Here is a 226,600-nt window from a genome sequence, read left to right on the forward strand (position 1 = left end):
TCGACAGACACGCGAAACCCCTCGTCAAAACCACTTCGGGCCAACACAAGGAGAGGCGCCACCCGGCATCCAGCCCGGTGGCGCCTCATCCTGCCCTCTTGACAGGAACCACACCCATATCAGTTGTTGGGCTTGCCGCCCTTGTCGGCCGCGTTGTCGTCGGCCTTGTCAGGCTTCTTCTCGTCGGCCTTGCCGCGATCGGCCGGCTCGTCCTCGCGCGCCTGACCCGGCGGGACCTTGTCCTCGTTGGCTGCCCCTCCGCCGTCGGGCGCGGCGGACTGCGCTGCGGTGGTGGCGGGCGCCGCCGTCGGAGTCGGCGACTGCGTCGACGGGGTGGGTGACGGAGAAGGAGAGATCGACGGCGACGCGATGGGCGATGGCGAGACCGTGCCCCCGTCCGCGTCGGGGAGCTGCGTCAGAGCGAGTGCCCCCAGCACCGTCGCGGACACGGCGACGCCGGCCGCGACCCACCAGGCACCTCCGGCCCGACGGCGTCGCGCCGGGCCCGCGGCGGTGCCTGTGGCGGACGCCATGGCCACGGTGGGGGCCATGGGGGCGGTGTCCTCACCCACGACCGGGCCGACGGCGGGCCCGCCCGCAGCGGCCGCCTCGATCGCCCGCAGCCTGGTCTCCACCTCGGCGGCCGACTCAGGACGATTCGCAGGTTCCTTGGCGAGCAGCTGCGCCACGAGCGCCTCGAGCGCCGCGCTGACCGCGACCCCGCGCGCCCTGAGCTGCGGAGGCTCACTGTGCACGTGCTGGTGCAGAGCGCCGATGAGCTGGTCGCTCTGGAAGGGCGGGTGCCCGGTGGCCAGCGCGGTGAGGACACAACCGAGGGCGTAGAGGTCGCTCCGCTCGTCGGCGGGCTCGCCCCTCGCCTGTTCCGGCGACACGTACAGGGCGCTGCCCACGACGGTGTTGGTGGCGGTCAGCGCCGGCGCCGCTTCCTGGGTAAGACGCGCTACGCCGAAGTCGACGATCTTCACCTCGTCGGCCGCGCCGAGCATGAGGTTGCCCGGCTTGATGTCGCGGTGCACGATCCCCGCCCGGTGCGCTGCCTCGAGTCCCGCCGCCACCTGGGCCCCGAGCCGTGCCACTTCCGATTCGGGCAGCGGGCCTTGAGAAGCCACCAGTTGGGCCAGCGTCGGTCCGGGGAGGAGCTCCATGACGATGAACGTCAGCCCCTCATGGGTCCCGATGTCGAACACCAGCACCGTGTTGGGATGCTGCAGCGCGGCCATGGTGACCGCCTCGCGCCGGAACCGCTCGAGCGCGGCCTCGTCGCGCGAACCCGCTGCCAGCACCTTGACGGCCACCTCGCGGTCGAGCACGGCGTCGTGCGCCTTCCACACCTGGCCCATCCCTCCGGACGCGATCAGGTGCACGAGGCGGTAGCGGTGAGCCAGCACGGCGTCGGCTTCCATGCTGTCCATCCTCCCTCGGGAGGCAACCCTGCGGGGCAAGGGCCGTCGATCGGCGGATCTGGTGGCGTGTTCGCTGTCAGATCCGCCGGTCGAGCGTCAGCCCTCCGACGGCGTGTTGTGGTAGACGCGCACCTCGGCCTGCCGGACCCGCGACAACGAGCACATCACCAGGTCGCCCGGCACCGCGACACCGTCGAACACCGCCGACGCCGTGCAGTCCCGCTCCCAACCGCGGGTTCCCTCGAGCCACATGACGTAGCGGTCCGCCCAGTGCGCGCGTTCGTCGATCCGGCGCGTCGGCCCCGTCCCGGTGAACGAGGCCACGACGTCGAGGTTGCCGCTGGTCTGGGTGTCGGCGAGGACATCGACGATCTGGACCGGCACGGTGGCCTTGGCGTCGACGGCGCTGAGCCGAGGATCGACCGCGACCTCGGCGTCGGTGGCGCGCCCGAAGCGCTCCGACTGCCCCAGACAGGTCCGTTCGACGACGCCTGGATCCCACTCGACGTCGGCCACGACGCACGTGTAGTCGAAGGTCTTGACCACGGCGCTCTTCTGGTCGTGCAGGTGGAACTCGCTGCCGGCCTGTTCGCCGCCCGACGAGTAGAAGGCCATGACGTCGGCGCCGGTGCACATGGTGCCCACCTCCTCCGACGCGAGGTCGGGACACGTCGTCCACGCCGCCATGGCGGCGTATCCGGCGAAGGTGAGCTTGAAGACCCCCGCGCGTTCCTCGGGTGAGGCGGTGGCGGTGGCGGTGGTGGCGGCGAGCGCGGCGAACGCCGTGGCTCCCGCGAGAAGGATTCGGCCGGCGGCCCGGCCGGCCTGCCTGATGGACATCTCTGTCCCTCTTTTCCGGGCACGCAGCCCTATCCCCCAGCGTGCGCCAGGGCGAAGGTGTTGTCAATGCCCCGCGAATCGGCCGCGGGGGTCAGCGGGGCTGCGTCGAGCGACGGACCACCAGCTCCGGCTGGAACACCGTCTGGCGGGGGATGAGCTCCGGGTCCGCCGCCTCCTCCAGCAGGATGCGTAGGGCCGTCCTGCCGATCGTCGAGCTCGGCTGGCGCAGCGACGTCAGCGGGACGGCGGCGGCTGCGGCGAAGGCGATGTCGTCGAACCCCACCAGGGCGATCTCCTCGGGCACGCGCATGCGGCCGTCCTCCACCAACGCCTGGAGCACCCCCAACGCGATGAGGTCGTTGGCGGCGAACACCGCGTCGGGGCGTTCCCGGGCCGGTCGGGTGAGGATGCGGTTGCCCGCGGCCGCCCCCTCCGCGACCGTCATCGCGGCGGTGGGGATGACTTCGATCTCCACCCCGACGGCGTTCTCGGCGGCTACGCGCGCGCCGGCGAGCCGGTCGGTCACCTCGTGGAGCTCGAACGGCCCGCCGACGAATGCGATCCGACGGCGCCCGCCGGCGATGAGGTGCTCCACCGCCATCCGTCCACCGGCGATGCTGTCGACGGAGATCGAGCTGAACCTGTTCTGGCCCGAGTAGCGCCCGACGAGCACGGCGGGGATGCCGCGCTGGCGGAGCTTCTCCAGGCGATTGAACACCTCGCCGAACGGGGCGATGAGCAGCCCCCGCACCTGGTGCTCCTCGAAGAGGTCGATGTACATGCGTTCGCGCGCGGGATCCTCGGCGGTGTCGCCGAACAGGATGGCGATGCCGTGCTGCGTGGCCTCGTCGCCGGCCCCCCGGACGACGTCGTTGTAGAAGGGGTTCTGGCCGTCCATGACGACGAAGCCGACGGTGCCGCTGACGCCCTGCCGGAGCTTCCGCGCAGCCTCGTTGCGGACGTATCCGAGCTCGTCAATGGCCTGTTGCACCCGCAGGGCGGAGTCCGGCGACACCACCTCCGGGCGGTTGAGGACGTTGGACACCGTGCCCACCGACACGCCGGCACGCTGCGCGACATCCCGGATGCTCACGCCGGCCATGCCGACCTCCCTCCTCACGATTCCGCATCATTTGTCCTCGATGACTTGACCAAGCGGACCGTGCTGCTTACTGTAGCCCTGAAGCGACGTTGAATCGATTCAAAGTTGGCCTCCAGGGATGAAGGCTATACCACTCAAAGAGGAGACCCTAGTGACCGATACGGTTACCGATCCGGCGACGCCGGCGCTCGAGCTGTCGCGGGTCGTGAAGTCGTTCGGTGCCGTCGTCGCGCTCCGGTCGGGAAGCCTGCGTCTGGACAAGGGCTCCATCCACGCGCTGATCGGCGAGAACGGCGCGGGCAAGTCCACGCTCGTCAAGATCGTCGCCGGCCTCTACCGTCGTGACGCCGGGGAGTTCCGCCTCGACGGCGAACCGGTGGACTTCCACAGCACCGCCCAGTCGAAGGCCGCCGGCATCGCCGTCATCTACCAGGAACCCACGCTGTTTCCCGACCTCTCGGTCACCGAGAACATCTTCATGGGCCGCCAGCCGGTCGGCACCCTCGGCCGCATCGACCGCAAGGCCATGCGCGAGGAGGCCACGCAGATCTTCGAGCGGCTCGGCGTCCGCATCGATCCCGACCGACTGACCGAGGGTCTGTCCATCGCGGACCAGCAGATCATCGAGATCGCCAAGGCCATCTCGCTCGACGCCCGCGTGCTGATCATGGACGAGCCGACGGCGGCGCTGAGCGGCGTCGAGGTGGAGCGGCTGTTCGCCGTCGCCCGCAGCCTCCGCGACGAGGGACGCGCCCTGGTGTTCATCTCGCACCGCTTCGACGAGGTGTTCGAGCTGTGCGACACCGTCACGGTCATGCGCGACGGCTCGTACATCGACACCCTGCCCATCGCGGACACCTCCGTCGACGAGCTCGTCCACCTCATGGTGGGCCGCGACGTCACGGAGATGTTCCCCAAGCTGCCGGCCGACATCGGCGAGGACGTGCTCGTCGTCGACGGCCTCACCCAGAAGGGCGTCTTCCACGACATCTCCTTCACCGTGCGCTCGGGTGAGATCGTCGGCCTGGCCGGGCTGGTCGGGGCGGGGCGCAGCGAGGTGGTCCGCGCCATCTTCGGTGTCGACCCGTACCAGAGCGGCTCGGTCACCGTCAGCGGCAAGGCGCTGCCGAAGGGCAACCCCAAGGCCGCCATGGCCCGGGGCATCGCGCTGGTGCCCGAGGACCGGCGCAAGCAGGGGCAGGTGCTGGAGCAGACGGTGTCGCGCAACCTCACGCTGGCCATTCGGCACCGCCTCGCGAAGATGGGCCTCATCTGGGGCGGGGTGGAGAACGAGAGCGCCAAGGTCTGGGCCAGCCGACTCGAGGTCAAGACCGCCGCACTCGACGCCGAGACCGGAACGCTCTCGGGCGGCAACCAGCAGAAGGTCGTCCTCGCCAAGTGGCTGGCGACGAACCCCCGCGTCCTCATCGTCGACGAGCCCACCCGCGGCATCGACGTCGGCACCAAGGCCGAGGTGCACCGCCTCATCTCCCAACTCGCCCAGGAGGGGCTCGCAATCCTGATGATCTCGTCTGAACTACCCGAAGTGCTCGGCATGGCCGACCGCGTCCTGGTCATGCGCGCCGGCCGCCTGACGGGCGAGTTCGACCGCTCCGAGGCCACCCCGGAGGCCGTCATGTTCGCCGCGACGGCCGAGGAGGTCGCGTGATGACGACGACGGCGGCGGCGCCGCGCCGCTCGGTCCTTGGCGTCGCCGGGGGTGTGCTCAAGGCGCGCGAGACGGGCATCGTCATCGCCCTGGTGGCCGTCGTGATCGCGGCGACCGCAGTGAATCCCACGTTCATCTTCTCCGGCGACGGCTTCCGTGACCTGCTGCTGACGCCGTCGCTGCTCATGGTGGTGGCGCTCGGCCAGGCCGTGGTGATCATCACCCGCAACGTCGACCTGTCCGTCGGCTCCGTCGTCGGGCTCACCGCCTACATGACCGGCCGGCTGTTCATCGACGTCCCGGGCATCCATCCGGCCCTCGTGTTCCTCGCCGGCATCGCGCTGGGCGCGCTGCTCGGGCTCATCAACGGTGCCCTCGTGGCGTTCGCCAAGGTGCCCGCCCTCGTCATCACGCTCGGCACCATGTACATCTACCGCGGCATCAACGTGGCATGGACCGGCAGCGACCGGATCAACGCCTCCGACATGCCCGCGTCCTTCCGCGGGCTCGGCACGCAGGACGTGCTGGGCATTCCGCTGCTGACGCTGCTCGCCGTGATCGTGCTGGTGTTCACTGCCTGGTACCTGCGCAACCTGCGCAGCGGCCGCGAGCTCTACGCCATCGGCTCCGACCCCGACGCCGCGCACCTCTACGGCCTGCGCGTCACCCGCCGTGTCCTGGCCGCGTTCATCGTCTGCGGCGCGCTGGCCGGTCTGGGCGGGGTGCTGTTCGCCGCCCGCTACGGCACCGTCAGCTCCAACGCTGGATACGGCTGGGAGCTGCAGGCCATCGGTGCGGCGGTCATCGGCGGCGTCGCGATGTCGGGCGGCGTCGGCACCGTCTGGGGGGCCGCCTTCGGGGCGTACCTCCTCCTCACCATCAACCGGGCGCTGCCGATCATCGGCATCCAGGACTTTTGGCAGCGCGCCGTCGTGGGCATCCTCATCATCGGCGCCATCATCCTGGACCGCGTCCTCGCGCTCCGGCAGCACCGTCGTCTCGTCGCGGCGAGGGAGGAAGTGAAGTGATGAGCACGGCAACGGCCCTCACCGAGAAGCCCACCCGGGACTACAAGGCGTACCAGCACCCGCTGTGGCGCCGCCTGCTGATCAATCGGGAGGCCGCCATCATCGGCCTGCTGATCCTCGTGGTCATCGTCGCCATGCTGACGGTGCCGAACTTCGACAGCCCGCTGACGATGACCTTCCTCATCAGGGAGATCGCGCCCATCCTGCTCATCGCGCTGCCGATGACGCTGATCATCATCACCGAGGAGATCGACCTGTCGGTGGCCAGCATCCTCGGCCTGTCGAGCGTGGTGACCGGGCTCGGCGTGCAGGCGGGCTGGTCACTGCCCGTCGCCGGTCTCGTGGCCATCCTCGTCGGCGTGCTCGCCGGCGTGATCAACGGATCGCTCATCACGTTCGTCGGGCTCCCGTCGCTGGCCGTGACCATCGGCACGCTGGCCCTCTTCCGCGGCATCGCGGTGGGCCTGCTCGGCACCACCGCCATCAGCGAGTTCCCGGAGTACTGGACGGACCTGGCCCGCGCCAACATCCCCGGCACCCCCGTCCCGCTGATCATCGTCCCCTTCATCGTGCTGGCCATCGTGTTCGCGGTGCTGCTGCACTTCACCCCCTTCGGCCGGTCGCTGTACACCATCGGCCTCAACAAGGAGGTGGCCGCGTTCTCGGGCATCGACGTGCGCATGACGAAGTTCTGGCTGTTCGTGATGAGCGGCACGGTCTCCGGCTTCGCCGGCGTCTACTTCACGCTGCTGTACAACAACGCCCGTGGCGACAACGCCATCGGCATGGAGCTGTTGATCATCGCCTCCGTCCTCCTGGGCGGGGTGTCGATCTTCGGCGGTCGCGGGGCCCTGCACGGCGTCATCGCCGGCGTGTTCCTCATCGGGACGATGTCCAGCGCCCTGCGCCTGGCCGGCGTCACCAGCGACATCATCAACGTCATCACCGGCACGGTGCTCATCCTGTCGGTGGTGTCTGCAAGCTTCCTGGCCTGGATCCGCACCAATCGGATCGCCGCCATCGGGAGAAAGAAGGGCCAGGCGGGCTCCACCGGCGCACCGGCCTGATCCACCCTGGAAGACACGGTCCAACGAAGGGCCAAAGAAAGGACACAGCAATGTTCACCAAGGGACCCAAGACCCGCCGCTTCGGCGTCGGTCTGGTCGCGATCGCCGCTTCGGCGGCCCTCGCACTGTCCGGCTGCGCCGACTCGGGCACCGAAGGCTCGGCCAGCGCGCCCGCGACCAACGGCGGCGGCGAAGGCGGGGGCGTCAGCGTGACGTTCCTGCCGAAGAACCTCGGCAACCCGTACTTCGACACCTCGAACGCGGGCGGCAAGGAGGCCGTGGAGGAGTTCGGCGGCACGTTCGAGGAGGTCGGGCCCACGGAGGCGTCGCCGACCGCCCAGGTGCCGTTCATCCAGACGGCCGCCCAGCAGGGCGTCGGGGCGCTCGTCGTGTCGGCCAACGACCCCGAGGCCCTCTGCGATGCACTGGACGAGGCGCGTGGGGCCGGCGTGAAGGTGGTCACCTTCGACTCCGACACCAACCCCGAGTGCCGCGACCTGTTCATCAACCAGGCCACGGCGGAGGGCATCGCCAAGGTCCAGGTCGACCTCATCACCGAGCAGATCGGCGACGAGGGCCAGATCGCCGTCCTGTCAGCCTCGGCCAACGCCACGAACCAGAACGCCTGGATCGACATGATGAAGACCGAGCTGGAGGCGAACCACCCGAACGTGGAGCTCGTCGAGGTCGCCTACGGTGACGACGACGACCAGACGTCGTTCGACAAGACCGCGGCCCTGCTGCAGACGTACCCGGAGCTCAAGGGCATCGTGTCCCCGACGACCGTCGGGATCGCCGCCGCGGCGCGCTACCTGTCGACGTCGGACTACAAGGGCAAGGTCATGCTGACCGGTCTCGGCACGCCGAACCAGATGCGCGAGTACGTCGAGGACGGCACCGTCGAGGCGTTCGCCCTGTGGAACCCGGCCGACCTCGGCTACCTGGCCGCGTACGCCGCTCAGGCCCTGGTCAACGGCGACATCACCGGCGCTGAGGGCGACGAGTTCGAGGCCGGCAAGCTCGGCTCCTACACCGTCGGCGCGGACGCCTCCGTGCTCCTCGGCGACCCGTACGTGTTCAACGCCGGGAACATCGCCGACTTCGACTTCTGAGTCGACGGCATCGACACGAGGCGCCGCCCGGGTTCTCCCGGGCGGCGCCTCTGTCGTGTGCGTAGTGCCGCGTCAGCTGCTCAGGCCGTACGCGCGGTGGACCAGCACGATGGGGTGCACGGTCTCGACGCCGCTCGACTTCTCGATCTGCCAGCGGCAGGTCTCGGTGTCGCAGGCGGCGAGGCCGTCGTTGTTGGCCTGCACCATGTCGAACAGCGGCTGGCCGACGGCCTGGGCGATCTCGTACTTCTCCTTCTTCAGCCCGTAGGTGCCGGCGATGCCGCAGCAGGTCACGTTGCTGTCGATGACCTCGAGCCCCGGGATGAGCCGCAGCAGGTCCGACGCCGGGGTCCCGATGCCCTGGCTCTTCAGCTGGCACGGGGCGTGGTACGGCAGCCGCATCTCGACGGGCCGGAAGTCGGTCGGCAGCTCGCCCGCGGTGTGCAGTTCCATGAGGAACTCGGAGATCTCCCGGATGCGGGTGCCGACGTCGAGGAGCTCGGGGTCGTGGATGCCGAGGATCTGGTGTGCCTCGTGCTTGAGCATGCCCGTGCAGCTGCCGGCGGTGCTGATGATGGTGAGGTCGGTGCCCGGGGTGCGGAGCTGGTCGACGAGGCGGCGCACGGACGCGCTGGCCTGTTCGAACAGCCCGTTGCTCTGCTCGGCCAAGCCGCAGCAGCCCTGGTCGGGGACGATGACCTCGTAGCCGATGTGCTCCAGGACCTCGATGGCCTTCTTGGCCGCGTCCACCTCGAAGTAGCCGCCGGCGCAGCCGTGGAAGTAGACCAGCGCGCCGCGCGTCGGAGCCTTCGTCGGCTTCGGGCGCTTCTTCAGCCACTTGTGCAGGGACTCGCCCCGTGCCGTCGGCATCGGCGCGTCGCGGTGCACGCCGACGACCTTCTCCATGGCGTAGCGGGCCAGCTTGTTGTCCAGCACGGCGTTCGCGATCGGCGCCACGGGCGTCATGGCCTTGCCCATGAGCACGGTCTGCGTGATCATCCGGTCGCGCACGGGCACGCCCTGCTCGGCCTTCATGACCGCGCGTGCGAGCGAGTTCAGCTCCGCGACGTTCACGCCCTGCGGACACACCACGCTGCAGGTGCCGCAGCTGGAGCAGTAGTCGACGGAGTGGTCGACGGATTCCTCGTCGCGGAACCGCTCCGCCTGGGGGCCCACGAACTTCGGACCGGAGAACAGCGGCGTCACGGCCGCCACGGGACAGGCGGTTTCGCAGATCGTGCACTTGACGCACATGTCCAGGCTCATGCGCTGCAGTTCGGTGTTGAGCCGATCGCGCAGCGCCTGGGCCCGCTCGTTCCGCGACTTCTCGCTCATCGTGCACCTCCGGTGATGTGGTCGGCGGCCCGGACGGCCGTGGCGACGGCGATGCCGTCGCCGGACTTCTCGCGCCAGCGCTCCGCGCCGGCGATGATCCCGCCCGCGACGTACAGGTTCGGGTGGACCGCCGCGCCGTCGGGCCCCGCGGGCCGGCCGGCGTCGTCGGTGCGCACGCCCACCTCGAACAGGGGATGCGGGCCCCAGTAGACCTCGGGGATGAGCGGCCCGGCATCGGTCGCGGTCAGCGGGAGGCCGAAGACGGGCTCGGTGATCGTGCCGTGTGAGTCGACGTCGAGGGCGCCGCTCTCGAAGCCACCGGGGGCGAACACGAACGACGACGCCCGCAGCGCCCGGGGACCGCCCGCGGCGGCGAGCGTGACGGACGCGATGGTGCCGCCGTCGGCGGCCTCGAACCCGACGATCCGGCTGCCCTGGATGAACCGGACCCCAGCGGCGCGGACCAGCCCGAGCAGGGCGTCGTACAGCCGGATCCCCGGCACCGACGGCGGGGGCAGCGGAATCTCGCACACGTCGCGGCCGATGGCCTCGGCGACCTGGCGCCAGACGCCGCGTCGCCGCACCCCGAGAACGGCGGGCAGGGCGACGACGTCGGCCTTGCCGGCCACTGCCGCGACGTCGCGGGCGAACCGGTCGGCGAACGCCTCGTCGTCCATGGCGCGGGCGTAGGTGAGGGGGGTCGGATCGGCCTCGCCCCGGCGGGCGGGCAGGTCGATGAACGCCGAGTGCGCGGCCAGCCGCGATCCGTCGGGCGCGGTGGTGCGGGCGAGGTTGCCCGCGATGAGGTCGGCTGGGAAGTCCTTGAGCTGACGGACCCCGACGACGGCGTAGCTGCGTCCGCCCGCGGCCTCGCCGGCGATCATGGACGGCTGGGCCAGCGCCGTCGGGCGGAGGGCGCCGACCGCCGTCGGCAGCTGGTAGTTCCGGGAGGCGTCGCCGACCAGCAGGTCGGGGCCCAGGACCTCCGCGAGCCAGGTGACGGCCGAGCCGACCGCGTCCGCCCCGATCGAGGCGTACGGGTGCCCGGGCGCGACGGCGGCCACCGCGTCGAGCGGCCGGGTCACGCGATCAGGGGTGTAGCCGAGGACGTCGATGGTGCCCTGGGAGAGCTGCAGCCCGCCCGGGCCCTTCGTGGCCAGGGTGACGGACCGCCCGGCGCGGGCGAGCCGCAGGGCGGCGGTGAGGCCGGCGAGGCCGGCCCCGATGACGACGACGTCGCTCATCGCACGATCTCCTCTTCAGGCTGGGGCAGGTGCTCGACGTCGAGCGTTCCGGCGAAGATCCAGTGGTCCAGGGCCGTCTGGCGCACCTGTTGGCCGTAGAGGATGGGCCACAGGCCGATCCAGCGGTGCTTGAGGAACAGGCGCAGCAGCCCGGAGGCCCGTTCGGCGTCGGCGACCTGTTCCGAGCAGGCGAGGCCCGCCGCGCGAGCCGCGCAGAAGCCTCCCTGACAGGGGCCCATGCCGAGGCGGAGCTGGCGGCGGAGGTCGTCGAGCGTGGCGTCGGGCTGCTCGTGGAGGGCCTTGACGAACATCGAGCGGTTCATGAGCTCGCACTCGCAGATGATCGGGTCGTCGAGGCGGTCCTCCTCGCGGTCCTCGAGCCGGTGCGTGACCGTGTAGAGGCGGCCGTCGCGGCTGCCGGGGACCACCTCGTCGGCCGTCGTGCACGGGCGATCCTCACCGAGCTGCTCGTTCATGGCGTCGACGATGTGCTCGGCCATCAGGCGGTAGGTCGTGAGCTTGCCGCCGCCGATGGTGAGCATGCCGAGGAGGCCGTCGCGCTTCGAGTGGTCGATGACGGCCATGCCGCGGCTCATGTGGCGGGTGTCCTCGACGGAGACGCGCTTGTCCTTGATCAGCGGGCGCGAGCCCGACCAGGCGTGCAGCGCCCGGGCCTTGCGGAAGCCGGGGATCATGGCCTCGCCGGCGTCGAGCATCTGCTGGACCTCGTTGCGGGGGATGGGCAGGTGGTCGGGGTCGGTCTCGTGGACGTCGGTGGTGCCGATGATCGAGACGGTGTGGACGGGGACGAGGATGTCGCCGTCGGTGGGGTAGACGCAGCGGTTGATGACCGTGTTCACCAGCCGGTGGTTCATCGCGATCATGATCCCGCGGCCCGGCACGACCTCGACGGGGCTGGCGCCGGCCATCTCGGCGATCTGTCCGGCCCAGGGTCCGGCGCAGTTGAGGACGAAGGTGCAGTCGATGCGGACGTCCTCGCCGCCCTTCTCGTCGCGGCAGAGGACGGCGGCGACGCGGTCGCCGTCGCGTTCGATCTTGGTGACCCGGTGGTAGGTGAGGATCGTCGCGCGGTGCTCCATCGCGGAGCGGGCGGCGCCCCAGACGAGCTGCCAGCCGTCGACCGAGCCGTCGGCCACCTCGATGGCGCGCTGGATGCGGGGGTCGAGGCGCGGCTCGCGGCGCAGCGCCTCCTTGACGGAGATCTCCGTGGCGGGGACGCCGGTGGCCCGGGCGCCCTCCAAGAACTTGTCGGCGTAGGCCGGGTCGTCGCCGGCGAGGGTGACGAAGAAGCCGCCGGTGTCCTCGATCGCGCCCGGCTGGATCCGGCGCAGGATCGCGTTCTCCTCCGCGCACTCGGTGGCGGACCCGGGGTCGCTCACGACGTAGCGGCCGCCGGAGTGCAGCAGGCCGTGGAACCGGCCGGTGGTGCCCTGTCCGAGGTCGACCCGCTCCAGCAGGACGGCGCGGTACCCACGCATGGCGGCGTCGCGCACCACCCCCAGGCCGGTCGATCCACCCCCGATGACCACGACGTCGGTGTCGAGACGCTTCATTGTGTCCCCTCCTTGGGCCTCAGCACGGTTCTACCACGATGCCCTGTCTCCGGCGCGACAACGGACAAGCGGCCGCATTTGTGCAGGCGGTGGTCTAAGCGGGCGGCCCATTGTGCACAGCAGGGCGTGTATGCGAACTGCAATTCGTGGTTGACAGTTCGTGGGTTCGTGCTGTTCACTAGGACGCACGGAGGGGAGTATCCCCCAGGCGCCTCGTCGTCACTACGGCCCGCGATCGGGCCCGGCGAGCCGGTCCTCACGTGGGCCGGGAGAGACCTCCGATCGGACTGATTCGCTCGGAAAGGGACTCGTCATGGACGTCTCCATCTGGATGTGGGCCGCGGTGCTCGGCGTCATCCTCGTCATGCTCGCCGTCGACCTCCTCGCCCACCGCGACGCCCACGTCATCCGCGTCCGGGAGGCTGCCGCGTGGAGCGCCGTGTGGGTCGCGCTCGGGGTCGGGTTCGGGGCGCTGCTGTGGTGGTGGCAGGGCCCTGAGATCGGGCAGCAGTACTTCGCCGGCTACCTCATCGAGAAGTCGTTGGCCGTCGACAACGTGTTCGTCTGGGCCGTCATCTTCAGCTACTTCGCGGTCCCGCCGAAATTCCAGCACCGCGTGCTGTTCCTCGGCGTGCTCGGGGCGCTGGTGCTTCGCGGGGCGTTCATCGCCGTCGGCGCCGTGCTGATCGAGAACTTCTCGTGGATCCTCTACGTGTTCGCCGCCTTCCTGCTCTACACCGGCTGGCGCATGATCCGGCAGCGCGACGAGCACCTCGACCCCGAGCAGTCGGCGGTGCTGCGGCTGTTCCGGCGATTCGTCCCCATGACCGACGCCTACTACGGCCAGCGCTTCCTCGTCCGAAGGGGCGGCGTGCTGCTCGCCACCCCGCTCCTGGCGGTGCTGGTGCTCATCGAGGCCACCGACGTCGTGTTCGCCGTCGACTCCATCCCGGCGATCTTCGCCGTCACCAGCGAGCCGTTCATCGTGTTCACGGCCAACGCGTTCGCGATCCTCGGCCTGAGGGCCATGTACTTCCTGCTGGCCGACCTCATGCACCGGTTCGTGTACCTGAAGATCGGCCTGGCGCTGGTTCTCATCTGGGTCGGCATCAAGATGGCGCTCAAGATCGACGTGGTCTACATCCCGACGGCGATCTCGCTGGCGGTGATCGCGACGATCCTGACGGTGTCGGTGGTCGCGAGCCTGCGCGCGACGCGGGGAGCGGCCGGGCCTGCGCCCGCCGTCGAGGCGGCCGGGCCGTTCCGCATGGCGACGGAGGAGGAGCTCGCCGAGGCGGGACCGGTGCTGTCGCGGCGGTGACGCTGGGTTGGTGGTTTCCCCGACGCCGTCGGGGAAACCTTGCCGGCCGCCGGGAAAAGTGATATCACTTAGCTATCGAATTCTCGCGGAAGGACGCGCACCATGACCACCCCCCACATCCCCGATCCCACAACCGATCTCGAGGGTGACTCCGTCGGCGGCGCCCCCTCGGGCCGTCCCGTGGGCCGCGAAGGTGCCCGCGTCGACATCGAGGAGAAGAAGGCCTGGTACATCGACGGCATCCTCGCGTTCTTCGTCGCCCTCGTCATCACCGGCCTGTCCACCTGGCAGGGCGTGCTGGCGGGGATCCAACTCGAGAACAACGACGGCGGCGGCATGCGGATGTTCCTGTCCATGCTCGCGTTCCTGCTCGCCATGGTCATGTTCTCGTCGCTGACCATCATCAGCCCCGGAGACACCAAGGTCATCCAGTTCTTCGGCCGCTACATCGGCACCATCCGCCGCGCCGGCCTGCTCATGACCGTGCCCTTCACCACCAAGAAGAAGGTCTCGGTCAAGGTTCGCAACTTCGAGACCAATGAGCTCAAGGTCAACGACGCCGACGGCAACCCCGTCAACATCGCCGCGATCGTCGTGTGGCAGGTCGCCGACACCGCGAAGTCCGTGTTCGCCGTCGAGCAGTACGACGAGTTCGTCGCAGTGCAGTCCGAGTCCGCGCTGCGGCACGTCGCCACCAGCCACCCCTACGACTACGCCGGCCCCGGCGAGGAGAGCCTCCGTGGCTCCACCGAGCTTGTGGCCCAGGAGCTGGCCGACGAGGTGGCGGCGCGCATCGCCATCGCCGGCCTCGAGGTGGTGGAGACCCGCATCTCGTCGCTCGCGTACGCCCCGGAGATCGCCCAGGCGATGCTGCAGCGCCAGCAGGCGTCCGCGATCATCGCAGCCCGCGAGAAGATCGTCGAGGGGGCGGTGTCCATGGTCGAGAACGCGCTCGAGCGCCTCGAACAGCACGACGTCGTCACCCTCGACGAGGAGCGCAAGGCCGCGATGGTGTCGAACCTGCTCGTGGTCCTGACCAGCGAGTCACGGGTCACGCCCGTGGTCAACACCGGCTCGCTGTACACCTGAGCCATGGCCGAGCGTAAGGCGGTGCTGCTGCGGCTGGACCCTGCCGTCCACGACGCGTTGGCCCGCTGGGCCGCCGACGACATGCGCTCGGTCAACGCCCAGATCGAGCTGCTGCTGCGCGACGCGCTGAAGCAGGCGGGCCGGTCGCCGAAGGGCGCCGGCCCGCTCCCTCAGCGGGGCCGGCCACCCAAGGAGTGACCGACGGGGCTCACCGAGCCGACGTCACCCCGTGCGCGGCGAGCAGGTCTGCCACGGCGTCCGGCGGCGTGAGCACGGCCTGCGTGGCTGCGCCGCCGTCCCGGAGGCGCAGTGCCCACCCGATTCCACCGTCGCGGCGCGCGGGGGGACACCTCCGATCGGTCAGGCGTCCTGACTGTAGATGAGGACCGAGTAGGGCGCGATCGAGATGTTCGCGTGCGCTCCCATGCCGTCCTCACCGGTGTCGTCGTGGGCCGTCGCATCGAAGCTGTCGAAGTCGCCGAACAACGAGCTGTAGAGCCTGGCGTCGCTGTTGAAGCGCAGCTTCCACAAGCCGCCGTGCGGCATGCCGACCCGGTAGTCGGTGTAGGTCTCCGTGCTGAGGTTGACCACCACGACGACGTCATCGCCGGCCCCGTGGTCCAGCCACCGCTGGAACACGATCACGTTGTCGGCCTCGTTGACGTGATAGATGTTCAGCCCGCGGCCCGTCAGGCCCCGCGTCACCCCGCCGCGGTTCAGGCGCAGGTCGATGAGGTCCTCGTACAGCTTCGTGATGCCGCGGAACCGCTCGATCCGGTCCCAGTCCAGGGGGTCGTCGTCGGAGAACCATCCGCCCTCGAGGGCCTCTTGCCCCTGGAAGATCATCGGGATGCCGGGACTCGTCATCACCAGCGCCCCGCCGACGGTGGAGCGCTTCTGCGCGAACCATCCGTCGGCATTGCCCGGGTCGATCTCGTGCGGTACGCGCGCGGATCCGTTGGCGACCTCGTCGTGCGACTCGGTGTAGACGACCCGGCGGAACGGGTCGCCGTCGTAGTTGTGCGCGATGGCGTCTGCGATCGAGGCGAGGGAGCGCTCCTCGTCCGTCATCGCCGTGATGGCGTGCCGGACGGGGTGCACGAACTCCGCGTCCCATTGCGCGTGGAACCCAGCGCCGAAGTCCTCCGTGCCGACGATGCGGTCGTGGCCGTGCAGGTCTTCCGCGATCGAGATGCGGCCCGGGTACTCACTGCGCATCGAATCGGTGATCCAGCGCATCAGGCCGAAGCCCTCCTCGAGCTCGAACCCGCTGCCGGAGACCGAACGCATGTAGGGCGTCATGTCGAGGCGCAGACCGTCGACGTGGTACTCGCGCAGCCACATCATCGCGTTGTCGTGGATGAAGCGGCGCACCTCCTCGCGGCCGTAGTCCGGGCGCGTGTCGCCCCAGGGGGTCGCTGAGCGGTCGTCGTTGTAGAAGTAGATCCCGCCCTTGCCGTTGTCGCTCCAGCCGTCAAACTGCCAGAGGTCCAGGTCCGACGGCCCGAAGTGGTTGTAGACGACGTCGAGGATGACCGCGAAGCCCTCGGCGTGGGCCGTCTTGATGAGCGTCTTGAACGCGTCGGGCCCGCCGTAGGCGCTCTCGACCGCGAAGATGTGGGCCGGGTTGTAACCCCACGACTGGTCGCCGGCGAACTCCGCCACCGGCATGATCTGGAGCGCGTTGACGCCCAGCTCCTTGAGGTAGTCGAGCTGGTCGATGACGTCGTGGAAGCCGCCGACGCCCTCGCCGTCGGGGTTGAACGAGCCCACATGCATCTCGTAGATGACCAACTCGTGGTGCGGGGGACAGTGGGCGGAGTCGCCCTCCCAGTCGAACGCGGCGTGGTCGTAGATCACGCCGTTGCCGACCGAGTTGGTCACCTGCATCGCGTAGGGGTCGATCCGGTCGAGCACCTGGTCGCCGTTGGTGAGGTGGAACTTGTATTCATGGCCCGGCGCCGCGCCCTCGACGACGCCGTACCAGTAGCCGTGACCTTCGTCGTCGAGGGGGTTGGCCTCGCTGGACCACTCGTTGAAGTCGCCCATCACGGACACACTGTCGGCGTGCGGCGCCCAGACGCGGAACGCGACCCCGCCGTCGGTGATGATCGCACCCATTCCTGCCAGGGTCTCGTGCTCGGCCATGTGCCCCCTCCTTGTCCGTCGCCGGGACTTCACCCCGACGATCAGAGTGTGCCCGGTACGGCTCTGCACGCGCTGCCCAACGCCCCGCAACATGGGTCTGACTGGGGCTGTGTTTCGGATCCGGGGGCCCGGGTATCGAGCTGATAAGGGCAAGCGCCCTCGACGATCAATCGAATGTAGGGAGGAAGACCATGGCGTACCCGAATGAGACGCCCTTCCAGGGAACTGGCGGGACGAACGAATACGGTGCACCCCAGGTGACGACCCCGGTGCCGACGACCCCGCCGGCTGACGCGTGGACCACCCAGTCCCGGAGCGATTCGACCACCGATACAGCCAAGGACGTCGCGGCCCACACTGGTGACCGCGCCAAGGAGGCGGCCGGGACCGTCAGGGATGAGGCCGGCGCAGTCGCCGGGACGGCCAAGGAGGCGGGCGGACACGTCGTCGAGACGGCCAAGCAGGAGGCCGCCGTCGTGCTGGAGGAGGCCAAGTTCCAGGGCCGCCGCCTGCTCGACGAGTCGGTCAGCGAGCTGCGCACCCAGGCCGGCGCCGGCCAGCACAAGGTGGCCGCGCTGGCCCGCGAGCTCGGCTCCGAACTCAAGACCATCTCCGACGCCGATCCCGACGGCATGCTGAGCGACTACGTGGACCGCGCCCAGCGGTTCACCGACGACGCGGCGCAGTGGCTCGACAGCCGGGGCCCGGACGAGCTCATGGCCGAGGTGCGGCGCTACGCGGCCCGCAAGCCGTGGCAGTTCCTGGCGATCTCGGCCGGTGTCGGCTTCGTCGGTGCCCGCCTGCTGCGCGGGCTCAAGGACGCCCAGTCCGACGACACGAACCCCACTGCGCCGTCGACGCCGCGCTACGACCCGAGCCCGGTCGCGCGCCGTCAGTCCGTGGTGCCCGAGGGCACGTTCATCGAGCCCGAGTCCCGGTATGAGGGCCTCACGGCCGAAGGCGTCGACCCCTGGCGGCAGGAGCAGCGATGACGTCGCCCTACATCGACCCCACTGAGGTCGAGAAGGAGGCGAGCTACGCCCGATACAAGGCCGAAGACCGGTCCTTGGGCGAGATCGCCGGCGACCTCATCGACAACGCGACGACGCTGATCCGCCAAGAGGTGGAGCTGGCGAAGGTCGAGGCCAAGCAGTCCGCCGCCAAGGCGGGTAAGGGCGCGAGCCTCGTCGCCGGCGCCGGCGTCACCGCACTGCTCGGCCTCATCGCGCTCACCCTGGGCCTCTGGTGGGGGCTCGCCGTCCTGCTCGGGACGCGCGAGGACCCGGCCCTCGGGTGGAGCGGCGTGATCGTGGCCGTCATCTGGTTCGCGGTCGCGGCGGTCCTCGCCGTCGCGGGCAAGAACGAGTTCGCCAAGATGCGCGGCCTCCAGGAGACCGCGTCCACCGTCAAGAAGATCCCGAACGCCGCCACCGGCCATGAGGAGAAGAACCGATGAGCACGAACCCCGAGGAGATCCGCCGCGACATCGAGCGCACCCGCGCCGAGCTCAGCGAGAACGTCAACGCGCTGTCTGACAGCGCAAAGCCCGGCAACATCGTCCGGGACCAGGTCGAGGGCGTCAAGGACAGCGTCCATGGCATCAAGGAGCGCATCTTCGGCTCCGACTACGATCCCTACGACGACGGCGCCGTCGGCGCTGTCGGCGATCGGGCAGGCGCCGCCTTGGGTGACGCCCGCGAGGCGGTCGCGCACACCCCGGCCAAGGTGAAGTCCTCGACGCGGGGCAACCCGATCGCCGCCGGCCTCATCGCCGCCGGTGTCGGCGCCCTCATCGGCGGACTGATCCCGTCGACGCGCATGGAGCAGGAGCGCGCCCAACAGCTCAAGGAGGCCGCCGAGCCGGCCCTGGAGCAGGTCAAGGAGATGGCCGCCGAGGCGAAGGACCATCTGCAGCCCCGCGCCCAGGAGGCGGTCGAGAACGTCAAGGGTGTCGTCCAGGAATCGGGCGAGGCGCTGAAGGCGGACGCCGAGGTCGCCAAGCAGGAGGTGTCCGAGCAGGCCCATACCTCCGCGGACACCGTCCGCACCGACGTCGGGTCCAAGGTCGATGAGACCCGCACCGAGGTCGACGACGCGCGGCACTGACCGGCCGAGATCACCGGCCCCGTCCTCCCTGTCGGAGGGCGGGGCCGCCGTGCGGGGTTACCGGCGGGGTGCGTGACAGAACTCACCGCAGTGCGTCGTATCGAGCCGTACAGGGGCGCGGGACCGCACTGGTGTGAGGTGTGTCACGCCCGGCCGCCGAGCGGCTGGATCTCGGGGTTGCCGTGCGAGGGGGGCGGGAGCGGCGACGACAGCTCGATCGTCGGTGGGACGTCCGTGACGCGGCGCCCCGCGAGGTGGCGCGCGACCTGGGCGCCGACCGGCAGGTAGTGGAACAGGTTCTCCAGCGTGATGGGGCCCGGCGCCACGTGCGGGCCGTAGCGGAACCCGCGGAGGTGCCCGATGCCGGCGCCCGACTCGGCTCGGATGGCCTCGGCGATGAGGTCGTGCGACGTCCCGGAGATGACCAGTCCGCGACCCCGTCCTCCCCGACGGTGACGTCGAGCACGCCGACTCGGGTGCCGTCCTGACCCACCTCGGACACCAGGGCGCCGGTGGAGGTGCGCACGATCTGGCGGGTCTCCTCGTGCATGTCGGAGGACAGGACGATGTCGATCCCGGTCGACGGCATCGACCAGGGCCTGGCCGCGGGTGAACAGGGCCTCGGCGCATCCCTGGATCGTGTCGCCGGTGGTGACCAGCACGGAGTTCGGGTGCTGTTCGCGCAGGCTCGCGACGAGGGTGGCCATGCGGGCCTGCCCTCCCTCCGTCGACCCGGTGCCGTCGGCGCGGACGTGCGGCCTGGGGACGAGGTGGCCGTGCAGGTCACCGACGTGGATGAAGCGGATCCGAGCGGTCATGGCACCCACTGTGCCGCGTGAAGCTCAGGCCGTGCCGTACACCACGAAGATCAGGCGGGCGGCCAGGACAGCCGCGGCCAAGGCGGCGAGCCGGGCGCGCAGCGACGACAACCGCATGGCCGCCAGCCAGACCAGCACCGCGACACCGACCGCGGCCTGGGTCCACCAGTACGACGACGGGGTGGTCTCCGCGATGCGTCGCAGCCCGTGTGCCGCCTCACCCAGCGCGACGGCGGGGAAGACCGCGGCGGCGACTCCGCGCAGCGTCTGCTCCCCGTTGCCCCGCAGCATCCAGACCGCGACCCCCATCGCGAGGCCGCTCACGACGCCCGCGACGCACCAGAAGAGCACCATCCGCATGCCGACGGGGAACCCCCGCAGCGTCGTCGTGGAGTAGTAGCCGACCATCGCCAGCGGCCCGGCGGCCGCACCGAGCAGCGCGTGTGCCCACCAGGGGCCTCTGCAGGCGGCGGCGACGAGGCCCGTCAGCGCCACGACGGGCGTGGCTGAGTTGAACAGGGGCGCGAGGGCGTCGGGGGAGTAGGTCTGCCCGAACGACATGGCAATGCCTGCGGCGAGCGAGCCGGCCAGGGCGAGCGGGAGACAGCGATGCATGCCGTCAGGCTAAGTGTCGCCAGTGTCACAATCGCCGCCGAACCACCCCGGCCGGGGACCGCTCAGGGGCGAGATGGGTGATGACCCCGGCCGTCTCCAGAGTGCCGCTGCGCCTGCGCGACGGCGTCAGCCGCCGTGTCGATCAATGCTCGGCGTGGCCTTTGCCGAGCGGATCTGGGCCCGGGACACCGTCGGGCTCCTCGGCGACGCCGGCGTTCACGTCGCCGGCCGCGTAGGACGCGGTCAGGACCCGATACGTCCGGGTGAGGAACGCGGCGCCCGTCACGAGGAGCCCGGCCACGCTCACCAGCACGAACACGAGCGCGATGCCGCGGGCGTCGCCGTCGCCGAGCAGCCACCCCCAGTCCGAGCGGCCCTGCGGCGACTCGGCGTAGGGGATGAGCCAGAACTCGGCCAGCGGACCGATGACGAAGGCGCTGAGCGGTGCCGCCGACACCTCGACCGCCTGCGCGAAGCCGAACACCCGGCCCTGCTTCTCCAGCGGCACCACCCGCTGCAGGAGGGTCTGCTCGGCGGCCTCCATGAACGGGATGATCACCATGTAGGCGAAGACGCCGATGGCGAGCGCGACGACCGACTCCCGCAGCGTGAAGCCGAGACTCACCACCCACATGGCGACGGCGGCGATGAGCAGGGTCCGCAGCGGGTTGGCTCCGAGGCCCCACTTCGCGATGAGCGCCCCGCCCACGATGAAGCCGATGCTGGACAGGCCGAACAGGATGCCCCACGCCTCCACCGACATCAGTTCGAGGCCGTACGGGTCGAGCAGGCCCATGAAGACGCCGCCGAGGAAGTTGTTGAGGGTGGAGAACAGGATCAGGCCGATGAGCCCGGGCACGGCGATGATCGCGAGCCAGGCGGCGGAGAAGTCGACCGGCTTCGGGGCGCCGTCGGCATGGACGATGGTAGGTTCCGGGATCCGGATGAGGAGGAGGTGGACCAAGGAGGCGACGATGACGCCGATCGCGATCACGGTCACCCATCCCATCCCCAACTGCCCGATGGCCAGGCCCGACAAGACACCGGTGACGAGCATGGTCATGCCGTTGACGGCGCCGACCATGCCGTTGGCGTTGGCGCGCCGGTCGGACTCGACGAGGATCGTCACGCAGGTGCTCAGCGCGAGCCCGCGGATCATCGCCAACAGCGCCCCGGCCAGGACCAGACCGGTGAACAGCCAGAACCAGGGGCGGCCGAGGTCGATGAGCGTCGCGGCGGGGGTCAGCAGGTAGACGGCGCCGGCGAGGAGGAACACCACGGCGGTGCCGATCGCGGACCAGACCATGACGACGTGCTTACGGAAGCGGTCCACCAAGCCGCCGAAGGGGACGCCGAGGATGGCCATGCCGAGCATGTAGGCACCACCGAGGAACGACGTCGCCAGCACGGAACGCGTCTCGAGATAGGCCCAGAACGTGATGCCGAACCACAGGAAGCTCGTGCCGAGCATCGCCGCGGCCGTGTTGCCGAGGACGTGATGGAAAGCCCGCATGCGGTGCGCCGGGTCCGAGAGCACGAAGCACCCTAACATCGGCCCCGTGCGGAATACTCGCCCTCATGGGCAAGCAGTTTCCCGAGATCTCACCGAAGCTCCGCGCCTTCATCGAGGCGCAGCACCTGTTCTTCGTGGCGACGGCCGCACGGGACGGCCGCGTCAACGTGTCGCCGAAGGGCCTCGACTCGCTGCGCGTCGTCGATGCCCACCGCGTCGTGTGGGTCAACGCTGTGGGGAGCGGCAACGAGACCGCCGCGCACCTGCTCGATCATCCGCGCATGACCCTGATGTTCTGCTCCTTCGACGCCAAGCCCCAGATCCTGCGGCTCTACGGCACCGCGCGGGCCATCCATCGCGGCGACGACGGGTGGGACGAGCTGCTCGGTCTGTTCCCCGAGTTCGTGGGGGCGCGCAACATTTTCGACGTCGCCGTCGACCTGGCGCAGACGTCGTGCGGCTTCGGGGTGCCGCTCATGGACTTTGTCTCGGACCGCGACACGATGTCGGACTGGCTGGTGAGGAAGGGCGACGGCGGGTTGCGCGCGTACGAGCGGCAGCACAATCTGGTGAGCCTGGACGGGCTGCCGACGGGGCTGCCGACGTAGGCGCCGGGCGTCGGGGCGCGGTCAGTGGCCGGGGATGTCGCGGTGTGAGAACCGCCACAGGCCGAAGCCGAGCAGCGCCGCCGCGACGACCGTCTGCACCACCAGGGGAAGCAGCGTGAACTCCTCGGCCGGCATTGCCGGCGTGTGCTCGAACGGGGAGATCTGGCGCGCCCAGTCCGGAATCTGCATGACCTCGCCGAACAGCTCGATCAACGCGCCCGCCACCACCGGGATCCACGCGAAGACCACCAGTCGGGGCGCCAGGGCGTGCAGCGCGGCCGCCAGGGCCAGCACCATCAGCACGCTCGGCAGCCCGGCCGCGGCGCCCGCGACGGCGTCGCCGACCAGGCCGTAGTCGCCGTCGACGCTCCCGGCGAACAGCCCGGAGATGACGGCAGCCACCAGCCCGATCGCGGCGACCACGACGGCGATGACCAGGAACTGCCCGGCCATCCACGCGGCGGGCCGCACGCCGGTGGCGAGCACGGGCTCGGCCCGGCCGCCCACCTCCTCTGCGTCAACCTTCTGCCACGCGATGACCGCGAAGATCGCCAGCATGATGCGGAACATCGTGACGGTGAGCGTCAGGTACCCGCTCAGGGCAACCTCGGCGCCGCCCATCAACTGCTGGAAGATGTCCGGCAGTTCGGCGAAGGCGTCCACCATCGCGCCCGTGAACGAGCCGTACATGAACGACGCGAGCGTCAGCCCCACCGCCCACCAGAACGATTGCGTTCTCTGCAGTCGCCACGCCAGGGTCAGCGGGCTGCGCAGCCACGTGGGCGCCGTCGCCCTGCCACGACGGGGCTGCAGGATGCCGGCCCCGACGTCGCGGCGGGCGGACAACATGAACCCGACGGCGATGAGGATCGCGGCCGTCGCCAGGAGCAGCCCGACGGGCCACCACCGGTCGTCGTGGAACACCCGCGTCTGCTGCGCCCAGGCCAGCGGCGACAGCCACGACACCCAGGTGCCGTGCTCACCCGGCCCCGCGGCCATGTCACCGACACCGCGGATCACCCACGACGCCGCCAGCACCGCCCCCGCCAGACCACTACCGGCCGACGAGAAGGCGCTGAGCTGAGAGGTCACCGTCGTCACGCCCGCGAAGACCAGGCCCAGGGCGCCGGTGGTGGCACCGAGTAGCAGCGACGACGACGGGTCGCTGTCGTACGCGATCAAGGCCCCCGCGATCAGGCCGCCGACCGCCACGTTGGCGATCAGGGCGAGCAGCACGGTGGAGGTCAGCGGCGCGTAGCGCCCGACGACGCTGGCCCGCACGATCTCGGCGCGCCCGGTCTGCTCCTCGAGCCGCGTGTGCCGCGACACCAGCAGGATGTTCATCAGCGCCGTGAACAGGAGCAGATACAGCCAGTAAACGCTGGCGAAGATGATCTGGTGGGTGAGTTCCGTCGGGGCGACGTCGACGCCGTAGCCAGGTCCGGTGAACAGCGTCAGCGACGGGTTGGCGATCAGCCCGACGATGGGCGCCAGGTCCTCGGGAGTGGCGAAGATCGTCTTGTACGCCGTCATCATGTACGGCACGAAGGCGGCGAGGCCGAGCACCCAGATGGAGAGCTTCACCCGGTCCCGGCGGGCGGCGAACCGCAGCAGCGGCCCGGTGGCGGTCAGGGTCTCGCTCATCGGGTGGCCTCGCCGTAGTGACGCAGCAGCATCTGCTCGAGTGTCGGCGGATGGGCGACGATGGACTGCAGCCCCGCGGCGCTGAGCTGCGACATGACGCTGCCGATGTGCTCGCCGTCGACCTCCATCGTGACGCGGTCGCCGTCGACTTGGGCGTGGTGCACCCCGGTCATGTGCGCCAGTCCGTTGACCGGAGCGGTCGTGATCGCCTGGATGGTGGTGCGACGCAGGTGCCGCATGCTGGCCAGCGTGCCCGTCTCGACGATGCTGCCCTCGCGGATGATCGACACCGTGTGGGCCAGCGCCTCCACCTGACCGAGGATGTGGCTGGAGAGCAGCACCGTGGCCCCGCGGGCCACGAGCCCACGGATCTCGTCCTGGAAGATCGCCTCCATCAGTGGATCGAGGCCGGAGGTGGGTTCGTCGAGGATGTAGAGGTCGGCGCGGCTCGCGAGCGCCGCCACCAGCGCGACCTTCTGCCGGTTGCCCTTCGAGTAGGTGCGGCCCTTCTTCGTGCGGTCCAGATCGAAGCGCTCGCAGAGCTCAGCGATACGCGTCGGCTCGCCGTCGCCGCGCAGCCGGGTCAGGATGTCGATCGCCTCGCCGCCCGTGAGCTGGGGCCAGAGTTCGACGTCGCCGGGGACGTAGGCGATGCGACGGTGGAGGTCGACGGCGTTGCGGATCGGGTGGCCGCCGAGCACCGTCGCGGTGCCGGAGTCGGGGCGGATCAGGCCGAGGAGGATGCGGATGGTCGTGGTCTTGCCGGCGCCGTTGGGGCCGAGGAAGCCGTGGACCTCGCCCTCGCGGACGTCGAGGCTGAGCCGGTCTAGGGCCACGGTGCGGCCGAAGGTCTTGGTGAGATCGCGGATCTCGATGGAGTTGGTCATGGTGTGCCTTGGGGTTGGGGCTGGGGGGATTGGGTTGGGGGATCGACGCCTGCGGCGTCGGCTTCGAGACTCGCCCGGGTGCTGCGCACCGGGCGCGACCTCAGCGAACGGGACGGGCGCGACCTCAGCGAACGGTGCAGGCGCGACCTCAGCGATCGGGACGGGAGATCGACGCCTGCGGCGTCGGCTTCGAGACTCGCCCGGGTGCTGCGCACCGGGCGCGACCTCAGCGAACGGTGCAGGCGCGACCTCAGCGATCGGGACGGGCGCGACCTCAGCGATCGGGCAGAGTCAGTGGTCGGACGGCGGGGGGTCGGGGTCCGTGACGCCGTCGGCGGGGACCCGACCGGAGTCGAACGCGGCCCGAATCTGGCGCAGGAACGTGTCGTCGGCGAACAGGCCGTGCGTGAACAACTCCATCGAGGCCAGCGAGTACCTCGGCAGGACCTCCGGGTCCAGGAGGTGGGTGCCCCCGAATCGGCGGGCGACCTGCTCCTCGAGCACGGTCGCGCCCAGGCTGAACGCGACGACCAGCGCAACGGTGGCCTCGAGGTCCGCGGGGGTCCGGAACAACTCCGGGCCGGCGTCGAACATGTCGAGGGTGAGCTGGCACATCGCGTCGAAGAGCCGCGCGGCGCCTTCGCCACCCTCGCTGATGGAGGCGGCGATGTAGGCGTGGAACGGCTGGAACTCCGATTGGGACTGCAGGAGGGCAGCGGTGGTGTCGCCTCCCGCGACGGCCTCGGTCTTCTTCTCCGTGAGGCGGGCCATCATCCACTCGTCGCAGGCGTTGCGGAGGCCCTCCTTGCTGCGGAAGTGATGGATGATGAGCGCGGGAGAGACCCCGGCCGCCTCGGCGATCTGGCGCACGGTGGTCGCCTTGATGCCGTGCACGCCGAACAGCCGCAGTGCGGCGTCGCGGATTCGCGCATGTGCGTGGAGGTCGTCGGCTGAACTCACGTTCAATAGTCTGAACGCCTGTTCAGCCCCAGTCAAGCAACACGGGCGGGGCCGGCCCTCATCCTCAGGCCGGTGTGCGCTCTGGTCGGTGAGGGGTCACTCCGCGTCGAGGTCGCTCTCGATGAGCGCGGCGATCTTCGCGACCGCGTCCTCGTCGTCCGACTCGACGACCACGCGGGCCCCCTGCTCGGCGCCGAGCGTCATGATCAGCAGCGACGACGCGGCGTCGACCGGCTCCTCGTCGCTGCCTTCGAGCTTCAGCGTCACCTCGACGTCGAGCTTCGCGGCGGCCTCGGCGACGATCGAGGCGGGGCGGGCGTGCAGGCCGACGGCGGACCCGACGGTGGCAATCGTGTGCGGCATGGGTGGTCTCCTTCTTCGGGGTTGGTGGGGTCGGGCGGTCACCCAGAGGTGGCCGGCGAACTGCTTGGCGGCGCGTACTGCCGCGGTACCGCCGAGGGTGTTGCCGGGCGCGGCTCCTGACCCACGGCGCTCACGCGCACGGCGTTGCTCGAGAGATCCGTCGGCGTCGGGAGGGTCGTGCCGGGGAGGCTGGCGGCGGCCGACCCGTACGCGACGGCGTCGGCCAGACACCGCGCCGGGGCGCGCCCCGCGAGGTGGGCGAGGATGAAGCCGGCGACGGAGGAGTCCCCAGCCCCGACGGTGCTGCGCACCTCGGTGGGCGGCGGGGAGGCGCGCCAGGCGCCGTCGGCGGTGATGAGGACCGCCCCGGCTCCGCCGAGGGTGACGACCACGTTGGCGACGCCGCGGGCCTGGAGCGCGGCGGCCGCCGCGACGATGTCGCTGACGTCGCCGCCCGGCTCGGGCTCGGTCACGTCGAGGCCCGTCAGCTGGGCGAGCTCGTCGGCGTTGGGTTTGAGCAGGTCGATCGGCGCGTCGGCGAGGGCCGCGACGACGGCGTCGAGGGAGTCGTCGGAGGTGTCGACGGCGATCCGGCATCCGACGGCCCGCACCCGGCGGATCAGCCGTGCGTACCAGTCGGCGGGCGCGCCGGGAGGGAGGGAGCCGGACAGGACGACCCACTCGGCGGATCGGGCGGCGTCGAGGAGTTCGGCCTCGGCGGCGGCGAGGTCGCCGTCGGACAGGCGCGGACCCGGCTCGTTCACCTTGGTGGTCGTCCCGTCGGGCTCGGTGAGGGTGGTGTTGGTGCGCGAGTGCCGGGCGACGGTGGGCGTCGAGACGGCCATGCCTACCGGGCTGGTCTCGCCGAGCAGGGCGAGGTAGGCGTCATCGCGGAACGGCAGGACGGCGTGGGCCGGCACGCCGCTCGACGCGACGACCCACGCCACGTTGACACCCTTGCCCGCGGCCTGTTCGGTGGCGGTGAGGGCGCGCTGGACCCCGCCCCGCTGGAGGGGCTCGTCGAGGGTGACGGTGCGGTCGATGCTCGGGTTCGGCGTGAAGGTCACGACCCGGGTGGTGCTCTGCGTGGTCTCGTCCATGTCCGCTTCCTCGAGGTACGTGGGTATCTCTGTGTATACATGGGTTTACGTGGGAATGCAACCCAAACACAGAATAAACCAACACAAACAGGTCAAGCGCGCTGGTGCCCTGGCGGTCTAGCACGTGGGCGGCGCCCTGGATGTCAGGTTTCGCCGGGACTACCCGGCAGAACCTGACGCAGTGTCGTCGGCCGCGGAGTCCGGTCAGGCGATGTCGACCCGCAGGCCCGCCGCGCGGAGCTCGGCCGCAGCCTCCGCGGGGAGCCCGGAGTCGGTCACCAGGGCGTCCACGTCGTCGAGGGCGGCGAAGCGCACGAGATAGTCGGCGTCGAGCTTGCTGGAATCGGCCAGCACGTAGACCTCCGACGCGCAGCGCACCATCTGCTCCTTGATCGCGGCCTCGGCGAGGTCCGGCGTCGAGAACCCGTGGGCGACAGAGAACCCGTTGGTGCCGACGAAGGCGACGTCGACGCGGAGCCCCTCCAGCACGCGCAACGTGTGCGGGCCGACGGCGGCCTGGGTGATGCCGCGCACGCTGCCGCCGAGCAGGAGCACCTCAGTTGACGGCCGTCCGGAGAGCGCGAGCGCGGAGGGGACCGAGTTGGTCACCACCAGGGAGACCCAGTCGGGCAGCAGCGGGCACAGCCGTGAGGTGGTCGTACCGGCGTCGAGGAGGACCGTGAGGCCGTCGCGCTGGGGGAGGAGGGAGATCGCCCGCTTGGCGATGGCCAGCTTTTCGTCGGCGAAGGAGGTGTCGCGGGCGCCGACCGGGCTCTCGGGGAGGCGGAGCTTGTCCACGGGGACCGCTCCGCCGTGCACGCGGCGCAGGACGCCGCGCTGGGCGAGGGAGTCGAGGTCGCGGCGGATGGTCTCGGGGGTCACGTCGTAGCGGCTGGCCAGGTCCGCGACCGACACGCGGCCCTGGCTCTGTGCGAGCGTCGCGATCTCGTACTGGCGTTCCTCGGCGTACATTCTCGTACCCCCTCCCTCGCAACCACAGACAATCCCATATACTCGGACTTGTCTTTCTGTCTGATCATCGCGGATTTCCTTGTGAATGGACCGCTCAGGTGGGATGATGCCACAGAACAAGCACCTCATTGCGGAGGAAACCCATGGAGCAATCGTTTGTGCAGGGCACGGGAGTCGTCCCAGGGCATGCTTACGCCGCCGTCGCATGGACCAGGCCTGCCCCGACCGCCCCCGACGACGGCCGCGAGATCCCCGAGGATGCGCGGGCGGCGGAGGCCGACCTGCTGGCGGCCACCGTCGAGACGGTGGCCGGGCGGATCGAGGCGCGGGCCGCCGCCGCGACGGGGGCGGCCGCCGAGGTGCTCACCGCGACCGTCGGCCTGGTCCGAGACCGCGGCTGGCGCCGGGCGGCGGGAAAGCTCATCGCTGCGGGCACGCCTGCTCCACTGGCCACGACGCGCTCCATCGAGCAGTTCTGCGCCCAGTTGGAGAAGCTCGGCGGGCTGATGGCCGAGCGCACCACGGACCTGCGCGACATCCGCAACCGCGTGGTCGCCGAGCTGCTCGGCGCCCCCGAACCAGGGGTCCCGACGCCGACCTCCCCCGTGGTGCTGTGCGCCGAGGACCTCGCCCCCGCCGACACGGCCGGCCTCGACGCCACGCTGGTGCGGGCGCTCGTCACGCGACTGGGCGGGCCCACGAGCCACACCGCGATCATCGCGCGGCAGCTGGGGATACCCTGCGTCGTCGCCGTGACCGGCCTGGAGCAGATCCCGGAGGGCGCGATGGTGCTGGTCGACGGCATGGCAGGCCTCATCGTCGTCGACCCGGACCCCGTCGAGGCCGCCGCGAAGGTCGAGCACGACTCCGCCCTGCGCGCGGAGATCCGGTCCTGGACGGGCCCGGCCGTTACGGCCGACGGGCAGCGGGTGCAGCTGCTCGCCAACGTCGCGGACGGGAAAGCCGCGGCGAAGGCGGCGGAGGGCGAGGCCGAGGGCATCGGCTTGTTCCGCACCGAGCTGTGCTTCCTGACCGCGCAGAGTGAGCCCTCCGTCGAGGAGCAGGCGCGGATCTACGGCGACGTGCTCCGGGCGTTCCCTGGGCGCAAGGTCGTCGTTCGTACCCTGGACGCCGGCTCCGACAAGCCCGTCCCGTTCGCCAACCACGAGAACGAGGAGAACCCGGCCCTCGGGGTGCGCGGCATCCGCCTCGGGGCCACGAACGACGGCGTGCTCGAGCGTCAGCTCGACGCCGTCGCGCTGGCGGCGCAGCAGCAGGGTGAGAGGGAGCCGTGGGTGATGGCGCCGATGGTCGCCACCGTCGACGAGGCCGCCGAGTTCGCCGCCGCCTGCCGGGCCCGCGGGCTGAAGCCCGGGATCATGGTCGAAGTGCCCGCGGTGGCGCTGCTGGCCGAACACTTCCTGGCCGAGGTGGAGTTCTTGTCGATCGGCACCAACGACCTCACGCAGTACACGATGGCCGCCGACCGGATGTCGAGCCACCTCGCCACCCTGACCGATCCGTGGCAGCCCGCTGTGTTGAGGCTGATCGCCATGACGGCCGACGCCGGCGTCCGGCTCGGCAAGCCCGTGGGCGTCTGCGGCGAGGCGGCGGCCGACCCGCTGCTCGCCTGCGTGCTGGTGGGCCTGGGGGTCACGTCCTTGTCGATGGCCGCGTCCGCGGTGCCCGCCGTCGGCGTGCAGCTCGGGAAGGTCACGGTCGCGCAGTGCCAGGAGGCCGCGCGACAGGTGCTGGCCGCCCCGACGGCGCGGGCCGCGAAGGAACTGGCGGCCGGCCTGCTCGAGTGAGTCCGGTCCGCCGGGCGTCACCAGCGGAGGATGGATCTGAGCAACGCGACGGGGCGGGACCGGAGGTGAGTCCGGAGCCCGCCCCGTCGTCGTGCGTGGAGCCGCGCTATTCGGAGGTGCAGGGCCCCCCGTTGACCGTGAACAGCCACGGTTCGCTCGCGCTTCCCTTGGTCGAGACGACCACCGACGGCGCGCTCGACTCGATCGTGACGTCGACACCCTGCTGGATCGCGGTGCCACGGCTCACGTTGTTGACGCGCTGGTCATCGCGCCACGCGTACTCCAGGGTCCACTCCGGGGTGGGCGAGGTCACGGTGACGGTCGCGGAGAAGGCCTTGCCCTTACCCTTGGCGTCCCACGCGACGTGGCACTCCTGGGGCTTCAGCTCCGGCGACGCGAACTCGATCAGCTCCCTGGCCTGTTCGGCGAACCACTGGCCCGTGGGCGGGTCCTGCATGCCCCGCTCCGGGTCCAGCGGACCCTCGCTGCCGCGGTAGCACTGTCCGTCGGACTCGCCCGGCACCTTGATCCACAGGAACGCGTCCACCAGCGGGATGCCGGTCGTGGTGGTGGGGCGGGCGCCGGCGCCGCGGTCCGGCGGGTTGCACCAGTCCTCGTGGGTGGTGCCGTATCTGCCCTCGTGATCCCACGGCCCGATGCCGTTGCGGCTGGTGTCGATGACGAAGTGGGTTGACGGCTCCAGTCCGCCCAGGATCGAGGCGTAGCGCGAGTCGATGCCCGACGTGTTCAGAGCGGGGTTCGGGTTGTCGGCCGACCACTCGCCGTAGTTGGACATGCCGACGCCCTGCCAGTCAGTTGCCGGTCCGCCGTTCCAGTACTGGTTGCCGCAGGTGCCGAAGTCGCCGGGCGCCACTTCGGTCGCGTAGGCGATGCACGAGGAGATCCAGGTGCCGTAGGCCACCTGGTTGGCGGTGAACTGGTAGTTCGAGACGTTGAGGAAGAAGCCCGTGGCGTCCTGGACTCCCGCCTTGACGAGGCGGTCCGAGACCTCGCCGACGTTCAGCCACGCCGACGACGTCCCGTCGAGGTAGACGTCGGTGCCCTCGAGCGCCTCGAAGGCGTCGACGGCGTAGTTGAGCTGCTCGAAGCGGTCGGGGGTCGCCGTCGCGGGGTCGACCTCGGCCGGCTGGCACCACTCGACCGAGCCGTCGAGCGTCTCGTAGTGGGGGATCACGCCCAGTCCGTCCGGCTCGAGCAGCACCGTGGCGGGACGATCGCCGATTCCGGCGGCGAAGCCGTCGATCCAGGCGGTGTAGGCCGCGGTGTCCAGCGCACCGCCCGACGAGTACTGGGCGCAATCGCGGAAGGGCAGGTTGTACGCGACCAGCACCGGCATCTCGCCACGGGCCTCGGCGGCGCTGACCACCTCGTCGACCGCCGCTCGGACCTCCTCCGGGGTTCCGTTGGTGAACCAGTCGGCCGAGGGGATGCTGCCGAGCAGCTGGGCGTCGGCCCGCGCCTGGCCGCTCAGCGTCTGGGCGGCTTCCAGCGTGGTGCTGTAGGGGTTGCGGTACAGATCGGAGCCGGCGAGGCCGTCTTCAGGGCCGGAGGCCTGTGCCGGTGTGCCAGCAGGGTCGCGGCCACCCCGGTGAGGGCGATCGCCCGCCAGCGGGAAGAGGATGGAACGGGCGACATATGACTCCCTACGTCGTCGTTGACCTCCGCGCGTCGGCGCGCGGATCGAGCGAAACCTGAGAGCGCTCTCACGTCTCGCTTACTAGGGATCTTTCCGCGAGAGCGCTCTCGCGTCAAGGTGTTTCGGAACGTGGCCCGGTTCCTCGTGGACGCGTCGATCCGGGTCGCACGCGAACGGCGCTGCAGGGCTGTGCGCCTGGACACCTACGTCGAGAATCTTCCCGCGCGAAGGCTCTACGCACGGTACGGCTTCACCGACCTGGGTTGCCACACGGTGCGCTACGACGGCACTGAGCTGGACCAGTTCCACCTGTTCGAGTACGTCCTCTAGAGCCGCCTGGCCGCCTGTCTCGATCACCTACTCGTTCCCTGAGGAGTGTCGCCCGCGCAGAGGCGCGGTGTGGTCTCGAAAGGGTGGTCGTGTGAGGATCGGTGCGGGCAGCTCTCGGTCCCTGAGGAGCGTCGTCCGCGTAGCGGCGCGGCGCGTCTCGAAGGGTCGTGGCGTGAGGTTCTGTGCGAGCTGCGGGGTGCGCGACGACCCTTCGAGACCTCCCACCGATGACCCCAGGGGTCGATTCCCCGCTCCCAGCGGCTAGTCCTCGATGACGTCGAGGCCCTGCTCACGGAGCTGCGCGAGGTGGTCCAGCATCCCGTTCAGCACCGCCGGCTCGTGACCCTCCCATTCCTTCACCTCCGCGACGACGCGCAGTGGGTGCCGGGTCCGGTACGACTGCGTGGGGTTGCCGGGGAACCTCTTGTTGGTCACGTTGGGATCGTCCTCGAACGGACCCGTGGGCTCGACGACGTACACGTGACCGCGCTCGGCGCTGCCGGCCAGCGCAGTGGCCAGCTCCGCGCCCCACACTGCTGTCTCCACCAGCGCCGAGAAGTAGATGTTGTTCGACGCCCGCCCCGCGTGGAAGTTCGAGCCGTAGCCGGGAACGAGCTCGGTGCCGGCCTCCACCGCCGACTTCGTGCCGTGGTAGAACGGCCCCTCGACGTGGGAACAGCTCTCGAAGGTGACCGGCGTGTGGGCGCCCGGGTCCTCGCCTGATGTCATCTCTGTCCTCGTTGTTGGATACCCAGGAGTCTGCCATCGGGTGGATCGAATGGCGCGTTGGCTGGTTCGTTGTCTCGGCATCGCCACCGGGTGACGCACCGCGACAGTGTCTTGGGGATAGCGTTGCCGGATGGCCGCGACCCTTCGTCCCTACCGCGACACCGACGCCGAGCCAACCTGGCAGGTCTTCCACGCGGCGGTGCGCGTGACGGCCGCGGCGGACTACACGCCCGAGCAAGTGGAGGCCTGGTCACCCGACGAGGTGGACCTCGAGGCCTGGGGTCGCCGGCGTGCGGCAGCTTGGACAGTGGTCGCGGTTCAGGGGGAGCGCGTGGTGGGGTTCAGCGACCTCACCGACGACGGGGTGCTGGACATGCTGTTCGTGCACCCGGACGTCGGCGGGCAGGGAGTGGCGAGGCTGCTCGTCGGGGCGGTGCTGGAGGAGGCCCGACGGTGGGGTGTGTCCCGCGTGGTGACCCACGCCAGCCGTACGGCGAGGCCGGCGTTCGAGCGGCTCGGCTTCGTCGTCGACCGCGAGAATGTGGAGAACTGGACGAGGGGAGTTCGGGTTCCGAACTACGACATGCACCTCGATCTCCCAGCGCAAGTGAGCTGACAAGCCGAGCCGGCCCGGATTGGTCGGCGAGAGCTGCAATGCTGGGGCGGTGAGCAGCAGCGACGTGCCAGAGGGCTTCTACGACGCGCTGATCACCCGGGCCCTTCGCCGCGACATCGATCTCTCCGCGCTCCGCGCCAGCACCGAGTCCATCGAACCGGCGGAGCTGCCGGAGATCTTCGCCCAGCACATTCGGCGCGTCGCCAAGGGTGCGTTCGCGTCCTTGGGTGAGCGGGCGGGCCGCGAAGCGCTTGAGCAGGTGCTCGCGGGCCTGGGCGCTGAGGACGAGCGAGTCGACGGTGAGCCGACCCGGCTCTTGTCTCTCCTTGCGCCTGCCGCGCCGGGCCGCCCCGCCCGCTACCTCGGCGCACCCGAAACCCCACTGTCTCAGCCGGCCCTCCTCACCAACGCGCGCGGCGAGCCGACCATGGGCAGCGAGATCGCCTCTGAGCTCGGGTCGGCTGACCGGGTCGAGCTGCTGTGTGCGTTCATCAAGTGGTACGGCATCCGTACGCTGGAGAAGCAGCTGAGCAGTCTCCGCGAGCGAGGGATTCCTTTCAGGGTGATCACCTCCACCTACTTGGGCTCCACCGAGCGAGCCGCGCTGGACCGGCTCATCGAGCAGTTCGGGGCCGAGGTTCGGGTCAGCTACGAGACCTCCCGCACCAGGCTGCACGCCAAGGCCTGGCGCTTCTACCGCAACACCGGCTTCGACACCGCCTACGTAGGGTCCTCCAATCTCACCAGCACGGCGATGCTGGACGGCGTCGAGTGGAACGTGCGGCTGACTACCGCGTCCACCCCCGACCTCCTGCGCAAGTTCACCGCCACCTTCGAGAGCTACTGGAACGACCCGGCCTTCGAGCCCTACACCCCCGCCGACGGCGAACGGCTCGAGCACGCACTTGCGTCGGCGTCGGGAAGGTCCAGCCAGACCGCCGCACTGGCCGTCTCAGGACTCGAGGTCCGTCCGTGGCCCCACCAGGAGCGGATCCTGGAGGCGCTGGAGGTCGAGCGAGAGGTGCACGACCGCCATCACAACCTCGTCATCGCGGCCACCGGCACCGGAAAGACCGTGGTGGCCGCGCTGGACTATCAGCGGCTCGCTGCCGCCCGCGAAGCTCGGCCCACTCTGCTCTTCGTGGCGCACCGTCGGGAGATTCTCGAACAGAGCCTGCGCACCTATCGCGAGGTGCTGGCCGACGGCGGGTTCGGTGAGCTCCTCGTCGCCGGGTACCGGCCCACCCACTGGAAGCACGTCTTCGCGTCCGTCCAGTCCTTGAGCGCTGAGTCCCTGGCGCAGATGGACCCAGCCGGGTTCGACGTGGTGGTCATCGACGAGTTCCATCACGCCGAAGCCTCCAGCTACCGCCGCCTCCTCGACCACTTCAGGCCGCACGAGCTGCTCGGCCTCACGGCGACCCCAGAGCGCGCCGACGGCGTCGACGTTCGGAGCTTCTTCGACAACCGTGCTGCCTACGAGCTCCGGTTGTGGGACGCGCTCAGCGCGGATCTGCTCAGCCCCTTCCACTACTTCGGGATCGCTGACACGACGGATCTCAGCGCCGTCGACTTCCGCCGCGGCCGCTACGACATCGGCCAACTCTCGGGCATCTTCACGGGCAACGACGCCCGCGCTCGCGTCGTGGTGAACGAACTGCGGCGCAAGCTCGCCGATCCGGGAGCCATGCGGGCGCTGGGATTCTGTGTCGATGTCGCCCATGCCCGGTACATGGCCGAGGTGTTCAACTCCGTCGGCCTCCCGGCGATGGCCGTCCACGGAGGCACCCCTGCTGCGGAGCGGGCGGCCGCGGTGTCGCGGCTGACCCGGCGCGAGCTCGTGGTGCTGTTCACGGCGGACCTCTACAACGAAGGTGTCGACATCCCGGACGTGGACACCGTCTTGTTCCTGCGCCCCACCGAGAGCGCCACCGTCTTCTTGCAGCAGCTTGGCCGCGGCCTCCGGCGCACGCCCGACAAACCGGTGCTGACCGTGCTCGACTTCGTCGGGCACCACCGCAAGGACTTCAACCTGGCCCAGCGGTACCGCGCCATCATCGGCGGCTCGCGCCGCGAGCTGCAGGCCCAGGTGGAGCGGGGGTTCCCCTATCTTCCTGCTGGATCGCAGATCGTGCTCGACGACGTGACGCAGGCCCAGGTGCTGAGCAACATCAAGGCCCAAATCGCCACCAGGTGGAAGCACTTCCTGACCGAGATGCGCGCCGTCGGCGACGTGGACCTCTCAACCTTCCTCGCCGAGAGTGGCGCCGAACTCAGCGACCTCCTCGGCAAGGGTTCCTTCACACGCCTTCGCAGGGAGGCCGGACTGCCCACCTTGGCTGGCGGCCCCTGGGAGCAGGAGCTGCTCAAGCGGCTCAAGGCTCTGGCCCACGTCGACGACCGCAGCAGACACGATGCCTACCGTCGGCTCCTCTCCGACAACGCGCCCAGCTATGACTCGCTCTCGACTGCCGACCGGCGCTGGACTGACATGCTCTTCTTCACACTGTGGCCCGACGGGGGCGGCTTCTCGAGCATGGCGGCCGGCATCGAGGCGCTCAGGGAGGAGCCGGCCTTCCGCGAGGAGGCACGGCAGGTGCTCGGATGGGCGCTCGACCGTGCCCAGCACGTCGCGCGGCCCCTCGTCGGGCGGCTGCGGGATACGCCCTTGAGGTCGCACGCGCACTACTCACGGGAAGAGTTGATGGCGGCCCTGGGGCACGCGGCGCTTGCCCGAACCCCGCGTCACATGCGCGAGGGAGTGTTCTACAACCGTGAGCTCAACGTCGACACGTTGCTGGTGACGCTGGTGAAGTCGGAGGCCCATTTCTCGCCGACGACCATGTACCGGGACTACGCGATCAACGCCTCGCTGTTTCACTGGGAGTCGCAGTCCGGCACCTCGGTGGCGTCACCGACCGGGCAGCGTTACCTGACTCAGCGGACGAACGGCTCCGAGGTCCTTCTGTACGTGCGCGGGAGCAAGGTGTGGGAGTTCGGGGGAGGTGCTCCGTACCTGCTGCTGGGCGATGCCGACTTCGTCGAGCATCGGGGAGAGCGGCCCATCGCCGTCACTTGGAAGCTGAGGCGAGAGATGCCACCGCAGGTGCTGCAGGAGTCGCGGGCGGTGAGTTGAGCAGCCACCGGCCGGGCGTCCGGTGCCCACTGAGTGAGAATCCGGGGAGTTGGGTCCCTATGCGGGCCATCTGCCCGGAATCTCACTCGGAGGGAATGCTGAGGGCCCGCCGAGTCGTCGACGGGCCCCCAACAGATCGGGGCTTAGATCAGTCGGCCAGTTCGAAGCCGGCGGCGTCGCGGTGCCACTGCTCGCCGTACTTGGAGACCAGGATCAGGATGCCCTCAACCAGACCCCAGATCGCGGAGACCCAGGAGAGGAAGCCGACAGACAGCACCGTGATGAGGAGCTGAGCCAGAGCCTTCTTGGTGAAGCCGAGGTAGAAGTTGTGGATGCCCAGGCCGCCGAGCAGGATGCCGAGGATGCCGGCGACGATCTTGGACTTCTGACCCACCTGACCGCCGGGGGCGTACTGCGGCTGGCCCTGGTACGGCGCGCCGTAGGGCTGCTGGCCCTGGTACGGCGCGCCGTACGGCTGCTGGCCTTGGTACGGGGCTCCGTACGGCTGCTGGCCGAACTGCGGCTGGGAGGTGGGCTGGTCGTACTGCGGCTGATCGCCGGAGGGCTGGCCGTAGGGCTGCTGCGGATCCTGGGGGTACTGCGTCATGGAACGATCCTTCGTCGGTGCGGCTGGCGCGCGGGGCGTCGGGCACAAGGTAGCGCAGGCGTCGGTCATCCGGGTGGGGGAGATCGACGCCTGCGGCGTCGGCTTCGAGACTCGCCCGGGTGCTGCGCACCGGGCGCGACCTCAGCGAGCGGGAAGGCGTCGGCTTCGAGACTCGCCCGGGTGCTGCGCACCGGGGCGCGACCTCAGCGAACGGTTCTGGCGCGACCTCAGCGAACGGTGCAGGCGCGCCCTCAGCGAGCGGTGCAGGCGCGACCTCAGCGAACGGTGCGCAGCCAGGCGTCACCAGCGGTCGTGGACGTACTCGCGGATGTAGTCGTCGTATATCCGCTCGCAGGCGGCCAACTGGTCATCCGTCAGCGACGGCAGCGACCCCGCCGCCGCGTTCGCCGCCGCCTGCTCCGGTCGGCTCGCGCCGGGGATGACGACGGAGACGCCGGGCTGGTCGATGATCCACCGCAGCGCGAACTGCGCGGGAGTCACACCCTCGGGCACGATCGACGCGAACTCCCGCGCCGCCTGCACCCCCACGCCGTAGGGAACGCCGCTGAAGGTCTCGCCCTGGTCGAACGCCTCACCGTGCCGGTTGTACGTGCGATGGTCCTCCGGCGCGAAGGTCGTGTCCTCGGTGAACTTCCCCGTCAGGAGGCCGCTCGCCAGCGGAACCCGGGCGATGATCCCGACGCCGGCCGCGGCGGCTGCGGGCAGCACCTGCTCGAGCGGCTTGCGGCGGAAGACGTTGAGGATGATCTGGATGCTCGCCACGCCCGGCCGTTCCAACGCCGTGAGGGCCTCGTCGACCGTCTCCACCGAGACCCCGTAGGCGCGGAGCCAGCCCTCCTCGACCATCTCGTCGAGCGCGTCGTAGACGGCGCCGTCGGAGTAGACAGGCGTGGGCGGGCAGTGAAGCTGGGTCAGGTCGATGGTGTCGACGCCCAGCAGCCGCCGCGACCGCTCCGTCCAGGCGCGCAGGTTCTCGCGCGTGAACTGCTCCGGGGTGTGCGGGGCGGCGCGCCGGCCGAGCTTGGTGGCCACCATGATGTCGTCGGAGCCGCGTTCCTTGAGGAATCGGCCGACCAGTTCCTCGCTGTGCCCGTCGCCGTAGACGTCGGCGGTGTCGAAGAAGGTCACGCCGGCGTCCGCGGCGGCGTGCAGCACGCCCATCGAGGCGTTGTCGCTCACGTCGCCCCAGTCGCCGCCGAACTGCCAGCAGCCCTGACCCACCACGCCGACCTCACGGCCGGTCCTGCCCAATGTTGACTTGTGCATGCCTCCACCTTGGCACAGCCCGCCGACGGTGGTGTCGCGGGTCACGCTTCGTCGGGCTCCCACCGCAGCAGGTCACCGGGCTGGCAGTCGAGGGCCTCGCACAGCGCCTCCAGCGTGGTGAACCGCACCGCCTTCGCGCGCCCGTTCTTCAGCACCGCCAGGTTCGCCGGCGTGATGCCGATCTGCTCCGCCAGCGACCCGACGGACATCCGGCGCTTCGCCAGCAGCACGTCGATGTCCACGACGATGGCCACTCAGATCACCTCGTCCAGCTCGGAGCGGAACGCGACCGCCTGCGCCAGCAGCTGCCGCATCACGTAGACCACGAGCGCCACGCCCGCGATGACCAGCGACGCCCCGCAGATCATCCCGACGAGGCCTGGCGCGATCTCGTCGCCCGGCGTGGTGCGGTTCGCGTAGGCGCCCACGACGGCGAGTCCGAACGTGAGCACCGACGCCGTCGCGATGGCGCCGATGATGGTGTCGACGTAGCGGAACGACGACGGTGCGAACACCGTGCCGCGGCGGACGCGCGTGAGGAGCTTCCAGATGCACACCGCGGTGACCTGGAGCGTCCCGACGCCGAGCACGACGATGGCGAGGATGGGGATCGTGATGTCAGGCCGGCCCCCGTCCATGTCGAGCCACAGCAGCGGTGCGATCACGACTTGAACCGCGAGGGATCCGAGCAGCGCGATCGCGATGATCACGCGCAGCACGGTGATGGAGGCCTTGCCCATGTCCCGACTCCTGTCTATCGAGGAACGAGAGCAATCTATCGCAAAACGATAGACAAGGGAAGTGGGGTACCGGTGGGCTGGGTTGCTCGCGCTTCTTAGGCTTCGAGGCCGCTACGCGGCACCTCAGCCAGCGGGGAAGGCCGCTGCGCGGCACCTCAGCCGACCGCCGCTGGTTGAGGTGTGAGGAGCGCCAGCGACGAGCCTCGAAACCTCGGAGTGCCTTGATCGTCAGCGTGAGCCTTCTAGGCTTCGAGGACGCTGCGCCGGGCCTCAGCCAGCGGTGGACGCGTGGGCGCCGGCCCCGGCCGGCTCGGCCGCCGACCCGGCCATGTGGCGGGCCGCCCGGAGTCCGAAGACCGCCGCCGGGCCGATCGTCGACCCCGGCCCGGGGTACGTGCGGCCCATCACCGAGGCCGAGTTGTTGCCGGCCGCATACAGGCCCTCGATCACCGACCCGTCCTCCCGCAACGCGCGCGCGTGCTCGTCGGTCAGCACCCCGCCCTTCGTGCCGAGGTCGCCGATCACCACCCGGTAGGCCGTGAACGGCCCCTTCTCCAGCGGGCCCAGGTTCGGGTTCGGCACCACCGACGGGTCGCCGTAGTAGCGGTCGTAGGCCGACTTGCCGCGGCCGAAGTCGTCGTCGATCCCCGCCCGCGCGAACGCGTTGAACCGGTCGACGGTGGCCCGCAGCCGCGCGGGCTCCATCCGCAGCTCCAGCGCCAACTCCTCGATCGTCCCCCTCTTCGCCATCGACCCCTCCGCCGCCAGCTTCTTGTTGGTGCGGGGGTCCATCGCGTAGGTGCGCATGTAGCGACGGGCGTGCCGGGCCTCGCCGATGATCCAGTAGGAACCGTCCTTGTCGTGCTCGAGCATGTGGTGCCCGAGGTCGACGTAGGACTCGGCCTCGTTGGCGAACCGGTCCCCGCGGGAGTCGACCATGATCGAGTACGGCAGCGCCCGCTCGCCTACGATGAACGACGGCGCGCCGCCGTCGGCCCCGGCGACGGACGCGCCCCACCAGGCGTCGTCCATGAGTTCCAGCGCCGCCCCTACGCGCTGCGCGAGGCCGATCGGGCCGCCGAGGTTGCCCGGGTTGCCGGAGCTGTCGCCCTTGATCCCGTGGTAGCGCATCCGGAGTTCAGCGTTGTGGTCGAAGCCGCCGCCGGCGAGCATCACGCCGCGCCGCGCCCCGATCGTCTGGGGCCGGCCGTCGCGGGTGACGCGGACGCCGACGACGCGGTCGCCGTCGAGGATGAGGTCCTCGACGGGGGAGCTCAGCCACAGCTTCGCGCCGCCCCGCTGCACTGTCGCGGTGAACATGGCCGTCGCGAAGGCCGCGCCGATCCCCACGCCACGCTGCCCGGTGGCGAGGAATCTCAGCAGCCGGAACACCAGCCCAGTCCCGCGCTTGAACCCGCCCCAGGTGGACCAGGCGCGCTGGATGAGCCACACGTCGTCGGTCATGATGGGCAGCGGGGCCGTGAGGCGCAGGGTGTCGTACCACTCGCCCAGCACCTTGGAATCCAACGGCTTCACCTCGACGGCCCGCCCGATGCGGCCGCCCGGCAGCTCCGGGTAGTAGTCCGGATACTCGCCCGCCCGGACGAACTCCACGCCGAACCGCTCGGCGGTGGTCACGAAGTCGGCGACCGAGTCGACGAACGCCTCCTTGCGCGCCCTGGACGTCGCGCGGCCGACGTCGCCGATACAGGCCTCCATGTAGGCGAGCGCGGACTCGCGCGAGTCGGCCACGCGCTCCCGCTGCATCAGGGGGTTGTTGGGGAGCCAGAGTCCGCCGCCGGACATGGCGGTGCTGCCGCCCCACTTGTCGGTGCTCTCCAGCATGAGCACGTCGAGCTTGGCGTCGACGGCGCCCAGGGCCGTGGCCATCGCGGCCCCGCCGGAGCCGACGACGACGATGTCGACGGTGTGGTCGAAGGTCTCGGACATGGTTTCCTCCTCAACAAACCGGACAGCAATGTCCGGATCTATGCTGACCAGCATGCCTCCTCATCTGCGCCGGATCAATAGGGGACCGGCCGCCGCCGCCGACAACCGGAGGGCTGTCCTCGCCGCGGCGCGCGAGTTGTTCGCCGAACGTGGCTACCACGTCCCCCTGCAGGCGATCGCGCGGCGGGCCGGTGTGGGGCAGGGCGTGCTGTACCGCCACTTCCACAGCCGGATCGACCTGGCGCTCGCCGTCTTCGAGGACAACCTGATGCGGTTGGAGGCCGCGGCACGGGTCGTCGAGCCGGGGTCGTTCGAGCGGCTCTGGCGCCTGCTGTCCGACGAGGTGGTCGGCTCGGTCGCGTTCGTCGAGATGGCGGTGGAGGCGCGGCGGGAGCTACCCGACTACGGCGGGGCCGAGCGGGTGCTGGCCGCGTTCGCGCCCCACGTCGCGTTCGCCGTCGCGGCGGGGGAGGTGCGGGAGGACCTTGAGGCGGCCGATGTCCTCACCGCCGTGCGGATGGTCTACGGCCTGGTGGTGACCAGTTCGGGTGGCGGCACGCTGCCCGAGACGATCGGCGCGGCGTCGCGGGCGTGGTTCGGTCTGGCGCCGAACGCCGGATGAGCGACACAATTCTTCCTAGAGAGCTTCTTGCGTGCATATGCACAGATGAGGCTCCCTAGGAAGAAATGTGCAGGTGACTCCCCGTCACCGCACCCCGGAGAGGCGGCAGACATGCCCGGCATCAAGCACAACATCGCTCTCGTGGCCCACGACAACAAGAAGGCCGAGCTCCTCAGCTGGGCCAACTTCAACCGGGGCACCCTGAGCCATCACACCCTGTTCGCCACGGGGACCACCGGCACGATGCTCGAGTACGAGCTCGGCCTCCCCGTGACCCGGCTCCTGTCGGGCCCCGTCGGCGGCGATCAGCAGATCGGCGCCATGATCGCCGAGGGCCGGATCGACATGCTCATCTTCTTCTGGGACCCGCTCGAGCCGCAGCCCCACGACCCCGACGTCAAGGCGCTGCTGCGCATCGGCGCCGTCTGGAACGTGCCGATGGCGTGCAATACCGCGACCGCGGACCTGCTCATCTCCTCGCCGCTGCTCGACGAGCCGTGGGCCAACCGCCCGGACATCTCGCCGCGCGCCTGGGAGCCGGACGCCGACGACGAGGACGACTGACACCGCCCGCCTTCACCGCCGCGGATAGCGGCGGCGGCCAAGGTTGCGGCCGTGTGGAAAGCTGGGCGCGTGATGCCCCTCGAACTGCCGTTCCCGAACATCAACCCGGTGGCGATCAACCTCTTCGGGTTGAAGATCCACTGGTACGCGATCATGTACCTGCTCGCGTTCGGCCTCGCCTACCTGCTGATGCGTCGACGGCTGCACCACGAGCCGTACCGCTCCATCACGAAGCCCGAGCCGTGGGGCGCGACCGACATCGAGGACATCCTGCTCAACTCCATCGTCGGTGTCCTGGTGGGCGGCCGGCTGGGCTACACGTTGTTCTACAACCCGGGCTTCTACCTGGCGAACCCGCTGGAGATCGTGAAGATCTGGGACGGCGGGATGAGCTTCCACGGAGGCGCGATCGGCGTCGTGCTCGGGCTGGCGTGGTTCGGGTGGCGGAAGGGTCGCCCCTTCCTGCAGGTGGCGGACTTCCTGGTGCCCGCGGTCCCGATCGGCCTGGCCGCCGGGCGCTTCGGCAACTTCATCAACGGTGAGCTCTGGGGGCGCGAGGCCTCGGCGGATCTGCCCTGGGCGATGCGGTTCCCCACCGGCGGCGACGTCCTGCGCCACCCGTCGCAGCTCTACCAGATGCTCCTGGAGGGCCTGCTGCTCTTCGTCCTCCTGTGGTGGTACGCCCGCAAGCCGCGGTACCGCGGCCAGATCGCCGGTGCATTCCTGGCCGGCTACGGGTTGTTCCGGTTCGTCGCGGAGTTCTGGCGCGAGCCCGACGCGCACCTCGGTTTCCTGTCGCTGGGGCTCAGCATGGGGCAGTGGCTGTCGCTGCCGATGATCGTCGCCGGTGTGGTGCTGTGGTCGTGGGCGAGGACGCGCGCGGTGTCCGACGTCGAGGCCGAGCCCGTCGTCGACGCTACGAGCTGAGCGCTACCCAGAGGGCCCCACAGTTTTCCACAGGTGGTGTGGACAACCCCGTCGTTCCCGCGTCACGCGTCCACATCCGGGTGTGGACAACTGTGTGGGGGGCTGTGGAAGCGGCGCTCAGGCGGCGCCGCGCGTGAGGAACGAGTCGGGGTCCTTGACCACGGGGCCGAGGGCGATGAGCCCGGCACCGATCGCCGGCCGTAGCTGGAGCGCCGGGAGCGCGCCGACGTCGATGTGCGCCTTGCGCCCCCACACGACGCGGCCCATGAGCTGGCGCGTCAACGGCTCCCTCAGCCACGGCTCGAGCTCGGCGAAGTAGCAGCACAGCCGGATGGTCGAGACGTCCCAGACGTTCATGGCGGCACCGAGCCCGATGCCGAGCGCGCCGACGGTCCGGCGAAGCACCGACTCGGCCCGCTCGTCGCCGTTGGTCAATGCCCGGCGGTAGGCCTCCAGCGACGGTTGGCGCGAGGCCGACAGCACCGCCGGGAGGCTGACGATCGTCTCCATGCAGCCGATCGACCCGCACCGGCACGGGACACCGCGGGGGTCGACGCAGATGTGCCCGAGTTCGCCGGACCATCCGTGCTCCCCGAGCACCAGCGTCCCGTCCCGGCACAGCGCACCCCCGATGCCGACGTCCCCGCACAGCAGCAGGAACGACGAGTCGGGGTCCGAGCGCATCACGGTCACGGCCGCGCACGTGGCATCGTTGGCCGCCGCCAGCGGGACCCGGCGACCCTCGTGCGTCAGCGCCCAGTGGGCCCCGAGGGACTCGCCGTCCCAGCCGAGGTTGGGGGCGCGCACCACCCGGCCGCTGCGCAGGTCCAGCAGACCAGGGATGGCGGCGAACGCACCGATCAGGTGCCCGCCCTCGGGCAGTGAGCCCAGCACCTGGCCGGAGAGTCGTTGCAGCTCCTCGACGGAGGCGGCCAGCCCGAGCTTGGGGACATCGGTCTTGGTCTCAGCGGTGGCCTCGACGGTGCCGTCGAGATCGACGAGCACGGCGGCCAACCGGCCGACCCCGACCTGCAGGCCGAGGCCCAGCGCGGTACCCCGGCGTAGCGACAGTGGGACGGCGGCCGGCCGCGACCCGTGCCGGACGCGGTGCCCTCAGCGACGAGGCCGCCGTCGATCAGGTCGTCGACGAGCCGTGACACCGTCGAGCGCGTCATCCCGAGCTGGTGGGCGATGTCGGCGCGCGAGATGCGCCCACTGTGGTCGGCGACCTTCCGCATGACCAACGCGAGGTTCGACGACCTCATCACGGCCTGTGTCATCCCGGACACGGGGCCCTGCATCTCTGACATGGTGCCTCCTCGACCGCGCTGCGAACGCCGCGCGGGAGCCCCCCACTGCCCAGTCTCCTGCATATCGGGGGCGTGTGGAAGGGTTGTTCAGGAAAGGTCTTCGACGGCGTCCGCGTAGTCAGCGGCCAGCCGGGTGAGGTCGGCCCGGCAGCGGCTGATGACGCAGTGGTCGCCGTCGACGGGGATGCCCTCGCGCTGCCACTGCTTCCGGGCCAGCGGGACGAGCGGCTCGGGGAGCCGCCCGGCGGCGCTCGTGACCCGCCACCATGCCACCTCGCCGCCCCACTCGCCCATGATGGCGCCGACGCGGCGGGGTGACGTCTCCACGAGGGCGGCGATGTCGCCGTAGCTCACGACGTGGCCGTGGGGGACCTGCTCGACGGCCCGCAGCACGCGCTCGATGACCTCGAGCGGGTCAGTCATCGGCCACGTCGAGCAGCGCCGGGAGCTCATCGTCGAGTCTGCCCCGGACCACGTGATGAGCGACGTCGTCGTAGGCCGTCGGCGCGTCGTTGACGATGACGCCGAACGCACCGTGCTCGACGGCGAGCGGGGACAGCCCGGCGACGGGATAGACGCCGAGGGTGGTGCCGACGGCGACGATCGCGTCGCAGTCCTCGGCGGCCGCCACCGCCGCGCCGAGGACGTCGGCGTCGAGGACCTCTTCGAACAGGATGACGGTCGCGCGGGTGATCCCGCCGCAGACTGGGCACCGCGGGTCCTCGTCGCCCGCCGCGACCCGCTCGAGCATCTCGGCCATCGGCCCCGTGCGGCCGCACATCTCGCACCGCCAGGTGCGGGCTGAGCCGTGGATCTCGTGGACCAGCTCGGGGCTGCTGCCCGCCACCTGGTGCAGGCCGTCGGTGTTCTGCGTGACGATCGCGCGGAGCCGGCCGGCCCTCTCCAGCGCGGCGATCGCCCGATGGGCGCGCGTCGGCTGCGCGGCCCACATCGCCGGGTCCGCCCGGCGACGCCAGGCCGCCTTGCGGACGTCGTCGTCGCGTAGGTACCAGGAGAGCGTGGACACGAGCTCGGCGTAGGGGTCGCGGGTCCAGAGCCCCTCGGGGCCGCGGAAGTCCGGGATGCCCGCGGCGGTGGACAGGCCGGCGCCGCTGAGGATGAGGATGCGGCGGGCCTCGTCGAGGCTCTGGATCGCGGCCACTCGTGTCACCCTCTCGTCACCAGGCGTACGCCTCCGGCGCGGCGCCGCCGGGGCCGGGGAAGATCTCGTCGAGCCGCTTGAGGGCGGACTCGTCGAGCTCGATCTCCAAGGCGTGCAGGGCGCTGTCGAGCTGCTCCATGGTGCGCGGGCCGATGATGGGGCCGGTCACGCCGTCCTGGTGCAGCAGCCACGCGAGGGCCACGTCGCCGGGCGCCTCGCCGAGGTCGCGGCAGAACGACTCCCATGCCTCGAGCTGCGCGCGGTTCTCCTCGACGCGCTTGAGCATGCCGGCGTCCGCGCGGCGGCCCGACTCGATCTTCTGCAGCACCCCGCCCAGCAGGCCGCCACCGAGCGGCGACCACGGGATCACACCGAGCCCGTAATGCCGGGCGGCGGGCAGCACCTCGAGCTCGACGGTGCGCGCGCCCAGGTGGTAGAGCGACTGCTCGCTGACCAGTCCCAGGGAGTGGCGCGCCTTCGCGGCTTCGTTCGCGGCGGCGATGTGCCAGCCCGCGAAGTTCGACGACCCGACGTAGACGATGTCGCCGGCCGCGACCAGGCGATCCATCGACTGCCACACCTCGTCCCAGGAGGTGGCGCGGTCGACGTGGTGCATCTGGTAGAGGTCGATGCGGTCGGTCTGCAGCCGCTCCAGCGACGCGATGGCGGAGCGCCGGACGTTGACGGCCGATAGCTTCGAGTAGTTCGGCTTGTCCTCCTCCAGGGTCGAGCCGTAGCACTTGGTGGCCAGGACCACTTCGTCGCGGCGACCCGACTTCGCGAACCAGCGTCCGATGATCTCCTCGGTCCGGCCGCGGTGTCCTTGTCCGCCGTAGCCGTTGGCGGTGTCGAAGAAGTTGATGCCCGCGTCGAGGGCGCGGTCCATGATGGCGTGCGCGTCCTCCTCCGAGGTGTGCGGGCCGAAGTTCATGGTGCCGAGGACGAGGCGCGAGACGAGCAGGCCGGAGCGGCCGAGGTGCGTGTACTGCATGGTGACAGATGCCTTCCAGACGATCGGTTCCACCCTAGTCAGGGCATGCGACCGAGGGGTGGGGTTCGCGTGATCGGCCGGGACGCCGGGTTAGGGAAGCCTCAGCTCATTAACGCACCCCGCGCCGCGGCATTAGGTGAGGCGGTGTTAGCGTAATTTCCATGAGTCTGGTGGAACGGTTCGTGAGCCGACGGTGCGCCACCGCGCAGGCGTTGGCCGACGGCACCACGCGGTCCCTAGACACGCTCCCCGTCGGCGTGGCCGCGACCATCGCCGCGTTCGACGCCGACGACGCCGTCGCCCGCCGCCTGTTCGACCTCGGCTTCATGCCGGGCGAGCCCGTCGTCCCGCTGCGCCGCGCCCCGCTCGGCGACCCGCTCATGTTCCGGGTCGGCGGTATCGAGATCGTGCTGCGCCGGGCCGAGGCGCGCCGGATCCTCGTCGCCGCATGAACCACGCGCACCACCACGGCGGCGGCGCCCCCGTCGCCGCGCCCACCGGTGCGCCGCGCATAGCGCTCGTCGGCAGCCCCAACGCGGGCAAGACCACCCTCTTCAACGGCCTCACCGGGCTGCGCGCGAAGACCGGCAACTACCCCGGCGTCACGGTGTCGCGGTACGAGGGTCGCGTCGACACCGACTCCGGCCCCATCGTCGTCGAGGACCTCCCCGGCACCTACTCGCTAGACCCGATCAGCCCCGACGAGGAGATCGTCGCGCAGGTGCTCGACGAGGCCGCCGAGCTCGCGGGCGTGGTCGTCGTGGTCGACGCCACGAACCTCCGCCGGGGGCTGGGCCTGGTGGCGCAGGTGCAGCAGGCCGCGCTGCCCACCGTCGTCGTCTTGACCTTCGTCGACGAACTGCTGCGCCGCGGCGGCCGCGTCGACCCGGAGCGCCTGGGCCGGGCCCTCGGCGTCACGGTGCTGCCGGTCGTCGCGGGCGAGCGACGAGGGGTCGAGTCCCTGCGGCGGGTACTGGCCGGGCCGTCGCTGTGGCCGACGCCGCCGGTCCTGCCGCCCACGGCCCCCGACGAGGTCGTCGGCTGGGCGCAGTCGGTCCTCGCCGCCGGGCACTTCGCGCCCCCGGACCCCGACTCGCGTACGGGCCGGCTCGACGGCGTCCTCCTCCACCCGCTGTGGGGGACGCTCATCTTCTTCGCGACGATGTTCGCCTTCTTCCAGACGATCTTCGCCGTCGCCGCCCCGCTCCAAGGGCTCATCGAGGAGGCCTTCGCCTGGCTCGGAGAGCTGGCCCGCTCGTCGATCCCCGTCGAGTGGGTCGGCCGGTTCGTCGCCGACGCCATCCTCGCCGGTGTCGGCGGGGTACTGGTGTTCCTGCCGCAGATCGCGCTGCTGTTCGTGCTCATCTCCCTCCTCGAGGGCTCGGGGTACTTGTCGCGGGCGGCGTACCTCATGGACCGGGTGATGGCGTCGGCCGGGCTGGAGGGGCGGGCGTTCGTCGCGCTGCTGAGCTCCATGGCGTGCGCCATCCCCGGCATCATGGCCACCCGCACGCTGCCGTCGGCCAAGGATCGGCTCGCGACGATGATGGCCGCCCCGCTCATGACCTGCTCCGCGCGCCTGCCCGTCTACGTGCTGCTGATCGGCATGCTCGTCCCCTCGGACGTGCGCTGGGGCCCGGTGGGCGCCCAAGGCGCCATCATGTTCGGCCTTTACCTGCTGGGCGCGGCGTCGGCGATGACGTCGGCGTGGTTCTGGAAGCGGATCGTCGGCCGCTCGGGCATGGGCCTGCCGTTCTACATGGAGATGCCGAGCTACCGGTTGCCGAGGCTGCGGACCGTGCTCATCTCGGTGTGGGACGCGTGCGCCGCGTTCCTGCGCAAGATCACGTCGATCATCCTCGTCACCACCGTCATCCTGTGGGGCCTGCTCAACCTGCCGCTGCGCGGGGACGCCGAACTGGTGGCCGCCGGGGTGGACCCGGCCGACAGCGTCGCGGCGACGGCCTACACCCTCGACCACTCCGCCGCCGCCGCGGTCGGCCGGGCCATCGCGCCGGTGTTCGAGCCGCTGGGCTTCGACTGGCGGGTCAACGTCGGCGTCATCTCTTCGCTGGCCGCCCGCGAGGTGTTCGTGTCGACGATGGGCCAGGTCGCCGCCGCCACCGATCCGGAGAACCCGACGGCGGCCCTCAAGGACATGACCCACACCGACGGCCCGCGGGCCGGCGAGAAGGTGTTCACGCCGCCCACCATCGCGGCGCTGCTGGTGTTCTTCGTCTACGCGATGCAGTGCATGTCGACGCTGGCGGTGATGCGCCGCGAGACCGGCACGTGGCGCTGGCCGCTGATCGCGTTCGTCCACCTGGGCGTGGTCGCGTGGCTGATGGCGTTCCTCGCCCACACGATCGTCGGAGTCCTCACATGACGCGCGCACTGCATCCTCAGGCCGTCCCCGGCCAGCCGTCGGCGGTTCGCTGGGTGGTCGACGTCGACCTGCCCGTCGGCCGCGTGACCGCCGCCCCGGGGACCGTCGGGCCCCTTCTTGAGTACGGGGTGCTGACGAGGATGTTCGTCGAGCGCGGTGGCGTGTGGACCTGGCTCGCGCCCGGCCAGTCGTGGACCGAGCACGGGCCGCGGATCCGCGACGCCCTCGCGGCCGCCCTCGACCTGCCCGGCTGGGAGATCGACGAGGGGTCGGACGAGCTGCTCGGCCTCGTCGCGCGGGAGATCCTCGACGGCGAGCTCGCCGGCTACGTCGCGTCGCACGGCGGGGTGATCAGCGTCGCGGATGCGGCCGACGACCGCCTCACGCTTGACTTCGGCGGCGCCTGCGAGGACTGCCCGGCCGCGAGCTCCACGCTGCACGAGCGGATCGAGACCGCGGTCCGCGCCCGCTATCCGCGGCTCGCTGGCGTCGAGCGGGTCGGGGGCGCCCACCACCGGCCCCGCGGGTGGCTCGGGCTGCCGGTCCCCGGTCGCGGTCGCGGCCGCTGACGCCCCCACCCTCGCTCTGTCGCCGCCACGCGGCCCTGCCGCACCGCCCCAGCCCCGCGCATGACCGGCACGACACGCCGTCGAACTGCCCCCTCGACGGTCCTCAGAGCGCCGAGGGGGGAGTGGGGCTGCTATTCGTGCTGCTGCGGGGCCTCGCCCGACGGCGCACCCACCGCCCCCGGCTCGGCGCCGGCACCGTGCTTGGGCGCCTCCACCGCCTCGCGGCCCGGGCCGACGGTGAGCGCCGCGATCCCCGTCGTGATCGGCACCGACAGGATCAGCCCGATCGCGGACGCGAACGTCCGCACGCCCTCCCCGGCGAACAGCTCCAGCCCGAACAGGTCGATCGGCGAGCGCGTGGTGAAGTACAGCAGCAACAGCACGGTCAGAGCCGTGCCCGCGTACGCGAACACGATGGTGTAGATCGTCGACGCGATGTGGTCGCGCCCGATCCGCATCCCCGCGGTGAACACCTGCAGCCGTGTCCAGCCCGGTGCCGCCGCACGCAGCTCCCACACGGCCGATGCCTGCGTGATCGTGACGTCGTTGAGGACGCCCAGGCCGCCGATGATGATGCCGACCATCAGCAGTTCCTGGAAGTTGATGCCGGGCGCCAGCTGGGCGAGGTCGTACTCGTTCTCGTCGGCGAACCCCGACAGGCGCGCGGCACCGACGGCGAGCATGCCCAGCGTCGTCGTCACGGCCAGACCCAGCAGCGTCCCGGCCAACGCGGCGGACGTGCGCATCGACACCCCGTGCGCGACGTAGAGGACGATGAACATGATCACGGTCGACCCGGACAGCGCGACGGCCATGCCGGGCTTGCCGACGATGATCGCGGGCAGCATGAAGCCCAGCAGCACCCAGCCCGCGATGACGAGCCCGACGAGCGCGAACAGCCCGCGCCAGCGCGCGACCAGCAGGGTCGCTACCGTGAACAGCGCCGCGAGCGTGATGAGGACGGGCAGCCGGTTGATGCCGCTGAACGCGTAGTGCACACCGTCGCCGGTGGGGACGCGGGCGATCTCGATGACGTCGCCCGCCCGTAGACCGTTGTGGACATTCGCCCCCGTCAGCTCGACGGCGGCCTGCCGGCCCTCGTCCTCGCCCGTGACGACGGTGACGGTGGCGGTCAGGCAGGCCGCCGCACCCGTCGGGGTCTCGACGGACGACTCGCATCCGTCCGCCACCGACTCGATCCGAGCCTGTTCGTACGTGACTCCGGGGGCGTCGGCGATCTTGTTCAGCGCAGCGGAGACCTCGGACCCGGTCGGCCACAGCCAGATGAGGCCCGCGACGGCCAGCACGCCGAACACCGCGAGTAGCCCGATGAGGGACGCCCGGGCACGCTGGCCGACCTCGACCACCCCGTGGCTGCCGTGTCCGTGTCCGTGACCCATGCGGCACAACTTACCTGCGCCGCTCAGGCGGGGCCGGCGGCCTGCGCTGTTCTGCCCGATGGGTACCCTCGTGGCATGGAAGAGGCTCCACCGACGTGCTATCGCCATCCGGACCAGCCCACCCGGATCACCTGCCAGCGGTGCGAGCGCCCCATCTGTCCCTCCTGCATGGTCCCCGGCGCTGTGGGGTTCCAGTGCCCGGAGTGCGTCTCGCAGGGCCACCGTGAGACGCGACAGCTCCTGCTGCCCTACGGCGGCACGCGCGTCGGGAACCCGAAGGCGACCTCCGTCGCGCTGATCGCGATCAACGCGCTCGTCTGGGTCGCGGTCCTCCTCACCGGTGGCGCCTTCGGCACGCTCTACAACCTGCTCGCCCTGGTCCCGGAGGGCCTCTGTCCCGTGGGCGACCGCGTCCTGCTCACCGGACCGGCCGGATGCGCCGCCGAGGGCTACAGCTGGCTCCCCGGGGTGGCGACGGGGGCCCCGTGGCAGGTCCTGACGTCCGGCTTCACCCACGCCGCGGCCTGGCACCTCGGGTTCAACATGCTCGTGCTGTGGCTGCTCGGGCCCACCATCGAGCAGGTGCTGGGCCGAGCCCGCTACCTGGCGGTGTACCTGGTGGCGCTGCTCGGCGGGTCGGCGGGCGTCATGCTCCTGTCCCAGCCCTACTCGTCGTCGGTGGGCGCCTCGGGCGCGATCTACGGGCTGATGGGCGCGCTGCTCCTCATCGCGATCCGTCACAAGGGCGACGTCCGCGGCATCCTGTTCTGGCTTGGGCTGAACGTGGTGCTGTCGTTCACCTGGTCCGGCATCTCGTGGGAGGGACACCTCGGCGGCCTGGCCGGCGGCATGGCCGCGGCCGCGATCATCATGTACCTGCCGAAGGGCCGCCGGCGGCTGCAGTGGCCGCTCGTGGCCCTGCTGGCTGCGGTGTTCGTCGCGGTCATCGTCGCCCGGGCCATGCAACTCGCCCCCTGACGCGCGGACTCACGGTGCAGGCCGGCGGCACACACACACGCTGTCCTCGGGCGTGCGGAGCTCGGTCGACCTCGGCGCCGCGGGAGGGGCGTCCATTCCGGTGGTCGCCGCCGCCGACGGGGTCGTGGTGCGCATCGGCGGCGCGGGGTCCTTCACCCGCTGCCACGTGACGATCGAGCACGAGGACGGGTGGCAGACCAAGTACTTCCACCTCAAGGCCATCCCGACCGGACTCGCGGCGGGGCAGCGTGTGACGGCCGGCACCCAGCTCGGCATGACGGCGATGCCCGGCTCCGAGACCTGCGGCCGCGGCAGCTTCCGGCACGTGCACTTCATGCTCATGCGCAGCGGTGTCGAGGTTCCCATCAACGGGCTGTCGATCGGTGGCTACACCGTGCGCGACTACGGGGGCGCCTACTGCGGTTACTGGACCCGCAACTCTGACGGCGCGGTCGTCGCCGACGCGCGACGCACGTGCTACGCCGTGCCGAAGGTCACCAACAATCTGATCAACCCCTCCACCCTGGCCGGCACGAGCGAGGACGCCTCCCGCTCCGACGCTCGACCCGAGTTGGCGCCCGCGGACACCATCGACGCCGTCGCGCTCTACACCACCGAGGGCCTCCACACGGTCTCAGGCCGCTCGTGGCGCACCGAGTGCGAGCCCTACTCGCAGACCACGCGGTGCCGCACCGACATCTGGGCCTCGACCGTCCAGTCGGCTGGGGGCACCCTCAGCGTGGTCGAGGGGTGGACGTTCAACAACCTCACCTACGTGGCCTCACCGCGGGCGCTGTGGGCGGGGAACCCGCTCGGCTACACCGGCAGCTGGACCGCCGACGACGGGCGCCAGTGGCGCACGGAATGCGACACCGCCGTGACCGGCGGCAACGGGTGCCGGTCCTACACCTGGTCGAACGTGGCCGTGGCCGTGCCGAAGTCCGGCGGGGGCTACACCTACCGGTGGGAGTACAAGGAAGTGTTCAACAACATGGTCCGGTTCTCCTGACCGGGCCCCCCGGGGGGCCGGCGTCCCCGGTGGTAGGTTGCGGGACATGTCCGACGACCCGCACGACCAGCTCGACCCGGCGCTACGCCGGGCCCGCTATGGAGGCGGCGACGGGGACCGCTTCGTCGGGCTCTGGCTCTCCATCATGGTGGCGGCGCGCCAGCTGAAGCTCACGCCGTCGCTCGCCGGGGTGCGCCGCACGCTCGACAGCTTCTTCCGGTCACGGGACCTGCGGGCCGCTCTCGACGCCGTGGGCGAGGCGCCGGTCGTCGATCAGCTGCGCGACGCGGCCACTGTCTACTTCCAGACCTTCCTCACCGACCCGAACTACTCGTCGGTCGTGTGGGGGATGAACCGGCTCCAGCCCGACCAGCTCCGGGCCAAGGCCGCCAAGGACGCGGCCCAGATGCTGGTGGCGCTGGTGGGGAGCCGCGCCGGGGGTCTCAGTGCGTCCCTTCCTGCCGTGCTCATCGACGGCTTCGTCGAGGTGTTCGGCGAGCCTGGCCGCGAGGCGCTCCGCGCGGCCGCGGCCACCAGGCAGTCCCTGTCCGGGCTGAGGATCTGATCAGTCGGCCGCCGGCGCCGCCCGCCGGGCCGGCGCGCTGTGCAGCGCCAGCTGGATGCGTCGTGCGAGAGCCGGGGCAAGATCCCGGCCCGCCGCTCGCGCCGCCCGGGTGAGGCGCAGGGTGGCCTGGTCGGCCTCTGCCCACCGCCCCGCCCTGGCGTGCGCCAGGATCTCGCGGGCTGCCAGCTCGTCGTCGTCCGGGGCGGCCAGGCGCCCCCTGCCGACGGCCCAGAGCGCCAGGTCGACGTCTGCCCGCTCCAGGGCGCGATCCGCCAGGACGCACGCCGCATCGACGATCATCGCCGTCATGTCGGCGCGAACCTGGTGGGCCCAGACCCATTGGAAGGCGAAGCTTCCCAGCGGCTCGCCCCGGACCATGCCCAGGGCCTCGGCCAGCGCGTGGTCCGACGCCAGAGGCACCCCGCCGCCGAGCACAGCGCGGAACCGCTCCCAGTCCGACGTCACCCGCTCATCGAGCGCGACGCGCCCGGAGTAGGCGTCAGGGAGGTAGTTGGCTCCGTCCGCGTCGGTGCCGAGCCAGCCCCGGAGCCGCGACATGTTCGAGCGTCGGGTGGGCTCGGCGACCAGCAGCGAGCGCGTCATGGCCGAGGGGGTGCTGCCCGGGTGCTCCAGCAACCAGGCGCAGTACTCCAGACACTGGCCCACCGCACGGGACGGCTTCGGGCCCGCCGCGCCCTCGAGGGCGACGTCGCCGAGGAGCAGCAGGGTGGGGTGGTCCGGAGCGGGAGGCGGCGCTGGCATGTCGGGAGACTCCTCGGGCGCGGAGTGGAGAGGGAGCGGGGTGATGTTGCCGGTGTGCTCCGGCCACCACGGGGCGGGCTGGGTCTCGGTGGTGCCGGTCAGGTGGAACAGGCCGAGGAGCGCCCGCTTGGCGGGCCGCTGCAGGAGCTGCGGGGCGAAGGTGAGGCCGTCCCAGCGCCCCTCGGCGGCCGCGACGTCGACCACAGCGGCACGGATGTGGGGCGGCGTGGCTGCAGCGACCAGCACGGAGACGCCGACGTCGCCGAGTGCGAGCGCATCGCCGAGCGCATCGAACTGCACCGCTGAGATCGGCGTCGGGAACACGACGACGGTGGGCTCGAACGCTGTCGCGGTGTCCGGGTCTGCCCGGAGCGTCTGCACCGACTCCTGACCCATCGCCAGTCGTCGCTCGGAGCACGTGCGCGCGAGCATGGCCAGCCCCTCGTCCACGGTCCCGATCGCCGTCACGCGCGGATCGTCCAGCGAGTCGGCCCAGTCGTGGCCTCCGACGATCGTCACGCGCACGGCCTCGGCCCACGTTCCGCACACCAGCCCCGTGATCGCCGCCGCGATCGCCGCCTCGGATTCGGGGCCCGTGACGACGGTGGCCCGCTCCTTCTCGAGGTCCAGCAGGACCGGCTCGCCGCCCGGCCTCCAGCCCAGGACGAGCGTCGTGGCCGCGGGGTCCGTGGGCAGCGCGGCGGCGCCGTGAGCGCGCCCCGCGAGCGCGGTCCAGAATCGGGTGAGCTCCTCCGAGCCGGGGATGATGCGCCGGCCCACCGCCCGGCCGAGTACCTGCAGCCGCCGTCGGGTGGCGAGCCCCGCGAGGATGCCCGCGGCAGTCAGGGCGCCCAGGGAACCGAGCAGCGCGTCCGACGCGTCCTGGTCTGCGGACAGGGGAGCGGAGCCGCCATCCGTTCCGGCGGTGTTCGCGGCGCCCGGCTGCCCCTCGATGGTCACCGTGGTGCCTGGCGCCGCCGGAGCGGGCCCGGACGCCGTGGGGTCCTGCCCCTGCACGTCCGGGCGTGCCGCGTCGTCTCCCGGCTGGGGGACCTCCGCGGCGCCCGGGTCCGGCTGGGAGGGGGCTGACATGTCGGGCGGGACGTCGGTGGCCACGTCGCTGCCCGCGACCGGGGCATCGGCGCCAGGAACGACCAGCCGCCAGCCGACGTCGATCACGTCCGGGTCGTCGACCCGGTCCCGGTTGGCGCTGTGGATCTCGGGCCACCGCTCGCCGTCGCCGAGTTCCCGCTCCGCGATGCTCCACAGGGTGTCCCCGGCCTCGACGGTGACCACCGCGTCGACGGCGGGGGCGGGGAGCAGGAGCGTCGCGCCGGGGCTGAGGGCGGACGCCTCGGAGAGACCGTCGTTGAGGGCCACGATGTCGCGCCATCGTTCACCCGCGCCCAGTTCGCGTTCGGCGACGGTCCACAGCTCGTCGCCGGGCTGGACGAGGTAGCGCCGCGCTGCATCGGGCGCGCGGTCCGGCGCCTGGCCGGGGGCGGCGACGCCTGCGGCGGCCGCTCCGCTCACCACGTGGTGGACCACCGGGCCAGGGTCGGCGGCCGCGACGGTTGGCGCGGCCGCGGCGGCAGCCACCAGCGCCGCGATCCCCGGCCGCAGCCACCCGGTGCCCGGGAGGTGGATCCTGATGCGCTGCCGGCTGACCGCGGCGACGATCTCAGCGACGGCGGTGACGGCCACCACGGCCCAGGCGAGCCATCCGATTCCGCTGAGGAGTGCAAGCACGGTGCGGCTGTCCAACGCGACGAGCAGCGCGGTGCGCCAATCCGCCGTCATCAGGTCTCCCGCGTTGCCGACCGCGAGCAGGAACCATGGGACGCCGACGAGCAGCCCTGCCAACGCGGCGGCGGCGGCGATGGCCCGGATGAATCTCATGGTGTCCTCCTCGCGCGCCGCGTCAACGGGGCAGGCGATCCGAGACGTAGGCGGTGATGACGGTGATGATGACGAGGGCCACCGCGGCGGCGCCGGCCAGCAGGATGGCGTTCTCGGTGCTCTGGCTGAGGCCGCGCTCGTCGCGGTGGCGCAGCTGGGCGTGCGGGTACTGCAGGGAGACGAGCGTCCCGATGAGCTGATGGATCGTGGTCATGGTGTCCTCCTTGGTGGTCAGTCTTGCGGGTGGTCGGGTCATATCCGGGGTTATCCACAGCGCCACGGGTATCGCCCGGCGAGTTGTCCACATGTGCCGGTTGCTCTTGACATCACGTGCCGAGCAGCGTGAGCAGGGGCGGGATCAGGAGCGCGAGGCCGAGGATCATGGCCGGGATCGTCATCCACAGCGTCATCGCCTCGCTGGCCTCCTGGGCGGCGGCGCGCTGCGCGTTGAGATGGGCGTCGCGGAGTTCCCGTACCCGGGCCTGCAGCACCTCGGCCAGCCCGGCGCCCTGCTCCTCGAGCTGCATGACGTCGGCGAAGTCGGCCAGCTCCGGGACGTTCCATTCCCGCGCGACGTCCCGCAGTTCGTTCCAGGGCTGGGTCTGTTCCATCCTCGCCCGCTCAAGGCCCACGGCGATCCGCTGGAACAGCGGCGCACCGGAGATCGCGGCCGCGTTGGCGGCGGCCTGAGCGGCGGAGGAGTTGGCGAGCCGTTCCAGGACCACCAGGTCGAAGAAGGTGTGGATGCCGTCGGTGGCCGCGCGACGCTCCTGCTCCGCGCCACCCCGGAGCCGCACATCCGCCACGAAGTACCCGAGCGTTCCGCCGATGAGGGCCGCTGCAAGCGGCGCCGGGCCGACGGCGTTGCCCAGCGCCCACTGCGTCGCGGCCCACACCGTCGGCAGCCCGACGCCCGCGCCCGTCCAGACGAGCTTCTCCACGAAGAAGTCCCCCACGCTGCGGCCCTGCATGAGCAGCAGCTGCTGCTGCCGCGCGGTGAGCGGCAGGCGCAGCCGCCGCTGCAGGCGCCCGGCCACGCCCTCGACGCCGCCGGCCGCGGACGCCGGCCCTGCGGTGTCGCGCCGCTCGAGGGCCGCCAGGGCGTCGCCCAGCCGCACCGGGGCGGCGAAGAGCCCGCGGACCATGAGCGTCAGTCCCAGGCCGGCGACCATCCCGCTGACGATGGCGGCGCCGATCATGCCGCGCTCCGCAGGAAGCGGGGCGCCGGCGCGGGGATGGTCATGCGCCGGAGCACCACCAGGCAGCCGAGGTAGGCGGCCGCGAGCACTGCGGCCAGCACCTGACCCAAGGGTGTGGCGTACGGCGCGAAGAACTGCGGGTTGAGCAGCAGCGCGCCCAGCAGCACACCCAGGGTGATGAAGGTCACCTGGCGGACCACGACCCGGGGTTTCGCGCGCTCAGCCGACACCTCACGCAGGGCCGCCAGCCGGGCCTGGATGCTGTCCGAGACCGCGCCGAGCGTGGCGCGTGCCCCGGCCCCGCCCTTCGCGGAGGCGATGGCGAGCGCGGCGACGACGGCGTCGGCATCCGCGGAGGCCAGTTCGTCGGCCAGGGCGAAGAGGGCCTCTCTCGTGTGCCATCGCTGGTCCATGCGGGTGCAGAGCCGGGACACGGGCTCGTTCAGGACAGGGGAGACCTGGTGGCGCGTGGCGAAGATGGCGTCGCGGATGGACTTGCCCGACGACAGCGACGTTCCGATCAGGCGCACCCACCGGTCCAGCGCTGCCAGGACCTCCACCTCGCGGTTCGCGGGAGCGCTGAGCAGGAGCGGCACGCCCACGGTGACGGCGGGGACCAGGATCAGGGCGAGCGCCCATCCCGTGATGATCGCCACGGCGAGCGTCGCCGCCGCGACGCCCCCGAACCACCAGCGCCGCGACGGTGGCATCGCTGTCCACCGCTGGCGCGATCTTGTCCACAGGCCTGTGGATGACTGTGTGGACAGCCGCACCGAGCGGCGTGCACCCAGCACGACGAGCAGAACCCCGAGCCCCACCGTGGACCCCGCCGCGGCGGCGAGGATCACGTCCATGACCCGCTCCGGTCGAACTGGGCCAGTTCCGCCGCCATGGTGGCCTCGGGCTGGAACACCTCGACCCCCGACGCCCCGGGAGCCCGGTAGACGAGGTGCGTGACCGGACGGCCCGCCTCGACCGCGCCGGTCAGCTGTCGGACCTCCGAGACGTATCGCGTCCGTACCCCGCCGCGCCACGCGTCGTCCTGCAGCGTCACGTGCACGATGAAGTGGAGGTGGTGCGCGATCTGGTGCATGGCGTCGTCGACGCTGAGCACTCGGCCCTGGGCGACGCGGGCGGCCAGCCGGTCGATGGTGGACGACGCCGAGTGGGAGTGCGTGGTGGCGAGGCACCCGGCGCCTGACTGCATGGCCTCGAACATCGCGCCGGCCTCGGAGCCGCGCACCTCTCCGACGACGATGCGGGCGAGGTTCTGGCGCAGGGCCTCGGGGATGAGGTCCGCGACCGTGTAGGAGCCGACGCTGGCGCCGCCCGAGGTCTCGCCCATGCCCACCCTTGCCTGCAGCGCCAGGATGTTGCGACGGTGCCCGAGGAGGTGGGTGAGCAGCTCGTAGTCGGTCTCGAGCGTGCCGAAGCGCTCGGAGGGATGGATGGCGGCGATGAGCGCCCGCAACAGCGTCGTCTTGCCGGCGCCCTGGTCCCCGGAGATGACGATGGACTTGCGGGCCAGGACCGCCGAGCGCAGCAGCCGGGCCACGTGGTGGGGCAGCATGCCGTCGCTCGCCAGGTCGTCGAGGGTGACGTCGGTGAGCAGGTGCTGCCGGATCACCACGCTCGGCCGGAAGGACAGGCCGAAGCCGATCGCGTGCAAACGGAACCGGTCGCCGAGTGCCAGCGTCATCGTGGGGTGCACGTCGTCGAACGGCCTGGGTGGGGTCGCGGTCTCGCCGAGGAACCGGATGGCGTCGACCAGCTCCTCGTCGGTGTCGGCGACCGGCCGGTGGCTCTCGCGATGGCCGTCGCCGTACTGCACGGTGACCGTGTCGCAGCCGTGGATCTCGATGTTCTCCGCGTCGGGGATCTCGAACAGCGGCTGCAGCCGTCCGTATCCGAAGATGGCGCTCTCGACGGCGTCGGCGTAGCGCGTCTCCAGGTGGAGCGGCCAGAGCGCCTCACCCGCCTCGTTGAGCCGCTGGGCGCGGGCGTGGACGACGCTGCGGATGATCGCGCGCCCCTGTGCCCGCCGGTCCGCGTCCGGCATCGGCTGTCCCCGGCCGGCCTGCCACTCGCCGGCCGCGCGGGTGATGAGCTCGACGGCCTCGCGGCGGAGCCCGACGACGACCTGCCAGTCGACGTCCGCGGGTGCCTGGGGCTGGGTACCCGCGCGCCGCGGTGCGGGAGGCGGGGCCGCCGGCAGGTGCGCCTCGTCGGGGGCCAGACCCAGCCGTCCCAGGGCCCCGGAGAGGGGCGGAAGCTGGCCGAGCGTCATGACGCCACCCCCGCGACCGCCGCCGTGTGTGCCCGGCCGCGGGCCATCCGCTCGGAGAGGCCCTTGGCCTCGGCGCGGATCCGCGACATGAAGCCCGCCTCGTGGAAGCGGCGCGGCTCATCGGCCCCGTCGCTCAGCACCTCCGCGGCGCGTGGGTCCCACGCCGGTTCGAGCCAGCAGGGCATCGCGAACTGCGCCGAGATCTCGGCGGCGGAGTACGGCCGCCCGGGGCCGACGACGGCGAGGGCCACGGGCGGCGTCGTCGGCAGGGCCCGGACCTGCTCGCCGAGAGTGGCGAGGTGGATCTGGGCGGCGGCCAGCGACCGCAGCGTGGACCGGACGCAGAGCACGACGGCGTCCGCGGCGGCGAGCAGCCCCATGGGAAGGCCGTTGACCCCGATTCGCCCCGCGTCCACCACCACGTCGATCCCGCGGGCGTCCAGGCCGGCGAGGGCGTCACCCACCGCGCCCCACACGTGTTCGAACAGCCGTGACGACCCGGCGGAGGTGAAGCCGGGGAGGAACCGGCGCTCCGGCTCACTGGACTGCGTCAAGGGCAGTGTCTGCCGCCACACCTCCGGGCCCAGCGCCGCCCCGTCGCGGTGCAGGTGCGCGAGCGACACCAGGCCCCGCCCGCCGTGTTCCAGGCCGCGCAGGTACCCGGCCTGCACGGCCTGCGCCGGATCCCGGTCGCAGTCCGCGAGCAGTACGTGCCGCGGCCAGGTCAACGCGAGGCCGAGGGCGGTCGTCGTCACTCCCGGCGCCCCGGTGGCGGAGGTGAGCAGCAGCACGGCCATCAGCGGCCCTCCGTCACCACGACGAGCGCCAGGAGGTCCGCGGCCGACAGGCGGGCGACGGTGGCGGCCTCGGCATCGGCGACGCGCACGTCGACGGCGTAGGTCATCCCGTCGTCGAGCAGCGTCGGCCGGGCGGCGACGACGGCGGACGTGTCCGCGGAGCCGCCCTCCGCGAGGCCGACCAGGCGTACCGGCGTCCCCGGCGGCATGTCGGCGGTCGGTAGCTTGCCCAACGGCAGCCGGAGGCCGACCAGCGACTCGCCGTCGGGCAACGGCTGCTCGCCCACGTGCCGGGACAGCGGGAAGGACCCGGCCGGGAGGTCGGTCAGCGTGCGCTGCCCGACGAGCGTGGGGAGGTCCGCCGCACCGAGCGCTTCGACCGTCATGGTGCCCGGGACCTCGACCACGGCCAGGTCCTCCCGCGTCAGCGCGTCACCGCGCCGGACGTCCGACGCCATGACCACGACGGCGCGCTGGTCTGCGTTGAGTGACACCAGCGCCGCGGCACCCACGCCGCCACCGACGACGAGCAGCGCCCCCAGCGCGACGAGTGCGGGGCTGCGGCGGGCCCGCAGCTGTACGCCGGACGGCCTGGGCGCCACCTCCTGAGGAGAAGCTGAGTGTTCGGTCTGTTGATGCACGCCGTGATCCCCCTTCCGGCCGTCAATGTAGGCAGCCGGGTGGGTCACATTCCGCCCCTAACCATCAACTGTGGATAAGGCGGGACGATTTGATCGTTTTTTCCACAGTCTTGTCCACGGTTTGACTCTCTGAGAAACCTGAGAGATTCTTGGCTTCGACACGTTGTAGGACACCCTGGGAGACCCCTGTGCGCAGATGGATCGCCGCGATCGCCACCACGGTGGCCGTCGCCGTCGGATCCGTCGCCGCCACCAGCGCCCAGGCCCTGCCGATCGCGCCCACGCCCGCGGCCCCCGTGACCGGGATCCCTAACCCGTGCGCATCCACGAAACCCTTCCCGGACGACGCGCCGATCGCTGATGTCGCGGCCCAGCTGGCCGCGAACTTCGGCTTCAAGCTGGCCGGCAAGCAGTGGACCGAGCAGCGCCGCGCGTCGATCAAGATCCTGTGGGAGACGCTGGACGCCATGGAGTGCACGCCCTACCGGGCCGATCTCCAGTCCAAGGTGAGCGGCACCGTCGGCCTCAACGCCACCAGCATCTCGGGCTACGCCTGGGGAGACTGGAGCCTGACCCGTACGGGCTACGTCAGCCTGGACTTCGGCAAGTTCCAGCGCGCGCTCGACTCCGGAGACGAGGGCCGGCTCGTGCGCCTCGTCGTCCACGAACTCGGCCACGTCCGCAACTCGGACCGCTACCAGGAGCCGGAGTACTGGACGGCGTTCACCAAGCTGTTCCGCCAGGAAGGCCGCTTCTCGGAGTACGCCGGACGCAGCGTCACCGAGACCTTCGCCGACGTCGTCGGCTACTACGTCGGCCGCTGCGCGTTGGACAACCCGTACGACACGGGCGCCCACGACGCCTACTACGAGTACGCCAAGACATACATCTTCGGTGGCAAGGAGTTCGGCCCTGCCCCGGGCGAGACGCCGAACTGCACCCTCCCCGTCGACGGCGCCGAGCCGCCGATGCCCGGCAACGAGGTCCCCGGCTGGCTGGAGGGCCTCAGCGGCGAGTAGCCACGCCCGGTAGCATCGACGGCGTCCCACGTCCCGCTTCACGGAGGAAGCCATGCCCGACGTCGCCGCCTACGCCATCGACTCTCCCACCGGCCGCCACGCCAAGACCACCATCACGCGCCGCGACCCCGGCCCCACAGAGGTGTTCTTCGACATCCACTACACGGGCATCTGCCACTCCGACATCCACACCGCCCGCGGCGAGTGGGGCCCGATCACCTACCCGTTCGTCGGCGGCCACGAGATCGCCGGGGTCGTCAGCCAGGTCGGCTCGGAGGTCACGAAGTTCGCGGTGGGCGACCGCGTCGGCGTCGGCTGCTTCGTCGACTCCTGCCGCGAGTGCGACATGTGCCGCCAGGGTGAGGAGCAGTTCTGCACCGGCCGCCCCGGCACCGTCTGGACGTACAACGGCGTCGGCCGCGACGGTGAGCCGACGGCGGGCGGCTACTCGACGGGCATCACGGTCGAGCAGGACTACCTCATGCGCGTGCCGGACGAGATGAGCCTCGAGCACGCGGCCCCGCTCATGTGTGCCGGCATCACCCTGTACTCCCCGCTCAAGCGCTGGGGTGCCGCCCCGGGCAAGCGCGTCGGCATCGTCGGCATGGGCGGGCTCGGGCACATGGGCGTGCAGATCTCGGCCGCCATGGGCGCCGAGACCATCGTGCTCGGCCGCTCGCTGGCGAAGCGCGACGACGGCCTGCGGCTGGGCGCCACCGACTACGTCTCCACCCAGGACCGCGACGCCATGAAGAGGCTGCGCGGCAGCTTCGACCTCATCGTCACGACCGTCTCCGACGGCGTCGACCTCGACGGTCTGCTCAAGCTGCTCAAGGCCCACGGGGTGCTGGTCAACGTCGGCCTGCCCGAGCGTCCGTCGTCGATCCACCTCGGCGTGCTGACCGGTCAGGCACGGGTGCTGGCCGGCTCGAACATCGGCGGCATCCGGGAGACGCAGGAGATGCTCGACTTCTGCGCCGAGCATGACCTGGCGCCCATGATCGAAATGATCGGCGCCGACCGGATCGACGAGGCCTACGACAACGTCGTCGCCTCCAAGGTCCGCTACCGCTACGTCATCGACATCTCGACGATCTGACGCGGGGGCCGCACCTTAGCACGCCCGCCCGCGCCGCCGGGGCTCACCCTGGCCGACCCGCCGAGAGACCCCGTGGGAGTATGGACGGGCAGGGCGCAGCGTCCACTGCCTCTGTGGCCTACAGGCCGGGTCGGCCTGGACATTTTCCCGGCGCCCGGGCCGACCCTAGGGCAGACAGCCCCGCCGCGTCGCCGCCGTCGGCGGACGCGCCCGGCACGCTCAAGGCAACATGGTGCGCGACGTTGGCCCGGTCCACACCCCAGCCCTAGGATCGTGGGCGGGAGGTCCCAGTGGAGAGCGGGTACGGGCGCGCGGCCTGGATGGTCTGGGGCGTCGGCGTGTTCGGCTACTCGCTGGCCGTCATGCACCGCAGCGCGCTGGGCGTCGCCGGCTTGGAGGCCGCCGCCCACTTCGGCACCACGCCCGGCATCATCTCGACGTTCGTCGTCCTTCAGCTCGCCACCTACGCCCTGTCCCAGGTCCCCGTCGGGCTGCTCCTGGACCGCTTCGGGTCCCGCGTGCTGCTCACGACCGGCACGCTGGTCATCGCGCTGGGCCAGGGGATGCTGGCCATGGCCGACGACCTGTCCATGGCCTACGCAGCCCGCATCCTGCTCGGCGTCGGCGACGCCTGCATGTTCAACTCGGTGCTGCGGCTGCTGCCGCGCTGGTTCCCGCCCCAGCGGGTGCCCCTGCTGTCCCAGGTCACCGGCATGATCGGGGCCGTCGGCCAGGTGGCCGCCGTGGGGGTTGTGCTGCCCCTCATCCAGGTCGCGGGCTGGCGGCCGGGGCTGCTGCTCACCGTGGCGGCCAGCGGGGTCGCGGCGGTCCTGATCGTGGCCGGCGTGCGCAACGCGCCGCCGGGGGAGGCCCCGAGCGTCGTCGTCGACCCGATCAGGGAGATCCCCTCCCGCATCAGAGGCGTGACGACGCATCCCGCGACGCAGCTCGGCTTCTGGGTGCACTTCACCGCGGGCTTCTCCACCAACGCCTTCGTGTTCATGTGGGGGATCCCCTACCTCGTCGTGGGGCAGGGCCGGTCGCAGGCCGAGGCGGGGGCGCTGTTCGCGCTGCTGTCGGTCGCGGCGATGGTGGCCGGTCCCGTCGTCGGCGCCATGACGGCCCGGCACCCGCTGCGCCGCAGCACGATGGTGCTCCTGCTCGTGTGGGCCGTCGTCGCCTGCTGGGCCGCGGTGCTGCTGTGGCCTGGCCCGGCCCCCACGCCGCTGCTGGTCCTGCTGGTGCTCTCCCTCGCCGTGGCGGGCCCGGGCACCGGCGTCGGCTTCGACTTCCCCCGCACGAACCTGCCCGTCACCAGGCTCGGCGCCGCCAACGGCATCGTCATCGCGGGCGGCTTCATCGGCGGAACCGTCCTCATTCTCCTCATGGGCCTGGCGCTCGACTGGATGGCGGGCGGCGGTGCCTACACACCGGGGCAGCTGCGCCTCGCGTGGCTCCTGCAGCTGCCGTTCTTCGCGGTCGGGATCACGGGCATCCTGCTGAGCCGTCGGCGGCTGCGGCGGCTCATGGCCGCGGAGGGCGTCGTCGTGCCCACGTGGCGCGAGGTGGCGGACCGCATCCGCCGTCGCCGGGGACTTGCGGGCTAGAAGAGGCCCTCGGGCTGCGGCGGAGGCGCGTACGCCGGATCGACGTCGTTGAACAGCTTGCTCACCGAGCGGCCGTTGTGGATGCGGTCGATGGCGTCGGCGAACAGGCCCGCGACGCTCAGCGTCGTCAGGCCCGGGAAGTCGGCGGGTGCCGGCACGGTGTTGGTCGACACGACCTCGACGATGCGCTCGTGTGACGTGAGCTTCTCGACCGCCCGCCCCGCGAACAGCCCGTGCGTGCACGCCACCGACACGTCCTGGCAGCCGAAGTCGCCCAGGCGGTTGACGATCTCGACGATGGAGCCGCCGGTGGCGATCTCGTCGTCGAGCACGATGGCCCGCTTGCCGGAGACGTCGCCGACGATGGCGTCGATGACCACCCTGTCGTCCGCGAGGCGCTGCTTCGATCCCGCCGCGACCGGCAGGTTGAGCAGCCGGGCCAGCAGCGTCGCCTGCTTGGCGTTGCCGAGATCGGGCGACACCACGACGGTGTTACTGAGGTCGCGGTCGCGGTAGTGGTCCGCGATCACGCCCAGCGCGGTCAGGTGGTCGACCGGGACCGAGAAGAACCCGTGCATCTGCGGCGCGTGGAGCGCCATGGTGAGGACCCGGTCCACACCGGCCGTCGCCAGCATGTCGGCCACCAGCCGGCCGCCGATGGAGATCCGCGACGCATCCTTCTTGTCCGAGCGCGCGTAGGCGTAGTGGGGGATGACGGCGGTGATCTGCCCCGCGGAGGCGCCGCGGGCGGCGTCGACCATGAGCAGGAGCTCCATCAGGTGGTCCTGGGTCGGGGGGACGAGCGGCTGCACGATGTAGACGTCGCGCTGGCGGCAGTTGGCGAGCAGCTGCGCCTGCAGGCAGTCGTTGCTGAACCGGGAGATCTTCACCGCCGACCGCCGGAGCCCGAGGTGCGCGCAGATCTCGTCGGCGAACGCCGCATGGGCGGAACCGGAGAAAACGACGATGCCCTTCACTGACAGCCCCTTCCCGTCGCCCACAGCCTAACGGCCGACGGCGGGGCGCGCCGCGGCTGGCGTCGAGCCGGACAACGATCCGCGCACCAGGGCGTCATCGAGCGGTCATCCGGCGTTCACCAGCGGCGCAGCGACTGTTCTCCGGCGCGCCCTAGCGTGCGGCAGACGGGCCAACCCGGCCCCCGAACAGAAGGAACCATCCATGAGTGGAATCCGCACGGCCGCCCTCGCGGGCCTGGCCGCCGTGTCCCTGGCGCTCACCGCCTGCGGTGGTGCCGCCCCCGCCGCCGAGACCTCCGATCCGGCCTCGACGGGGTCGGCCGCCGTCGACGCCGCGACCGCGACGTCCGCCGCCGACTTCGGCGGGATGGAAGGGCTGGTCGCCGCCGCGCAGGCCGAGGGCCAGCTCAACGTCATCGCCCTGCCGCACGACTGGGCCAACTACGGCGCCGTCATCGAGGGCTTCAAGGCCAAGTACGGCATCGAGGTCAACGAGCAGTCCCCGGACGCCTCCTCGAAGGAGGAGATCGCCGCCGCCGACGCCAACAAGGGCACCGACAAGGCGCCCGACGTGTTCGACCTCGGCACCAACGTGGCGCTGGAGTCGACCGACTACTTCGCGCCCTACCAGGTGGAGCGCTTCGCCGACATCCCCGAGGACCAGAAGGACCCCGAGGGCCTGTGGGTCTCCGACTACACCGGCGTCATGGTGGTCGGCTACAACAAGACGAAGTACGGCGAGATCACCTCGCTCGACCAGCTGACCGATCCGCAGTTCGCCGGGTCGGTGGCCCTCAACGGCAAGCCCGCCGAAGCCGGCGCCGCGTTCAACGGGTTCCTCCTGGGCGCGCTCGCCAACGGCGGATCGTTCGACGACCTGCAGCCCGGCCTCGACTTCTTCGCCGAGCTCAACGACGCCGGCTCGCTCAACCTCACCGACGTCACCCCCGGCACCATCGAATCCGGGGAGCACGGCGTCGTCTTCGACTGGTCCTACAACATGGTTCCCGTCGCCGACCGCCTCGCCGAACAGGGCGTCGAGTGGGCGACGTTCCTGCCCGAGGGCATCGCGCTGGGCTCGTACTACAAGCAGGCCGTCAACAACGACGCCCCCCACCCGGCGGCCGCCCGCCTGTGGCAGGAGTACCTGTTCTCGGCGGAGGCGCAGAACCTCTGGGCCGAGGGCGGCGCCGTGCCGGTGCTGAACCAGGTGTTCGCCGACGAGTTCTCCGACGAGGCCAAGGCCGCGGCGCCCGCCGTCGAGGAGCTGCTCGCCCCCACCGCCGAGCAGGCCGAGGCGGCCACCGCGTTCCTGCAGGCCAACTGGGACGCCACGATCAGCTGATGTCGACAGTGGTGGCGGGCGTGGCCACACCCACGAGACGCGTCGCGCGGACCGCCCGCGACGCCGCGGTCACGCTTCCCTTCTTCGGGTACCTCGCCGTGTTCCTACTGCTCCCGACGCTCATCGTGGTGGTGGGGGCGTTCCGGAGCCGCGACGGCGGGTTCACGCTCGACGGGGTCGCGCGGCTGGTCACGCCCGCCACCGCCCAGATCTTCCTTACCACCGCGTGGGTGAGCGCCGCCTCGGCGATCGCGGGTGCCGTCGTCGGGGGCGTGGCCGCCTACGCCCTGTCGACGGTGCCGCTCACGTCTCGGCTGCGCCGGATCTACACGGCCGTGTCGTCGGTCCTCGCGCAGTTCGGCGGCGTGATGCTCGCCTTCGCGTTCATCTCGGTGCTGGGCAAGAACGGCCACCTCACCCGGCTGCTGGCCGACGCGTTCGGTGTCGCGGTGCCGGGCGACCTGCTGACCTCCGTGCCGGGGCTCATCGTCGTGTACTGCTACTTCCAGGTGCCGCTCATGATCATCGTGTTCCTGCCCGCCGTCGACGGGCTGCGTCAGGAATGGCGTGACGCCACCGAGAACCTCGGCGGATCGACGTGGACCTTCTGGAGCCGGGTCGCGGGACCCATCCTGCTGCCGAGCTTCCTCGGCAGCTTCCTCCTGCTGTTCGCCAACGCGTTCTCCGCCTACGCCACCGCGGCCGCGCTGATCTCGCAGCGGACGATCATCGTGCCCATGGCCATCGAGGGCGCCATCCGCAACGAGAACGACACCGGCATGGACGCCTACGCCCAGGCGCTCGCCGCGGGCATGATCGTCGTGGTCGGGCTGGTGATGGCCGGGTACGCCGCGCTGCAGCGTCGAGCGGGGCGGTGGACCCGGTGAGCCGGGCCGTCACCCGCCGGCGCCGCCAGCGGGCGCTGCGGATCGCGGTGCTGGGCGTGGTGGGGGTGTTCCTCGCGTATCCGCTGTACGCGCTGTTCGAGTTCTCGATCCGGTTCCCGCTCACGGGGGCCTACTCCGTCGACGCCTGGACGCGGCTGTTCGGGGCCGGCGACGGGGCCCGCCTCCAGCCGCTTTACACGGGCCTGGTCAACTCGCTGCTCATCGCCGTTCTCACGCTGAGCCTCATGTTCGCGCTGCTGTTGCCGACGATGGTGTGGGTGAGGTTGCGGCTGCCGCGGCTGAACCGGGTCGTCGAGTTCCTGTGCCTGCTGCCGCTGACGCTGCCCGCGATCGTGCTCGTGGTGGGGCTGGTGCCGGTGTACCGGTTCATCGCGACCCGCCTGCTGGACACGCACGCCGTCTGGCTCAGCTTCGCGTACGTGGTGCTGGTCCTGCCCTTCGCCTACCGCGCCCTCGACGCCGGCCTCTCCGCCATCGACGTCCGCACGCTGGTCGCGGCGGCCCGCTCCCTCGGCGCCTCCTGGCCCACCGTCGTCGCCCGGGTGCTGCTGCCCAACCTGCGCGGCGCCGTCGCCTCCGCCGCCTTCATCTCGATCGCCGTCGTGCTCGGCGAGTTCACGATCGCGCGGATGCTCGCGCGCGAGAACCTCCAGACCGGCGTCATGCTGGTCAACCAGGCGGCGCCGCAGGTCGCGGCGGCGGTGTCGCTGCTCACGCTGCTGTTCGGGATCGCGCTGCTCGTGGGGCTGAGCTACATCACCAACCGTGCCCACCGCCGACCACGCAGGAGAGACTCATGACACCCACCCCCGGCGCCGTGGCCGTCGAGCTGCGGGCCCTCCGGCGCTCGTTCGGCAGCGTCGTCGCGCTCGACGACCTCGACCTCGACATCGCGCCCGGCGAGCTGGTCGCGCTCCTGGGCCCCTCCGGCTGCGGCAAGACGACGGCGCTGCGCGTCCTCTCCGGCTTGGAGGAGGCTGACTCGGGGCAGGTGCTGGTGGGCGGCCGCGACATCACGCACGTGCCGCCGAACAAGCGCTCGATGGCCATGGTCTTCCAGAGCTACTCCCTGTTCCCACACCTCACCGCGGCTGGCAACATCGACTTCGCGCTGTCCCTGCGACGGGTGGATCGCGCCCGGCGGCGCGGCATCATCGACCACCACCTCGACCTCGTCGGGCTGGGCAGCCACCACGACCGCTTCCCGACGGAGTTGTCCGGTGGCCAGCAGCAGCGGGTCGCACTCGCCCGCGCGCTGGCGTCCAACCCCGAGGTCCTGCTGCTGGACGAACCGCTGTCGGCGCTCGACGCCCAGGTCCGGGTGCAACTGCGCGACGAGATCCGCCGCATCCAGCTGGAGCTGGGCACCACGACGCTGTTCGTCACCCACGACCAGGGCGAGGCGCTCGCGATGGCGGATCGGGTGGGCGTGATGCGCGCCGGACGACTCGAACAGATCTCCGCGCCGCGGGACCTGTACGAGCGGCCGGTCAACGAGTTCGTAGCGCAGTTCATCGGCTCCACCAACCGCATCCACGGGAGGGTGAGCGCCGGGCATGTGCGGGTGCTGGGGGAGTGGCTGCCCGTGCTGCCGGGATCGCCGACGGAGGGCGCGGGGGTCGCGCTGGTGCGGCCGGAGCGGTTGTCGGTGACGCCCGCCGTGGACGCGGCCGACGAGCGGGGCTTCGAGGGGACCGTGCGGCAGGTGTCCTTCCTGGGCGACCATGCCCGCGTCTACGTGACGCTGCACGACGACACCGAGTTGCAGGCGTTCGTCCATTCCCGGGACACGCACGGACTCGGGTTGGGGGAGCGCGTGCTGGTCGCCGTCGACAAGGCGCCCGTGCTGGTGACCGCGTAGACGCCGATGGCCCGGCCCCTAGGGGAGCCGGGCCATCGTGGGAGTCTGGGTCAGGCGACGCCCGCGTCGATCTCCTCCTGCGTGAGGTAGCCGGTGTCGACCAGCGCTTCGGTGATGTTGTCCTGCGTGACGGTCACGACGTCGAGGAGGTAGGACGGGACGACCTTCACACCGTTGTCGTAATCGGTGGTGTTGTTCGCCTCGGGCTCCTCGCCCGCCAGCAGATCCTGGGCGGCCGCCACGGCCTGCTCGGCGAGCAGTCGGGTGTCCTTGAAGATCGTCGAGTACTGCACGCCGTCCTGGATCAGCTTGGTGGAGGCGATCTCGGCATCCTGGCCGGTCACGATCGGGAAGCCGTCGTCGACGGTGCCGGAGTAGCCGTTGTTCTGCAGGGCGGTGATGATGCCGCGGGCCAGACCGTCGTTGGCCGACAGCACGCCGTCGATCTTCTTGTCCTGGTAGTGGGCCGTCAGGAGGTCCTCCATGCGCTTCTGGGCCTTCTCCTGCTGCCACCCGAGCGTCGCGGCCTGGTCGATGCTGGTCTGGCCGGAGACGACGGTGAGGGTGCCGTTGTCGATCTCGGGCTGTAGGACGCTCATGGCCCCGTCGAAGAAGAAGTGGGCGTTGTTGTCGTCGAGCGAGCCGGCGAACAGCTCGATGTTGAACGGGCCGTCGCCGCGCTCCTTGAGGCCGTCGATGAGGGACTGGCCCTGGGCGACGCCGACCTTGAAGTTGTCGAACGAGACGTAGAAGTCGACGTTCTCGCTGTCGCGGATCAGGCGGTCGTACGCGATGACCTTGATGCCCTGGTCGGCTGCCACCTGCAGCTGCGGGGCCAGTGCGGTGCCGTCGATGGCGGCGATGATCAGGACATCGGCGCCCTGGGTGATCATCTGGTCGATCTGCTGCGACTGGGTGGGGATGTCGTCGTTGGCGAACTGCAGGTCGACGGTGAAGCCGGCCTCCTCGAGCTGCGACTTGACCGCGTCGCCGTCGGCGATCCACCGCTCCAGGGTCTTGGTCGGCATCGCGACGCCGACGGTGCCGCCCCCGCCCGCCTCGCCACCGGCGCTGGACGTCGCGGCCGCACCCGTGCTGTCAGGGGTGCTGCCCGCGCCGCCACCGGCGCACGCGCTCAGGGTGAAGGCCATGGCCGCGCTCGCGGTCAGAGCCAGGAGCTTCCGCATCTTCATACATCCTCCTCGGGATGATCTGGGTCCGGAACGGGCACACGCCGCCCCCAGGAAGCAAGAGGCGCCGCTTCCAGTTACTTCGTCGACTGGGCGGCACAACTTTGTCTCTCACTTGAACGAAATCCTGTCATGCGCACCATGTGTTGTCAAACGCCGCGCGGGGGCGCGACCGGCAACACGCCGTGGACGCGACACGGCGCCCGGGGCCGAAGCCCACGGGCGCCGCGACGACGTCGTGCTATCAGGCCTTGGCGGCCGCCGCCCGACGCTTGTTCCAGATGTCGAACGCAACCGCCAGCAGCAGCACCAGACCCTTGACGATCTGCTGGATGGACGTCTGCACGCCCATCAGCTGCATGCCGTTGCTCATCACGGCCATGACCAGGCCGCCGATCATGGCGCCGATCACGGTGCCGACGCCACCGGTGACGGCAGCGCCGCCGATGAAGCACGCCGCGATCGCGTCGAGCTCGAACATGTTGCCCGCGGCCGGCTGGGCGCCGTTGGTGCGCGACGAGAACACCACGCCGGCGATGCCGGTGAGCAGACCCATATGCACGTAGACCCAGAAGATCGTCCGCTTGACCTTGACACCCGACAGCATGGCGGCGTTGATGTTGCCGCCGATGGCGTACACGTGACGACCGTAGATGCTGTTCTTCGCCAGGAAGGAGTAGGTGATGATCAGCACCGCGAGGACGATCAGCACGATCGGGAAGCCACGGGCCGTGGCCAGCTTCCACGCGAAGAACATCACGACGACGGCGACCGCGGCGAGCTTGGCGACGAACAGCGCGATGCCCTCGACCTCCTGCTCGTAGCGGATGCGCGCCCGGCGGCTGCGCCACTGCGTCCAGGCGAAACCGGCAACCGCGAAGACGCCGATCAACAATGTGAACAGGTCATATCCATAGCCGCCCAACAATCCGTTGAGGAACCCGTTGGCGATCTGCTGGTACTCCGACGTCATGGGCGACAGCGACACCGAACCGAGGACGAGGAACGTCATGCCCCGGAACAGGAGCATGCCCGACAGCGTCACGATGAAGCCCGGGATGCCGACGTAAGCCACCCAGAAGCCGTGCCAGGCGCCGATCGCCAGGCCGACCAGCAGGCCGGCGATCACGCCGACGTACCAGGGCATGCCCTGTTTGATGATCAGCGTGGCCGACACTGCGCCCACCAACGCCACCACCGAGCCCACCGACAAGTCGATGTGCCCCACGACAATGACGAAGAGCATGCCGATGGCGAGGATGAGGATGTAGGAGTACTGCAGGATCAGGTTGCTGACATTGGTCGGGTTCAGCAGCGTCCCGCCCGTCAACACCGTGAACAGCAGGACGATCGCCACGAACGCGATGACGATGCCACTCTGGCGTAGGTTCTTGGAGAAAAGGTCCTTGACGGTGGCCATCACGCGGCCTCCCTTTCTTTGGTCATGAGCTTCATGAGGCTCTCCTGGGTCGCCTCTCCACGGGGGAGCTGGCCGGTGATCCGGCCGAAGGCCAGAGTGAAGATGCGGTCGCAGATGCCGAGCAGCTCGGGCAGCTCCGACGAGATCACGACGACGGCCTTACCGGCGTCGGCGAGCGCATTGATGATGGTGTAGATCTCGTACTTGGCGCCGACGTCGATACCCCGCGTCGGCTCGTCGAGAATCAGCACCTCGGGGGCGGTCATCATCCACTTGGACAAGACGACCTTCTGCTGGTTGCCGCCGGAGAGCTGACCGACGACGTTCATCACCGTCGGGGTCTTGATCCGCATCTCCTTGCGGTACCGCTCCGCGTTCTTGATCTCCTCGTTCGAGTTGACCACGCCGTAGGTGGCGATCTTGTCCAGCGAGGCGGCCGAGATGTTGCGGCGGACGTCGTCGATGAGGTTGAGCCCGTACCGCTTGCGGTCCTCCGTGGCGTACGCGAGACCGGCGTCGATGGCGTCGGCCACCGAATGGAGTTGTACCTCCTTGCCGTGCAGGAACAACCGCCCGCTGACCTTGCGGCCGTAGGCCCCACCGAAGAGGCTCATCGCCAGTTCGGTGCGGCCGGCGCCCATCAGGCCGGCGATCCCGACGATCTCACCCGCGCGGACGTCAAAGGACGCGCCGTCGGACACCTTGCGGCCGGCGACGGTGGGGTGCAGGACCGTCCAGTCCTCGACCCGCATGATCTCCTCGCCGATGTTGGGAGTGTGCTCCGGGAAGAGGTTGTCCAGCTCGCGGCCGACCATGCCCTTGATGATCCGCTCCTGCGTCATCTCAGGGCCGCGGTCGATGGTCTCGATCGTCATGCCGTCGCGGATCACCGTCGTGGCGTCGGCGATGGCGGTGATCTCGTTCAGCTTGTGCGAGATCATGATCGACGTGATGCCCTGCTCCTTCAGGTGACGCAGTAGATCCAGCAGGTGGGCCGAGTCCGTGTCGTTCAGGGCGGCGGTCGGCTCGTCGAGGATGAGAAGCTTCACGCGCTTCGAGAGCGCCTTGGCGATCTCCACAAGTTGCTGCTTGCCGACACCGATCTGGTTGATCGGTGTCACGGGGTTCTCGTCCAACCCCACACGGGCCAGGAGCTTCGCGGCCTCGGCGTTGGTCTTGTGCCAGTTGATCCGGCCCTTCTCCACCTGTTCGTTGCCGAGGAAGATGTTCTCCGCGATCGACAGCAGAGGAACCAGGGCGAGCTCCTGGTGGATGATGACGATCCCGGCATGCTCCGAGTCGTTGATCGAGGAGAACGTGCACTCCTTGCCCTCGAAGATGATGTCGCCCTCGTAGGTACCGTGCGGGTAGACCCCCGACAGCACCTTCATGAGGGTCGACTTCCCCGCGCCGTTCTCGCCACAGATGGCGTGGATCTCGCCCCGCTTGACCTCGAGGGTCACGTCCGAGAGCGCCTTGACGCCGGGGAACGTCTTGGTGATGTTGCGCATCTCGAGGATGGTCTGGTTGTCGCTCATGCGTCGCCTTTCGGAAATGTCACTTGGCGACGATGGCCCGGCCCCTGAGGAGCCGGGCCATCGTGGTGCCTGGATCAGGCAACGCCTGCGTCGATCTGCTCCTGGGTCCAGTAGCCGGTGTCGACGAGCGCTTCGGTGATGTTGTCCTGCGTGACGGTCACGACGTCGAGCAGGTAGGACGGGACGACCTTCACACCGTTGTCGTAATCGGTGGTGTTGTTCGCCTCGGGCTCCTCGCCGGCCAGCAGCGCCTGCGCGGCGATGACAGCCTGCTCGGCGAGCAGGCGGGTGTCCTTGAAGATCGTCGAGTACTGCACGCCGTCCTGGATCAGCTTGACGGAAGCGATCTCGGCATCCTGCCCGGTCACGACCGGGAAGCCGTCGTCGACGGTGCCGGAGTAGCCGTTGTTCTGCAGGGCGGTGATGATGCCACGCGACAGGCCGTCGTAGGCCGACAGCACGCCGTCGATCTTCTTGTCCTGGTAGTGGGCCGTCAGGAGGTCCTCCATGCGCTTCTGCGCGGTCTCCTGCTGCCAACGCAGCGTGGCGGCCTGCTCGATGTCGGTCTGGCCGGAGACGACGGTCATGGTGCCGTTGTCGATCTCAGGCTGGATGACGCTCATGGCGCCCTTGAAGAAGAAGTGGGCGTTGTTGTCGTCCAGCGAGCCGGCGAACAGCTCGATGTTGAACGGGCCCTCGCCGCGCTCCTTGAGGCCGTCGATGAGGGACTGGCCCTGGGCGACGCCGACCTTGAAGTTGTCGAACGAGACGTAGAAGTCGACGTTCTCGCTGTCGCGGATCAGGCGGTCGTAGGAGATGATCTTGATGCCCTGGGCCGCGGCGTTCTCGAGCTGCGGGGCCAGTGCGGTGCCGTCGATCGCGGCGATGATGAGGACCTTGACGCCCTGCGTGATCATCTGGTCGATCTGCTGCGACTGGGTGGGGATGTCGTCGTTGGCGAACTGCAGGTCGACGGTGAAGCCGGCCTCCTCGAGCTGCGACTTGACGGCCTCGCCGTCGGCGATCCACCGCTCAGAGGTCTGGGTCGGCATCGACACGCCGACGGCGCCGCCTGCCTCGCCGCCCGCGGGCGCGCTGGCGCTGGCGGAGTCGGTCGACCCGGAGGTGGGCTCGGTGGTGCTGCCTGCGCCGCCGCCACCGCATGCGGTGAGGGCGAAGGCCAGAACCATGCCCGCAGCCGCGGTCATGAACTGCTTCATCTTCATTCGTTCCTCCTGAGAACGGTAAAGAGGTGACGGACGGCTGTCGACCGCCCGAGGGTCGCATCGGGTGTGCGAGGCGAAGCGCGATGCGCGTGACCTGACCTCGGGCAATGAGTTCTCGACGATCAGGACGGCGTTGTCTCTCCGTTGGCCTTGATTCTGTCCCCGGGTGATAGCGCTGTCAACCGAATCGGGGGGTGGGGATGGTTGCAAAATGATAACGATCGTCTAGTGCCTCGAAACAGCGTCAACTAGGCCGGGGCTGCGGTGGATACCGAAACGACGTGTCGTAGTATGTCCGGGTGGCGCCGCATCCCGAGACCCATCCGCACGAGGCCCGCAAGGGGGTCGTGCGCACCCTCCACCACGACGCCGGCGAGCGCCCGCACGTCCTGGTGTGGGAGGTCACGCGCGCCTGCCAGCTGGCCTGTCGGCACTGCCGCGCCGATGCCTTCACGCGCGCCGACCCTCGGCAGCTCACCACCGAACAGGGCAAGGCGCTCCTGGACGACTTCGCGGCCTACGGCACCCCCAAGCCGATCGTCATCCTGTCGGGGGGCGACGCGTTCGAGCGCGACGACCTCGAGGAGTTGATCGCCTACGGCACGTCGATCGGGCTGCCGATCGCGCTGTCGCCGTCGGTCACCCCGCTGCTCACCGACGAGCGGCTGGCGTCGGTGCGGGAGGCCGGTGTCAAGGCGTTCTCCCTGTCGCTCGATGGCGCCACCCCCGAGACCCACGACTCGTTCCGCGGCATCGACGGCACGTTCGCCGACACCATGGCCGCGGCCGAGCTCGTCGTGAAGCACGGCTTCCGGTTCCAGGTGAACACGACGATCTGCCGCAACAACCTGCGCGAACTGCCCGCCCTGCTGAAGCGGACCATGGAGATGGGCGCGGGCATGTGGTACGTCCTGTTCCTCGTCCCGATGGGCCGCGGCTCCAACCTGGAGCCGCTGGATCCCGAGGAGATGGAGGACGTGCTGCACTGGCTGCACGACGTGTCGGACCGGATCGCGGTGAAGGTGACGGAGGCGCCGAACTACCGGCGCGTCGCGATCCAGCGCGACGACGCCCGCGCGGCGGGGGAGCCGCTGCCGGTGCGCGGTGAGCTGCACGCGTGGCTGACGGCGGAGACGGAGGCCCTGCTTGGTGAGGTCCTTGAGCGTCGCCCGCCGCGGCCGCCGATCGGGGTCAACAGCGGGCGCGGTTTCGCGTTCGTCGACCACATCGGCGACGTCTACCCGTCGGGCTTCCTCCCGTACCGCTGCGGGTCGGTGAAGGAGCAGTCGTTCCGGGAGATCTACGCCGAGGCGCCGATGATGAAGGCACTGCGCGACCCGTCGTCGTACGCCGGTAAGTGCGGGGTGTGCGAGTTCAACTGGATCTGCGGGGGGTCGCGGGCCCGGGCGCACGCGATGGTGGGCGACCCGCTGGCGTCGGATCCGACGTGCGTGTACCGGCCGGCGGCGTGGGTCGCGCAGCACGAAAAGCAGGAGAACTCGGACCTCGCGACCGTATAGGGCCTCGGAGAGCCAGTGCGACGGCGTGTCGTGCCGGGGGGTCGGGGAGAGGCCGGGCCGGGGAGGGCATGGGGTCGCGTACCGGCGGCCCGCGAGGGGAGGCGGCGTGGCCCGACGCGTGTCGAGCGTGACGGCAACAGTCGGCAACTCCTTGGCGTGCGGCAACCCAGCTGGCGTACTTAGCACACCCCTCTGAGGCCTCCACGAGTCCACGACAGTCAGGGCGGCGCCCCCAGACCGGGCACGCCGGCCACATCGGCGTCGCCCCCTGTTCGAAGGACAGACAATGACGTCACGCATTCTGTCGGCCACGGCCCTCACCGCCGTCGCCGCCCTAGCCCTGGCGGGCTGGGGCTCGGCATCATCCTGGTCACCCACAACTTCGGGGTGGTCGCCGACATCTGCGACCGCGTCGTCGTCATGCAGAACGGTCGGCGCCGGCGAGACCCTGGGTCTGGTCGGCGAGTCCGGATCGGGGAAGACGACGCTGGGCCGGGCAGTCCTCGGGCTCGCCCCGGTGACCGGCGGCCGGATCGTCTTCCAGGGATCCGATCCGACGCCCGCAAGCGCGTTCAGGAGTTGTTGGACCGCGTGCACATGCCACGCGACGCCATGGTGAGCTGGTCGAGCAGGGCGACGCGGAGAAGTTCACGACGCGTCCGGCCCACCCCTACACGCAGAAGTTGCTGCTGGCCTCGCCGGTGCCCGATCCCGACCGACAGGCCGTCCGGCGGGAGGCTCGACGGCGTCACGCGCGGGAGACGGCCGCGGCCTGAGGCGGTGGATCGGCCCGCCCGGTCGAGCCTGAGGGCTGGCGGGTCGATCCTCGCTCATGCCGACGAGCGGACGTCGGGAACTGCCGAGTTGCGCAAAGTTCCAGGGGACTCTTCCCCGCGCTCCCTTTTCGTTATACGATTTGTGCATGGTCAGTGACGAGCAGATCCAGAAGTGGGCCGACGAAGCAGAAGCTGGCTACGACCCGGAGAAGCTGTTGCGGCGAGGACGCGGCCGTCCGGGTCGCGGCGCTGAGCCGTCGCAGGTGATCGCGGTGCGCCTGACGCCCGAGGAGCTCGCCGAGCTGGACGCGGCAGCTGAGCGGGATCACGTGTCGCGCTCGGAGGCGATCCGTCGCGCCTTGGCCGGCTACGCCGCGTGAAGGTTCACCCGAGCGCACTCAAGCACGGCATCGCTCAGGAGGATGCGGTGCAGGCCGCGTACTGGTCGTTGTGGATTGAGCCCCTTGACGAGGATGAGTGGCCGCACCGGGAACTGCGGCTCGGGTTCGATACCGCGGCTCGGTTGCTGGAGACGGTTGTCCTGGTTTTCGAGAGCGGGGAAGAGATGGTCATCCACGCCATGCCTGCCCGCAAGCAGTACTGGGACCTACTGCCATGACTAGCTGGGCACAGAAGCACGCTCGCTCATGCCGCGTTCCCAAGGGTGAAGAAGGCACGCTCAACCAGTCCGGCGCTTGGAACGAGGCGCGGTGCGGCTGGCGGGGACGGACTCCCGGGCTCTACTTGTTCGGTGAGGGGATGGTCCATGCTGTAGGCATGAAGAAGCCTTACCCCTTCCCCGCCCGAATTGCTGTAGCCTTCTTGGCCGCAGCGGGAATCATGCTGACGGTCCCTACCCTCGCCCACTTACTCCTCGGAGGCCCTAACGAGACGCCGTTGGCGTGGTCCAGCCTTTCGCTGGCTTGCACTGCTCTGGCAGCTGTAGCCGGGGTCACGTTGCTGGCTTGGCGTCCGCCGTCTGGATGGGCGACCGTCTTGGCCGTGGGCGTGACGGCTGCGGCGATGACTCTACTTCCGATCAGCATGCTGTGGGATGATCGAGGATGGTGGGGAGTACTCGTTTTCTACCTTGTGGTCTATGGGGTTTACTTCGCAATCGTCCCGGCTTTGATGACTGCGGCTATCGTGCTCCATGGCCGTCACGGCCTGCGCTTACGCAGGCCGGTGCGCGCTTCGAACTAGCAGGATCGGTGGTTGCTGCGTCCGGCGAGCACTCCATGGTGTTTGCAGCCGGGGATCCGAGAGTCTCTCCAGGGGGCGATGTCGATCCAGCCCCGCCGGATAATCTGGAAAAGCGCGGATCTGCCGCAGCCGTGCCGATCTACGGACGTCCGGAACTGCCGCATACCCCTTCTATGCAGTGCGGGGTCCGTCCCGGTGGGTTCGGCGTTCTGAGATGATCCTACGATGAAGCGCTGGCTGGGCATGGCCTCCCTAATCGTCGCGGCAGGGGGCGTCGTGGTGATGCTTCTCCCGACGATGGAACTGCGGTGGGGCGTTGACCCCGCACTCGGACTCGAGCCGACGGTAACGTGGCACTCGTGGTTCGACCCACTTCTTTTCGGCGTAGCTCGTTTCGATGCGCCGCTTGCGCTGTTTGTCGGCGGACACGGAAAAATGCCCAGTGACGGTCATGTAGTTGCCCGCTGGCGGTCATGAAATCTGCCCGGTGGTGGCCATGGGATCTGCCCGACACGACATCCGTTGCCTGGCCGCGTCCGCGGTCGGCGTCCCTTCCTCGAGTGCGATGAGTGGTGCTGAAGCACTGTTCGTCACCCGGGGAAGGGACATCTTGAAGTCTGCCGAGGAAATCATGGAAATCTTGGATGCTTACGATCTGACTGGGTCGTTGCGTGACACCGCGGAGTTGGTGGGGTGTTCTCATCACACGGTGAAACGCTATGTGGAGGCCCGCGACAAGCTGGGTGGCCCGCCGTCGGGGACGGCCCGCCGGTCCCGGTTGATCGACGACTACCTGGACAAGGTCGAGGAGTGGGTCGAGCGGTCGAAGGGGAAGGTCCGCGCCGACAGGGTCCACCAGAAGCTGGTATGGCTGGGCTACACCGGCTCGGAGCGCACCACCCGCCGCGCGGTCGCGGCCGCGAAGACCGCGTTCCGGGTCGGGAACCGCAGGGTCCATCGGCCGTGGGTGACCGAGCCGGGGATGTGGTTGCAGTACGACTACGGCGACGGGCCGTTGATCGACGGGGTCAAGACGGTGCTGTTCGTGGCCTGGGTCGCGTGGTCGAGGTTCCGGGTGGTGCTGCCGCTGCGGGACAAGACCCTGCCCTCGGTGTTCGCGGCTTTGGATGTCACGTTCCGCCGGATCGGGGGCGTCCCGACGTATGTGTTGACCGACAACGAGAAGACCGTCACCAGCGAGCACATCGCCGGGATCCCGGTGCGGAACCAGCAGCTGGTCGCCTTCGCTGCGCATTACGCGGTGACCGTTCACACATGTGTTCCGGCGGACCCGGCGAGCAAGGGTGGCACCGAATCATCGGTGAAGCTCGCGAAGGCCGACCTGGTGCCCACCGACGCCAACCTGCGCGACGCCTACGACACGTTCGCCGACCTCGAGGCCGCCTGCGAGGCGTTCTGCGACCTGGTGAACAGTCGTCCGCATCGGGTCACCCGACGGGCCCCCGTCGAGATGCTGGCCGAGGAACGGCCGCGGTTGCATCCTGTCGCGGCGGCGCCGTTCACGGTCGCGTTCGGGACCACGAGGGTGGTGCCGGACAACACGCCGATGGTGAACTTCGAACACGGCCAGTACTCCGTCCCGCACCGGCTCTGCGGGGCCACGGTCTGGGTCCGCGTCCACGGCCGCGGCGCGGATGAGCAGATCGTGATCTGCCACCTCACCGACACGGGCCCGGTCGAGGTCGCCCGCCACCGACGCGCGACCCCCGGCACGCCGATGCTCGACGACACGCACTTCCCGCCCGCACCAGCCGGCGCCCTGGAACGGACCCCCACACCCAAGTCGGTGGCTGACAGCGAGTTCCTCGCCCTGGGTGAAGGGGCGCGGATCTGGCTGGTCGAGGCCGCCGCCGCGGGCGCCGGGAAGATGCGAGTCAAGATGGCCGCCGCGGTCCAGCTCGCACGCCTGTTCAACCCCGCCGACGTCGACTGGGCCTTGGGACATGCCGCCGTCCACGGCCGCTTCGCCGAGGCCGATCTGGCCTCCATCCTCGACCACCACCGCAGCCGACCCCACCCCCAACAGCTGCAGGCCAGCGAAGACAAGTCCCTGACCCAAGGCACCCGCGGCTGGGCCACCTACGGCACCACCAACCCCGAGGAGATCGCCTCATGACCGGCCAGAGCGCCCCGGTGGCTGGGGTTCCGGTCGCCCCGCCGCTACCGGCCGACCTGGAAGCGTTGCTGCGCCGGATGCGGTTGCCCTACATGCGCACCGCAGCACCTGACATCCTCGCCACCGCCCGAGCGCAACGCTGGGACCCCGCCGAAGTCGTCAAAGCCCTCCTCGTCGAGGAGGTCACCGGCCGTGAACGCTCCGCGCTGGCCACCCGCCGCACCGCCGCCGGGTTCCCCACCGGCAAAACCTTCGACGCCTGGCAGGACACAGCATCCTCGATCCCGGCCCCCACCCAACAAGCACTCCGGACCCTGGAATGGGTCGGCCGGCGGGAGAACCTCGTCGTCTGCGGCCCCTCCGGCACCGGGAAGACGTTCTTCCTCGAAGCACTCGGCCACCTGGCTGTCGAACAAGGACTGCGCGTCGCCTGGTTCACCCTCGAAGACCTCGGCCTGCTGCTACGTCGGCACCGCGCCGACGACACCGTGTCGAAAGCCATCGCCCGGATCCTGCGCGCCGACCTGGTCGTCGTCGACGACATCGGCCTGCTACCCGTGTCCCACGACGCCGCCGAGGGCCTCTACCGCTTGGTCGACGCCGCCTACGAGAAACGCTCCGTCGCGATCAGCTCCAACCTGCACCCCGCCGGCTTCGACGAACTCATGCCCAAAACCCTGGCCACCGCCACCGTCGACCGGCTCCTCCACCACGCCCACGTCTGCCAAACCAGCGGCGACAGCGTCCGACTCACCCAAGCCCTCGCCGGCCGGGGGGTGACCCCCTTGCACTAACCCAGCCTCGACCGAGGTGGATGGCCAACAACCCCCCAGGGGCAGATCCCATGGCCACCACCGGGCACATCTCGTGACCGCCACCGGGCAGGTTTCATGTCCGCCTCCGGGCAGAAACCAGTGGCCCTTGACAGCTGTTGGCAGGGATAGCGGGGTTCTTCCTGCTCGTCTTGAGTGTGCGCAGGGGCCCGCCCTCGTGGCTCGCGGTTGGATTCTTGATCGCGGGGGCGGTCGTGCCTCTACTCGGGTTCTGGGCCTTCGGGAGTCTCGGGTGGATTGCGCTGTTGGCGCAAACTGCGATGGCAGCCAGTGCCGCGGCGGCGATTATCTCCCGTGGCTTGGCCGAGGCTGAAGCCACCGTTCTCCAACAACATCTCCGCTCCGAACCCTGAGCGGACATGCACTCTATTAAACGCGCGCACATGCCGCTCCTGGGACGGTCGAGTCCGGTGTGGCAGGTGTATGGCCAGACCGGATCGCATCGGTGCAACTGACGCGTGACCTCGACTCTTCCGTCCATACTTGCAGGAACGTACGTCATAACGTACGCTGCTTGGTGGAGGTGGTACCCATGACTGCTGTAAGCGCAACGTCTGCCCGCGCGAACCTGTACCGGTTGATCGACCAGGTCAACGAGGAGTCCGAGCCGCTGACCATCACCGGCCAGCGTGGCAACGCGGTGCTTATCGGCGAGGAGGACTGGCTCGCCATCCAGGAGACGCTGTTCCTTGAGTCGGTACCGGGGTTGGCCGATTCCATCCGGCGCGCCCGCGCGGAGGGCGTCGACGCGGGCTCGACCGAGCTTGACTGGTGAGTCCCTGGACTCTGGTGTACTCGCGCCAGGCCCAGAAGGACGCCAAGAAGCTGGCCTCCTCAGGGCTGAAGACGAAGGCGCAGCACCTGCTAGAGGTTCTGGCTCAGGATCCGTTCACCACGCCACCCAAGTACGAGAAGTTGGTCGGCGACCTCGCTGGCTGCTACTCACGGCGCATCAACATCCAGCACCGACTTGTCTATGGGGTGCTCCCTGATCGCCACGTCGTCCACATCCTGAGGATGTGGAGCCACTACGAGTAGCCACTCACCGAACATCCGGACATGCCGCGGTGAGCGAGGGCAGCCTTCGACCCGTCGCCCGGGACCGGTTCGTGAAAGTCACCAACGACGCCGACGGAAAGAAGCCCGAGGTCAACTGGGACGTCATCGAACGTGCCAGGTTCTGCGCCGGGTTCAAGGGCTACGTCACCAACATCGGCACCGACGTCATGGACGGCGCAACGGTGGTGGCCGCCTACCGGGACCTGTGGCACGTCGAGGAGTCCTTCCGGATGGCCAAGGGAGACCTCCAGGCCCGCCCGATCTTCCACCGCAAGCGCGAACCGATCGAGGCCCACCTCACCATCGTGTTCGCCGCGCTCGCGGTCGCCCGGCACCTCCAAGAGCAGACCGGCGTCAGCATCAAGCGCCTCGTGCAGACACTTCGCCCCCTGCGCACGGTCACGATCACCATCGCCGGCCAGCCCATCCAGGCCCAACCACGGCTCACCGCGGAAGCCGAAGCCATCCTCACCAAGATCCCTGGTCGAGCGGGGCACTAAATCAGGCCCGAATTGTTGAACTCAGGCCTGGCCCGCCTGGTGGCGGCACTCAGGCATCCGATGGGGGCTTCGTTGTCACGGGATCCCGCCGGTGGCGAGAGACTCCATCATCTTCGCAGACTCGAGCGACGACCCATCCGCACCAGAGCCCATCCCATCCAGACGACGGTCAGGAGTCCACTGATGATGAGGTGCCGCGCGCCGGCCGCCTGACACTTGGTGGCCCACTCCGGGAAGACGTTGCCGGGCGAACCATGGAACGTGACAGATACGAACGCCTGGTCGCAGGACAGGTCGACACCCGAATCTTGAGGGACCGTGGGGGCCCACAGCATGATCACGAATACTGTCAGTGCCAGGAACGTCCCGGTCAGGGCTACTGGCCACCCACTTCGCGAGTGACCGGCCGAACGTCGGGCAAGGAGGGCGGCGCCTGTTGCGATGACCAGCAAGGCAGGGAGTAGCAGCAGGGCGAACAGAGCCAGGACTGCTGACGATTCCACATACTCGGTCATCGTGCTACTCGTGGGGAAGCGCGCCATTCGTGGAGGACCATGCTAGGTGATCAGCCCGTACCAATGGATGGTGCTCTTGCCTTGGCTTTGTGCGATGCGGATCGACTCGCTCAAGAGTATGTTGTGACGGTTGCTGCTCTTCTGGGAGATCCGAGGTTCATTCGTCGACGAGTGTCCGGTAACGATCATGACGTGGTCGATCTTGCCGTCCGGAACGTTGTTGGGGTCCCAATCGACATAGAGGTAGTCCGCCAAGCGCGCCTCCCAGATGTTCGGAAGTCGCCATTTTCCTCCCCGCTGGATCATCCACGATTGCTGGGTGTGTGATCTAGACCACGTATCTGAGTACCTGCTGAGGAAGAGACATGGGCTTGCGTTGTTCTTGTGGGTCCAGTTATCGAACGAGGAGCTGCTGCAGATATAGTCGCGGTGTGCGGGCCACCCGCCAGCGTTTAGGACCTGTGAAGCGAAGTTGGCGCAGTTGTTTCCGGCGTCCCCATACCACTCGCTCAGGTTGTCCGACGTGGTCCATTCAAGCGCATAATCTCTCATGGCATAGTAGTTCAGGCTTGGAAGGGCTCTCGATGCTGTGGACGAACCGCTGAGGTCCGCCTTGTCTCGGTCGGCTACTTCTGAGGCCTCGGAGCGCACGGCTGAACTCCTACCTACAGCTGGTTGCCACGCTAGGGCATCCCTTGACTCGGTCTCGCTGCGCGTACCCGGCCTGCTGCTCATGGCTTCCTCATCGCTCACTGTGGAGACGTTGACACTCCCGAGTGATTCATCGAACCGGTAGTATTCACTCCATCCTGCCTCTGAGGTGCCCGCGCTGTCCTCTAGTGTGAGTGTGGTAGAGATCTGCCAGATGCCGTCGGGAAGCCCCGATGGGACGATCTCCGCGTCGACGACTCGGTAGCCGGCCAACTCGTAGTTCTGGCGTGCTTGAACCACGTCATCGGCAATCGTCGATGGAAGGCCCTCGCGCATGGACTGCTGGGTCGTCGGAGACTGTTCCCAAGCCTCCTCGATCAGTGGGGCAAGTTGATCAACAAGATCACGGGGGGGTGGGAGGGTCTCTGCATGGGCCGCTTTTGGGGCGTTCGTCGCTACGAGGGAGATGGTTACGAGTGAAATGGCGGCCAGTATGGCCAGCTTCATTGGCTTCACGTTGCCACCGTAACAGCCTACCTGCGCAGGCAGTCTCCGGAGCTGCACTGATCAACTGGCTATGGCCGAAAGTCGACTGTGCAGGTCCAACCTAGATCAGCGGAAGTCCATTTATGACTGGTCGAGCTCAGCGCGCCGAACATCAACCAGTTGCCTGAAGTCGCGTCTATCAACTCGGTGCCCCTGACTGACCCTTGGCTACACCACAACCTGGATCTGGTCGGCCGCTCCGCGGTCGTGCACAAGGTCACGAGGCGACAGCGCGCGCAGGCTGCTTGACGAACAGGGCGACGAGGAAGCCCGCCAGCAGCACCAGCACCACGCCGAGGATGCCCCAGTACTGCGCCGACTCCTCCGCGGACCCCGTCACCGCGACACCGACCGCGATCGCCAGGCCGAACATCGTCGGAGCCAGGAAGCTCACCGCGCGCCCCGTAGTGGCGTAGAGCCCGAACATCTCGCCGCTCATGCCCTCGGGGATGAGGCGGGCCAGGAACGACCGGCTGGCGGACTGCGCGGGGCCGACGAACAGCGTCATGCCGAGGCCGAAGATCCAGAACACGGTCTTGCCGCCGTCGTGGAGGAAGAAGATGCCCAGGCCCAGGCCGACGAGCATCGCCAGCGACACCAGGATGACGGTCTTGGGGCCGAGCCGGTCGTCGAGCAGGCCGAACAGCATCGTCGCGACGCCGGCCGTGACGTTGGCCACGACCCCGAAGATGACGACCTCGCCGAACGTGAAGCCGAAGGTGCCGGCCGCCAGGACGCCGCCGAACGTGAACACGCCGGCCAGCCCGTCGCGGAACAGTGCCGAGGCGATGAGGAAGAACAGGGTGTTGGGGTTGTCGCGCCCGACCCTGGCGATGGAGCGGAACAGCTCGCGGTAGGAGCCGACGATGCCCAGCGACGGCGGCACGTGGTCGGGCCGCCGGTCCTTGATGGCCAGGAAGATCGGGACGGTGAACATGACGGTCCACGCGCCGCAGATGAGCATGGCGAAGCGGACGTCGTCGGGCGTGAAGTCCGAGCCGAGGACGCCGATGATGACGAGCAGGATCGTGATGCCGCCGAGGTAGCCCAGCCCCCAGCCCAGCCCGCTGACCCGGCCGACGTTGGCCGGCGTGCTGACCTGGTCCAGCGCCGCGTAGTAGTTGACGTTGGCGATCTCGGAGACGACGTTGCCCGCCCCCAGCAGCACGGCCCCCAGCAGGAAGTACTCGGGGGCCGGGGCGACGAAGTACATGGCCGCGCAGATCGCGGCCAGCAGCCACGTCTGCCACCGCAGGTGGAACATGCGCTTGCCGGTGCGGTCCGCGCCCTGGCCCAGCACGGGAGCGAGCAGCGCGATGAGCAGGCCGGCGGTCCCGGTGGCCCAGGCGAGCTTCATCGTCACCTCGTCCTTGTCCCCGAAGGCGGAGCTGGTCAGGTAGACCGAGAAGACGAAGGTGGTGATGACGGTCGCGAACGGCTGCGTCCCCCAGTCCCACAGGGCCCAACTGAAGACCTTCCGGCCTGGGGCCCGGGTGGGGGACAGCGCGCCGGTGCGGGGTGCGGCGTCGTCGACGGCGGGGGGCTCGAGGGTGCTCACGCGAGCAATGTAGGCCGTGCCGGTGAACGTCGGGAGTCATCTCCCTAAACGGGGATGGTCAGATTGGGCTGGTGAGACGTGTTTGAACCCGGCCCGCCAGGGGTAGTGTCCGAAACGAGAACCTTGACCCCCCAAGGAGGGCAATCATGCGTATCGGATCTTCCGTCTTCCTCATCGCGCTCGGCGCGATCCTGGCGTTCGCCGTCGAGGCCGACATCCCCTATGTCAGCCTAGACCTCGTGGGGTACATCCTGATGGCCGCCGGCCTGATCGGTCTCATCTGGGCGCTCATGGCGCAGAACCGCAGCCGGACCACCGAGACCCGGACCGTGCACGATCCGAACACCGGCGAAACGGTGCGCCGTTCGGAGTCGTCCGAAGGGATCTAACTCCCCCAGACCAGCAGCCCCTCGCCCACCCGCCCCCGGTGGCCGAGGGGCTGCTTTGTGCGCTCCCCACAACCGGAGTGGACTTCAATCAGAGGTTCCCTCCAGGGTTGTATGGTGGGGGCGCACGCCCGTTTTTGTAGACACGACGGCGCCCACGATGGTCGCCGGGACCAAAGAAAGGCAATCGCATGACCGACAGCGGAGTCCTCAAGTACGGGGATCTCGAGCTCGAACTGCCGATCGTGGAGGCCACGCAGGGCAACAACGGATTCGACATCAGCAAGGTGCTGGCCAAGACCGGCGCCACGACGCTGGACCCCGGCTTCGTGAACACCGCATCGTGCACCTCGGCGATCACGTTCATCGACGGTGACCAGGGCATCCTGCAGTACCGCGGGTACCCGATCGAGCAGCTGGCCGAGAAGGCGACCTTCATCGAGGTCGCCTATCTGCTCATCTACGGGGAGCTTCCGACGCAGGAGCAGCTGGACGAGTTCCGGCTGAAGATCTCGCGCCGCATGATGCTCGACGAGCGCATGCGCGAGCTGTACCGCTGCTTCCCCCGCGGGGCGCACCCCATGCAGGTGCTGGCCGCCGGCGTCATGGCGCTCGGCTCCTTCAACCGCGACACCCTGTCCGTGCACGACTCTGCGCAGGTGGAGGAGGCGTCGCTGCGCCTGCTCGGCTCGATGCCGACGCTCGCCGCGTACGCGTACAAGAGCTCCGTAGGGGAGCCGTTCCTGTACCCGCAGACCAAGCTGGGCTACGTCGAGAACTACCTGCGTCTGTCCTTCGGGACCCCGCAGGAGGAGTACGAGATCGACCCCGCGATCGTGCGCGCGTTCGAGACCCTGTTCATCCTGCACGCGGACCACGAGCAGAACGCCTCCACCTCGACGGTGCGGCTGGTCGGCTCGGCGGACGCGAACATCTACGCCTCCATCAGCTCTGGCGTCAACGCGCTGTCCGGCCCGCTGCACGGCGGCGCCAACCAGGCCGTGCTGGAGATGCTGGCGAGGATCCACGACGAGGGCCTGGACATCAAGGAGTTCGTGTCGCTGGTCAAGGACAAGAAGTCGGGCGTCAAGCTCATGGGCTTCGGGCACCGGGTCTACAAGAACTACGACCCGCGCGCGAAGATCATCAAGGGCCACGCCGACGAGCTGCTGCGCAACTCCGGCCGGAGCAACCGCCTGCTCGAGATGGCGCTGGAGCTGGAGGAGACGGCGCTCAACGACGAGTACTTCATCGAGCGCAAGCTGTACCCGAACGTCGACTTCTACACCGGCCTGATCTACGAGGCGATGGGCTTCCCGGCACAGCACTTCACCGCGCTGTTCGCACTGGGCCGTCTGCCCGGCTGGATCGCGCAGTGGCGCGAGCAGCACGCGGACCCGACGCGCAAGATCGGCCGCCCGCGGCAGATCTACGTCGGCGAGACCAAGCGCGACTACGTGCCGATCACCGAGCGCTGATCAGTCGAGCCACGCGGCGGGCCCGTCCCCTCGGGGGCGGGCCCGCCGCCTCGTCATCGACGCCTCGCGTGTCGCGCCTGCCTGAATGCGTCGCGCCTGCCTGAATGCGTCGCGCCTGCCTGAATGCGTCGCGCCTGCCTGAATGCGTCGCGCCTGCCTGAATGCGTCGCGCCTGCCTGAATGCGTCGCGCCTGCCTTCCTTTGCCTGGCGCCTGCCTGAACGCGTCGCGCCTGTCCTTGAGGGCAGGCGCGACGCACCAGGGCAGGCGTCCGGACCTGGCCCGCTGGCCCGCCGCTATCCTGAGCGCCATGGCGACGACGATGCGTGAGGTGGCGGCGCTCGCCGGCGTGTCGATCAAGACTGTCTCCCGCGTCGTCAACGAGGAGCCGCACACGCGTCCGGAGGTGGTGGCTCGTGTGCGTGCCGCCATCGCGGAGCTCGGCTGGACTCCCAACCCGAGCGCCCGCAACCTGCGCACCGGCCGAACCGGCACTGTCGCGATCGCCGTCGAGGGGCTCCGTCGGCCCTACCTCGCCACGCTCGTCGAGGTGCTCGTCGATGAGGTGGCCAGGCGCGGCCTGGACGCCACCGTCGAGCCCACGGGCGGTGACCCCGCCATGCTCCGTTCCGTGGTCTCGGCCGCCGGACGCATGCACGACGGCGTGGTGGTCATCGGTGACGTGCCGCCAGGCGTGGGCGAGGGGGGCGCTGAGCCGCCGGCGGTGGTGGTGCTCCAGGGCACCCGCTCGGACCTCGCGCTGGACAGGGTAGACGAGGATGTGGCCGTCGCCGCGGCGCTGGTGTCGCGGCATCTGGTGGTGATGGGGCGGTCGCGCCCCGTGGTGCTGGGCGCCGACCGCGGGCATGGTCTCGAGAGGGGCGTCGCGGCCACACGTCCCTCGCAGGCTCTGCGGGCGGCGCTGGCCGCCGTCGACATCGCCGTCGACGACCTTCCGTTCGTGGCCCGCGGTCCTGCGCTCGACCGCGCCGCCGGTGTGGTCGCGGCCCATGAGGCGCTGGCGCGGTTCCCGGAAGCCGACGCCTACCTCTGCGCCAACGACGAGGTGGCTCTCGGTGCCCTGGTCGCGCTGGCGTCGAGGGGGATCGAGTGCCCCGGTGGTGTCGCCGTGCTCGGCAACGGCAACCTCGTCGACGGGCGGTTCGCGTCGCCGTCGCTCACCACCGTCGACCCCCACCCGAGGGCGATGGCGAGGGCCGCGCTGGACCTCCTGGTCGACCGGATCGAGGGCCGTCAGCCCGGCGGGCCCAGGGCGGTCACGATCCCGGTGGATCTGGTCCGGCGCGAGTCGACGATGGGGAGGCCGAGGACATGACCCCCCGCCCCACCCTGCAGGACGTCGGCGCCAGGGCAGGCGTCTCCGCCAAGACCGTGTCGAACGTGCTCCTCGGCCGGCCGAACGTCTCGGATGCCACGCGCGCCCGCGTCTGGGAGGCCGTCGAGTCCACCGGGTACGTCGCCAACGCGGCCGGGCGTGGTCTGGCGTCCGGGCGCACAGGCAGGATCGCCCTCGTGGTGCCCAACCTCCATCAGCCCTACTTCGCCGAGATGACGGAGCGCCTCATGGTGGAGCTTGCCACGCACGGGCTGACCTCCACGCTCATCATCGCCCGCACCGGTGAGGATGAGCGGCGCGTCGTCCTCGGCGAGGCGGCTCCAGGGGTCGACGGGGTGATCATCCTGCCTCACGAGTTGAGCTGGGAGATGCCCAGCGACGTCACCCCGCCCCGGCCCGTGGTGCAGCTCGGAGGGGCGCGGACCACCGGGCTCGACTGGGTGGCGATGGGGGAGCGCGTCGGCATGCGCCTGGTTACCCGGCACCTCCTGGCGCAGGGGCATCGTCGCTTCGCGGTGCTGTGGAACGGCGAGATCGCGGCCGATGATCCGGGGGAGCGGTTTGGCGGCATCCTGGACGCGCTCGGCACCGCGGGCCTGGGCCGCGACGACGTGACCATCATCACCGGCTCGGACTGGGACCGCCGGGAGTCCGGGTATGAGGCCATGGCCGGGCTGCTGCGCACCGGGCAGGCGTTCGACGCGGTGATCGGCGTCAACGACGCCCTCGCCGTCGGCGCGATGCGGGCCCTGCGCGACGCGGGGCTGCGGGTTCCCGAGGATGTCGCGGTGACTGGCTTCGACGACACCGAGGAAGGGGCCTTCCTGCTTCCGTCGCTCACGTCGGTCTCGCCCGAGGCCGCCGAAATGACCCGGCAGGCCGTGCGTCTCCTGGTGGATCGCCTCGACGGCTACGCGGGCCCGCCCCGGGAGGTGCACACCGGCGCCCAGCTGGTTGCGCGTGCCTCGACAGGCCCCGGCCAGACAGGACTTGGCGCCTGAGCCCCAGCCCCTGACCCAGTGCGGAAGGGCGGGCCCGAGTGCCTTGATGAGTGAGGATCTCCTGCGGCCCCCGGCGTCACCCGGGGTCGTCGTGATGGTCCGTGCCCAACCTCGCGTCGCGGGCGCGGGCCACGAGTTCGGCCCGGCTGGAGGCTCCGGTCTTGGCGAGAATGTCGCTCACGCGATTCTGGACGGTCTTGACCGAGAGGAAGAGGCGCGACGCGATGGCCGGGTTGGGAAGGCCGAGCGCCACCAGGCGCAGCACTTCCAGTTCCCGAGGGGTCAGCATCGCGAAGGCGACGGGGCGGGGCGAACTGGTGGCTGCCTGCACGATGTGGGCGCCGATCGCCCCGTCGAGGACGGTCTGTCCGTCGGCGAGGGTCTCGATGGCGCGCACGATCGAGCCCCGCGCGGCCCCCTTGAGGAGGTAGCCGTGAGCCCCGGCGCTGAGGGCACGATGCACCTCGTGGCGGTCCTCGTGCATGGTGAGGATCAGCACTCGGGCATCCGGGTTGTGAGCGAGTATTCGCCGGGTTGCGCCCGCTCCGTCCAGCCCCGGCATGTCCAGGTCGATGACAGCCACGTCGAACGTGACTCCGGCCGCCAGCGCGACCACCTCGTCCCCGGTGGCGGCTGAGCCGACCACGAGGATCCCGGGCGCCGTGGACAGCAGCAGCGACAACCCGTCCAGGAAGACGGGGTGGTCGTCGGCGATCAGGACCCGGATGGCCACGGTGCTCCCCCTGGAACGCGCGCCACCACACGGGTTCCTCCCTCGCTGGTCTGGCCGAGACTGAGTGATCCCCCCACAGCGTTGACGCGCTCGGCCATCGAGCGGCGCCCAACCCCAGCCGGACGCCCTTGGAGGCCGATGCCGTCGTCGCTGACCTCCAGTTCGACCCACTGGCCCACCTGGCGCAGTCCCAAGGTGCAGGAGGCGGCGCGGGCGTGCCGGACGACGTTGCGGACGGCCTCGGCGGCCACTCGAAACAGCACAGCCTCGGTCTCAGGAGGTAGTTCCGGGGACCGTGCCGGCTCGAGAGTGAAGCGGACCCCGCTCGCCTCGTACCCGCCGACCAGCGCCGCCAGCGCGGTGGCGAGATCGGTGTCCGCGAGGGCTGATGGGCCAAGCTCGTCGATGAACCGGCGGACCTCGACCACTGCGGTCTCGGCCTGCTCTCCGATGGAGGCCAGTACGAGGTCGACCTCCTCAGCCGGCGCGGCACTCTCGACCAGGTTGCGGGCAGCCTCAACCCGCATGGTGATCGATCCGAGGAGCGGACCGAGGGAGTCGTGCAGATCACGCTGGAGCCGTGCTCGCTCCTCTTCGCGCACGGTGCGTAGGCGGTCGAACCGCCGACGAAGGTCGAGATCCCACAGGTCGTGCCGAGCCACCGCGTACGCGATCGCCGCAGGCAGCACCAGCCAGGACAACCCCTCGGCCAGGACTGCGTGTCCCGACAACAGCGCCAACGGCGAGGCGACTGCCAGGAACAGGAGCGCGAGCATGACCATCCGCAACTGACGCTGCCGCGATGCTGAGGAATGACCCCAACGCTGCACCAGCGCCGCCACCGCCGCGGCCAGCAACACGGGCTGGACGAGGAAGATCACCGGGAGTGCGGCGTCCAGCACTCCATGCAGGGCGGTGACGCCGATCGGGTTGGTCAGTGGGGTCAACTGATCGGCGCCGAGCGCCCCGGGCAACAGGGCGGTCACGGTCATGGCCGCGAGTCCCCAGCCGAGCACCGCCCACTCGACGATCCGCCAGCGCCTGCCCGGCAGCGAGCCGTCGGGGAAGCGCAGGATCAGCAGTATCGCCAGCACTTGTCCCGGGAGCCAGACCCAGTTGGTCAGCCATCCCAGCCAGGTGGCCGCCGACGTGCTCCCCTGAGCGAGCGCCAGGACGGCCAGGCCGAGGCACAGCCGGGCGACGACGTTGGCCAATGCCGCCGTCACCATAAACCACCCGGCGATCTGACTCCCCCTGACGTTGACCACCAGGGCACCCGTCCCAGCCAGGACCACCATCCCGACCACGAACAGCGCGTTCGAGGCCGAGGATGAGGGGTCGCCCGACAGGGGAGCCGACGTGGCGGTCATGACCAACACGGACATCCCGGCCAGCGCGGTGGCGGCGGCGGAGGCTACGGCGAGCCCCCGCCGGTTCCCCACGCTGTCCGTGAATCCGCCGGTCATGGACGACACTCTAGGCACGCCCACGCCGTCTCAGAACGGACAGGCCGATCCAGAGCAACGCGCCGCCGACAGCCACGTTGGACAGTGGGCCGATCGCCGGGATCGTCACCGCACCTATGAGCAGCAGGACCGCAGCGGGCCACGGGAAGGTCCCCCGACGCCACCCGCTCACCGCGAGCCAGACCGTCCCCGACATGGCAGCCACCCCGGCCGACAGTAGAGGAACGAGCAGCACGGCATCGGGCGCCGTGTCGAGCAGATCTGGTGCGTGCGACGCGAGGAACGGGTTGTAGAACGCCAAGGCGAAGCGGGTGCACGCGTCCAGCGCCACTCCGGCTCCGGCCGCCACGCCGGCCCGTGCGGAGACCATCCCAGCGCCTGATGAGCCGCCCCCCAGAAGCGGATACACCTGGCTCAGCACGATCAGGCATCCTGCCCACAGGGCGTAGTGCACCAGGTGCGCCGACTCCCCGGACTTGACCGAGTACGGGCTAGGGTCGAACATCATCACCGGCCCCAGGACTGCCCCCAGCGCGAGCAGAACGGCGCCTGTGGCTGCGAGCGCTCCGGGCAGCGCCCGTCCTGGAGCCCCAGGGCTCTGGATCCCGGCGAACGGGACCGGCGCTGCGGTGTCGTGGATGGTCATGGCTCCTCCTCAAGTTGTGGCTGAACCCAAGCCTGCGACGCCCGGATTCCCGGGAACAGGAGGCCAATCTCACTGCGAAGTCTCAACCTCTCGCGGCGAGGTGACCGAGGGCGGGGGAGCGTCGCTCTTCATCCCGGCCACGACCCGTTCGCAGAGGACACGGCCTCCATAGCCCCGGGTGACGCCCCGCCGCCTCGCTGCGCGACCTTCCCAACGCCTCGGGGCGTTGGTCAGCGAGCGGAGAGACGGTCAACGCCTCGCGCGCGGGTGCCGTCGGCGTCGGGTGAGCGCCTGACGCGCGGCGCGATACATGGTACGGACAGCGTCGTAGACCAGCCAGAGCCTAGAGCGGCGATCGACATGTACAGCAGGTAGGGGATGAGGGCGCTTGGAACAAAGTTGACCATCGAGTTCTCGAAGATTTCCTCCAGAGGATTCGACTCGGCCAATGTCCACGCGAGCCACAGGGCGGCCGCCGCGGCCGGCAGTTCCAGAAGGGCCAAGAGCACGCGTCCCGTGTAGATGTGCCTGGTCCGGGCTGTGGGCCTGACGATTCTGGTCATGGCTACATCACTTCCGATGCGCGACGCGCAACCGGTAGAACGGGGCACCCTGAGCCGTTCGCCACCCCGTCGGGTTGGCAGCGTCCTGGGACGATCACGGGGACACCCCCGTGGTCCCACTGCTGAGCGCCATCGGTGCGATCCTCGGAGACTGCGGAACTGAGGGGCGGAGGTCAGTTCTTGTCCACCTCTTGACAACGCTGAATCAGCGATGCATGATCCCTCCTAAGAGAGTTTTCATCGTTGAAAGGGGCACAGGTGACCACCTCGTCCTCGACGCCCCTCGTCGCCCCCGCCGCACCGTTGGCCTCGTCGGTCCGCGTCCCGCTGGCGATCGCCGCGGTCCGCCTGGATTCCGGCTCCCGCCTCGGCGCCTGGCAGCAGCGAAACGCCGCCGCGACCATCCCGCACTGCATCGCCCAGCTCGAGGAAGCCGGCAACCTGGACAACTTCCGCCGTGTGATCGGAGAGTCCGAGGCCGAGTGGCGAGGCTTCTGGTTCGCGGACTCCGACGTCTATAAGACCATCGAGGCGGTCGCGTGGGAGATCGCCCGGACCGGCACGCACGAGTTCGACGCGTGGCTCGACGACGTCATCGGGCTCGTGGCCCGCGTCCAGGAGGCCGACGGCTACGTCATGACCTGGATCCAGGGCGTGCACCCCGAGAAGAAGTTCGCGGAGCTCGACTGGACGCATGAGATGTACGTGCTCGGGCACATGGTCCAGGCCGCCGTCGCGCTGGCCCGAGCGGGCCGCACCGACCTCCTCGACCTCGCCGTCCGTTTCGTCGACCTCGTCGACGCCACCTTCGGGCCCGCCGCCGACACGGTGGGCTACTGCGGCCACCCCGAGCTCGAGACCGCGCTCGTGGAGCTCTACCGCCACACCGGCGAGCGCCGCTACCTCGACCTCGCCCGCCATCAGGTGGATCACCGAGGCTCCGGTCTGCTGAAGGTGGGCTCCCTGGGCGCGCGCTACTTCCAGGACCACGCGCCTGTCCGCGAGTCGCAGAGCGCGGTGGGACACGCCGTCCGCCAGCTCTACCTCAACGCCGGCGTCACCGACCTCGTCCTGGAGGAGGGCGACCCCACCCTGCTCGAGGCCATGCGCGCCCAGTGGGACAGCGCCCACGACCGGAAGATGTACATCACGGGCGCTTTCGGGTCGCGGCACCGCGACGAGGCCTTCGGCGACGACTACGAGCTCCCCTCGGACCGCGCCTACGCCGAGACCTGCGCCACCATCGCCGACCTGCACTGGAACTGGCGGATGTACCTCGCTGAGGGCGGCGCCCGCTACGCCGAGACGATCGAGCGCGAGCTGCACAACGCGCTGGCCGCCTCGCTGGACGAGACCGGCACGCGCTTCTTCTACTCCAACCCGCTGCAGCTGCGCCCGGACCGCTACTCCGAGGAGAACGCGCCCCGCGAACGCACCCCGTGGTACGCCTGCGCCTGCTGCCCGCCCAACATCGCCCGCGTCTTCGCGCAGCTGAGCGGCTACGTGGCCTCCGTCGACGGCGACGCCCTCGCGATCCACCTCTACACCGGCGCGGAGATCGACGTTCCCGATGCCCTGGGCGGCGGCACCGTGACGGTGCGCACCAGCTACCCCGACGCCGGCCGCGTCGAGATCGCCGGCCCCGCCGGGCTGCCCGTCGCGCTCCGCATTCCCACCTGGGCGGCTGACGCCACCGTCGACGGCGCCCCGGTCGCCCCGGAGGCCGACGGCTACGCCCGGCTCACCCTGACCGACCGGCCCAGCGTCCTCGACCTCCCCATGACCCCGCGCTGGACGCAGGCCAACCACCGCGTGGACTCGGTGCGCGGCTGCGTCGCGCTCGAGCGAGGCCCCCAGGTCTACTGCGTCGAGCAGGTGGACCTCCCCGAGCAGATCCGCCTCGACGACGTCGTCGTCGACCCCACCCAGCCGCCGCTGGAGTCCGACGGCGGGCTCCGGATCGCGGTGACCCCACGGCGGGAGGTGGGCCCGCTCTACGGCGCGCCCTCCACCGCCCCCACCGGGGACCCCGTGACCGTGCGGGCCATCCCCTTCCACACCTGGGGCAACCGCGCCTCCGGTGCCATGCGCGTCTGGCTACCGGCTTCGTAAGACCCTCCGCTCCCCGCGATGCCGGGTGAGGGCCCACGCGGTCAACGCGGGTAGAGTGCCACGTCGAAGGAGTGACCGCACGTGCGCAGCATCGCCAAGATCATGGCCACAGCCCGAGAGCTGTGGCCGCTCTACCTCACCGTCGTCATCGGGGCCGTCGCCACCTCCGCGACCGCCCTGCTGACCCCGTTCGTCATCGCGCGGGCCACGGACACGGTCATCGACATCGCGGAGGGCCGCGGCGGCACCGTCGCCGACCTCATGTGGCTGGCGGTGATCCTGCTGATCATCGCGCTCGCGAACTCGGCGATCACCAACGTCTCCGGCTACTTCGGCGACCTCATGTCGGTCAGGCTGCGCGCCATCCTCTCGGCCAACTACTACCGCAAGCTGCTGCGCCTGCCGCAGCGCTACTACGACAACGAGCTTACCGGCACCATCATCTCCCGGCTCAACCGCTCCATCACGTCGATCACCGACTTCCTGCAGACCTTCAGCAACGGATTCTTCCCCACCGTCATCACGCTGCTGGCCGTGCTCGTCATCACCGCCTTCTACTCCCCGTGGCTGAGCGTGCTGCTCATCGTCATCTACCCGACGTTCGTGTGGCTGACCGCGCTGACGTCGAAGAAGTGGCAGGTCTGGGAGAAGCAGAAGAACGACCACTACGACATCTCCGGCGGCCGGTTCTCCGAGGTCATCGGACAGATGCGGGTGGTGAAATCGTTCGTCACCGAGCGCCGCGAGCTCGACTCGTTCCGCGGGCACTACCGCGACGCCGTCGACCTGACCCGCCGCCAGTCGCGGTTCTGGCACACCATGGACATGTGGCGCCGCGGAGCGCTCGACCTGGTGTTCTTCGGCATCTACGCCATCATCTTCTGGCAGACCGCGACCGGCCAGTACAGCGTCGGCACCATGGTGCTGCTCATCCAGCTCACGACGATGGCGCGGATGCCGGTGACGTCGATGAGCTACTGGGTGGACATGACGCAGCGGGCGGTCGCGGGCAGCCTCGAGTACTTCAAGGTGATGGACGAGGCCGACGAGCCGAACAACCCGCTCGAGGCGGCGCCGTCGGCGGAGGTGCAGTGGGTCGACTCCGACCCGGTGGTGGAGTTCGACGACGTGAGCTTCGGCTACGGCGACGGCGACGACCTGGTCCTGCGCGACATCGATCTGACGGTCAACCGCGGCGAGCGCATCGCGTTCGTCGGTGAGTCCGGCGGCGGGAAGACGACGCTGGTCAACCTCATCATGAAGCTCTACCCGGTGACGTCGGGCACCGTGCGCGTCCACGGCCAGTCGGTCGACGACGTGCCGACGGCCGAGCTGCGCCGCGAGATCGGCGTCGTGTTCCAGGACGCCAACCTCTTCTCCGGCACCATCCGGGAGAACATGGCCTACGGTCAGGACGACGTCACGGACGAGCAGCTGGCGGTCGCGGCGCGGCGCGCCAACGCGATGACGTTCATCTCGCACCTCCACGGCGGCTTCGACACGGAGATCGGCGAGCGGGGCATCAAGCTGTCGGGCGGGCAGAAGCAGCGGCTGTCGGTGGCCCGCGCGCTCCTCAAGGACGCGCCCATCCTCATCCTCGACGAGGCCACCAGCTCGCTGGACACCAAGTCAGAACGCGCCGTGCAGGCCGGGCTCGAGGAGCTGATGGAGGGCCGGACCACGCTGATCATCGCGCACCGCCTGTCGACCATCTCGACGGTGGACCGGATCGTCACGCTGCGCGACGGCCGCATCGACGAGATCGGCACCCCTGCCGAGCTCGCCACCACCGGCGGCATCTACGCCGAGCTGCTGGCACTGCAGGGCTCCACCCGCAAGGCGGACAAGGCGCGCCTGCTGCGCTACGACATCACCCAGTAGCGCCGCCCGCGCGGCGTTCGAGTTCGTCGGGGTCGCGGACCACGATCCGGCGCCCGGCGGGCAGCGCGATGACTCCATCGTCGGCGAGCGCGCGCAGCCGCCGGCTCAGGGTCTCCGGGGTCGTCCCCAGGTAGCTCGCAACATCCTTCTTCGCCATCGGCAGCTCCACGACGGCGCCGTCGTCCCCCCGGCGGGCCGGGAGGTCGAGCAGGTACGCGGCGACCCGGGCCCCGACGTCGGCCCCACCGAGGGCGGCCAGCATCCGCTCCGCGGCCGCCAGCCGCTCGGCCTGGATCTGCAGCATCCGCACGGCGATGTCCGGGTACCGCGCCACCAGGCCGGCGAGGTCGGCGTGGTCGAAGGCGCACACAACGACGTCGGTCTCCGCGATCGCGTGGTTCGCCGGCCGCCGGCCCAGGATGAACGACGCCTCCCCCACGACATCGCCGGGACCCAGCACGCGCAGCACTCGCTCGTGGCCGGTCTCCATCAGTTGCGACACCCGGACCCGGCCCTCGTGGATCACCAGCAGCCGACGCGCCCGGTCCGACGGGGTCAGCAGGAACTGCCCGGCGGCGGCCCTGACGGGCCGGGCGAAGCCGGCCACCTCGCTCTGCTGTCGCGGGTCGAGCCCCCGGAAGACGGGGACCCGGGCGACGCAGGTGTCGCCGTCGCGGTGATCGGTCATGGGCCCAGCCTGCCAAACCCGGCGGCGGGGAGGGCTTGATCCACGTCAAGGAGCCCCGCGTCGCGCCGCCGTACGGTCGAATCGTCGCCGCCGTCGGGGCGGCCCGATCCGAGGAGGAGACCATGTCCACCACCCACACCACGCTGCGTGCCGAGGGGTTCAGCTGCCCCAGCTGCGTCGCGAAGATCGAGAAGTCGCTGGCCGCGCTCCCCGGCGTCAGCGCCGCGACGGTGCACTTCGCGTCCTCGCGCATCGAGGCTGACCACGATCCCGACCGGACCACCGTCGACGACCTCGTCGCCGCCGTCGCCCGGGCGGGCTACACCGCACGTCCGTCCGCATTCTGAGGGGGTTCGCCATGATCACGATGCATCGACGGTGGGCGGTTCCCGCCGTCGCCGGCGCTCTCATCGCGGCGTCGTGGGTCGTCGACGCGGCCGCCGGCGGGCACCCGGCGGGGCGGTGGCTGATGCTGGCCGCCGCCGTCGTCGCCGGGGTGCCGGTGGCACGGTCCGCGGTCCGCGCGGTGCGGCTGAGGACGGTCGGCATCGACCTGCTGGTGACCGTCGCCGCCGCGGGGGCCGTGGCGATCGGCAACTACTGGGAGGCGGCTGCCGTGACGACGCTGTTCGCCATCGGCCATGCGCTGGAGGACGCCACGCTCGCCCGGACCCGGTCCGCGCTGGCCGAGCTCGTGGCCCTGGCGCCGGACGTCGCGACGGTGGTGCGCGACGGCACGCAGGTGACGGTCCCTGCGCGCGAGGTCGCGGTGGGGGAGACGGTCGTCGTCAAGCACGGCGGCCGGGTCCCCGTCGACGGGGTGGTCCTCACCGGCCGGGCCGCCGTCGACGAGGCGGCGATCACCGGGGAGTCGATCCCGGCCGAGAAGGCGGAGGGGTCGACGGTGTTCGCTGGCACGGTGGCCGTGGACGGGTTCGTCACGGTGCGTGCCGCCGGGGTCGGCGCCGACACGACGCTGGCGAGGATCGTCCACCGCGTCGAGGAGGCGCAGGACGCCAAGGCGCGCACGCAGCAGTTCATGGAGCGCTTCTCCCGGTGGTACACGCCCGGCATCATCGTGCTGGCGCTGGTGATGGGGATCGCGACCCGGGACCTCGAGCTCGCGCTGACGCTGCTGGTCATCGGCTGCCCGGGGGCGTTGGTGATCTCGGTCCCGGTCGCCCTGGTCGCGGGGATCGGCCGCGCCGCCCGCGACGGCATCCTCATCAAGGGCGGCGAGTTCCTGGAGACGGCCGCCCGCGTCGACACCGTCGCGCTGGACAAGACCGGGACGCTCACGACGGGCCGCCCGGAACTGACCGACGTCGTCGCCCGGGGCGACTGGTCTCCGGACGAGGTGCTGGGCTGGGCGGCCCGGGCCGAGGCCGGCTCGGAGCATCCGCTGGCCCGGCCGGTCGTCGCTGCGGCACTGGCCCGGGGGCTGGCGGTGGGGGCGGTGCCCGACGGCGTGCGCGCGGTCCCGGGCCGGGGGATCGTGGCGACGGTCGACGGGCGCGAGGTCGTCGTCGGCACCCCGGAGCTCGCCGCCGGCGCCAAGGACCAGTGGGCGGAGCAGGCGTCGGCCCGGCTTGCCGAGGAGGGCCGCACGCCCCTGGTGGTGGCGCTCGACGGCGCGGTCATCGGCGCGATCGGCGTCGCCGACGGCATCCGGCCCGAGGCGGCAGCCCTGGTGGCGGCCCTGCGGGGAGTGGGGGTGTCGCGGGTGCTGATGCTCACCGGCGACCAGGCGCGCGTCGCGTCCGCGGTCGCGGGACGGGTCGGCATCGCGGACGCCCGCGCCGGACTCCTCCCCGAGGACAAACTCGACGTCGTGCGGGCACTGCAGGCCGAGGGCCGAGTCGTCGCGATGGTGGGCGACGGCGTCAACGACGCCCCGGCGCTGGCGCTCGCCGACGTCGGGATCGCGATGGGTGCGGCGGGCTCGGCGGTCGCCGTCGAGACGGCGGACATCGCGCTGATGACGAGCCGCCTGGACCGCATTCCGCAGGCGATCGGTCTGGCGAAGCGGACGGCGCGGGTGATGCGGCAGAACATCGTCATCGCGCTGGTGACGGTCGCGCTGCTGCTCGCCGGCGTGCTGGTGGGCGGCGTGACGATGGCGATCGGGATGCTGGTCCACGAGGCGTCGGTGCTCGTGGTGATCGCCAACGGCATGCGCCTCCTCCGCCCCCGCTGACCGCGCCCGGGGTGACCCGGCGCCCGGCGGGGGGCAGGCGTCAGCCGCGGTCGAGCATCGAGCGGATCGCCCCGACGGTGGCCGCGCGCCCGTCCGCCCACCGCGGCTCATCGTCGGACAGCAGCGCCAGCATCCCGGTGAGCTCGTCGGACGCCAGCTGATGCAGGCGTTCGAGCGCCCCGCGACCCGACGGCCGCGTCGGCAACGCGGCCTCGACGGCGGCCGCCCCCTCGTCGGTCGTCACCCCGTTGGCGAGGATCCCGGCCCAGAACAGCCAGGTCCGGGTCTCCTCCCACAGCTCGTCGTCGGTCACCTGGCGTGGGCCTCGATCACCTCGACGATCGACGGCCGCAGCTCCGCCGGCGCGATCACCCGGTCCACGGAGCCGACCGCCACCGCGCGGTGGATGTTGTGCACGCCGTCGAACTCCGCTGCGATCTCCGAGATCTTCTCCGCCCGCACCGCGGCGCGGACATCCGCCAGCTCCACCTGCAGTTCGGCCCGCTGCTCGGGTGCCGCGTCACGCAGCGCGGCCTCCAGCTCCGCGACCCGAGGATCGGCCGCCGTCCGCTTCGCGACGTCGCCGGCGAACACCACCGCCGCCGCCGGAGCACCGCCGATGACGGACGCGAACGACCCCTCGATGGCGAGCACCGTCATGTTCTCGTTGAGCCGCTTGGAGAACACGACGAACGCGCCGCCGTGGTAGCGGGAGATGACGACGAAGACGATGGGCCCGTCGAAGTTCACGATGGCGCGGCCGATCTCGGCGCCGTATTCCAGCTGGAGGTTGCGCATCGACTCGGGCGAGCCGTCGAACCCGGACAGGTTCGCCAGCACCACGAGCGGCCGGTTGCCCGACGCGGCGTTGATCGCGCGGGCGACCTTCTTCGACGACCGCGGGAACAGCGTGCCGCCCGTGAAGGTGTCGGGGCCGTCGGTGGGCGGGAAGCCCGCCCGCGACACCGGCATCGACTCGATGCCCACGACGCTGACCGAGTGCCCGCCGATCCGGGCGTCGACCACGACCGCGGTCTCCGCCTCCGCCATGCCGGCCCAGCGCTCGACGCGCGGGTGGTCCTGGTCGCACACCGCCGCGATGACGGTGCGGATGTCGAACGGCTTCTTCCGGTCCGGGTTGTGCTCGCGGGAGAAGATCTGCCCGACGGTCGCGAAGTCCGTGCCGAGGTTGTGCGGGTAGTCGGACACGTCCCGATCCACCGGGTCGCCCGTCACCGCCCGACGGGGCGCCGTCTCGCCCGGCGCCACGTACGTGTGGTCGTAGTGCGACATGAGGATGCCCATGGCCGCGCCGAGGTCCTTGGCCCAGTACTGCGCCTGGCCGTTGGGCCCCATCACGCGGTCGTAGCCGCCGATGCCGAAGTTGTCCTCGGCCGACACGCCGCCGGAGAAGTCCAGCGACTGCTTGCCGGTCAACACCATCGCGGAATCGGGCGTCATGACGAGGATGCCCTTGGTGTGCATCAGCATCGTGGCCTCGGCGTTCCAGTACGGCTGGGCGCCGACGTTGATGCCCGCGACCACGACGTTGATCTCCCCGCCCGCCTGGGTGAACTCGACGATGCGGCGCAGCGCGGCCCCCACCCAGTCCATGTTCTCGGTGCCGGACTCCATGGAGATCCGGGCCCCGGAGCTGAGGGTGAACCACTCGACGGGCACGCCCGTCTCCTCGGCCAGGTCGAGCGCGGCCATGATGCGCGAGCACTCGGGCTCCGCGACGGCGCCCAGGCCCTTCGTCGGGTCGCCCGACAACACGATGCGCGTCACGCCCTCCGGGTGCAGCGCCGTCGGCGTGGTCACCTTGGCGACGATGATGCCGGCCTTGTTCCGGCCCGGCGCGCGGTCCACCTCGACGAGGCGGCCCGAGTCGTCGAGGTCCAGCTCGGCGAGGGAGCCGCCCGGGCCGGCGAGGGTCGCGGACAGCTCGTAGGGGTAGACCAGGCCGCGACGGCGGGCGCGCACGACCTTCCCGGCGTAGTCGTCGAGCGGCTTGAGCGGCTCGGTCGGGGGCGGGGTCACCGTGGTGGTGACGCCGGCGCCGGGCTGTGCGTGGAAGCGGACGGCGAGGGGGATCGTGTGTCGCCCCGTCGCTGACCCCTCGCGACGCTCGCCCGCGTCGGGCGCGTCGTCGGGGAACGGGGGGCGAACGAAGCGGCCCTGGCAGAGGACCTCCTCGATGCCCGCGCCGTCGGACAGCGGCGTGATCCGGTCCTGCAGCGGCGTGATGTCGTCGATGTCGAGATCGATCTCGGGCCAGACGTGCACCCACACGTGGTTCATGTCCAGCTTCGAGCCGGCCTTCCCGCGCGCGGACCGGGTCCGGCGGATCGCCTCCAGGCAGTTGGCGACGGAGCGCTCCGCGTGCGGCAGCCCGATGAGGCGGCCGTCGGCGTCGCGCACGACCGCCAGCTGCCGGACCTGCGCCATCGCGACGAGGCGACGGTCGTCGGGGTTGGCCTTGGCGACGCAGTCGAACAACAGCACGTCGGCGGGGGCGTCGAGGCGCGTGATGTCGAAGTCGCGGAGGCGCCACAGGTCGAGGCGCCGCCCCACCATCGGAGGCAGGCCGCGGATCTTCTCGTCCTCGACGATCTCGCCGTGCGGGAAGCGGAAGGTGCGGTACTCGACGGCCCCGTCGGCCGTGCAGACGCCCACCGCGACCCGCGTCACGGCGTCGTCCCACGACCACGAGCGCAGGCGCGCCAGCAGCTCCGTGCCCAGCGCCTCCGGATCCGGCCGTTCGGGCCAGAGCACGTAGAGCTCGACGACCGCGTCGTACCCGGGCGTGCGCGCCGCGACCTGGCTCGCCACCAGCGACTCCAGCGGACCGCCGGCGGCCATCTCTTCGGCGAGCCCGACGGTGCCGACGAACCGGCGCGGCCGCTCGCCCAGCACGTAGTCGCCCAGCACGACGGAGCGTCCGCCGACCGTCAGCCGCTGCACGCCGCTGAGGTCGTAGTCGGTGTAGTACTTCCGCAGGAGGACCTCGAGCATCGGCTCATGAGCCGGGACCCCGCGACCCAGCCGCGTGGCGAGGAAGTTCGCCGTCCACTCGGGGATCGCGGCGAGCCGGGCGATGCGCTCGTCGTAGTCAGCGGCGTCGGGGGCGGCGGCCAGGGCCTCCACCTCGTCGCCGACCCCCGCGACGATGGCCGCGCGCTCCGCGTCCACCTGCGGCTGATCGAACCAGCGGAACCGCACGGAGCGGGCGAGGTCGCCGACGGCCGGGAACCGCAGCTGGGTGGCGCGCACCAGGCGCTCGAGTTGGGCCCGGGCGTTGACGGCGCGGTCGGCGTCGGGCGCGGGCTCGCTGATCCAGCGGTCGAGGAGGCCCAGGATGAGCGGGACGTCGGACGCGACGCGCTTCTGCGCGAGGAAGATCCGGAACACGGCCGCCTCGAGGGCCGGGGTCCGGTCCAGAGACTCGACGCCGTAATGACGCAGCGCCGCCGCGAGCCGGTCCACGAACTGCGTCGGCAGCCCGGCCCGGTCGACGTCCAGCGTGGTCAGGTAGCGGTGGAAGTGCTCGCGGTCCGAGTGGACCCGCAGTTCGGTGTTGGCTTGCTCGCCGAACGGCCGGTTGCGGCTGAGTTCGGCGAGGTCCGCGAACAACGTCACCAGGCCGATCTCACCGGACAGGACGTCCGCGCCGGCGGCGCGGGCCTCGTCGCGGGCCTCCAGGTAGCTCGGCAGGGTCTTGGCCGAGGGGTCGACGTCGAAGCCCATGAGCGTGGCGGACAGGTCCGACAGCAGCCGCGCGGCGCGCTCGGCCGGGTCGGCCACGGGCGGGCAGGTCGGGATCTCGACGGCAGGCACGTCGGCGGCGGCGGAGGCGTCGCCCCCGTTGCCGAGCGGCTCGAGGCGCACCAGCGGCGCCATCGACTCGACCTGCGAGCCCGTCATGACCAGCAGTTCCTTCACGCGGCCGGCGAAGGGCGCGTGGATGGCCGTCTCCATCTTCATGGACTCCAGCACGACGACCGGCGCGCCGGCCTCGACCTCGTCGCCGACGGCCACTGGGGTGGCGACGACCAGCGCCGGCGCGGGGGAGCGCAGCACGCCGCCCTCGTCGCGGGAGACGCGGTGCGTCACGCCGTCGACCTCGATGAGGTGGATGGGGCCGTGCGTGGCGGAGATGATGCGATGACGGCGACCGCCGACGACGGCGCGGCCGTGGACCTCGTCCAGGCGGTGCAGTTCCGCCTCGGTGCTGGTGCCGTCGACCACGACGCGGTAGCGCCCAGGTGCGGTCGCGAATGCGGTGACCGTGTGGACGGCGCCGCGGAGCTTGAGATCCACCTGCAGGCCCGACTTGTGCTGCGTCTGCGGACGGCCACCGTGCGCGGTGGTCAGCAGACGGTCCGTCTCGATGGCGGTGGTCTCCTCGTACGCCTCGATGGCCGCGATGACGAGCGCGACGCCGGCGTGCTCGTCGGCGATGAGGCCGCCCTCGGCGCGGGTGCGGTCGATCCATCCGGTGTCGGCCCACTCGAAGGGCTCGTCGACGGCGCCCGCGGCGGCGCGGCGCGGGGCGTCGCCCTGCAGGCGCGGTCCCACGACCTCCGGCTGCTGCAGCAGCTCCAGGATGAAGCTCTTGTTCGTCGCACCGCCCTCGATCACGACGGTGGTCTCGGCCATGGCGCGGCGCAGGCGGCCGAGCGCCTCGTCGCGGGTGCGGCCGTGGGCGATGATCTTGGCGATCATGGAGTCGAAGTCGGCGGGGATGGAGTCGCCCTCCGCGACGCCGGTGTCGACGCGGATGCCGGGGCCCGCCGGCAGGTCGAGGCGGGCGATGAGGCCGGGGGCCGGCGCGAAGTCACGGTCCGGATCCTCGGCGTTCAGGCGGGCCTCGACGGCGTGCCCGAACTCGGTGGGCCGCTCCTCGAGCGCGCCGCCGGCCGCGACATGGATCTGGGCCTTGACCAGGTCGAAGTCGTTGGTGACCTCGGTGATGGGGTGCTCCACCTGCAGGCGGGTGTTGACCTCGAGGAAGGCGAACATCTTCTCGCCGGGGTGGTAGAGGAACTCGACGGTGCCCGCGCCGCGGTAGCCGACCGCCAGCGCCAGACGCTCGGCGGCGGCCTTGAGCTCATCGGTCTGCTCCGGCGCCAGCAGCGGGGAGGCGGACTCCTCGATGATCTTCTGGTTGCGACGCTGGACGGTGCAGTCGCGGACCCCGATGGCCCAGGCGTTGCCGTGGGAGTCGGCGATCACCTGCACCTCGACGTGACGGGCGCCGGTGACGAGCTTCTCGAGGAACACGACGCCGGAGCCGAACGCGCGTTCCGCCTCGTCACGGGTGCGCTGGTAGGCGTCGGCGAGCTCGTCGGCCGAGGTCACCTTGCGGATGCCGCGGCCACCGCCGCCCGCCGTCGCCTTGAGCATGAGGGGATAGCCCACGCGCTCGGCGGCCTCGAGGGCCTCGTCGAGCGTGTCGGCGCCGCCGCGGGACCATGGCGCCACCGGGACGCCCACCTCCTCGGCGATGAGCTTGGAGCCGATCTTGTCGCCGAGCTTGCGCATGGCGTCGCCGGAGGGACCGATGAACGTGATGCCCAGCGACTCGACGAGGTCCGCGAACGCGGCGTCCTCCGCCACGAAGCCCCAGCCCACCCAGACGGCGTCGGCGCGGGCGTCGGTGAGGACGCGGGCGAGCAGCTCGTGGTTGAGGTAGGGGCGCTCGGAGGCGGGGCCGAGGGGGTAGGCCTCGTCGGCCTCCCTCGCGAACATGGCGGAACGCTCGGCGTCGGTGTAGAGAGCGATGGTCGTGACCGGCTCACGGTCGGGGTGCTCGGCATTGAGATCGCGGACCGCGTGGATGAGCCGCATGGCGGCCTCACCGCGGTTGACGATGGCGATGCGCTGGAACACCTTGCCTCCTCAGGGGTCGACGGCAGCCCCGGTGGGGGCTGTGTGTCAATGTCGCACCCTTTGGCCGACTGCGCGAGTCGGCGGGGCCGATCCGCGCCCGATCGGCGCTAGTGAAGGGGTTGCGGCTCAATATCGCGCGGCAAACGTTGTGAGGTTTCCACAAGCCTGACTCGCGGATGAACGGTGGCCCTGGCCTCGCGCCCGGCGTGGGGAGTTGAGCCTGACACGGCTCTCGGTGACGGGGTTTGAGCCTGACACGGCTCTCGGTGACGGGGTTTGAGCCTGAAATGGGGGTCAACGCCCGGTTTGCGTGATTCGATCGTTTCAAGGCCTTTGAGGTTCGAATCAGGCTCAACGGGGTTCAGCGAGAGCCGTGTCAGGCTCAACGGTCAGTCGCACGGCAGACGACGCCCAGACGCTGGGGAGCGTCTGGGCGTCGGTGTCAGGTGGACGGTTCAGCGGCCGACAGGTCAGTCGTCGTCCCGATCGTCGTCATCGTCGTCGTGGCGATCATCCGAGTCGTCCCAGCGGTCGTCATCGTCATCGTCGTCGTGGCGGTCGTCGGAGTCGTCGTAGCGGTCATCCGAGTCGTCGTCGCGACCGTCATCGTCCCGGTCGTCCCAGCGATCGTCCAGGTCGTCGTACCGGTCGTCCAGGTCGTCGTCGTACCGGTCGTCCCACTCGTCGTCAGTGCGGGAGGCGCGGTCGTCGCCGGGCTCGACGCGGTCGTCGCGATCACGCAGGCCGCCCTTGTCATCGGTGGTCGCCGACGGCGACGCGGATGCCGACGAGGGGCTGACGGTCGAGGACGACGGGCTCGAGCTCGAGGAGGGGCTCGCGGATCCGGCCGGGACCAGGATCGGCAGGGTGTCGTCGTCGCTCGGTGACAGCGAGGACGAGACGGTGGTGGCGGGCCGGGCGAGCTCGGGCTGGTTGACGGCGGAGGCGAACAGTCCTCCTCCGACGGCGGTGACGCCGAGCGCTGCGGCTGCGAACCAGGTGAGGGGTGAGAGTGCCATGATCTGCTCCTTCGTGGGTGGCTTGTGGACACCATCAGACAGTCGGAACATGAGGGCTGCCGGTACAGGAGCGTGAGACGTCTCTCATCCGCCGGAGATGAGACGTTTCTCACGCGGCCACGCCCGGCAGGGGGCACCGGAGCGGGCAGACTGGGGGCCATGGCCGCCACCGACCCCCCGCGCACCGCCCGGGTGACCATCCGTGCGCGGATCATGTGGGCGATGGTGCTGCTGGCCGGGTTGTCGCTGCTCACCTCGGGCGCGATCGTTGCGATCGTCCAGGACCGGGCCATCTCGTCCAATCTCGACGCGCAGCTCGAACGCTCCCGTGACGAGCTCCGCGTGCTGGCGACCCGTGGGGTGGACCCGGCCACCGGCGCCCCGTTCGCGGGACCCTCCGAGCTGTTGCGCACCTATCTTGAGCGCACCGTCGTCGGTCCCGGCGAGGGTGAGGTGGCGTTCGTGGGCCCCGCGGTGAGGTGGGTGGCCTCTGAGGACGTGCCGCTCCGGCCGGAGGACGACCCGGAGCTCATCGCCGCCGCGACGCCGTGGGCGACGGGCGACGAGATCATCCTCGAATGGCTCCGCACGGCCGAGGGGAACTACCACCTTCTCCTGGTGCCGGTGAAGTTCCCCAGCGAGACTGGAGCCCTGCTCCACGTGGTGGACCGCAACCTGGCCGAGGCCGAGCTCCGCCGCACCATGACCGTGTACGCCATCGTCGCGCTGGTCACCCTGGCCCTGGTGGTGTTCCTGGCCTGGCTGGTGGTCGGCCGGCTGCTGCGCCCGATCGAGGAGCTCCGCGAGGCGGCCGAGTCCATCGACGAGCGCGACCTCACCACCCGCGTGCCTCTGCGCGGCAATGACGACCTCACCGCACTGTCGGCGACTATCAACCGCATGCTCGACCGGGTCCAGCACTCCGTCGAGGGGCAGCGCCAGCTCCTCGACGACGTGGGCCACGAGCTGCGCACCCCGATCACCGTCGTCCGCGGGCACATGGAACTCATCGACGCGCACGACCCCGCGGATGTGCGGCAGACCCGCGACCTCGTCCTCGACGAGGTGGACCGGATGGGCGTGCTGGTCAACGACCTGCTCATGCTCGCCAAGGCCGGCGAGAGCGGCTTCGTCCGGCCGCAATGGTCCGATCTGGCTACGCTCACCGACCAGACGCTGGAGAAGGCGCGCGCGCTGGGGGACCGGGTCTGGCGGCTTGACCGCGTGGCGTCGTCGGAGGCGTGGCTGGACCCCGGACGCATCACCCAGGCCTGGCTGCAGTTGGCGGCCAACGCCGTCAAGTACTCGACGCCGGGATCCGTGATCACGCTGGGGTCGCGGCTGCACCGCGGCGAGGCGCAACTGTGGGTGCGCGACCAGGGGATCGGGATCGCGCCCGAGCAGCTCGCCGTCGTGCGGGAGCGGTTCGGCAGGACCAGCGAGGCGCAGTCCCACGCCTCCGGCGCCGGGCTGGGGCTCAGCATCGTCGAGTCGATCGTCGCCGCCCACGGCGGGCGCCTGGACATCGAGTCCGAGCCTGGCGCCGGATCCACGTTCACGATCAATCTGCCGCTCGGTCCGGAGCGGGCAGGCGAGGAGGTCGACGTCACATGAGCACGATCCTGATCATCGAGGACGAGACGCGGATCGCCGCGTTCATCGCGAAGGGCTTGAAGTCCGCCGGGTTCACGTCCCACGCGACGGCCAGCGGCGTCGAGGGCGCCACCCTGGCGGTGCACGGCGGGTTCGACCTGGTGGTGCTCGACGTGGGCCTGCCGGACATCGACGGGTTCGAGGTGTTGGAGCGGATCCGCGGGCAGGGCGTCGCGGTGCCGGTGATCCTGCTGACCGCGCGGTCCTCGGTCGCGGACCGGGTGGCCGGCCTGGAGGGCGGCGCCGACGACTACATGCCCAAGCCCTTCTCGTTCGAGGAGCTCCTGGCACGCATCCGGCTGCGCCTGCGCACCGACACCGGGCAGTCGGCGGGAGACCCCACGCAGCTCTCCCACAACGGGCTCACCCTCGATCTGCGGACCCGCCGGGCCACGGTGGGCGCCAAGTCGGTGGACCTGTCGGCCCGCGAGTTCGCGCTGGCGGAGACGTTCCTGCGCAATCCCGGACAGGTGCTCAGCCGCGAGCAGCTGCTCAGCAACGTGTGGGGGTTCGACTTCGACCCGGGCTCAAACGTGGTCGACGTGTACGTGCGGTACCTGCGGGGCAAGTTGGGCAAGGAGCGGTTCGAGACGGTCCGCGGGATGGGCTACCGGCTCGTCTGACGGCTCCCGCTGCCGGGTCAGTCGTCGTCCGAGTCGTCGTCGCGGTCATCATCATGGTCGTCGTCGTCATCGTCGTCGTAGTAGCTGGGCTTCGGGGGCCGGACCGTCTGGGGGGCGTCGCTGGTGGCGGGAGATGTGGTGGTCGTGGGGGAAGTGGGCGACGGGGCCGTGGGGGTCGGCGTGACGGAGGGCGTGGGCGACGGGGTGGCGTCAGGATCGAGCGACGGCGTGGCTCCGGGGGCACTCGACGGCGCGGCGGCCGGCACCACCAGCGCCGGCTCTCGCTCGGCGGGTGTCGGCGGCGTGACCATCGACGCCACGGCCCAGATCCCCGCGGTCACTACCCCGACGATCACCAGCAGCCCCGCAAGCGTGCGCCCCATGTCAGTCCACCTCCACGATCCACTCAACAGGATCGCGATGAGGGACGGACGATGGCCGGATGAGAAAACTCTCATCCGGCCATCGGCGGGTGTTCAGCGGGTCAGAGGCCTTCGCGCTTCGGGATGGTGAGCGCGATCGGCTTGTTCACCTCGGCGAAGAAGTCGTTGCCCTTGTCGTCGACGATGATGAAGGCTGGGAAGTCCTCGACCTCGATCCGCCACACCGCCTCCATACCGAGTTCCTCGTATTCGACGACCTCGACGTGGCGGATGCAGTCCTGCGCCAGCCGGGCAGCGGGGCCGCCGATGGAGCCGAGGTAGAAGCCGCCGTGCTTGTGGCAGGCGTCGGTGACGGCCTTGGAGCGGTTGCCCTTCGCCAGCATGATCATCGAGCCGCCGGCGGCCTGGAACTGGTCGACGTACGAATCCATGCGCCCGGCGGTGGTGGGGCCGAAGGATCCGGACGCCATGCCCTCGGGCGTCTTCGCGGGCCCGGCGTAGTAGACGGGGTGGTCCTTGAGGTACTGCGGCATGGGCTCCCCGGCGTCGAGGCGCTCCTTGATCTTCGCGTGCGCGATGTCGCGCGCGACGATGAGCGGCCCGTTGAGCATCACGCGTGTCTTGACGGGGTGCTTGCGCAGTTCGTCGAGGATCTCGGGCATGGGCCGGTTGAGGTCGATGCGGACCGCCGCGCCCTGACCGGTGCCGGTGATGCCGTCGGTCTGCGCGTCGAGCTCCTCGTCGACGTGCTCGGGCATGAAGCGGGCGGGGTCGAACTCGAGCTGCTCGATGAACACGCCGTCCGGGGTGATCTTGCCCAGGCACTGCCGGTCCGCGGAGCAGCTGACGGCGATCGCGACCGGCAGCGACGCGCCGTGACGCGGCAGCCGGATGACGCGGACGTCGTGGCAGAAGTACTTGCCGCCGAACTGCGCGCCGATGCCGAGCTTGCGGGTGAGTTCGAGGACCTCGTTCTCCAGCTCCACGTCGCGGAAGCCGTGGGCCGCCATCGAGCCCTCCGTGGGCAGCGTGTCGAGGTACTTCGCGGAGGCGTACTTCGCGGTCTTCAGCGCGAACTCGGCCGACGTCCCGCCGACCACGATCGCCAGGTGGTAGGGCGGGCAGGCCGCGGTGCCGAGCGAGCGGAGCTTCTCCTCCAGGAAGGTCATCATCGACGCGGGGTTCAGGACCGCCTTCGTCTCCTGGTACAGGTAGCTCTTGTTCGCCGAACCGCCGCCCTTGGCCATGAACAGGAACTTGTAGGAGTTTTCGTGGCCGACCGCCGTGTCGGCGTACAGCTCGATCTGCGCGGGCAGGTTGGAGCCGGTGTTCTTCTCTTCCCACATGGTCAGCGGCGCGTTCTGCGAGTAGCGCAGGTTGAGGGTGGTGTAGGCGTTGAACACGCCCATCGACAGGGGACGCTCGTCGGTGCCCTCGGTGAGGACCTGCTGGCCGCGCTTGCCCATGATGATCGCGGTGCCGGTGTCCTGGCACATCGGGAGCACGCCCCCGGCGGCGATGTTGGCGTTCTTCATGAGGTCCAGGGCCACGAACTTGTCGTTGGGGGAGGCCTCGGGGTCGTCGAGGATGGTGCGCAGCTGCTGGAGGTGGGCGGGGCGCAGGTAGTGCGCGATGTCGTGCATGGCCGTCTCGGCCAGCAGCGTCAGCGCCTCGGGAGCGACCTTGAGGAACTGCCGCCCCTCGGGGCCCTCCACCGTCTCCACACCCTCGGTGGTGAGCAGCCGGTAGGGCGTCTCGTCGTGCCCGATCGGCAGCATGTCGACGTAGCGGAACTCGGGCATGGGACCTCCCTCAGCGAACGGTCCGACCAGTCTCGCAGACCGGTTCGCAGCGACCGACGGTGGGGGTCGTTTGGGGGTAACGCCGGGCCCGCGCGGGGAGTAGTTTTGTCCCATGACGATGTTCAGGCTGGACGGGAAGCGCGCGCTCGTGACCGGCGCGAGCCGGGGGATCGGGTTCGAGGCCGCGCGGCAGCTGCGTGAGCTCGGCGCCGAGGTGACCATCGCGGCCAGACGGCCGGAGGAGTTGCGCGCCGCGGCCGAACGCATCGGCGCCCGCTGGGTGCCCGCCGATGTCAGCCGCCTCGTCGACGTGCAGCGGGCGGTCGACGCGGCGGGCGACGTCGACATTCTGGTCAGCAACGCCGGAGGGCCGCCGCCCGGGCTGCCGAGCCAGGTGGACGAGGAGGCGTGGGCCACCGGCTTCGAGACGACGTTCATGTCGACGGTGCGGCTTGTCGACGGCGTCCTGGCCGGCATGCGGGAGCGCGGCTGGGGCCGGATCATCGCCATCACGAGCCTGACGGTGCGCCGCCCGGCGCTGAACCTGCCCGTCAGCAACGCGATGCGGGCTGCGGTGACCAACCACCTGCGCACGCTGTCGCTGGAGGTCGCCGCCGACGGCGTGACGTGCAACGCCGTCGCGCCGGGCTACACCGCCACCGAACGGCTCAAGCGGCTCCACTCCGACGCGGCCGAGGCACGCCGCGTGCAGGAGTCCATCCCGGCGCGGCGGTTCGGGGCCCCGGCCGAGGTTGCCGCCGCGATCGCGTTCCTGGCGTCGAACGAGGCGGCGTACATCACGGGCCAGGAGATCGTGGTCGACGGCGGCTTCACGATCTGATCGGCCCGGGGTGGCGCGAGCGGTGGACCCGTCTAGGCTGACGGCGTGGCGGAGGAACTGAGCGACAGGCAGCGGGCGGCCCGGATCAGGCACGAACTGAGCCAGGGGCACGCCCGGGCCGAGGCCGCCCAGGCGAAGGTGCTCATCGACGAGTTCATCGCGGAGGCGCGGGCCCGGGGGATCGAGCCGCGGCTGCTGAAGGCGACGCTGCTCAGCGGCCACGTCGTCAAGACCGACAAGGTCGGGTGGTACCTGCGCAACAACCACTCGGTGGCCATCGACGTCGACGGCAACTACTACACGATGACCGTTCCCGGCGGGCTGATGGAGCGGGTGCGCGGTGTGAAGCTGGAGCCGACGCTCGCGCCGCTGGTCATCGGCCGCGGCGGCCGCGACGGTGAGACGGGCGATCTCAAGGAGTTCCTGGCCTGGGTGCTCGCCGGCGAGATCAAGCAGGACTGAGCACCCCGCGCTGCTGCCCCGCTGCGCTTTTCGTGGCATCATGGGCGAGTCGTGTCCCCGCCCGAGGAGAGAATCGCGATGACAGATCTGATCGGCACCGCACCCCTGCGCTGACGCCGTCGAGCTCTCGCTCCGGTCTCAGCGCACCCGCTGATCGATCGGAGTTCTTGTGTTTTCTGTCACGTTCAACCGCGTCCGCCTCGCCTGGCCGGACGGCTCCCCCTGCCTCGACGACGTGACGCTCGCCTTCTCGCCGGGTGTGACGGGCATCGTCGGCGACAACGGATCGGGGAAGTCCACCCTGCTTCGGCTCATCACCGGCGAGCTGACCCCGACGGCGGGCAGCGTCACCGTGGAGGGGGCGGTCGGGGTCCTGCCGCAGAACCTCATTCTGCGCACCGGCGACACCGTCGCGGACCTGCTCGGCATCCGGGCCGGCGTCGACGCGCTGCGGGCCATCGTGGCCGGAGACGTCGACCCCGCCCACTTCGACGCGGTGGGCGATGACTGGGACGTCGAGGCCCGCGCCGTCGCGGAGTTGGCGGGCGTCGGGCTGGACCTTGACCTCGACCGCCCGGTGGGCACTCTCTCTGGTGGTGAGGCGATGCTCGTGGCGCTCGTCGGTCTCGCGGTGCGGCGCCTCGACGTCGTGCTGCTCGACGAACCCACCAACAACCTCGACCGCGACACCCGCGCTCGGGTCTACGAGCTCCTGTCACGCTGGCGCGGGACGGTCGTCGTCGTCAGTCACGACGTCGCGCTGCTGCGTCGCGTCCACCAGATCGTGGAGGTCCGCGACGGCGGGGTCGCGGTGTTCGGTGGGACGTGGGATGTGTACCGAGAGTCGGTCGCGATCGCTCAGGAGGCCGCCCAGCGGGCGCTCCGGGCCGCCGAACAGCAGCTCCGAACCGAGCGTCGGCAGAAGATCGAGGCGGAGAAGCGCCTAGCCAGACGGGAGAATGCCGGCAAGCCGGCGGCTGAGCGCGGGGTCAGCAAAGCCGCTCGCGACTTCTACGCCAACCGCTCCGAGAGGGCGGTGGGGAAGGCCCGTGGCGAGTTCGACGCCAAGATCGCCGCGGCCAGGTCCGCCGTCGAGGACGCCGAGGCCAGGGTGCGCGACGACGAGCGGGTCCGCATCGACCTGCCCGACCCTGGTGTCGGAGCCGGACGGCGGCTGGCGGAGATCGTCGACGCCGCCGGGACCGTGCACGTCATCCAGGGCCCGGAACGCGTCGCGCTCGTCGGCCCCAACGGCGTGGGGAAGACGAGGCTGGTGGAGTCGCTGGTGAGATCGATCAGCGCCCGCGTCGGCTACCTGCCGCAGCGCCTGGACCACCTCGACGACGCGCTTGCCGTCCTCGACTGCGTCCGCGCCGCGGCCCCCGCCGTCGAGCCCGCGAAGATCCGCAACCGGTTGGCGCGCTTCGGTCTGCGGGGCGACTCCGTTCTCCGCCCGCTCGGCACCCTCTCCGGCGGCGAGCGGTTCCGGGCCGCGCTCGCCGCCCTCCTGCTGGCCGAGCCGCCGGCGGAGCTTCTGATTCTCGACGAACCCACCAACAACCTCGACCTCGCCACCGTCGAGGTCCTCGTCGGCGCTCTGGCCGAGTACCGCGGGGGACTGCTCGTTGTGTCGCACGACGACGAGTTCCTCGCGAGGCTGGGCGCGGTCCGCACCCTGGTCCTCGGCTCGGACGGGACACTGGTAGAGGCCCACGATGTGGCGCGGAGAGAGAGGAACGACGATGGACATTGACCTCACCGGCCTGGACGGGGCCATGGCGCAGCGCTCGTTCACGGGCGTCATCGCCGTGCACGCGGACGGGCGTCGCGTCGCGGAACGATGCGCGGGCTACCGTCATCGCGCGCATCGCGTGCCCATGACCGTTGACACCCGGATCGCGGTGGCGAGCGGATCCAAGGCCTTCACCGCCCTGGCCGTCATGCGGCTGGTGGACGACGGGCGGCTCCGGCTCGACCAGCCCGTTCGGGAGATGCTCGGGGCGGATCTCCCGCTCATCGACGCAGCCGTGACGGTCGAGCACCTCCTCACCCACACGTCGGGGATCGGCGACTATCTCGACGAGGACGGTGACTGGGAGGTCTCGGATCACGTCCTCACGGTCCCCGTCCACACCCTCACGACGGCCGAGGCGTTCCTCCCCCTCCTCGACGGTCACGCGCAGCGGTCGCGGCCCGGGGAGCGCTTCTCCTACTGCAACAGCGGCTACATGATCCTCGGCGTCATCCTGGAGCGGATCACCGGCGACACCTACCACGAGGCGGTCACCCGGCTCGTCCTCGAACCGGCCGGGCTCACCCGGACGGGTTTCCTGCCGCTCAACGAGCTCCCGGCGGATGCGGCGGTCGGCTACATCCATGACGACGGCGACCTCGCCAACACCCTCCACCTGCCGGTCCTCGGCAATGCCGACGGCGGAGCATTCACCACCGCCGACGACCTGCACCAGTTCTGGACGGCGTTCCTGGAGGGACGGATCGTCGCCGTGGACACTGTCGCCGCGATGACGCGGCCGCGACACGACGTCCCCGGCGAAGGGCTGCGGTACGCGATGGGCTTCTGGGTCCACCCGACCCGTGACGTCCTCATCCTCGAGGGCTACGACGCCGGGGCCTCCTTCCGGTCCAGCCACGCCCCGGTCCGTGGGCTCACGGTGAGCGTGCTCGGCAACAGCTCGGAGGGCGCCTGGCCGGTGATCGGCGCGGTCGCGGGCCTGCTCGACGCCGCGCTCCAGCACGCCGACGAGGTGGGCGATCCTCCCAGCGGCGCTGACGTGGACCGCCCGCGATAGCGCGCGCAGCGCGGTCTACCATCAGTGACCATGGCCATGTTCTCGCTCACCCGCACCACGACCCCCACCTCGGACGCCGCCCGGCTCGCGGCGCTCGCCGACCCCGGGTTCGGCCGCTACTACGTGGACCACATGGCGATCATCGACTACCAGGCCGGCGACGGCTGGCAGGAGCCCCGCATCGTGCCCATGAGCGAGTGGGCGCTGCACCCCGCCGCGGCGGTCCTGCACTACGGCCAGGAGATCTTCGAGGGCCTCAAGGCCTACCGCCGCGACGACGACTCGATCTGGCTGTTCCGCCCCGAGCGCAACGCCGCGCGGTTCGTCCAGTCCGCGAAGCGCATGGGCATGGCCGTCCTGCCGGAGGGGCTGTTCCTGGCGTCGGTCAACGAGCTCGTCGAGCTGGAGCGCGACTGGGTCCCCGTCGGCGAGAACGAGCAGAGCCTCTACCTGCGGCCGTTCATGATCGCGTCCGAGCCGTACCTGGGCGTGCGTGAGGCGAACACCTACCGCTTCGCCGTCATCGCGACCCCGGCCGGCCCGTACTACTCGGAGCCGGTCAAGCTGTGGATCACCCCGAACTACACGCGCGCGGCTCCCGGCGGAACCGGCACAGCGAAGTGCGGCGGCAACTACGCGGCCAGCCTGGTCGCCACGCAGGAGGCCGCGGCCAACGGCTGCGGCCAGGTCCTGTGGACCGACGGTGCCGAGCACAAGTGGGTTGAGGAGTGCGGCACGATGAACATCATGTTCGTCACCGACGACGGCCAGCTCCTCACCCCGTCGCTCGGCTCCATCCTCGCCGGCGTGACCCGCGAGTCCATCCTGGCCCTCGCCGCGGAGCACGGTTTGGAGGCCGTCGAGCGGCCCATCTCGGTGGACGAGGTCCTCGACGGCGTGGAGTCCGGCCGCATCCCCGAGGTGTTCGCGTGCGGCACGGCCGCCGTCGTCACCCCGATCACCGGGTTCAACTCGCCGGACCGCGGCGTCCAGACCGTGGCCGACGGCACGCCGGGCACCAAGACGCGCGAGATCCGCCAGCACCTGGTGGACATCCAGTTCGGGCGGGCCGAGGACAAGTTCGGCTGGACCCGGAAGGTCGGCTGACCAGGCCCGTGACGTCATGAGCATCCCCCCGCCGCCGCGACGCCGGCCGTGGGCCCCGGTCCTGGCTGCGGTCGGGGCGGGGCTGCTCGTCGTGGCCGTGGCGCTCGGCGTGTGGGTGGGCCGGGGCTTCAGCGAGATGGTCCCCGCGCCGTCGGACATCAAGTCAGTCGCCGGCGACACCGTCGTCGCCATCGACGACGGCGAGACCCTCATCCTGTACGCCCCGCGGCGCATGATGCCGACCTGCGACATCACCGGCCCCACCGAGCAGGTGCCCGACATCGAGCTGCGCGGCGACACCTACTCGTTCCCGGTCGACGGCGTCTCCTACGAGTCGATCGCGAAGATCGGCGGACCCGGCCAGCCTGCGGGTGAGTACACGGTGGCGTGCGTCGAGGACGGGCTGATCGTCGCGCCGCCGCTGGACGTCGGCCACATCGTCGCCGTCGTGTTCGCGCTGCTGGGCGTCCTCGCGATCGGTGGGCTTGGGGTGGTGGCGGTCGTCGTCGGACTGGTCGTCTGGCAGATGAACAGGCACCGCACCGCCTGAGGAATAGTTTTACTTTCAACTTGTTGTGTTACCGTAGACAGGCACACAACACGGTTGGGAGCACCACATGCAGTTCGGCATCTTCACCATCGGCGACGTCACGACGGACCCCACCACGGGCCGCACGCCGTCGGAGCACGAGCGCATCCGCGCCACGGTCGAACTGGCGAAGAAGGCTGAGGAGGCGGGCCTCGACGTCTTCGCCACGGGCGAGCACCACAACCCGCCCTTCGTGGCGCCCGGCAACCCGCCGATCCTCATGGCCTACCTCGCGGCGGCCACCGAGCGGCTGATCCTCTCGACGGCGACCACGCTCATCACGACCAACGATCCGGTCCGCCTCGCCGAGGACTACGCCTACGTCCAGCACCTCTCCGGCGGCCGCGTCGACCTCATGATGGGGCGCGGCAACACCGGCCCCGTCTACCCGTGGTTCGGCAAGGACATCCGCGACGGCATCGCCTTGGCGGTTGAGAACTACGCGCTGCTGCACCAGCTGTGGCGCGAGGACGTCGTGAGGTGGGAGGGACGGTTCCGCACCCCGCTGCACGGCTTCACCGCGACCCCGCGGCCGCTCGACGGCGTGCCGCCGTTCGTGTGGCACGGCTCGATCCGCTCGCCCGAGATCGCCGAGCAGGCCGCGTACTACGGCGACGGCTTCTTCCACAACAACATCTTCTGGCCGTCCAGCCACACGCGCCGCATGGTGGACCTGTACCGCCGTCGCTTCGAGCACTACGGCCACGGCCGCGCCGACCAGGCCATCGTCGGGCTCGGCGGGCAGGTGTTCATGCGGAAGAACTCCCAGGACGCCGTGCGCGAGTTCCGCCCCTACTTCGACCACGCCCCCGTCTACGGCGGCGGCCCGTCGCTGGAGGAGTTCACGCGCGAGACGCCGCTGACCGTCGGCTCCCCGCAGCAGGTCATCGAGCGGGTCCTGGGCTTCCGCGAGTACGTGGGCGACTACCAGCGCCAGCTGTTCCTCATGGACCACGCGGGGCTGCCGCAGAAGACCGTCCTCGAGCAGATCGACATGCTCGGCGAGGAGGTCGTGCCCGTGCTGCGCAAGGAGTTCGCGGCGCTGAAGCCGGCCCACGTCCCGGACGCGCCGACGCATGCGTCGCTGGTCGCGGCGCGCGGGGCCGTGGCGGCGCCGGAGCGGACCGAACCGTCGGTCGACCGCTGGACCGGCACCCGCGCCGAGGACGACAACAAGCTCTGAGGAAGGACCCCATGTCTCGCATCGTCGTGATCTCCGGCGGCCTCGGCACGCCGTCGTCCACCCGTGTCCTCGCCGACGACATCCTCGCCCACCTCCGCGACGACCTCGCCGCCCGCGGCGAGGCGCTGGAGGAGACCGTCGTCGAGCTGCGCGAGCTCGCGCACCCCGTCATGGACGCGATGCTCACCGGCTTCCCGACCGGGGAGTTGGCCCGCGTCGTCGACGCCGTGGCCGAGGCCGACGCGCTGGTCGTCGTCTCCCCGACCTTCTCCGCCTCCATCAGCGGGTTGGTGAAGAGCTTCTTCGACATCCTGGAACCGGACACGCTCGCCGGCACGCCCGTGCTGCTGGCCGCGACCGGCGGCACCGAGCGGCACTCGCTGATGCTGGAGTTCGCGATGCGGCCGCTGTTCAGCTACCTCGGCGCCGAGCCGGTGCGCACGGCGATCTTCGCCGCGACCGCCGACTTCGGGGCGGGGTCCGCTGCCTTGCGAACGCGCGTGGCGAGGGGTTCGGCGGAACTCGCCGACGCCGTCGCGGGCGCCGGGCGTCGATCCTCACGGGAGACCGCGGGGTTCGTCGACTTCCAGCAGCTGCTCGCCGGCTGAGTCAGCCCTGCGGCTGGGCGAGCGCCTCCGCCATCGATTCGGGCCCCCAGGTCAGGATCTGGGCCGACGGGATGGCCATGAGCACGACCGCGTTGCCGTTGCCGACCCACACCGTGGTGTCCGGCGACGGCGTCGCGAAGACCTCGTAAGCGGACTCCTCCGCGCTGGCGCGCACGGCGTCCAGCACCGCGGCCGGATCCTCGTCGGCGACCATGACGCTCACCTCGTCGGCGCTGGTCACCAGCGAGTCCTCGGGCAGGCGGATGCCGACGGGTACCCGCACGGTCTGCGGGCCCACCGTGATCTCCTCGGTGTTCACCTCGCCGGTGAACACCTCGCCCGACGGCTGCGCCTCCGAGGATGTGGCCGGGACGGGAGGGGCGCTGGGCGCGGACCCGTCGTCGGCGCACGCCGTGACGGCGAGCGCGAGGATCGCGAGGACGACGGCACTGACCCGGGAACCCATGCCGTCCACTCTAGAGGCCGGTGGGCGACCGATCAGCAGGCGGCGGCCTCGTCGTCCAGTCCGGCGAACAGGCAGGTCGCGGGCGCGTCGCTCTCGGGGAACGGCTCCCCTGCCCCCAGCAGGTAGGCCTCGCCGGAGCCCGGCAACTCCTGCATGATCCGGTAGAACTGCCAGAACGGATGCTCGATGTCGACCTGGCTGCGGTGCGCGCCCAGCGCCCGGCGGCACACCTCGAGCCAGGGCGCCGTCTCGATCACCGCGACGATCTGAGCGGGGTCCGGGCCGAAGCTGTCCGCGCCGCGCTCCTCCTCGGGCCACAGCTCGAGCCCGCGCTCCTTGGCGATGGCGTACGCCTCCACCCAGCGCTGCGTGTTGTGCGTGTTCCACACGATGCGCTGGATCTCCCAGGGCGCGCCCAGGTCCGGCCGGTGCGACGGCGACGCCGCGAGCACGCTGGCGTACATCAGCACCCGGTGCGCCTGGATGTGGTCGGGGTGGCCGTAGTTGCCGTGCGGGTCGTAGGTGACGGCGACCTGTGGCCGGCGGTCCCGGATGACCTCCACCAGGTGGTCCGCGGCCTCGAGGAGGTCGGCGCGCCAGAACGCGTTGTCCGGCATGGTGTCGGGGACGGCCGCGCGGCCGTCGGGCCCGGTGGTCATGCCGGAGTCGTGGTAGCGGCCCGGACCGCCGAGGTAGACGTGGTCCGTGACCCCCACCTCGCGGAGCGCCTGATCGATCTCCGACATGCGGTGCTGGCCGAGCTCGGAAGGCGTGTAGTGCTGCCACTCGGGGAGCATGATCTCGCCCAGCTCGCCCAGGGTGCAGGTCACGAGCGTGACCTGGCCGCCCTCGTCCAGGTAGCGCGCCATGGTGGCGACGGACTGGCTGGACTCGTCGTCGGGGTGGGCGTGGACGAGAAGAAGTCGGTGGTTCACGGCGGACAGTCTACGCGCCCTGCCGAGGGTAATCCAAGCTTCAACTACCGGGCTGGTGCGAGCCCGAGCAGCGGACGGAGCTCGTCGAGGGTTGCGACGGAGTGGTCCGCCTCGTCGTCGACGGGGGCCTCGGGTGACTCCAGCGTCGCGGTGGCGAGCCCCGCGCCGGCGGCCGCCTCGGCGTCGATGGGCCGGTCACCGACCGCCAGGCACTGGGCGCGATCGAGACCGTGCCGCTCCAGCATCGCGCGGTACATCGCCGGGTCCGGCTTGCGCGGATAGCCGTCGGCGGTGGAGATCAGGTCGTCGACCTCCAGGCCGATCCCGGTGAGCAGGGACTCGGCGCTGGTGCGGTCGCGATGCGTCACGACGAGGTTGAGGCCGCCGGCAGCGCGCACGTCGTGCAGCAGGGCCGCGGCGCCGGGCATCGCGGGGGCCGGGGTGGCCCGCCAGCGGGCCTTCAGCGCCTCCTCGGCGGCTTCGAACGCGGCCTCCGGTACGCCGAAGCGTGCAGAGAGGTGCGCAACGGCGTGCCCCGTCGACACCCGCGTCAGCCGCGACACCTCGTGGACGTCGACCGAGCCGCCGTGATCGGCGACGACATCAGCCAGCGCGCGGTCGAGCTGCGGGTAGGTGTCGACGAGGGTGCCCCCCATGTCCCAGAACACGTGTCGGTACATGGCAACCAAGCCTAGGCGTCAGGGGAGGGGGTCGCCCATGAGATCGCGGGCGCGCTCCATCAACGCGATGGTGCTCAGGGTGGCGTCCAACGGCCGGACGGGAGACTCGGTCAGGCCGGCGCCGATGCAGCGCGCCACCTCGACCGCCTCGTGGAACAGGCCCACGTGCGCGACGCGCTCCTCCTCCCAGCGCAGGACCTCGCCGTCGCGGAACCGCACTTCGACGGGGCCCGGGTGGTAGAACGGCCCGTCGAGGACCAGCGTCGCGTCCGAGCCCGCGATGACGGCGGTGGTCGGGGTGTCGGCAACCATCGACGCGTGCACCGTCACCTGCCGCGCGGCGTCGTCGGTGAGGAGGGCGGCGAACTGGCCGACGGAGCCCGTGGCGTGGCGCTGCCCGGTGGCCGCGACGACGTCGAGGCCGGGGAGCACCCAGTCCACGAACATGAGCGGGTAGGTGCCCAGGTCGTTCATCGCGCCGCCGGCCTGCGCCGGGTCCATGGCGCGGTGGTGGTCGACGAGGTACTCGCCCATCTCCGCGGACACGGACTCGACGGTGCCGAGCAGGCCGGAGTCGAGGACCTGCCGCACGACGTCGTAGCGCGGCAGCGCCAGCGTCCACAGTGCCTCCATGCAGAACAGGCCGCGGGACCGGGCCAGCTCGACGAGGGCGGCGGTGTCCGCGAGCCGCGGGGTCATCGGCTTCTCGACCAGGACCGCCTTGCCGGCCTCGAGCGCGAGCCGCGCGTGCTCCAGGTGGTCCAGGTGACCGGTGGCGACGTAGACGACGTCGACGTCCGCCGCGACCAGGTCCTCGTAGGAGCCGAAGGCCGCATCGATGCCGAACTGGTCGGCGAACTCCCGCGACCGCCCCATCGTGCGCGACCCCACCGCGACCACCCGTTGGGCAGTGTTGGCGAGGAGGGTGGAGACGAACTGGTGGGCGATCCAGCCGGTGCCGAGGATGCCCCAACGCAGGCTGGGCACCTCGCCGGCGGGTCGTGGCTCGGGGAGCCGCCTCACCGATCGACCTCGACGAACCGCCCACCCGAGTACATCGACTCGACGACGGCCTCGCCGACCAGCGTGGCCCGCTCGGCGTCCGCGAGGGTGGCCAGCGTCGACGGGCGTCCGGCGCGCACGGCGTCGACCCACTCCTGCAGCTCGAGGCGGTAGGCGTCGGCGAACCGGGGCCGCCAGTCGGCCGCCAGCGGCGTCGACGTGGCCAGGTCCGCGTTGACGAGCAGTTTCGCGGGCTCAGCCAGGGTCAGCACCCCGGTCTCGCAGACCGCGTCGCACCGGATGTCGTAGCCGTAGCGGGCGTTGAGGAAGACCTCGACGGTGCTGAGCGATCCGTCGGCGGTGCGCACCAGGATGAGGAACGGGTCTGCGAGGTCGACGGCCGTCGAGCTGGGGTGTCCGGCGTGCCAGGCGACCTCGGTGATGGGGGCGTCCAGCAGCCACGGGATGAGGTCGAGGTCGTGGATGGCGGAGTTGAACACCACGCTCTCGTTGGTCGCGCCCGGGCCCGACGTCACGCCGCGGCCGACGGAGTGGATCATCAGCGGGCGACCGTGCCGGCGGGAGCGCAGCGCGTCCTTCATCTGGACGTAGCCGGGGTCGAAGCGGCGCATGAAGCCGACGGCGACGCGGGGCACGTCATCGCCCACCGTCCGGCGGTGGTGCGCGATGACGTCGCCGCAGGTGGCGGAGTCGTAGGCGAGGGGCTTCTCGACGAGTACGTGCTTGCCGGCGTCGAGGCAGGCCTTCACCTGGTCGGCGTGCAGGAAGTCCGGCGAGGCGATGACCACGGCGGCCACGTCGTCGGCCGTGATCAGTTGCTGCGGATCCTCGTACACGCGGGCGCCCGCGATGCCGGCGATGGCCGCTTCGGCGCGCGCTTTGTCCGGATCAGCGATGGCGACGACGGTGGCGCCGGAGATGAAGCGGTGGAGATTCTGAGCGTGATCGGCGCCCATGATTCCTGCGCCGATGACCCCGATGGAGAGACTCATTTGTCCTGACCTTTCTTGGGTGATCCCAGCGTACGCGATCCGCCGTCGGTGGGGAAGAGGCCGGACGGTAGCGTATCCGCCGTGCACGAGATCGACCCCACCCGCGTCCGCGCGCTGAAGCGCACAGTCCTCATCGTCGCCCTGCTGAACCTGGGCTACTTCTTCGTCGAGAACGCCGTGGCGCTGGCCATCGGGTCGGTGTCGCTGTTCGCGGACTCCGTCGACTTCCTCGAGGACACGGCCGTCAACCTGCTGATCTTCCTCGCGCTGGGGTGGCCGCTCGCGCACCGCTCGGTCGCCGGCAAGGTGATGGCCGGGGTGATCCTCGTGCCCGCCGTCGCCGCGCTGTGGCAGGCGATCGCGAAGTTCCAGAACCCGGAGGCGCCGGACCCGCTGTCGCTGGTCCTCACCGCCGGAGGCGCCGTCGTCGTCAACACCATCTGCGCCGTGCTCTTGCTGCGGCAGCGCGACCACGGCGGCTCGATGACGCGCGCCGCGTGGCTGGCTGCCCGCAACGACGTGATCATCAACATCGGGATCATCGTCATGGGTGTGGTCACCCTGACCGTGGTGCGCAACGGCTGGCCGGACGTCGTTCTGGGCCTCGGCATCGTCGCGTTGAATCTGCGCGCGGTGAAGGAGGTGTGGGAGGTCGCGGAGGAGGAGAACCTGGCGGCCAAGGCGTTGGCCGGTGAGGTCGACGACGACTGATCCCCGTCGGTGTGCTGGTGGCGCTGCTCCCGCCGGCCGTCGCGCTCGGGGGTTGAGCCTGACACGCGGTCCGGGGGCCGTGGTTGAGCCTGACACGCGGTCCGGGGGCCGTGGTTGAGCCTGATCCACGGATCGACGAGGATGTCAGCGCTATCAGACCGAATTCGCGCGTTGAGCCTTGCCGCAGGCTCAAACCATCCGGCCAGACCGCGTGTCAGGCTCAACGCACCTCGCCAAACCGCGTGTCAGGCTCAACGCACCTCGCCAGACCGCGTGTCAGGCTCATCGACGGCGGGCTCGGCCACGGCGGGGGCGACGAACGCGCGACGCCCCGACGGATCCACCGGGATCACCCGATACCCCCCACCGTCGGCGACCACGACCACATCCTCTCCCGGGTAGCCACCCAAGGCCGCGGCCAACCCCGCGACATCCCACGGGGCCGCGGCCGCATCCAGCCGGCCCCACACCTCGACGCGCGAGCCCGTCGCCCGCGTCAGCTCCCGATCCAACTCCGGCCCGACGGCGCCCACGAGCACGACGCTCCGGGGGCCGGTCACCCGCACGGTCGCCCCGGCCGCGCGATCCTGCCGGAACACCGCCCCGTGGTACGCCGAGACGGCGGCGGCGCCCACCAGCGTCCCCAGCCCGTAACGCGACGACCGCACCGTGACCCCGCTCACAGACCCCGCGACGACGTCCTGCAGCACGATCACCGCGACAGCGATCAGCGCCACCACAGCCGCGATCCCGGCCAGCCCGAACAGCACCACCAGGTAGACGCGGCGCGTCGGCGACACCAGCTCAGAGTCCGGCGACACGGCCGCCGCGCGCCGGACCCGCGACCAGAAGATCCACCACACCGGCACCCCCACCACGAGGAGGGTCACCGCGGCCAACAGCGTGTTCATGACCGTCATGCCGACGTCCACGCCGGGCGTCAGCGCCTCGATGAGGCTCACCAGCACGGTCCCCATGCCGACGGCGGCCGCGGCCAGGCCGATCCCGGCCACGAGGTACTCGTACACGCGGCGGGGCTCGGTGCGCCCCTCGGCGGTGCCGAGGACAGTGCGGTGGTACCACCACACCACCAGGCCGACGACGACCGCAGCGGCCTCGACCGGCGCGCTGTCGAAGTGCTGCGCGGCCGACGAGCCCTGCCGGTCACCGACGAACCACACCAGCACGCTCCACAGCAGACGGCTGCCGCCGACCAGCGCCATGATGAGCCCACCGCCGACACCCAGCGGGAGGACGACCGCCAGCCACAGCGGCCGACGGGGCAGCCGGATCGCCGCCGTCGCCCAGTACCGCACCCACAGCAGTCCGCCGGCCAGGACCGCGCCGAGCGACTCGCCCAGCACCCCGAGCGGCCGGCCGAAGCGCTCGCGCCCCAGGAGCAGATCCAGCGATCCACCCAGCGTGTTGACCAGCCCGGCGACCCCCATGACCAGCCCCAGCACGGAGCCCAGCAGCAGGTGCGGGGTGTTGCGGTCGCCGTCGAGCGTGCGCCTGGCGAGCCACCAGTGCACGGCCCACACAGCGGTCCAGGTCAGCACCACCGCGACGCCGTCGGCGTCGAGGTCACCGTCGCCGAGGGCCGCGAAACCCACCTGCGGCAGGGCCGTCGCCGCGACGAACGCCGCGACCAGCGCGGCCAGTGTCACGTAGGCGATGTAGAGACCCGAATCGCGTTCTGCGGGGTCGAGGCGGTGGGAGCGTCGGGTGGCCCACGCCAGCACGGCCAGCAGCGGGCCGCCGACGAAGACGAACGCCAGGCCACGCGCCAGCTCGGCGTCGGGATCCACCCACTCGGGCACGTCGGCGCCGAGCAGCATCCCGAGCAGCTCCGCGACCCCGATGGCGACGACCACCACCAGCGCGAAGAGCAGGACGTACTGGAAGAAGCGCCTGACGCTGCGGGCGTCGATGCCCGGCCCGCGCCGTCGCGCGGCGGCGACGACCAGCACGATCGCCCCCACGATCAGCGCCAGGGTGAACACCAAACTGAACACCAGGAACATGTCGGATCGCCTCACTTACACGAGAAGATGGGCCAGGGGTGGCCGGTGAGGATCCAGCCGTCGCCGTCGGCGCGCAGATCGAAGACTTCCCGGTGCGTCGACGAGTCGAGGAACCCACCCGCCTGCTCCGTGACGTCGAGCACGACGCGCGCGGTCTGGCCGGTGGCCGTTGACTCCGCGACCGCCATGCTGATGCGGCTCGGGCGGTAGACCTCGGGCAGCGGCGCGCGGCAGCCGAGGGCGGGGTCGAGGTAGTCGACGGCCTCCTCGTCGTCGCCGTCGATGACGGCGAGCACGAACAGCTGCACGGTCCCCTCGGGGGTGGCGGGGTCCAGTTCCGGCGGCTCCCGCGTCGCAGTGAGAAGGCCCGCGATCACCGCCAGGGCCACCACCAGCCCGGCCACGACCGCGAGGACCAGGTTCGGGCGGTTGGTCATGGCACCAGAATCCTCCTGACTGGGGGTGTTGGCGCAGGTATCCGAAAACTGCGCCCGCCCGCCCGCGGAGAGCAGCCCGCGTTGGTGCACCGTGACACAATCATCGCCATGACACGCGTGATCGCGCTCGACAGACGCACCTGGGCCAAGGCCACCTGGCCGCTCGGCACCCACCCTCACGCGGAGGGCGTGACCTTCGCGGTGTACGCCCCGGCGGCCACCAGGGTCCAACTCGAGATCTATCCCGAGGCGCTGGGCGCCCGGGCCACCAAGACATTCCTCCTCGCCAAGGGCCGCGACGGCATCTGGCGCGGCCTGCTGCAGGGCCTCCAGTTCGGGGCGCTGATCGGCTTCCGCGCCTGGGGCCGCAACTGGCCCTACGTCAAGGGATGGAAGCCCGGATCCGACCTCGGCTTCATCTCTGACCTCGACGAGTACGGCAACCGCTTCAACCCCAACAAGGTCCTGTTCGACCCGTACGCCCGCGAGGTCACGCACAACGTCTTCACCGACCAGCTGCATGACTTCGGCGTCAACGACGGCGTGTTCGGCACCGGCGGCGAGATCGTCGACGGCGTCCCCCGCCGCAACATCGACACCGGGCCCTACGCGCCCAAGGGCGTCCTCATCGCCGACTACACGCCGGTGACACCCAAGCCGCGCATCCCCAGCGAGAAGAACGTCATCTACGAGGTGCAGGTCGAGCAGCTGACCGGCCACCCGTCCGTGGCCCGGCTGTCGGAGCTCCTGAGCCGCGAGCCCGGGTTCGAGGGCGTCGTCGACATCCCGCCGGAGTTCCAGGGCACCTACAAGGGCGCCGGGATGATGGCGCCGTACCTCAAGGCGCTAGGTGTCACCACCGTCGAACTGCTGCCGGTGCACGAGCAGAACGCCTCCGAGTCGGCCCGCGAGGGCGCGACCAACGCCTGGGGCTACATGACGCTGTCGTTCTTCGCGCCCAACCGGCAGTACGCGGCCGACAAGAGCTGGTGCGGACCGACGCGCGAGTTCAAGGAGATGGTCTCGGCGTTCCACGACGCCGGGCTCCAGGTCTACCTCGACGTCGTCTACAACCACACCGCCGAGGGCGGCAACTGGAACGGCGACGTCAACACCACCGGCTTCACCAGCCTCGGCGGCTTCGCCACGGCCGAGTACTACCAGATGACGTCGGACAAGCGGCTCATCGACGGCGCCACCGGCACGTCGAACCAGGTCAACTACTCCTCGGAGGCGGCCCGGAACCTGGTGCTCGACTCGCTGCGCTACTGGACGCAGGACATGCAGGTCGACGGCTTCCGCTTCGACCTCGCGACCGTGCTGGGCCGGCTCCCCGACGAGGCGCACCCCGACGACTGGGCCAGGCAGAAGCGGTTCTTCTCCGATCACCCCCTGCTGGTCGACATCGCCGAGTTCGCCCGGCAGGAGCGCATCGAGGTCATCGCCGAGGCCTGGGACCTGTGGGGCTATGAGGTGGGCAACTTCCCCCGCGGCTGGGGGGAGTGGAACGGCCGCTACCGCGACGCGGTGCGCCGCTTCACCAAGGGCGACGCGAACACGGTGGCGTTCACCGACATGTTCAACGGCGACTACCACCACTTCCACGACAGCGGCGGTGCGCAGAAGACCATCAACTTCATCACGGCGCACGACGGCTTCAACATGGCGGACCTGGTGTCGTACCAGGAGAAGCAGAACAACCAGGAGCCGCCGTTCGGCCCGTCCGACGGCGGATCCGACGACAACCTGTCGTGGGACTCGGGCGGCTCGCAGGCCCTGCGTCGCCAGCGGCTGCGGAACCTGTGGACCATCCTGTTCTTCTCCCGCGGGGTGCCGATGATCGTGGCCGGCGACGAGTTCGGCCGCACGCAGAACGGCAACAACAACCCGTGGGCGCTGGACTCCGTGGCGATGCGCAACAACTACGCCATGATCCCGACCAACGCGCCGCAGCGGGTCCCGGTGGCCGAGGGCATCGACGTGCCCTACCACGACAACCTCGGCGTCTACGAGACCGCAGAGCACGTCAACGGCCAGTTCCGGTTCGCCACCTTCCTCGCCAACCTCCGGCAGCGCCACGAGGCGCTGCAGCAGCGGCGGTGGGGCGACATGGTGGCGGACGACAAGGACGTGTCCTACCTGTTCCACACGCCGTCGGGTGACGGCTATCCGAGCGAGGGGGACCGGGCGGTCGCCGTGCAGATCGACTCCCCGGGCGATGACTTCTGGGTCATGATCAACATGGCCGACGTCGACATCGACTTCAGGGTCCCGCCGCCCCTGGAGGGTCACATCTGGCGCCGGCTCATCGACACCTCCACGTTCGCGGAACCGGCCTGCAACCACTGGCCCGAGGGTGAGGGCATGATCGTGGCGGACGGCACCACCGTCGCCGCATGGTCCGTGGTGGTGTGGCAGGAGCAGCCGATCCCCGACGGCTCCCGAGAGATCCCGGTGTGGAAGGACTGACCATGAGCGAGCAGGGCGTGGACGGCCAGGCCGCCGGCAACGGGCGGCGCGCCGCCGTCGTGTTCAACCCGACGAAGATCGACCGCGAGCACCTCGAGAAGGTGGTCGAGGCGGCCGAGCGGGAGGCCGGCTACGAGCCGTCGCTGTGGCTGGAGACGTCCGCGGAGGATCCCGGCGTCGGCATGGCGAAGCAGGCCGTGTCAGAGTGCTGCGACGTCGTGCTCGGCGTCGGCGGCGACGGCACCATCCGGGCGGTGGCCGAGGGCCTGCACGGCACGGGCGTCCCATTGGGGCTCTGCCCGCGGGGCACCGGCAACCTCCTAGCCCGGAACCTGGACCTGACGCTGGACAACCTGCCCGAGTCGGTGGCGACGGCGTTCGCCGGGGTGGCGCGCGAGGTCGACCTCGCCGTGGCGGAGTGGCGGCGCGCCGACGGGACCCGCGAGGAGCACGCGTTCGTCGTCATGGCCGGCATGGGGCTGGACGCCCAGATCATGTCCAAAACCGACGAGGAACTGAAGAAACGGGTCGGGATGCTCGCCTACGTCAAGGCCGGCGTCGAGTCGCTCAAGCGCAACCACCGCATGTGGCTGCAGTACCGGCTCGACGACGACCCGCCACGCAGCGCGCGGGTCCACACGGTGCTCGTGGGCAACTGCGGCTCGATCGGCAACAACGTGCTGTTGATGCCGGAGGCCGCGGTGGACGACGGGGTGCTCGACGTCGTGGCCGTGGTGCCGGAGGGTCGCTTCGGGTGGGTGCGCGTGGCGTGGAAGGTGCTGGTCGACAACGCGTTGTTCCGCGGGCGGAAGAAGAAGCAGAACGATGACCGCGAGCTGAACTACCAGCAGTGCAAGCGCATCGAGGTGTGGCTGCGCGAGCCCGAGGAGATCGAACTCGACGGCGATCACTTCGGCGAGGTGATGTCGGTCGCGGTCCGGGTGGAGCCGAAGGCGCTGCACGTGATGATGCCGCCGGACTGGGAGCCGCCGTCGGCTGACGACTGAGCCGACATAATGAGCGCCATGGAACTCCTCCCCATGACGTTCGCCTCCGGCTGGGCCTCGGGCATCAACGCGTACGCGACGGTGTTCGTCCTCGGGCTGCTCGGCCGCTACGCCGGCACCGGCGGCGTGCCTGAGGGGTTCATGCGCACCGACGTCCTCGTCGTCATGGGGATCCTCGCGCTGCTGGAACTGGTCGCCGACAAGATCCCCGTCGTCGACTCCTTCTGGGACGTGCCCTCGACCGTGATCCGGCCCATCGCAGGCGCGGTGATCGGTGCGCTCATCGCCGGCGCCCAGGGCGACCTGCTCACGATCTCGCTCGCGGCGGTCGGCGGGGTGACCGCGCTGCTGAGCCACCTGTCCAAGGCGGGCATCCGGCTGGCGGTCAACACGTCGCCCGAGCCGGTATCCAATGTCGCGGCGTCGGTGGCGGGGGACGTGGGCGTCGTGGGCGTCTCCACGCTCGCGGTGCTGTTCCCGGTGACCGCGGCGGTGGTCGCTGCGGTGCTGCTGGTGATCATGATCGGGCTGGCGTGGCTGCTGATGTCGCGGGTGAAGCGCGGTTGGGCATGGCTGAAGGCCCGCTGGCCCTCGGGGGTGCCGTCGGCCTAGCGCCGGCGGACGAACCAGACCGCGATCCCGGCCGCGACCAGCACGGCCATCACGCCCCCGAGCAGCGCAAGGTCTGCGGCCAGGCCGACCTGGGAGGGGCCGGGCGCGACCGGGTCCCCGGGCGAGCGGACGACCGCCGTCGGCTCGCCCAGTGCAGCGGTGAGGGCCTCGACCAGGTCCTGGCTGACGGGTCCTGAGCCGTCGCAGAGGGTGGAGCGCCACGCGGCGCCGTCGGCCTGCGCGAACAGGATGATCTCCATCCCCTGCTCGATGCCCTCCCAGCCGCAGCTGGCGCCGTCGACCGCGGTGAGCACGTCGACGGTGCCCGGCGGGTCCCCCTTCCAGGCCTCGGTCAGCTGGACGGTGTAGGTGGCGTCGTCGGTGCTCGAAGACGGCCGCGCGGGCCGGTCGACGGCGACGACGGTGCCGCGTGCGACGACGTCGGCCATCTCCGCCTGCTCGGCGGGGGTCATCGCAACGCAGCTGCACGCGGCGGCCCGGGGCGCCTGCTGCCAGGAGAGCACGAGTGTCGCGGCGAGCATGGCGACCACGAGGAGGAATGCCTTGACCTTCATCCCCCCAGAGTGACACGGCAACCACGGCCGGAACCAGGGCGCGGGCCCACGGCCGCATGCAAGACTGACCCGCATGGACTTCTCCTCGCTGTACCGCCACGGGTTCGCGCGGATCGCGGCCTGCACGCTCCCGGTGACCATCGCGGACCCCGCCGCGAACGCGCGGGCCATCGCCGTCGAGGTCAGGGCCTGCCATGACGACGGCGTGGCGGTCGCGGTCTTCCCCGAGCTGTCCCTGTCCGGGTACGCCATCGACGACCTTCTCCTGCAGGACGTCCTCCTCGACGCCGTCGACGAGGCCGTCGCCCTCCTCGCCGAGCTCACCGCAGACCTCCTGCCGCTGGTCGTCGTCGGCGCCCCGCTGCGTGTCGGCAACCGGCTCTACAACTGCGCGGTCGCCCTCCACCGCGGGCAGGTCCTCGCCGTCGTCCCGAAGACGTACCTGCCGAACTACCGCGAGTTCTACGAGAAGCGCTGGTTCGCCGACGGCGCCGACGACAGTCTCCCCGCCACGATCGTGCGGCCCGGCTGGCCCACCGAGTTCGGGGAGGTCCCCTTCGGCACCGACCTCCTCCTCGACGCCACCGACGTCCCCGGCCTGACCGTCCACATCGAGGTCTGCGAGGACATGTGGGTGCCGATCCCGCCGTCGGCCCAGGCCGCCCTCGCGGGGGCGACGGTGCAGCTGAACCTGTCGGCGTCGCCCATCACGGTCGGCCGCGCGGAGGACCGCCACCTCATGGCCCGCTCGGCGAGCGCCCGCCACAACTCGGTCTACGCCTACGCGGCCGCGAGCTTCGGCGAATCGACGACGGACCTGTCCTGGGACGGCATGACCATGGTCTACGAGATGGGCGACCTGCTCGGCCAGACCGAGCGGTTCCCGCACAGCGCACAGCGCACCGTGGTCGACGTCGACCTCGACCGGCTGCGCCAGGAGCGCATCCGCCAGGGGTCCTTCGACGACAACCGGCGAGCCCAGGGCCTCGGCCCGGACTTGCGGATCGTCGAGTTCACCGTCGACCCGCCGTCGGGCGACCTGGGGCTCCGCCGGCCGCACGACCGATTCCCGTTCGTCCCCGACGACCCCGCCCGGCTGCACCAGGACTGCTACGAGGCGTACAACATCCAGGTCTCCGGGCTCGAGCGCCGCATGAAGGCCATCGGCGGGGGCGACGCGTCGAAGGCGCCCAAGATCGTCATCGGCGTCAGCGGTGGGCTGGACTCGACGCACGCGCTGATCGTCGCGGCGAAGGCTTGCGACAGGCTCGCGCTCCCGCGCACCCACATCCTGGCGTTCACGCTGCCGGGTTTCGCCACGTCGGCGCACACGAAGAACAACGCGACCCTCCTCGCCGAGGCGCTGGGGGTGACGTTCGAGACGGTCGACATCACCGCCATGGCCACCCAGCTGCTCAAGGATCTGGGGCACCCGGCCGGACGCGGGGAGCCGGTCTACGACGTGACGTTCGAGAACGTGCAGGCCGGGATCCGGACCGACTTCCTGTTCCGGGTCGCGAACCAGCGCGGCGGCATCGTGCTCGGCACGGGCGACCTGTCCGAGCTGGCGCTCGGGTGGTGCACGTACGGCGTCGGGGACCAGATGAGCCACTACGGCGTCAACGCCGGCGTGCCGAAGACCCTCATGCAGCACCTCATCAGGTGGGTGATCTCCAGCGGACAGTTCGAGGAGGCCGGGGTCAACGAGACGCTGGCGTCGATCCTCAATACGGAGATCTCGCCCGAGCTCATCCCGGTGGGGGAGGGGGAGAAGCCCCAGTCGACGGAGGACTCCATCGGCCCCTACGCCCTGCATGACTTCACGCTGTTCGGGATCCTGCGTCGCGGGTACCGGCCCAGCAAGATCGCGTTCATGGCGCATCACGCGTGGCGTGACGTCGAGGCAGGGCTCTGGCCCGCCGGCTACCCCGAGGCCGACCGCACGGCCTACGACCTGCCCACCATCAAGCGCTGGATGGGCGTGTTCCTGCGGCGCTTCTTCGCCCACCAGTTCAAGCGCTCAGCGATGCCGAACGGTCCGAAGGTGCTGTCGGGCGGGTCGCTGTCGCCGCGGGGGGACTGGCGGATGCCGTCGGACGCCTCGGCGACGGCGTGGCTGGCCGAGCTGAACCAGAACGTCCCCGACTGACGCCTACTCAAGGAGGAGATCCATGGCCGATCTGACCGTTCTGCACAACCCGCGCTGCTCGACGTCGCGGGCGGCCCTCGCGGCCGCCGAGGCCTCGGGCCTCAACCTCGAGGTGCGCAACTACCTCAAGGAGCCGCTAGACGAGGCCGGCTGGCTGGCGGTGATCGACGTGCTCGACGCTGACCCCAGCGAGCTGGTGCGCCGCGACAAGACGTTCGACGAACTGGGCCTGAGCGACGACGACGTCGCGAGCGCGGACCAGGTCGCGCGGGTGTTGGCGGCTCACCCGACCCTCGCGCAGCGCCCGGTCCTGATCAGACGCGACGGGGTGCGGGAACGGGCCATCATCGGACGGCCGCCCGCTGCGGTCGCGCCCTTCCTGTCGTAGCGCTGCGTCACCCGCACTTTTCTCGCTGTGGGGCTTCCTGCGTGCATATGCACAGGAGAAGCCCCACAGCGAGAAGAGTGCAGGCCACCCGTCAGCCGGCGGGACTCTCGAGCACCTCCGCCGCGTCGACCCACTCCCGCCCGAACGCCTCGGCGACCGGCCGCGACACCAGCGCGCCCCCGTGCGTGGACAGGCCGCGGGCCAGGGACTCGTCCGCCCGCATCGCGTCCCGCCAGCCGCGGTCGGCGATCGCCTCGACGTAGGCCAGGGTCGCGTTCGTCAGCGCCCACGTCGACGTGTTCGGCACCACGCCGGGGATGTTCGAGACGCAGTAGAAGGTGGAGCCCTGCACGTCGAACGTGGGGTTGTCGTGCGTGGTCGGCCGCGACGACTCGAAGCATCCCCCCTGGTCGATCGACACGTCCACCAGCACCGAGCCGGGCTTCATCGATGCCACCATGTCTTCGGTGACCAGCTTCGGCGCCCGCGCCCCCGGCACCAGCACGGTGCCGATGACGAGGTCGGCCCCCAGCACCTGTTCGCGTACCGCCAACGTCGACGACGCGATCTGGTGCACCCGGTTATCCCAGCGCCAGAAGCTCATCCGCAGCTTCTGCAGGTCGGTGTCGAGGAGGGTGACGTCGGCGCCCATGCCGAGCGCGATATTCGCGGCGTTCTGCCCCGCGACGCCGGCCCCCAGCACCACGACCTTCGCGTTCGCCACGCCGCCGATGCCGCCGAGGAGCACCCCGCGGCCGCCCTGGTTCTTCATGAGCGCGTGGGCCCCGACCTGCGGCGCGAGGCAGCCCGCGACCTCGCTCATCGGATACAGCAGGGGAAGCAGCCCCGACGACAGCTGGACCGTCTCGTAGGCGATGGCCGTGGTCCCGGTGGCCAGCAGCGCGTCGACGAGCGGCTCATCGGCGGCCAGGTGCAGGTAGGTGAACAGCACGAGGTCGTCGCGCAGGCGGTGGTACTCCTCGGCGATCGGCTCTTTCACCTTGAGGACCAGCTCGGCGTCGCCCCATGCGGTGTCGGCGTCGGCGACGATGGTGGCTCCGACGGCGCGGTAGTCGTCGTCGCTGAACGACGAGCCGGTCCCCGCGCCGCGCTCGACGAGCACCTGGTGCCCGCGCTGCGTCAGCTCATGGACTCCGACGGGGGTGATGGCCACCCGGAACTCGCTGTTCTTCACTTCGCGCGGCACGCCGATGCGCATCTGGGCTCCTTCGCCGATCAGTGGGGCCGCGACGGTGCGGCCGACGATTCAGGCTAGCGCCGCCGCCCGGTCGCGTGTAGCGGGAACGCGGCCAAACCCTCAACCGTCACTTCTTAGTTTCACTCCGTGCTCATCGCGCATCGCGCCCAGTCAACGCAGGTTCCGCCCGATCCTGAGAGATTTGGCTGAGAATCTCTTTGGATTCTCAGGAATTCGGTGTTACGGTCGCTGCTCCCCGGCTCCGCGGAAAGGACCCCGACCCCCATGCTCAAGCGCTTCCTCATGGTGACCCTCGCGGTCATCCTGGGCGCCGTGACGCTCGGCACCGTCGCGCCCACCGTCGCCCACGCCAGCACCAACCCGTACACGCAGCCGGGCCAGCACTACGTCAACGGCCGCTACTGGCAGACGGAGTGCGACATGTACTCCGAGACGGTCGTGCGCTGCCGCACTGAGATCTGGGCCACGAAGGTCGTCAGCGAGTACGGGCGACTCACGACCCGCAACGGCTGGGTGTTCAACAACCTGACCTACCTGCCCTCGGATCGCGCCCAGTGGGGGACCAACCCGCTCGCCCGCACCGGCTCGTGGACCGGCACCGACGGTCGCCGTTGGCGCACCGAGTGCGACACCGAAGTCACCGGGCGCAACGGCTGCCGCTCCTACGCGACGGCGGACGTCATGAGCTACCAGGACGGGCGCTTCGTCCAGCGCAACGACGTCGAGGTCTTCAACAACATCGTGCAGTTCACGGCGTCGGGCATCGCTCCGGTCACCGCCATCCCGCCGCGCACCCCGAACATCGCGGGTTTCCCGTCCGAGCCGGATGTGTCGTCGATCCCGGTGCAGACGTGCAAGGCGTCCTACTACTCCTACGGGTCGGTGACCGCCAACGGCGAGCGCTACAACCCTGACGGTCTCACGGCGGCGCACCGCACGCTCCCGTTCAACACGATGGTGCGCGTGGTCAACCGCGCCAACGGCCGTAGCGTGACCGTGCGCATCAACGACCGGGGCCCCTTCGTCTCGGACCGCTGCCTCGACCTGTCGCGCGGTGCCATGAGCGAACTCGGCGGCATCTCGTCCGGCGTGATCACGGTCGACTACCAGGTGCTCCCGGGCTGACCCGGATCCTTCCCCCTTCGACGGCGTCCGCTCAGCGGGCGCCGTCGCTGCGTTTCGAGGCGGTTGCTGTCAGCGACAAGCCCTATTGCGACGAGACCCGTCCCGGGTTATCATCAGTCATCGAAACGCTTCGCCAACGGAGGCAGAGAGAGTGATGAACGACCCAGCACCCGCACGGGGCCCCCGGCCCGCCGTCGAGGCCGCCGCGGCTCCCCGCTCAGTAAGGTCCCGCCGGTGACGGTCGCGGCGCCGGTCCAGCCGCCGAAGCCCGAGGCCGCCTCCTCGGCCAAGCGGCGGATCCGCCGGGCTGACGAGGCCCCCGCCCGCCCCGTCGCCGGGCGACGTCGCGCGGGGTTCGTCATGTTCCTCAGCATGCTGCCCTTCCTGGTGCTGGTCTTCCTGTTCTCCTACTTCCCCCTCTATGGCTGGATCTACCGTAGGCCCGGCGCGCGGTCACTCGACGCGCGGCGCCACCAGTCGACGTTCCGGCAGCGCGTCCCCGGTGACCAGCCCCATGAGCATGTCGACCGCGGTCGAGCCGATCGTGGTGCCGGGGATGTCGATGACGGTCATGTGCAGCAGCGGGGCGAGCAGCAGCGTCTTCGGGCCGATCGCGACGATCTCCACCGACTCAGTCACCTCAGGCCCGCGGCGGAGCAGCGCCTGGATGACGCCCGGCAGCGCGGACTCGTTGTGCACGACCAGCCCGGTGTACCCGGCCTCGATCACCTCGTCGATGAGGCGGGCGGCTGCCACCGGGTCGTCGTCGGCGGCCAGGCGGCGCAGCTCGATGCCGCGGGCCTCGGCCTCGCGCTCGGCCCCGCGCGCCAGCCGCACCGCGTACGACGTGCCGCGGCTGACGACCTCGGGCGACGAGCCCAGCAGCGCCACCCGGCCGTGCTTCGCCAGCCTGCGGATGGCCAGCGAGCCGGCCGCCTCGAAGTCGAAGTCGATGCAGCTGAGCGTGCCGGGGTCCTCGGGGAGCCCGATGAGCACCGACGGCTGCCGCAGCGTCATGAGCGTGGGGATGCGGGAGTCGCGGGACTCGACGTCCATAACGATGAACCCGTCCACCATCGACCGCAGCGACACGCTCTCGATGCCGCTGGCGTCCTGCTCCGTGACGAGGAGGACGTCGTGTTCGTAGTGGCGGGCCCGCGTCGCGATGCCGGCGACGAACTGCATGATCACGTCGACGTTGACGCCCGGGCGCAGCGGCGACACCAGGCCCAGCACGTGGGTCTTCGACGACGCGAGCGCGCGTGCGCCGGCGTGCGGCCGGTAGTTCAGCTCCTCGATGGCCTTGAGGACCTTCTCGCGCGTCGCGCCGGAGATCGGCCGCCGGCCGCTCAGCACGTAGGACACCGTCGACTGCGAGACCCCCGCCTTGCGGGCCACCTCTTGAATGCCGGCCATCTTCACCCCTCGTCCCGGAGCGGCGGGGGACCTCCCATGCAGCCCCGCGGGCCGGCGCCGTCCAGCATCGGACGGCTTCAGAGTACGGCCGCGCAAGCGTTTCGACCAACCCGGAAGGACCCACGATGAAGTTCACCGACGGCTACTGGCAGCTGCGGCCCGGCGTCACGGCGCTGAGCCCGCGCAGCATCGCCGAGATCGTGGTGGAGGAGGGGCGCCGCCTGGTCGCCCACACCCCGACGCGCGTGATCGAGCACCGCGGCGACACCCTCAACTGCCCCCAGCTGACCATCAGCATCGATTCCCCCGCCGACGGCGTCATCGGGGTCACGATCGAGCATTGGGACCAGCCCGAGGTCGGCCCCAGGTTCGCCCTCGCCGGAGCTGCCCCGGAGGTCACGGTCACGGAGGCGGAGGGGTCGGTGTCGCTGACCAGCGGGACCCTCACCGCGACGCTCGGCCGCGACGTGCCGTGGGACCTCAGTTTCGACGGCGCCAGCGGCCACCTGACGTCGTCGACCGGCCGGGCGCCGTCGGCCCTCACCACCCCCGACGGGTCCTTCGTCCGCGAGCAGCTCGCCATCTCGCCCGGCGAGCACCTGTTCGGGCTGGGAGAGCGCTTCGGGCCGCTGGTCAAGAACGGGCAGAGCGTCGAGATCTGGAACGCCGACGGCGGCACCTCCAGCGAACAGGCGTACAAGAACGTGCCGTTCTACCTCAGCGATCGCGGCTACGGCGTCTTCGTAGACACCCCGGACCACGTCTCCTACGAGCTGGCGTCCGAGTTCGCGTCGAGGGCGCAGTTCTCCGTGCCCGGGCATCGCCTGCGTTACCTCGTCATCGACGGCCCAACCCCGGCCGACGTGCTGCGCCGCTACACGGCCCTCACCGGCCGTCCGGCCCGGGTGCCCGCGTGGAGCTACGGCCTCTGGCTGTCGACGAGCTTCACCACCGACTACGACGAGGACACCGTCAACTCGTTCATCGACGGCATGGCCGTGCGCGACCTGCCGATGTCGGTGTTCCACTTCGACTGCTTCTGGATGCGCGCCTTCCACTGGACCGACCTCATCTGGGACCCTGCGACGTTCCCGGACCCCGAGGGGATGCTGGCGCGGCTGCACGAGCGTGGGCTGAAGGTGTCGGCGTGGATCAACCCCTACATCGCGCGGCGTTCGGTGCTGTACGCGGAGGGCAAGGACCTCGGCTACCTGGTCAAGCGGCCCGACGGGTCAGTGTGGCAGTGGGACATGTGGCAGGCCGGGATGGCGCTGGTCGACTTCACCAACCCCGACGCGACGGCCTGGTTCGTCGAGAAGCTGCGCGGCCTGCTGCGCCAGGGCGTCGACGCGCTCAAGACCGACTTCGCGGAGCGGATCCCCACCGACGTCGTCTGGCACGACGGCTCGGACCCGCAGCGGATGCACAACTACTACGCGCACCTGTACAACAAGGCCGTGTTCGACCTGTTGGTGGAGGAGCGGGGCGAGGGCGACGCCGTCGTGTTCGCCCGGTCCGCCACCGCGGGCGGGCAGCAGTTCCCCGTGCACTGGGGCGGGGACTGCGAGTCGACGTTCTCGGCGATGTCGGAGTCGCTGCGCGGCGGGCTGAGCCTCGCGGCGTCGGGCTTCGGCTTCTGGAGCCACGACATCGGCGGCTTCGAGGGCACCCCCGACCCGGGCGTGTTCAAGCGGTGGCTGGCGTTCGGGCTGCTCAGCTCGCACAGCCGGCTCCACGGGTCCAGCTCGTATCGCGTGCCGTGGGCGTTCGACGACGAGGCGGTCGACCTGGCGCGCCAGTTCATCCGGCTGAAGATGCGGCTGATGCCGTACCTCGGGCAGCTGGGGGAGGTCGCGCATACGGAGGGGCTGCCGGTGATGCGGCCTCTGTTCCTGGAGTTCCCGGAGGACCCGGGGGCTGCGATGGTGGACCTGCAGTACATGCTGGGCGACCAACTGCTGGTGTCGCCGATCTTCTCCGACGACGGCCGCGTCACCTACTACGTGCCAGCCGGGCGGTGGACGAACGTCCTCGACGGCGCCGTCGTCGAGGGGCCGGGGTGGCGGACGGAGGCGCACGGGTTCGACTCGCTCCCGCTGCTGGCCCGCCCCGGGGCGGTCATCCCGTGGGGTGCGGTCGCGGACCGGCCGGACTACGACTGGGCCGAGGGCGTCGAGCTGACCGCGTACGGGTTCGAGCCCGGGATGTCGCGGGTGGTGGAGATCCCGCGGCCGGACGGGTCGGTGTCGCGGTTCGAGGTCGCGGCGGATGGCGACGGGGAGGTGTCGGCTCGGCTGCTCGACGGCTCGGCCCCGGTCAAGGCTTGGACCCTCACCGTCCGCTGATCCGGCCCGTTGAATCACCGCGCAGCTGCCTCGGCGCCCGGAATGTGTCGGCTGCGCGCGGTGACGATCTGCAACTTTCTCGCTGTGCGGCTTCTTGCGTGCATATGCACGCAGTCGGCTCCACAGCGAGAAAGTTGCTGGTGCTCTCCCGCAATAGGGGTGCGGCGTGGCCACCCGTTCCCTGAGGATGGCCGCCCGCGGAGCGGCGTGGCCAGTCTCGAAGGGTCGTAACGCGACTTTCCGGCGGTTCTGAGGCTTCGAGGCCGCTTCGCGGCACCTCAGCCAGCGGGGAGGCAGCGGCGTGGCCAGTCATTCCCCGTTCCCTGAGGATGGCCGCCCGCGGAGCGGCGTGGCCAGTCTCGAAGGGTCGTAACGCGACTTTCTCGCGGTTCTGAGGCTTCGAGGCCGCTTCGCGGCACCTCAGCCAGCGGGGAGGCTGCTTCGCGGCACCTCAGCCAGCGGGGAGGCTGCTTCGCGGCACCTCAGCCAGCGGGTGCGGATCGGCTACGGCAGGGTCAGCCCCTCCGCGACCCCGACCGCCAGCCCGTCCGCGACCAGCGACGCCGCACACGCCGCCAACTGGTCGCGGTCGGGCCACGCGACATCCGACAGCCGGACCTGCCCATGGCCGCGCAACGCGGCCATGATCCTGCCGCGACACTGCCGGTCCGTGCCCTCCCACGACTGCGCCCGCCGCTCGGGCCCGTCCCAGGCGGGGCGGCCGGCGGCCAGCCACGCGCACGACCCCGCGACCGGGCACTCCCCGCACCGCGGCGACCGCGCCGTGCACACCAGCGCGCCCAGCTCCATCACCGACACCGACCACAGGGCGGCGTCCGCGTCCGCGGGCGGCACGAACTCCCACGCACGCCGTCGCTCGGCGGCGGTCTCGTGCGCCGCCGGGAACTCGACGCCCCCGTCGAGCCGCGCCAGGACCCGCCGGATGTTCGTGTCGAGCACGAGCGAGCGCCGTCCGAACGCGAACGCCAGCACCGCCGCCGCCGTGTACAGCCCGACCCCGGGCAGCGCCAGGAGCGCCGCCTCGTCCTCCGGTACCTCGCCGGCGTGCTGGTCGACGACGGCGCGCGCCGTCTCCTGCAGCCGCAGCGCGCGCCGCGGGTAGCCGAGCCGGCCCCAGGCGCGCAGCACGTCGGAGGTCGGCGCCTCCGCCAGCGCGGCCGGTGTGCCCCACCGCGACATCCACGCCTCCCACAGCGGCGCCACGCGGGCCGCGGGCGTCTGCTGACACATCACCTCGCTGACCAGCACGCCCCAGGCGGTGGTGCCGGGGGCGCGCCAGGGCAGGTCGCGTGCCGCCGTCGAGAACCACCCCGCCAGCCGCGGGGCCAGGTCGCCGGACGGATCGGTGCGTGGCGCGGGCGGCGTGGAGGTCAGCGCCAGGTCCCCCGCGTGTCGATGACCCGCTTGCCGGACAGCCGCTCCCGGTCGAGCTCCTTGAACTCCCGGTGGTCGACCAGCAGGACGACGACGTCGGCGCGCTCCAGCGCCTCGTCGAGACCCACCAACTGCACCGGGCCGCCGGCGAGCTTGGCGGGCGGCTCGGTCACGTTGGGTTCGACGGCCAGCACAGTCGCCCCCGTGACGGCCCCCGGCAGTGCGGCGGCGATGTCGAGGGCCGGCGACTCGCGCAGGTCGTCGATGTCCGGCTTGAACGCCAGTCCCAGCGCCGCGATCACGGGCTGCTCGAGCCCCTCGGCGGCGGCGCGCACCTTGTCGAGGACCCACTCCGGCTTGCCGTCGTTGACGAGGCGCGCGGTGTGGATGAGCTTCGACGTCTCGGGCGCGGAAGAGACGATGAACCACGGGTCGACGGCGATGCAGTGCCCACCGACGCCGGGGCCGGGCTGCAGGATGTTGACGCGGGGGTGCTTGTTGGCGAGCTCGATCAGCTCCCAGACGTCGATGCCGAGCTGGTCGCAGATCAGCGAGAGCTCGTTGGCGAACGCGATGTTGACGTCGCGGAACGAGTTCTCGGTCAGCTTGGCCATCTCGGCGGTGCGGGCGTCGGTGAGGTGCAGCTCGGCCTTGCAGAACGAGGCGTACAGCTCGCGGGCGCGTTCCGCGGCGGCGGGGGTGAGGCCGCCGATGATCCGGTCGTTGGTGACGAGCTCCTCCATGACGCGGCCGGGCAGGACGCGCTCGGGGGCGTGCGCGTACTCCACCCCGGTGAGCTCCGGCCGGGCAGCGGCGATCCGGGCCGCCATGTGCTCGGTGGTGCCGGGCGGGGAGGTGGACTCGAGGATGACAAGCTCGCGGCCGGTCAGGTGCGGCAGCAGCGAGTCGGTGGCTGCGTCGATGTAGCGCGTGTCGACCCGGTAGCCCTCGGCGAAGGGGGTGGGGACGGCGACGATGTAGACGTCAGCGGCGGGCGTCTCGGCCTGGGCGCGCAGGCGTCCGGCGGCGACGGCGTCGGCGACGAAGCCGCCCAGCGCGGGCTCCACGAACGGCACCTCGCCGCGGTTGACCGCGTCGACGTGCTTCGGGTTGACATCGACGCCGACTACGTCATACCCGTTCGCGGCGAGGATTGCGGCCGTGGGCAGACCGATGTAGCCGAGGCCGATGACGGCGACCACGCGGTCTGTGGACATGAGAAACCCCCGATTTGTTGTTGGACGCACCAGCGCAAAGATTAGCCCAGCGCCCATCCTCGGTTAGGCTGGCGGTTGGCCGGAGCGCGGCATCGGTTATCGACCAACCACCTAGGGGGCACGGGAGTCTTGCGCATTCTCGTCGTCGCCCAGTACTTCCCGCCGAGGCGCTCCACGTTCTCCTCACGGTGGTCGTGGCTGACGACGAAGCTGGCGGAGGCCGGGCACGACGTCGACGTCGTGGCCCTCATGTCCGCCGCCCGCCAGCTCGGCAACCTCCGTTACGCGATGCTCGCGGATCCGCCGCCGGACCGCGTCACCATCCATCCCGTCCTGCCGCCCCTGCAACGACACAGCTCCGGCGTGGCCGCGCGCGCCGTGATCGACGTCGTGATGGGCATCCAGTCCTTCCGCCGCGCGATGCGCGTGCGCCGCACCGACGTCGTCGTCGCGTCCGCACCCACCGCGGTCACGATCCCGATCGGATGGGCCGTCGCGGCCCTCAAGCGGCGTCCGTTCGTGCTGGACCTCCGCGACGCCTGGCCCGAGCTGATGGACAACTGGCGGGAGTGGGACGACGACGGCCGCGGCCTCCGCGGGCACCCGGCCAAGCGCCTGATGGTGGGGGCGTCGACGCTGATCGTGGGCCCGGTGCTGCGCGCGCTGCGTGCCGATGCTGATGCGGTGATCGTCACCACCGAGGGCCTCGCGCGGCGGCTGCGGGACGCTGGGTTGTCGCGGGTGCATGTGGTGCGCAACACGTCGTCCAAGCCGTGGGCCTACCCGCTGCCGGCGCCGGCGCTCGAGAGCGAGACTCTCAACGTGCTGTACCTGGGCAACGTGGGCCGCGCCCAGCTGCTGGCCACGGCCATCCGCGCCGCCGCATTGGCGAAGCAGCGTGGGGTGCCGGTGCGGCTGCGGTTCGTCGGGTCCGGGCCGCAGTGGGAGGCGGCGCACGACATCGCCCGCGACACCGACGCCCCCGTCGAGTTCTACGAGCGCGTGCCGACCCACCAGGTGCTGCCGCACTACGAGTGGGCGGACACCGTGCTGGTGAGCCTGCGCGATTGGGAGCTGCTGGCGGAGACGGTGCCGTCGAAGCTGTACGAGATCATGCTGTCCGGGCGCCACATCACCGCCTCGGTGGCGGGGGAGACCGCGGAGCTCATCACCGAGCTTGAAGCGGGCGACGTGGCCGCACCCGAGGACGTCGAGGCCCTGGCCGATCTCTGGGCCGCCCTGGCGACGGACCGGTCCCGGCTCGCCGTCCCGGCGACGGGGCGCGCCTGGGTGGAGCGGGAGTTGAGCGTGGACAAACTGGCGACGACGTTCGCCGACGTGTTGGAGGAGGTGGCCGATGCCCGGGGGGCGCGTTGACCAAGCCAGACTCGTGGCCTCGACGGTGGGCCGCAACCTCGTCGACGATCCGCTGGGCTTCGCCCTTCTCGTGGGGCGCCGGTTCGGGTCGCGGAAGCGGGGGGTGCTGTCGCGGACCGAGACGGGGCTCGTGGGGGCGCTCGGCGCCTACCTGGCGGACCGCCCCGAGGTGGCGGCTCGCGCTCTGCGGTCGCGGCGCCCGAGTCGCGCGACGCCGCTGGACCGCCTCGCTGCCCGGCTGGCTGTGGCCGTCGGGGACGCCGAGGCGATCCCGCCGCGGCTGCGCGACGACGCCCGCGTGCGCTCGGACCAGGCGTGGACCCGCGGGGAGTTGACGCAGGCGGTCGCGGCGCTCGGCGACGCGGACAGCGTGGTGGCCAGGCGTCGCCGCTCGGAGTTGGCACTGCTTCAGCCGGGCTTCCGTCTGCAGGTGGACATCCGGCCGCAGGGCGCCGCTGTGGAGACCACGCGCGTCCTCCACATCCTCACCAACTCGAAGCCGCACACCCAGTCCGGCTACACGGCCCGGAGCCATGCCGTGCTGCGGGCGCAGCGCGCCGAGGGACTCACGGTGGCGGCGGCGACGCGCATCGGGTACCCGGTGACGATCGGCACGCTCAACGCTGCCCCCGTCGACTGGATCGACGGCATCGCCTACCACCGGCTGTTGGCCCCTGGCCTCCCCGTCGACGCCCGGCGCCGGCTCGAACTGCAGGTGGCGGCGCTCGATCCGCTGGTCGAGGCGTTCGGCCCCGGCGTCATCCACACCACGACTGACTTCACGAATGCCCTGGTGGCCGAGGCCGTGGCCCGTCGGCACCACCTGCCGTGGGTGTACGAGATGCGAGGGCAGCTGGAGCTGACGTGGATCGCGGCACTTCCCGAGCCCTGGCGTGCCGGCGGCGAACGCAGCGAGCGCGTGCGCCTGCTGCGCGCCAAGGAGGCCGAGCTCGCCGCCGCGGCCGACGCCGTCGTCGTCCTGTCCGAGGTGCAGGCCGAGGACCTGGTGTCGCGGGGCGTGGCTCGGGACCGGATCTCGGTGGTCCCCAACAGCATCGATCCGACACTCCTGGCGCGGACCAGCACGCCCGCGCAGGCCCGGGCCGACCTCGGGCTGCCGACGGACGGCGTGTGGGCGGGCACTGTTTCCTCCCTGGTCGACTACGAGGGCCTCGACACGTTCCTGCGGGCGCTCGCCGAGGCGCGGCGGCGCGGGATAGACCTGCGTGGCGCCATCGTCGGCGACGGGGTCTCTCGTCCGGGCCTCATCGCGCTGGCACGAGAGCTCGGTATCGAGGACAAGGTGCTCTTCCCGGGCAGGGTCCCGGCCGCGGAGGCCATCCGCTGGCACGAGGCGCTGGACATGTTCGTGGTGCCGCGCCGCGACACCCCTGTTTGCCGGATGGTCACCCCGATGAAGCCGGTCGAGGCCATGGCTCTGGGCAGGCCGGTGGTGGCGAGCGACCTCCCGGCGCTGCATGAGCTCGTGGGTCGCGACGCCGGCACCTCGGTACCGGCCGACGACGTGGCCGCGTGGGCCGACGCGCTCGGTGCGCTCGCGCAGGATACCGCCGCCCGCACCGCGAAGGGGGAGGCGGGCCGTTCGTCGGCTGCGCGGAGGACGTGGCAGCATGGCGCGGTGACGTACGCAGAGATCTACCGGCAGCTCGGGGTGTCGCGTGGCTGACGCGGACGGTCAGGGCGGCAGGCGGCTCAAGCACCGGGGCGCCGAACCCGCCGTGCCTCGCCGTGCCCACCCTGACTCGACCGACCACCTCTCACCGGTCAGTGGGCGTCCACCGTTCCGGGAGTACCTCTCGCAGTTGGTGGAGCGGCGCCACTTCATCACAATGCAGGCGTGGTCGCAGAGCACGACTCAGCATCGGGGAATGCTCTTGGGCAACATCTGGTTGGTCCTTGCGCCTGCGTTGGATGGACTTATCTACTTCATGATCTTCGGACTCATCTTGAGAGCAGATCGCGGAATCGACAACTTCTTTGGCTACTTGGTCATCGGCGTGTTCCTGTTTACCTATACAGCGCGGACCGTCAACTCTTCCGCGACCTCGATATCCAACAATCGGGGCCTGATCAGGGCTTTCACCTTCCCTCGAGCCGTCCTGCCCGTCGCTGCGACCCTACGTGAGACCTTCGCAATGATGCCGGTGCTCACGAGCCTTTTCGTGTTGCTCATGGTCGTCCCGCCTCATGCGCTACCCAACCTCACCTGGCTTCTTTTGCCACTCGTGTTTGCACTGCACGCCATTTTCAATCAGGGGGTGGGATTCATGCTCGCGCGGGTGGCCACAGCATTCCCTGATGCCCGTCAACTTATTCCCTATCTTCTCAGGCTGTGGTTCTATGGCTCTGCGGTCATGTTCGCCGTCGACCGCTTCGACAGTGTCCCCGCGATCGGGCAAGCCGTTCGGCTGAATCCCATGTACCAGTTCCTGACGATGTACCGGTCGGTACTGCTGGACGCGACCGCACCCTCCGCAGGAGAGTGGGCAACAGCCACTCTCTGGGCGGGGGGTGCCCTGCTTTTCGGCACCCTGTACTTCTGGCGGGCGGAGGTGTCCTATGGGCGTGAATGAGGCGCCAGGACGAATCTCGGTCGTGGTGGATAACGTCTCCGTCCGATATAGGACGGAGACCTCCAACTTGGGGGGCTTGCCACCCGCGAGGCGCCTCCTCGCCCGTGCGGGTCAGGCGATCGGACTCACGACTTACACCGGCGTTGACGCGCTGAAGGACATTAACTTCGTCGCACGCGAGGGCGAGCATATTGGACTTGTGGGCGCAAACGGGTCGGGCAAGTCGACGCTGCTTCGCGTGATCGCGGGGGTGGAGCCACCTCGCTCCGGGCAGGTGTTGGCTGAAGCCACTCCAGTGCTCCTCGGCGTCAGCGCCGCGATGATGCCGGCGCTGACGGGCGAGAGGAACGTTCGCCTTGGATTGCTGGCACTGGGGTTCCACCCCGATGAGATCCTCGAGATCATGCCCGGAGTGATCAAGCTCGCCGGCATCGGTGATGCGATACATCGACCGATGAAGACGTACTCCTCGGGGATGGGTGCGAGACTGCGGTTCGCTATCGCGGCTGCAGCTCAGCCGAGCATCCTACTCATCGATGAAGCGCTGGGAACGGGGGATGCTGCGTTCGCTGACCGAAGTAAGGCGAAGATTGATGAACTCCGTGCCGGGGCCGGCACCATCTTCCTGGTATCACACGCTGCGCAGACGATCGAGGAAATGTGCAGCAGAGCCATCTGGCTGCACATGGGGGAACTCGTCATCGATGGACCTGCGACGGATATCGCGCGGGCCTACCGATGGTGGGCTCACTGCGTTGCGAAGGAGGACCTTCAGGCGGCCGAGGAAGCCTTTTCTCTCGCCAAGTCGGGAAACCCTCTCATCCCGGGTTAGCTGCCTCGGCCTCGGCGTCTAGGATGGCGAATCTGCTGAGGATTCGCTCGGCGACGGACGAGTACACAGCTGATTCATAGTGGAAGGGGGCCGCCCCCCACTTGTGATGCGGGTCGGCTAGAGCATCGCCGAAGCGCTGCACATCAACACCGAGATCCATAAGGGCGGTGTAATAGCGCTCGTAAGCTTCGTTGGCAGCTTCTGCCGTCACGCCGAAGCTGGAGGGCGTCGCCTGACCTTCGGTGGTTGCGCCGGCCCATGGCACCGCCAGCACCATGACCCTGTCTGCCAAGTCCAAAGTCTTCAGTTCTGCCCAATAGCGCTCGAACGCGCTGATCCATAGATTAAAGTGAGCGTCAGACCCGAACGGAATATGGGCCCCTGGGTAGACGATCCCCGCCGCGATGCCTTCGACGGACCTCGTCATCACCGAACCGTCCGGCAGAAGTTGGACGCCCAATCGTTCGTCGCACAGGTCCAGGAGCACGATGTCAATGCTGGGTGCCATGGCACGGATCGACTGTAGCGCGTTGCCCTTGAGATCGTCGTCGAACATCCGCTGCTGGAACGGGGATCGAAATTCAGGCAATCCAGTCAGATCAGCCGCGGATCCTACGGAGATTACTGATTGCCTGGCCTGGTAATGAACTACCGTAAACCGCCTCTGTGCGAAGGCCACCGTGTCGCGCGAGACGCAACTGCCGTGTATGAAGACCCTGCATACGCGCATCGGAAGGGCCTCCTCGTGCGAGCCGTGTTGTTTCCTGTCAGAGACGTGGACCCTCATGCTAGTCCCGTGGGCGCAGAAGTAACGTCCGAGCGTCCCTGACGACTCCCAGGGGCCGCGGCGCGGTGCACGACCGTCTGCGCCGCGGTGGAGGCGGCTGAGTGTCCAGCGTGTCGCAGGCTAAACTATCGTCCCGTGTCGGTATCCCCTTCTCCAGGCGTCGCGAGTCGCGTCATCATCTCGGGATACTTTGGAGCCGGAAACTACGGGGACGACCTGCTGCTGCGGTCTGTGCTTGGTACCCTTAGCCAGCACCCTGCGATCCAGCCGGTAGTGGCCGCACACGACGCGAGTGAAGTGGAGCGCGTCTTCGGGGTGCCGGCCTTCAGCCGGCGGGACCCCGCCTCGAGGGACCACGAGCTGAGGCGGGCGTCCGGCGTCATCCTTGGGCCGGGTGGACTGTGGAACGATTACGGTCTGGCCGAGGCTGGTGGCCTGCGGGGGCTGACCTCCGACGCCAAGCGCAGCCTGGGGCATGCCATGCAGTTGCCTGTAGAGGCGTCTGCTAGGGGGATCCCGGTCATCGGCTTCGGGCTTGGCGTCGGTCCACTTCGGACCCGGGATGCTTGGGCTTTGATGCGGCTGGCGTCACACGTTGTGGATTCCGTCCACGTCAGAGACCCCCATTCGGTCGAGCTGCTAAGGCAGGCGGGCTTCCGTGAAGAGCAGCTTCACGCCGGGGTCGACGCCACGTTTGCTCTCGAACTTCCAACGCCGCTCCGTCGGGAGCCGGTCCTGGCCGTGAACTTGAGGGAGTGGCCCTCGGGGCATGCGCACGATCAACTCGCTGAGTTCCTCGTGCAGTTCGCCAAGGGGGCTGGGCTCCGGGTCGTGGGAGTACCGGCTCAGGAGTCCGACGGCGAAGTTCTCGATGATCTGCGGCGGTCTCTGTCGGACAAGGTGGACTTCTCGCTGTCTGGGTCCCACCCGGACAGCGTGACTCAGGCCCTCGGATCTGCGCGGATGGTGGTGAGCATGCGACTGCACCCAGCTCTCATCGCGCACCGGTTGGGCGTGCCGGTGGTCGGTCTCGCATACGACCCAAAGGTCAGCTCCCACTTCGCGATGATGGGCGTCTCGCACTTGGCGCTGCCCCTCGACTCCGGCGTCGCTGACCTCGCCGAGGCCGCCAGGGTCGCTGCTCAGGGGCAGACGCTCGACTGTGTAAGGGAGTCGGTTGCGAGGGCTCGTTCGCTTGCCGCGCAAGACACCCTGCAGCTGCGTGAGTGGCTCGCCACCCTGCCTCCGGGGGAGGGCGAGAGCAGGGGGGAGTCGACAAGTCCGATCAGTCACTTGGCGCCAGACGTTCTGTCGACGCTTGTGCCCGGTAGTGCTTCCTCGTCCAAGACCTCTCCCGCTTTTCACACCGCTTGCGACCAGGCGGACGGCGCCCGCTCGATTTATCTTGAGAGCTCCGCCCCGAGCGGAGGGGATGAAGCCTACTTCCGACTCGCAGTTCCCAGCTCCGACTCAGGCTGGCGGGTCGGCATCAGCACCACCGCGCACTACAGCGAGGACCCCGCATTGGCTGGTCGCATGGCACACTTCATTCGGGTGGATGGCGTCGACCTCGCAGCCGTTGATGTTGCCGAGTGGTCACGCGACGTGCACACATGGCTCCTCCTTCCCCCGTCGGAAGACGAGCGCGCTCTTGATATTGGTACTAGGGCCTTGAGGGATTGCGAGGCGTGGCGATGGGGCTGGGCAGGTCGGATCACTGTCCGCGCCCTAACCTTGGAAAGCTATCGGGTCGAGCATCCCAGCCATGGCTTTTCGGTCCCGCCCTCCAAGCTTCGCGATGGGAGACCGCCACAAGGATCCCAGGCTTCGCGCCTTTCGCGCGTACTCCGTAAGCTTCATCAAACTACTCAGCTGAAGACGACATTCTCAGAGAGGCAGAAATGACAGATCTCCAGGAGACTGGGCACCTTGAGGCCTGGCTGAAGGACGAAGAGGTGGCGTCGCGGCGCGTACAGCAGCTGGAGGCTGAGCTGGAAAGGACGCGGGAGCTTCTGGCATGGACGACGAGCCGCCTGGAGAACCTTCGACAGTCGGCCCTGGGGAGAGTGCAGATCCGATACTGGAATCTGCGCTCGCACGGAAAGGGCATCTGACCAATGCACGTGGATCCAAACATCGTGGCGGATACTGAGCGTCGCGGCGAAGGCCTTCCCGTCGTAATCTCATTCGCGGCCGGTGCTCCCGAATACCACATCGAGGCAGACCGGCTGGCGCGCAGCTGCGAGGCGCTCGGGCTTGAGCACGACATTGAGCATCTCGATCTGCCCTCGGACTTCGACTGGAGTCAGATCTGCCGATATAAGACGCAGTTTTACGCTCGGAAGCTCCGAGAGCACCAGCGTCCAGTCCTGTGGGTGGATGCCGATACGCAATTCGTGGGCGTCCCCGCCGCGTTGCGGGGGTTCAGTGGAGACTTCGCCGCGATCCCGAACCGCACCCGCATCGGGCAGTTTGACGCCTACTCGACGGCCAGGATGTGGCGCCCGTCCTTCTTGGTCTTCGGGTACACCCCTCTGGCTCTCCAGTTCCTGGATCACATGGCGAAGGTCGACGCTGCCGCGCCGGCCAACGTCACTGACGACTACCTCCTGCAGGAGTCGTGGGCGACTTTCGGCGAGGAACTCAGCGTCTTGGTCCTGCCGACCTCCAGCGTCGTGCGGCGCGTTGAGGATCTGACCGACAAGACATGGACGATCCATGGCGACTCCGGCAACGTAGGTGAGTACATTTCGAAGGTGGTGCAGCACCACACGATTCTGAATCGTGGACGGATACTCACGGCCATCGCACGTGATTATCTTGCGCGAAACGAGCTCAGAGCCGCTGAGGCGATGCTGCTTGCAGCCAAAGACTACGACTGGGACGACTTTGAATGGAGTCGCTCGTACACCCTGACCCTCGCCAAGCAAGGACGGCGCCGAGACGCTGATCGCGAGATCAGGCGTTTCGTCAATGATCATCCCGATGACGATCAGGGGCAATTGGCCGCTGCGCGCCTAGCCTTCCGAGAACGGCGCTGGCCGGCCGCTCACGAGCGAGTCGAATCCGTCATCACTCGTGGCGGAAACCGTCAGTCTGAGGCAAGATCCCTCCAGGCTGATATCTCACTCGAGGAGCGCGCCGAGGCCGCTGGCCTCAAGAAGGGTGACAGGCCGCTCTTGTGGTGGATGAAGCAGCCATTCCCCGGCAACCTAGGCGATATCCTCAATCCCTACATCGTCGAAAAGATCACGGGCGTGCCTCCCGCCTTCGGGCCCAGGGGCGCTGCCATGCTGGCGATCGGTAGCGTCATCAAATTCGCTGGCGACGGGCAGTACGTGTGGGGCACGGGTACGCCCCGCATGCAGGATGACTTCAACCCCAATGCGAGGTATCGCGCCGTTCGCGGGCCACTGACCCGCAAGGCACTCCTCGAAGCAGGAGCGGATGTGCCTGAGGTCTACGGCGATCCGGCCCTCTTGTTACCCCGCCTCTACGAGCCGAAGGCCCGCCGCGTCACTCACGAGGTCGGTCTGATCCGCCATCTCACCCATCGCGGAATTGGCCAGGTTGGGGACGGCGCCGTCGATCTGGACCTCCGTGCCGCCAGCTATGCCGACATCGAGTCCTTCATCGACGCTCTCACGAGCTGCCGGACGGTGCTCTCCTCATCTCTGCACGGCGTGATCCTGGCTCAGGCGTACGGCATCCCCGCCCGGTGGGTGACTTTCTCGAACTCTTCGAAGCGGATCAGTGGAGACGGCACGAAGTTCGCTGACTACTTCCTGTCGACAGGGCAATCGCCGCAGGATCCGCTGGATCTGGCGCCGTTCCCGATCATCGATGGATCGATGACCCGCGTCATCGACGAGGAATCCGCACGGCTTCAGTTCGACGCCGAGGCGCTCCTCGAAGCTTTCCCATGGGATGTGCTAGGAGCCGTGAAGCGTGCTTAGACCAGCCGCGTACACCCCTGAGCGGTTCCCCGTCTATCCAGCCGGGCACATGGCCACTGTGGTGGACCCGATCACCGCTGAGCAGCGAGCCGCTTGGACGGAGGATCGGAGACCCGCGAGCAGGCACTACGACCTCTTGGTGGTCGGCGGCGGCCTGTCAGGGGTCGCGGGCGCTGTTGCGGCCCGCCGCCGAGGACTGACCGTGCTGCTGATCGAGCCGACGCATATGCTCGGCGGGCAAGCAACGGCAGCTGGTGTCTCGGCGTTCGACATCCCGTTTCCCTATGATCACGAGATCAACGATCACGGCATCTGGGGTGAAATCGTCGCACGTACTCTTCGGGTGTACGCCGATGAACTTCATCGGCCGGCGAATGTTGGGCACTATCGAAATTCGTCGTTGACGCCCAATGCAGTCGTGGTCGAACGAATACTGACTGAGTTCGTCAAGGATGAAGGCGTCGAGACAATCAGGCGAGTGAAGATCCTCCAGGCAACGCGGAACGGTCCCCTCGTCTCGGGAGCGATCTGGGACGGCGGTTCCGCAACAGCTGACGTCGTCATCGATGCGACGGAAGACGGGTCATTTCTAGCGCTGGCTGGTGTCCCGCACCGTCTGGCAAACAGGAAGGGCACTGGCAAGACATACTGGCCTGCCGGCGTCGAGCATGCACTTGTGCAGGACATCACGTACACTGCGACAATTCGCGAGTATCCCGGTGGTGTCCCCGAGCATCTCAGGGTGCCGGAAGCGCCCGAAGGTTACGATCGCTATGTCCCGGGCCTTCGGAAGATGTATCCGCCTGCAGGGCAACGAGACCCACGAACCGCGACGCGACAGGGTCCCCTGGCCTTCGCCGGGTACCGTGCTGCGCCCGACCTTGCACGGTCCGAGATCCATCAAGGTCTCGAATGGGAGAAGGTGACCCGGACGAATCTGAACCTACACAACGATCTGCCCATTCGAGGCGATTATTTCCTCAGTGATGATGCCCGGATGCGGTACGAGGCAAAGGCAATCGGTCGTACCCTCTCCGTCTTGTACTATCTTCAGACCGAATTGGGCTTGCCCTGGTCGCTGGCCACCGATGAAGGCTTCGACGGCGCCAATCGCCCGGAGAATCCGTATATTCCCACGGTGTTTCGACACCTCGTTCCACACCTGCCCTTGATTCCTTACATTCGGGAATGCCGCAGAATACTTGGGAAGCGCACTCTCATCGGCCGCGCCATCCGCAGGCCGGGCCCCTACCGCGAGGCCCCGTGGGACGTTGACTCCGTCGCTGTCGGCTACTATCACACCGATCTGCATGGCGGGAGGCGCCCAGAGGACTTTGAAGCGGATCTGAATGAAAGCGTGGACGATAAGCCAAAGTCCGAGACGTTCGGGCCCTTTCCGATTCCGCTCGGTTGCCTCATCCCTGAATATGTGGACGGATTCATCGCTGCTGAGAAGAATATTTCCGTCTCAAGACTCGCCGCGGGTGCTATTCGGGTTCATCCCACAGTGTGTGCCATCGGGGAGGCGGCGGGGGTCCTAGCCGCGCTCAGCCACAGGTTGGGTGTTCAGCCCCGTGAGGTTGCAACCGCGTCCGTGCAATATGAGTTGGCCCGGGGTGGCGCTCTGATAACGCCGCTGCAAGTGGAGGGATCCGTTAGATCAGACCCGGCTTTCGCAGCGATTTCATTGGCAGTGGCACGCAGGCGTCTACCCTGGCAAGTTCGGCGCGACCCACACTCGGCGTATATCCAGACAGACGTTGGTGTCGCCGAGGAATTGGGTCGCCAATCGATTGATTATCTGACCCGCAACGGTCTAGTCCTGAATTGACGTTGGAGATGGCGGGGGTGGCGGACATCCTTGAAACTGTGAGCTGCCGCAACGCATTTCCTCTGTTGGACCGGTGTAATGTACGGCGGTAGCGGTTTTGAAGAGGAGGCCCTGGAAGAGAGCCAGGCCAGCATGAGTTCGGCATGACTGCGAGCTGTCCTCTTGGGTGCGGTTGTGTTGCTTGCACTCGCATTGGGGCCGCGTGTGATGCATTCCCCGCACTGACCAACTGTCTCAGGTGAGTGGAACGTCGCCCGTCCGGTTGCTGGGCCTTTTTTTGGCAATCTGCGATTAACCGATGGGATGTGACGAAAATTCAGGTGTGCGCTTTCCGACCGCGAGAAGCTCTGCAATGGCGGCGGCGCTGCGCTCAGCGGCTCGTCCATCCCCGTATGGGTTCACTGAATGAGCCATTCGTGCCCACGCCGCGGGGTCGTGGATAAGCTCTTGTACTGCCGACACTATCGAGTCTGACTCCGTGCCGATCAACTGAACTGTGCCTGCATGGACAGCCTCAGGGCGTTCTGTGTTGTCGCGCAGCACGAGAACAGGCTTGCCTAGACTCGGCGCCTCTTCTTGGACGCCTCCGGAGTCGGTCAGGATGATCCGTGCCCATTTTTGTGCGTGCACGAACTCCTGGTAGTCCATCGCCTCCGTCACCATGACGTTGTCCAGGCCCTGCAGCGCGGGCTCGACCTGCTCACGGACGGCGGGATTCTGGTGTGCCGGATAGAGGATCAGGTACTCGGGGTAGCGGCGGGCGATCTCGGCCACGGCCTCCCCGATCCGTCGTAGGGGTTCGCCCCAGTTCTCGCGCCGATGCGTGGTCAGAAGGATCATCGGGCGGCCCGATTCGTGTTCCTTCCGCAGCCGGCGGTCGCTGAACTGGACGTCGCGGGCCGCGGTCCAGCGGAGGGCGTCGATGACGGTATTACCGGTGACCACGATCTTGGCCGGGTCCACGTTCTCGCGCAGCAGGTTGTCCCGCGAGGTCGTCGTCGGCGCGAGGTGGAGCGACGTGACCTGGCCGGCGATCCTGCGATTCGCCTCCTCCGGGAACGGGGAGTGGATGTCGCCGGAGCGGAGGCCCGCCTCGAGGTGCACCACCGGAATCAGGCGGTAGAAGCACGCGATGGCGGCGATCGCCACGGTGGTGGTGTCCCCCTGCACGACGACTGCGTCGGGTTTGATCTGCTCGAGCACCGGATCCAGCTGCGACGCGATCCTGGACGTCAGTTCGTTCAGCGTGCTGCCGTGCTTGAAAACCTTGAGATCGAGATCGGGAGTGATACCGAACCAGCGGTTGACCTGGTCCATCATCTCCTGATGCTGGCCGGTGCTGACCACGAACGGCTCCAGCACGGGCGAGGCCTCGAGGGCCTTGATCAGCGGAGCCATCTTCACGGCTTCGGGACGCGTGCCGTAGATGACCATGACCCGCTTAGACATCAAACCTCCCGCTTGCCGCACCCCCCGGCGCATGGACCTTTCGGTTGAGCATAAGGGGGCAGCGATTCATTATCGAATCTCGTCACAGCTCGATGGTGGCGAGGGGGAGACCGGGCAGATGCACCTCGGCCTTCAGGAACGACTCGTCGTCGGCCGTCCACGTGTGATCCTCCGGGCGGCCGCTGCGCCACTGCACGAAGTTGAACCGGTCCGCCGCGTAGATCCGGCCACCCTCCGCGAGCGCTCGCTTCAGGAAATCCGAATCCTCGCCGCGGGTGCGGGGAGCGAAGCGCAGCGTCCGAGCCAGGTCACGGGCGGCGGTGAGCGTCGGGCCCGCCACGAAGTGCGTGTACCGGTGCTCGTTCACCTCCTGCGTCAGGACGGTGACGTCGCGGGCCGCCAGGTGCACGAACCGGCAGTGCTTGCCCACCACCTCGGCGTCGGAGTAGCGCATGGCTCGCAGCAGATCGGCCAGGTAGTCCGGGCCGTACCAGTCGTCGTCGTCCATCTTCGAGACCACCTCGCCGTCGGCGCGGTCGAGGAGCGCGTTGAGGCAGTCGCCCAGGGTGTCGTCGGTGCCCATCTGCAGCACGGTCACGTTCTCGATCCCCAGCGCCCGGGCCTTCGCCGCGACGTCGCGATCCTCGAAGTTGTGCGTGGCCACGAGCAACTGCAGGTTCACGTCGCGCTGCGCGGCAACGCTGGCCAGCACGTGGTCGATCTGATGAGGGCGGTTCGTGGCCACGAGCGCCGACACCGTCGGGAGGCGGACCGGCTCGTTGGGGATCCCCACGGACTCCAGGATCGTGTCCACGCGATGGCCGTACGTGTGGGCCTTCCACAGCTCCCGCTGACCGACGTGCACCATCCGGGCGCGCGCCATCTCGTCGGTGACCAGCGAGCCGATCGCGGACTCCGCCTCGGCGGGGATCGAGACCTGCGCCACGCCGTCGCCCAGGAACGCGGCCAGCGACGGAGCCGGCGTCGACACCACGGGCGTTCCACACGCGGTGATCTCCAGGACCCGGCGGGCGAACATCGTCGGCGACGTCGTGACCGTGTTGACGTTGAGGAACACCTTGTAGGACCGGTAGGCGCTCAGCATCTGGTCGTAGTCCAGGCTGCCGACGACGTGCGAGGCGTACGGCTCCGGGAACTGGTACTTCTCGTCGTGGTCGAGGAAGCGGGAGAAGATGTCGAACTTGACGTCCTCGGTCTCGGCGTTGAGGGCCGCGTCGAAGAGCAGTCGCATCTGCTCGCGCCGCTCGGGGTACTTGTGGGCGAACCACGTGCCGGCGAACGCGATACCCCGCGGCTGGTGTTCCCGCGACATCCGCACCGGGTTGCACACCCGATCCGCGACGGCGAACGGGATGACGCCCACCCGGTCGTGGCCCAGACGCTCCCGGTAGGCGGGCACGCACTCGGCGTCGGTGGTGAACACCCAGTCGAACAGGGCTGCGGTGTCGAGGAAGTCCTCGAAGTGCGTCGGGTCCTCCTTATTCCAGAAGACGCTGGGGATCCCGCGACGCCGCGCCTCGGCCGCCAACTCCACCACCGCGGGCCGCGGCGCCGACGTCCCCGTTAGGTGACCCTGCCACGCCTCCTCGTTGCCCGCCCACGCCGACTCGACGAACAGCAGGTCCAGGTCCTCGGCGTCGAGCTGCTCGCGCCACGCGTCGGGGGAGAGCCGTACCTGGTGCCACTCGTACCGGAAGGAGCCCAGCGTGAACGCGTCGGCGATGATCCCCACCCGGAGGCGGCGGCGCGGCTCCGCCTCCGGATAGCGCCAAGGCTGGAACGACAGTCGGCCGTCCGTCCTCTTGAACAGGCGGTCGGGGCGCCCGGCGCCGGGGCGACGACGCCGCCGCAGGAACTCCCGCAGCTGGCCCACCCCGCCAGCCCGGAGGTGCCAGAGCGCGGTGCGGACCTGCGCCAATGCCGCCGTGGACTCCTGCATCATGACTCCCTGCCCTGCCCCTCCCTCGGGCCAGAGCACCACCATATGGCGAGCCCCCGCACGGGACGAATCCGCCCCAGCTATTCCCCCGGGGGGTCTCCCGGAGGTATGGTGCCACCCGAGTCGAGAAGCGGCTTACCCTCCGTGGAGGACCCGCTTGTCGTGTGGGCTCTCCCGTCGTCGCCCGGGGAGCCACCGTCGGCCCCTCCCGCATCCGAGAGGTGAGTCCGATGAGTGGCATTGCCGGCGCGATCGCGCTGAACAGCCGGGCGCGGCCCGACGTCGAGGCGGTCAGCCGCATGGTTCAAGCCCTCCAGGGGCACCACTGGGGACCGCGGCGCATGTGCGGCGACAGTCGAGTCATCCTCGCCCATCGACACGGCGACCTCCCCGACACCCCGGACGGCCTGCAGCCGGTCATCGATGGCGCGACCGGAGTCGCGGCGATCATCGACGGACACTTGATCAACCGGGCGGAACTCATCCGCGGCCTCGGCGACACGATCCGGGGCGGCGCCGTCGACGACGCCAGGCTCGTCATCGCCGCCTACGCCCGGTGGGGCAAGTGGTTCGTCGAGCGCCTTGAGGGGGACTTCGCGCTGGTCGTGGCCGACCGCGCCCGCCGCACCACCCTCCTCGCGCGCGACCGCCTGGGGGTCAAGCCCCTCTATCTGTCCGAGGCGGAGGGCGTCGTGTGGTTCGCGTCGACGATGCCCGCCCTCGTCGCCTCCCGGGTGGTGGACTCCACGGTCGACCGCGACGCCGTGCGCGAGTTCATCGCACATGCGGGCCGGGTCGCGTCGCCGGGCACTGTGCTCGCCGGGGTCCAGAAGCTGCCGCCGGCCACCCTCAGGATCATCGACGCCGACGGCGAGACGCGCGACCGCGTCTACTGGCAGCCGCCCGTCCGGACCGAGGTCGCGGACACGACCCCGCCCCGGGAGCGAGTCGACGCCCTCCACGAGGCGCTGCGGGCGGCGATCCGCCGTCGTCTCCCGGACACTGGCCCCGTTCACGTGCCGCTCTCGGGCGGCCTGTACTCGAGCCTGTTGGTCGCGCTGCTCACCGACTGCCACCTCGGGCCGGTGCACACCCTCAGCCTCGGGTTCGACGGAGTCGGCCACCGGGACGGGGACGAGCTGCAGCATGCCGGTGTCGTCGCACGCCGCTACGGGACCAGGCACCAGGCGCTGCAGGTGCCGGTGGGGGAGCTCGCCGCGACGGTCCACGGCGCCGTCGACGACATGATCGAGCCAATCGGGGACCCCGAGGCCGTCGCCCTGCACCTCGCGTCGCGACACCTCCCGGACCCGACGCGACCGGTGTGGTTCGGGCACGGGCCGCAGATGGCTCCGGGCTCGCCGGGGCGACTGCGCGATCAGGCCGAGGGCACTCTGGTGCGGATCGACAGCATGACGCGGGGGTGGTCGGTGCAGGCGGAGGCTCCGTTCCTGGACCGCGCCGTCGTCGAGCTGGTGGCCGCGGACCCTGCCGCGGCGGCGCGCGGCGAGACCCCCAGGCTCATCTCCACATTGGCGCGGGAGGTGCTCCCGCCCAGGATCGCAGCCCGACCCCGCCACCGCCCGGCACTCCCGGCCGCGGCATGCCTCGACGGGCCGCTGCTGGACCTGGCCCGCGACACCCTCCGCTCGCGGACGGCACAGGAACGGGCACTGGTGCAGCCGTTCCAGCTGGAGCGCTGGCTGGCGGTGCCGCAATGGCGCGGCGGTACCGCGGGCTCAGCGCTGTGGGCGCTGACGGTCCTCGAGCTGTGGCTGCAGCGTCACGCGGCGTGACCGCGGGCGGTCAAGCCGACGGCTGGAACGGCAGCTCGCCGGTGGTGACGACGCGGTCCGCGATCACCGACATCTTGAGGTTCAGGTGCTGGCTGGCCAGCCGCAGCAGGTTGAAGGCCGTCTCCCGGGTGATCATGTGCCGGCCCATGAGGACGCCGATCGCCATCGCGATCTCCCGATTGGTGCGCAGAGCGGCCTCCAGCTGCTCGGCCCGCTCCCGGCTGACGGCCACCGAGGTGCCCATCGACGCGAAAGTGGCCAGGACCACGGCCTGATCGGAGTCCCACGACTCGGTGAAGGCGCCCTCCCGGTCCGCGTACAGGTTGAGACTCGCGATCGTGTGCGCCGCGTCGATCAGGTGCAGCGGCTGCGCGAAGATGCTGCGCACGCCGAGGGCTTCGGCACCCGCCGAGTAGGCGGGCCACCGGTCGTCGGTCCGAAGGTCTGGGATGTGGTACGGCCGCTTGTCGCGGATGGCGTCGAGACAGGGACCGATGTTCAGGTCGTACTGCAGGTCGTCGAGGCGCTGCGCCAGCTCGTCGCTCACCACGAGCGACTTGAACCCCGGCCCCTCCTGCACCGTGATGGTCCCCCAGCGGGCGCCCGGGATGAGGTCGATCGCCGCCTCGACGACCGCGACCGGCATCGGCCGCGAATCGTCGCGCAGCCGCGCCGCGACGTCGTCGAGCCGGGCGACGACATCCGTCACGCCCCATCGCCGGCCCGTCGGGTCCGGCAGACTCCCGTCCTTCACAGTCCCCACCTTCCGTGTGCGGCGGCGTATCCGCCACGACACAGCCACGGTACCCGCCTCCGCCGCGGGCCATCCAGGAATGGGAGGCGGGCCTGGGGCGCGGAGGGCGCGGGTCTACCCTGATATTTCGAGCCGGGCCCCGGGCGGCGCCGGTGAAGGAGCCCGACGATGACCTATCCGTGGTGGAGCATGCTCCCCTTCGCGACCATGCTGGCCGCCATCGCGATCCTCCCCCTGCTTCCGCACACCGCCCACCACTGGGAGAAGCGGGCCGTACAGCTCGGGCTGGCGCTCGCGCTCGGGATCCCGGTGGCCATCGCGGTGTGGACGTTCGACGACCCGTGGCGCGTCGGCCACGCCCTCTACGAGTACGTGCAGTTCATCTCGCTGCTGCTGGCGTTGTTCGTGGTCTCAGGCGGGCTCTTCCTCAAGGGCGACATCGAGGCCACCCCCCGCAACAACACGATCTTCCTCGCCATCGGCGGCATCGTCGCGTCGTTCGTCGGCACCACCGGCGCCGCCATGCTCCTCATCCGCCCCCTGCTCAACACCAACCAGGAACGCAAGCACCGAGTGCACACCGCCCTGTTCGCGATCTTCATCGTGGCCAACTGCGGCGGCCTCCTCACCCCGCTGGGCGACCCGCCGCTGTTCCTGGGCCTGCTGCGCGGCGTGCCGTTCACGTGGACGTTCACGCTGTGGCCCCAGTGGCTGTTCGTCCTGGCCCTCATGCTGTTCAGCTACTACGCACTCGACCGCCGCATCTACGCCACCGAAGCACCCGAGTACGTCGCATTCGACCGCAGCAACGTCCAGCCGCTAGGGATCCGCGGCAAGCTCAACTTCCTCTGGTTCGCCGTCATCATCGCGGCCGTCGCGTTCGCGCCGTCGATGGACCTGCACGCCATCGAGACCGGCCACGCCGTTGCGGGGGACTGGATCCCGGTGCGCGAACTCATCATGTGGGGCGCCGCCGCCGCGTCGCTGCTCACCACCCAGCGCAGCGTCCGCTACGGCGACAACGAGTTCAGCTGGGGGCCGATCGCAGAGGTGGCGGCCCTGTTCGTCGGCATCTTCCTCACCATGATCCCTGCGCTGGAGTACCTGGGCCAGCACGCCAGGTCGCTGCCCCTCGACGAGATCACCCTGTTCCTCTTCACGGGCGGACTGTCGTCAGTGCTCGACAACGCGCCGACGTACGCCACCTTCTACGAGATGGCGTCGCAGCTGCCGGCACCCGCCGGGGTCGCCATGATCGGCACGACCCCGCCCGTCCCCGAAACCTATCTTGTATCGGTCTCGCTGGGCGCGGTCTTCTGCGGCGCCCTGACCTACATCGGCAACGGCCCGAACTTCATGGTGAAATCAGTGGCGGAGTCGCGGGGGGTCAACATGCCGTCGTTCGGCGTGTACGTGATCCGCTCGATGCAGTACCTGGCGCCGACGCTGCTGGCGATGATGCTGCTGATGATCGCCGACCACCCCGCCGCCTGGGCGGCCGGCGGCGCGGTGGTGGCGTGGATCGTGGCGCGTGGTGTCGCGGACATCCGCCGCTCGACAGCGGCCGTCCGGGCCTGAGACGGCGGGCCCCCGGCCGAGGCTAGCCCGTGTTCTGCAGGCCGGCCGCGGCGCCGTTGACCGTCAACAGCAGCACCCGCGTCCACACCTGACGCTCGGCGTCGTCGATCGGAGCCTCCGGATCCCGGATGAGCCGCAGCGCCCGCAGCTGCAGGTGGCTCAACGCGTCGATCGACGGCGCGCGCAGCCCCACCCGCCCGTGCAGGAGCGGCTTGGCCTCCAGCAGCTCGCGCTGGCCCATGGTCTCCAGCACCAGCCGCCTGGTGAGGTCGAGTTCCTCGAGGACCCGCCGTGTGACATCGGGCTGCCCGCCGAGCGCCAGGAAGGACTCGGCCAGCCGCGGGTTGGCCTTCGCCAGGCTCATCTCCGCGACGTCGATGAGGCTCGCGAACAGCGGCCACTCGCGGTACGCGGCGCGCAGCCGCTCCGTGTCGCCCACGGCGGCCAGGCCCGTCCCCAGGCCGTACCAGCCGGGGATGTTGGCGCGGATCTGCGACCAGGCGAACACCCAGGGGATGGCCCGCAGATCGCTGAGGTCGCGGCCCTCGGTGGCGCCGCTGCGGCGCGCGGGGCGAGAGCCCAGCCGCAGCTCACTCAACTCGTCCATGGGGCTGGACTCGGCCACGACGTCGGCGAAGCCGGGGGTCCGCACCAGGTCCCACCACGCCTCGCGGGAGGCGCGCTCCACGGTGGCCGACACGTCGGAGAACCGGTCCGCCGCGTCCCGGTTGCGGGCGGTGGCGTCGTCGGTGTCGGCAAGCAGCACGGCAGACGTCAGCCGCTCCAGGTGCGCCTGGGCCAACGTCTCATCGGCGTAGCGCGCGAAAATCACCTCGCCCTGCTCGGTCACCTTGAACCGGCCCGCGACGGAGCCCGGCGGCTGCGCGAGGATCGCGCGGTGCAGCGGGCCTCCGCCGCGGCCGAGCGAACCGCCGCGGCCGTGGAAGATCGTCAGGTGCAGGCCATGGCCGTCGGCCCACTCGACCAGCTCGCTCTGCGCGGAGTACAGCGTCAGGGTGGCGCTCGCCGGCCCGACGTCCTTCGCCGAGTCCGAGTACCCCACCATGACCTCGACGTGTCCGCCCGTCTGCCCGAGCCATGCCTTGGTGCTCTCCGTCGGCAGCCAGCGTTCGAGGGTGCCGACGGCGCCGCTCAGGTCCGCGCCCGTCTCGAACAGCGGCACGACGTCGAGCCGCAGCCGGCCCTCGCCGACCGCCAACCGGCCGAGCGCGCGGACGCCCACGAGATGCTCCGCCTTCTGCGTGAAACTCACGACGTAGCGACCGCACGACCGCGGCCCCCACCGCTCCTGCAGCCACGACATGACGCGCAGGGTGTCGAGCACCTCGCGCGTCTTGTCGGTCACCGGCTGCACATGCTCCGGCCAGCCCTCCACCGCCAGCCGGTCCAGCAGCGCGAGCCGGGCCTCGTCGTCGGCTGGCTCGTCGTCCAGCTGCCCGAGCAGCTCGTCCAGCGCCGCCTCGTGCACGGCGCTGTGCTGGCGCACCTCGAGCTCGGCGAGGTGGAACCCGAACGTCTCGGTCAGCCAGATGAGGTGCTGCAGCTCGCCGAACGCGGCCCGGTCGTCGCCGGCCTGGCGCAGCGAATCCTGGATCAGCCGCAGGTCCGCCAGCAGGTCGTCGGGGCTGCGGTAGGCGAGCTCGATGCGGCCGCGCCGGGTGGCGTTGAGCCGCTCCGCGGCGAAGAGCAGCTTCTGCCGGTGCGGCTCGTTGGGCGACGACGTGCGGATGCCCGCGAACACCTCCGGGGCCGCGACGGCGTCGCGGGCGAGCTCGTTGGCCAACTCCGGCGACGGCGGGGTGGCGTCCTCGCTCATGGTCAGGGTGCGCGCGATGCGCTCCGCCCCCGTCGCGAGCGCCCGCAGCGCGTGGTCGGCCTGGATAGCGGCGGTCTGCCGCGTGACCTCCGCCGTGACGAACGGGTTCCCGTCGCGGTCGCCGCCCACCCAGGACCCGAAGCGCAGGAACGCCGGGACCGCGGGGTCGCGGCGGCCGGCGTCGCCGTCGGAGATCACCATCTCGACGGAGCGGTACAGCCGCGGCACGGCGTGGAAAAGCGTCTGGTCGAACACCTGCATCACGGCGCGCACTTCGTCGGCCGGCTGCGGCGGGGTGGTGCGCAGCGGCGAGGTGCGCGACAGGATGTCGACCTCCTCGAGCATCCGGCGGCGGGCCGCCGCCCGCTCCTGCGTGCCCGCGGCGACGTCGTCGAAGCGGTCGAGCTGGGCGCCGATCCGGTCCAGCGCCGACGACACCGCCCGGCGCCGCGCCTCCGTCGGGTGGGCCGTCAGGACGGGGTGGACGCGCAGGTCTCGGACTCGGGACGCGAGCTCGCCGAGGGCGGCGACGGCGGGCCACATGTCAGGCGTGGCGTCGCCGGACCGGGGGTCGGCACCCCGCAGCAGCCGGGACCGGTGGCGCTGCTCGGCGAGGTTGATCAGGTGGAAGTGCACCGTCAGCGCCTGTGCGAGGCTGGCCGCCTGCTGGGCCGTCAGCGCCTCGATGATCCGGGTCGGCTCGGCCGGGTCCCCTCCGTCGGCCGCGCCGGCCGCCGCCTCTTCCAGGCGGTCCATGAGGCCCGCCAGCTCGCCGCGGCCCGACTCCGTCAGCACCTGCCGGTGCAACGACGTCAGCAGGGCGATGTCCGCCGTGAGCAGCGCGTCGGGGGTGGCATCGGGACGGGGGGCGGCCAGGGTGGCGTCAGCGGTTTCGGGCACGATGGATGCCTTCCGTTTCGTGAATTGTTACGTGGGTATTATTCAGCACATGCCCTCTGAGTGGACATTCCTCTCCAACTACGGACACGTGCTGGTGGCCCTGGCGCGAGATCCGGACGCCCGCATGCGCGACGTCGCGGAACAGGTGGGCATCACCGAACGCGCCGTGCAGCAGATCGTGGCCGATCTGGTCGAGGAGGGGTACGTCGAGAAGGTGAAACTGGGCCGGCGCAACCAGTACCGCCTGGCGGACCACAGGAACTTCCGGCACCGCCTCGAGTCTGAAGTACGGATCGAGGACTTCCTCACCCTCATGACCGGGAGCGTCACAGCGGGGCGTTGGTGAACCGGCTGTAGTGACCCTGGAACAGGGCATCGATCTTTCCCGTCTCGCCGTTGCGGTGCTTGGGGATGTGGAACGCGGCTAGCCCGCGCTCCTCGTCGGTGGGGTTCTGCGAGTACATCTCGGGGCGGTGCAGCATGATCACGATGTCCGCGTCCTGCTCAAGCGAGCCTGACTCACGCAGGTCTGACAGCTGCGGGATGCCGTCCTTGCGCTGCTCGGTGTTTCGAGACAGCTGCGACAAGGCGATGACGGGGATCTCCAGCTCCTTGGCGAGCAGCTTGATCTGACGGGAGAACTCGGAGACCTCCAGCTGGCGCGACTCCACCTTCTTGCCCGAGCTCATCAGCTGGATGTAGTCGATCGCGAGCAGCTGCAGGTCGTGCTTCTGCTTGAGCCGGCGGGCCTTCGCGCGGATCTCCATCATGGTGAGGTTCGGCGAGTCGTCGATGAAGAAGTTCTTCTCGCCCAAGATGGCGGACTTGTCGGTGACGCGCTGCCAGTCGTTCTCGTCCATCTTGCCGCCGCGGATCTTACCCAGGGGGACCGACGCCTCGGCGGAGAGCACCTTCATGACGATCTCGGTGCGACTCATCTCGAGAGAAAAGAACGCCGCGGTGAGGTTGTGGTGGATAGCCGCCGAGCGGCACACGTCGAGCGCGAAGGTGGACTTGCCGACGCCCGGGCGCGCGGCGACGATGATCATCTGACCGGGGTGCAGGCCGTTGGTGATCCGGTCGAGTTCGATGAAGCCCGTCGGCACTCCCGAGAGCGCGTCCCCGGAGGACGCGATGGCCTCCATCTCGTCGAAGGTGGGCTCGAGCAGCTCGCGCAGCGACTTGTAGTCCTCCGACGCTTTCTTCTCCGTGACCTCGAACAGGGTCTGCTGGGCCTCGTCGACGATCTTGTCGACATCCCCCTGGCCCTGATAGCCGAGTTGGGCGATGCGGATCGACGCGTTGACGAGCCGGCGGAGGACCGCCTTGTCGCGCACCAGCTCCGCGTAGTAGATGGCGTTGGCCGCGATCGAGACCGACGCCAGCAGGTCGTGCAGGTAGACCGGCCCGCCGACCTTGGCCAGCTGCCCCTGTTTGCCCAGCTCGCCCGCGACGGTGATCGGGTCCGCGGGCTCGCCGCGGCCGTAGAGCGTGATGATGGCGTCGAAGATGATCTCGTGGTTGGGCCGGTAGAAGTCCGCGCCGCGCAGCACCTCGACCACCTCGGAGATGGCGTCCTTCGACATCATCATCGCGCCCAGGACGCTCTGCTCGGCCGCCAGGTCCTGCGGGGGAGTGCGATCCAGTTCGCGGTCGTCGAAGACGGCTGTCTGCGACATGGTCCCTCCTTGAAGCCCGACGGATTCCGGCCACAGGACAGGCTAGGGCACGCCTCCGACAGGATCCGGCGGAGCCCTGTGGGCAAGCCTGTGCACGGGGTGTGGACAGGCTGTGGACGGCTGCCAGGTCCCGGCCCGCGGCCTGTGGACAGATATGTGCGTGAGCGGCCACTGGACCGTTATCAAATCGTTATCTTTGCCGCACAGGACGGTGCCCGGGGGATTTGTCCACATATCGCCCGCGGGCCCCGCGTTCGACGCCTGTTCGACGACGCAACTGCGCCTGACGTGCGCTCTTGCGGAAAAAGCGAGCTGACTAGGCGCGTTGCTGATTCTTACCTTCGGGGGCTGGACGCCGTCGCTCCGTTGGTGCTAGTGCGGCCCGGTTCGGCAGGGCGGTGGACTGTGTGGTGGCCCACTGTCCACAGGGTCGGGTCGGGAACTGTGGACAAATAGCTGCGGGTACCAGACCCCGGTGGGGAATGGCGACTCCTCGCATGCGATGATGAAGCTACTTGAAGCCGATACCCCCAAGGGGTATGGTGGCGTACGAGAAGGGGGACTTGCATGACTGAGATCACCGAAGCCACGTGTCATCACGCGAACCACGGCTACACGCCCGAGAAGGCGGCCTACCTACGGCGGCTGCGCCTCATCGAGGGCCAGGCCAGGGGCATCGCGCGCATGGTGGAGGAGGACCAGTACTGCATCGACATCCTCACCCAGGTCGCAGCCGTCACGAGCGCGCTCAAGGCGGTCTCGCTGGGTCTTCTCAACGATCACCTCTCGCACTGCGTCGCGGACGCCGCCCGTCAGGGTGGGCCCGAGGCCGACGCCAAGATCGACGAGGCGATGCAGGCCATCAAACGCCTGGTCCGCTGACCCACCTACCGAACAGGGGCTTCACCATGATCACCAAGTACACCGTCTCCGGCATGACCTGCGGCCACTGCGTCAAGAGCGTCACCGAGGAGGTCTCGGAGGTCGACGGCGTGTCGAACGTCTCCGTGACCCTCGATGGCGGCCAGATGCTGGTCGAGTCCGATGAGCACGTCCCCTTCGACGCGATCATCGAGGCCGTCCGCGAGGCCGGCAACTACACCGTCGTCGAGGCGTGAGCGGCACCACCACGGTCCAGCTCGACATCCAGGGGATGACCTGCGCCTCGTGCGCGGCCCGGATCGAGAAGAAACTCAACAAGGTCGACGGTGTCATCGCCACCGTCAACTACTCGACCGAGAAGGCTACCGTCGAGGCTCCCCCCGGTATCTCGACGGACCGTCTCATCGAGGTCGTCACGCAGGCCGGCTACGGCGCCACCATGCCGGTGCCCGAGGCCGTCAAAGCCGACGAGGCGGCTGAGCTGAAGCCGAGGGTCCTGTGGGCCTTCGCGCTGAGCATCCCCGTCGTGGCGGTGTCGATGCTGCCGGTCCTGCAGTTCCCGGGCTGGCAGTGGGTCGCGCTGGTACTCAGCGCCGTCGTCGTCCTGTGGCTGGGCCGCAACTTCCATCGCGCCGCGTACGTCAACGCGCGGCACGGCACCACCACCATGGACACGCTCGTGTCCATGGGCACCCTCACCGCCTTCGCCTGGTCCGTCTACGCGATGGTCTTCGGGCACGCCGGCATGATCGGGATGAAGCACGAGTTCTCCTTCGACCTCGCGCAACAGGACGCCCTCGGGTTCATCTACTTCGAGGCCGCCGTCACGATCATCTCCTTCCTGCTGCTCGGCCGCTACATCGAGGCCCGCGCGAAGAGCGAGTCGGGGGCCGCGATGCGGGCCCTGCTCGAGGTGGGCGCCAAGCAGGCGTCGCTGCTGGTCGACGGCGAGGAACGCCGCGTCGACGTCAAGACGCTGCGGGCGGGCGACCTCATCGTCGTGCGCCCCGGTGAGAAGGTCGCGGCCGACGGCGTCGTCGTCGAGGGCCGCTCCGCCGTCGACGCCTCCATCATGACCGGCGAGTCGCTGCCGGTCGAGGTGGAGCCCGGCACCGAGGTCGTGGGTGGCTCCGTCAACACGACGGGCCGGCTCGTCGTGCGGGCCACCGCCGTCGGGGAGCAGTCGCAGCTCGCGCGCATCGCTCGGATGGTCGAGGAGGCGCAGACGGGCAAGGCGGACGTCCAGCGCCTCGCGGACAAGGTCTCCGGGATCTTCGTGCCGGTCGTCATCGCCATCTCGGCACTGACGCTCGCCGGACACCTGCTGGTGGGGCACGGCGTGACGATGTCGCTGTCGGCGGCCATCGCCGTGCTGATCATCGCCTGCCCGTGCGCGCTGGGGCTCGCGACACCGTCGGCGCTCATGGTGGGCACCGGTCGCGGCGCCCAGCTGGGCATCGTGATCCGCGGACCGCAGGTCCTGGAGCGCGCGCGCCGGGTGCAGACCATCGCGTTCGACAAGACCGGCACCATCACCACCGGGCAGATGTCCGTGGCGCGCGTCGACACCGCCGAGTCGGTGGGGCGCGACGAGCTCCTCGAGCTGGCCGCCGCCGTCGAGTCCGGGTCCGAGCACCCGATCGCCCAGGCGATCGTCGCGTCGGTCGACCAGAACCGCCCCGTGGAGGACTTCCGCAACACGCCCGGTCGCGGCGTGGAGGGACGCGTCGACGGCCGACTGGTCTACGCCGGATCGCCGGCCTACATCGCGGCGCTCGGGCACCCGGCCGTCGAGTGGCCGGACGCGCCGATCGGCAGCATCGTCGAGGTCGCGGACGAGTCGCGGGTGCTGGGGCGCATCGTCGTGGCGGACACCATCAAGCCGTCGGCGGCGCGGGCCATCGCGCAGCTCAAGGACCTGGGCCTGCACCCGGTGCTGCTGTCCGGCGACAACGAGCGCACGGCCAGGGCCGTCGCGGCCGAGGTCGGCATCGACGAGGTGCGGGCCGGCGTGACCCCCGAGGGCAAGGTCGACGTCATCAAGGAACTGCAGGCCGACGGCCGGCAGGTCGCGATGGTCGGCGACGGTGTCAACGACGCCGCGGCCATCGCGCAGGCGGACCTCGGAATCGCCATGGGCACCGGGACCGACGCGGCCATCGCGGCCGGCGACATCACGCTGATGCGCCACGATCTCGTCGCGGCCGTCGACGCTGTGCGCCTGTCGCGCGCCACGTTGCGCACCATCAAGTCGAACCTGGTGTGGGCCTTCGGCTACAACACGGCCGCCGTCCCGCTCGCGGCGCTGGGCATGCTGACGCCCATCATCGCGGGCGCCGCCATGGCGTTCTCGAGTGTGTTCGTGGTGCTCAACAGCCTCCGGCTGCGGGGCTTCCGCAGCATCGCGGAGCGCTGACCCGACGAAGGTGAAGAGTAGGTCAAGAAATTCGTGAATCCGGGTGAAGGATTAACGCAGACGGGCCGAGTTCAGCTAGTGTTTCTCTCGACGCCGTTGCTGGTGTCCCGCCAGACCGCCCGGCCGCTGCCGCCCCCCCAAGGGCAGCGGCCGGGCTTTTTTTCGCCCACTTTCCCCGCTGAGGGCGCGCGAGATCGGGGTAGGTTGGGGGCCATGGCTACCCGCATCGAAACTGACTCCATGGGGCCCGTCCAGGTCGACGCCGACCGCTACTGGGGCGCCCAGACCGAACGCAGCCTCCATAACTTCGACATCGGCCGCGACACCTTCGTCTGGGGACGTGCCATGATCCGCGCGCTCGGCGTCCTCAAGAAGGCCGCGGCCCTCGCGAACGTCGAGCTGGGCGAGCTCCCTGAGGACCGTGGCGCCCTCATCGCCCGCGCCGCCGACGAGGTGATCGAGGGCCGGCTGGATGCCGAGTTCCCACTGGTCGTGTTCCAGACCGGCTCCGGCACGCAGTCGAATATGAACGCCAACGAGGTGATCGCCAACCGGGCCATCGAGCTCGCCGGCGGGGAGCTGGGCTCCAAGACCCCCATACACCCCAACGACGACGTCAACCGCGGCCAATCGTCCAACGACACGTTCCCCACCGCCATGCACATCGCCGTGGTGTCGGAGCTGAACTCCCGGCTCTACCCGGCGGTCGCCCGGCTGCGCGACGTGCTGGCCGAGAAGGCCGAGCAGTACGACGACGTCGTCATGGTGGGCCGCACCCACCTGCAGGACGCCACCCCCGTGCGCCTCGGCCAGGTGATCGGCGGATGGGTCGCGCAGCTGGACTTCGCCGTCGAGGGCATCCGACACGCCGACTCGCGCGCCCGCGACCTCGCCATCGGCGGCACCGCCGTCGGCACCGGGCTGAACGCGCACCCCGACTTCGGGCGGCTGGCGGCGTCCAAGATCTCGGAGGAGACCGGGCTGGAGTTCCGGCAGGCCGACAACCTGTTCGCGGCGTTGAGCGCCCACGACTCGCTCGTCGAGGTCAGCGGCCAGCTGCGTGTGCTGGCCGACGCGCTCATGAAGATCGCCAACGACGTGCGGTGGTACGCCAGCGGGCCGCGCAACGGCATCGGTGAGCTCAACATCCCGGAGAACGAGCCGGGGAGCTCGATCATGCCGGGGAAGGTCAACCCGACGCAGTCCGAGGCGCTGACGATGGTGGTCGCGCGCGTGTTCGGCAACGACGCCACCGTCGGCTTCGCCGGGAGCCAGGGCAACTTCCAGCTCAACGTGTTCAAGCCGGTGATGGCGCACGCGGTGCTGGAGTCGATCCGGCTGCTCGCGGACGGGGCGCTGTCGTTCACGGAGCATTGCGCGGTCGGCATCGAGCCGAATCTGCCGCGCATCGAGCAGAACCTGTCGACGAACCTCATGCTCGTCACCGCGCTGAACCGGCACATCGGCTACGACAAGGCCGCCAAGATCGCGAAGCAGGCGCACAAGGAGGGCACGTCCCTGCGGGAGTCGGCGCTGGCCAACGGCGTGAGCGGTGAGGACTTCGACCGCTGGGTCATCCCGCGGGACATGACGGGTCGGTAGTCGCGGTCGCGGCTGCGGGTCGCGGGCCCGTCGGGTGCTGACCCCCGCCCGCCTCCCGGCCGCCCGCTCACCTGGCACGACACGCCGTCGAACTCCGTCGTCGGCGCCCCCTACGACGGTGAGGGGCGAGTTCGGCTGTCATTCGTGCTGTCGACCGCCGGTCCCGCCCCAGCCCTGCGCCCAACACGAATAGCAGGCTCGCACGACCCTCGGCCGTGTGGAGGCGGCCGAGGTCCCAGTTCATCGGCGTGTCGTGCCGGTCAAGCCGGCCGTCGGTTCCGCGCGGCCGACGGCGGGGGTGCGGGGGCGGGGGTAGGGGTCGGAGGAACGATGCCCTCAGCGCGACCCCGCCTGTTCCGCGTACAGCCGGAGCATCTCCGCCGCCTGCGACTCGATGCTCCACTGCGACGCCAACTCGACGGAGCGCGCCGACGCGTGGGCGCGCCACTCCTCGTCGGGCAGCCGGTCGATGACGCGCATGATCCCTGCGGCGAGCGACGCCGGCGTGGGGCGCGTGATCTCACCGTTGACGCCAGGCTCGACGACCAGCGTCAGCTCGTGGTCGACGCTGACGATCGGCAGCCCCGCCAGCGCGGCCTCGTGGAGGACCAGCGCCTGAGTGTCGGTGAGGCTGGGGAACGCGAACACGTCCGCCATGCCGTAGAACGCGCCCAGGGCGTCGCGCTTCTGCTCGCCGGGCAGGATGATCCGGCCCGCCGCGCGACCCTCGGCCAGCACCTTCTTGATGCGCGTGTACCGCTCCCAGTCGCCGACGATGCACAGCCGCGCATCGGGGCGCTGCGCGTGCACCAGTTCGAACGCCTCGGCCAGCAGCGGGATCCCCTTCTCCGGCGCGATCCGGCCCGCGTACAGCACCATCGGGCCGTCGGGGTGGGGGATCGGCGGCGGGCCGGGCGGCAGCGGATCGACGCCGTTGGGCACCACCCGGATGTTGGCGTTGAGTGTGATGAGCCGCAGCCGGTTGGCGGTCTTGGGCGACGGCGTCGTGATGAGGGCGGCCGACTCCAGCATCTTCTCGCAGACGCTGAGCAGCGACGCCGTCGAGCGGCCCCGATCCTCGTAGCGGATCTCGGCGAGTCGGATGTCCTCGGCGCTGACGAACTCGCCCTTCGTGAACCGCGCGAACGCCCGCAGCACGCCCGTCAGCATGGGGAGGACGGCGGAGTAGTGGTCGGCGTAGGCGTCGAAGTCGGTGTGCCAGGTGATCATCAGCGGGATGCCCAGGCGGCGGGCCGCCCACGTCCCGAGGACGCCGACCGTGCCGAACCCGTGCACGTGGATGACGTCCGGCGCGAGTTCGCCGATGCGGTCGATGGTGCGGTCGAACTTGCGGCCGCTGGCCACCCGGGTGGGCATCTTCGGCACCCGCACCGACGGGAGGCGGATCTCTGTGCGGCCGGGGCGGCCGTGGTGCGGGTTCGGGCCCTTGGCCTCCGGCGCCACGACGATGACCTCGTGCCCGGCGTCGAGCAGGTTACCCTCCAGCTGCTGCACGGCGAACATGAGGCCGTTGCTGCCCGGGCCGTAGTTGTCCGTGAACTGCGCCACCCTGAGGCGGCGCGGGGGCGGCTCGGCAGCTGCTGGCGCTGGCGCTGCGGGAGAGGTCACCCGGCCACTCTATCGGCTCCCCCGCGCCCGGCCGGCACCTCTAGGCTCGTGGCCATGAAGGTCGTCGTCGCTCCTGATTCCTTCAAGGGAACCCTCACCGCGCTCGAGGCCGCCGAGGCGATCGCCGCCGGATGGCGCTCCGTGCGCGACGGCGACGAGCTGATCCTGCGCCCCATGGCCGACGGCGGGGAGGGCACGCTCGACGCCTTCGCGTCCGTGCCGGGGGCCGAACGTGTGCCGGTCGAGGTGGTGGACGCCGTCGGCCGGCCGCGGTCGTCGTCGTGGCTGCGCCTGCCCGACGGGACGGGCGTCGTCGAGCTCGCGGACGCATGCGGCATCGTCGGCCTGAACCCGCTGGCGCCGCGGGAGGCGCACTCCACGGGGTTCGGTCTGGCGATCCGGGCGGCCCTGGAGGCGGGGGTGTCGCGGCTGCTGCTGGCGATCGGCGGGAGCGCGTCCACCGACTGCGGCGCCGGGATGCTCGTCGCGCTCGGTGCCCGGCTGGTCGACGCGGCGGGCATCGAGGTGGTGTCGCCGGGCAACGCGGCGCTGGGGCGCGTCGTCGGCGTGGATGTCAGTGGGATGCTGCGGCCGCCGCCGGGTGGTGCGGTCGTGCTGTCCGACGTGACCAACCCGCTGCTCGGCCCCCTTGGCGCGGCGGCGGTATTCGGGCCGCAGAAAGGCGGCGTGGGGATGGTCGACGAGCTGGAGGATAACGTCGCGCGGTTCGCCGGGCTCCTGGGCGGGGATCCGGAGGTGCCCGGCGCGGGCGCCGCGGGAGGAGTCGGGTTCGCGCTGCAGTGGTGGGGGGCGACGACGGCGTCGGGGGCGTCCGCTGTCGCGGAGGCGGTCGGACTGGCGGATGCCGTCGCGGGCGCGGACCTCGTCGTCACCGGCGAGGGGCGGTTCGACAGCCAGTCCGCCGGGGGGAAGGTGGTCTCGGTGGTGCGGGCGGTGGCGGGTGACGCGCGCGTCGCCGTCGTCGCGGGGCGGATCGACGCGGACGTGGCGGGGCTGGCCGGGGCGGTGTCGCTGTGGGAGCTGGCGGGGGAGCGGGCGCTGTCGGATGCGGGCGGTGTCGCGGTGGAGGCGGGTCGGGCGTTGAGCCTGAATGTGGGGTCGTAGGGCTCAACCCGCGCCAGCAAGCCGCGTGTCAGGCTCAACCCCCACGGCGACGACGCGGGTGCAGCGGGCGATCACGTCGGGGTCGTGCGTGATGATCAGGATCGGGACGTCGGCGAACTCGCGGAGGGCGTCGTCGATGAGGGCGTCGGCGGTCGCGCGGTCGAGGTGCTCGGTGGGCTCGTCGAGGATGACGACGTCGCGCGGACCGACCAGCAGCCGCGCCATCGCCAGTCGACGACGCTCGCCCCCGCTCAGCGTCGACCCCGCCTCCCCGACGCGACGCGCCGGGTCCAGCCCCAGCCCGGCGCGGGCCAGCGCGAGGCGGATGTCGTCGTCGGTGGCGTCGCGACGACCGATGCGCACGTTCTCCGCCACCGTCGTCGCGAAGATGTGCGCATCCTGGGCGAGGTAGCCCACGCGGCCACCCCGCACGACCTCCCCCGAGAGGGGCGGGATGAGCCCCATCACGGTGGCCGCGACCGTCGTCTTGCCCGCCCCCGACGGCCCCACCAGCGCGACCCGCTCGCCGGGCGCCACCGACAGCGACAACCCGCTGACCACCGGCCCGCCGCCGGGCCACCCGACGGTGACGTCGCGCAACACGAGACCGGCCCCGCCCGCGTCACCGGGCACGGCGTCGCCGCTGCCCACCGGCGGTTCGGACAGGAGTTCCTCGACCCGCGACAGCGCCGAGCGCGCCCGCGTGTGGGTCTGCGCGGCCTGCGCGAACGTCGCCAGCACCTCGTGCAGCGCCAGCGGCGTGAGGACGAGGACCGCCAGCAGCCGCGGGTCGAGATCTCCGCGCGCGACCGCGCCGGTGCCGAACCACAGCGCCGCCAGCACCGCGACCCCGGCCGCCACCACCTGGCCGCCCCCCGCGACGCCGCGCACCCACGCACCCCGCGACTCCGCCCGCCGCAGCTCCTCGTCGACGGCGTCCGCGCGGCTCAGCGCGGCACGCTGCTGCCCGTACGCGACCAGGTCGACCGCGGTGAGCGCCAGCTCGCGGACCCGGTCCGCCAACCGCCCGCGGGTGGGCACCGCGGCGAGGTCCGCGGCCAGGGACGCGCGCTGCGTCCACCACGGCAGGAGCGCGCCGGCCAGCACCGCCGACCCGAGCAGCACCAGCCCGCTCGGCACGTCGATGAGCGCCATCGCCACGCTCGCGCCCACGACGACGACCGCCGCGGACAGCGCCGGGATCCACACCCGCACGACCACGTCCTGCACGGCCGTGACGTCGGCGACGATGCGGGTGAGCAGGTCACCGCGGCGGCGCCCGATGAGCGTGGTGCGGCTCAGCGTCGCGTACACGCGGACGCGCAGCGCGCCCTGCAGCCGCAGCGCCACGTCGTGCCCCACGAGCCGCTCGACGTAGCGGAACACGCCGCGGGAGATCCCGAACGCCCGGACGCCGACGGCGGCGGGCTGCAGGTAGAGCACCGGCGGCGCCAGCGCCGCGAACGAGATGAGCCAGGCCGAAACCCCCATGAGCGCCACCGACGACGCCGACGCGAGCGCGGCCAGCAGCACCGCCAACGCGAACCGGGTGCGCGCCTTCGGCACGGTCGCGAGCAGGTCGAGCAGCAGGGACCGGCCGGGCCTGGGCGGGAGCGACTCGTCCGGCGCGGCGTCGTCGACCCGTGCAGCCCGGCTCTCCGCGGCCTGGGCGGTCATGGGCGCCGGGAGGGGAGAGGCAGAAGTCTCAACCGCGCGGGTCGCGGCCGCCACCACCCGGTCCGCCGCGGCCAGCACCGCGGGCCGGTGGCTCACGATCAGCGCCGCCGCCCCCGTCGCGCGGACGGCGTCGACGGCGGCCGCCTCCGTGTCGGCGTCCAGCCCGGCGGTGGGCTCGTCGAGCACCAGGAACCGCGCGCCCCCGACCCTGATCCGGACCAGCGCCCTCGCGAGCGCCACCCGCCGGCGCTCCCCGGCCGACAGGCCCTCGCCGTCGTCGCCCACCGGCTTGTCGGGCGGGAAGTCCGCGCCCGCGTCGGCGAGGGCGCGGCGGACATCGTCGACGGTGGCGCCAGCCGCGCCGAGCGCCACGTTGTCGCCCACGGTGCCGGCCACGATCCCGGGTTCCTGCCCGACCCACGCCACCTGGGACCGCCAAGTGGCCAGGTCCAGCTCCGCGAGGTCCACGCCGTCGACGCTCACCCGGCCCGACGTCGGAGCGAGGAACCCCATCGCCATTGCCAACGCCGTCGACTTCCCGCCCCCGGACGCGCCGCTCACCGCGACGACCTCGCCCGGCGCGACCTCCAGCGTCAGCCCCTCGACCGCCGGCTGCGCGGCCCCGGGATAGGTGAACGACACATCGTCGAGGCGCAGCGGCCCGACGACGGGAGCCGGGCGGCCGCCCCGCCGCGGGCCCGCCTCGTCGATGATCCGGAATGCGGCGTCGGCGGCGGCGACCCCGTCGGCGGAATCGTGGAAGTGCACCCCGACCTGCCGGACGGGCAGGAACGCCTCGGGGGCGAGGATGAGGACGAACAGCGCCGTGGGGAAGTCGATCTCGCCGTACACGAGCCGGAAGCCGACGGTGACCGCGACGACCGCCACCGACAGCGTCGCCAGGAGCTCCAGCGCGAAGGAGCTGAGGAAGGAGACGTAGAGCGTCCTCATGGTGGCGTCGCGGTACTGCTCCTCGCTGATCTCCACGCCGCGGCGCTGCGCCCGGGCGCGCGCGAACGCCTGCAGGGTGGGCAGGCCCGCGACGAGGTCCGCGAAGTGGTTGGCCAGCCGGTCCGCGACCGCGAAGCTGCGGCGGGTGGCCTTCTCAGTGGTCCAGCCGATGAGCGCCATGAAGACGGGGATGAGCGGCAGGGTGAAGGCGATGATGATCGCCGATCGCCAGTCGGCAAGGAGAATGGCCCCGCCCACGAGGAGCGGGACGGTCGCGGCGAGGCCGAGCTGCGGGAGGTACTTGGCGAAGTACCCGTCCAGCGCGTCGAGGCCCTGCGTGACGATGCGGATCAGCGACGTCGACGTCGTGACCCCGGCGGGGGAGTTGAGGCGGGCGGCGAGGAGGTCGCGGCGGAGGTCGGACTTGACGGCCGCGGCGGAGCGGTGAGCGAGGGTGGCGCTGAGCCAGGACAGGATTGCGCGGCCGGCGAATACGGCGGCCAGGACGGCGAGCGCCGCCGGCCAGCCGGAGGGGAGTGCGCGGGTGGTGAACGCGGTGGTCACCCAGTCGGCCAGGACGCGGGCCTGCACGATGAGCAGCGCCGCGGTGGCGACCCCCACCAGCACCGTCGCCCCGAGGAACCACCGCGTGGCGCGGGCGCGCTCGAGGAGTCTGGGATGGATGGGTCCGGCCACCCCGTCAGTCTTCCACAGCGTTTCGGGGCCGCCGGCCCCGGCTGGGTGGGTGGGGTTTGAGCAGATGGCACGGGTCGACGGGGCCCATGCGCTCAGCCTGAGCGTGCCGGACGTCACGAGTGGTGCCATCTGCTCAAACCCCCCAGCCCACACCGGGCCGGGGAATGAACAGATGCCCGCCGTCGTTGTGCAGGCGACGCGGGCCGCCGCCCGCACCCCGCGACACCGACCGGAAGACCCCAGATGAGCTCCACTCTCGAGATTCACCCCTCCGCTGCCGCCGCCGCGCCCATCCGGCTCAGCCGCGTCCCCGCCGTGGTCGACGATGTCACCGTCCGCCTGGTCGCTGGCGTGGTGGTCGCCGTCGGCGCGACAGCGCTCCTCACCCAGCAGTGGTGGCTCTACGCGCTCCTGTTCATCGACTTCGCCCTCCGCTCGGCACTCGGTCCGCGCTGGAGCCCGGTCGCGCGGATCGCCACCGCGATCCGGCCGCTCGTCCCCGCCGCACCCCGGTCGACGGCGTTCGCGCCCAAGCGGTTCGCCGCCGGCATCGGGGCCGCGATGACCGCCGTCATCACCGGGCTGTGGGCCGCCCACCTCGCCACCGGGGCCGAGGCCCCGCTGGTGGCCGCGACGGCGCTGGCCGTCGCCATGATCGTCCTCCCCGCACTGGAGGCGGCCCTGGGCTTCTGCGTCGGCTGCGTGATGTTCGCGGGCCTCATCCGCGTCGGCCTCATCCCGGCCGACGTCTGCGTCGACTGCGCGCCATCCGCGAAGCGCCGCGGCTGACCCACCGACCCCACCACGACGACGGGCCCGGCAATCAGCCGGGGCCCGTGACGTGTGACGCGGATCAGGCGACCGCCGACACCTCTTCGGGGATGTTCTTCGTCGAGATGCGCCGGCTGAACACCCAGTACGACCACGACTGGTACGCCAACACGATCGGCACGAAGATCACGGCCGCCCACGTCATGATCGTCAGGGTGGTGTCGGACGACGCCGCTGTGATGATGTTCAGGCGCTCCTCCACCGGCCGGCTCTCGTCCTGCGCGAAGCCGAGGTTGCCGTACATCCGCAGGAACATGCCGATGAACAGCGTCAGCACGGTGGTCCCCGTGAGGATGAAGCCCCACCCGTCGCGGCCCTTGCGGATCATCACCGTCGCGCCGACGATCGCCAGGATGGCGACGATGCCCGCGGCCCAGGCGGCCAGCGAGAAGTCGCCGAACTCCGAGGTGGCCGGGTAGAACACGTTCTGGCTGATGACGTACAGCGCCACCAGGACCGCGGCGCCGAAGCCCACGCGGCCGCCGAACGCCTCGGCCCGCTCGTGGATGTGCCCCTTGGTCTTCAGCGCGATGAACGCCGACCCGTGCACGAGGAACAGCACGACCAGCATCACGCCGCCCAGCAGCGCGAACGGCCCGAACAGGCCCCAGAACGAGCCGTTCCAGAGCAGGCCGTCGTTCGCGAGGCCGATGACGAAGTTGGCGAACCCGACGCCGAACACCAGCGACGGCAGGAACGAGCCGACGATCGCGAACCAGTCCAGCATCGCGCGGAACCGGGTGCCCGGGTGCTTCGAGCGGTACTCGAACGCGACGCCGCGCAGGATCAGGCCCACCAGCACCAGCAGCAGCGGCAGATAGAGGCCCGAGAACAGCGACGCGTACCAGCCGGGGAAGGCCGCGAACATGGCGCCGCCTGCAGTCAGCAGCCACACCTCGTTGCCGTCCCAGACGGGGCCGATCGTGTTGACGACGACGCGACGGTCGCGGTCGTTCTTGCCCAGGACGGGGATGAGCATCGCGACACCGAAGTCGAAGCCCTCGAGGAAGAAGAAGCCGAGCCACAGCACGGCCACCAGCAGGAACCAGACCATGGGCAGCGTCGGCACGGAGACGGTCTCCAGCAGAATGTTCATCTAGCAGCCTCTCAGTACGCGAAGGTCATGGGGGCGTCGGGATCGGTCTGCAACTCGACGGGCGCGACGTCAGGCAGGCCCGCCTTCGCGTACTTGAGGAACAGCCACACCTCGATCACGGCGAGCCCGCCGTAGATGAGGGTGTACACGATCATGGAGAACAGCACCTCGGCCGGGCTCGCCGTGGGGGACACCCCCGCCGCCGTCGGCATCACGCCGGCGACGATCCACGGCTGGCGTCCCATCTCGGTGAAGATCCACCCGAACGAGATGGCGAACAGCGGCAGCAGCGGCATCGCGAACATGGCCCATGTCCACAGCCTCGACGGCGCCGGCAGCTGGTCCTTGCGGGTCATCCACAGCGTGAACAGCGCGATCGCGGCGCCGATCATGCCCAGCCCGATCATGAGCCGGAACGTCCAGTACGACACCGGAACGATGGGCATCGGGTCGAGGCCCGGGTAGTTCGCCGCGAGTTCCTCGGCGTACTGGGCCTGGATGGACGTCTGCGAGCCGTCGAACTGGCGGAAGCCCTGGGTCTTGTACTCCTCGCGGAGATCGTTGATGCCCTTGACCTCCTCGAGACCCGACAGGATCGACAGCAGGCCGGGGACCTTGATCGCGAACACCTCCTCGGTGCCGTCGAGGTTGCCGATGGTGAGGATCGAGAAGGGGGCGTTGCGCTCGGTGTCGAACAGCGCCTCGGCGGCAGCCATCTTCATGGGCTGCACCTGCGTCATGGCCTTCGACTGCAGGTCGCCCGTGATCACGGTCACGACGGAGGCGGCCAGCATGACCCACGCGCCGAGGCGCACGGCCGAGCGGTAGCCGCCGGTGTCGCCGGGCCGCTGCTCACCGTCGCGACGGATCTTGGCGAGGTGCCAGCCGGCGATGCCGGCCATCAGCCCGCCCGCCACCATGTACGACGACGCGATGACGTGCGGGAACGTGACGAGGAGCACCGGGTTGGTGAGGACCTCGAGGAAGCCCGCGACGCCGTCGAGTTCCGCGCGCCCGTTGTTGAAGACGGTGCCGACGGGGTTCTGCATCCACGAGTTGGCCGCGAGGATGAAGATCGCCGACACCATCGTGCCGATGGCGGCCATGTAGATCGCCAGCAGGTGGAGCTTCTTGGGCAGCTTGTCCCACTCGAAGATCCACAGCCCGATGAACGTGGACTCCAGGAAGAACGCCAACAGCGCCTCCAGCGCGAGCGGGGCGCCGAACACGTCGCCCACGAAGCGCGAGTACTCGGACCAGTTCATCCCGAACTGGAACTCCTGCACGATGCCCGTGACCACGCCGAGGGCGAAGTTGATGAGGAACAGCTTGCCGAAGAACTTGGTGAGCCGCAGATAGGCGTCCTTGCCTGTGCGGACCCACATCGTCTGGAGGACGGCCACCAGCATCGACATCGCGATGGTGATGGGCACGAAGAGGAAGTGGTAGACGGTGGTGATCCCGAATTGCCACCTCGCCAGGGTCACAGCATCCATGATCGGACCCTACTACCCCCGGTCGTATTTCGCCAACGGATCGGGCGCGGCGGCCAGGGCCTGCCCCTATGCTTGGCGCATGCCGTCGCGTGGAGAACTTGAGCAGCGGGTCATGGAGCTGCTGTGGGCCTCCGACGTGCCCCGATCAGTGTCCGACGTCCACGCTCTGCTCAGCCACGAGCGGGAGCTGGCCTACACCACCGTGATGACGGTGCTGGACCGGCTGGCGAAGAAGGGGCTGGTGTCGCGGGAGTTAGTGGAGCGCGCCTGGCAGTACCAGCCGACGGCGTCGCAGGCCGAGGTCGTGGCGCGCGACGTCGAGCGCATGCTCGCCCCCATCTCCCCCGAGGTCCGCGTCGACGCGCTGCGCCGGCTCGCCGCGACCCTCAGCGAGGACGAGCGCGCGGCGCTCGCTCAGCCGGCCGTTCCCGCCTGAGCGGCGCCGCCGTCGCTCACTTCCCCGACGTGCGGGTGCCGGCCTTGTCCTTCTTGCCCGCACGCTTCTTGGCGGCGCCCTTCTTCCGCCGCTTCGTCCGGGACGAGCCGTGGGCGAGGGCGTCGGCGGCAGCATGGATCTCGCCGCTCTCGGCAGCAGCCTCCTCCGCGGCCGCCTTCGCCTCGGCCTGGGACTCGGCGAACGCTTCGGGGGACATCGTGGCGGCCAGCCGGCGGCGCTGGACCTCGGCCCGCCAGCGCGGGCGCGGCCACTCGAGATCCATCTCCGCGAGCGTCCGTGTGATGATCTCGGTGGCGGCCAGCCGCGAGTACCACTTCCGGTCCGCCGGCAGCACGTACCAGGGCGCATGGGCGGTCGAGGTGAGACGGAACACGTCGTCGTAGGCGGCTTGGAAGTCGTCCCACTTCAGACGGGTGTCGATGTCGCCCGGGTTGTACTTCCACCGCTTGTCAGGGCGTTCGATGCGCTCCATCAGGCGCTTGCCCTGCTCGTCGTGGGAGACCATGAGGGCGAACTTGAGCACGACGGTGTCGTCGTCGACGAGGGCCCGCTCGAACCGATTGATCTCGTCGTAGCGCTTGCGCCACACCTCCTCCTCCACCAGCTCCTCGACGCGGACCACGAGGACGTCCTCGTAGTGCGAGCGGTCGAACAGGCCGATCAGGCCCGGGCGGGGGAGGGCGCGCTTGATCCGCCACAGGTAGTGATGGCGGCGCTCCTCCGGGGTCGGGACCCCGAAGCTGCGCAGCGCGACGCCCTGCGGGTCGACCATCCCCATGACGTGGCGGGCGATGCCACCCTTCCCCGCGGTGTCCAGCCCTTGGACGATGATGAGCAGCTTGCGCGTGCCGCCGGACCGGCCATGGGCGAAGAACCGTTCCTGGAGCTCCGACAAGAGATCGCCGCGGGCCTTCATCACCTCCTTCGCCTGCGCTTTGTCTCCCGCCCATGCGGGGGTGCCGGCACGGTCGAAGGTGGCGAGGTCGAAGTCGGGGCCCACGCGCAGGGCGCTGCGCGGGTCCTCGGTCCACAGGTCGGTCATGGCGGTCCTTCCGTCAGGGATCTCCCATTGTTGCCCGAGAATCGGCCGGCCCGGGGTCATTCGCCGCCGGTGAGGCGCCGTCGATTGCGGCCCGACGACACCCAGCGGGCCAGCGCGCCGCCCTCGTGCAGCAGCTCCAGGCGGCGCTGGGTGCGCTCGACGAGGTCCGTCCGCACGGCCATCAGCAGCTGGTCGTGTTCGTGCAGGCGGGTGGTGCGGTCGGGGACGAGGACCTCGTCGCCCCGGATGATCATCGACAGCACGGCGCCGCGCGGCAGGCGGAGGTCGTCGGCGTACATGCCGCCGAGGCGACTGCCCTCGGGCACCGTCACCTGCACCAGTGAGGCGTCGATGCCCTCAAGCGGGGAGGAATCGAACGCCACCGCATGCGGCGAGATCGCTTCCGTGACATCCATGCGGCGGGCGAATCGCGGCAGGGTCGGGCCCTGGAGCAGCGTGAAGGTCACGACGAGCAGGAACGTGACGTGGAACATGTAGCTGGCGCCGGGCAGGCCGTTGGTGAGCGGGACCATGGCCAGCATGATGGGCACGGCGCCGCGCAGCCCGGCCCACGAGGTGAAGGCCTTCTCGCGCCAGGGGACCTTGAACGGCGTGAGGCACAGCCACACCGAGATCGGGCGCGCGACGAACGTCAGCACGGACCCGATGACCAGGGCGTCGACGACGGCGTGGGGGAGTTGATCGGGGGAGGCCAGGAGGCCCAGCATGATGAACAGGGCGATCTGCGCCAGCCAGCCGAGCGACTCCGTGAAGCCCTCCGTCGTCGAGTGGTGGGGGAGTGCCTGGTTGCCGAGCCAGATGCCGGCGACGTAGGCGGCCAACAGCCCCGAGCCACCTGCCACACCCGCCCCGGCGAAGGCGACCATCGCGATCGTCAGGGTGGCCAGCGGGTAGAGGCCGGCCGACGGCAGGGAGATGCGGCCGAGAAGCAGCTGCCCGAGCCGGGCGACGATCAGCCCGATGATGGCGCCCGCGACCAGCTGGAAGACGGCCGTGCCGATCATCGCGGCGATCGATCCCTCGGCCCAGGCGTCGGAGGCGACGACGCTGACCAGGACGATCGTCGGAGGGTCGTTGAACCCGGATTCGCCCTCGAGCGTGGCCCGCACGCGCCGCTTGACGGGCAGCCGGCGCAGGATCGCGAACACCGCGGCGGCGTCGGTCGAGGAGACCATGGCCGACAGCAGGATCGCGGTGCGCAGATCCAGGCCGAGGATGACGACGGCGAGGGTCGCGGCGACCGTGACGCTCACCAGCACGCCGCCGGTGGCCAGGAGACCGGCGCGCAGCGCGACGGGGCGGAGGTCGGCCCACCGGGTGGTGAAGCCCCCGTCGGTGAGGAGGACCGCGACGGCGATGGTGGCGAGGTTGAACGCGAGCTCCGCGTCGTCGAACCGGATCCCGAGGCCCGCCTCCCCGATGATGAGCCCGATGCCCAGGTAGAGGAGCATGCCCGGCATGCCGCTGCGGGACGCCACGCGCACGGCGATGACGCCGGCGAGGAAGATCCCGGACACCGCCAGCACGACGAGGTTGAGCTCCTCGTAGGTCATGGGCGGGCTCTGCGCATCGTGGACCCTTCAGCCGGTGGGCACGAGCTTAGCGGGCCGGGCCCCTGCGCTCCCGCCCCTGGCGCCTGCCTTGGTGCGGACCGCCTGCGCTGGGGTTTCCGGCGCCTGTCTTGGTGTGCATCGCCTGCGCTGGGGTTTCCGGCGCCTGTCTTGGTGTGCATCGCCTGCGCTGGGGTTTCCGGCGCCTGTCTGAGTGCGCATCGCCTGCGCTGTAGGGCAGGCTTCGCGAGGGAAGGCAGGCGTCGGAGCAGGAAGGCAGGCGTCGTGCGGGAAGACAGGCGTCGGAGCAGGAAGGCAGGCGTCGTGCGGGAGGGCAGGCGCGATCAGCCGACGGCGAGCCTAATCTCGTTGCGCCAGGGGTCGAGCACGGTGAGTGTGCGGCCGTCGAGCGTCGGCCGGTGCCCGGCGAAGCGGAGCCGCTCGTCGGCCTTGGCCAGCTCCTCGACGGTGGGCACCAGGATGTCGACGACGCCCATGCCCAGCGTGTTCTGGCGTGGTCCCGCGCCCGCGGAGTTCCACACGTTCATGGCCATGTGGTGGTGGTACCCACCGGCTGCGACGAACAGCGCGGAGCCGCCGAGCGCCGCGGTCTGGTCGAACCCCAGCGCATCGACGTAGAACGCCTTCGCCGACGCGATGTCGCCGACCTGCAGGTGCACGTGCCCGAGCTCCGCCTGCGTCGGCGGCAGCGCCGTCGGATCCACACCCGCGAGGTGCGTCGACACGAACTCGGCCGGGTCGATGTAGAGCGTGGCCATCTGGACCTGGTTCCCGTGCCACTGCCACTGGTCGCGGGGGCGGTCGTGGTACAGCTCCACCCCGTTGCCCTCCGGGTCCGTGAAGTAGAACGCCTGGGACACGAGGTGGTCGCCGGTGCCCGCGTAGGTGTGCGGGTACCGCTCGTACATCCGCACCAGCGTGGCGGCGAGGGCCGGCAGCTCCGCGTACAGGACCGCGGTGTGGAACAGGCCGGCGTCCGAGCGCCGCGACGGCCGGAGCTCGCGCGATTCCGTCAGCCTCACGATCGGCGTCCCGCCGTGGCCCAGCGTCACGGCCCCGGGCTCGTCGGAGAGGGGGTCCAGGCCGACGCCCTCGGTGTAGTAGGCGAGCATGCCCGGCATGTCGCGGACGCGCAGCTCGAGGCGACCCATGTGGGTGTCGGCGTGAAGGCTCATGCCTCCAGTCTAAGGTTGAAGCTTCAACTAAGCAAGGGATGCCCGCTCATTGGCCGGCGCCGCCCAGTGCGCCGGGTCCTCGAGTACCCGCTCGAGGGCGACGTAGGCCGCACCGAACGCCGGCGCCGCGTGGTCGGGCGTGGCGGCGAGGAGCTTCGGTTCCGTGAAGGGGCGCGCCAGCAGCCGGATGTCGAGCTCCTGCTGCACCAGCGGGCGGTACTCCTCGATGAGCACGGCGAGGTCGCCGCCCAGGACCACCGTCGTGATGTCGAGCAGGTTGCCCGCGTTCGCCAGTGCCAGGCCAAGCGCGCGCCCGGCGGCGCGCACGGCGTCGACGGCGGCGGGGACGCCGTCGAGGTAGGCCTGGCGGACCTCCTCGATCGTCGCGACCCCCACCATCTCCGTGAGCGCCCGCGTGCCCGCGTAGCGCTCCAGGCAGCCGGTGGCGCCGCAGCCGCACTGCGGGCCGTCGGGGTCGATGCACGTGTGCCCGATCTCGCCCGCCCACCCGCGGGTGCCGAGCGAGACCGATCCGTTGATGACGAGCGCCGACCCGATGCCGACCTCGCCAGACAGGTAGAGGAAGGCGTCGAGCCCGCCCGGCCGGCCCGGACGCTCATGGCCGACGAAGATCGCCGCGCAGTCGGCCTCGTTCGCGACCCCGTAGTCGACCTCGTCCACCTCGGGCAGCCCGCCGTCGCGCAGCAGCGGCCTCGGGTCGACGTCGTGCCAGCCGAGGTTGGGCGCCCGCAGCACCATGTGCGACGCCGCGTCGACCAGGCCGGGCACCGCGAGCTGGACCCCGACGAGCGTGGCGTCGACGGGCAGGTGGGCCAGGCACTCGCGGGCGAGTCCCGCCACGTGCGCGAGGGCCTCGGCGGGGGAGCGGCCCACGTTGTCTCCGGTGGCGTCCGCGGCGGCGACGACCGTGCCGGCGAGGTCGACCAGTCTGGCCGCGCTGTGGCCGACATTGATCTCGAGTCCCAATGCCATCAGCGTCCCGCCGCGCGGATGCAGCGGCGTGGCCGGGCGGCCGCGGCGCGTGCTCGGGAGCGGGCTCGATTCGGACAGGATGCCCGCGGCGACGAGCTCGTCGACCATTCGGGATGCCGTCGAGCGGGTCATGCCGGTGGCCTTGGCGACGTCGGCCCTAGCCGGCGCGATATCGCTGGCGAAGACGTGTCGCGCGACCAGCGACAGATTGCTGGCGCGGAGGCTGCCTTGCCTGGCGACGCCGGCGGTGGGGTCGAAATGCGTGCGCATGCACTTGACTCTAGCCCAGATCCGATATAAGTTCAGAACGAAAACAAAACTTCGATCTCTCAACGAGGAGACCACCATGGCAGACCAGCAGTACAAGTTCTCGTTCGGCCTCTGGACCGTCGGCTGGCGGGGCACCGATCCGTTCGGTTCCGACACCCGTCCGGAGTTCGACCCGTGGCACTACGCCGACAAGCTCGCCGAGCTCGGCGCGTGGGGCATCACCTTCCACGACAACGACATCTACCCCTTCGACGCCGACGAGGCCACCGCCAAGGGCCGCATCAAGCAGCTCAAGGACGCCGCCGACAAGTCCGGCCTGACCATCGAGATGGTCACCACCAACACCTTCAGCCACCCCATCTTCAAGGACGGCGGGCTCACCTCCAACGACCGCTCCGTCCGCCGCTTCGGCCTGAAGAAGATCCTCAACGCCGTCGACATCGCAGCCGAGGTCGGCGCCTCCACCTTCGTGATGTGGGGCGGCCGTGAGGGCGCCGAGTACGACACCAGCAAGGACTACTTCGCCGCCCACGCGCGCTACGCCGAGGGCCTCGACACCATCGCCGGCTACATCAAGGAGCAGGGCTACGACCTGAAGATCGGTCTCGAGCCCAAGCCCAACGAGCCCCGCGGCGACATCCTGCTGCCGACCATCGGCCACGCGCTCGGCCTCATCGCCACGCTGGAGAACGGCGACATCGTCGGCCTCAACCCCGAGGTCGGCCACGAGCAGATGGCGAACCTCAACTACACCACCGGCCTGGCGCTGGCGCTGTACACCGGCAAGCTGTTCCACATCGACCTCAACGGCCAGCGCGGCCTCAAGTACGACCAGGACCTCGCGTTCGGCCACGGCGACCTCATGAGCTCGTTCTTCACCGTCGACCTCCTGGTCAACGGCTTCCCGGCCAGCCCTGACGCTCCCCGCTACGAGGGCCCGATCCACTTCGACTACAAGCCCAGCCGCACCGAGGGTGTCGAGGGCATCTGGGACTCGGCGCGCGCCAATATGGAGACCTTCACGCTGCTCGCCGAGCGCGCCCGCTCGTTCCGGCAGGATCCCGCCGTGCAGGAGCTCATGCGCAAGGCGTCGATCTTCGAGCTCGCCGAGCCCACGCTCGCCGAGGGCGAGACGGTCGCCGACCTCCGCGCCGCCGAGATGCCCGACGCCGACGAGAAGGGTGCCCGCGAGTACCACTTCGTCGAGCTGCAGCAGGCCGCCGTCCGTCACCTCCTCAAGGCCTGAGGGAGGAGCCGTGACGCTGGTCGCCGGCGTCGACACGTCGACGCAGTCGTGCAAGGTCCTGGTGGTCGACGCCGAGAGCGGTGAGATCGTCCGCCAGGGCGCAGCCTCCCATCCCGACGGGACGGAGGTGCACCCGGACCACTGGTGGACCGCCTTCCAGTCCGCGTCCGCCGCGGCGGGTGGCCTCGACGACGTCGCCGCGATCAGCGTCGGCGGCCAGCAGCACGGCATGGTCGCGCTGGATGCCTCCGGTGAGGTCATCCGCCCGGCCCTGCTCTGGAACGACACCCGCTCCGCCGGCGCCGCCCGCGAGCTCCGCGAGGAGTTCGACGGGTGGGTCCCGGCGGTGGGGTACCTGCCGTTGGCGTCGTTCACCAACACCAAGCTCCGCTGGATGGCGGACGCCGAACCCGACAACGCGGCCCGCGTGGCGGCGGTGGCGCTGCCGCACGACTGGCTGACCTGGAAGATCCAGGGATCCGGGGTTCTGACGGATCTCGTGACCGACCGGTCCGACGCCTCGGGCACCGGCTACTTCGACTCGGTTACCAACGAGTACCGGCGGGACCTGCTGTCGCTGGCGCTGCGCCGCGACGCGTCGTCGGTGATCCTGCCGCGCGTGCTCGGGCCCTCCGAGGGCGTCGACGGCGGGCGCTGGGTGCTCGGTCCGGGCTGCGGCGACAACGCCGGAGCGGCCCTCGGCCTGGACCTGCGCCCTGGGCAGACGAGCGTGTCGCTGGGGACGTCGGGCGTGGTCGCCGCGGTGTCGGCGACGCCGGCCTACGACGAGTCGGGGCTGGTCAACGGGTTTGCCGACGCGTCGGGCTCCTGGCTGCCGCTGACCGCCACCCTCAACGCCGCCCGCATCCTCGACGCGGCGCGTCGGGTGCTGGGTGTGGACTTCGACGAGCTGTCGCGGCTGGCGCTGTCGGCTCCCTCCGGGGCCGAGGGGTTGGTCATGGTGCCGTGGTTCGAGGGGGAGCGGACGCCGAACCTGCCAGATGCGACGGCGTCGCTGGTGGGCATGACGCTCAAGAACTTCACCCCCGAGAACGTGGCGCGGGCCGCCGTCGAGGGCCTGCTGTGCCTGATGGGCGAGGGGCTGGAGGCGATCCGTCGCCTCGGCGTCACCATCGAGCGGGTCAGCCTGATCGGCGGCGGCTCGAAGTCCGATGCCGTTCGGCGGCTGGCGCCCGAGGTGCTCGGCGTGCCCGTCGACGTGCCGGCTCCGGCCGAGTACGTCGCCCTCGGCGCGGCGCGGCAGGCGGCGTGGGCGCTGACGGGGTCGCGGCCGGCGTGGGAGTCGTCGTCGACCGAGACCTACGAGGCGGAGTCGCGGCCGGAGATCGGGGAGCGCTACCGCGAGGTCGCGGGCCGCCTGGTCGAGTCCAACGGCTGGTGATCCCGCAAGGGCCGCCCGCCCCGGTCCCTGAGGAGCCCGGCGCCGTAGGCGCATGGCGTCTCGAAGGGGCGTGACTGTCACGTCAGGTCAGGGGGCGGCCAGCGGTGATCGACGCCTGCGGCGTCGGCTTCGAGACTCGCCCGCGACGGCTTCGCCGTCGGGGCGCGACCTCAGCGAGCGGGACAGCGACGGCTTCGCCGTCGGGGCGCGACCTCAGCGAACGGGGTACCGACCCGTCAGGCGGCGGTCTCCTCCTCGATCGCCGCGTTGAACTGGCTCTGGTAGAGCTCGTAGTACGCCCCCCGCGACTCCAGCAGCTCGTGGTGCGTCCCCTGCTCGACGATGCGACCCTCCTCCATGACCAGGATCAGGTCGGCGTCACGGATGGTCGACAACCGGTGCGCGATGACGAACGACGTCCGCCCGGTCCGCAGCGCCGCCATCGCGTGCTGCACCAGCAGCTCCGTGCGCGTGTCCACCGACGACGTCGCCTCGTCGAGGATCAGCAGCGCCGGATCCGCGAGGAACGCCCGCGCGATGGTGATGAGCTGCTTCTCACCAGCCGACACGTTCGAGCCCTCCTCATCGATGACCGTGTCGTACCCGTCGGGCAGCGAGTGCACGAAGCGGTCGACGAACGTGGCCCGTGCGGCGGCGAGGATGTCCTCCTCCGTCGCGTCCGGACGGCCGTAGGCGATGTTGTCGCGGATCGTGCCACCGAACAGCCACGTGTCCTGCAGCACCATGCCGATGTTGCCGCGCACCTCGCCGCGGGCGACCGACGCGATGTCGACGCCGTCGATGAGGATGCGGCCGCCGTCGAGGTCATAGAAGCGCATGATGAGGTTGACGAGCGTGGTCTTGCCCGCCCCCGTCGGCCCGACGATCGCGACGGTCTGCCCGGGCTGCGCCGTCAGCGACAGGTCCTGGATGAGCGGCTGGTCGGCCTTGTAGGAGAAGCTGACATGGTCGAAGACCACATCACCCCGCGACACCTTCAGCTCACCCGCCGGCTCCTCGGTCATCTCGTCGGCGTCGAGCAGCTCGAACACCCGCTCCGCCGACGCGACGCCGGACTGCAGCAGGTTCGCCATCGACGCCACCTGCGTGAGCGGCTGGGTGAACTGCCGCGAATACTGGATGAACGCCTGGACGTCGCCGATGTTCATCCGCCCCGACGCCACCCACAGCCCGCCGACGACGGCGATGACGACGTAGTTGAGGTTCCCCACCAGGAACATCACCGGCATGATGATCCCGGAGATGAACTGGGCGCCGAAGCCCGCCTTGTATAGCTCCTCGTTGCGGCGCCGGAACTCGGCCTGGACCTCCTTCTGCCGGCCGAACACCTTCACCAGCGAGTGGCCGGAGTAGGCCTCCTCGATGTGGGCGTTGAGCTCGCCGGTGGACTTCCAGTTCTGGGCGAACAGCTTCTGCGACCGCTTGCCGATGACGGAGACCACCACCATCGCGATGGGCACTGAGATGAGCGCGACGAGGGCGAGGATCGGCGAGATCCAGAACATCATGATGAGGACGCCGATGACCATGAGCAGCGAGTTCAGCAGCTGCGACAGCGTCTGCTGCAGCGTCTGCGACACGTTGTCGATGTCGTTGGTGACCCGGCTCAGTACCTCGCCGCGCGGCTGCCGGTCGAAGTACACCAGCGGCAGCCGGTCGAGCTTCTCCGACACTTCGCGGCGCATCTGGTAGATCGACTTCTGCACCGCGCCGTTGAGGACCCAGCCCTGGATGTAGGAGAAGACGAACGACACGACGTAGAGAACGAGCACGAGCAGCAGCACCGAGCCGATGGCGCCGAAGTCAATGCCTTCGCCCGGGACGAAGTCGAGGTTGCGCAGGAGGTCGGCGAAGTCGGTGTTGCCTTCGGCGACCGCACGGTCGATCACCTGCTGCTTCGTGACGCCCGCGGGCATCTGGCCACCGATGATGCCCGACAGCATGATGTCGGTGGCGCGGCCCAGGATCTTCGGTCCGACAACCGACAGCGCCACGGACAGCACGCCGAGCGTCACGGCCAGGAGGATCCCGGCGCGCTGCGGCCGGAGGTGACCGAGGAGCCGGCGCACCGACACCTTGAAGTTCGCCGCCTTCTCGCCGCTACCGGCCATGGGGCCGTGACCGGGGCCACGGTGCGTGGGGGCGTGCTTGGGGCGCTCGTTGGCCTTGACGGGGACAGCCTTGTTCTCGCTCATGCGGCGGCCTCCTCGGCACTCAGCTGGGATTCGACGATCTCGCGGTACGTCGCGTTGGTGGTGAGCAGTTCCTCGTGCGTGCCGCGCCCGACGATCTCGCCGTCGTCGAGGACGAGGATGAGGTCGGCGCCGGTGATGGTCGAGACGCGCTGGGCGACCACCAGGACCGCGGCGCTCGCGGTCTCGGGCCGCAGCGCCGCGCGGAGGCGGGCGTCGGTCGCGACGTCGAGGGCCGAGAACGAGTCGTCGAAGATGTAGACGCTGGGCTTCTTCACCAGCGCCCGGGCGATCGCGAGCCGCTGCCGCTGACCACCCGAGACGTTGGTGCCACCCTGCGCGATCTCGGACTCGAGCCGGCCCTCCTTGTCGAGCACGAACGGCTCGGCCTGCGCGACGCGCAGCGCGTCCCACAGCTCCTCGTCGGTCGCGTCCGGCTTGCCGTAGCGCAGGTTGCTGGCGATGGTGCCGGAGAACAGGTACGGCTTCTGCGGGACGAGACCGATCCTGGCCCACAGGGTGTCGGGGTCGAGGTCGCGCACGTCGACGCCGTCGACCAGCACGCGCCCTGCCGTCGCGTCGAACAGCCGCGGGATGAGGCTGATCAGCGTGGTCTTCCCGGAGCCGGTGGAGCCGATGATCGCGGTCGTGGTGCCGGGGGTGAGCTCGAAGGAGATGTCCCGGATGACCGGCTCCTCGGCGCCCGGGTACGCGAAGCTGACGCGGTCGAACAGGACGTGGCCGCGCTCGCCGGAGGGCGCGACGGGGCTCGCGGGCGGCGCCACGGAGGAGTCCGTCTCCAGGACCTCCATGATCCGGTCGGCGCAGACGGCCGCGCGGGGCGCCATGACCAGCAGCATCGTCGTCATCATCACGGAGATGAGGATCTGCATGAGGTAGGAGATGAAGGCCGTCAGCTGCCCGATCTGGATGTCGCCGGACTCGATGCGCTGCGCGCCGAACCACATGACCCCGACCGTGGACACGTTCATGATCAGGCCCACGAACGGGAACAGGAAGGCCATGAGGCGCCCGACCTTGGTGGCCGTGTCGACCAGCTCGGCGTTGGCGGTGTCGAACCGGCGCGCCTCGTGCGGCTCCCGCACGAACGCCCGCACCACCCGGATGCCGGTGATCTGCTCGCGCAGCACCCGGTTGAGGGTGTCGATCCGTTTCTGCATGAGCTCGAACAGCGGGCCCATGTTGACGATGAGCACGACGATGCCCGCGCCCAGGATGACGACGGCCGCGAAGATGATCCACGACAGCCCGGCGTCCTCGCGTAGCGCCATGATGACGCCGCCCACCATCGTGATGGGCGCGCCGACCAGCATGATCGCGGTCATCAGCACCAGCATCTGGACCTGCTGCACGTCGTTGGTCGTGCGGGTGATGAGCGACGGCGCCCCGAAGCGGTTGAGCTCGCGGGCCGAGAAGGACAGCGCGCGCTCGAAGATGGCGGCCCGGACGTCGCGGCCGAACTGCATGGCCGTGTTGGCGCCGGCCCACACGGCCCCGATCTGTGCCGCGCCCTGGACGGCCGACAGCAGCAGCATGACGCCGCCGGTGCCCCAGATGAAGTCGGTGTCGCCCGTGACCACGCCCTCGTCGATGATGCGGGCGTTGAGGGTGGGGAGGTAGAGCGACATGATCGTCGCAATGGTCTGCAGCACGATGACGATGCTGAGCAGCCCCCAGTAGGGCCGGATGTAGCGGTTGATGAGCCGCGCTAGTCGCTGGAGCATGCGGAGTCCTTTCGGAGCGCCCCGTGGAGCGCGAGGCGGGCGAGGTCGTCGAGGGTCAACGACGAGGCGACGAAGCGGGAGGCGTGGCCGACGGCGAACGTGCGCAGGAGTGTGGCGAAGGCGTCGAGCGGGATCGTGATGATGTCGCGGTAGGGGGCGAAGTGGTCCGTCATCCAGGCGTCGAGCTCCGCGGTCCGGGCCTCGAGTTCGGTGCGGGCGCACTGCGCGGCGTGGGGCGCGGTGTGTTTCGCGGCCCCGTGGGCGGCGATGAACATGGTGTGCACCGAGTGGAGGTACTGCTCGATGAGCTCGATGGCGGTGCGGGTCTGAGCCTCGATCCCGCCGGTGAGCGGGGTGTCGGCCAGCCGCTTGGCGAGCCTGTCGGCGGAGAGGGCCTCGCTGATGGTGACGGAGATGAGGTCGTCGAGCGAGTCGAAGACGCGGAAGATCGTGCCCTCGGCGACACCGGCCGCCTCGGCGACCATGCGCGTGGTGAGGGCCTCGCCGTGTTTCTCCAGGAGCGGGATGCTGGCCTCGACGATGGCCGCGCGGCGCTGCTCGGGGGGCATGGGGGCGGCTCGGGTCACCGGGTGAGTCTAGTGAGTGAACACTCACTCATCAAATGCCGGTGTCGAGCCGGCGCGACGGATCGCCACACCGGAGTGTGGCCGAGGACGGGCACGCAGACCTCAGCGCCTCCGTCTTCAAGCGCGACGGCAGGGTCGAGGCGCTGTCCGTCCGGGGGGTCAGGTCAGCGGGGGACTAGGGCTGTTTCGTCCACGACGGCGGCTCGTCCTTGCCCGACTCCTCGGCCTTCTTCGAGTCCTCCGCCGTCTTGTGCACGGCCCCCTTGGCGTGGTGCGACGGCGCGTAGACGACGTAGAGCTGCATGGGCTCGTCGCCGGTGTTGACGATGTCATGCCACGTGCCTGCCGGCACCTGGACGGACCAGCCGTCCTCGACGTCCACCTTGACGTTCAACTCGTCCTTGCTCGGGCCCATCAGCACGCGGCCCTTGCCCGCGTCGAGGCGGACGAACTGGTCCGTGTCCTCGTGGACCTCAAGGCCGATCGATTGCGCCACCGGAATCGACATCAGCGTGACCTGCAGGTACTTCCCGGTCCACGCGACGGTGCGGTAGTTGGGGTTCTCCTTGGTGGCGGTCTCCAGGTCGAAGACGTTGGGTTCGGGCCCGTTGTCGGTGATCTTCTTCATCAGTGCTCCCTCCGGTCGTGCTCTCCACACTAGCCGAGCGCGTGGGTCGGCGAGGCGGGATCGGACGCCGTCAGGGCGCCAGCCGCGCCAGCTCGGCCGAAAGGTTGGAGCGCGCCCGCGACTCCCACCGTCGGCGCCCCTCGGCGGTGCGGAACAGGGGGTCCGTCGCCAGCAGCCCTCGCAGCACCTGCGAGCGCCCGGCCCGCCAGGCGTCGTCGTCGACATGGGCATAGTCCAGGCGGACGTCGCGCACGTAGACGTGGTAGCGGCCGGGGATCTGCCCGAGGATCGACAGGTCGGCGTCGGACAGCAGCGACCCCTGGGCGTCGCTCGGGGAATGGGTGGCGGTCATCCGCACCAGCGCCGCGACGGTGGCGACGTCGTCGGCGGGCAGCAGCGGGCTCAGCTCCCGTTCGGCCAGCGCGGCGGAGGCCTCCTCGTCGCGGCCGGGGAGGCCGTCGTACACCGCGTCGTGGAACCAGGCGGCGAGCTCCACGACGGGGTCCGACCCGCCGAGCTCGCCCAGGGCCGCCAGGCACTGCGCCAGGTGGCGCACGTCGTGGTAATGCCGGTGCGGCTCGGACCAGCGGGTGAGGAGGTCGTCGCGCAGGGCTGAGGGGAGCCCGAGCCGGTCCCACGCCTGGACCGCCAGGGCCCGGGCGGCAGGCCGGGTGGGGGTCTTGTCGCGCGGGCGGACCCGGAGCCCCGAGGCGGCGAGCCTCCGGACCAGCTCCCGCTCCCCGACGGCGACCGCGCCCAGCGCGACGAGCTCCGCGTGCCGCGAGGCGGGGACGTCGTAGTGGTCGTGGTCGAAGGCGCGCGGCGGGATGCCGGCCGTGGCCGCGAAGTCGTGCAGCTCGTCGAGCGACGCGTCGGAGACGAGGTGCCCGAACAGGGTGCCGTGCGCCGGCCAGCGGGGCGGGTCGATCAGCACGGCCATCGTCAGATCCCGGATCAGCCGCCGGCGAAGGGCGGCAGGACGTCGAGGACGGCGTCGGCCGGCAGCGGTGTCGCGGGGTCGTCGACGTAGCGGCCGTCGTGGAGGACCGAGCTGACGTCGAGCACCCGCGTCAGCGGGTTCCCGTGCCGGGTGCGCAGGTCGTCGAGCAGGACGCCCAGCGTCTGGGCGCTCACCTGTTCCTCATCAGTGCCGGCGGCCTCGGCGGCCGCGGCGAAGTACCTCACCGTCGCCATGGGTCCAGTCTCGCAGATCGGGTGGCGGATGCCGTCGGTCAGTACCGCGGGTAGGCGGGGTCGATACGTTCGGCCCAGGCGAGCATGCCGCCGTCCATGAGCCGCACGTCCGGGTGGCCGAGCGTGAGCAGGTGCTCCGCGGCCCGGCGCGCGCGCGGGGCCACCTTGCAGTAGACGATGACCGGCCCGGCGGGAAGCGCCTCGAGGTCGGCCCACGCGAGCACGTCCCCGAGGGGAACGGCGAGGGACCCCGGCAGCGTGCCCAGCGCGTGTTCCGCGGGCTCGCGGACGTCGAGGAGGGTCGGGCGGGCGGGGTCGTCGAGGATCGCGGCGACGTCTTCGACACTCAGCACGGGATAGGTCACGGTCGGCTCCTTCGCGGGGCGGTGGCGGGGCAGGGACGGTGCCGGGCGGAGCGGCACCTCGCGCGTGCGCTGGGTCAGGGCGTCGATGAGCAGGATCCGGCCCACGAGCGGCTCCCCGAACCCGCAGATCAGCTTGACGGCCTCGGCGGCCATGATGGATCCCACCTGCCCGACGAGCGCGCCCAGGACGCCGGCCTCGGCGCACGACGGGACGTCCTCGGGGCGCGGCGGGACCGGGTAGAGGTCGCGCAGGGTGACCGCCTCCGCTCGGCCCGGGACGAACGACGACACCTGCGCGTCGAAGCGCAGCACCGCGGCCCACACCACCGGCAGGCCGAGCTCCGCACAGGCATCCGCGACGGCGTAGCGGGTGGGGAAGTTGTCGGCCCCGTCGAGCACGAGGTCGTGGCCGGCGAGAAGGTCGCGGGCGTTGTCGGGCGTGATCCGGGCGCGCCGGGTGACGATGGCGACGTCGGGGTTGAGACCACGGACGAAGTCCGCAGCGGAGTCGACCTTGGGCAGGCCCACGGCGTCGTCGCGGTGGATGATCTGCCGCTGGAGGTTGCTGGCGTCCACGACGTCGTCGTCGATGACGGTGAGGTGCCCCACCCCCGCCGCCGCGAGGTAGGCGAGGATGGGGCTGCCCAGCCCGCCGGCCCCCACCACCGCGACCCGTGCCGCGAGCAGCCTGCGCTGCGCCGCGACGCCCATGCCGGGCACGAGGATGTGTCGCGAATAGCGGGTGAGCTGGGCCGGAGTGAGGTCGTCGCCGGGCTCCACGAGCGGGGGGAGGGTCACCCCGCCGAGCCTACCCGCGGCTGCCGGGTGCCTCAGACGCTGGCGCGCTCGATGAGTTCCATCTCGAGGACCACGGTCCTCGGCGGCTCGCCGTCGACCATGGCGAGCGCGAGCTCGGCCGCGATGCGGCCCTCGTCGCGCATCGGCTGCCGCACCGTCGTGAGCGGGGGCCTGGACGTCGCGGCGACGGCGTGGTCGTCGAAGCCGATCACGGAGACGTCCCGGGGGACCGACCGGCCGGCCAGTTCGAGGGCCGCGATCGCGCCGACGGCGATCCGGTCCGATCCCGCAAGCAGTCCGTCGATGTCGGGATGCGCCTCCAGCAACCGGCGCATCGCGTCGCACCCGGAGCTGGAGTCCCACCCCGTCGACACGCTGAGGTCGTCGTCGAAGATCCCGTCCAACGCCTGGCGGTAGCCGACGAGGCGGTCCGCGGCGGCGGGGTTGTCGAGCGGGCCGTTGATGACGGCCACGCGCCGCCGGCCGCGTTCGGCCATGCGGGCGCCCGCGAGCCGGGCGCCGCGGACGTCGTCGGCAAAGACGCTGGCGAAGATCCCTTCGTACGGCTGCCCCTCGAGCTGGCCGCACAGCACCACGGGAAGGGTTCCGCCCTTGAGCGCCTCCAGCATGTCCCCGCCGACGTAGGGGGAGATGTCGATGACGGCGTCCACGGTGTGGCGCTCGAAGTGCCGGAGGGCGCGCCGATGCTCGGCGTCCGAGGAGGCCTGCAACAGGATCGGCAGGGTGGGGGTCTCGGCCAGGCCCTCGGTGATGCCGCGGAGGATCGACGCGTACGTCGGATCCTGGAACAGTTCGTCCAGCGGCTCGGTGACGAGGATCGCCACGGACTCAGCCCGGCCGACAGCGAGGGCCCGCCCCTGGGCGTTCATGACGAACCCCGTCTCGCGGACGGCGTCGCGGACGCGCCCCTTGGTCTCCTCCGTGACGAGGGGGGAGTCGTTGAGCGCCCGCGATGCCGTCGCCCGCGACACCCCTGCCACGCGCGCCACATCGCCGATCGTGACGCTCGGGCGGCCGGGGCGGGGGGCTCTGGGCACGGGACTCCTTGGGCTCGGGTGTCGCTCATCTTCTCATGCGGTCCGGAGCGGTCGTCTGGGCATCCCGCCAGAGGGATCGTTCAAGTCCGAAATAGCCCCGGTCCGATTCTTACGGTCGCGTAAGTTACGGTACCGTAGGGATATCTTGTTCCGCGTTGTCGAGGAGAAGCCGGTGCCCATCACACATCCCCCTACCGTCATTCAGGGCGGCATGGGCGTCGCGGTGTCGTCGTGGCGTCTGGCCCGCGAGGTGTCGCAGTGCGGCGAACTCGGCGTCGTCTCGGGAACGGCCCTGGACGGCGTCCTCGCCCGCGTCCTGCAGGACGGGGATCCCGGCGGTCATCGTCGGCGGGCCCTGGCCCACTTCCCCTCCCAGGCGATGGTCCAGCGCGTGATGGATACCTACTTCCTCGAGGGCGGCCGCCCGCCCGGCAAGCCCTACCGTCCGCACCCCACGCTCACGATCTCGCCGCGACGCGCGGCCATCGAGCTGAGCGTGTTGGGCAACTTCACCGAGGTGTGGCTGGCCAAGGAGGGCCACGACGGCGTCGTGGGCATCAACATGCTGGAGAAGATCCAGACGGCCAACCTCTCGGCGATCCTCGGCGCCATGCTGGCCGACGTCGACTACGTCATCATGGGCGCCGGCGTCCCGCGCGAGATCCCCCGACTGCTGACCGAGTTCGCGTCCGCGCGCACCGGTCACCTGACGATCGACGTGGTCAACGCGACGACGACGCACCGGGCCGCCCTCAACCCGCGCACGGTCCTCGGCGACGACCTACCCCCGCTGCGGCGCCCCAACTTCCTCGCGATCGTCACCCTGCACGTGCTGGCCGACTACCTGAACCGCGACCCCGAGATCCGCCCCGACGGCTTCATCGTCGAGGGACCCCGCGCCGGCGGGCACAGCTCGCCGCCGCGCGGGAAGGTGGAACTCGACGAGGCCGGCGACCCCATCTACGGCCCCCGAGACGACGCAGACCTGGCCAAGATCGCCCGGGTCGGGCTGCCGTTCTGGCTCGCCGGTGGGTATGCGACGCCGGAGAAGGTCGCCGAGGCGCGCGCCTCCGGCGCGGCAGGAGTGCAGATCGGGACGCTGTTCGCGCTCGCGGACGAGTCCGGCCTGACCCCCGAGCTCCGGAACCAGCTCATGACGGAGTTGGAAGCCGACGACCTCTCGGTCCGCAACGACCCCCGCGCCTCACCGACCGGATTCCCCTTCAAGGTGGCGCAGTTGGCCGACACGCTGTCGGAGGACGAGGTGTACGAGCAGCGGGAGCGCATCTGCGATCTCGGCTACCTGCGCGTCCCCGTCGAGCGGCCGGACAAGTCGATCACCTACCGGTGTCCCTCCGAGCCCATCGCACCCTACCTGCGCAAGGGCGGCAGCGTCGAGGAGACGGTCGGGCGCAAGTGCCTGTGCAACGCGCTGATGGCCAACATCGGCCTCGGCCAGCTGCGCCCCAGCGGCTACCAGGAGCCGCCGGCCGTGACGCTCGGCCAGGACCTCGAGGGCGCCCGGGAGCTGTCGCGGCTGCACCCCGGTGGATGGACGGCCCGCCAGGCCGTCGATTGGCTCCTCCCCGCCTGAGTGACACTTTTCTCGCTGTGGGGCTTCCTGCGTGCATATGCACACGAAAAGCTCCACAGCGAGAAAAGTGCGGCTCTCTCGCTCGCTGAGTAAACCCCGAACCGGACCCCCGTTTGCAGGGAGCAGCTGGGTGGGCTACCGTGAGAATGTAACCGGTTACATTGACCGGTCGTGAGACGCAGCAGCAAAGGAGACGCGTCCATGAGGGAGCCCCTCGACTGGGAGAACCAGGCGCTGACTGGCCGCCACCGGATGCCCGCACGGGCGTACTTCTTCGGCTACGCCACGCCCGAGCTGGCCGCCGGCCGCGACCGCACGGCCTCGCGCGGCTTCGTCGACCTCACCGGCGAGTGGCGCTTCCGCCTCTTCGACCACCCCGCCCGCGTGCCGGCCTCCTTCGAGGCCACCGAGCAGGAGTGGGACACCGTCGTGGTCCCGCACCTCTGGCAGCTCGACGGTCACGGCAGCCTCCAGTACACCGACGAGGGATACCCCTTCCCGATCGAGCCCCCGCATGTCCCGGCCGACACCCCCACCGGCGCCTACCAACGCACGGTCCGACTCTCCACGCCCGCGCCCGGCGAGCAGGTCGTCCTGCGGCTCGACGGCGTCGAGAGCTACGCCGAGATCTTCCTCAACGGCGCGTTCGTCGGCATGACGAAGGGGTCGCGACTGGCGGCGGAGTTCGACGTCACCGCGCACGTGGTCGACGGCGACAACCTGTTCGCCATCAAGGTCCTCCAGTTCTCCGACGCCACCTACATCGAGGACCAGGACATGTGGTGGGCCTCGGGCATCTTCCGCGCCCTCTACCTCGTCACCCGCCCCGCGGCGCGACTCACCGACTTCCACGTCCGCACGCACCGGGTGGGCGACGACGCCGAAGTGACGCTCACCGCCGCCGCCACCGGCGCCACCGAGCTGGCCTGGAGCATCACCGACGGCGGAGTCGTCGTCGCCGAGACCAGGCTGGCTCCCGGCGCGACGGCGACCGTCACCGTCCCTGCGGCCCGGTTCTGGAATCCCGAGGACCCGCACCTCTACGACATGCTGATCACCGTCGTCGGGCCGGACGGCGCGAGCGAGTACGTCCCGCACCGGCTCGGCCTGGCCGAGGTCACCGTCGAGGACGGCCGGCTCCTCCTCAACGGCGCCTACTTCATGATGCACGGCGTCAACCGCCACGACCACGACGACAGGCGCGGTCGCGCGGTCGGCCTGGACCGCGTCCGGCGCGACCTCGAGCTGATGAAGCGCCACAACATCAACGCGGTCCGGACCGCCCACTACCCCAACGACCCGCGCTTCTACGAGCTGTGCGACGAGATCGGGCTGATGGTGCTGGCCGAGACAGACCTGGAGTCGCACGGGTTCGCCAACGTCGGCGACCTCTCGCGGATCACCGACGACCCCGCCTGGGAGGCGGCGTATGTCGACCGGATCGAGCGGCACGTGCTGGCGCAGCGCAACCATGCGTCGATCGTCATGTGGTCGCTCGGCAACGAATCCGGCTACGGCTGCAACATCCGCGCGATGTACCGCCGGGCCAAGGAACTCGACCCCCACCGCCCCGTCCACTATGAGGAGGACCGCAACGCCGAGGTGGTCGACGTCGTATCGACCATGTACTCGCGCGTCTCGCAGATGAACGACTTCGGCGAGCACCCGCACCCGAAGCCGCGGATCATCTGCGAGTACGGCCACGCGATGGGCAACGGCCCGGGCGGGCTGAGCGAGTACCAGGCGGTGTTCGACCGGTGGGACTCGATCCAGGGGCACTTCGTGTGGGAGTGGGCGGACCACGGGCTGCTCGCGCGGACCGACGACGGGCGTGAGTACCACCGGTACGGCGGTGACTACGGTGATTACCCCAACAACTCGAACTTCTGCATCGACGGCCTGGTCTTCCCCTGGCAGGCGCCCAGCCCTGGGCTCATCGAGTACGGGCAGGTCATCTGCCCGGTCCGAGTGACGTACGCCGGCGGCGTCGTGCGCGTGACCAACAGGCGGTGGTTCACGGACCTGAGCGACATCGAGCTGCGGGTCGACACCTGGGCCGACGGCGTCCTGACCAGGACCGATGTGCTGCAGGTCGGGGCTGTCGCCCCAGGGGAGACGGCTGAGTTTCCCTATGACCTTCCGGTGGTCGGCGCGTCGGAGGCGGCCGCGATCGCCACCGTCGTGACCAACCGCGCCGCCTCCTGGTGCGAGCCCGGCCACGAGCTGGGGCGCTATCAGTTGGCTGTCCGCCCGTCGACCGACGCCGGCCCATTCCCGGTGGCTGAGCTTTGCCCTTCCCCGCTGGCTGAGGTGCTCGCCGCAGGCGAGCCGCGAAGCCTAGGAAGCGCGACCCTCCACGCCTATCCGGACCAGCACCGCCTCCACGTCGACACCGCCACCGGCCGCCTCACCTTCGACACCCTCACCGCCGACCTCCTCTCCTGGACGGCGCACGGACGCGAGCTCGTCGCGGCGCCCCTCCGGGTCGGCTTCTGGAAGCCGCTCGTCGACAACCACCAGCAGGAGGCCGACGACCTCTGGTTCCCGCGACACCTCCAGCTCATGCAGACCTCCATCCGCGACGTCGCCTGGCGGGAGGACGGCGGCGACGCCGTCGTCACCTACCGCGCCCGGATCGCGCCACCGGTGTTCGACTTCGGCTGCCACGTCGACGTCGAGTGGCGCATCGCGCCCGACGGCGCCGCCACGCTCCGAGCCACCGGATCCCCCTACGGCGACTACCGCGACATCGTCCCGCGCATCGGCGTCACCCTCGAGATCCCCGGCGACCTCCGCCGGGTGGCGTGGTTCGGGCGCGGGCCAGGGGAGAACTACCCCGACTCCGCGGCGGCGAACCCCATCGGGTTCTGGAGCAGCGACGTCGACGCCATGGTCACGCCCTACGTCGTGCCGCAGGACTACGGCAACCGCGGCGACATCCGGTGGGTCGAGCTGACCGACAGCTCAGGGCAGGGGCTGCGGGTGTCGCGGCGCCCGGGGGAGCGGCCGTTCCACTTCTCCGCGTGGCCCTACACGTGCGAGGACATCGACGCCGCCCGGCACGTCACGGACCTCACCCCCCGCGACACCGTGACCCTCAATCTCAACGACCAGGTCCTCGGTCTCGGTTCCAACTCGTGGGGCTCCGAGGTCCTGGACAGCTACCGAACGCGATTCGAGTCGTTCTCGTTCGAGTTCGCGCTCCAGCCGCTGAAGGGGAACTGAACCATGCGCATCTTCGACAGCCACTCCGCTCTGCGCGACCTCCTCGGCGCGGAGAAGAGGTGGTCGCGGACCCTCGAGGCACTCGCCGCCGCGCCGTCGCTCACCGAGGGCGTCTCCTACTCCATCGGGGACTCCCTCACCTACCGCACCGGTAGCGCGGCTGATCTGGCCGCGCGCGAACTCACCGGGCGGCGTCGCTACCTCATGGTGGTGGCGTCGCTGGCCGGCGAGGTCGCGGTGGAGGTGGCGCGTCAGGAGGACCTGGCCGCCGTCGCCCCCTACAGCGATCTCACCGACCGTCAGCCCTTCACGGGGCCGGCGGAGCGGGTTCTCGTTCCCGACGGAGGCCTGCTGATCGTCGACATCGACGAGGCCGCCCGAATCCTCCCCACCCCCGACGCGCGGGCCGTGCTGCTGCAGGTCACCGTCGAGGGCGCCAGCTTCCCCAACAAGTAGCAGTTCGCTCCCTGAGGAGGCGCGCGTCGCGGAGAGACCGCCGGCGGTCTCTTCCGTTCCCTGAGGAGGCCCGCGTCGCGGAGCGACCGCCGGCCGTCTCGAAGGGTCACATCCCCTCCCACCACAACCAACTCACAGAAGGTCGCCATGACCGGGCCGCGGAGGCCGAGCTGGCGCCGTCGGCCGAGCAGATGGCCCGCGCGGAGGTAGGTGTCGCGGCCTGACCGGCACTTTTCTCGCTGTGGGGCTTCCTGCGTGCAAATGCACAGAAGAAGCTCCACAGCGAGAAACTTGCAGGTCATCGGGCTCGTCTGATGTGTCGGCGAGCCCGAATCTCGCGAATCAGGCTTTGTTGGGTCGCGGGCCAGTGCAGCCAGATTTGCTGGTAGCTGAGGCGTAGCGTCGTGTACCCACGGTCTCGGGCGGCAAGGTCGCGGCGCCGATCGTTCTCGTAATTTGTCTCCCCATGGTGCGCATGGCTGTCGCATTCAACGATCAGTCGGTCGCCCACCAACAGGTCGACCCATCCGACGCCGTCGATGTGGTGTTGAGCGGTGACGGGGACATGCCTGCTGGCGAAGAACAGCCGCACCCTCGTCTCGCTGCCCGATTGAGCCGGCGCGAGCCGTTCCTGCAAGCGGGCGTGCCGTACTGGGAGGGCCGCCAGTGCCTGGCGTGCGTCGTCGACCGTCAGCAACCTCAGATTGATGGCCGATTCTGCAACGATCATCGCGCTCTCTGGCTCGTGTCGTCGCGCGACGTGTCTCACGCAGTCCCAGACAGGCCACACCGCGCCCCGGGGCTGAGGCGCCGAATCAGGATGGAGCACGAGCCCGGGACCGCGTCGTGCGGTCGCACCTGCGCCGAAGACGACGTGGGTTCCGGACTGAGGGGGCACCCACAACCCATGCAGCGCGCAGCCGCTCAAGCACCCCAGCCGGCCGCCGGCCTTGATGGCGCTGACGACAGCCGGATCGGCCTCGGCGCTCGCGTACCAGCCGGAGGTGACGCGCTTGAGCGAGCCGTCCCGCACGAGTCGGTCGACGCGATGGCGGGTGAGACCCTCCTCGCGGAGCTGGGCAGACGAGTAGATGCCGGCTGGGAACACACCCCCGTGGTAGTGACACGGCGCCCCGATCTCCCACGGATCTGCTCATCTGTGGATGATGCGCCCGCACTTTTCTCGCTATGGAGCCCTTTGCGTGCATATGCACGCAGGAATCTCCACAGCGAGAAATGTGCCGTTCAGCGGAGGTCGAGCCCGAGGTCCAGGACCGGGGCCGAGTGGGTCAGCGCCCCGACGGCCATGTAGTCGACGCCCGCCGCCGCTACCTCGGCGGCCCGGTCCAGGGTCAGGCCGCCGCTCGCCTCCGTCCGCACGCCCGCCGCCCGGCACACCGCGACCGCCTCGCGGGTCTCGGCCAGGGTCATGTTGTCCAGCAGCACCAGCTCGGCCCCCGCGGCGACCGCTTCGCGGACCTGCTCGACGGTGTCGCACTCCACCTCGATCGCGATCCCCGGCACGTGCTCTTGCACCGCCCGGAAGGCCGCCGCGACCGACCCCGCCGCCGCGACATGGTTGTCCTTGATCAGCGCCGCGTCGCCGAGCGCCATGCGATGGTTCACCCCGCCGCCGCAGACGACGGCGTACTTCTGCAGCGCGCGCATCCCCGGCACGGTCTTGCGCGTGTCGCGAATCCGCGCGTCCGTCCCCACCACCTCAGACACCCAGGCGGCCGTCTCCGTCGCCACCCCGGACAGCTGCCCGAGGAAGTTCAGCAGCGTCCGTTCCGCCGTCAGGAGGCAGCGCACCGGCCCGGTGATTCGCAGCACGACGTCCCCTGCCGCGACACGCGAACCATCGTCCAGCACCTCCTCGGCCGACGCCTCGACGCCCAGCCGCGACGCCACCGCCCGCAGCACCTCGACCGCAACCGGCACGCCCGCGACGACACCAGCCTCCCGCGCCACCACCTCGGCGACACCGATGGCGTCTGCCGGCACGGTCGCCTCGGTCGTGACGTCCGGCCCGAGCCGGAGGTCCTCGTCGACGGCGACCTCAATGGTTCGCCGCACCTCGGCGGGGTCGACGGCGTTCCAGGGGGTGGTCATGCTGCGGTCCTTTCGGTGATGGCGAGGGGCGCGGAGGTCAGCTCGAGCGCACCCTCCGTGAGGCGGACGGTGATTCGTCGCTCCCAGGTGTTCGAGGTGTCGGGGAAGTCGGAGCGCCGGTGCGCCCCGCGCGACTCCGTCCGTTCCGCCGCGGCCGCCGCGACGACGGTGGCGACGGCGTGCAAGTTCGTGGCGGTCAACGACGCGTGGTCGACCCCCCCGGCGCCCAGCGGCACCGCGGCCAACGCCGCGCCCAACGCGGCCAAGCCGGACCCCGTCCGCGACACGAACGCCTCCCGCTGCATCCATGCGCGGATCGCGGGCACGGCGGCCGGTTCGACGACCCCGGCTGCCGCCCGCGACACCGGGACACCAACCCGGCCGACGGGGCCCGAGGCCAGCAGCGCGCCCACCCGGTCGCCCGCGACCAGCGCCTCGGTCAGCGAGTTCGACGCCAACCGGTTCGCCCCGTGCACCCCCGTCGCCGCGACCTCGCCGACGGCGTACAGCCCCGGCACCGACGTCCGACCGTGCAGGTCCGCCGCGACACCTCCGCACGCGTAGTGCGCCGCCGGATGCACCGGGATGCGCTCGCTCACCGGGTCGATGCCCCGGCCCCGGCAGAGCGCCAGGATGCCGGGGAAGTGTCCTTCCCACGTCGACCACCCGAAGAACGTCGCGTCCAGCCACACGTGCGGCGCGCCGGTCCGGTCGAGGTGGGCCATGATCGCGGCCGACACCACGTCGCGCGGCGCCAGCTCGAGCAGCGGGTGGACCCCGGCCATGATCCGGTGGCCCGCGTCGTCGACCAGCCACGCCCCCTCGCCGCGCACCGCCTCGGACACCAGAACCCCCCGCTCGCCTGCGGCGGCGTCGGCCAGCACGGTGGGGTGGAACTGCATGAACTCGAGGTCGCGCACCTCGGCGCCGGCCCGCAGCGCCGCGGCGACGCCGTCGCCCGTCGCGCCCAGCGGGTTGCTCGTGACGGGCCACAACTGACCGATCCCGCCGGTGGCGAGCACGACGGCGCCAGCGAGCAGCTCGCCGACCTGGCCGTCGGCGTCCAGCAACCGCACCCCGCAGGCGCGCCCGGCCGAATCGGTGAGCACATCGACGAGCCGCGTCCCCGTCATCACCCGCGTCCGCGACCCCTCCAGCGCCGACGACAGCGACGCCCACAGCGCCCGCTCGATCTCTGCCCCGGTCGCGTCGCCGTCGGCGTGGATGATCCTCCGCGCCGAATGCCCGCCCTCGAGATGCAGGTCCAGCCCACCCCCAGAGGCCCGGTCGAACCGCGCCCCCAGCCCGATCAGCCGCCGGATCGCGCCCGGGGCACTCGCCACCAGATCCGACACGACCCCCGCGTCGCACAATCCCGCCCCGGCAGTCAGCGTGTCAGCCAGGTGCGAGGCGAGCGTGTCGCCGTCGTCCCACACCGCCGCCAGCCCGCCCTGCGCCCATGCGGTGGCCGAGTCCGTGACCTCGCCGCGGGTGACGGCCACGCAGTCGACGCCGGCGGCGGCCAGGTGCAGCAGCGCGGAGAGGCCCGCCGCCCCAGTGCCGACCACCACGACGTCGGTCCGCCCCGTCCACGCGGGGGCAGCCGCGGGCAGCATCATTCCCCCGACCCGGGGTTGCCGATCGCCACCATCCGCTCGACGGCCTGCCGCGCCCGCGCGGCCACATCCGCCGGCACGTCCACCTCGTAGCCCCTGGTCAACGAAGGGTCGCCGAGGCACGCCTCCAGCTTCTCCGGCGTCGTCATCTTCATGAACGGGCACGCGGCCTTGGGGTTGACCGGCTGGAAGTCGGTGGTTGGGTTGGCCTTGCGCAGCTGGTGCAGCATGCCGATCTCGGTGGCCACCAGCACCTGCCGCGATGTCTCCCGCCGCGCGTGGTCCAGCATCCCGCCGGTGGACAGCACGTGGGTGCGGGCGGCGGGCAGCTCACCAGACTCGGCCAGCCACAGCGCGCTGGTGGTGCAGCCGCACTCGGGGTGCACGTACAGGTCGGCGGCGGGGTTGGCGCGCACGGACTCGACGAGGTCCGAGGGTGAGATGTCGGCGTGCACGTGGCACTCGCCGAGCCAGACGTGGATGTTCGTGCGCCCGGTGGCGCGGCGCACGTGCGCGCCGAGGAACTGGTCCGGGAGGAAGAGGATCTCGCGGTCCTCCGGGATGGAGCGGACCACGTCGACGGCGTTGGAGCTGGTGCAACACACGTCGGTTTCCGCCTTCACCTCGGCCGTCGTGTTGACGTAGGAGACGACGACGGCGCCGGGGTGCTCGGCCTTCCATGCCCGCAGCTGGTCAGCGTTGATGGTGTCGGCGAGCGAACAGCCGGCGGCCTGATCCGGGATGAGGACGCGCTTGGCGGGGGAGAGGAGCTTGGCGGTCTCGGCCATGAAGTGGACGCCGGCGAAGACGATGGTCTCGGCGTCGGACGTCGCGGCGATGCGGGAGAGGGCCAGCGAGTCGCCCACGTGGTGCGCGACGTCCTGGATGATCGGCGCCTGGTAGTTGTGGGCGAGGATGACGGCGTTGCGCGCGGCCGCCAGCGCGTGCACGCGGGTCTGCCACGCGGCCACCTCGTCGGCGGTCCACCGCTCCCAGGCCTCGAGGCCGGCGGCGGGCTCCTGGAGGAGAGTCATCTCCTGCTCCTTTCCAGTTTTCGACTGTAAGGCGAAAACTGAGGGAACTGTAGCATGCCGTCCATGGCTCCCCACACCCCGCGCGACTCCGTGGGCGTTGCGCTCTACCGGCATGAGGCCATCGGAGCCGTCCTCCAGGTGCGCGGGGTCGACGACGGCGCGCCGCGGCTGTCCGTGCTTCTGGCCCGGCGCGACCACGAGCCCTACGCCGGCCGGTACGCGCTGCCCAGCGGCCCCGTCGAGCCGGAGGAGACGCTGGAGGCTGCGGTGCTCCGGCATCTCGCGCAGAAGGTGGATGTCGCGGGGCTGACCCACCTGGAGCAGTTGGGCACGCGCTCGGACCCCGGTCGCGACCCCGCGCAGCGCACCATCGGCACCAGCTACCTCGGCCTCGTACCGACGGTGGCGGAGCCGCACCTGCCGGAGCGCGCGTCGTGGGTGGCAGTGGACGACCTTCCTGAGCTGGCGTTCGACCACGCCACCGTCGTGGCGCAGGCCGTGACCCGGCTCCGGGCGAAGCTCAGCTACACCAACATCGGGTTCGCGCTGATGCGGGCGGAGTTCACGATCGCGGAGCTGCGGGAGGTGTATGTCGCGGCGTTGGGCCACGACGTGGCGCCGACGAACCTCGAGCGCGTCCTGACGAGGCGCGGCCAGTTGGTCCCGACTGGGGAGATGTCGGCCCCGGGCACCAGGGGCGGCCGCCCGGCCCGGGTCTTCCGCTTCCGCGACCACGCGCTGGTGATCACCGACCCCTTCGCCGTCCTGCGCCCCGAGTAGGACCTCTGCGGGCAGACGGCTAAGTGTTCAGCGGGAGCGGGAGCGGGAGCGGGACCGGCTGACGGCGAGGTCGACGGCGAGGGCGGCCGACCAGCCGAACACCGTCGTCGCTCGGGGCGGTTTCTCGCCGGAGACTGGGTTGAAGTACTCGTTCGGGCCGTGTGCGTCCACCAGCGCCAGGGTGTCGCGCTCGAGGCGGTCGGCGGCGTCGAGGAGGCGGTCGGCTCGTGAGGGGTCGACGGCGGCCTGGCGACGGAGGCCCTCTGCGACAAGCCAGTTCGTGTTGACCCACACGGGCCCACGCCACATGCGCTCGGTGGAGTAGTCGGGGTCCGAGGCTGCCACCGTGGGCAGCGCGTGGGGGGTGGCGAAGCGGGCGGGGTCGTCGATCGCGGCCAGGATGCCGTCGACGTACTTGCCCGGCAGGCGGTCGGCCAGCAGCGGCATGAGGGAGACGATGGTCTCGGCCGGGATCGGCTGGCCGTCCTCGCCGAGGGCGGGGAAGAACCCGCGGGCCTGACCCCAGGTGGCGACGAGGGAGTCGACGGTGGCGTCTGCCCGCACCCGGCAGGCGGCGGCCTCGTCGTGGCGGCCGCGCTCCGCGAGCCAGCCGGCCAGCAGCCCGTCGGACAGGACGAGGTACGCGGCCAGGTCCGGCGAGGCGACGATGGCGTCGTCGTCGAAGATCGGGGAGTCGTCGAGGCCCGACGAGTAGGGGTGCAGGTAGACCGGGCGGCCGCCGCGTGTGGAGTGGGTGTACCACCACTCCTGCGCGCGCAGCACGGCGGGGAGGAACTCGTCGACGACGCCCTCGCCGATGACCTCCGCAAGTTTCGCCACGGCCAGAGCGGTCAGAGGCGGCTTGGTAAGCGGAACGCGGGAGTGGGCCAGCGACGGCGAGGCCATGGCGCGCAGGTTCTCCAGATCGGCGGGTGGGAGGTCGTCGCTGGAGGCGATAACCCCCTGCTCGTGCACGACGTCGGGGAGCTGGCCATCGGAGCCCTGGTGTGCGACGGCGATGCGGAGCTGCTCGAGGGCCAGCTCGGGGTCGCCGTGGCGCAGCCCTATCGCGATGAAGTACGCGTCCCACTGCCACAGCCCCACGTAGCCGATCTTCGACGGCACGACGGCGCGGTTGAGCCCCTCGGGGGCGTCGAGGCGCAGCGTGTTGACGCCGAGGACCCACCAGCAGAAGCGGGTGAGGTCGCTGTGGGCGGGGTCGACGGCGGGGCAGCGGTCGAGCCACTCGGCGAGCTGCTCGTCGTGGGGGGTGAGGAAATCGCGGTCGGGTGAGGTGCGGAAGGTCGCGCCTTCTAGGCTTCGAGGCGCCTGCGTCGGCTGCGCCGACTGGCGCACCCCTTCGAGTGCCTCAGGGCGGCGCTCAGCCAGCGGGATGGACCACGACTCCGGCAGGCCGCCGATCAGGACCTCGCCGCCGTCGACCACCAGCCGCACCCCGCCGTCGAACTCGATGCCGGCAGGGCTCGCGCGCACGATCGGCACCTCGCGGCCGGCGTCGTCGAGGATCCGCAGCCCCGAGACCACGACGCTGTCGGCCAGCGGCCGCTCGTAGGCCGCCTCGTACACCGTGAGCCCCACCGCCCCGCGCAGTACGAACAGACGCGAGTAGCGAGCGGTGTAGGGGACGCCCTCGAGGTCGAAGCGGTGCGCGAGGTCTCGGCCGAGGTCAGTCATCAGCGACCGCCCAGCCCGGACGTGGCGAGCGACTCGATGATCTGCCGCTGCCCGATCACGAACGCGATGAGCATCGGCACCGTCGACAGCGCGGTGGCGGCCATCACGATGCCGTAGTTCATGCCGCCGAACTGGCCCTGGAACTGGCTGAGCAGCAGCGGCACGGTGAACAGGTCGGTGGAGTTCAGCAGCACCAGCGGGAGCAGGAAGTTGTTCCATGCGTCCAGCGCGACGATGATGCCCAGCGCGCCCAGCCCCGGCCGGATGGCCGGCAGGATGATGGTCCAGTAGATCCGCCAGCGGGAGGCGCCGTCGATCATCGCGGCCTCCTCCAGCTCGACGGGGACCGAGGCGATGAACTGCCGCGCGAGGAACACGCCGAACGGGTTGACCATGATGGCCGGGATGATGAGCGCGAGGTGGGAGTCGACCCAGCCGATCTTCGCCATGAGGAAGTAGAACGGCACGAGGGTGACCTGCTTGGGCACCATCTGCATGGCGAGGAACACCCAGAACAGCACCGTCGAGCCCTTGAACGGGATGCGGGCGAAGCCGTAGGCGGCCATCGACGTGGTGAGCAGCGTGCCGGCCACCACGAGCACTGTGATGTAGATCGAGTTGGCGTAGGCGCGGCCGAAGGGCAGCGCGTTCCAGGCGTCGGCCCAGTTCGTGAACACCCATGGCTGGGGAAGGATCGACAGCGGATCGGTGAGCAGCTGCGGCAACCCCTTGAACGAGGTGAGCAGCATCCACAGGAACGGCGCCACCATGAGCAGCGCGGCCGCGAGCACCAGGGGGTGCTTGAGCCAGGAGCCCCGCGACCGGGGCCTGGTGGTGGTGAGGACGGTCATGGCTCAGCTCTCGTAGTGGACGAACTTCTTCTGCGCGCCGAACTGGATGGCGGTGATCACCAGGGTCAGGCCGAGCAGGACGATGGAGGCGGCGCTGGAGAGGCCGAACTGCGACTTCGCGAACCCGAGGTCGTAGATGTGGTAGACGATCGTGCGGGTGCCGTTGTCCGGGCCGGCGTTGTTGACGAGCACGAACACCAGGTCGAAGGTCTGCAGCGAGCTGATGAACGCCACCACTGACTGGTAGAAGACGATGGGCGACAGCAGAGGCAGGATGATCCGGAAGAACCGGGCGACGGGACCCGCGCCGTCGATGGCGGCGGCCTCCATCACCGACGGCGAGATGGACTGCAGGCCGGCCATGAAGATCACGACGTTGAGCCCGAGCGACGCCCAGATGGTCACCAGGCAGACGGCCAGCAGCGCCAGGATCGGGTCGCCGAGCCAGTCGATGGGGGCGATGCCGAACAGCCTGGTGAGCGAGCCCGAGAGCACGCCGTCGGCGCGCAGCAGCTGCTGCCAGATCAGCGCGATGGCCACCGAGCTGGTGACGACGGGGGCGAAGAACAGCACCAGGTAGAACGCGCGGCCCTTGATCTTGTTGAGCACGACGGCGGCGACGATGGCGAGAAACAGGCCGATCGGCACGGTGACGAGCGCGATGACCATGGTGTTGAGGATCGCGCGGCCGAGGAGCGGGCTGGTCAGCTGGTCGGCGAAGTTGTCGAACCCGATGAACTCCGGCATCCCGAAGCCGTTCCACTCGGTGAAGGCGAGGAGGAACGCGGCCGTGAACGGGAGCAGGGTGAACAGGAGCATGCCCAGCGCCTGGGGCGCGACGAACGCCATGCCCCAGTACTTGTCCCTCTCCCGCCAGCCGCGCCGGGCCGGGGGTCGCCCCCCGGCCACGAGCGGGGCAGCGGTCATGACGCGGTCTTCTCCTCGACCAGCTCGGCGACGGCGTCGAGGGTCTCCTGCGCGCCGGAGCCCGCCTCGTAGAGGGGCTGCATGTACTCCACGGCGATCTGGTTGGACAGATCGGGCACGGCGGCTTCGGTGGCGAAGTTCGAGTAGCCGAGGTCGCGCATGTCGAGCATGGTTTGAGCATGGGCCGGGAAGCCGTCGGCCAGCACGATGTCGTCGGTGCCGGCGATCGACGGGACGGCGTTGCCGGTGCCCTCGAGGCGCAGCTGCTGGCCCTCGGCGCTCAGGAAGTGCGAGAAGAAGTCCCAGGCCGCGTCGTTCTCCGCGGCGTCCTTGCTGACCGCCAGGTACGACGCCGCGACGCCGGTGGGCGCCGCCTTGCCGTCGGGGGTGGGCCAGCGGACGATGTCGTAGAGGCTCTCGTCGACGCCCGCGCCGCGGATGGTGCCGATGGTGTAGCGGCCCTGCGCGAGGAAGCCCAGCTGATGGGTGACCAGGAGGGTGTCCTCGCCGGAGCCCTCGGGGAGGAGGTCGGCCAGCTTGAGCTCGCCGGTGGCGAACCGCGCGGCGTACTCGTCGAGCGCCGCGACGCTCTTGGCGTCGGTGTGCGCGACGTAGGCGCCCTCGTCGTCGTAGACCTGGCCGCCACCGGCGGTCATGATCGAGTCGTGGGTGGCCCAGTAGTTCCAGTAGACGGCTCCGGTGAGGCCGGCGTCGGCCAGCTTGCCGGTCATCTCAAAGAACTTCTCCGTGGTCCACTCGTCGTTGGCGGCGAGCTCGGCCGGGTCCTCGGTGATGCCGGCGGCCTTGAGAGCCTCCTTGTCGTACCAGAGGGCGTCGGGGTTGACGTCGTTGGGCAGCGCGTAGAGCTCGCCCTCCCAGCGAGCGACGTCGAGGACGTTCTCGGCGAAGTCGCCCTCGTTGAGCGAGGACGAGCTCACCGGTGCCAGCACGTCGTTGCGGATGACCGACGCGATGCGGTCGTCGCCGACGTAGAACACGTCGGGTGCGGTGCCGGAGGAGAGTTGGGTGAGCAGCTTCGAGTGGTAGTCCGAGTACGACGGCGTGGGCTGGAAGACCAGCTCTACGTCCGGGTTCGCTTCCTTGAAGGAGTCCTGGACGCGGTCGAACATCTTCAGTTCCTCGGGCGAGCCCCAGGTGGACCAGACGACCTTCGCGTCGCCGTCGGTGGTGGTGGAGGCGTTGCCGCCGGAGCAGGCGGTGAGCCCGATCCCGAGGGCGGCGAGGCCGGCCAAGGCGCCGACGCGGCGGCGGGTGAGGATGGTCATGGGGAATCTCCTTCTTGTCTATCTCCGTTGATGATGGGGGTGGTGGGGGGAGGGGCGTGGGGGGCCCCCGGGGCCGGAATCAGGGGGACGTCGTCGGCGGGTCCGGCCTGGCCGCCGGTGATGCCCAGGAGTGTGGCGAGGAGGATCAGCGCGCCGCCGGCGATGAGCCGGAGCGTGACGGCCTCCCCGCCGAAGCCGACGGCGAACGCGGAGGCGAACACGGGCTCGAACGTCATGAGCAGCGCCACGCGCGTGGGGGTGATGTGGCGCTGAGCCCAGGTCTGCAGCAGCATCGTCACGATGCCGGCGACGACGGCGGTGTACGCGATGGCGACCCACACGCCCGGGTCTGCCGGGACGTGGTAGCCCCCGGGCAGGCCGAGGAAACCGGCGGTGAGCGCGACGCCGATGAGCTGCACGATGGCGAGACTGAGGGCGTCCATGGACCTCGACCACCGGTCGAGCAGGACGATGTGGACGGCGTAGAGGGTGGCTCCGACGAGGGTGAGCGCCTCGCCGACGCCCCCGCCGCCGATACCGGTGAGGCTGAGGACGGCCAGGCCGACGAGGGCGAGCCCGACCGCGGCCCAGGTGCGGGCGTTGAGCCGGGCCCGGAACGCGATCCACATGATGATCGGGGTGAGGACCACGTAGGTGCCGGTGATGAAACCGGAGACGGACGCCGCCGTCGTCTGCAGGCCGACCGTCTGGACGATCTGCGCCAGGCCGTAGAGGCCGCCGAGGGCAAGGCCGATCTGCCACTGGGTCGCGGTGAGGCGGCTGAGCCGTCGCCAGAAGATGGCGGCGGGGATCGCGGCCCCGACGGCGAACCGGACGGCCAGGAAGTCGATGGGGTCGATGAGGCTGACGGCGTCCTTGATGATGAAGAACGTCGAGCCCCAGATCGCGGTCACGACAAGGAGCGCCAGGGTGGCTGTGGTCGACCGCCGCATGCTTCCTCCTTGAATGTAACCGGTTACATGGGAGTTTAGGTCGTGCGCGAGGCGGATGCAAACGGTCCTGCCAGCGCGGTGGGAGGGCGACGTGCGTGGCCGGCCGACGGTGTAGCGGCGTCGTCGGCCGGCTCCGTCGCCAGCGCTCGTGACGGTCGGCGCGCTCTGCTGTCGGCCGCGGCGGCCCTTCGCGCCTGCCCTTCTGCGTCGCGCCTGCCCTCTAGAGCAGGCGCCACACACGAAGACAGGCGGCCGGGAACTTCAGGCAGGCGTCACGACGGGGGGCAGGCGCCTAGCCGGACTCGCGGACGTGCAACTCCACCGGCAGGATCACCGGCGACGGGGTGTCGCGGCCCTCCACCAGGTTGAGCACCATGAGGGTGGCCTGTCGGCCCAGCTCGACGGCGGGGTTGACGACCGTCGTGAGCGGCGGATGGGTCTGTGCCGCGGCCTCGAAGTCGTCGAAGCCGATCACCTTGACCTGATCCCCGATCGGGATGTTCCGGTCGTGCAGCGTATCCATCACGCCCTGCGCCATGAGGTCCGACGCGGCGAAGATCCCGTCGATCGTCGGGTCCCGGTCCAGGAGCTCGGCTGCTGCGCGCGCCCCCGACTCCCGCGTGTAGTCGCCATGGGCGACGGCGACCTCAAGCCCGGCCGCCTCGAAGGGATCAGCGAATCCCGTCATGCGATCCAGCGCGGCAGCCATGTCCAGCGGGCCGGCGACGGTGGCAGGGCGTCGCACGCCCGTGGCCATCATCCGCTCGGCGGCCAGCCTGGCCCCGGCGGTGTTATCGGTGTCGACGAAGTACGCCCGCCGGTCGGAGGTCCGCAGGAGCGGGGCGCCGAGGAACACCGTGGGAATGGGCAGGGACGCGGCCGCGGCGACCAGGCCGTCGGAGCGGTGGTGGGACACGATGATGGCCCCCGCCACGCGGCCCTCGAGAAGGAAGTCGACGACGGCGCCGGACCGGTCCGGACGCGACGCGAACACCATGACCAGTTGCATGTCGGTGCCCGACAGCCCGGCGTTGATGCCGGCCACCGCGAGCCCGAAGAACGGGTCCGAGAACACCCGCCCGTCGGGTTCCGGGACCACCATGGCCAGCGTGTTGGACCGGCCGGTCGCCAGGGAGCGCGCCGATGCGTTCGGGACGTAGCCGAGCTTGGCGACCGCCGCGCTCACCTTGGCCGCGGTCTCACCCGCGACACCCACGTCGCCACGCACCACCCGCGACACCGTCGCCCGCGACACGCCCGCATGCCGCGCGACGTCCTCAAGCGTCGGCCTCATCATCGTCGGTCCCTTCATTACCCCCGCACGCAATTCTCGCTCGCGGCGTCCCGGAAGAACAACGCGGACGCCTTGGGCGTTCGACGCTGCGTCTCGTAGTCCACGCGGACGATGCCGAACCGCTTGTCGTAGCCCCACGCCCACTCGAAGTTGTCCATGAACGACCACACGAAGTAGCCGCGCACGTCCGCGCCGTGCGAGATCGCGTCGTGAACGGCCACGAGGTGGTCGCGCACGAACGCCACGCGGTCCTGGTCATCGACGAAGCCCTCCTCGTCCGCGACGTCGGGCATGGCAGCGCCGTTCTCCGTCACGTAGATGGGGATGCCGGCGGGGCCGGTGTACTCCTCGTGCAGGCGCACCAGCAGGCGCGTCAGGCCCTCGGGCTGGATCTCCCAGTCCTGGTCCGTCACGGGCAGCCCCCGCGACACCGACCGCACCCACTCCGAACCGATGTTGGGGTTGCCCCGGAGCCGTCCGTCGGGCCCCACCACAGGCGCGTAATCCGACGACGGAGTCCCGGTGACGGCCTCGCCGTGGTAATAGTTCACGCCCAGCACGTCGATCGGCGTGGCGATGATCTCCATGTCGCCGGGCTGGATGGCCTCCTCGAGGCCGAGGCCGGCCAGGTCCTCCAGCACATCGGCCGGATAGGCTCCCCGGAAGATCGGGTCGAGGAAGAACCGGTTGAACATGCCGTCGATGCGCCGGGCGGCGTCCACGTCCGTCGGTGACGACGGGTCCAGCGGGTCGGCCACAGTGTGGTTGGTGGTGATCCCGAGGGTCGCCGACGGCGCCAGCTCACGCAGCCGCGCCGTCGCCATGCCGTGGGCCAGTAGGAGGTGGTGGCCGGCGTGGAGTCCCTCGCGGCGGTCCGCGTGGCCGGGGGCGTGCTCGCCGCCGGCGTAGGACAGGAACGACGAACACCAGGGCTCGTTGAGGGTGGTCCAGATGTTCACCCGGTCGCCGAGCGCCCCGTGCATCGCCTCGGCGTACTCGACGAAGCGGTAGGCGGTGTCGCGGTTGGTCCACCCGCCGTTGGACTGGAGTGCCGCGGGCAGGTCCCAGTGGTACAGCGTGACCCACGGTGTGATGCCGTGGCCGAGGAGCTCGTCGACCAGCCTCGAGTAGAAGTCCAGCCCCGCGGGGTTGAACTGATCGTCGTCCGGCCGCACCCGCGCCCACGACGTCGAGAAGCGGTACGACTGAAGGCCCAGCTCGGACATGAGCGCCACGTCGTCGGGCATCCGGTGGTAGTGGTCGCAGGCCACCGTGCCGTCGTCGCCGTTGGCGACCGCCCCGGGCTCGCGGCAGAACACGTCCCAGATCGAATCGCGGCGCCCGTCCTCGTGGGCCGCGCCCTCGATCTGGAAGGCGGCCGTGGCGCTGCCCCAGAGGAAGCCTTCCGGGAAGGTGTAGGTCGTCATCCCTTGACTGCTCCTTGCATGATGCCGGCCACCAGCTGGCGCCCGGCGACGGCGAACAGGATCACCAGCGGCAACGTGGCGACGACGACGCCGGCCATGATGAGCGAGTAGTCCTTGAAGTACGAGGCCTGCAGCAGCTGCAGTGCCACGGGCAGGGTGGGGTTGGCCGAGCCCAGGATGATGAACGGCCAGAAGAAGTTGGTCCACGAGCCCACGAACGTGAACAGCGCCAGCATCGCGGCGGCCGGCCGGGCGGCGGGCATCGCCACGGACCAGAACGTGCGGATCATGGAGGCGCCGTCGACCCGAGCCGCCTCGATGAGCTCGAACGGCAGGGCTTCTCGCAGGTACTGCGTCATCCAGAACACGCCGAACGCGGTGACCATGCCCGGCACGATGACGGCCTGCAGCTTGCCGACCCAGTCCAGTTCGGACATGAGGATGAACAGAGGCACGATGCTGAGCTGCGTCGGGACGGCCATGGTCGCGATGACGAACACGAGCAGCCCGTTGCTGCCGCGGAACCGGAGCTTTGCGAACGAGTATCCGGCCAGCGTCGAGAAGAACACCACGGAGATGGCGGTCACCGTCGCCACGATGATTGAGTTGGCCAGCGCCGTCCAGAACTTGATGTCGGACTCGATGACGCGTGTCACGTTGGTCAGGAACTCCCCGGCCGGGATGAGCGACGGGATGGGGTTGCGGGCGATCTCGCCGGCGTTCGAGGAGGCCAGCAGGATCGTGAACCAGATCGGGTAGAAGGAGATGAGGACGACAGCGGCCAGCGCGCCGTAGGTCAGCCAGCCGGGGCGCTTCGACGCCGTGCAGCTTCCGACGGGCGGCGCGCGCCGCGCCCTTGCCCGCGAGCTGCTCGATCATGGGGGTGGACATCTGGGTGGACATCAACGGCCCGCCTTTCCGCTCGACGACGACGCGATGGACCGCGTGATGAGGAAGTTGATGACGCCGACCGCGATGATGATGAGGAAGAGCAGCCACGACACCGCCGCGGCGCGGCCGAAGCTCTTCTGCGCGCCCCAGCCCAGCTCGTAGATGTACATCGTCAGCGTCATCCACTGCCGGTCCGCGCCGCCCTGGCCCAGGGTGTCGAACATGCGCGGCTCGTCGAAGATCTGCAGGCCGCCGATGGTGGAGGTGATGACGACGAAAATGATGGTCGGCCGCAGCATCGGGACCGTGACCGAGAAGAAGGTGCGCCACCGGTTGGCGCCGTCGATGATGGCCGCTTCGTAGATCTCGCGCGGGATCGCCTGCATCGCTGCGAGGAAGATTAGCGCGTTGTAGCCCGTCCAGCGGAAGTTCACCATGGTGGCGATCGCGACGTGGGCTGCGAACGGATCGGCGTGCCAGCCGATGGGGGAGGTGCCGAGGATCTCCAGGACCGCATTCACGAGGCCTGACTGATCGGCGAAGATCTTGGCGAAGATCAGGGACACGGCCACGGGCGCCACGACGTAGGGCAGCAGGACGCCCATGCGCCAGAAGGTCTTGGCGCGCAGGTTCGTGTCGAGCAGGTAGGCGATGACGATCGCGGCGAGGACCTGCGGGACGGAGGAGAGCAGGAAGATCGAGAAGGTGTTGCGCAGCGCCTTGAAGAAGTTGGGCTGCTGCAGCACGTCGATGTAATTGGTGAGACCCACCATCTCGCCCTGGCCGCCGATGAGGTGCCAGTCGTGCACAGAGACCCAGGCCGTGTAGACCAGCGGGAACAGGCCGACGATGAAGAACAGGATGAAGAAGGGGCTGATGTACAGGTACGGCGACGCCTTGACGTCGAGGCGACTCAGGCGTTGGCTCCGGGTGAGCTGCTGATTCATGGGGGACTCTCTCGCAGGGCGGGGTGACGGGCGGGGTCGGGGGTCGGGGTGTGACCCCCGACCCCGCGGGTGACTCAGCTGAGGCCGAGGGCGTTGTATGCCTCGAGGGCCTTGTCCCACGAGCCGGCGGCGTCGTCGGTGCCTTCGACGTCGAGGCGGTTCAGCGCGTCGGTGACCAACTGCGCGAGCGCGAAGTAGTTCGGGCCCTTGAACGGCGCGACCTCGATGGCCTTGGCCCGCTCGGCGAGAATCTGGCCGGTCGGGGCGTCGTTGAAGAACGCGTTGGTCTGATCCAGCAGGGCCGGGTCCTCAAGGGCCTCGACCTGCGAGGGGAAGGTGCCCTTGGCCTGGAAGGCCTTGATCTGCTGCTCGGGAGCGGTCAGCCAGGCAGCGAGCTTCTTGGCCTGCTCATGGTTGGCGCCCTGCTCCGGGACGGTCAGGTACGAGCCGCCCCAGTTGCCGCCGCCGCCGGGGAACACGTTGGCGATGTCCCAGCCCTCGACACCCTGCGCGTTGCCCTCGATGACGCCGAGCATCCAGCCGGGGCAGAGCATCGTGGCGAACTTGTCGGTCTGGAATGCGTTGGTCCAGTCCTCGCTCCACTGCGCCAGGCCGGCGGACAGGTTGTCGTCGGTGGCTGCCGTCGCGATGTCGTCGTAGATCGCCTTGATCTCATCGTTCTCGCTCAGCGGGATGGGGGTGCCGTCGGAGTTTTCGAAGGGGTTCTCCACCTGGTTGACCATGCCCTGGAAGGTGGCCGAGGCGGAGTCGAACCACGCCACGCCGCCCGACTTGGCGACGAAGTCCTTGCCGACGTTGAAGTAGGTGTCCCAGTCGCCCTCGAGCAGGTCGGCCACCTCCTCACGATCGGTGGGGAAGCCGGCCTTCTCGAAGAGGTCGGCGCGGTAGCAGATGGCCTCGGGGCCGATGTCGGTTCCGTAGCCGATGAGCTTGCCGTCTTCTGTGGTGGCCGCCTCGACCTTCCAGTCGAGCCAGCGGCCGTCGAGCTCCGGGTCCGCCAGGTCGACGAACTTGTCCGGGTACTGCATGAGCTCGGTGAGCCAGTCGACCTCGATCGCCTCGATGTCGGCCAGGCCGGAGCCGGCCGCCAGGCGGGTGTTCATATTGTCGCGGGCCTCGTTGGAGGTCGCGGCCTTGCGGGCCTCGATGGTGACGTTGGGGTTGTCGGCCATGTACTCCTCGAAGAGCTCTTCGTAGCCGAACTCGTTGAAGGTGGCGACGGTGAGCGTCACCTTCTCGTTGGGATCCGCCGAAGCGGCTCCGCTCTGGGTGGCATCGGGAGTGGTCCCGTTGCCGCTCGAGCAGGCGGTGAGCAGTGCCCCGACGCACGCGACGGCGGCGAGGTTGCGGATGGCAGCACGCACTATGACTCCTTTGTTTGCTGTGCCGATCCGAGAGCGCTCTCACCACATCGTCTGTGAGGTTCGAGAGCGCTCTCAGGGATTGCTGAAAGGCTAACCTGGGCGTGCCAAGAGAGTCAACTCACGTTACCAACTTGTGATAATCGGCGGCTCAACCACGGTCCGCAGGCCGCGAGTCGGGCTCAACGCCCCGCGACGAACGGTGGGGGTGTCAGCCGGCGGAGGGCCGAAGCAGCGGGTAGAGGATCGTCTCCCTGATCCCGACACCGGTGAGCAGCATGATGAGCCGGTCGACACCCAGCCCCAGTCCGCCCATCGGCGGCACCCCGTACTCGAGCGCCTCGATGAAGTCGTTGTCGAACTGCATCGCCTCGGGATCGCCGCCCGCGGCCTTGATCGACTGGGCCAGCAGCACCTCGCGCTGGATCACCGGGTCCACCAGCTCGGTGAAGCCCGTGCCCCGCTCGAGACCGCCGATGATGAGGTCCCAGGCCTCGACCTTCCCGGCGTCGGTGCGGTGCTGGCGGGCCAGCGGCTGGGCGATCGACGGGTAGTCGTAGACGAACGTGGGCTGGATGAGGTCGGGCTCGATGAGCTCGGCGAAGAGCTCCATCACCACCTTCCCCTCGCCCCACTTCGGGTCGTACTCGACGTCGTGGGCGTCGGCCAGGCGGTGGAGCTCCGGCAGGGGCGTGTCGACGGTGACGTCCTCGCCGAGCTTCTCCGACAGCGTCGGGAACACGGGCAGCCAGGGCCACTCGCCGTCGAGGTCGACGGTGCCCTTCGGCGTCTCGATCTGCCGGGAGCCGACGGCGTCGGCGGACGCCTGGACGACGTCCTGGATCAGCCGTGCGACGGTGCCCTGGTCCCCCCACGACATGTAGGCCTCGAGCATCGTGAACTCGGCGGAGTGCGTCGAGTCGATGCCCTCGTTGCGGAACACCCTGCCCATCTCGAAGACGCGGTCGGCGCCGCCGACCATGGTGCGCTTGAGGTGCAGCTCCAGCGCGATGCGCATGGTCATGTCGATGTCGAACGCGTTGATGTGCGTGGAGAACGGCCGGGCCGCGGCGCCGCCGTGCACGAGCTGCAGGATCGGGGTCTCGACCTCGAGGAAGCCCCGGTCGTAGAGCGTGTCGCGGATCGCCCGGGTGATGGCGGAGCGCTTGCGCACCATGTCGCGGGCCTCGTCGCGCACGATGAGGTCCACGTAGCGGCGGCGGACCCGGGCCTCCTCGGACAGGTCCTTGTGCATGACGGGCAGGGGCCGCAGCGCCTTGGCGGCCATCCGCCAGCCGCTGGCCATGACGGAGAGTTCGCCGCGCTTGGATGCGATGACCCGCCCGGTGACCCAGACGAAGTCCCCGAGGTCGACGTCGGACTTCCAGGCCGCCAAGGCCTCCTCGCCCACCTCGGCCAGGGACAGCATGACCTGGAGTCGCTCCCCGGTGTCCTCGGGGCCGAAACCGTCCTGCAGGGTCGCGAAGGCGAGCTTGCCCGTGTTGCGGATGAACACGACGCGGCCACCGGTGGTGACGACGTCGTCGGTCTCCTGCCCGGCCTCGAGGTGACCCCAGCCGGCGCGGATGTCGCGTAGCGTGTGCGATCGCGTCAGGTCCGCGGGATAGGGGTCCCGCCCGTCGGCCAGCAACCGGGCGCGCTTCTCCTTGCGGACGGCGGTCTGTTCCGAGTCGCTGGGCAGGGGGGCGGGGGCATCAGTCACGCGGGCCATCCTAACGGCTGGGCCCGTGGCGCCCGGAATCGTGGTGGGCGTCAGCGCAGCGTGACCCGCACGCCCTCGGGGACCGTCTCGAACCGGACGTCGGCCAGACTCCCGACCGCCCAGTCGGCTGCCAGCTCCTCCGCGCTGTGTTCGGTGAGCACCGCGAGCACCGGCATGCCGGCTCCTCGGGCGGCCGCGACGCCGGCCGGCGCATCCTCGCAGACCAGGCACCGCTCGGGCGCGACCCCGAGCCGCTCGGCCGCCAGGAGGAAGCTGTCCGGCGCGGGCTTGCCGCGCTCGACCTGGTCCCTCGTGACGACGACGTCCGGCCGCGGCAGGCCGGTGGCCCCGAGCCGGGCGTCGAGCAGCGCCGTCGTGCACGACGTGGCGATGGCCCGCAGGTGGGACGGGATGGCGGCGAAGGCATCGGCGGCCCCGGGCAGCGCGACCACGCCGTCGACGTCCGACACTTCGAGTTCGTCGATGCGGCGGCCGGCGGCGGGCGCGAGGTCGGGCGGCACCAGGGCGCGTGCCACGGCCTCGGCGGGCCGCCCGGTGTACTGGCGCAGCGACTCGAGTTCGATGCCGTACTCCTCAGCCCACACCGCGTAGGCGCGGTGCATGGAGGCGACGGAGTCCGCGATGGTCCCGTCGAAGTCGAAGATGACGGCGTCGAAGGTGCCGAGCACGCTCACTTCCACATCGTCATGCCGACGAAGCTGGCGACGATGAGCCCCAGGCCGATGGCCAGGTTCCAGTCCCCGAGCGCGCGCATGAACCCGATGTGTTCGTAGGCGAGGTTCCAGGTGACCATCCAGGCGACGCCGATGAGGCCCAGTGGCAGGAACACGGCGGGCACCCAGGAGCGGCCGGCGGGCGCCAGGCGCGCGGTCTCGCTGCGCTGCTCGGCCAGCTCGGACCTGCTCTTGGCCTTCTTCTTCTCGACGGCGGACTTGCGGACTCTCGATTCGGGCACTCTCGTCTCCTTCTAGCGGTTCTTAGCCTAGGTCAGCCGCCCCGAATCGCCCACATCCGCCGGCCGCGCTCGGCCCGCCTGCGGGTACCGTGGGCGCATGAGCATCTGGCGCACCATCGCGGAGCGGGTCCCCCGCGTGCGCGCCAACATGGGCCGAAACCAGCTGCGCGAGCGCTCGGGCCGGGGCCGCGCGACCACCATCCTCGTGTGCGTCCTGGCCGGATTCATGATGACCGTGGCCGCCCTCGCCGCGCGGGGAACCGACCTGCGCGCCGACCGCAACGCCGACCTCCGCGACCTGATCGTCAGCCAGGGGCGCCGCAACGAGGAGCTCCGCCTCGAGGCCGATCGACTGCGCGCGGAGGTGGCGGCCCTCGGCGATGCCGCCCCCGACATCACCTCGATCACGGGGGCCCTGGATGAGGCACAGCTCGCCGCCAGCATGGTCCCGGTCTCCGGCCCAGGCCTGCGGGTGGTGCTCACCGACGCCCCGAACGACGTGAAGCCGGCGGGGGTCGACGAGGACGCCCTGGTGGTCCACCAGCAAGACATCCAGGCCGTCGTCAACGCGCTGTGGGCGGGCGGCGCGGAGGCCATGACCATCCAGGGGCAGCGCGTCATCGCCACCACGGGCATCAAGTGCGTGGGCAACACCGTGGTGCTGCACGGCATCCCGTACGCGCCGCCCTACGTCATCGAGGCCATCGGGCCGCAGGACGGGCTGGCCGAGGGCCTCGCGGCCTCACCCGCCGTCCAGATCTACCAGCAGTACGTCGACGCCTACGGGCTGGGTTACGGCGAGGAGCGGGTGAGCACCCTGGAGTTCCCGGCGTTCAGCGGATCGACGGGGGTCTCCGTCGCGCGGGCGTCCGGCTGACATCGTCGCCGAGGGCCGTCGGGGTCCCGGATGGCACAATGGCCGCGTGGCCGCCATCCTCGTCATCGACAACTACGACTCGTTCGTCTACAACATCGTGTCCTACCTCGCGCAGATCGGCGCCGAGGTGGAGGTGTGGCGCAACGACGACCCACGGTTCGCGGACGAGGGCTGGTACGAGCCCTTCGACGGTGTGCTGCTGTCGCCGGGCCCCGGGACTCCCGAGGAGGCCGGGGTGTGCATCGACGTCGTACGTACCCTCGGCGGCGTTCGGCCGCTGTTCGGCGTGTGCCTCGGGCTCCAGGCGATGGCCGTGGCCTACGGCGGCGTCGTCGACCGGGCGCCGGAGCTGCTGCACGGCAAGACCTCGCCCGTGTTCCACGAGGGCCGAGGCGTCTTCGCGGGACTGCCCTCGCCGGTCACGACCACGCGCTACCACTCGCTGGCCATCGTCGAGGAGACGGTACCCGACGTGCTGGAGGTGACGGCCCGCACGGAGTCGGGCGTCATCATGGCGGTTCGCCACCGCGAGCTTCCGGTCGAGGCGGTGCAGTTCCACCCCGAGTCGGTCCTGACGGAGGGCGGCTATCAGATGCTGGCCAACTGGTTGGCCGAGTGTGGGGACGCGGACGCGCCCCGCAGGGCGGCCACGCTGTCTCCGCTGGTCACCACCGCGCTCGACTGATCAGCTGGTCTCGGCCGACGTCGACGGGTCCGGGGACGCTTCCGACCCCGCGCCGCCGTTGCCGCCCGAGTTGTTGTTGCCGCTGCCGGAGTTCTCGTTCGGCGTCGGGCTCTCGCTCGGGGGCGGGTCGGGCGTCGGCGTCAGGCTCGGCGTCGGGCTCTCGCTCGGCTCCGGCGGCGCGATCGCGACGATGACGCTGATCTCGTCCGTGCGCGACGCCACCGCTCCCGGTTGCGGATCCTGATCGAAGACCAGGCCCGGCTGGGACACGTCGGTCTCCTCTTCGCGCGCGTCCAGCTTGAAGCCGGCCCTCTGGGCGACCGCCTGCGCCTCCTCCAGCGTCAGGGTCCGCAGCGACGGCACGACCGAGTTGCCCGTGGCCACGACCAGCACGATCTCGTCCGTGGGGGCCGCGGTGGCACCGGAGGCGGGGTTGACCTCGACGACCTCGCCCGCCACGGCGTCGATGGGCTCCTCGGCGGGGTCCGCGTCGACGTTCTTGACGTTCGGCAGCCCTGCGTCGACCAGCCGCTGTCGCGCCTCGTCGGCCGTCAGCCCGATCAGTCCGTCGGGGACGGTCTTGACGTCGGGCCCGCTGGAGACCGTGAGCGTCACCGTGGATCCCGGGTCGACGAGTTCACCGGCCTCGGGGTAGGACTCCAGCACCTGGCCGCGGTCGTCGGCCGTGCCGATCTCGTAGACCACCTCGGGCACGAGCTCCGCGCCGGTCAGCAGGGCCACGGCGGCGCGCTCGCTCTGGCCGACCACGACGGGCACGGCCACCGGTTCGGGTCCCTCCGGCGCGGGTGGGTTCATGATGGCCCACACCGCGACACCGAGCGCCACGAGGAGCAGCCCCGCCACCACCAGCAGCGCCACCAGGCCCTTCCGGGACCGGCGGTCGTCCTCATCGTCGACGACGGCGGGCGTCACGGCGGTCCTCGGCCCGGGCGCGGGGACGGGCGAGATCCCGCGCCGCGCGGTCGTGGTCATGGGATCGGAGGGGATCACCTGCGTCGGCGGCTCGACGGGGAGCGCGGCGTGCACCTGGTGGCCGCCCAGCGCGCGCAGAATGTCCTCGCGGAACTCGGAGGCGTCCTGGTAGCGGTCGCGCGGATCCTTGGCCAGCGACTTGAGCACGATCGCGTCCATGGCCAGCGAGATCTCGGGATCCACCTGCGACGGCGGCACGGGCGCCTCGCGCACGTGCTGGTAGGCGACGCTGACCGGCGAATCGCCCTTGAACAGCGGCTGCGACGTGAGCAGTTCGTAGAGCAGGCAGCCGACGGAGTAGATGTCGGATCGATTGTCGACCTTCTCACCGCGGGCCTGCTCCGGGGACAGGTACTGAGCCGTGCCGATGACGGCCGCGGTCTGGGTCATGGTCGCCGACGTGTCCGCCACGGCCCGCGCGATGCCGAAGTCCATGACCTTGACGGTGCCGTTGGGGGTCAGCATGACGTTGGCGGGCTTGATGTCACGGTGGATGATCCCGGCGCGGTGCGAGTAGGCGAGGGCGTCCAGGACCCCCCCGGTGAATTCGAGCGCCCGCTCGGGGACGATCTTGCGGCCGTCGCGCAGGACCTCGCGGAGCGTGACGCCCTCCACGAGCTCCATGACGATGTAGGGCACCGTGACGTCGGAGGCGGAGTCGCGCTCCTCTCCGGTGTCGTAGACCGCGACGATGTTGGGGTGGTTGAGGCCGGCGGCGGACTGCGCCTCCCGCCGGAAGCGCGCCTGGAACGTGGGGTCGC

198 protein-coding genes and 2 pseudogenes (1 of these 200 cut by a window edge) are annotated in these 226,600 nt (G+C 70.3%); 93 read left to right on the plus strand and 107 right to left on the minus strand.

The features are described 5' to 3' along the window. Nucleotides 1-119: 119 nt before the first annotated feature. From ACFQPD_RS08450 to ACFQPD_RS08460, 3 genes are all read right to left on the minus strand, one after another. Nucleotides 120-1,424, minus strand: coding sequence for a serine/threonine-protein kinase (locus tag ACFQPD_RS08450; protein ID WP_385900078.1), 1,305 nt, complete (start codon nucleotides 1,422-1,424; stop codon nucleotides 120-122). A gap of 96 nt (nucleotides 1,425-1,520) precedes the next feature. Further along, nucleotides 1,521-2,264 (minus strand): hypothetical protein, encoded by a 744-nt coding sequence (locus ACFQPD_RS08455; RefSeq protein ID WP_385900080.1) that lies wholly within the window; start codon nucleotides 2,262-2,264, stop codon nucleotides 1,521-1,523. A gap of 91 nt (nucleotides 2,265-2,355) precedes the next feature. After that, nucleotides 2,356-3,384 carry a LacI family DNA-binding transcriptional regulator gene (locus ACFQPD_RS08460; RefSeq protein ID WP_385900082.1) on the minus strand — a complete coding sequence of 343 codons (1,029 nt, stop codon included), beginning with the start codon at nucleotides 3,382-3,384 and terminating at the stop codon, nucleotides 2,356-2,358. 133 nt (nucleotides 3,385-3,517) lie between these two features. Between ACFQPD_RS08460 and ACFQPD_RS08465 the strand changes: the two genes are divergently transcribed. Genes ACFQPD_RS08465 through rhaS form a run of 4 tightly spaced genes read left to right on the plus strand, consistent with a single transcriptional unit; the run spans nucleotide 3,518 to nucleotide 8,242 of the window. Continuing rightward, entirely contained in the window at nucleotides 3,518-5,035 is a 1,518-nt protein-coding gene (locus ACFQPD_RS08465) for a sugar ABC transporter ATP-binding protein (protein ID WP_385900084.1), read from the plus strand. Continuing rightward, complete coding sequence (locus ACFQPD_RS08470) at nucleotides 5,035-6,063, plus strand: ABC transporter permease (protein ID WP_385900377.1); 1,029 nt, start codon at nucleotides 5,035-5,037, stop codon at nucleotides 6,061-6,063. Before ACFQPD_RS08465 ends, ACFQPD_RS08470 begins: the two co-directional genes overlap by 1 nt. Beyond that, nucleotides 6,063-7,130 carry an ABC transporter permease gene (locus ACFQPD_RS08475; RefSeq protein WP_353082235.1) on the plus strand — a complete coding sequence of 356 codons (1,068 nt, stop codon included), beginning with the start codon at nucleotides 6,063-6,065 and terminating at the stop codon, nucleotides 7,128-7,130. Before ACFQPD_RS08470 ends, ACFQPD_RS08475 begins: the two co-directional genes overlap by 1 nt. Before the next feature lie 50 nt (nucleotides 7,131-7,180). Beyond that, nucleotides 7,181-8,242: a rhamnose ABC transporter substrate-binding protein gene (gene rhaS / locus ACFQPD_RS08480; RefSeq protein ID WP_385900085.1), complete on the plus strand. Its 1,062-nt coding sequence runs from the start codon at nucleotides 7,181-7,183 to the stop codon at nucleotides 8,240-8,242. Between the two features lie 72 nt (nucleotides 8,243-8,314). On the opposite strand, the gene ACFQPD_RS08485 is transcribed toward rhaS, so the two are convergent. Genes ACFQPD_RS08485 through glpA form a run of 3 tightly spaced genes read right to left on the minus strand, consistent with a single transcriptional unit; the run spans nucleotide 8,315 to nucleotide 12,395 of the window. Next, nucleotides 8,315-9,577 carry an anaerobic glycerol-3-phosphate dehydrogenase subunit C gene (locus ACFQPD_RS08485; RefSeq protein WP_385900087.1) on the minus strand — a complete coding sequence of 421 codons (1,263 nt, stop codon included), beginning with the start codon at nucleotides 9,575-9,577 and terminating at the stop codon, nucleotides 8,315-8,317. Continuing rightward, on the minus strand, nucleotides 9,574-10,821 hold the full coding sequence (gene glpB, locus ACFQPD_RS08490) for a glycerol-3-phosphate dehydrogenase subunit GlpB (protein WP_385900088.1): 1,248 nt from the start codon (nucleotides 10,819-10,821) through the stop codon (nucleotides 9,574-9,576). Before glpB ends, ACFQPD_RS08485 begins: the two co-directional genes overlap by 4 nt. Beyond that, nucleotides 10,818-12,395, minus strand: a complete 1,578-nt coding sequence (gene glpA / locus ACFQPD_RS08495; protein WP_385900090.1) for an anaerobic glycerol-3-phosphate dehydrogenase subunit GlpA — start codon at nucleotides 12,393-12,395, stop codon at nucleotides 10,818-10,820. Before glpA ends, glpB begins: the two co-directional genes overlap by 4 nt. A 313-nt stretch (nucleotides 12,396-12,708) precedes the next feature. Between glpA and ACFQPD_RS08500 the strand changes: the two genes are divergently transcribed. The 3 genes from ACFQPD_RS08500 to ACFQPD_RS08510 all read left to right on the plus strand — a co-directional run bounded on the left by ACFQPD_RS08500 (nucleotide 12,709) and on the right by ACFQPD_RS08510 (nucleotide 15,003). Continuing rightward, nucleotides 12,709-13,716 carry a TerC family protein gene (locus ACFQPD_RS08500; RefSeq protein ID WP_385900092.1) on the plus strand — a complete coding sequence of 336 codons (1,008 nt, stop codon included), beginning with the start codon at nucleotides 12,709-12,711 and terminating at the stop codon, nucleotides 13,714-13,716. 102 nt (nucleotides 13,717-13,818) lie between these two features. Next, nucleotides 13,819-14,805, plus strand: coding sequence for an SPFH domain-containing protein (locus ACFQPD_RS08505; protein WP_353082241.1), 987 nt, complete (start codon nucleotides 13,819-13,821; stop codon nucleotides 14,803-14,805). Nucleotides 14,806-14,808: 3 nt separating this feature from the next. Then, nucleotides 14,809-15,003 carry a hypothetical protein gene (locus ACFQPD_RS08510; RefSeq protein WP_068751794.1) on the plus strand — a complete coding sequence of 65 codons (195 nt, stop codon included), beginning with the start codon at nucleotides 14,809-14,811 and terminating at the stop codon, nucleotides 15,001-15,003. Nucleotides 15,004-15,165: 162 nt separating this feature from the next. Here the strand turns inward: ACFQPD_RS08510 and ACFQPD_RS08515 are convergent, their stop codons facing one another. Continuing rightward, nucleotides 15,166-16,953, minus strand: a complete 1,788-nt coding sequence (locus ACFQPD_RS08515; RefSeq protein WP_385900094.1) for an alpha-amylase family glycosyl hydrolase — start codon at nucleotides 16,951-16,953, stop codon at nucleotides 15,166-15,168. 191 nt (nucleotides 16,954-17,144) lie between these two features. Here ACFQPD_RS08515 and ACFQPD_RS08520 point away from each other — a divergent pair, with 191 nt between their 5' ends. The 3 genes from ACFQPD_RS08520 to ACFQPD_RS08530 are packed head-to-tail and all read left to right on the plus strand — an operon-like array spanning nucleotide 17,145 to nucleotide 19,059. Continuing rightward, nucleotides 17,145-17,945, plus strand: a complete 801-nt coding sequence (locus tag ACFQPD_RS08520) for a hypothetical protein (RefSeq protein ID WP_385900095.1) — start codon at nucleotides 17,145-17,147, stop codon at nucleotides 17,943-17,945. Further along, nucleotides 17,942-18,409, plus strand: coding sequence for a phage holin family protein (locus tag ACFQPD_RS08525; protein WP_385900097.1), 468 nt, complete (start codon nucleotides 17,942-17,944; stop codon nucleotides 18,407-18,409). The genes ACFQPD_RS08520 and ACFQPD_RS08525 overlap by 4 nt, the downstream gene beginning before the upstream one ends. Then, nucleotides 18,406-19,059 carry a DUF3618 domain-containing protein gene (locus ACFQPD_RS08530; RefSeq protein WP_385900099.1) on the plus strand — a complete coding sequence of 218 codons (654 nt, stop codon included), beginning with the start codon at nucleotides 18,406-18,408 and terminating at the stop codon, nucleotides 19,057-19,059. Before ACFQPD_RS08525 ends, ACFQPD_RS08530 begins: the two co-directional genes overlap by 4 nt. A 143-nt stretch (nucleotides 19,060-19,202) precedes the next feature. On the opposite strand, the gene ACFQPD_RS08535 is transcribed toward ACFQPD_RS08530, so the two are convergent. The 3 genes from ACFQPD_RS08535 to ACFQPD_RS08545 form a co-directional block, all read right to left on the minus strand. Then, entirely contained in the window at nucleotides 19,203-19,877 is a 675-nt protein-coding gene (locus ACFQPD_RS08535) for a 5'-nucleotidase C-terminal domain-containing protein (RefSeq protein ID WP_385900100.1), read from the minus strand. A 24-nt stretch (nucleotides 19,878-19,901) separates the two neighbouring features. Beyond that, complete coding sequence (locus tag ACFQPD_RS08540; protein ID WP_385900101.1) at nucleotides 19,902-20,492, minus strand: DUF6518 family protein; 591 nt, start codon at nucleotides 20,490-20,492, stop codon at nucleotides 19,902-19,904. Nucleotides 20,493-20,634: 142 nt separating this feature from the next. Further along, nucleotides 20,635-22,029 carry an MFS transporter gene (locus ACFQPD_RS08545; protein ID WP_385900102.1) on the minus strand — a complete coding sequence of 465 codons (1,395 nt, stop codon included), beginning with the start codon at nucleotides 22,027-22,029 and terminating at the stop codon, nucleotides 20,635-20,637. Nucleotides 22,030-22,070: 41 nt separating this feature from the next. On the opposite strand from ACFQPD_RS08545, the gene ACFQPD_RS08550 reads away from it, so the two are divergent. Beyond that, the gene (locus tag ACFQPD_RS08550) at nucleotides 22,071-22,613 is read left to right on the plus strand and encodes a pyridoxamine 5'-phosphate oxidase family protein (protein WP_385900103.1); all 543 of its coding nucleotides are present in this window, start codon (nucleotides 22,071-22,073) and stop codon (nucleotides 22,611-22,613) included. Between the two features lie 21 nt (nucleotides 22,614-22,634). Here the strand turns inward: ACFQPD_RS08550 and ACFQPD_RS08555 are convergent, their stop codons facing one another. The 6 genes from ACFQPD_RS08555 to ACFQPD_RS08580 all read right to left on the minus strand — a co-directional run bounded on the left by ACFQPD_RS08555 (nucleotide 22,635) and on the right by ACFQPD_RS08580 (nucleotide 28,539). Beyond that, entirely contained in the window at nucleotides 22,635-24,257 is a 1,623-nt protein-coding gene (locus ACFQPD_RS08555) for an ABC transporter permease (protein WP_385900104.1), read from the minus strand. Next, nucleotides 24,254-25,144 (minus strand): ABC transporter ATP-binding protein, encoded by an 891-nt coding sequence (locus ACFQPD_RS08560; protein ID WP_385900106.1) that lies wholly within the window; start codon nucleotides 25,142-25,144, stop codon nucleotides 24,254-24,256. Before ACFQPD_RS08560 ends, ACFQPD_RS08555 begins: the two co-directional genes overlap by 4 nt. A 291-nt stretch (nucleotides 25,145-25,435) precedes the next feature. After that, a complete protein-coding gene (locus tag ACFQPD_RS08565) occupies nucleotides 25,436-26,104 on the minus strand; it encodes a TetR/AcrR family transcriptional regulator (RefSeq protein ID WP_385900107.1) in 669 nt (222 codons plus the stop codon). 96 nt (nucleotides 26,105-26,200) lie between these two features. Then, nucleotides 26,201-26,467: an HPr family phosphocarrier protein gene (locus ACFQPD_RS08570; RefSeq protein ID WP_068751807.1), complete on the minus strand. Its 267-nt coding sequence runs from the start codon at nucleotides 26,465-26,467 to the stop codon at nucleotides 26,201-26,203. Nucleotides 26,468-26,505: 38 nt separating this feature from the next. Further along, entirely contained in the window at nucleotides 26,506-27,567 is a 1,062-nt protein-coding gene (locus ACFQPD_RS08575) for a 1-phosphofructokinase family hexose kinase (protein ID WP_385900109.1), read from the minus strand. Nucleotides 27,568-27,771: 204 nt separating this feature from the next. Next, entirely contained in the window at nucleotides 27,772-28,539 is a 768-nt protein-coding gene (locus tag ACFQPD_RS08580) for a DeoR/GlpR family DNA-binding transcription regulator (RefSeq protein WP_385900110.1), read from the minus strand. A 143-nt stretch (nucleotides 28,540-28,682) separates the two neighbouring features. Here ACFQPD_RS08580 and ptsP point away from each other — a divergent pair, with 143 nt between their 5' ends. After that, on the plus strand, nucleotides 28,683-30,347 hold the full coding sequence (gene ptsP / locus ACFQPD_RS08585; protein WP_385900111.1) for a phosphoenolpyruvate--protein phosphotransferase: 1,665 nt from the start codon (nucleotides 28,683-28,685) through the stop codon (nucleotides 30,345-30,347). 106 nt (nucleotides 30,348-30,453) lie between these two features. Here ptsP and ACFQPD_RS08590 read toward each other — a convergent pair whose 3' ends face one another. Continuing rightward, nucleotides 30,454-32,049 (minus strand): glycoside hydrolase family 6 protein, encoded by a 1,596-nt coding sequence (locus ACFQPD_RS08590; RefSeq protein ID WP_385900378.1) that lies wholly within the window; start codon nucleotides 32,047-32,049, stop codon nucleotides 30,454-30,456. An 84-nt stretch (nucleotides 32,050-32,133) separates the two neighbouring features. Between ACFQPD_RS08590 and ACFQPD_RS08595 the strand changes: the two genes are divergently transcribed. Then, complete coding sequence (locus ACFQPD_RS08595) at nucleotides 32,134-32,334, plus strand: GNAT family N-acetyltransferase (RefSeq protein ID WP_385900112.1); 201 nt, start codon at nucleotides 32,134-32,136, stop codon at nucleotides 32,332-32,334. A 261-nt stretch (nucleotides 32,335-32,595) separates the two neighbouring features. Here ACFQPD_RS08595 and arr read toward each other — a convergent pair whose 3' ends face one another. After that, nucleotides 32,596-33,063, minus strand: a complete 468-nt coding sequence (arr, locus tag ACFQPD_RS08600) for an NAD(+)--rifampin ADP-ribosyltransferase (RefSeq protein WP_385900114.1) — start codon at nucleotides 33,061-33,063, stop codon at nucleotides 32,596-32,598. 130 nt (nucleotides 33,064-33,193) lie between these two features. On the opposite strand from arr, the gene ACFQPD_RS08605 reads away from it, so the two are divergent. Continuing rightward, nucleotides 33,194-33,679 (plus strand): GNAT family N-acetyltransferase, encoded by a 486-nt coding sequence (locus ACFQPD_RS08605; RefSeq protein WP_385900115.1) that lies wholly within the window; start codon nucleotides 33,194-33,196, stop codon nucleotides 33,677-33,679. 49 nt (nucleotides 33,680-33,728) lie between these two features. Next, on the plus strand, nucleotides 33,729-36,815 hold the full coding sequence (locus tag ACFQPD_RS08610) for a DUF3427 domain-containing protein (RefSeq protein WP_385900116.1): 3,087 nt from the start codon (nucleotides 33,729-33,731) through the stop codon (nucleotides 36,813-36,815). 148 nt (nucleotides 36,816-36,963) lie between these two features. Here the strand turns inward: ACFQPD_RS08610 and ACFQPD_RS08615 are convergent, their stop codons facing one another. The 5 genes from ACFQPD_RS08615 to ACFQPD_RS08635 form a co-directional block, all read right to left on the minus strand. Next, the gene (locus ACFQPD_RS08615) at nucleotides 36,964-37,422 is read right to left on the minus strand and encodes an NINE protein (RefSeq protein ID WP_385900117.1); all 459 of its coding nucleotides are present in this window, start codon (nucleotides 37,420-37,422) and stop codon (nucleotides 36,964-36,966) included. A gap of 300 nt (nucleotides 37,423-37,722) precedes the next feature. Then, nucleotides 37,723-38,754 carry an aldo/keto reductase gene (locus tag ACFQPD_RS08620; protein ID WP_385900118.1) on the minus strand — a complete coding sequence of 344 codons (1,032 nt, stop codon included), beginning with the start codon at nucleotides 38,752-38,754 and terminating at the stop codon, nucleotides 37,723-37,725. Beyond that, the gene (locus ACFQPD_RS08625; protein WP_068751824.1) at nucleotides 38,751-38,963 is read right to left on the minus strand and encodes a helix-turn-helix transcriptional regulator; all 213 of its coding nucleotides are present in this window, start codon (nucleotides 38,961-38,963) and stop codon (nucleotides 38,751-38,753) included. The genes ACFQPD_RS08620 and ACFQPD_RS08625 overlap by 4 nt, the downstream gene beginning before the upstream one ends. After that, on the minus strand, nucleotides 38,964-39,449 hold the full coding sequence (locus tag ACFQPD_RS08630) for a DUF2975 domain-containing protein (protein WP_385900120.1): 486 nt from the start codon (nucleotides 39,447-39,449) through the stop codon (nucleotides 38,964-38,966). Between the two features lie 270 nt (nucleotides 39,450-39,719). After that, nucleotides 39,720-41,399 (minus strand): FAD-binding protein, encoded by a 1,680-nt coding sequence (locus tag ACFQPD_RS08635; RefSeq protein WP_385900121.1) that lies wholly within the window; start codon nucleotides 41,397-41,399, stop codon nucleotides 39,720-39,722. 52 nt (nucleotides 41,400-41,451) lie between these two features. Here ACFQPD_RS08635 and ACFQPD_RS08640 point away from each other — a divergent pair, with 52 nt between their 5' ends. The 3 genes from ACFQPD_RS08640 (at nucleotide 41,452) to lgt (ending at nucleotide 43,512) form a co-directional block, all read left to right on the plus strand. Then, a complete protein-coding gene (locus ACFQPD_RS08640) occupies nucleotides 41,452-42,021 on the plus strand; it encodes a TetR/AcrR family transcriptional regulator (RefSeq protein WP_385900123.1) in 570 nt (189 codons plus the stop codon). A 111-nt stretch (nucleotides 42,022-42,132) separates the two neighbouring features. Further along, nucleotides 42,133-42,585: a methylglyoxal synthase gene (locus tag ACFQPD_RS08645; protein ID WP_385900125.1), complete on the plus strand. Its 453-nt coding sequence runs from the start codon at nucleotides 42,133-42,135 to the stop codon at nucleotides 42,583-42,585. Nucleotides 42,586-42,657: 72 nt separating this feature from the next. After that, a complete protein-coding gene (lgt, locus tag ACFQPD_RS08650) occupies nucleotides 42,658-43,512 on the plus strand; it encodes a prolipoprotein diacylglyceryl transferase (RefSeq protein WP_385900127.1) in 855 nt (284 codons plus the stop codon). A gap of 117 nt (nucleotides 43,513-43,629) precedes the next feature. On the opposite strand, the gene ACFQPD_RS08655 is transcribed toward lgt, so the two are convergent. From ACFQPD_RS08655 to ACFQPD_RS08675, 5 genes and pseudogenes are all read right to left on the minus strand, one after another. Beyond that, the gene (locus ACFQPD_RS08655) at nucleotides 43,630-44,583 is read right to left on the minus strand and encodes an ROK family protein (protein WP_385900380.1); all 954 of its coding nucleotides are present in this window, start codon (nucleotides 44,581-44,583) and stop codon (nucleotides 43,630-43,632) included. Between the two features lie 29 nt (nucleotides 44,584-44,612). Next, nucleotides 44,613-44,885, minus strand: a pseudogene (locus tag ACFQPD_RS08660) (helix-turn-helix transcriptional regulator); the annotation flags it as partial. Between the two features lie 24 nt (nucleotides 44,886-44,909). Continuing rightward, a complete protein-coding gene (locus tag ACFQPD_RS08665; protein WP_068751829.1) occupies nucleotides 44,910-45,245 on the minus strand; it encodes an MGMT family protein in 336 nt (111 codons plus the stop codon). Beyond that, complete coding sequence (locus ACFQPD_RS08670; protein ID WP_385900128.1) at nucleotides 45,238-45,984, minus strand: NAD-dependent deacetylase; 747 nt, start codon at nucleotides 45,982-45,984, stop codon at nucleotides 45,238-45,240. Before ACFQPD_RS08670 ends, ACFQPD_RS08665 begins: the two co-directional genes overlap by 8 nt. A 16-nt stretch (nucleotides 45,985-46,000) precedes the next feature. Next, a complete protein-coding gene (locus ACFQPD_RS08675; RefSeq protein WP_385900130.1) occupies nucleotides 46,001-47,008 on the minus strand; it encodes an aldo/keto reductase in 1,008 nt (335 codons plus the stop codon). Between the two features lie 128 nt (nucleotides 47,009-47,136). On the opposite strand from ACFQPD_RS08675, the gene ACFQPD_RS08680 reads away from it, so the two are divergent. The 3 genes from ACFQPD_RS08680 to ACFQPD_RS08690 are packed head-to-tail and all read left to right on the plus strand — an operon-like array spanning nucleotide 47,137 to nucleotide 49,930. Beyond that, entirely contained in the window at nucleotides 47,137-47,427 is a 291-nt protein-coding gene (locus tag ACFQPD_RS08680) for a ferrous iron transport protein A (RefSeq protein ID WP_385900132.1), read from the plus strand. After that, entirely contained in the window at nucleotides 47,424-49,361 is a 1,938-nt protein-coding gene (locus ACFQPD_RS08685) for a ferrous iron transporter B (protein WP_385900133.1), read from the plus strand. The genes ACFQPD_RS08680 and ACFQPD_RS08685 overlap by 4 nt, the downstream gene beginning before the upstream one ends. After that, on the plus strand, nucleotides 49,358-49,930 hold the full coding sequence (locus ACFQPD_RS08690) for a NifU family protein (protein ID WP_385900135.1): 573 nt from the start codon (nucleotides 49,358-49,360) through the stop codon (nucleotides 49,928-49,930). The genes ACFQPD_RS08685 and ACFQPD_RS08690 overlap by 4 nt, the downstream gene beginning before the upstream one ends. A 131-nt stretch (nucleotides 49,931-50,061) precedes the next feature. Here the strand turns inward: ACFQPD_RS08690 and ACFQPD_RS08695 are convergent, their stop codons facing one another. Further along, nucleotides 50,062-51,330 carry a YibE/F family protein gene (locus ACFQPD_RS08695; protein ID WP_385900136.1) on the minus strand — a complete coding sequence of 423 codons (1,269 nt, stop codon included), beginning with the start codon at nucleotides 51,328-51,330 and terminating at the stop codon, nucleotides 50,062-50,064. A gap of 75 nt (nucleotides 51,331-51,405) precedes the next feature. On the opposite strand from ACFQPD_RS08695, the gene ACFQPD_RS08700 reads away from it, so the two are divergent. The 3 genes from ACFQPD_RS08700 to ACFQPD_RS08710 are packed head-to-tail and all read left to right on the plus strand — an operon-like array spanning nucleotide 51,406 to nucleotide 53,882. Next, complete coding sequence (locus tag ACFQPD_RS08700) at nucleotides 51,406-52,308, plus strand: rhomboid family intramembrane serine protease (RefSeq protein WP_385900138.1); 903 nt, start codon at nucleotides 51,406-51,408, stop codon at nucleotides 52,306-52,308. A gap of 52 nt (nucleotides 52,309-52,360) precedes the next feature. Further along, complete coding sequence (locus tag ACFQPD_RS08705; protein WP_385900139.1) at nucleotides 52,361-53,317, plus strand: M23 family metallopeptidase; 957 nt, start codon at nucleotides 52,361-52,363, stop codon at nucleotides 53,315-53,317. 46 nt (nucleotides 53,318-53,363) lie between these two features. Then, nucleotides 53,364-53,882 carry a DUF6553 family protein gene (locus ACFQPD_RS08710; RefSeq protein ID WP_078919939.1) on the plus strand — a complete coding sequence of 173 codons (519 nt, stop codon included), beginning with the start codon at nucleotides 53,364-53,366 and terminating at the stop codon, nucleotides 53,880-53,882. Here the strand turns inward: ACFQPD_RS08710 and ACFQPD_RS08715 are convergent, their stop codons facing one another. From ACFQPD_RS08715 to ACFQPD_RS08745, 7 genes are all read right to left on the minus strand, one after another. Further along, entirely contained in the window at nucleotides 53,883-56,543 is a 2,661-nt protein-coding gene (locus ACFQPD_RS08715; protein ID WP_385900141.1) for a LysM peptidoglycan-binding domain-containing protein, read from the minus strand. 22 nt (nucleotides 56,544-56,565) lie between these two features. Beyond that, nucleotides 56,566-56,757 (minus strand): hypothetical protein, encoded by a 192-nt coding sequence (locus tag ACFQPD_RS08720; protein ID WP_141680087.1) that lies wholly within the window; start codon nucleotides 56,755-56,757, stop codon nucleotides 56,566-56,568. Nucleotides 56,758-56,869: 112 nt separating this feature from the next. Then, nucleotides 56,870-57,742, minus strand: coding sequence for a hypothetical protein (locus ACFQPD_RS08725; protein ID WP_353082991.1), 873 nt, complete (start codon nucleotides 57,740-57,742; stop codon nucleotides 56,870-56,872). Next, nucleotides 57,739-58,596, minus strand: coding sequence for a type II secretion system F family protein (locus tag ACFQPD_RS08730; RefSeq protein WP_385900142.1), 858 nt, complete (start codon nucleotides 58,594-58,596; stop codon nucleotides 57,739-57,741). The genes ACFQPD_RS08725 and ACFQPD_RS08730 overlap by 4 nt, the downstream gene beginning before the upstream one ends. Then, the gene (locus tag ACFQPD_RS08735) at nucleotides 58,587-60,029 is read right to left on the minus strand and encodes a CpaF family protein (protein WP_385900144.1); all 1,443 of its coding nucleotides are present in this window, start codon (nucleotides 60,027-60,029) and stop codon (nucleotides 58,587-58,589) included. The genes ACFQPD_RS08730 and ACFQPD_RS08735 overlap by 10 nt, the downstream gene beginning before the upstream one ends. After that, nucleotides 60,026-60,826 carry a hypothetical protein gene (locus ACFQPD_RS08740; RefSeq protein WP_385900145.1) on the minus strand — a complete coding sequence of 267 codons (801 nt, stop codon included), beginning with the start codon at nucleotides 60,824-60,826 and terminating at the stop codon, nucleotides 60,026-60,028. Before ACFQPD_RS08740 ends, ACFQPD_RS08735 begins: the two co-directional genes overlap by 4 nt. Next, nucleotides 60,826-61,428 carry an SAF domain-containing protein gene (locus ACFQPD_RS08745; protein ID WP_385900146.1) on the minus strand — a complete coding sequence of 201 codons (603 nt, stop codon included), beginning with the start codon at nucleotides 61,426-61,428 and terminating at the stop codon, nucleotides 60,826-60,828. The genes ACFQPD_RS08740 and ACFQPD_RS08745 overlap by 1 nt, the downstream gene beginning before the upstream one ends. Nucleotides 61,429-61,655: 227 nt before the next feature. On the opposite strand from ACFQPD_RS08745, the gene ACFQPD_RS08750 reads away from it, so the two are divergent. From ACFQPD_RS08750 to ACFQPD_RS08760, 3 genes are all read left to right on the plus strand, one after another. Further along, complete coding sequence (locus ACFQPD_RS08750) at nucleotides 61,656-62,486, plus strand: hypothetical protein (protein ID WP_385900148.1); 831 nt, start codon at nucleotides 61,656-61,658, stop codon at nucleotides 62,484-62,486. A gap of 52 nt (nucleotides 62,487-62,538) precedes the next feature. Further along, nucleotides 62,539-63,585, plus strand: coding sequence for an NAD(P)-dependent alcohol dehydrogenase (locus tag ACFQPD_RS08755; protein WP_385900149.1), 1,047 nt, complete (start codon nucleotides 62,539-62,541; stop codon nucleotides 63,583-63,585). 290 nt (nucleotides 63,586-63,875) lie between these two features. Next, entirely contained in the window at nucleotides 63,876-65,192 is a 1,317-nt protein-coding gene (locus ACFQPD_RS08760; RefSeq protein WP_385900151.1) for a nitrate/nitrite transporter, read from the plus strand. Here the strand turns inward: ACFQPD_RS08760 and ACFQPD_RS08765 are convergent. Next, on the minus strand, nucleotides 65,189-66,169 hold the full coding sequence (locus tag ACFQPD_RS08765; protein WP_385900152.1) for a ribose-phosphate diphosphokinase: 981 nt from the start codon (nucleotides 66,167-66,169) through the stop codon (nucleotides 65,189-65,191). The genes ACFQPD_RS08760 and ACFQPD_RS08765 overlap by 4 nt on opposite strands. 202 nt (nucleotides 66,170-66,371) lie before the next feature. Here ACFQPD_RS08765 and ACFQPD_RS08770 point away from each other — a divergent pair, with 202 nt between their 5' ends. The 4 genes from ACFQPD_RS08770 to ACFQPD_RS08785 are packed head-to-tail and all read left to right on the plus strand — an operon-like array spanning nucleotide 66,372 to nucleotide 70,283. Further along, a complete protein-coding gene (locus ACFQPD_RS08770) occupies nucleotides 66,372-67,514 on the plus strand; it encodes an ABC transporter substrate-binding protein (protein ID WP_385900154.1) in 1,143 nt (380 codons plus the stop codon). Then, complete coding sequence (locus ACFQPD_RS08775; protein ID WP_385900155.1) at nucleotides 67,514-68,401, plus strand: ABC transporter permease; 888 nt, start codon at nucleotides 67,514-67,516, stop codon at nucleotides 68,399-68,401. The genes ACFQPD_RS08770 and ACFQPD_RS08775 overlap by 1 nt, the downstream gene beginning before the upstream one ends. Then, nucleotides 68,398-69,222: an ABC transporter permease gene (locus tag ACFQPD_RS08780; RefSeq protein WP_068752011.1), complete on the plus strand. Its 825-nt coding sequence runs from the start codon at nucleotides 68,398-68,400 to the stop codon at nucleotides 69,220-69,222. The genes ACFQPD_RS08775 and ACFQPD_RS08780 overlap by 4 nt, the downstream gene beginning before the upstream one ends. Further along, on the plus strand, nucleotides 69,219-70,283 hold the full coding sequence (locus ACFQPD_RS08785; RefSeq protein ID WP_385900157.1) for an ABC transporter ATP-binding protein: 1,065 nt from the start codon (nucleotides 69,219-69,221) through the stop codon (nucleotides 70,281-70,283). The genes ACFQPD_RS08780 and ACFQPD_RS08785 overlap by 4 nt, the downstream gene beginning before the upstream one ends. Nucleotides 70,284-70,333: 50 nt before the next feature. On the opposite strand, the gene chvE (ACFQPD_RS08790) is transcribed toward ACFQPD_RS08785, so the two are convergent. The 4 genes from chvE (ACFQPD_RS08790) to chvE (ACFQPD_RS08805) form a co-directional block, all read right to left on the minus strand. Then, nucleotides 70,334-71,476, minus strand: coding sequence for a multiple monosaccharide ABC transporter substrate-binding protein (gene chvE, locus ACFQPD_RS08790; protein ID WP_385900158.1), 1,143 nt, complete (start codon nucleotides 71,474-71,476; stop codon nucleotides 70,334-70,336). Nucleotides 71,477-71,717: 241 nt separating this feature from the next. Then, on the minus strand, nucleotides 71,718-72,893 hold the full coding sequence (gene mmsB / locus ACFQPD_RS08795) for a multiple monosaccharide ABC transporter permease (RefSeq protein ID WP_385900159.1): 1,176 nt from the start codon (nucleotides 72,891-72,893) through the stop codon (nucleotides 71,718-71,720). Continuing rightward, a complete protein-coding gene (mmsA, locus tag ACFQPD_RS08800; RefSeq protein WP_385900161.1) occupies nucleotides 72,893-74,431 on the minus strand; it encodes a multiple monosaccharide ABC transporter ATP-binding protein in 1,539 nt (512 codons plus the stop codon). The genes mmsB and mmsA overlap by 1 nt, the downstream gene beginning before the upstream one ends. 74 nt (nucleotides 74,432-74,505) lie before the next feature. Next, nucleotides 74,506-75,657 carry a multiple monosaccharide ABC transporter substrate-binding protein gene (gene chvE / locus ACFQPD_RS08805; protein WP_385900163.1) on the minus strand — a complete coding sequence of 384 codons (1,152 nt, stop codon included), beginning with the start codon at nucleotides 75,655-75,657 and terminating at the stop codon, nucleotides 74,506-74,508. A gap of 299 nt (nucleotides 75,658-75,956) precedes the next feature. On the opposite strand from chvE (ACFQPD_RS08805), the gene ACFQPD_RS08810 reads away from it, so the two are divergent. The 11 genes from ACFQPD_RS08810 (at nucleotide 75,957) to ACFQPD_RS08860 (ending at nucleotide 83,685) form a co-directional block, all read left to right on the plus strand. Continuing rightward, entirely contained in the window at nucleotides 75,957-77,177 is a 1,221-nt protein-coding gene (locus tag ACFQPD_RS08810; protein ID WP_385900164.1) for a TIGR04053 family radical SAM/SPASM domain-containing protein, read from the plus strand. Nucleotides 77,178-77,463: 286 nt separating this feature from the next. Then, nucleotides 77,464-77,796, plus strand: coding sequence for an ATP-binding cassette domain-containing protein (locus ACFQPD_RS08815; protein ID WP_385900165.1), 333 nt, complete (start codon nucleotides 77,464-77,466; stop codon nucleotides 77,794-77,796). A gap of 1 nt (nucleotide 77,797) precedes the next feature. Then, the gene (locus tag ACFQPD_RS08820) at nucleotides 77,798-77,953 is read left to right on the plus strand and encodes a hypothetical protein (protein ID WP_385900382.1); all 156 of its coding nucleotides are present in this window, start codon (nucleotides 77,798-77,800) and stop codon (nucleotides 77,951-77,953) included. 146 nt (nucleotides 77,954-78,099) lie between these two features. Next, nucleotides 78,100-78,333 (plus strand): ribbon-helix-helix domain-containing protein, encoded by a 234-nt coding sequence (locus ACFQPD_RS08825; protein WP_073186923.1) that lies wholly within the window; start codon nucleotides 78,100-78,102, stop codon nucleotides 78,331-78,333. Then, nucleotides 78,330-78,572 carry a toxin gene (locus ACFQPD_RS08830; protein ID WP_073186922.1) on the plus strand — a complete coding sequence of 81 codons (243 nt, stop codon included), beginning with the start codon at nucleotides 78,330-78,332 and terminating at the stop codon, nucleotides 78,570-78,572. The genes ACFQPD_RS08825 and ACFQPD_RS08830 overlap by 4 nt, the downstream gene beginning before the upstream one ends. A gap of 809 nt (nucleotides 78,573-79,381) precedes the next feature. After that, nucleotides 79,382-79,633: a hypothetical protein gene (locus ACFQPD_RS08835; RefSeq protein WP_385900167.1), complete on the plus strand. Its 252-nt coding sequence runs from the start codon at nucleotides 79,382-79,384 to the stop codon at nucleotides 79,631-79,633. A 133-nt stretch (nucleotides 79,634-79,766) separates the two neighbouring features. Further along, nucleotides 79,767-81,293 (plus strand): IS21 family transposase, encoded by a 1,527-nt coding sequence (istA, locus tag ACFQPD_RS08840; RefSeq protein ID WP_385900168.1) that lies wholly within the window; start codon nucleotides 79,767-79,769, stop codon nucleotides 81,291-81,293. Further along, the gene (gene istB / locus ACFQPD_RS08845; protein ID WP_291918600.1) at nucleotides 81,290-82,087 is read left to right on the plus strand and encodes an IS21-like element helper ATPase IstB; all 798 of its coding nucleotides are present in this window, start codon (nucleotides 81,290-81,292) and stop codon (nucleotides 82,085-82,087) included. The genes istA and istB overlap by 4 nt, the downstream gene beginning before the upstream one ends. A gap of 571 nt (nucleotides 82,088-82,658) precedes the next feature. Then, nucleotides 82,659-82,901: a type II toxin-antitoxin system Phd/YefM family antitoxin gene (locus tag ACFQPD_RS08850; RefSeq protein ID WP_068751161.1), complete on the plus strand. Its 243-nt coding sequence runs from the start codon at nucleotides 82,659-82,661 to the stop codon at nucleotides 82,899-82,901. Then, nucleotides 82,898-83,164 carry a Txe/YoeB family addiction module toxin gene (locus tag ACFQPD_RS08855; RefSeq protein ID WP_385900169.1) on the plus strand — a complete coding sequence of 89 codons (267 nt, stop codon included), beginning with the start codon at nucleotides 82,898-82,900 and terminating at the stop codon, nucleotides 83,162-83,164. Before ACFQPD_RS08850 ends, ACFQPD_RS08855 begins: the two co-directional genes overlap by 4 nt. Nucleotides 83,165-83,193: 29 nt before the next feature. Further along, nucleotides 83,194-83,685 carry a hypothetical protein gene (locus ACFQPD_RS08860; protein WP_385900171.1) on the plus strand — a complete coding sequence of 164 codons (492 nt, stop codon included), beginning with the start codon at nucleotides 83,194-83,196 and terminating at the stop codon, nucleotides 83,683-83,685. 107 nt (nucleotides 83,686-83,792) lie between these two features. Here the strand turns inward: ACFQPD_RS08860 and ACFQPD_RS08865 are convergent, their stop codons facing one another. The 3 genes from ACFQPD_RS08865 to ACFQPD_RS08875 form a co-directional block, all read right to left on the minus strand. Continuing rightward, the gene (locus ACFQPD_RS08865) at nucleotides 83,793-84,020 is read right to left on the minus strand and encodes a hypothetical protein (protein WP_385900172.1); all 228 of its coding nucleotides are present in this window, start codon (nucleotides 84,018-84,020) and stop codon (nucleotides 83,793-83,795) included. 222 nt (nucleotides 84,021-84,242) lie between these two features. After that, the gene (locus tag ACFQPD_RS08870) at nucleotides 84,243-85,358 is read right to left on the minus strand and encodes an amidase domain-containing protein (protein WP_385900383.1); all 1,116 of its coding nucleotides are present in this window, start codon (nucleotides 85,356-85,358) and stop codon (nucleotides 84,243-84,245) included. Nucleotides 85,359-85,614: 256 nt separating this feature from the next. Beyond that, entirely contained in the window at nucleotides 85,615-86,955 is a 1,341-nt protein-coding gene (locus ACFQPD_RS08875; protein ID WP_385900174.1) for an MFS transporter, read from the minus strand. Between the two features lie 146 nt (nucleotides 86,956-87,101). Between ACFQPD_RS08875 and ACFQPD_RS08880 the strand changes: the two genes are divergently transcribed. The 4 genes from ACFQPD_RS08880 (at nucleotide 87,102) to ACFQPD_RS08895 (ending at nucleotide 91,176) form a co-directional block, all read left to right on the plus strand. Continuing rightward, nucleotides 87,102-87,344 carry a DUF6458 family protein gene (locus ACFQPD_RS08880; RefSeq protein ID WP_385900175.1) on the plus strand — a complete coding sequence of 81 codons (243 nt, stop codon included), beginning with the start codon at nucleotides 87,102-87,104 and terminating at the stop codon, nucleotides 87,342-87,344. A 188-nt stretch (nucleotides 87,345-87,532) separates the two neighbouring features. Next, nucleotides 87,533-88,819, plus strand: coding sequence for a citrate synthase (locus ACFQPD_RS08885; protein WP_353082460.1), 1,287 nt, complete (start codon nucleotides 87,533-87,535; stop codon nucleotides 88,817-88,819). A gap of 309 nt (nucleotides 88,820-89,128) precedes the next feature. Next, nucleotides 89,129-90,154: a LacI family DNA-binding transcriptional regulator gene (locus ACFQPD_RS08890; protein ID WP_385900177.1), complete on the plus strand. Its 1,026-nt coding sequence runs from the start codon at nucleotides 89,129-89,131 to the stop codon at nucleotides 90,152-90,154. Further along, nucleotides 90,151-91,176 carry a LacI family DNA-binding transcriptional regulator gene (locus ACFQPD_RS08895; protein WP_385900179.1) on the plus strand — a complete coding sequence of 342 codons (1,026 nt, stop codon included), beginning with the start codon at nucleotides 90,151-90,153 and terminating at the stop codon, nucleotides 91,174-91,176. Before ACFQPD_RS08890 ends, ACFQPD_RS08895 begins: the two co-directional genes overlap by 4 nt. 76 nt (nucleotides 91,177-91,252) lie before the next feature. On the opposite strand, the gene ACFQPD_RS08900 is transcribed toward ACFQPD_RS08895, so the two are convergent. The 4 genes from ACFQPD_RS08900 to ACFQPD_RS08915 form a co-directional block, all read right to left on the minus strand. After that, on the minus strand, nucleotides 91,253-91,909 hold the full coding sequence (locus tag ACFQPD_RS08900) for a response regulator (RefSeq protein ID WP_385900181.1): 657 nt from the start codon (nucleotides 91,907-91,909) through the stop codon (nucleotides 91,253-91,255). Beyond that, nucleotides 91,891-93,375: a sensor histidine kinase gene (locus ACFQPD_RS08905; protein ID WP_385900182.1), complete on the minus strand. Its 1,485-nt coding sequence runs from the start codon at nucleotides 93,373-93,375 to the stop codon at nucleotides 91,891-91,893. Before ACFQPD_RS08905 ends, ACFQPD_RS08900 begins: the two co-directional genes overlap by 19 nt. Before the next feature lie 10 nt (nucleotides 93,376-93,385). Next, the gene (locus tag ACFQPD_RS08910) at nucleotides 93,386-94,021 is read right to left on the minus strand and encodes a hypothetical protein (RefSeq protein ID WP_385900184.1); all 636 of its coding nucleotides are present in this window, start codon (nucleotides 94,019-94,021) and stop codon (nucleotides 93,386-93,388) included. Nucleotides 94,022-94,251: 230 nt separating this feature from the next. Beyond that, nucleotides 94,252-94,584 (minus strand): hypothetical protein, encoded by a 333-nt coding sequence (locus ACFQPD_RS08915; protein ID WP_385900186.1) that lies wholly within the window; start codon nucleotides 94,582-94,584, stop codon nucleotides 94,252-94,254. A gap of 258 nt (nucleotides 94,585-94,842) precedes the next feature. Between ACFQPD_RS08915 and ACFQPD_RS08920 the strand changes: the two genes are divergently transcribed. Together ACFQPD_RS08920 and ACFQPD_RS08925 are read left to right on the plus strand one after the other, a co-directional pair. Further along, nucleotides 94,843-96,696: a glycoside hydrolase family 127 protein gene (locus ACFQPD_RS08920; RefSeq protein WP_385900187.1), complete on the plus strand. Its 1,854-nt coding sequence runs from the start codon at nucleotides 94,843-94,845 to the stop codon at nucleotides 96,694-96,696. 81 nt (nucleotides 96,697-96,777) lie between these two features. Next, a complete protein-coding gene (locus tag ACFQPD_RS08925) occupies nucleotides 96,778-98,577 on the plus strand; it encodes an ABC transporter ATP-binding protein (protein ID WP_068751857.1) in 1,800 nt (599 codons plus the stop codon). On the opposite strand, the gene ACFQPD_RS08930 is transcribed toward ACFQPD_RS08925, so the two are convergent. Beyond that, on the minus strand, nucleotides 98,567-99,265 hold the full coding sequence (locus ACFQPD_RS08930; RefSeq protein ID WP_385900188.1) for a Crp/Fnr family transcriptional regulator: 699 nt from the start codon (nucleotides 99,263-99,265) through the stop codon (nucleotides 98,567-98,569). The genes ACFQPD_RS08925 and ACFQPD_RS08930 overlap by 11 nt on opposite strands. Nucleotides 99,266-99,387: 122 nt before the next feature. Here ACFQPD_RS08930 and ACFQPD_RS08935 point away from each other — a divergent pair, with 122 nt between their 5' ends. Both ACFQPD_RS08935 and ACFQPD_RS08940 read left to right on the plus strand, forming a co-directional pair. Further along, nucleotides 99,388-99,612, plus strand: a complete 225-nt coding sequence (locus ACFQPD_RS08935; RefSeq protein WP_068752014.1) for a heavy-metal-associated domain-containing protein — start codon at nucleotides 99,388-99,390, stop codon at nucleotides 99,610-99,612. Between the two features lie 11 nt (nucleotides 99,613-99,623). After that, entirely contained in the window at nucleotides 99,624-101,462 is a 1,839-nt protein-coding gene (locus ACFQPD_RS08940) for a heavy metal translocating P-type ATPase (RefSeq protein ID WP_385900189.1), read from the plus strand. A 40-nt stretch (nucleotides 101,463-101,502) separates the two neighbouring features. Here the strand turns inward: ACFQPD_RS08940 and ACFQPD_RS08945 are convergent, their stop codons facing one another. The 3 genes from ACFQPD_RS08945 to ACFQPD_RS08955 all read right to left on the minus strand — a co-directional run bounded on the left by ACFQPD_RS08945 (nucleotide 101,503) and on the right by ACFQPD_RS08955 (nucleotide 108,373). Then, nucleotides 101,503-101,775, minus strand: coding sequence for a hypothetical protein (locus tag ACFQPD_RS08945; RefSeq protein WP_385900190.1), 273 nt, complete (start codon nucleotides 101,773-101,775; stop codon nucleotides 101,503-101,505). After that, the gene (locus ACFQPD_RS08950) at nucleotides 101,772-107,354 is read right to left on the minus strand and encodes a carboxyl transferase domain-containing protein (protein ID WP_385900191.1); all 5,583 of its coding nucleotides are present in this window, start codon (nucleotides 107,352-107,354) and stop codon (nucleotides 101,772-101,774) included. The genes ACFQPD_RS08945 and ACFQPD_RS08950 overlap by 4 nt, the downstream gene beginning before the upstream one ends. A 470-nt stretch (nucleotides 107,355-107,824) precedes the next feature. Continuing rightward, nucleotides 107,825-108,373: a hypothetical protein gene (locus ACFQPD_RS08955; RefSeq protein ID WP_385900193.1), complete on the minus strand. Its 549-nt coding sequence runs from the start codon at nucleotides 108,371-108,373 to the stop codon at nucleotides 107,825-107,827. Nucleotides 108,374-108,532: 159 nt separating this feature from the next. Between ACFQPD_RS08955 and ACFQPD_RS08960 the strand changes: the two genes are divergently transcribed. Further along, complete coding sequence (locus ACFQPD_RS08960; protein ID WP_385900194.1) at nucleotides 108,533-109,987, plus strand: sensor histidine kinase; 1,455 nt, start codon at nucleotides 108,533-108,535, stop codon at nucleotides 109,985-109,987. After that, complete coding sequence (locus ACFQPD_RS08965; RefSeq protein ID WP_385900196.1) at nucleotides 109,984-110,649, plus strand: response regulator transcription factor; 666 nt, start codon at nucleotides 109,984-109,986, stop codon at nucleotides 110,647-110,649. The genes ACFQPD_RS08960 and ACFQPD_RS08965 overlap by 4 nt, the downstream gene beginning before the upstream one ends. A gap of 17 nt (nucleotides 110,650-110,666) precedes the next feature. Here the strand turns inward: ACFQPD_RS08965 and ACFQPD_RS08970 are convergent, their stop codons facing one another. Next, nucleotides 110,667-111,032 carry a hypothetical protein gene (locus ACFQPD_RS08970; protein WP_385900197.1) on the minus strand — a complete coding sequence of 122 codons (366 nt, stop codon included), beginning with the start codon at nucleotides 111,030-111,032 and terminating at the stop codon, nucleotides 110,667-110,669. A gap of 101 nt (nucleotides 111,033-111,133) precedes the next feature. Then, complete coding sequence (locus ACFQPD_RS08975) at nucleotides 111,134-112,834, minus strand: fumarate hydratase (protein WP_385900198.1); 1,701 nt, start codon at nucleotides 112,832-112,834, stop codon at nucleotides 111,134-111,136. 112 nt (nucleotides 112,835-112,946) lie between these two features. On the opposite strand from ACFQPD_RS08975, the gene ACFQPD_RS08980 reads away from it, so the two are divergent. The 8 genes from ACFQPD_RS08980 (at nucleotide 112,947) to ACFQPD_RS09015 (ending at nucleotide 120,434) form a co-directional block, all read left to right on the plus strand. After that, nucleotides 112,947-113,675 carry an SDR family oxidoreductase gene (locus tag ACFQPD_RS08980; protein ID WP_385900199.1) on the plus strand — a complete coding sequence of 243 codons (729 nt, stop codon included), beginning with the start codon at nucleotides 112,947-112,949 and terminating at the stop codon, nucleotides 113,673-113,675. Between the two features lie 45 nt (nucleotides 113,676-113,720). Beyond that, nucleotides 113,721-114,137 carry a hypothetical protein gene (locus ACFQPD_RS08985; protein WP_385900201.1) on the plus strand — a complete coding sequence of 139 codons (417 nt, stop codon included), beginning with the start codon at nucleotides 113,721-113,723 and terminating at the stop codon, nucleotides 114,135-114,137. Between the two features lie 169 nt (nucleotides 114,138-114,306). Beyond that, nucleotides 114,307-115,890 (plus strand): ABC-F family ATP-binding cassette domain-containing protein, encoded by a 1,584-nt coding sequence (locus ACFQPD_RS08990; RefSeq protein WP_385900202.1) that lies wholly within the window; start codon nucleotides 114,307-114,309, stop codon nucleotides 115,888-115,890. Beyond that, a complete protein-coding gene (locus ACFQPD_RS08995; protein WP_385900203.1) occupies nucleotides 115,880-116,947 on the plus strand; it encodes a serine hydrolase domain-containing protein in 1,068 nt (355 codons plus the stop codon). The genes ACFQPD_RS08990 and ACFQPD_RS08995 overlap by 11 nt, the downstream gene beginning before the upstream one ends. 30 nt (nucleotides 116,948-116,977) lie before the next feature. Then, nucleotides 116,978-118,054, plus strand: a complete 1,077-nt coding sequence (locus tag ACFQPD_RS09000) for a branched-chain amino acid aminotransferase (protein ID WP_385900204.1) — start codon at nucleotides 116,978-116,980, stop codon at nucleotides 118,052-118,054. 16 nt (nucleotides 118,055-118,070) lie between these two features. After that, nucleotides 118,071-118,604, plus strand: a complete 534-nt coding sequence (locus ACFQPD_RS09005) for a hypothetical protein (RefSeq protein ID WP_385900205.1) — start codon at nucleotides 118,071-118,073, stop codon at nucleotides 118,602-118,604. Nucleotides 118,605-118,671: 67 nt separating this feature from the next. Beyond that, a complete protein-coding gene (locus ACFQPD_RS09010; RefSeq protein ID WP_385900206.1) occupies nucleotides 118,672-119,826 on the plus strand; it encodes an LLM class flavin-dependent oxidoreductase in 1,155 nt (384 codons plus the stop codon). Between the two features lie 11 nt (nucleotides 119,827-119,837). Continuing rightward, nucleotides 119,838-120,434: a CE1759 family FMN reductase gene (locus ACFQPD_RS09015; protein WP_385900208.1), complete on the plus strand. Its 597-nt coding sequence runs from the start codon at nucleotides 119,838-119,840 to the stop codon at nucleotides 120,432-120,434. A gap of 1 nt (nucleotide 120,435) precedes the next feature. Here the strand turns inward: ACFQPD_RS09015 and ACFQPD_RS09020 are convergent, their stop codons facing one another. From ACFQPD_RS09020 to ACFQPD_RS09040, 5 genes are read right to left on the minus strand one after another with little or no spacing between them, the layout of a single operon-like run. Further along, nucleotides 120,436-120,900 (minus strand): hypothetical protein, encoded by a 465-nt coding sequence (locus tag ACFQPD_RS09020; RefSeq protein WP_385900209.1) that lies wholly within the window; start codon nucleotides 120,898-120,900, stop codon nucleotides 120,436-120,438. Between the two features lie 32 nt (nucleotides 120,901-120,932). Then, nucleotides 120,933-121,835, minus strand: coding sequence for an N-acetyl-1-D-myo-inositol-2-amino-2-deoxy-alpha-D-glucopyranoside deacetylase (gene mshB, locus ACFQPD_RS09025; protein WP_385900210.1), 903 nt, complete (start codon nucleotides 121,833-121,835; stop codon nucleotides 120,933-120,935). A 44-nt stretch (nucleotides 121,836-121,879) separates the two neighbouring features. Next, nucleotides 121,880-122,515 (minus strand): HAD-IA family hydrolase, encoded by a 636-nt coding sequence (locus tag ACFQPD_RS09030; protein ID WP_385900212.1) that lies wholly within the window; start codon nucleotides 122,513-122,515, stop codon nucleotides 121,880-121,882. 18 nt (nucleotides 122,516-122,533) lie between these two features. Next, the gene (locus ACFQPD_RS09035; protein WP_385900214.1) at nucleotides 122,534-123,538 is read right to left on the minus strand and encodes a Gfo/Idh/MocA family protein; all 1,005 of its coding nucleotides are present in this window, start codon (nucleotides 123,536-123,538) and stop codon (nucleotides 122,534-122,536) included. Beyond that, nucleotides 123,535-124,530 (minus strand): Gfo/Idh/MocA family oxidoreductase, encoded by a 996-nt coding sequence (locus tag ACFQPD_RS09040; RefSeq protein WP_068751876.1) that lies wholly within the window; start codon nucleotides 124,528-124,530, stop codon nucleotides 123,535-123,537. The genes ACFQPD_RS09035 and ACFQPD_RS09040 overlap by 4 nt, the downstream gene beginning before the upstream one ends. Nucleotides 124,531-124,611: 81 nt before the next feature. On the opposite strand from ACFQPD_RS09040, the gene ACFQPD_RS09045 reads away from it, so the two are divergent. Further along, nucleotides 124,612-125,241: a cation transporter gene (locus ACFQPD_RS09045; RefSeq protein WP_385900216.1), complete on the plus strand. Its 630-nt coding sequence runs from the start codon at nucleotides 124,612-124,614 to the stop codon at nucleotides 125,239-125,241. Between the two features lie 251 nt (nucleotides 125,242-125,492). Here ACFQPD_RS09045 and ACFQPD_RS09050 read toward each other — a convergent pair whose 3' ends face one another. Both ACFQPD_RS09050 and ACFQPD_RS09055 read right to left on the minus strand, forming a co-directional pair. Next, the gene (locus tag ACFQPD_RS09050) at nucleotides 125,493-127,280 is read right to left on the minus strand and encodes a DUF5671 domain-containing protein (protein ID WP_385900218.1); all 1,788 of its coding nucleotides are present in this window, start codon (nucleotides 127,278-127,280) and stop codon (nucleotides 125,493-125,495) included. Continuing rightward, entirely contained in the window at nucleotides 127,277-127,702 is a 426-nt protein-coding gene (locus ACFQPD_RS09055) for a hypothetical protein (protein WP_068751878.1), read from the minus strand. Before ACFQPD_RS09055 ends, ACFQPD_RS09050 begins: the two co-directional genes overlap by 4 nt. A 108-nt stretch (nucleotides 127,703-127,810) precedes the next feature. On the opposite strand from ACFQPD_RS09055, the gene ACFQPD_RS09060 reads away from it, so the two are divergent. The 3 genes from ACFQPD_RS09060 to ACFQPD_RS09070 are packed head-to-tail and all read left to right on the plus strand — an operon-like array spanning nucleotide 127,811 to nucleotide 131,790. After that, nucleotides 127,811-130,171, plus strand: coding sequence for a glycogen debranching protein (locus ACFQPD_RS09060; RefSeq protein WP_385900220.1), 2,361 nt, complete (start codon nucleotides 127,811-127,813; stop codon nucleotides 130,169-130,171). A gap of 2 nt (nucleotides 130,172-130,173) precedes the next feature. After that, on the plus strand, nucleotides 130,174-131,178 hold the full coding sequence (locus ACFQPD_RS09065; protein ID WP_385900222.1) for a diacylglycerol/lipid kinase family protein: 1,005 nt from the start codon (nucleotides 130,174-130,176) through the stop codon (nucleotides 131,176-131,178). A gap of 18 nt (nucleotides 131,179-131,196) precedes the next feature. Continuing rightward, nucleotides 131,197-131,790, plus strand: a complete 594-nt coding sequence (locus ACFQPD_RS09070) for a DUF4126 domain-containing protein (protein WP_385900224.1) — start codon at nucleotides 131,197-131,199, stop codon at nucleotides 131,788-131,790. On the opposite strand, the gene ACFQPD_RS09075 is transcribed toward ACFQPD_RS09070, so the two are convergent. After that, nucleotides 131,787-132,365 carry a hypothetical protein gene (locus ACFQPD_RS09075; RefSeq protein WP_385900225.1) on the minus strand — a complete coding sequence of 193 codons (579 nt, stop codon included), beginning with the start codon at nucleotides 132,363-132,365 and terminating at the stop codon, nucleotides 131,787-131,789. The genes ACFQPD_RS09070 and ACFQPD_RS09075 overlap by 4 nt on opposite strands. A gap of 73 nt (nucleotides 132,366-132,438) precedes the next feature. On the opposite strand from ACFQPD_RS09075, the gene ACFQPD_RS09080 reads away from it, so the two are divergent. Continuing rightward, nucleotides 132,439-134,514 (plus strand): NAD(+) synthase, encoded by a 2,076-nt coding sequence (locus tag ACFQPD_RS09080; protein WP_385900227.1) that lies wholly within the window; start codon nucleotides 132,439-132,441, stop codon nucleotides 134,512-134,514. A 22-nt stretch (nucleotides 134,515-134,536) separates the two neighbouring features. Then, nucleotides 134,537-134,902, plus strand: a complete 366-nt coding sequence (locus ACFQPD_RS09085) for an ArsC/Spx/MgsR family protein (RefSeq protein WP_385900229.1) — start codon at nucleotides 134,537-134,539, stop codon at nucleotides 134,900-134,902. Between the two features lie 91 nt (nucleotides 134,903-134,993). Here the strand turns inward: ACFQPD_RS09085 and ald are convergent, their stop codons facing one another. Further along, nucleotides 134,994-136,121 (minus strand): alanine dehydrogenase, encoded by a 1,128-nt coding sequence (ald, locus tag ACFQPD_RS09090; RefSeq protein ID WP_385900230.1) that lies wholly within the window; start codon nucleotides 136,119-136,121, stop codon nucleotides 134,994-134,996. A gap of 264 nt (nucleotides 136,122-136,385) precedes the next feature. Here ald and ACFQPD_RS09095 point away from each other — a divergent pair, with 264 nt between their 5' ends. Further along, nucleotides 136,386-137,246, plus strand: coding sequence for a septal ring lytic transglycosylase RlpA family protein (locus tag ACFQPD_RS09095; RefSeq protein WP_353082798.1), 861 nt, complete (start codon nucleotides 136,386-136,388; stop codon nucleotides 137,244-137,246). Between the two features lie 453 nt (nucleotides 137,247-137,699). Here ACFQPD_RS09095 and ACFQPD_RS09100 read toward each other — a convergent pair whose 3' ends face one another. After that, nucleotides 137,700-138,662, minus strand: coding sequence for a LacI family DNA-binding transcriptional regulator (locus ACFQPD_RS09100; protein WP_068751891.1), 963 nt, complete (start codon nucleotides 138,660-138,662; stop codon nucleotides 137,700-137,702). A 125-nt stretch (nucleotides 138,663-138,787) separates the two neighbouring features. Between ACFQPD_RS09100 and yicI the strand changes: the two genes are divergently transcribed. Beyond that, on the plus strand, nucleotides 138,788-141,007 hold the full coding sequence (yicI, locus tag ACFQPD_RS09105) for an alpha-xylosidase (protein ID WP_385900232.1): 2,220 nt from the start codon (nucleotides 138,788-138,790) through the stop codon (nucleotides 141,005-141,007). Nucleotides 141,008-141,511: 504 nt separating this feature from the next. Here the strand turns inward: yicI and ACFQPD_RS09110 are convergent. Together ACFQPD_RS09110 and wecC are read right to left on the minus strand one after the other, a co-directional pair. Beyond that, complete coding sequence (locus ACFQPD_RS09110) at nucleotides 141,512-142,276, minus strand: A/G-specific adenine glycosylase (RefSeq protein ID WP_385900233.1); 765 nt, start codon at nucleotides 142,274-142,276, stop codon at nucleotides 141,512-141,514. Nucleotides 142,277-142,398: 122 nt separating this feature from the next. Beyond that, nucleotides 142,399-143,619, minus strand: coding sequence for a UDP-N-acetyl-D-mannosamine dehydrogenase (gene wecC / locus ACFQPD_RS09115; RefSeq protein ID WP_385900235.1), 1,221 nt, complete (start codon nucleotides 143,617-143,619; stop codon nucleotides 142,399-142,401). A gap of 129 nt (nucleotides 143,620-143,748) precedes the next feature. On the opposite strand from wecC, the gene ACFQPD_RS09120 reads away from it, so the two are divergent. From ACFQPD_RS09120 to ACFQPD_RS09135, 4 genes are read left to right on the plus strand one after another with little or no spacing between them, the layout of a single operon-like run. Next, complete coding sequence (locus tag ACFQPD_RS09120) at nucleotides 143,749-144,996, plus strand: glycosyltransferase family 4 protein (protein WP_385900237.1); 1,248 nt, start codon at nucleotides 143,749-143,751, stop codon at nucleotides 144,994-144,996. Beyond that, nucleotides 144,977-146,683, plus strand: a complete 1,707-nt coding sequence (locus ACFQPD_RS09125) for a glycosyltransferase (protein WP_385900238.1) — start codon at nucleotides 144,977-144,979, stop codon at nucleotides 146,681-146,683. Before ACFQPD_RS09120 ends, ACFQPD_RS09125 begins: the two co-directional genes overlap by 20 nt. Then, nucleotides 146,676-147,590, plus strand: a complete 915-nt coding sequence (locus tag ACFQPD_RS09130) for an ABC transporter permease (protein WP_385900240.1) — start codon at nucleotides 146,676-146,678, stop codon at nucleotides 147,588-147,590. The genes ACFQPD_RS09125 and ACFQPD_RS09130 overlap by 8 nt, the downstream gene beginning before the upstream one ends. Then, on the plus strand, nucleotides 147,577-148,422 hold the full coding sequence (locus ACFQPD_RS09135; protein WP_385900242.1) for an ABC transporter ATP-binding protein: 846 nt from the start codon (nucleotides 147,577-147,579) through the stop codon (nucleotides 148,420-148,422). The genes ACFQPD_RS09130 and ACFQPD_RS09135 overlap by 14 nt, the downstream gene beginning before the upstream one ends. Here the strand turns inward: ACFQPD_RS09135 and ACFQPD_RS09140 are convergent. Beyond that, nucleotides 148,409-149,209, minus strand: coding sequence for a DUF6270 domain-containing protein (locus ACFQPD_RS09140; RefSeq protein ID WP_385900243.1), 801 nt, complete (start codon nucleotides 149,207-149,209; stop codon nucleotides 148,409-148,411). The genes ACFQPD_RS09135 and ACFQPD_RS09140 overlap by 14 nt on opposite strands. Before the next feature lie 135 nt (nucleotides 149,210-149,344). On the opposite strand from ACFQPD_RS09140, the gene ACFQPD_RS09145 reads away from it, so the two are divergent. From ACFQPD_RS09145 to ACFQPD_RS09155, 3 genes are all read left to right on the plus strand, one after another. Beyond that, the gene (locus ACFQPD_RS09145) at nucleotides 149,345-151,114 is read left to right on the plus strand and encodes a polysaccharide pyruvyl transferase family protein (RefSeq protein ID WP_385900245.1); all 1,770 of its coding nucleotides are present in this window, start codon (nucleotides 149,345-149,347) and stop codon (nucleotides 151,112-151,114) included. A gap of 233 nt (nucleotides 151,115-151,347) precedes the next feature. After that, nucleotides 151,348-153,165: a polysaccharide pyruvyl transferase family protein gene (locus ACFQPD_RS09150; RefSeq protein ID WP_385900246.1), complete on the plus strand. Its 1,818-nt coding sequence runs from the start codon at nucleotides 151,348-151,350 to the stop codon at nucleotides 153,163-153,165. A 49-nt stretch (nucleotides 153,166-153,214) separates the two neighbouring features. Then, the gene (locus ACFQPD_RS09155; RefSeq protein ID WP_385900248.1) at nucleotides 153,215-154,996 is read left to right on the plus strand and encodes an FAD-dependent oxidoreductase; all 1,782 of its coding nucleotides are present in this window, start codon (nucleotides 153,215-153,217) and stop codon (nucleotides 154,994-154,996) included. Nucleotides 154,997-155,287: 291 nt separating this feature from the next. On the opposite strand, the gene wecB is transcribed toward ACFQPD_RS09155, so the two are convergent. Both wecB and ACFQPD_RS09165 read right to left on the minus strand, forming a co-directional pair. After that, nucleotides 155,288-156,445, minus strand: a complete 1,158-nt coding sequence (gene wecB, locus ACFQPD_RS09160; protein ID WP_385900250.1) for a non-hydrolyzing UDP-N-acetylglucosamine 2-epimerase — start codon at nucleotides 156,443-156,445, stop codon at nucleotides 155,288-155,290. 82 nt (nucleotides 156,446-156,527) lie between these two features. Then, nucleotides 156,528-158,408, minus strand: coding sequence for a glycosyltransferase (locus ACFQPD_RS09165; RefSeq protein WP_385900251.1), 1,881 nt, complete (start codon nucleotides 158,406-158,408; stop codon nucleotides 156,528-156,530). A gap of 227 nt (nucleotides 158,409-158,635) precedes the next feature. On the opposite strand from ACFQPD_RS09165, the gene ACFQPD_RS09170 reads away from it, so the two are divergent. Continuing rightward, a complete protein-coding gene (locus ACFQPD_RS09170) occupies nucleotides 158,636-160,201 on the plus strand; it encodes an asparagine synthetase B family protein (RefSeq protein WP_385900253.1) in 1,566 nt (521 codons plus the stop codon). 10 nt (nucleotides 160,202-160,211) lie between these two features. Here the strand turns inward: ACFQPD_RS09170 and ACFQPD_RS09175 are convergent, their stop codons facing one another. After that, nucleotides 160,212-160,955: a GAF and ANTAR domain-containing protein gene (locus tag ACFQPD_RS09175; RefSeq protein WP_385900254.1), complete on the minus strand. Its 744-nt coding sequence runs from the start codon at nucleotides 160,953-160,955 to the stop codon at nucleotides 160,212-160,214. Nucleotides 160,956-161,123: 168 nt separating this feature from the next. On the opposite strand from ACFQPD_RS09175, the gene ACFQPD_RS09180 reads away from it, so the two are divergent. Further along, the gene (locus ACFQPD_RS09180; RefSeq protein ID WP_385900256.1) at nucleotides 161,124-162,533 is read left to right on the plus strand and encodes a sodium:proton antiporter; all 1,410 of its coding nucleotides are present in this window, start codon (nucleotides 161,124-161,126) and stop codon (nucleotides 162,531-162,533) included. Between the two features lie 22 nt (nucleotides 162,534-162,555). Here the strand turns inward: ACFQPD_RS09180 and ACFQPD_RS09185 are convergent, their stop codons facing one another. After that, nucleotides 162,556-165,270: a phosphoenolpyruvate carboxylase gene (locus ACFQPD_RS09185; protein WP_385900258.1), complete on the minus strand. Its 2,715-nt coding sequence runs from the start codon at nucleotides 165,268-165,270 to the stop codon at nucleotides 162,556-162,558. Between the two features lie 49 nt (nucleotides 165,271-165,319). Here ACFQPD_RS09185 and ACFQPD_RS09190 point away from each other — a divergent pair, with 49 nt between their 5' ends. Further along, nucleotides 165,320-165,616: a helix-turn-helix transcriptional regulator gene (locus tag ACFQPD_RS09190; RefSeq protein ID WP_385900259.1), complete on the plus strand. Its 297-nt coding sequence runs from the start codon at nucleotides 165,320-165,322 to the stop codon at nucleotides 165,614-165,616. Here ACFQPD_RS09190 and dnaB read toward each other — a convergent pair. Then, a complete protein-coding gene (gene dnaB, locus ACFQPD_RS09195) occupies nucleotides 165,597-166,949 on the minus strand; it encodes a replicative DNA helicase (protein WP_385900260.1) in 1,353 nt (450 codons plus the stop codon). The two genes, ACFQPD_RS09190 and dnaB, sit on opposite strands and share 20 nt — an antisense overlap. 567 nt (nucleotides 166,950-167,516) lie before the next feature. Here dnaB and ACFQPD_RS09200 point away from each other — a divergent pair. The 4 genes from ACFQPD_RS09200 (at nucleotide 167,517) to fumC (ending at nucleotide 171,849) form a co-directional block, all read left to right on the plus strand. Then, nucleotides 167,517-167,831, plus strand: coding sequence for a metal-sensitive transcriptional regulator (locus ACFQPD_RS09200; protein WP_068751905.1), 315 nt, complete (start codon nucleotides 167,517-167,519; stop codon nucleotides 167,829-167,831). A gap of 26 nt (nucleotides 167,832-167,857) precedes the next feature. Further along, a complete protein-coding gene (locus tag ACFQPD_RS09205) occupies nucleotides 167,858-168,067 on the plus strand; it encodes a heavy-metal-associated domain-containing protein (RefSeq protein ID WP_068751906.1) in 210 nt (69 codons plus the stop codon). Then, complete coding sequence (locus ACFQPD_RS09210; protein ID WP_385900263.1) at nucleotides 168,064-170,247, plus strand: heavy metal translocating P-type ATPase; 2,184 nt, start codon at nucleotides 168,064-168,066, stop codon at nucleotides 170,245-170,247. The genes ACFQPD_RS09205 and ACFQPD_RS09210 overlap by 4 nt, the downstream gene beginning before the upstream one ends. Nucleotides 170,248-170,460: 213 nt before the next feature. Then, the gene (fumC, locus tag ACFQPD_RS09215; protein WP_385900264.1) at nucleotides 170,461-171,849 is read left to right on the plus strand and encodes a class II fumarate hydratase; all 1,389 of its coding nucleotides are present in this window, start codon (nucleotides 170,461-170,463) and stop codon (nucleotides 171,847-171,849) included. A gap of 336 nt (nucleotides 171,850-172,185) precedes the next feature. On the opposite strand, the gene ACFQPD_RS09220 is transcribed toward fumC, so the two are convergent. Next, nucleotides 172,186-173,478, minus strand: a complete 1,293-nt coding sequence (locus tag ACFQPD_RS09220) for a glycosyltransferase (protein WP_385900266.1) — start codon at nucleotides 173,476-173,478, stop codon at nucleotides 172,186-172,188. Between the two features lie 54 nt (nucleotides 173,479-173,532). Here ACFQPD_RS09220 and ACFQPD_RS09225 point away from each other — a divergent pair, with 54 nt between their 5' ends. Further along, a complete protein-coding gene (locus ACFQPD_RS09225; RefSeq protein ID WP_385900268.1) occupies nucleotides 173,533-174,603 on the plus strand; it encodes a glycerate kinase in 1,071 nt (356 codons plus the stop codon). Nucleotides 174,604-174,606: 3 nt separating this feature from the next. On the opposite strand, the gene cydC is transcribed toward ACFQPD_RS09225, so the two are convergent. Together cydC and cydD are read right to left on the minus strand one after the other, a co-directional pair. Further along, nucleotides 174,607-176,193 (minus strand): thiol reductant ABC exporter subunit CydC, encoded by a 1,587-nt coding sequence (cydC, locus tag ACFQPD_RS09230; protein WP_385900385.1) that lies wholly within the window; start codon nucleotides 176,191-176,193, stop codon nucleotides 174,607-174,609. 147 nt (nucleotides 176,194-176,340) lie between these two features. After that, nucleotides 176,341-178,056 (minus strand): annotated as a pseudogene (gene cydD / locus ACFQPD_RS09235) (thiol reductant ABC exporter subunit CydD); the annotation flags it as partial. 114 nt (nucleotides 178,057-178,170) lie between these two features. Between cydD and ACFQPD_RS09240 the strand changes: the two are divergent. Beyond that, nucleotides 178,171-178,716: a DUF4395 domain-containing protein gene (locus tag ACFQPD_RS09240; RefSeq protein ID WP_385900270.1), complete on the plus strand. Its 546-nt coding sequence runs from the start codon at nucleotides 178,171-178,173 to the stop codon at nucleotides 178,714-178,716. 64 nt (nucleotides 178,717-178,780) lie between these two features. On the opposite strand, the gene cydB is transcribed toward ACFQPD_RS09240, so the two are convergent. Both cydB and ACFQPD_RS09250 read right to left on the minus strand, forming a co-directional pair. Beyond that, nucleotides 178,781-179,854, minus strand: coding sequence for a cytochrome d ubiquinol oxidase subunit II (gene cydB, locus ACFQPD_RS09245; protein WP_353081180.1), 1,074 nt, complete (start codon nucleotides 179,852-179,854; stop codon nucleotides 178,781-178,783). An 11-nt stretch (nucleotides 179,855-179,865) separates the two neighbouring features. Further along, entirely contained in the window at nucleotides 179,866-181,350 is a 1,485-nt protein-coding gene (locus ACFQPD_RS09250; protein WP_385900272.1) for a cytochrome ubiquinol oxidase subunit I, read from the minus strand. A gap of 79 nt (nucleotides 181,351-181,429) precedes the next feature. On the opposite strand from ACFQPD_RS09250, the gene ACFQPD_RS09255 reads away from it, so the two are divergent. Further along, on the plus strand, nucleotides 181,430-181,786 hold the full coding sequence (locus tag ACFQPD_RS09255) for a BlaI/MecI/CopY family transcriptional regulator (RefSeq protein ID WP_385900273.1): 357 nt from the start codon (nucleotides 181,430-181,432) through the stop codon (nucleotides 181,784-181,786). Nucleotides 181,787-181,802: 16 nt separating this feature from the next. Here the strand turns inward: ACFQPD_RS09255 and ACFQPD_RS09260 are convergent, their stop codons facing one another. The 4 genes from ACFQPD_RS09260 to ACFQPD_RS09275 form a co-directional block, all read right to left on the minus strand. Further along, the gene (locus tag ACFQPD_RS09260; RefSeq protein ID WP_385900274.1) at nucleotides 181,803-182,849 is read right to left on the minus strand and encodes a PPK2 family polyphosphate kinase; all 1,047 of its coding nucleotides are present in this window, start codon (nucleotides 182,847-182,849) and stop codon (nucleotides 181,803-181,805) included. Nucleotides 182,850-182,905: 56 nt separating this feature from the next. After that, entirely contained in the window at nucleotides 182,906-184,423 is a 1,518-nt protein-coding gene (locus ACFQPD_RS09265) for a potassium/proton antiporter (RefSeq protein WP_385900275.1), read from the minus strand. Between the two features lie 341 nt (nucleotides 184,424-184,764). Beyond that, on the minus strand, nucleotides 184,765-185,616 hold the full coding sequence (locus tag ACFQPD_RS09270; RefSeq protein WP_385900276.1) for a VOC family protein: 852 nt from the start codon (nucleotides 185,614-185,616) through the stop codon (nucleotides 184,765-184,767). Nucleotides 185,617-185,643: 27 nt separating this feature from the next. Further along, on the minus strand, nucleotides 185,644-186,879 hold the full coding sequence (locus tag ACFQPD_RS09275) for an ROK family protein (protein WP_385900277.1): 1,236 nt from the start codon (nucleotides 186,877-186,879) through the stop codon (nucleotides 185,644-185,646). A 76-nt stretch (nucleotides 186,880-186,955) separates the two neighbouring features. Here ACFQPD_RS09275 and xylA point away from each other — a divergent pair, with 76 nt between their 5' ends. Beyond that, a complete protein-coding gene (gene xylA / locus ACFQPD_RS09280) occupies nucleotides 186,956-188,125 on the plus strand; it encodes a xylose isomerase (RefSeq protein WP_385900279.1) in 1,170 nt (389 codons plus the stop codon). A gap of 10 nt (nucleotides 188,126-188,135) precedes the next feature. Next, entirely contained in the window at nucleotides 188,136-189,527 is a 1,392-nt protein-coding gene (gene xylB / locus ACFQPD_RS09285) for a xylulokinase (protein ID WP_385900280.1), read from the plus strand. A gap of 236 nt (nucleotides 189,528-189,763) precedes the next feature. Here the strand turns inward: xylB and ACFQPD_RS09290 are convergent, their stop codons facing one another. The 8 genes from ACFQPD_RS09290 to ACFQPD_RS09325 all read right to left on the minus strand — a co-directional run bounded on the left by ACFQPD_RS09290 (nucleotide 189,764) and on the right by ACFQPD_RS09325 (nucleotide 198,115). Then, entirely contained in the window at nucleotides 189,764-191,743 is a 1,980-nt protein-coding gene (locus tag ACFQPD_RS09290) for an ABC transporter ATP-binding protein (RefSeq protein ID WP_385900281.1), read from the minus strand. Beyond that, nucleotides 191,740-193,485, minus strand: a complete 1,746-nt coding sequence (locus ACFQPD_RS09295) for an ABC transporter ATP-binding protein (protein WP_068751922.1) — start codon at nucleotides 193,483-193,485, stop codon at nucleotides 191,740-191,742. Before ACFQPD_RS09295 ends, ACFQPD_RS09290 begins: the two co-directional genes overlap by 4 nt. Then, nucleotides 193,470-194,072, minus strand: coding sequence for a TetR/AcrR family transcriptional regulator (locus tag ACFQPD_RS09300; RefSeq protein ID WP_385900283.1), 603 nt, complete (start codon nucleotides 194,070-194,072; stop codon nucleotides 193,470-193,472). Before ACFQPD_RS09300 ends, ACFQPD_RS09295 begins: the two co-directional genes overlap by 16 nt. A gap of 175 nt (nucleotides 194,073-194,247) precedes the next feature. Beyond that, nucleotides 194,248-194,700 (minus strand): cupin domain-containing protein, encoded by a 453-nt coding sequence (locus ACFQPD_RS09305; RefSeq protein WP_068751924.1) that lies wholly within the window; start codon nucleotides 194,698-194,700, stop codon nucleotides 194,248-194,250. Nucleotides 194,701-194,770: 70 nt separating this feature from the next. Next, nucleotides 194,771-195,640, minus strand: coding sequence for a DUF4031 domain-containing protein (locus ACFQPD_RS09310; RefSeq protein ID WP_385900285.1), 870 nt, complete (start codon nucleotides 195,638-195,640; stop codon nucleotides 194,771-194,773). Between the two features lie 14 nt (nucleotides 195,641-195,654). After that, nucleotides 195,655-195,894 carry a MoaD/ThiS family protein gene (locus tag ACFQPD_RS09315; protein ID WP_353081195.1) on the minus strand — a complete coding sequence of 80 codons (240 nt, stop codon included), beginning with the start codon at nucleotides 195,892-195,894 and terminating at the stop codon, nucleotides 195,655-195,657. Between the two features lie 38 nt (nucleotides 195,895-195,932). Continuing rightward, complete coding sequence (moeB, locus tag ACFQPD_RS09320) at nucleotides 195,933-197,057, minus strand: molybdopterin-synthase adenylyltransferase MoeB (protein WP_385900287.1); 1,125 nt, start codon at nucleotides 197,055-197,057, stop codon at nucleotides 195,933-195,935. A 32-nt stretch (nucleotides 197,058-197,089) separates the two neighbouring features. Continuing rightward, on the minus strand, nucleotides 197,090-198,115 hold the full coding sequence (locus tag ACFQPD_RS09325; RefSeq protein ID WP_385900289.1) for a LacI family DNA-binding transcriptional regulator: 1,026 nt from the start codon (nucleotides 198,113-198,115) through the stop codon (nucleotides 197,090-197,092). A gap of 172 nt (nucleotides 198,116-198,287) precedes the next feature. Here ACFQPD_RS09325 and ACFQPD_RS09330 point away from each other — a divergent pair, with 172 nt between their 5' ends. From ACFQPD_RS09330 to ACFQPD_RS09340, 3 genes are all read left to right on the plus strand, one after another. Then, nucleotides 198,288-199,709, plus strand: coding sequence for a nitronate monooxygenase (locus ACFQPD_RS09330; protein ID WP_385900291.1), 1,422 nt, complete (start codon nucleotides 198,288-198,290; stop codon nucleotides 199,707-199,709). Between the two features lie 201 nt (nucleotides 199,710-199,910). Next, nucleotides 199,911-202,934 (plus strand): glycoside hydrolase family 2 TIM barrel-domain containing protein, encoded by a 3,024-nt coding sequence (locus ACFQPD_RS09335; protein WP_385900292.1) that lies wholly within the window; start codon nucleotides 199,911-199,913, stop codon nucleotides 202,932-202,934. 3 nt (nucleotides 202,935-202,937) lie between these two features. Next, nucleotides 202,938-203,390 (plus strand): hypothetical protein, encoded by a 453-nt coding sequence (locus ACFQPD_RS09340; RefSeq protein WP_385900294.1) that lies wholly within the window; start codon nucleotides 202,938-202,940, stop codon nucleotides 203,388-203,390. 298 nt (nucleotides 203,391-203,688) lie between these two features. Here the strand turns inward: ACFQPD_RS09340 and ACFQPD_RS09345 are convergent, their stop codons facing one another. The 4 genes from ACFQPD_RS09345 to nadA all read right to left on the minus strand — a co-directional run bounded on the left by ACFQPD_RS09345 (nucleotide 203,689) and on the right by nadA (nucleotide 208,152). After that, nucleotides 203,689-204,498, minus strand: coding sequence for a DUF559 domain-containing protein (locus tag ACFQPD_RS09345; protein WP_385900296.1), 810 nt, complete (start codon nucleotides 204,496-204,498; stop codon nucleotides 203,689-203,691). A 137-nt stretch (nucleotides 204,499-204,635) separates the two neighbouring features. Then, complete coding sequence (nadC, locus tag ACFQPD_RS09350) at nucleotides 204,636-205,502, minus strand: carboxylating nicotinate-nucleotide diphosphorylase (RefSeq protein WP_385900298.1); 867 nt, start codon at nucleotides 205,500-205,502, stop codon at nucleotides 204,636-204,638. Further along, nucleotides 205,499-207,121 (minus strand): L-aspartate oxidase, encoded by a 1,623-nt coding sequence (gene nadB, locus ACFQPD_RS09355; RefSeq protein ID WP_385900299.1) that lies wholly within the window; start codon nucleotides 207,119-207,121, stop codon nucleotides 205,499-205,501. The genes nadC and nadB overlap by 4 nt, the downstream gene beginning before the upstream one ends. After that, nucleotides 207,118-208,152 (minus strand): quinolinate synthase NadA, encoded by a 1,035-nt coding sequence (gene nadA / locus ACFQPD_RS09360; protein ID WP_385900300.1) that lies wholly within the window; start codon nucleotides 208,150-208,152, stop codon nucleotides 207,118-207,120. Before nadA ends, nadB begins: the two co-directional genes overlap by 4 nt. A gap of 63 nt (nucleotides 208,153-208,215) precedes the next feature. Here nadA and ACFQPD_RS09365 point away from each other — a divergent pair, with 63 nt between their 5' ends. Beyond that, nucleotides 208,216-208,932, plus strand: a complete 717-nt coding sequence (locus ACFQPD_RS09365; protein ID WP_353082224.1) for an NUDIX domain-containing protein — start codon at nucleotides 208,216-208,218, stop codon at nucleotides 208,930-208,932. Nucleotides 208,933-208,959: 27 nt separating this feature from the next. Here the strand turns inward: ACFQPD_RS09365 and ACFQPD_RS09370 are convergent, their stop codons facing one another. The 13 genes from ACFQPD_RS09370 to ACFQPD_RS09430 form a co-directional block, all read right to left on the minus strand. After that, nucleotides 208,960-210,627 (minus strand): amylo-alpha-1,6-glucosidase, encoded by a 1,668-nt coding sequence (locus ACFQPD_RS09370; RefSeq protein WP_385900303.1) that lies wholly within the window; start codon nucleotides 210,625-210,627, stop codon nucleotides 208,960-208,962. Further along, entirely contained in the window at nucleotides 210,627-211,478 is an 852-nt protein-coding gene (locus ACFQPD_RS09375; protein ID WP_385900305.1) for a carbohydrate ABC transporter permease, read from the minus strand. The genes ACFQPD_RS09370 and ACFQPD_RS09375 overlap by 1 nt, the downstream gene beginning before the upstream one ends. Before the next feature lie 3 nt (nucleotides 211,479-211,481). Then, a complete protein-coding gene (locus tag ACFQPD_RS09380; RefSeq protein WP_385900307.1) occupies nucleotides 211,482-212,405 on the minus strand; it encodes a carbohydrate ABC transporter permease in 924 nt (307 codons plus the stop codon). After that, a complete protein-coding gene (locus ACFQPD_RS09385; protein WP_385900309.1) occupies nucleotides 212,402-213,691 on the minus strand; it encodes an extracellular solute-binding protein in 1,290 nt (429 codons plus the stop codon). Before ACFQPD_RS09385 ends, ACFQPD_RS09380 begins: the two co-directional genes overlap by 4 nt. Continuing rightward, nucleotides 213,688-214,644, minus strand: a complete 957-nt coding sequence (locus ACFQPD_RS09390) for a DMT family transporter (RefSeq protein ID WP_385900311.1) — start codon at nucleotides 214,642-214,644, stop codon at nucleotides 213,688-213,690. The genes ACFQPD_RS09385 and ACFQPD_RS09390 overlap by 4 nt, the downstream gene beginning before the upstream one ends. Nucleotides 214,645-214,936: 292 nt before the next feature. Beyond that, nucleotides 214,937-215,941 carry a LacI family DNA-binding transcriptional regulator gene (locus ACFQPD_RS09395; RefSeq protein ID WP_385900313.1) on the minus strand — a complete coding sequence of 335 codons (1,005 nt, stop codon included), beginning with the start codon at nucleotides 215,939-215,941 and terminating at the stop codon, nucleotides 214,937-214,939. Nucleotides 215,942-215,955: 14 nt separating this feature from the next. Continuing rightward, on the minus strand, nucleotides 215,956-217,365 hold the full coding sequence (locus ACFQPD_RS09400; RefSeq protein WP_385900314.1) for a GH1 family beta-glucosidase: 1,410 nt from the start codon (nucleotides 217,363-217,365) through the stop codon (nucleotides 215,956-215,958). Then, entirely contained in the window at nucleotides 217,362-218,021 is a 660-nt protein-coding gene (locus tag ACFQPD_RS09405; RefSeq protein WP_385900316.1) for a carbohydrate ABC transporter permease, read from the minus strand. The genes ACFQPD_RS09400 and ACFQPD_RS09405 overlap by 4 nt, the downstream gene beginning before the upstream one ends. Nucleotides 218,022-218,267: 246 nt before the next feature. Next, on the minus strand, nucleotides 218,268-219,203 hold the full coding sequence (locus ACFQPD_RS09410; protein ID WP_353082215.1) for a sugar ABC transporter permease: 936 nt from the start codon (nucleotides 219,201-219,203) through the stop codon (nucleotides 218,268-218,270). Nucleotides 219,204-219,277: 74 nt separating this feature from the next. Continuing rightward, on the minus strand, nucleotides 219,278-220,588 hold the full coding sequence (locus tag ACFQPD_RS09415) for an extracellular solute-binding protein (RefSeq protein ID WP_385900318.1): 1,311 nt from the start codon (nucleotides 220,586-220,588) through the stop codon (nucleotides 219,278-219,280). A 208-nt stretch (nucleotides 220,589-220,796) separates the two neighbouring features. Then, entirely contained in the window at nucleotides 220,797-222,308 is a 1,512-nt protein-coding gene (locus tag ACFQPD_RS09420) for a lysine--tRNA ligase (protein ID WP_385900319.1), read from the minus strand. Between the two features lie 50 nt (nucleotides 222,309-222,358). Continuing rightward, a complete protein-coding gene (locus tag ACFQPD_RS09425; RefSeq protein ID WP_385900320.1) occupies nucleotides 222,359-223,003 on the minus strand; it encodes an HAD family hydrolase in 645 nt (214 codons plus the stop codon). Beyond that, a complete protein-coding gene (locus ACFQPD_RS09430; RefSeq protein WP_068751945.1) occupies nucleotides 223,000-223,284 on the minus strand; it encodes a cell division protein CrgA in 285 nt (94 codons plus the stop codon). Before ACFQPD_RS09430 ends, ACFQPD_RS09425 begins: the two co-directional genes overlap by 4 nt. Before the next feature lie 97 nt (nucleotides 223,285-223,381). Between ACFQPD_RS09430 and ACFQPD_RS09435 the strand changes: the two genes are divergently transcribed. Beyond that, nucleotides 223,382-224,161, plus strand: coding sequence for a DUF881 domain-containing protein (locus ACFQPD_RS09435; RefSeq protein WP_228383364.1), 780 nt, complete (start codon nucleotides 223,382-223,384; stop codon nucleotides 224,159-224,161). A 46-nt stretch (nucleotides 224,162-224,207) separates the two neighbouring features. After that, complete coding sequence (locus ACFQPD_RS09440) at nucleotides 224,208-224,846, plus strand: aminodeoxychorismate/anthranilate synthase component II (RefSeq protein WP_068751946.1); 639 nt, start codon at nucleotides 224,208-224,210, stop codon at nucleotides 224,844-224,846. Here ACFQPD_RS09440 and pknB read toward each other — a convergent pair whose 3' ends face one another. Further along, a protein-coding gene (gene pknB / locus ACFQPD_RS09445) for a Stk1 family PASTA domain-containing Ser/Thr kinase (protein WP_385900322.1) crosses the window boundary here: on the minus strand, nucleotides 224,847-226,600 show its 3' portion. The gene runs 145 nt beyond the window's last position; the window shows 1,754 of its 1,899 coding nt (coding positions 146-1,899); its start codon lies beyond the right edge, outside the window — the gene reads right to left on this strand; it ends in the stop codon at nucleotides 224,847-224,849.

The organism is Tessaracoccus sp. O5.2 (assembly GCF_964266725.1).
In the GTDB taxonomy this organism is placed as follows: Bacteria; Actinomycetota; Actinomycetes; order Propionibacteriales; family Propionibacteriaceae; genus Arachnia; species Arachnia lapidicapta.

What these genes read in the sequence shown, in the direction of transcription:
- ACFQPD_RS08940 (WP_385900189.1), top strand. Translation starts at nt 99,624, where the DNA reads ATGATCACGATGCATCGACGGTGGGCGGTTCCCGCCGTCGCCGGCGCT.
- ACFQPD_RS09125 (WP_385900238.1), top strand. Translation starts at nt 144,977, where the DNA reads ATGCCCGGGGGGCGCGTTGACCAAGCCAGACTCGTGGCCTCGACGGTG.
- ACFQPD_RS08680 (WP_385900132.1), top strand. Translation starts at nt 47,137, where the DNA reads ATGAGTCTGGTGGAACGGTTCGTGAGCCGACGGTGCGCCACCGCGCAG.
- ACFQPD_RS09190 (WP_385900259.1), top strand. Translation starts at nt 165,320, where the DNA reads ATGCCCTCTGAGTGGACATTCCTCTCCAACTACGGACACGTGCTGGTG.
- ACFQPD_RS09410 (WP_353082215.1), bottom strand. Translation starts at nt 219,203, where the DNA reads ATGAATCAGCAGCTCACCCGGAGCCAACGCCTGAGTCGCCTCGACGTC.
- ACFQPD_RS08710 (WP_078919939.1), top strand. Translation starts at nt 53,364, where the DNA reads ATGTCCGACGACCCGCACGACCAGCTCGACCCGGCGCTACGCCGGGCC.
- ACFQPD_RS08525 (WP_385900097.1), top strand. Translation starts at nt 17,942, where the DNA reads ATGACGTCGCCCTACATCGACCCCACTGAGGTCGAGAAGGAGGCGAGC.
- ACFQPD_RS08725 (WP_353082991.1), bottom strand. Translation starts at nt 57,742, where the DNA reads ATGATCGGCGCCGCCATCGTCAGCGGGATGGTCGCCGGCCTGGGACTG.
- ACFQPD_RS08755 (WP_385900149.1), top strand. Translation starts at nt 62,539, where the DNA reads ATGCCCGACGTCGCCGCCTACGCCATCGACTCTCCCACCGGCCGCCAC.
- ACFQPD_RS09305 (WP_068751924.1), bottom strand. Translation starts at nt 194,700, where the DNA reads ATGAAGAAGATCACCGACAACGGGCCCGAACCCAACGTCTTCGACCTG.
- ACFQPD_RS08685 (WP_385900133.1), top strand. Translation starts at nt 47,424, where the DNA reads ATGAACCACGCGCACCACCACGGCGGCGGCGCCCCCGTCGCCGCGCCC.
- ACFQPD_RS08955 (WP_385900193.1), bottom strand. Translation starts at nt 108,373, where the DNA reads ATGGCACTCTCACCCCTCACCTGGTTCGCAGCCGCAGCGCTCGGCGTC.
- ACFQPD_RS09205 (WP_068751906.1), top strand. Translation starts at nt 167,858, where the DNA reads ATGATCACCAAGTACACCGTCTCCGGCATGACCTGCGGCCACTGCGTC.
- ACFQPD_RS08785 (WP_385900157.1), top strand. Translation starts at nt 69,219, where the DNA reads ATGACACCCACCCCCGGCGCCGTGGCCGTCGAGCTGCGGGCCCTCCGG.
- ACFQPD_RS09180 (WP_385900256.1), top strand. Translation starts at nt 161,124, where the DNA reads ATGACCTATCCGTGGTGGAGCATGCTCCCCTTCGCGACCATGCTGGCC.
- xylA (WP_385900279.1), top strand. Translation starts at nt 186,956, where the DNA reads ATGGCAGACCAGCAGTACAAGTTCTCGTTCGGCCTCTGGACCGTCGGC.
- ACFQPD_RS08505 (WP_353082241.1), top strand. Translation starts at nt 13,819, where the DNA reads ATGACCACCCCCCACATCCCCGATCCCACAACCGATCTCGAGGGTGAC.
- ACFQPD_RS09275 (WP_385900277.1), bottom strand. Translation starts at nt 186,879, where the DNA reads ATGCGCACGCATTTCGACCCCACCGCCGGCGTCGCCAGGCAAGGCAGC.
- ACFQPD_RS08835 (WP_385900167.1), top strand. Translation starts at nt 79,382, where the DNA reads ATGAAGCGCTGGCTGGGCATGGCCTCCCTAATCGTCGCGGCAGGGGGC.
- ACFQPD_RS08550 (WP_385900103.1), top strand. Translation starts at nt 22,071, where the DNA reads ATGGGCAAGCAGTTTCCCGAGATCTCACCGAAGCTCCGCGCCTTCATC.
- ACFQPD_RS08970 (WP_385900197.1), bottom strand. Translation starts at nt 111,032, where the DNA reads ATGGGGCGCACGCTTGCGGGGCTGCTGGTGATCGTCGGGGTAGTGACC.
- ACFQPD_RS09085 (WP_385900229.1), top strand. Translation starts at nt 134,537, where the DNA reads ATGGCCGATCTGACCGTTCTGCACAACCCGCGCTGCTCGACGTCGCGG.
- ACFQPD_RS08730 (WP_385900142.1), bottom strand. Translation starts at nt 58,596, where the DNA reads ATGGACGTGATCCTCGCCGCCGCGGCGGGGTCCACGGTGGGGCTCGGG.
- ACFQPD_RS09055 (WP_068751878.1), bottom strand. Translation starts at nt 127,702, where the DNA reads ATGACCAACCGCCCGAACCTGGTCCTCGCGGTCGTGGCCGGGCTGGTG.
- mmsA (WP_385900161.1), bottom strand. Translation starts at nt 74,431, where the DNA reads ATGAGCGACAACCAGACCATCCTCGAGATGCGCAACATCACCAAGACG.
- ACFQPD_RS08870 (WP_385900383.1), bottom strand. Translation starts at nt 85,358, where the DNA reads ATGAAGCTGGCCATACTGGCCGCCATTTCACTCGTAACCATCTCCCTC.
- ACFQPD_RS09385 (WP_385900309.1), bottom strand. Translation starts at nt 213,691, where the DNA reads ATGACCATCCTCACCCGCCGCCGCGTCGGCGCCTTGGCCGGCCTCGCC.
- ACFQPD_RS09365 (WP_353082224.1), top strand. Translation starts at nt 208,216, where the DNA reads ATGGCTCCCCACACCCCGCGCGACTCCGTGGGCGTTGCGCTCTACCGG.
- ACFQPD_RS08915 (WP_385900186.1), bottom strand. Translation starts at nt 94,584, where the DNA reads ATGACCAGAATCGTCAGGCCCACAGCCCGGACCAGGCACATCTACACG.
- ACFQPD_RS08530 (WP_385900099.1), top strand. Translation starts at nt 18,406, where the DNA reads ATGAGCACGAACCCCGAGGAGATCCGCCGCGACATCGAGCGCACCCGC.
- lgt (WP_385900127.1), top strand. Translation starts at nt 42,658, where the DNA reads ATGCCCCTCGAACTGCCGTTCCCGAACATCAACCCGGTGGCGATCAAC.
- ACFQPD_RS08890 (WP_385900177.1), top strand. Translation starts at nt 89,129, where the DNA reads ATGGCGACGACGATGCGTGAGGTGGCGGCGCTCGCCGGCGTGTCGATC.
- ACFQPD_RS09200 (WP_068751905.1), top strand. Translation starts at nt 167,517, where the DNA reads ATGACTGAGATCACCGAAGCCACGTGTCATCACGCGAACCACGGCTAC.
- ACFQPD_RS08895 (WP_385900179.1), top strand. Translation starts at nt 90,151, where the DNA reads ATGACCCCCCGCCCCACCCTGCAGGACGTCGGCGCCAGGGCAGGCGTC.
- ACFQPD_RS08885 (WP_353082460.1), top strand. Translation starts at nt 87,533, where the DNA reads ATGACCGACAGCGGAGTCCTCAAGTACGGGGATCTCGAGCTCGAACTG.
- nadC (WP_385900298.1), bottom strand. Translation starts at nt 205,502, where the DNA reads ATGACCACCCCCTGGAACGCCGTCGACCCCGCCGAGGTGCGGCGAACC.
- ACFQPD_RS08570 (WP_068751807.1), bottom strand. Translation starts at nt 26,467, where the DNA reads ATGCCGCACACGATTGCCACCGTCGGGTCCGCCGTCGGCCTGCACGCC.
- ACFQPD_RS08635 (WP_385900121.1), bottom strand. Translation starts at nt 41,399, where the DNA reads ATGTCCGAGACCTTCGACCACACCGTCGACATCGTCGTCGTCGGCTCC.
- ACFQPD_RS08715 (WP_385900141.1), bottom strand. Translation starts at nt 56,543, where the DNA reads ATGAGATTCATCCGGGCCATCGCCGCCGCCGCCGCGTTGGCAGGGCTG.
- ACFQPD_RS09040 (WP_068751876.1), bottom strand. Translation starts at nt 124,530, where the DNA reads ATGAGTCTCTCCATCGGGGTCATCGGCGCAGGAATCATGGGCGCCGAT.
- ACFQPD_RS09165 (WP_385900251.1), bottom strand. Translation starts at nt 158,408, where the DNA reads ATGATGCAGGAGTCCACGGCGGCATTGGCGCAGGTCCGCACCGCGCTC.
- ACFQPD_RS09030 (WP_385900212.1), bottom strand. Translation starts at nt 122,515, where the DNA reads ATGTACCGACACGTGTTCTGGGACATGGGGGGCACCCTCGTCGACACC.
- ACFQPD_RS08455 (WP_385900080.1), bottom strand. Translation starts at nt 2,264, where the DNA reads ATGTCCATCAGGCAGGCCGGCCGGGCCGCCGGCCGAATCCTTCTCGCG.
- ACFQPD_RS08535 (WP_385900100.1), bottom strand. Translation starts at nt 19,877, where the DNA reads ATGACCGCTCGGATCCGCTTCATCCACGTCGGTGACCTGCACGGCCAC.
- ACFQPD_RS08880 (WP_385900175.1), top strand. Translation starts at nt 87,102, where the DNA reads ATGCGTATCGGATCTTCCGTCTTCCTCATCGCGCTCGGCGCGATCCTG.
- ACFQPD_RS08485 (WP_385900087.1), bottom strand. Translation starts at nt 9,577, where the DNA reads ATGAGCGAGAAGTCGCGGAACGAGCGGGCCCAGGCGCTGCGCGATCGG.
- ACFQPD_RS09255 (WP_385900273.1), top strand. Translation starts at nt 181,430, where the DNA reads ATGCCGTCGCGTGGAGAACTTGAGCAGCGGGTCATGGAGCTGCTGTGG.
- cydB (WP_353081180.1), bottom strand. Translation starts at nt 179,854, where the DNA reads ATGAACATTCTGCTGGAGACCGTCTCCGTGCCGACGCTGCCCATGGTC.
- ACFQPD_RS08865 (WP_385900172.1), bottom strand. Translation starts at nt 84,020, where the DNA reads ATGCTGTGGGCCCCCACGGTCCCTCAAGATTCGGGTGTCGACCTGTCC.
- nadA (WP_385900300.1), bottom strand. Translation starts at nt 208,152, where the DNA reads ATGACTCTCCTCCAGGAGCCCGCCGCCGGCCTCGAGGCCTGGGAGCGG.
- ACFQPD_RS09395 (WP_385900313.1), bottom strand. Translation starts at nt 215,941, where the DNA reads ATGATGAGGCCGACGCTTGAGGACGTCGCGCGGCATGCGGGCGTGTCG.
- chvE (WP_385900163.1), bottom strand. Translation starts at nt 75,657, where the DNA reads ATGAAGATGAAGCAGTTCATGACCGCGGCTGCGGGCATGGTTCTGGCC.
- ACFQPD_RS08615 (WP_385900117.1), bottom strand. Translation starts at nt 37,422, where the DNA reads ATGACGCAGTACCCCCAGGATCCGCAGCAGCCCTACGGCCAGCCCTCC.
- ACFQPD_RS09400 (WP_385900314.1), bottom strand. Translation starts at nt 217,365, where the DNA reads ATGACGACCTACACCTTCCCGGAAGGCTTCCTCTGGGGCAGCGCCACG.
- ACFQPD_RS09370 (WP_385900303.1), bottom strand. Translation starts at nt 210,627, where the DNA reads ATGACTGACCTCGGCCGAGACCTCGCGCACCGCTTCGACCTCGAGGGC.
- ACFQPD_RS09170 (WP_385900253.1), top strand. Translation starts at nt 158,636, where the DNA reads ATGAGTGGCATTGCCGGCGCGATCGCGCTGAACAGCCGGGCGCGGCCC.
- glpA (WP_385900090.1), bottom strand. Translation starts at nt 12,395, where the DNA reads ATGAAGCGTCTCGACACCGACGTCGTGGTCATCGGGGGTGGATCGACC.
- ald (WP_385900230.1), bottom strand. Translation starts at nt 136,121, where the DNA reads ATGCGCATCGGCGTGCCGCGCGAAGTGAAGAACAGCGAGTTCCGGGTG.
- ACFQPD_RS09100 (WP_068751891.1), bottom strand. Translation starts at nt 138,662, where the DNA reads ATGGCCGGCATTCAAGAGGTGGCCCGCAAGGCGGGGGTCTCGCAGTCG.
- ACFQPD_RS08560 (WP_385900106.1), bottom strand. Translation starts at nt 25,144, where the DNA reads ATGACCAACTCCATCGAGATCCGCGATCTCACCAAGACCTTCGGCCGC.
- ACFQPD_RS08665 (WP_068751829.1), bottom strand. Translation starts at nt 45,245, where the DNA reads ATGACTGACCCGCTCGAGGTCATCGAGCGCGTGCTGCGGGCCGTCGAG.
- ACFQPD_RS09135 (WP_385900242.1), top strand. Translation starts at nt 147,577, where the DNA reads ATGGGCGTGAATGAGGCGCCAGGACGAATCTCGGTCGTGGTGGATAAC.
- ACFQPD_RS09225 (WP_385900268.1), top strand. Translation starts at nt 173,533, where the DNA reads ATGAAGGTCGTCGTCGCTCCTGATTCCTTCAAGGGAACCCTCACCGCG.
- ACFQPD_RS09140 (WP_385900243.1), bottom strand. Translation starts at nt 149,209, where the DNA reads ATGAGGGTCCACGTCTCTGACAGGAAACAACACGGCTCGCACGAGGAG.
- ACFQPD_RS08630 (WP_385900120.1), bottom strand. Translation starts at nt 39,449, where the DNA reads ATGGGCAAGGCCTCCATCACCGTGCTGCGCGTGATCATCGCGATCGCG.
- ACFQPD_RS08775 (WP_385900155.1), top strand. Translation starts at nt 67,514, where the DNA reads ATGTCGACAGTGGTGGCGGGCGTGGCCACACCCACGAGACGCGTCGCG.
- ACFQPD_RS08695 (WP_385900136.1), bottom strand. Translation starts at nt 51,330, where the DNA reads ATGGGTCACGGACACGGACACGGCAGCCACGGGGTGGTCGAGGTCGGC.
- ACFQPD_RS09060 (WP_385900220.1), top strand. Translation starts at nt 127,811, where the DNA reads ATGACACGCGTGATCGCGCTCGACAGACGCACCTGGGCCAAGGCCACC.
- ACFQPD_RS08500 (WP_385900092.1), top strand. Translation starts at nt 12,709, where the DNA reads ATGGACGTCTCCATCTGGATGTGGGCCGCGGTGCTCGGCGTCATCCTC.
- nadB (WP_385900299.1), bottom strand. Translation starts at nt 207,121, where the DNA reads ATGATGCTGCCCGCGGCTGCCCCCGCGTGGACGGGGCGGACCGACGTC.
- ACFQPD_RS09375 (WP_385900305.1), bottom strand. Translation starts at nt 211,478, where the DNA reads ATGACCGTCCTCACCACCACCAGGCCCCGGTCGCGGGGCTCCTGGCTC.
- rhaS (WP_385900085.1), top strand. Translation starts at nt 7,181, where the DNA reads ATGTTCACCAAGGGACCCAAGACCCGCCGCTTCGGCGTCGGTCTGGTC.
- ACFQPD_RS08520 (WP_385900095.1), top strand. Translation starts at nt 17,145, where the DNA reads ATGGCGTACCCGAATGAGACGCCCTTCCAGGGAACTGGCGGGACGAAC.
- ACFQPD_RS09020 (WP_385900209.1), bottom strand. Translation starts at nt 120,900, where the DNA reads ATGGGTTCCCGGGTCAGTGCCGTCGTCCTCGCGATCCTCGCGCTCGCC.
- mmsB (WP_385900159.1), bottom strand. Translation starts at nt 72,893, where the DNA reads ATGGCCACCGTCAAGGACCTTTTCTCCAAGAACCTACGCCAGAGTGGC.
- ACFQPD_RS08640 (WP_385900123.1), top strand. Translation starts at nt 41,452, where the DNA reads ATGCCTCCTCATCTGCGCCGGATCAATAGGGGACCGGCCGCCGCCGCC.
- ACFQPD_RS09265 (WP_385900275.1), bottom strand. Translation starts at nt 184,423, where the DNA reads ATGACCTACGAGGAGCTCAACCTCGTCGTGCTGGCGGTGTCCGGGATC.
- ACFQPD_RS09070 (WP_385900224.1), top strand. Translation starts at nt 131,197, where the DNA reads ATGGAACTCCTCCCCATGACGTTCGCCTCCGGCTGGGCCTCGGGCATC.
- ACFQPD_RS09295 (WP_068751922.1), bottom strand. Translation starts at nt 193,485, where the DNA reads ATGCTCCAGCGACTAGCGCGGCTCATCAACCGCTACATCCGGCCCTAC.
- ACFQPD_RS08960 (WP_385900194.1), top strand. Translation starts at nt 108,533, where the DNA reads ATGGCCGCCACCGACCCCCCGCGCACCGCCCGGGTGACCATCCGTGCG.
- ACFQPD_RS09260 (WP_385900274.1), bottom strand. Translation starts at nt 182,849, where the DNA reads ATGACCGACCTGTGGACCGAGGACCCGCGCAGCGCCCTGCGCGTGGGC.
- ACFQPD_RS09080 (WP_385900227.1), top strand. Translation starts at nt 132,439, where the DNA reads ATGGACTTCTCCTCGCTGTACCGCCACGGGTTCGCGCGGATCGCGGCC.
- ACFQPD_RS08910 (WP_385900184.1), bottom strand. Translation starts at nt 94,021, where the DNA reads ATGACCATCCACGACACCGCAGCGCCGGTCCCGTTCGCCGGGATCCAG.
- ACFQPD_RS08905 (WP_385900182.1), bottom strand. Translation starts at nt 93,375, where the DNA reads ATGACCGGCGGATTCACGGACAGCGTGGGGAACCGGCGGGGGCTCGCC.
- ACFQPD_RS09315 (WP_353081195.1), bottom strand. Translation starts at nt 195,894, where the DNA reads ATGGCGACGGTGAGGTACTTCGCCGCGGCCGCCGAGGCCGCCGGCACT.
- ACFQPD_RS09015 (WP_385900208.1), top strand. Translation starts at nt 119,838, where the DNA reads ATGTCTCGCATCGTCGTGATCTCCGGCGGCCTCGGCACGCCGTCGTCC.
- ACFQPD_RS09290 (WP_385900281.1), bottom strand. Translation starts at nt 191,743, where the DNA reads ATGAGCGAGAACAAGGCTGTCCCCGTCAAGGCCAACGAGCGCCCCAAG.
- fumC (WP_385900264.1), top strand. Translation starts at nt 170,461, where the DNA reads ATGGCTACCCGCATCGAAACTGACTCCATGGGGCCCGTCCAGGTCGAC.
- ACFQPD_RS09380 (WP_385900307.1), bottom strand. Translation starts at nt 212,405, where the DNA reads ATGACCGCTGCCCCGCTCGTGGCCGGGGGGCGACCCCCGGCCCGGCGC.
- ACFQPD_RS08825 (WP_073186923.1), top strand. Translation starts at nt 78,100, where the DNA reads ATGGTCAGTGACGAGCAGATCCAGAAGTGGGCCGACGAAGCAGAAGCT.
- ACFQPD_RS09250 (WP_385900272.1), bottom strand. Translation starts at nt 181,350, where the DNA reads ATGGATGCTGTGACCCTGGCGAGGTGGCAATTCGGGATCACCACCGTC.
- ACFQPD_RS09010 (WP_385900206.1), top strand. Translation starts at nt 118,672, where the DNA reads ATGCAGTTCGGCATCTTCACCATCGGCGACGTCACGACGGACCCCACC.
- ACFQPD_RS09435 (WP_228383364.1), top strand. Translation starts at nt 223,382, where the DNA reads ATGAGCATCTGGCGCACCATCGCGGAGCGGGTCCCCCGCGTGCGCGCC.
- ACFQPD_RS08815 (WP_385900165.1), top strand. Translation starts at nt 77,464, where the DNA reads ATGACGTCACGCATTCTGTCGGCCACGGCCCTCACCGCCGTCGCCGCC.
- ACFQPD_RS08690 (WP_385900135.1), top strand. Translation starts at nt 49,358, where the DNA reads ATGACGCGCGCACTGCATCCTCAGGCCGTCCCCGGCCAGCCGTCGGCG.
- ACFQPD_RS08770 (WP_385900154.1), top strand. Translation starts at nt 66,372, where the DNA reads ATGAGTGGAATCCGCACGGCCGCCCTCGCGGGCCTGGCCGCCGTGTCC.
- ACFQPD_RS08720 (WP_141680087.1), bottom strand. Translation starts at nt 56,757, where the DNA reads ATGACCACGATCCATCAGCTCATCGGGACGCTCGTCTCCCTGCAGTAC.
- ACFQPD_RS08850 (WP_068751161.1), top strand. Translation starts at nt 82,659, where the DNA reads ATGACTGCTGTAAGCGCAACGTCTGCCCGCGCGAACCTGTACCGGTTG.
- ACFQPD_RS08735 (WP_385900144.1), bottom strand. Translation starts at nt 60,029, where the DNA reads ATGACGCTCGGCCAGCTTCCGCCCCTCTCCGGGGCCCTGGGACGGCTG.
- ACFQPD_RS09390 (WP_385900311.1), bottom strand. Translation starts at nt 214,644, where the DNA reads ATGCGGCGGTCGACCACAGCCACCCTGGCGCTCCTTGTCGTGACCGCG.
- ACFQPD_RS08700 (WP_385900138.1), top strand. Translation starts at nt 51,406, where the DNA reads ATGGAAGAGGCTCCACCGACGTGCTATCGCCATCCGGACCAGCCCACC.
- ACFQPD_RS08510 (WP_068751794.1), top strand. Translation starts at nt 14,809, where the DNA reads ATGGCCGAGCGTAAGGCGGTGCTGCTGCGGCTGGACCCTGCCGTCCAC.
- ACFQPD_RS08575 (WP_385900109.1), bottom strand. Translation starts at nt 27,567, where the DNA reads ATGGACGAGACCACGCAGAGCACCACCCGGGTCGTGACCTTCACGCCG.
- ACFQPD_RS08580 (WP_385900110.1), bottom strand. Translation starts at nt 28,539, where the DNA reads ATGTACGCCGAGGAACGCCAGTACGAGATCGCGACGCTCGCACAGAGC.
- ACFQPD_RS08935 (WP_068752014.1), top strand. Translation starts at nt 99,388, where the DNA reads ATGTCCACCACCCACACCACGCTGCGTGCCGAGGGGTTCAGCTGCCCC.
- ACFQPD_RS08605 (WP_385900115.1), top strand. Translation starts at nt 33,194, where the DNA reads ATGGCCGCGACCCTTCGTCCCTACCGCGACACCGACGCCGAGCCAACC.
- ACFQPD_RS09005 (WP_385900205.1), top strand. Translation starts at nt 118,071, where the DNA reads ATGAGCATCCCCCCGCCGCCGCGACGCCGGCCGTGGGCCCCGGTCCTG.
- ACFQPD_RS08965 (WP_385900196.1), top strand. Translation starts at nt 109,984, where the DNA reads ATGAGCACGATCCTGATCATCGAGGACGAGACGCGGATCGCCGCGTTC.
- ACFQPD_RS09065 (WP_385900222.1), top strand. Translation starts at nt 130,174, where the DNA reads ATGAGCGAGCAGGGCGTGGACGGCCAGGCCGCCGGCAACGGGCGGCGC.
- ptsP (WP_385900111.1), top strand. Translation starts at nt 28,683, where the DNA reads ATGGAGCAATCGTTTGTGCAGGGCACGGGAGTCGTCCCAGGGCATGCT.
- ACFQPD_RS09340 (WP_385900294.1), top strand. Translation starts at nt 202,938, where the DNA reads ATGCGCATCTTCGACAGCCACTCCGCTCTGCGCGACCTCCTCGGCGCG.
- ACFQPD_RS08475 (WP_353082235.1), top strand. Translation starts at nt 6,063, where the DNA reads ATGAGCACGGCAACGGCCCTCACCGAGAAGCCCACCCGGGACTACAAG.
- ACFQPD_RS09095 (WP_353082798.1), top strand. Translation starts at nt 136,386, where the DNA reads ATGCTCAAGCGCTTCCTCATGGTGACCCTCGCGGTCATCCTGGGCGCC.
- ACFQPD_RS09000 (WP_385900204.1), top strand. Translation starts at nt 116,978, where the DNA reads ATGGCCATGTTCTCGCTCACCCGCACCACGACCCCCACCTCGGACGCC.
- ACFQPD_RS09335 (WP_385900292.1), top strand. Translation starts at nt 199,911, where the DNA reads ATGAGGGAGCCCCTCGACTGGGAGAACCAGGCGCTGACTGGCCGCCAC.
- ACFQPD_RS08515 (WP_385900094.1), bottom strand. Translation starts at nt 16,953, where the DNA reads ATGGCCGAGCACGAGACCCTGGCAGGAATGGGTGCGATCATCACCGAC.
- ACFQPD_RS09155 (WP_385900248.1), top strand. Translation starts at nt 153,215, where the DNA reads ATGGCCACTGTGGTGGACCCGATCACCGCTGAGCAGCGAGCCGCTTGG.
- ACFQPD_RS08555 (WP_385900104.1), bottom strand. Translation starts at nt 24,257, where the DNA reads ATGAGCGAGACCCTGACCGCCACCGGGCCGCTGCTGCGGTTCGCCGCC.
- glpB (WP_385900088.1), bottom strand. Translation starts at nt 10,821, where the DNA reads ATGAGCGACGTCGTCGTCATCGGGGCCGGCCTCGCCGGCCTCACCGCC.
- ACFQPD_RS08995 (WP_385900203.1), top strand. Translation starts at nt 115,880, where the DNA reads ATGGACATTGACCTCACCGGCCTGGACGGGGCCATGGCGCAGCGCTCG.
- ACFQPD_RS09310 (WP_385900285.1), bottom strand. Translation starts at nt 195,640, where the DNA reads ATGGCCGTGCTGATCGACCCGCCCCGCTGGCCGGCGCACGGCACCCTG.
- dnaB (WP_385900260.1), bottom strand. Translation starts at nt 166,949, where the DNA reads ATGTCGCAGACAGCCGTCTTCGACGACCGCGAACTGGATCGCACTCCC.
- yicI (WP_385900232.1), top strand. Translation starts at nt 138,788, where the DNA reads ATGAAGTTCACCGACGGCTACTGGCAGCTGCGGCCCGGCGTCACGGCG.
- ACFQPD_RS08540 (WP_385900101.1), bottom strand. Translation starts at nt 20,492, where the DNA reads ATGCATCGCTGTCTCCCGCTCGCCCTGGCCGGCTCGCTCGCCGCAGGC.
- ACFQPD_RS08450 (WP_385900078.1), bottom strand. Translation starts at nt 1,424, where the DNA reads ATGGAAGCCGACGCCGTGCTGGCTCACCGCTACCGCCTCGTGCACCTG.
- ACFQPD_RS09270 (WP_385900276.1), bottom strand. Translation starts at nt 185,616, where the DNA reads ATGAGCCTTCACGCCGACACCCACATGGGTCGCCTCGAGCTGCGCGTC.
- chvE (WP_385900158.1), bottom strand. Translation starts at nt 71,476, where the DNA reads ATGAAGATGCGGAAGCTCCTGGCTCTGACCGCGAGCGCGGCCATGGCC.
- ACFQPD_RS08645 (WP_385900125.1), top strand. Translation starts at nt 42,133, where the DNA reads ATGCCCGGCATCAAGCACAACATCGCTCTCGTGGCCCACGACAACAAG.
- ACFQPD_RS08930 (WP_385900188.1), bottom strand. Translation starts at nt 99,265, where the DNA reads ATGACCGATCACCGCGACGGCGACACCTGCGTCGCCCGGGTCCCCGTC.
- ACFQPD_RS08740 (WP_385900145.1), bottom strand. Translation starts at nt 60,826, where the DNA reads ATGGCCGTGCTGCTGCTCACCTCCGCCACCGGGGCGCCGGGAGTGACG.
- ACFQPD_RS09075 (WP_385900225.1), bottom strand. Translation starts at nt 132,365, where the DNA reads ATGAAGGTCAAGGCATTCCTCCTCGTGGTCGCCATGCTCGCCGCGACA.
- ACFQPD_RS08975 (WP_385900198.1), bottom strand. Translation starts at nt 112,834, where the DNA reads ATGCCCGAGTTCCGCTACGTCGACATGCTGCCGATCGGGCACGACGAG.
- wecC (WP_385900235.1), bottom strand. Translation starts at nt 143,619, where the DNA reads ATGTCCACAGACCGCGTGGTCGCCGTCATCGGCCTCGGCTACATCGGT.
- arr (WP_385900114.1), bottom strand. Translation starts at nt 33,063, where the DNA reads ATGACATCAGGCGAGGACCCGGGCGCCCACACGCCGGTCACCTTCGAG.
- istB (WP_291918600.1), top strand. Translation starts at nt 81,290, where the DNA reads ATGACCGGCCAGAGCGCCCCGGTGGCTGGGGTTCCGGTCGCCCCGCCG.
- ACFQPD_RS08470 (WP_385900377.1), top strand. Translation starts at nt 5,035, where the DNA reads ATGACGACGACGGCGGCGGCGCCGCGCCGCTCGGTCCTTGGCGTCGCC.
- ACFQPD_RS09240 (WP_385900270.1), top strand. Translation starts at nt 178,171, where the DNA reads ATGAGCTCCACTCTCGAGATTCACCCCTCCGCTGCCGCCGCCGCGCCC.
- ACFQPD_RS08980 (WP_385900199.1), top strand. Translation starts at nt 112,947, where the DNA reads ATGACGATGTTCAGGCTGGACGGGAAGCGCGCGCTCGTGACCGGCGCG.
- wecB (WP_385900250.1), bottom strand. Translation starts at nt 156,445, where the DNA reads ATGTCTAAGCGGGTCATGGTCATCTACGGCACGCGTCCCGAAGCCGTG.